Origin of the sequence: Burkholderia cenocepacia (assembly GCF_900446215.1) — a bacterium.
GTDB lineage: Bacteria > Pseudomonadota > Gammaproteobacteria > Burkholderiales > Burkholderiaceae > Burkholderia > Burkholderia cenocepacia.
In genome coordinates this window covers 1-225,422 of the sequence record NZ_UAQZ01000012.1, presented here as the reverse complement: position 1 = coordinate 225,422, position 225,422 = coordinate 1, and the positions used below count along the sequence as shown (strand labels likewise).

Annotated in this window: 203 protein-coding genes, 2 tRNA genes, 2 pseudogenes and 3 riboswitches (1 of these 210 running past the window's edge); of the genes and pseudogenes, 107 read left to right on the top strand and 100 right to left on the bottom strand. The window is 67.7% G+C overall.

The features are described from left to right. Both DTA15_RS39135 and DTA15_RS18375 read right to left on the bottom strand, forming a co-directional pair. Positions 1-330: the 5' portion of a hypothetical protein gene (locus tag DTA15_RS39135; protein WP_227743239.1), read on the bottom strand. Its footprint begins 39 nt before the window's first position; the window shows 330 of its 369 coding nt (coding positions 1-330); it begins with the start codon at positions 328-330; the stop codon falls past the left edge of the window. Positions 331-819: 489 nt separating this feature from the next. Further along, positions 820-1,637 (bottom strand): IS5-like element IS402 family transposase gene (locus DTA15_RS18375; RefSeq protein ID WP_085964347.1). Its coding sequence is split into 2 segments (ribosomal slippage): positions 820-1,289 and positions 1,289-1,637, totalling 819 coding nucleotides; the frame shifts between segments, so codons are not numbered across the junction. A gap of 89 nt (positions 1,638-1,726) precedes the next feature. Here DTA15_RS18375 and DTA15_RS18370 point away from each other — a divergent pair. Both DTA15_RS18370 and DTA15_RS18365 read left to right on the top strand, forming a co-directional pair. Continuing rightward, a tRNA-Val gene (locus tag DTA15_RS18370) sits at positions 1,727-1,803 on the top strand. Between the two features lie 308 nt (positions 1,804-2,111). Next, positions 2,112-2,627 (top strand): DUF2628 domain-containing protein, encoded by a 516-nt coding sequence (locus tag DTA15_RS18365; protein WP_006487313.1) that lies wholly within the window; start codon positions 2,112-2,114, stop codon positions 2,625-2,627. Between the two features lie 103 nt (positions 2,628-2,730). Here DTA15_RS18365 and DTA15_RS18360 read toward each other — a convergent pair whose 3' ends face one another. Together DTA15_RS18360 and DTA15_RS18355 are read right to left on the bottom strand one after the other, a co-directional pair. Beyond that, positions 2,731-3,612, bottom strand: a complete 882-nt coding sequence (locus DTA15_RS18360; protein WP_006487324.1) for a sigma-70 family RNA polymerase sigma factor — start codon at positions 3,610-3,612, stop codon at positions 2,731-2,733. Then, positions 3,612-4,088, bottom strand: a complete 477-nt coding sequence (locus tag DTA15_RS18355; protein WP_006487316.1) for a carboxymuconolactone decarboxylase family protein — start codon at positions 4,086-4,088, stop codon at positions 3,612-3,614. The genes DTA15_RS18360 and DTA15_RS18355 overlap by 1 nt, the downstream gene beginning before the upstream one ends. 580 nt (positions 4,089-4,668) lie before the next feature. Between DTA15_RS18355 and egtB the strand changes: the two genes are divergently transcribed. The 5 genes from egtB to DTA15_RS18325 all read left to right on the top strand — a co-directional run bounded on the left by egtB (position 4,669) and on the right by DTA15_RS18325 (position 8,370). Further along, entirely contained in the window at positions 4,669-5,895 is a 1,227-nt protein-coding gene (gene egtB, locus DTA15_RS18345; protein WP_006487298.1) for an ergothioneine biosynthesis protein EgtB, read from the top strand. After that, entirely contained in the window at positions 5,879-6,892 is a 1,014-nt protein-coding gene (egtD, locus tag DTA15_RS18340; protein WP_006487311.1) for an L-histidine N(alpha)-methyltransferase, read from the top strand. Before egtB ends, egtD begins: the two co-directional genes overlap by 17 nt. Positions 6,893-7,188: 296 nt before the next feature. Continuing rightward, on the top strand, positions 7,189-7,491 hold the full coding sequence (locus DTA15_RS18335; protein WP_006477218.1) for a hypothetical protein: 303 nt from the start codon (positions 7,189-7,191) through the stop codon (positions 7,489-7,491). A gap of 53 nt (positions 7,492-7,544) precedes the next feature. Continuing rightward, a complete protein-coding gene (locus tag DTA15_RS18330) occupies positions 7,545-7,799 on the top strand; it encodes a glycine zipper 2TM domain protein (protein ID WP_006487314.1) in 255 nt (84 codons plus the stop codon). A 187-nt stretch (positions 7,800-7,986) separates the two neighbouring features. Beyond that, on the top strand, positions 7,987-8,370 hold the full coding sequence (locus tag DTA15_RS18325) for a hypothetical protein (RefSeq protein ID WP_006487299.1): 384 nt from the start codon (positions 7,987-7,989) through the stop codon (positions 8,368-8,370). Positions 8,371-8,637: 267 nt separating this feature from the next. Here DTA15_RS18325 and DTA15_RS18320 read toward each other — a convergent pair whose 3' ends face one another. From DTA15_RS18320 to DTA15_RS18240, 17 genes are all read right to left on the bottom strand, one after another. Continuing rightward, a complete protein-coding gene (locus DTA15_RS18320) occupies positions 8,638-11,670 on the bottom strand; it encodes a type III restriction-modification system endonuclease (RefSeq protein WP_006487322.1) in 3,033 nt (1,010 codons plus the stop codon). Then, on the bottom strand, positions 11,670-13,688 hold the full coding sequence (locus DTA15_RS18315) for a site-specific DNA-methyltransferase (protein WP_034178472.1): 2,019 nt from the start codon (positions 13,686-13,688) through the stop codon (positions 11,670-11,672). Before DTA15_RS18315 ends, DTA15_RS18320 begins: the two co-directional genes overlap by 1 nt. 346 nt (positions 13,689-14,034) lie before the next feature. Then, positions 14,035-15,162, bottom strand: coding sequence for a porin (locus DTA15_RS18310; RefSeq protein ID WP_012492982.1), 1,128 nt, complete (start codon positions 15,160-15,162; stop codon positions 14,035-14,037). A 282-nt stretch (positions 15,163-15,444) separates the two neighbouring features. Next, on the bottom strand, positions 15,445-16,122 hold the full coding sequence (locus DTA15_RS18305; RefSeq protein WP_006491276.1) for a response regulator: 678 nt from the start codon (positions 16,120-16,122) through the stop codon (positions 15,445-15,447). A gap of 13 nt (positions 16,123-16,135) precedes the next feature. Beyond that, positions 16,136-17,503 carry a sensor histidine kinase gene (locus tag DTA15_RS18300; protein WP_006491279.1) on the bottom strand — a complete coding sequence of 456 codons (1,368 nt, stop codon included), beginning with the start codon at positions 17,501-17,503 and terminating at the stop codon, positions 16,136-16,138. Between the two features lie 87 nt (positions 17,504-17,590). Further along, positions 17,591-18,439 (bottom strand): ABC transporter permease, encoded by an 849-nt coding sequence (locus DTA15_RS18295; RefSeq protein WP_006491277.1) that lies wholly within the window; start codon positions 18,437-18,439, stop codon positions 17,591-17,593. A 58-nt stretch (positions 18,440-18,497) separates the two neighbouring features. After that, on the bottom strand, positions 18,498-19,295 hold the full coding sequence (locus DTA15_RS18290) for an ABC transporter ATP-binding protein (protein WP_006491292.1): 798 nt from the start codon (positions 19,293-19,295) through the stop codon (positions 18,498-18,500). A 110-nt stretch (positions 19,296-19,405) separates the two neighbouring features. Further along, entirely contained in the window at positions 19,406-20,410 is a 1,005-nt protein-coding gene (locus tag DTA15_RS18285; protein ID WP_006491288.1) for an ABC transporter substrate-binding protein, read from the bottom strand. Positions 20,411-20,594: 184 nt separating this feature from the next. Next, positions 20,595-21,377 (bottom strand): flagellar biosynthetic protein FliR, encoded by a 783-nt coding sequence (gene fliR, locus DTA15_RS18280; protein WP_006491278.1) that lies wholly within the window; start codon positions 21,375-21,377, stop codon positions 20,595-20,597. Positions 21,378-21,407: 30 nt separating this feature from the next. After that, a complete protein-coding gene (fliQ, locus tag DTA15_RS18275; protein ID WP_006491272.1) occupies positions 21,408-21,680 on the bottom strand; it encodes a flagellar biosynthesis protein FliQ in 273 nt (90 codons plus the stop codon). A 19-nt stretch (positions 21,681-21,699) separates the two neighbouring features. After that, positions 21,700-22,461 carry a flagellar type III secretion system pore protein FliP gene (fliP, locus tag DTA15_RS18270; RefSeq protein ID WP_006491273.1) on the bottom strand — a complete coding sequence of 254 codons (762 nt, stop codon included), beginning with the start codon at positions 22,459-22,461 and terminating at the stop codon, positions 21,700-21,702. A 36-nt stretch (positions 22,462-22,497) separates the two neighbouring features. After that, a complete protein-coding gene (gene fliO / locus DTA15_RS18265; RefSeq protein ID WP_006491284.1) occupies positions 22,498-23,073 on the bottom strand; it encodes a flagellar biosynthetic protein FliO in 576 nt (191 codons plus the stop codon). Next, positions 23,070-23,558 (bottom strand): flagellar motor switch protein FliN, encoded by a 489-nt coding sequence (gene fliN / locus DTA15_RS18260; RefSeq protein ID WP_006491286.1) that lies wholly within the window; start codon positions 23,556-23,558, stop codon positions 23,070-23,072. Before fliN ends, fliO begins: the two co-directional genes overlap by 4 nt. After that, on the bottom strand, positions 23,551-24,549 hold the full coding sequence (gene fliM, locus DTA15_RS18255) for a flagellar motor switch protein FliM (RefSeq protein WP_006477232.1): 999 nt from the start codon (positions 24,547-24,549) through the stop codon (positions 23,551-23,553). Before fliM ends, fliN begins: the two co-directional genes overlap by 8 nt. 22 nt (positions 24,550-24,571) lie before the next feature. Then, entirely contained in the window at positions 24,572-25,072 is a 501-nt protein-coding gene (gene fliL, locus DTA15_RS18250; RefSeq protein WP_006491281.1) for a flagellar basal body-associated protein FliL, read from the bottom strand. A gap of 240 nt (positions 25,073-25,312) precedes the next feature. Next, on the bottom strand, positions 25,313-26,035 hold the full coding sequence (locus tag DTA15_RS18245) for an LrgB family protein (protein ID WP_006491274.1): 723 nt from the start codon (positions 26,033-26,035) through the stop codon (positions 25,313-25,315). A 13-nt stretch (positions 26,036-26,048) separates the two neighbouring features. After that, positions 26,049-26,522, bottom strand: coding sequence for a CidA/LrgA family protein (locus DTA15_RS18240; RefSeq protein ID WP_006491291.1), 474 nt, complete (start codon positions 26,520-26,522; stop codon positions 26,049-26,051). A gap of 141 nt (positions 26,523-26,663) precedes the next feature. Here DTA15_RS18240 and DTA15_RS18235 point away from each other — a divergent pair, with 141 nt between their 5' ends. After that, positions 26,664-27,590 carry a LysR family transcriptional regulator gene (locus DTA15_RS18235; RefSeq protein WP_006491270.1) on the top strand — a complete coding sequence of 309 codons (927 nt, stop codon included), beginning with the start codon at positions 26,664-26,666 and terminating at the stop codon, positions 27,588-27,590. 30 nt (positions 27,591-27,620) lie between these two features. On the opposite strand, the gene DTA15_RS18230 is transcribed toward DTA15_RS18235, so the two are convergent. From DTA15_RS18230 to DTA15_RS18220, 3 genes are all read right to left on the bottom strand, one after another. Further along, the gene (locus DTA15_RS18230; RefSeq protein WP_006491287.1) at positions 27,621-27,872 is read right to left on the bottom strand and encodes a type II toxin-antitoxin system Phd/YefM family antitoxin; all 252 of its coding nucleotides are present in this window, start codon (positions 27,870-27,872) and stop codon (positions 27,621-27,623) included. Between the two features lie 96 nt (positions 27,873-27,968). After that, positions 27,969-29,531: a DHA2 family efflux MFS transporter permease subunit gene (locus tag DTA15_RS18225; protein ID WP_006491289.1), complete on the bottom strand. Its 1,563-nt coding sequence runs from the start codon at positions 29,529-29,531 to the stop codon at positions 27,969-27,971. 177 nt (positions 29,532-29,708) lie between these two features. Beyond that, positions 29,709-30,197, bottom strand: a complete 489-nt coding sequence (locus tag DTA15_RS18220) for a MarR family winged helix-turn-helix transcriptional regulator (RefSeq protein WP_006491271.1) — start codon at positions 30,195-30,197, stop codon at positions 29,709-29,711. 174 nt (positions 30,198-30,371) lie between these two features. Between DTA15_RS18220 and DTA15_RS18215 the strand changes: the two genes are divergently transcribed. Together DTA15_RS18215 and DTA15_RS18210 are read left to right on the top strand one after the other, a co-directional pair. Then, positions 30,372-30,656, top strand: coding sequence for a hypothetical protein (locus DTA15_RS18215; protein WP_012492985.1), 285 nt, complete (start codon positions 30,372-30,374; stop codon positions 30,654-30,656). Between the two features lie 284 nt (positions 30,657-30,940). After that, positions 30,941-32,512, top strand: a complete 1,572-nt coding sequence (locus DTA15_RS18210; RefSeq protein ID WP_006491275.1) for an efflux transporter outer membrane subunit — start codon at positions 30,941-30,943, stop codon at positions 32,510-32,512. Positions 32,513-32,537: 25 nt separating this feature from the next. On the opposite strand, the gene DTA15_RS18205 is transcribed toward DTA15_RS18210, so the two are convergent. The 8 genes and pseudogenes from DTA15_RS18205 to gspG form a co-directional block, all read right to left on the bottom strand. Beyond that, positions 32,538-33,326, bottom strand: a complete 789-nt coding sequence (locus DTA15_RS18205) for a type II secretion system protein N (protein ID WP_006491283.1) — start codon at positions 33,324-33,326, stop codon at positions 32,538-32,540. Positions 33,327-33,362: 36 nt separating this feature from the next. After that, positions 33,363-33,869, bottom strand: a complete 507-nt coding sequence (locus tag DTA15_RS18200) for a type II secretion system protein M (RefSeq protein ID WP_006491282.1) — start codon at positions 33,867-33,869, stop codon at positions 33,363-33,365. After that, positions 33,866-35,129 (bottom strand): annotated as a pseudogene (gene gspL, locus DTA15_RS18195) (type II secretion system protein GspL). Before gspL ends, DTA15_RS18200 begins: the two are co-directional and overlap by 4 nt. Positions 35,130-35,155: 26 nt before the next feature. After that, positions 35,156-36,265, bottom strand: coding sequence for a type II secretion system minor pseudopilin GspK (gspK, locus tag DTA15_RS18190; RefSeq protein ID WP_012492987.1), 1,110 nt, complete (start codon positions 36,263-36,265; stop codon positions 35,156-35,158). A gap of 2 nt (positions 36,266-36,267) precedes the next feature. Beyond that, complete coding sequence (locus DTA15_RS18185) at positions 36,268-36,969, bottom strand: PulJ/GspJ family protein (protein WP_077176247.1); 702 nt, start codon at positions 36,967-36,969, stop codon at positions 36,268-36,270. Then, positions 36,947-37,348, bottom strand: coding sequence for a type II secretion system minor pseudopilin GspI (gene gspI, locus DTA15_RS18180; RefSeq protein ID WP_012492988.1), 402 nt, complete (start codon positions 37,346-37,348; stop codon positions 36,947-36,949). The genes DTA15_RS18185 and gspI overlap by 23 nt, the downstream gene beginning before the upstream one ends. 2 nt (positions 37,349-37,350) lie before the next feature. Beyond that, entirely contained in the window at positions 37,351-37,920 is a 570-nt protein-coding gene (locus tag DTA15_RS18175) for a GspH/FimT family pseudopilin (RefSeq protein WP_006491630.1), read from the bottom strand. Positions 37,921-37,959: 39 nt separating this feature from the next. After that, on the bottom strand, positions 37,960-38,412 hold the full coding sequence (gene gspG, locus DTA15_RS18170; protein ID WP_012492990.1) for a type II secretion system major pseudopilin GspG: 453 nt from the start codon (positions 38,410-38,412) through the stop codon (positions 37,960-37,962). Positions 38,413-38,587: 175 nt separating this feature from the next. On the opposite strand from gspG, the gene DTA15_RS18165 reads away from it, so the two are divergent. Further along, positions 38,588-38,998, top strand: coding sequence for a type II secretion system protein N (locus DTA15_RS18165; RefSeq protein WP_006488485.1), 411 nt, complete (start codon positions 38,588-38,590; stop codon positions 38,996-38,998). A gap of 31 nt (positions 38,999-39,029) precedes the next feature. On the opposite strand, the gene gspF is transcribed toward DTA15_RS18165, so the two are convergent. Genes gspF through gspD form a run of 3 tightly spaced genes read right to left on the bottom strand, consistent with a single transcriptional unit; the run spans position 39,030 to position 44,081 of the window. Beyond that, entirely contained in the window at positions 39,030-40,247 is a 1,218-nt protein-coding gene (gspF, locus tag DTA15_RS18160) for a type II secretion system inner membrane protein GspF (RefSeq protein WP_006491634.1), read from the bottom strand. Positions 40,248-40,251: 4 nt separating this feature from the next. Further along, complete coding sequence (gene gspE / locus DTA15_RS18155; RefSeq protein ID WP_006490004.1) at positions 40,252-41,751, bottom strand: type II secretion system ATPase GspE; 1,500 nt, start codon at positions 41,749-41,751, stop codon at positions 40,252-40,254. Next, positions 41,748-44,081 carry a type II secretion system secretin GspD gene (gene gspD / locus DTA15_RS18150; RefSeq protein ID WP_012492992.1) on the bottom strand — a complete coding sequence of 778 codons (2,334 nt, stop codon included), beginning with the start codon at positions 44,079-44,081 and terminating at the stop codon, positions 41,748-41,750. Before gspD ends, gspE begins: the two co-directional genes overlap by 4 nt. A 368-nt stretch (positions 44,082-44,449) precedes the next feature. Between gspD and DTA15_RS18145 the strand changes: the two genes are divergently transcribed. Further along, positions 44,450-44,944, top strand: coding sequence for a lytic transglycosylase domain-containing protein (locus DTA15_RS18145; RefSeq protein ID WP_006489984.1), 495 nt, complete (start codon positions 44,450-44,452; stop codon positions 44,942-44,944). Between the two features lie 153 nt (positions 44,945-45,097). Beyond that, entirely contained in the window at positions 45,098-46,411 is a 1,314-nt protein-coding gene (locus tag DTA15_RS18140; RefSeq protein WP_020979349.1) for a GTP-binding protein, read from the top strand. A 129-nt stretch (positions 46,412-46,540) separates the two neighbouring features. On the opposite strand, the gene DTA15_RS18135 is transcribed toward DTA15_RS18140, so the two are convergent. Further along, positions 46,541-46,819, bottom strand: a complete 279-nt coding sequence (locus DTA15_RS18135; protein ID WP_006401505.1) for an HU family DNA-binding protein — start codon at positions 46,817-46,819, stop codon at positions 46,541-46,543. Positions 46,820-47,207: 388 nt separating this feature from the next. Here DTA15_RS18135 and mnmC point away from each other — a divergent pair, with 388 nt between their 5' ends. From mnmC to DTA15_RS18090, 7 genes are all read left to right on the top strand, one after another. Continuing rightward, positions 47,208-49,139: a bifunctional tRNA (5-methylaminomethyl-2-thiouridine)(34)-methyltransferase MnmC2/FAD-dependent 5-carboxymethylaminomethyl-2-thiouridine(34) oxidoreductase MnmC1 gene (gene mnmC, locus DTA15_RS18130; RefSeq protein WP_006489986.1), complete on the top strand. Its 1,932-nt coding sequence runs from the start codon at positions 47,208-47,210 to the stop codon at positions 49,137-49,139. A gap of 672 nt (positions 49,140-49,811) precedes the next feature. Beyond that, a complete protein-coding gene (locus DTA15_RS18115) occupies positions 49,812-51,026 on the top strand; it encodes a cation:proton antiporter (protein WP_006490002.1) in 1,215 nt (404 codons plus the stop codon). 14 nt (positions 51,027-51,040) lie between these two features. Then, positions 51,041-52,156 (top strand): YbdK family carboxylate-amine ligase, encoded by a 1,116-nt coding sequence (locus tag DTA15_RS18110; protein WP_006490006.1) that lies wholly within the window; start codon positions 51,041-51,043, stop codon positions 52,154-52,156. A 507-nt stretch (positions 52,157-52,663) separates the two neighbouring features. Then, positions 52,664-53,302, top strand: a complete 639-nt coding sequence (locus DTA15_RS18105; protein ID WP_006489994.1) for a MarR family winged helix-turn-helix transcriptional regulator — start codon at positions 52,664-52,666, stop codon at positions 53,300-53,302. 28 nt (positions 53,303-53,330) lie between these two features. Next, a complete protein-coding gene (locus DTA15_RS18100) occupies positions 53,331-54,041 on the top strand; it encodes a glutamine amidotransferase (RefSeq protein ID WP_012492236.1) in 711 nt (236 codons plus the stop codon). Between the two features lie 210 nt (positions 54,042-54,251). Next, positions 54,252-55,364 (top strand): NADH:flavin oxidoreductase/NADH oxidase, encoded by a 1,113-nt coding sequence (locus DTA15_RS18095; RefSeq protein ID WP_006490000.1) that lies wholly within the window; start codon positions 54,252-54,254, stop codon positions 55,362-55,364. Between the two features lie 177 nt (positions 55,365-55,541). After that, on the top strand, positions 55,542-56,072 hold the full coding sequence (locus DTA15_RS18090) for an SET domain-containing protein (protein ID WP_006491632.1): 531 nt from the start codon (positions 55,542-55,544) through the stop codon (positions 56,070-56,072). A 153-nt stretch (positions 56,073-56,225) separates the two neighbouring features. Here DTA15_RS18090 and DTA15_RS18085 read toward each other — a convergent pair whose 3' ends face one another. Further along, positions 56,226-57,710, bottom strand: a complete 1,485-nt coding sequence (locus DTA15_RS18085; RefSeq protein ID WP_012492237.1) for a sensor histidine kinase — start codon at positions 57,708-57,710, stop codon at positions 56,226-56,228. A 120-nt stretch (positions 57,711-57,830) separates the two neighbouring features. After that, positions 57,831-58,523 carry a response regulator gene (locus tag DTA15_RS18080; protein WP_006401494.1) on the bottom strand — a complete coding sequence of 231 codons (693 nt, stop codon included), beginning with the start codon at positions 58,521-58,523 and terminating at the stop codon, positions 57,831-57,833. Positions 58,524-58,645: 122 nt separating this feature from the next. On the opposite strand from DTA15_RS18080, the gene DTA15_RS18075 reads away from it, so the two are divergent. Next, entirely contained in the window at positions 58,646-58,876 is a 231-nt protein-coding gene (locus tag DTA15_RS18075; protein WP_006401493.1) for a DUF3717 domain-containing protein, read from the top strand. Positions 58,877-58,968: 92 nt separating this feature from the next. Here DTA15_RS18075 and DTA15_RS18070 read toward each other — a convergent pair whose 3' ends face one another. Continuing rightward, on the bottom strand, positions 58,969-59,346 hold the full coding sequence (locus DTA15_RS18070; RefSeq protein WP_256604844.1) for a 4a-hydroxytetrahydrobiopterin dehydratase: 378 nt from the start codon (positions 59,344-59,346) through the stop codon (positions 58,969-58,971). A 91-nt stretch (positions 59,347-59,437) separates the two neighbouring features. Further along, complete coding sequence (gene phhA / locus DTA15_RS18065; protein ID WP_012492238.1) at positions 59,438-60,331, bottom strand: phenylalanine 4-monooxygenase; 894 nt, start codon at positions 60,329-60,331, stop codon at positions 59,438-59,440. A 139-nt stretch (positions 60,332-60,470) separates the two neighbouring features. Here phhA and DTA15_RS18060 point away from each other — a divergent pair, with 139 nt between their 5' ends. Continuing rightward, the gene (locus DTA15_RS18060; RefSeq protein WP_006408082.1) at positions 60,471-60,956 is read left to right on the top strand and encodes an Lrp/AsnC family transcriptional regulator; all 486 of its coding nucleotides are present in this window, start codon (positions 60,471-60,473) and stop codon (positions 60,954-60,956) included. A 71-nt stretch (positions 60,957-61,027) separates the two neighbouring features. On the opposite strand, the gene DTA15_RS18055 is transcribed toward DTA15_RS18060, so the two are convergent. Together DTA15_RS18055 and DTA15_RS18050 are read right to left on the bottom strand one after the other, a co-directional pair. Then, on the bottom strand, positions 61,028-61,561 hold the full coding sequence (locus DTA15_RS18055; RefSeq protein ID WP_006482724.1) for a class IV adenylate cyclase: 534 nt from the start codon (positions 61,559-61,561) through the stop codon (positions 61,028-61,030). 204 nt (positions 61,562-61,765) lie between these two features. Further along, positions 61,766-62,665 (bottom strand): LysR family transcriptional regulator, encoded by a 900-nt coding sequence (locus DTA15_RS18050; protein ID WP_012492239.1) that lies wholly within the window; start codon positions 62,663-62,665, stop codon positions 61,766-61,768. 188 nt (positions 62,666-62,853) lie between these two features. Between DTA15_RS18050 and DTA15_RS18045 the strand changes: the two genes are divergently transcribed. The 25 genes from DTA15_RS18045 (at position 62,854) to DTA15_RS17920 (ending at position 92,005) form a co-directional block, all read left to right on the top strand. Next, on the top strand, positions 62,854-64,539 hold the full coding sequence (locus tag DTA15_RS18045; RefSeq protein ID WP_006482708.1) for a GMC family oxidoreductase: 1,686 nt from the start codon (positions 62,854-62,856) through the stop codon (positions 64,537-64,539). A gap of 438 nt (positions 64,540-64,977) precedes the next feature. Continuing rightward, positions 64,978-65,757 carry an ABC transporter ATP-binding protein gene (locus tag DTA15_RS18040; RefSeq protein WP_006477266.1) on the top strand — a complete coding sequence of 260 codons (780 nt, stop codon included), beginning with the start codon at positions 64,978-64,980 and terminating at the stop codon, positions 65,755-65,757. After that, the gene (locus DTA15_RS18035) at positions 65,754-66,509 is read left to right on the top strand and encodes an ABC transporter ATP-binding protein (RefSeq protein ID WP_006482721.1); all 756 of its coding nucleotides are present in this window, start codon (positions 65,754-65,756) and stop codon (positions 66,507-66,509) included. Before DTA15_RS18040 ends, DTA15_RS18035 begins: the two co-directional genes overlap by 4 nt. Positions 66,510-66,586: 77 nt before the next feature. Beyond that, complete coding sequence (locus tag DTA15_RS18030; RefSeq protein WP_006482735.1) at positions 66,587-67,786, top strand: ABC transporter substrate-binding protein; 1,200 nt, start codon at positions 66,587-66,589, stop codon at positions 67,784-67,786. 132 nt (positions 67,787-67,918) lie between these two features. Continuing rightward, the gene (locus DTA15_RS18025) at positions 67,919-68,803 is read left to right on the top strand and encodes a branched-chain amino acid ABC transporter permease (RefSeq protein WP_006482704.1); all 885 of its coding nucleotides are present in this window, start codon (positions 67,919-67,921) and stop codon (positions 68,801-68,803) included. Beyond that, entirely contained in the window at positions 68,803-69,780 is a 978-nt protein-coding gene (locus DTA15_RS18020; protein WP_006482714.1) for a branched-chain amino acid ABC transporter permease, read from the top strand. Before DTA15_RS18025 ends, DTA15_RS18020 begins: the two co-directional genes overlap by 1 nt. A 1,081-nt stretch (positions 69,781-70,861) precedes the next feature. Then, complete coding sequence (locus DTA15_RS18015; RefSeq protein ID WP_006482734.1) at positions 70,862-72,019, top strand: ABC transporter substrate-binding protein; 1,158 nt, start codon at positions 70,862-70,864, stop codon at positions 72,017-72,019. A 206-nt stretch (positions 72,020-72,225) separates the two neighbouring features. Then, entirely contained in the window at positions 72,226-73,281 is a 1,056-nt protein-coding gene (locus DTA15_RS18010; protein WP_006482706.1) for a branched-chain amino acid ABC transporter permease, read from the top strand. A gap of 4 nt (positions 73,282-73,285) precedes the next feature. Beyond that, positions 73,286-75,070, top strand: a complete 1,785-nt coding sequence (locus DTA15_RS18005; protein WP_006491417.1) for a branched-chain amino acid ABC transporter ATP-binding protein/permease — start codon at positions 73,286-73,288, stop codon at positions 75,068-75,070. Beyond that, complete coding sequence (locus tag DTA15_RS18000; RefSeq protein ID WP_034178373.1) at positions 75,070-75,825, top strand: ABC transporter ATP-binding protein; 756 nt, start codon at positions 75,070-75,072, stop codon at positions 75,823-75,825. The genes DTA15_RS18005 and DTA15_RS18000 overlap by 1 nt, the downstream gene beginning before the upstream one ends. 540 nt (positions 75,826-76,365) lie before the next feature. Continuing rightward, positions 76,366-78,336: a tRNA uridine-5-carboxymethylaminomethyl(34) synthesis enzyme MnmG gene (mnmG, locus tag DTA15_RS17995; protein WP_006482726.1), complete on the top strand. Its 1,971-nt coding sequence runs from the start codon at positions 76,366-76,368 to the stop codon at positions 78,334-78,336. Continuing rightward, on the top strand, positions 78,333-79,019 hold the full coding sequence (gene rsmG, locus DTA15_RS17990; protein WP_012492241.1) for a 16S rRNA (guanine(527)-N(7))-methyltransferase RsmG: 687 nt from the start codon (positions 78,333-78,335) through the stop codon (positions 79,017-79,019). The genes mnmG and rsmG overlap by 4 nt, the downstream gene beginning before the upstream one ends. A 51-nt stretch (positions 79,020-79,070) precedes the next feature. After that, complete coding sequence (locus DTA15_RS17985; protein WP_006482737.1) at positions 79,071-79,850, top strand: ParA family protein; 780 nt, start codon at positions 79,071-79,073, stop codon at positions 79,848-79,850. Between the two features lie 31 nt (positions 79,851-79,881). After that, positions 79,882-80,775: a ParB/RepB/Spo0J family partition protein gene (locus DTA15_RS17980; protein ID WP_006482728.1), complete on the top strand. Its 894-nt coding sequence runs from the start codon at positions 79,882-79,884 to the stop codon at positions 80,773-80,775. A gap of 10 nt (positions 80,776-80,785) precedes the next feature. Further along, complete coding sequence (locus tag DTA15_RS17975; RefSeq protein ID WP_006482718.1) at positions 80,786-81,916, top strand: SLC13 family permease; 1,131 nt, start codon at positions 80,786-80,788, stop codon at positions 81,914-81,916. A 568-nt stretch (positions 81,917-82,484) separates the two neighbouring features. Next, positions 82,485-83,009, top strand: coding sequence for an ATP synthase subunit I (locus DTA15_RS17965; protein ID WP_006482723.1), 525 nt, complete (start codon positions 82,485-82,487; stop codon positions 83,007-83,009). Positions 83,010-83,118: 109 nt separating this feature from the next. After that, entirely contained in the window at positions 83,119-83,970 is an 852-nt protein-coding gene (atpB, locus tag DTA15_RS17960; protein WP_012492242.1) for a F0F1 ATP synthase subunit A, read from the top strand. A 75-nt stretch (positions 83,971-84,045) separates the two neighbouring features. Continuing rightward, positions 84,046-84,315 carry a F0F1 ATP synthase subunit C gene (atpE, locus tag DTA15_RS17955; RefSeq protein ID WP_006482730.1) on the top strand — a complete coding sequence of 90 codons (270 nt, stop codon included), beginning with the start codon at positions 84,046-84,048 and terminating at the stop codon, positions 84,313-84,315. Positions 84,316-84,444: 129 nt separating this feature from the next. Then, positions 84,445-84,915: a F0F1 ATP synthase subunit B gene (locus DTA15_RS17950; RefSeq protein WP_006477283.1), complete on the top strand. Its 471-nt coding sequence runs from the start codon at positions 84,445-84,447 to the stop codon at positions 84,913-84,915. Positions 84,916-84,917: 2 nt separating this feature from the next. Next, positions 84,918-85,457, top strand: a complete 540-nt coding sequence (locus DTA15_RS17945; RefSeq protein ID WP_006482713.1) for a F0F1 ATP synthase subunit delta — start codon at positions 84,918-84,920, stop codon at positions 85,455-85,457. A gap of 44 nt (positions 85,458-85,501) precedes the next feature. Beyond that, positions 85,502-87,043 carry a F0F1 ATP synthase subunit alpha gene (gene atpA, locus DTA15_RS17940; RefSeq protein ID WP_006482717.1) on the top strand — a complete coding sequence of 514 codons (1,542 nt, stop codon included), beginning with the start codon at positions 85,502-85,504 and terminating at the stop codon, positions 87,041-87,043. 68 nt (positions 87,044-87,111) lie between these two features. Then, complete coding sequence (atpG, locus tag DTA15_RS17935; RefSeq protein WP_006482709.1) at positions 87,112-87,987, top strand: F0F1 ATP synthase subunit gamma; 876 nt, start codon at positions 87,112-87,114, stop codon at positions 87,985-87,987. Positions 87,988-88,053: 66 nt separating this feature from the next. Continuing rightward, positions 88,054-89,448, top strand: coding sequence for a F0F1 ATP synthase subunit beta (atpD, locus tag DTA15_RS17930; protein ID WP_006482710.1), 1,395 nt, complete (start codon positions 88,054-88,056; stop codon positions 89,446-89,448). A gap of 121 nt (positions 89,449-89,569) precedes the next feature. Beyond that, positions 89,570-89,995, top strand: a complete 426-nt coding sequence (locus DTA15_RS17925) for a F0F1 ATP synthase subunit epsilon (RefSeq protein WP_006482705.1) — start codon at positions 89,570-89,572, stop codon at positions 89,993-89,995. 282 nt (positions 89,996-90,277) lie between these two features. After that, on the top strand, positions 90,278-92,005 hold the full coding sequence (locus DTA15_RS17920) for an AMP-binding protein (RefSeq protein ID WP_006491418.1): 1,728 nt from the start codon (positions 90,278-90,280) through the stop codon (positions 92,003-92,005). Positions 92,006-92,302: 297 nt separating this feature from the next. On the opposite strand, the gene DTA15_RS38610 is transcribed toward DTA15_RS17920, so the two are convergent. Next, complete coding sequence (locus DTA15_RS38610; RefSeq protein WP_154317707.1) at positions 92,303-92,491, bottom strand: hypothetical protein; 189 nt, start codon at positions 92,489-92,491, stop codon at positions 92,303-92,305. A gap of 248 nt (positions 92,492-92,739) precedes the next feature. Then, the gene (locus DTA15_RS17910; RefSeq protein ID WP_006482715.1) at positions 92,740-93,552 is read right to left on the bottom strand and encodes a transporter substrate-binding domain-containing protein; all 813 of its coding nucleotides are present in this window, start codon (positions 93,550-93,552) and stop codon (positions 92,740-92,742) included. 149 nt (positions 93,553-93,701) lie between these two features. Between DTA15_RS17910 and hemE the strand changes: the two genes are divergently transcribed. The 5 genes from hemE to DTA15_RS17880 all read left to right on the top strand — a co-directional run bounded on the left by hemE (position 93,702) and on the right by DTA15_RS17880 (position 104,537). After that, the gene (hemE, locus tag DTA15_RS17905) at positions 93,702-94,796 is read left to right on the top strand and encodes a uroporphyrinogen decarboxylase (protein WP_006482732.1); all 1,095 of its coding nucleotides are present in this window, start codon (positions 93,702-93,704) and stop codon (positions 94,794-94,796) included. Positions 94,797-95,247: 451 nt separating this feature from the next. Then, entirely contained in the window at positions 95,248-97,509 is a 2,262-nt protein-coding gene (locus DTA15_RS17900; RefSeq protein WP_006496309.1) for a primosomal protein N', read from the top strand. A 377-nt stretch (positions 97,510-97,886) separates the two neighbouring features. Next, positions 97,887-101,819: a trifunctional transcriptional regulator/proline dehydrogenase/L-glutamate gamma-semialdehyde dehydrogenase gene (putA, locus tag DTA15_RS17890; protein ID WP_006482203.1), complete on the top strand. Its 3,933-nt coding sequence runs from the start codon at positions 97,887-97,889 to the stop codon at positions 101,817-101,819. An 84-nt stretch (positions 101,820-101,903) separates the two neighbouring features. After that, positions 101,904-103,043, top strand: a complete 1,140-nt coding sequence (locus DTA15_RS17885) for a branched-chain amino acid ABC transporter substrate-binding protein (protein WP_006482201.1) — start codon at positions 101,904-101,906, stop codon at positions 103,041-103,043. Between the two features lie 133 nt (positions 103,044-103,176). Then, positions 103,177-104,537 (top strand): IS3-like element ISBcen9 family transposase gene (locus DTA15_RS17880; RefSeq protein WP_085964362.1). Its coding sequence is split into 2 segments (ribosomal slippage): positions 103,177-103,642 and positions 103,642-104,537, totalling 1,362 coding nucleotides; the frame shifts between segments, so codons are not numbered across the junction. Between the two features lie 71 nt (positions 104,538-104,608). On the opposite strand, the gene DTA15_RS17875 is transcribed toward DTA15_RS17880, so the two are convergent. Further along, positions 104,609-106,117, bottom strand: a complete 1,509-nt coding sequence (locus DTA15_RS17875) for an AMP-binding protein (RefSeq protein WP_006482206.1) — start codon at positions 106,115-106,117, stop codon at positions 104,609-104,611. A 51-nt stretch (positions 106,118-106,168) separates the two neighbouring features. Further along, positions 106,169-107,821 (bottom strand): acyl-CoA dehydrogenase family protein, encoded by a 1,653-nt coding sequence (locus tag DTA15_RS17870; protein ID WP_012492244.1) that lies wholly within the window; start codon positions 107,819-107,821, stop codon positions 106,169-106,171. A 120-nt stretch (positions 107,822-107,941) separates the two neighbouring features. Here DTA15_RS17870 and DTA15_RS17865 point away from each other — a divergent pair, with 120 nt between their 5' ends. The 5 genes from DTA15_RS17865 to DTA15_RS17845 all read left to right on the top strand — a co-directional run bounded on the left by DTA15_RS17865 (position 107,942) and on the right by DTA15_RS17845 (position 113,685). Then, complete coding sequence (locus DTA15_RS17865) at positions 107,942-108,610, top strand: TetR/AcrR family transcriptional regulator (protein ID WP_006488476.1); 669 nt, start codon at positions 107,942-107,944, stop codon at positions 108,608-108,610. A gap of 211 nt (positions 108,611-108,821) precedes the next feature. Continuing rightward, entirely contained in the window at positions 108,822-109,976 is a 1,155-nt protein-coding gene (locus tag DTA15_RS17860; RefSeq protein WP_006488473.1) for a pyridoxal phosphate-dependent aminotransferase, read from the top strand. Between the two features lie 168 nt (positions 109,977-110,144). Beyond that, positions 110,145-111,164, top strand: a complete 1,020-nt coding sequence (locus DTA15_RS17855) for an IS110-like element ISBcen5 family transposase (protein ID WP_012492245.1) — start codon at positions 110,145-110,147, stop codon at positions 111,162-111,164. 286 nt (positions 111,165-111,450) lie between these two features. Continuing rightward, the gene (locus DTA15_RS17850) at positions 111,451-112,239 is read left to right on the top strand and encodes an ABC transporter substrate-binding protein (protein ID WP_006488477.1); all 789 of its coding nucleotides are present in this window, start codon (positions 111,451-111,453) and stop codon (positions 112,237-112,239) included. Positions 112,240-112,254: 15 nt separating this feature from the next. Next, positions 112,255-113,685: an FAD-binding oxidoreductase gene (locus DTA15_RS17845; protein WP_006491543.1), complete on the top strand. Its 1,431-nt coding sequence runs from the start codon at positions 112,255-112,257 to the stop codon at positions 113,683-113,685. A gap of 45 nt (positions 113,686-113,730) precedes the next feature. Here DTA15_RS17845 and DTA15_RS17840 read toward each other — a convergent pair whose 3' ends face one another. Further along, positions 113,731-114,303: a PadR family transcriptional regulator gene (locus DTA15_RS17840; RefSeq protein ID WP_006490876.1), complete on the bottom strand. Its 573-nt coding sequence runs from the start codon at positions 114,301-114,303 to the stop codon at positions 113,731-113,733. A 68-nt stretch (positions 114,304-114,371) separates the two neighbouring features. Then, a complete protein-coding gene (gene cadR / locus DTA15_RS17835; RefSeq protein ID WP_006490878.1) occupies positions 114,372-114,803 on the bottom strand; it encodes a Cd(II)/Pb(II)-responsive transcriptional regulator in 432 nt (143 codons plus the stop codon). Positions 114,804-114,884: 81 nt separating this feature from the next. On the opposite strand from cadR, the gene DTA15_RS17830 reads away from it, so the two are divergent. Together DTA15_RS17830 and DTA15_RS17825 are read left to right on the top strand one after the other, a co-directional pair. Beyond that, complete coding sequence (locus DTA15_RS17830; protein WP_012492246.1) at positions 114,885-117,425, top strand: heavy metal translocating P-type ATPase; 2,541 nt, start codon at positions 114,885-114,887, stop codon at positions 117,423-117,425. Positions 117,426-117,435: 10 nt separating this feature from the next. Then, positions 117,436-117,813, top strand: coding sequence for a zinc ribbon domain-containing protein (locus DTA15_RS17825; protein ID WP_006489530.1), 378 nt, complete (start codon positions 117,436-117,438; stop codon positions 117,811-117,813). A 158-nt stretch (positions 117,814-117,971) separates the two neighbouring features. Here DTA15_RS17825 and DTA15_RS17820 read toward each other — a convergent pair whose 3' ends face one another. Then, complete coding sequence (locus DTA15_RS17820) at positions 117,972-118,853, bottom strand: AraC family transcriptional regulator (protein WP_012492247.1); 882 nt, start codon at positions 118,851-118,853, stop codon at positions 117,972-117,974. A gap of 275 nt (positions 118,854-119,128) precedes the next feature. Here DTA15_RS17820 and DTA15_RS17815 point away from each other — a divergent pair, with 275 nt between their 5' ends. The 4 genes from DTA15_RS17815 (at position 119,129) to eutC (ending at position 124,525) form a co-directional block, all read left to right on the top strand. Then, complete coding sequence (locus DTA15_RS17815; RefSeq protein WP_012492248.1) at positions 119,129-120,592, top strand: mechanosensitive ion channel; 1,464 nt, start codon at positions 119,129-119,131, stop codon at positions 120,590-120,592. A 189-nt stretch (positions 120,593-120,781) separates the two neighbouring features. Then, positions 120,782-122,194, top strand: a complete 1,413-nt coding sequence (eat, locus tag DTA15_RS17810) for an ethanolamine permease (RefSeq protein ID WP_006489522.1) — start codon at positions 120,782-120,784, stop codon at positions 122,192-122,194. A gap of 139 nt (positions 122,195-122,333) precedes the next feature. After that, complete coding sequence (locus tag DTA15_RS17805) at positions 122,334-123,731, top strand: ethanolamine ammonia-lyase subunit EutB (RefSeq protein ID WP_006489528.1); 1,398 nt, start codon at positions 122,334-122,336, stop codon at positions 123,729-123,731. Beyond that, positions 123,728-124,525, top strand: coding sequence for an ethanolamine ammonia-lyase subunit EutC (gene eutC / locus DTA15_RS17800; protein WP_006489519.1), 798 nt, complete (start codon positions 123,728-123,730; stop codon positions 124,523-124,525). The genes DTA15_RS17805 and eutC overlap by 4 nt, the downstream gene beginning before the upstream one ends. On the opposite strand, the gene DTA15_RS17795 is transcribed toward eutC, so the two are convergent. Continuing rightward, the gene (locus DTA15_RS17795) at positions 124,518-125,402 is read right to left on the bottom strand and encodes a LysR family transcriptional regulator (RefSeq protein WP_012492249.1); all 885 of its coding nucleotides are present in this window, start codon (positions 125,400-125,402) and stop codon (positions 124,518-124,520) included. The genes eutC and DTA15_RS17795 overlap by 8 nt on opposite strands. Before the next feature lie 155 nt (positions 125,403-125,557). Here DTA15_RS17795 and DTA15_RS17790 point away from each other — a divergent pair, with 155 nt between their 5' ends. Next, positions 125,558-127,180, top strand: coding sequence for an MFS transporter (locus DTA15_RS17790; protein WP_020979463.1), 1,623 nt, complete (start codon positions 125,558-125,560; stop codon positions 127,178-127,180). Positions 127,181-127,322: 142 nt separating this feature from the next. Here the strand turns inward: DTA15_RS17790 and DTA15_RS17785 are convergent, their stop codons facing one another. Then, positions 127,323-127,751, bottom strand: a complete 429-nt coding sequence (locus tag DTA15_RS17785; RefSeq protein ID WP_034178592.1) for a pyridoxamine 5'-phosphate oxidase family protein — start codon at positions 127,749-127,751, stop codon at positions 127,323-127,325. Positions 127,752-128,072: 321 nt separating this feature from the next. Between DTA15_RS17785 and exaC the strand changes: the two genes are divergently transcribed. The 3 genes from exaC to DTA15_RS17770 all read left to right on the top strand — a co-directional run bounded on the left by exaC (position 128,073) and on the right by DTA15_RS17770 (position 131,546). Continuing rightward, complete coding sequence (exaC, locus tag DTA15_RS17780; protein WP_006489874.1) at positions 128,073-129,599, top strand: acetaldehyde dehydrogenase ExaC; 1,527 nt, start codon at positions 128,073-128,075, stop codon at positions 129,597-129,599. Between the two features lie 176 nt (positions 129,600-129,775). After that, entirely contained in the window at positions 129,776-130,324 is a 549-nt protein-coding gene (locus tag DTA15_RS17775; RefSeq protein WP_006489872.1) for a hypothetical protein, read from the top strand. A gap of 205 nt (positions 130,325-130,529) precedes the next feature. Continuing rightward, positions 130,530-131,546: a helix-turn-helix domain-containing protein gene (locus DTA15_RS17770; protein WP_006493582.1), complete on the top strand. Its 1,017-nt coding sequence runs from the start codon at positions 130,530-130,532 to the stop codon at positions 131,544-131,546. A gap of 94 nt (positions 131,547-131,640) precedes the next feature. Here the strand turns inward: DTA15_RS17770 and DTA15_RS17765 are convergent, their stop codons facing one another. Beyond that, positions 131,641-132,738, bottom strand: a complete 1,098-nt coding sequence (locus DTA15_RS17765) for a glycosyltransferase family 9 protein (RefSeq protein ID WP_006483320.1) — start codon at positions 132,736-132,738, stop codon at positions 131,641-131,643. Then, positions 132,735-134,438, bottom strand: coding sequence for a thiamine pyrophosphate-binding protein (locus tag DTA15_RS17760; protein ID WP_012492253.1), 1,704 nt, complete (start codon positions 134,436-134,438; stop codon positions 132,735-132,737). Before DTA15_RS17760 ends, DTA15_RS17765 begins: the two co-directional genes overlap by 4 nt. A gap of 278 nt (positions 134,439-134,716) precedes the next feature. Here DTA15_RS17760 and DTA15_RS17755 point away from each other — a divergent pair, with 278 nt between their 5' ends. Both DTA15_RS17755 and DTA15_RS17750 read left to right on the top strand, forming a co-directional pair. Further along, complete coding sequence (locus tag DTA15_RS17755) at positions 134,717-135,178, top strand: ParC-related protein (protein ID WP_006485674.1); 462 nt, start codon at positions 134,717-134,719, stop codon at positions 135,176-135,178. Then, complete coding sequence (locus DTA15_RS17750; protein WP_006485672.1) at positions 135,175-135,459, top strand: type II toxin-antitoxin system RelE/ParE family toxin; 285 nt, start codon at positions 135,175-135,177, stop codon at positions 135,457-135,459. Before DTA15_RS17755 ends, DTA15_RS17750 begins: the two co-directional genes overlap by 4 nt. A 157-nt stretch (positions 135,460-135,616) precedes the next feature. Here DTA15_RS17750 and DTA15_RS17745 read toward each other — a convergent pair whose 3' ends face one another. From DTA15_RS17745 to DTA15_RS17710, 8 genes are all read right to left on the bottom strand, one after another. Next, a complete protein-coding gene (locus DTA15_RS17745; protein ID WP_006485681.1) occupies positions 135,617-137,005 on the bottom strand; it encodes an L-serine ammonia-lyase in 1,389 nt (462 codons plus the stop codon). 30 nt (positions 137,006-137,035) lie between these two features. Next, a complete protein-coding gene (locus DTA15_RS17740) occupies positions 137,036-138,178 on the bottom strand; it encodes an alginate lyase family protein (protein WP_006485680.1) in 1,143 nt (380 codons plus the stop codon). A gap of 151 nt (positions 138,179-138,329) precedes the next feature. Then, complete coding sequence (gene gcvP / locus DTA15_RS17735) at positions 138,330-141,257, bottom strand: aminomethyl-transferring glycine dehydrogenase (RefSeq protein ID WP_006485677.1); 2,928 nt, start codon at positions 141,255-141,257, stop codon at positions 138,330-138,332. Positions 141,258-141,315: 58 nt separating this feature from the next. Beyond that, positions 141,316-141,696, bottom strand: a complete 381-nt coding sequence (gene gcvH / locus DTA15_RS17730) for a glycine cleavage system protein GcvH (protein ID WP_006485673.1) — start codon at positions 141,694-141,696, stop codon at positions 141,316-141,318. A gap of 126 nt (positions 141,697-141,822) precedes the next feature. Next, positions 141,823-142,941: a glycine cleavage system aminomethyltransferase GcvT gene (gene gcvT, locus DTA15_RS17725; protein WP_006485675.1), complete on the bottom strand. Its 1,119-nt coding sequence runs from the start codon at positions 142,939-142,941 to the stop codon at positions 141,823-141,825. An 83-nt stretch (positions 142,942-143,024) separates the two neighbouring features. Then, positions 143,025-143,158, bottom strand: a riboswitch (glycine riboswitch). A 35-nt stretch (positions 143,159-143,193) separates the two neighbouring features. Further along, positions 143,194-143,295: riboswitch (glycine riboswitch) on the bottom strand. A 113-nt stretch (positions 143,296-143,408) separates the two neighbouring features. Further along, on the bottom strand, positions 143,409-143,771 hold the full coding sequence (locus DTA15_RS17720; RefSeq protein ID WP_006485676.1) for a hypothetical protein: 363 nt from the start codon (positions 143,769-143,771) through the stop codon (positions 143,409-143,411). A gap of 203 nt (positions 143,772-143,974) precedes the next feature. Continuing rightward, positions 143,975-145,027, bottom strand: coding sequence for an oxidoreductase (locus DTA15_RS17715; RefSeq protein ID WP_006485682.1), 1,053 nt, complete (start codon positions 145,025-145,027; stop codon positions 143,975-143,977). Between the two features lie 301 nt (positions 145,028-145,328). Beyond that, on the bottom strand, positions 145,329-146,036 hold the full coding sequence (locus tag DTA15_RS17710; protein ID WP_006496277.1) for an SGNH/GDSL hydrolase family protein: 708 nt from the start codon (positions 146,034-146,036) through the stop codon (positions 145,329-145,331). A 310-nt stretch (positions 146,037-146,346) separates the two neighbouring features. Here DTA15_RS17710 and DTA15_RS17705 point away from each other — a divergent pair, with 310 nt between their 5' ends. Next, the gene (locus tag DTA15_RS17705) at positions 146,347-148,434 is read left to right on the top strand and encodes a UvrD-helicase domain-containing protein (RefSeq protein ID WP_012492254.1); all 2,088 of its coding nucleotides are present in this window, start codon (positions 146,347-146,349) and stop codon (positions 148,432-148,434) included. Between the two features lie 106 nt (positions 148,435-148,540). Here the strand turns inward: DTA15_RS17705 and DTA15_RS17700 are convergent, their stop codons facing one another. Further along, positions 148,541-149,428, bottom strand: a complete 888-nt coding sequence (locus DTA15_RS17700) for a c-type cytochrome (RefSeq protein ID WP_006496275.1) — start codon at positions 149,426-149,428, stop codon at positions 148,541-148,543. A gap of 251 nt (positions 149,429-149,679) precedes the next feature. Between DTA15_RS17700 and DTA15_RS17695 the strand changes: the two genes are divergently transcribed. Then, a tRNA-Arg gene (locus tag DTA15_RS17695) sits at positions 149,680-149,755 on the top strand. A gap of 54 nt (positions 149,756-149,809) precedes the next feature. Here DTA15_RS17695 and DTA15_RS17690 read toward each other — a convergent pair. Both DTA15_RS17690 and DTA15_RS39530 read right to left on the bottom strand, forming a co-directional pair. Next, positions 149,810-150,841 carry a tyrosine-type recombinase/integrase gene (locus DTA15_RS17690; RefSeq protein WP_323661109.1) on the bottom strand — a complete coding sequence of 344 codons (1,032 nt, stop codon included), beginning with the start codon at positions 150,839-150,841 and terminating at the stop codon, positions 149,810-149,812. After that, entirely contained in the window at positions 150,754-151,008 is a 255-nt protein-coding gene (locus DTA15_RS39530; RefSeq protein ID WP_324295523.1) for a DNA-binding protein, read from the bottom strand. Before DTA15_RS39530 ends, DTA15_RS17690 begins: the two co-directional genes overlap by 88 nt. Here DTA15_RS39530 and DTA15_RS17685 point away from each other — a divergent pair. After that, entirely contained in the window at positions 150,889-151,161 is a 273-nt protein-coding gene (locus tag DTA15_RS17685; RefSeq protein ID WP_034178513.1) for a hypothetical protein, read from the top strand. The genes DTA15_RS39530 and DTA15_RS17685 overlap by 120 nt on opposite strands. Positions 151,162-151,580: 419 nt before the next feature. Here DTA15_RS17685 and DTA15_RS17675 read toward each other — a convergent pair whose 3' ends face one another. The 4 genes from DTA15_RS17675 to DTA15_RS17660 form a co-directional block, all read right to left on the bottom strand. Next, entirely contained in the window at positions 151,581-154,373 is a 2,793-nt protein-coding gene (locus tag DTA15_RS17675; protein ID WP_006484046.1) for a toprim domain-containing protein, read from the bottom strand. A gap of 5 nt (positions 154,374-154,378) precedes the next feature. Then, positions 154,379-154,636 (bottom strand): hypothetical protein, encoded by a 258-nt coding sequence (locus tag DTA15_RS17670; protein ID WP_006493879.1) that lies wholly within the window; start codon positions 154,634-154,636, stop codon positions 154,379-154,381. Positions 154,637-154,763: 127 nt separating this feature from the next. Next, positions 154,764-155,012 carry an Ogr/Delta-like zinc finger protein gene (locus DTA15_RS17665; RefSeq protein WP_006485448.1) on the bottom strand — a complete coding sequence of 83 codons (249 nt, stop codon included), beginning with the start codon at positions 155,010-155,012 and terminating at the stop codon, positions 154,764-154,766. Between the two features lie 181 nt (positions 155,013-155,193). Then, positions 155,194-155,409, bottom strand: a complete 216-nt coding sequence (locus tag DTA15_RS17660) for a hypothetical protein (RefSeq protein ID WP_006485450.1) — start codon at positions 155,407-155,409, stop codon at positions 155,194-155,196. A gap of 162 nt (positions 155,410-155,571) precedes the next feature. Here DTA15_RS17660 and DTA15_RS17655 point away from each other — a divergent pair, with 162 nt between their 5' ends. The 3 genes from DTA15_RS17655 to DTA15_RS17635 all read left to right on the top strand — a co-directional run bounded on the left by DTA15_RS17655 (position 155,572) and on the right by DTA15_RS17635 (position 158,519). Further along, positions 155,572-155,991, top strand: a complete 420-nt coding sequence (locus tag DTA15_RS17655; RefSeq protein WP_006485452.1) for a hypothetical protein — start codon at positions 155,572-155,574, stop codon at positions 155,989-155,991. A gap of 571 nt (positions 155,992-156,562) precedes the next feature. Then, positions 156,563-158,095: a group II intron reverse transcriptase/maturase gene (gene ltrA / locus DTA15_RS17640; protein ID WP_012492258.1), complete on the top strand. Its 1,533-nt coding sequence runs from the start codon at positions 156,563-156,565 to the stop codon at positions 158,093-158,095. Between the two features lie 127 nt (positions 158,096-158,222). Further along, positions 158,223-158,519, top strand: a complete 297-nt coding sequence (locus DTA15_RS17635) for a hypothetical protein (protein WP_006485449.1) — start codon at positions 158,223-158,225, stop codon at positions 158,517-158,519. A 187-nt stretch (positions 158,520-158,706) separates the two neighbouring features. On the opposite strand, the gene DTA15_RS17630 is transcribed toward DTA15_RS17635, so the two are convergent. The 20 genes from DTA15_RS17630 to DTA15_RS17535 form a co-directional block, all read right to left on the bottom strand. After that, positions 158,707-159,777 (bottom strand): phage late control D family protein, encoded by a 1,071-nt coding sequence (locus DTA15_RS17630; protein ID WP_006485451.1) that lies wholly within the window; start codon positions 159,775-159,777, stop codon positions 158,707-158,709. Beyond that, positions 159,774-160,205 carry a phage tail protein gene (locus DTA15_RS17625; RefSeq protein WP_006485447.1) on the bottom strand — a complete coding sequence of 144 codons (432 nt, stop codon included), beginning with the start codon at positions 160,203-160,205 and terminating at the stop codon, positions 159,774-159,776. Before DTA15_RS17625 ends, DTA15_RS17630 begins: the two co-directional genes overlap by 4 nt. Positions 160,206-160,227: 22 nt before the next feature. Beyond that, a complete protein-coding gene (locus DTA15_RS17620; protein WP_012492260.1) occupies positions 160,228-162,798 on the bottom strand; it encodes a phage tail tape measure protein in 2,571 nt (856 codons plus the stop codon). A 15-nt stretch (positions 162,799-162,813) separates the two neighbouring features. Next, positions 162,814-162,927: a GpE family phage tail protein gene (locus tag DTA15_RS17615; RefSeq protein WP_006484104.1), complete on the bottom strand. Its 114-nt coding sequence runs from the start codon at positions 162,925-162,927 to the stop codon at positions 162,814-162,816. 8 nt (positions 162,928-162,935) lie between these two features. After that, positions 162,936-163,307 carry a phage tail assembly protein gene (locus tag DTA15_RS17610; RefSeq protein WP_006484110.1) on the bottom strand — a complete coding sequence of 124 codons (372 nt, stop codon included), beginning with the start codon at positions 163,305-163,307 and terminating at the stop codon, positions 162,936-162,938. A gap of 76 nt (positions 163,308-163,383) precedes the next feature. After that, entirely contained in the window at positions 163,384-163,893 is a 510-nt protein-coding gene (locus DTA15_RS17605) for a phage major tail tube protein (protein ID WP_006484101.1), read from the bottom strand. A 28-nt stretch (positions 163,894-163,921) separates the two neighbouring features. Further along, positions 163,922-165,094, bottom strand: coding sequence for a phage tail sheath protein (locus DTA15_RS17600; RefSeq protein WP_006484096.1), 1,173 nt, complete (start codon positions 165,092-165,094; stop codon positions 163,922-163,924). A 54-nt stretch (positions 165,095-165,148) separates the two neighbouring features. Next, on the bottom strand, positions 165,149-165,883 hold the full coding sequence (locus DTA15_RS17595; RefSeq protein ID WP_006484105.1) for a tail fiber assembly protein: 735 nt from the start codon (positions 165,881-165,883) through the stop codon (positions 165,149-165,151). 15 nt (positions 165,884-165,898) lie between these two features. Continuing rightward, the gene (locus DTA15_RS17590; RefSeq protein ID WP_006484087.1) at positions 165,899-168,550 is read right to left on the bottom strand and encodes a phage tail protein; all 2,652 of its coding nucleotides are present in this window, start codon (positions 168,548-168,550) and stop codon (positions 165,899-165,901) included. Positions 168,551-168,556: 6 nt separating this feature from the next. Beyond that, positions 168,557-169,099, bottom strand: coding sequence for a phage tail protein I (locus tag DTA15_RS17585; RefSeq protein ID WP_006484097.1), 543 nt, complete (start codon positions 169,097-169,099; stop codon positions 168,557-168,559). Further along, positions 169,092-170,006 carry a baseplate J/gp47 family protein gene (locus tag DTA15_RS17580; protein WP_006484106.1) on the bottom strand — a complete coding sequence of 305 codons (915 nt, stop codon included), beginning with the start codon at positions 170,004-170,006 and terminating at the stop codon, positions 169,092-169,094. The genes DTA15_RS17585 and DTA15_RS17580 overlap by 8 nt, the downstream gene beginning before the upstream one ends. Then, positions 170,003-170,365 carry a GPW/gp25 family protein gene (locus tag DTA15_RS17575; protein ID WP_006484088.1) on the bottom strand — a complete coding sequence of 121 codons (363 nt, stop codon included), beginning with the start codon at positions 170,363-170,365 and terminating at the stop codon, positions 170,003-170,005. The genes DTA15_RS17580 and DTA15_RS17575 overlap by 4 nt, the downstream gene beginning before the upstream one ends. Continuing rightward, on the bottom strand, positions 170,362-171,048 hold the full coding sequence (locus DTA15_RS17570) for a phage baseplate assembly protein V (protein WP_006484112.1): 687 nt from the start codon (positions 171,046-171,048) through the stop codon (positions 170,362-170,364). Before DTA15_RS17570 ends, DTA15_RS17575 begins: the two co-directional genes overlap by 4 nt. A 508-nt stretch (positions 171,049-171,556) precedes the next feature. Then, entirely contained in the window at positions 171,557-172,006 is a 450-nt protein-coding gene (locus DTA15_RS17565) for a phage tail protein (RefSeq protein WP_006484113.1), read from the bottom strand. Then, entirely contained in the window at positions 171,999-172,235 is a 237-nt protein-coding gene (lysC, locus tag DTA15_RS38875) for an Rz1-like lysis system protein LysC (protein WP_226245313.1), read from the bottom strand. The genes DTA15_RS17565 and lysC overlap by 8 nt, the downstream gene beginning before the upstream one ends. Continuing rightward, a complete protein-coding gene (gene lysB / locus DTA15_RS39130; protein ID WP_006484109.1) occupies positions 172,123-172,563 on the bottom strand; it encodes an Rz-like lysis system protein LysB in 441 nt (146 codons plus the stop codon). Before lysB ends, lysC begins: the two co-directional genes overlap by 113 nt. Further along, complete coding sequence (locus DTA15_RS17550) at positions 172,560-173,411, bottom strand: N-acetylmuramidase domain-containing protein (RefSeq protein WP_012492263.1); 852 nt, start codon at positions 173,409-173,411, stop codon at positions 172,560-172,562. The genes lysB and DTA15_RS17550 overlap by 4 nt, the downstream gene beginning before the upstream one ends. A gap of 2 nt (positions 173,412-173,413) precedes the next feature. Then, positions 173,414-173,680: a phage holin family protein gene (locus DTA15_RS17545; RefSeq protein ID WP_006484102.1), complete on the bottom strand. Its 267-nt coding sequence runs from the start codon at positions 173,678-173,680 to the stop codon at positions 173,414-173,416. Position 173,681: 1 nt separating this feature from the next. Continuing rightward, positions 173,682-174,026, bottom strand: coding sequence for a putative holin (locus DTA15_RS17540; RefSeq protein WP_006484093.1), 345 nt, complete (start codon positions 174,024-174,026; stop codon positions 173,682-173,684). Positions 174,027-174,042: 16 nt separating this feature from the next. Then, positions 174,043-174,249: a tail protein X gene (locus DTA15_RS17535; protein ID WP_006484103.1), complete on the bottom strand. Its 207-nt coding sequence runs from the start codon at positions 174,247-174,249 to the stop codon at positions 174,043-174,045. A gap of 561 nt (positions 174,250-174,810) precedes the next feature. On the opposite strand from DTA15_RS17535, the gene DTA15_RS17530 reads away from it, so the two are divergent. Both DTA15_RS17530 and DTA15_RS17525 read left to right on the top strand, forming a co-directional pair. Further along, a complete protein-coding gene (locus tag DTA15_RS17530; RefSeq protein ID WP_006484107.1) occupies positions 174,811-176,430 on the top strand; it encodes a TIGR04222 domain-containing membrane protein in 1,620 nt (539 codons plus the stop codon). A gap of 239 nt (positions 176,431-176,669) precedes the next feature. Next, positions 176,670-178,613, top strand: coding sequence for a tetratricopeptide repeat-containing glycosyltransferase family protein (locus DTA15_RS17525; protein ID WP_034178448.1), 1,944 nt, complete (start codon positions 176,670-176,672; stop codon positions 178,611-178,613). A gap of 154 nt (positions 178,614-178,767) precedes the next feature. On the opposite strand, the gene DTA15_RS17520 is transcribed toward DTA15_RS17525, so the two are convergent. The 5 genes from DTA15_RS17520 to DTA15_RS17500 form a co-directional block, all read right to left on the bottom strand. After that, entirely contained in the window at positions 178,768-179,910 is a 1,143-nt protein-coding gene (locus tag DTA15_RS17520) for a DegT/DnrJ/EryC1/StrS family aminotransferase (protein WP_006484098.1), read from the bottom strand. A gap of 29 nt (positions 179,911-179,939) precedes the next feature. After that, positions 179,940-182,282: a tetratricopeptide repeat protein gene (locus tag DTA15_RS17515; RefSeq protein ID WP_006484115.1), complete on the bottom strand. Its 2,343-nt coding sequence runs from the start codon at positions 182,280-182,282 to the stop codon at positions 179,940-179,942. Between the two features lie 256 nt (positions 182,283-182,538). Continuing rightward, positions 182,539-182,838: a flagellar protein FliT gene (gene fliT / locus DTA15_RS17510; RefSeq protein WP_006484091.1), complete on the bottom strand. Its 300-nt coding sequence runs from the start codon at positions 182,836-182,838 to the stop codon at positions 182,539-182,541. A gap of 25 nt (positions 182,839-182,863) precedes the next feature. Beyond that, positions 182,864-184,372: a flagellar filament capping protein FliD gene (fliD, locus tag DTA15_RS17505; RefSeq protein ID WP_006484094.1), complete on the bottom strand. Its 1,509-nt coding sequence runs from the start codon at positions 184,370-184,372 to the stop codon at positions 182,864-182,866. A gap of 132 nt (positions 184,373-184,504) precedes the next feature. Continuing rightward, a complete protein-coding gene (locus DTA15_RS17500; RefSeq protein WP_006484100.1) occupies positions 184,505-185,659 on the bottom strand; it encodes a flagellin in 1,155 nt (384 codons plus the stop codon). Positions 185,660-186,189: 530 nt separating this feature from the next. Here DTA15_RS17500 and rpsU point away from each other — a divergent pair. After that, a complete protein-coding gene (gene rpsU / locus DTA15_RS17495) occupies positions 186,190-186,402 on the top strand; it encodes a 30S ribosomal protein S21 (RefSeq protein ID WP_006401410.1) in 213 nt (70 codons plus the stop codon). Between the two features lie 166 nt (positions 186,403-186,568). Here rpsU and DTA15_RS17490 read toward each other — a convergent pair whose 3' ends face one another. Further along, positions 186,569-188,692 carry a TonB-dependent siderophore receptor gene (locus DTA15_RS17490; protein WP_006484092.1) on the bottom strand — a complete coding sequence of 708 codons (2,124 nt, stop codon included), beginning with the start codon at positions 188,690-188,692 and terminating at the stop codon, positions 186,569-186,571. A 229-nt stretch (positions 188,693-188,921) separates the two neighbouring features. On the opposite strand from DTA15_RS17490, the gene DTA15_RS17480 reads away from it, so the two are divergent. Beyond that, positions 188,922-190,157 (top strand): PepSY-associated TM helix domain-containing protein, encoded by a 1,236-nt coding sequence (locus tag DTA15_RS17480; protein WP_006484111.1) that lies wholly within the window; start codon positions 188,922-188,924, stop codon positions 190,155-190,157. A gap of 84 nt (positions 190,158-190,241) precedes the next feature. On the opposite strand, the gene DTA15_RS17475 is transcribed toward DTA15_RS17480, so the two are convergent. Beyond that, positions 190,242-190,844, bottom strand: a complete 603-nt coding sequence (locus DTA15_RS17475; RefSeq protein ID WP_006489711.1) for a DNA-3-methyladenine glycosylase I — start codon at positions 190,842-190,844, stop codon at positions 190,242-190,244. A gap of 141 nt (positions 190,845-190,985) precedes the next feature. Here DTA15_RS17475 and DTA15_RS17470 point away from each other — a divergent pair, with 141 nt between their 5' ends. After that, positions 190,986-191,867 carry a glucosamine kinase nucleotide-binding domain-containing protein gene (locus DTA15_RS17470; protein ID WP_012492265.1) on the top strand — a complete coding sequence of 294 codons (882 nt, stop codon included), beginning with the start codon at positions 190,986-190,988 and terminating at the stop codon, positions 191,865-191,867. 139 nt (positions 191,868-192,006) lie between these two features. Continuing rightward, on the top strand, positions 192,007-192,831 hold the full coding sequence (locus tag DTA15_RS17465) for a Cof-type HAD-IIB family hydrolase (RefSeq protein WP_006489316.1): 825 nt from the start codon (positions 192,007-192,009) through the stop codon (positions 192,829-192,831). 139 nt (positions 192,832-192,970) lie between these two features. On the opposite strand, the gene aqpZ is transcribed toward DTA15_RS17465, so the two are convergent. Next, positions 192,971-193,714 (bottom strand): aquaporin Z, encoded by a 744-nt coding sequence (aqpZ, locus tag DTA15_RS17460; RefSeq protein WP_006489324.1) that lies wholly within the window; start codon positions 193,712-193,714, stop codon positions 192,971-192,973. A 299-nt stretch (positions 193,715-194,013) separates the two neighbouring features. On the opposite strand from aqpZ, the gene DTA15_RS17455 reads away from it, so the two are divergent. Then, a complete protein-coding gene (locus DTA15_RS17455; protein ID WP_006489320.1) occupies positions 194,014-194,310 on the top strand; it encodes an H-NS histone family protein in 297 nt (98 codons plus the stop codon). 103 nt (positions 194,311-194,413) lie between these two features. On the opposite strand, the gene DTA15_RS17450 is transcribed toward DTA15_RS17455, so the two are convergent. Next, entirely contained in the window at positions 194,414-195,478 is a 1,065-nt protein-coding gene (locus tag DTA15_RS17450; RefSeq protein ID WP_006489318.1) for a glycosyltransferase family 4 protein, read from the bottom strand. A gap of 315 nt (positions 195,479-195,793) precedes the next feature. After that, positions 195,794-196,144 carry a hypothetical protein gene (locus DTA15_RS38605; protein WP_162470859.1) on the bottom strand — a complete coding sequence of 117 codons (351 nt, stop codon included), beginning with the start codon at positions 196,142-196,144 and terminating at the stop codon, positions 195,794-195,796. Here DTA15_RS38605 and flhD point away from each other — a divergent pair. The 24 genes and pseudogenes from flhD to metF all read left to right on the top strand — a co-directional run bounded on the left by flhD (position 196,143) and on the right by metF (position 221,246). Next, positions 196,143-196,463: a flagellar transcriptional regulator FlhD gene (flhD, locus tag DTA15_RS17440; protein ID WP_011350590.1), complete on the top strand. Its 321-nt coding sequence runs from the start codon at positions 196,143-196,145 to the stop codon at positions 196,461-196,463. The two genes, DTA15_RS38605 and flhD, sit on opposite strands and share 2 nt — an antisense overlap. Before the next feature lie 92 nt (positions 196,464-196,555). Beyond that, a complete protein-coding gene (gene flhC / locus DTA15_RS17435; protein WP_006493184.1) occupies positions 196,556-197,110 on the top strand; it encodes a flagellar transcriptional regulator FlhC in 555 nt (184 codons plus the stop codon). Between the two features lie 180 nt (positions 197,111-197,290). Further along, a complete protein-coding gene (gene motA, locus DTA15_RS17430; protein ID WP_006482649.1) occupies positions 197,291-198,151 on the top strand; it encodes a flagellar motor stator protein MotA in 861 nt (286 codons plus the stop codon). A 13-nt stretch (positions 198,152-198,164) separates the two neighbouring features. Continuing rightward, positions 198,165-199,184: a flagellar motor protein MotB gene (gene motB, locus DTA15_RS17425; protein ID WP_006482647.1), complete on the top strand. Its 1,020-nt coding sequence runs from the start codon at positions 198,165-198,167 to the stop codon at positions 199,182-199,184. A gap of 24 nt (positions 199,185-199,208) precedes the next feature. Beyond that, the gene (locus DTA15_RS17420; RefSeq protein WP_006482646.1) at positions 199,209-199,586 is read left to right on the top strand and encodes a response regulator; all 378 of its coding nucleotides are present in this window, start codon (positions 199,209-199,211) and stop codon (positions 199,584-199,586) included. Between the two features lie 33 nt (positions 199,587-199,619). After that, positions 199,620-201,887 carry a chemotaxis protein CheA gene (gene cheA / locus DTA15_RS17415; RefSeq protein ID WP_012492266.1) on the top strand — a complete coding sequence of 756 codons (2,268 nt, stop codon included), beginning with the start codon at positions 199,620-199,622 and terminating at the stop codon, positions 201,885-201,887. Between the two features lie 47 nt (positions 201,888-201,934). Next, complete coding sequence (gene cheW / locus DTA15_RS17410) at positions 201,935-202,450, top strand: chemotaxis protein CheW (RefSeq protein WP_006486165.1); 516 nt, start codon at positions 201,935-201,937, stop codon at positions 202,448-202,450. Between the two features lie 37 nt (positions 202,451-202,487). Further along, positions 202,488-204,446, top strand: a complete 1,959-nt coding sequence (locus DTA15_RS17405; protein WP_012492267.1) for a methyl-accepting chemotaxis protein — start codon at positions 202,488-202,490, stop codon at positions 204,444-204,446. Positions 204,447-204,449: 3 nt separating this feature from the next. Next, positions 204,450-205,442, top strand: a complete 993-nt coding sequence (locus tag DTA15_RS17400; RefSeq protein ID WP_006493442.1) for a CheR family methyltransferase — start codon at positions 204,450-204,452, stop codon at positions 205,440-205,442. After that, positions 205,439-206,197 carry a chemoreceptor glutamine deamidase CheD gene (cheD, locus tag DTA15_RS17395; RefSeq protein WP_006497454.1) on the top strand — a complete coding sequence of 253 codons (759 nt, stop codon included), beginning with the start codon at positions 205,439-205,441 and terminating at the stop codon, positions 206,195-206,197. Before DTA15_RS17400 ends, cheD begins: the two co-directional genes overlap by 4 nt. Continuing rightward, positions 206,194-207,285 carry a protein-glutamate methylesterase/protein-glutamine glutaminase gene (locus DTA15_RS17390; protein ID WP_012492268.1) on the top strand — a complete coding sequence of 364 codons (1,092 nt, stop codon included), beginning with the start codon at positions 206,194-206,196 and terminating at the stop codon, positions 207,283-207,285. Before cheD ends, DTA15_RS17390 begins: the two co-directional genes overlap by 4 nt. Before the next feature lie 67 nt (positions 207,286-207,352). Further along, positions 207,353-207,748 (top strand): chemotaxis response regulator CheY, encoded by a 396-nt coding sequence (gene cheY / locus DTA15_RS17385; RefSeq protein ID WP_006485893.1) that lies wholly within the window; start codon positions 207,353-207,355, stop codon positions 207,746-207,748. Between the two features lie 2 nt (positions 207,749-207,750). After that, positions 207,751-208,482 carry a protein phosphatase CheZ gene (cheZ, locus tag DTA15_RS17380; RefSeq protein ID WP_006485885.1) on the top strand — a complete coding sequence of 244 codons (732 nt, stop codon included), beginning with the start codon at positions 207,751-207,753 and terminating at the stop codon, positions 208,480-208,482. Between the two features lie 259 nt (positions 208,483-208,741). Further along, positions 208,742-209,245, top strand: a complete 504-nt coding sequence (locus DTA15_RS17375) for a DUF2844 domain-containing protein (protein WP_012492269.1) — start codon at positions 208,742-208,744, stop codon at positions 209,243-209,245. Between the two features lie 16 nt (positions 209,246-209,261). Beyond that, positions 209,262-210,500: pseudogene (locus tag DTA15_RS17370) on the top strand (DUF3443 family protein). A 163-nt stretch (positions 210,501-210,663) separates the two neighbouring features. Beyond that, entirely contained in the window at positions 210,664-211,161 is a 498-nt protein-coding gene (locus tag DTA15_RS17365; protein ID WP_006485888.1) for a VOC family protein, read from the top strand. Between the two features lie 429 nt (positions 211,162-211,590). Further along, on the top strand, positions 211,591-212,790 hold the full coding sequence (gene flhB, locus DTA15_RS17360; protein ID WP_006485884.1) for a flagellar biosynthesis protein FlhB: 1,200 nt from the start codon (positions 211,591-211,593) through the stop codon (positions 212,788-212,790). Then, complete coding sequence (flhA, locus tag DTA15_RS17355; protein ID WP_006485892.1) at positions 212,787-214,889, top strand: flagellar biosynthesis protein FlhA; 2,103 nt, start codon at positions 212,787-212,789, stop codon at positions 214,887-214,889. Before flhB ends, flhA begins: the two co-directional genes overlap by 4 nt. Then, on the top strand, positions 214,886-216,685 hold the full coding sequence (gene flhF / locus DTA15_RS17350; protein ID WP_012492270.1) for a flagellar biosynthesis GTPase FlhF: 1,800 nt from the start codon (positions 214,886-214,888) through the stop codon (positions 216,683-216,685). The genes flhA and flhF overlap by 4 nt, the downstream gene beginning before the upstream one ends. Continuing rightward, positions 216,678-217,496, top strand: coding sequence for a nucleotide-binding protein (locus DTA15_RS17345; RefSeq protein ID WP_006491878.1), 819 nt, complete (start codon positions 216,678-216,680; stop codon positions 217,494-217,496). The genes flhF and DTA15_RS17345 overlap by 8 nt, the downstream gene beginning before the upstream one ends. Positions 217,497-217,518: 22 nt before the next feature. Continuing rightward, entirely contained in the window at positions 217,519-218,253 is a 735-nt protein-coding gene (locus tag DTA15_RS17340; RefSeq protein WP_006484033.1) for an RNA polymerase sigma factor FliA, read from the top strand. A gap of 101 nt (positions 218,254-218,354) precedes the next feature. Continuing rightward, positions 218,355-218,472, top strand: a riboswitch (S-adenosyl-L-homocysteine riboswitch). 32 nt (positions 218,473-218,504) lie between these two features. After that, on the top strand, positions 218,505-219,923 hold the full coding sequence (gene ahcY / locus DTA15_RS17335; protein ID WP_006484031.1) for an adenosylhomocysteinase: 1,419 nt from the start codon (positions 218,505-218,507) through the stop codon (positions 219,921-219,923). Positions 219,924-220,031: 108 nt separating this feature from the next. After that, complete coding sequence (locus tag DTA15_RS17330) at positions 220,032-220,385, top strand: phage holin family protein (RefSeq protein ID WP_006477367.1); 354 nt, start codon at positions 220,032-220,034, stop codon at positions 220,383-220,385. A gap of 30 nt (positions 220,386-220,415) precedes the next feature. Beyond that, positions 220,416-221,246 carry a methylenetetrahydrofolate reductase [NAD(P)H] gene (gene metF / locus DTA15_RS17325; protein ID WP_006484036.1) on the top strand — a complete coding sequence of 277 codons (831 nt, stop codon included), beginning with the start codon at positions 220,416-220,418 and terminating at the stop codon, positions 221,244-221,246. 102 nt (positions 221,247-221,348) lie between these two features. Here the strand turns inward: metF and DTA15_RS17320 are convergent, their stop codons facing one another. Continuing rightward, positions 221,349-222,827, bottom strand: a complete 1,479-nt coding sequence (locus DTA15_RS17320; protein WP_012492272.1) for an amidase — start codon at positions 222,825-222,827, stop codon at positions 221,349-221,351. Between the two features lie 80 nt (positions 222,828-222,907). Continuing rightward, positions 222,908-223,600 (bottom strand): dienelactone hydrolase family protein, encoded by a 693-nt coding sequence (locus DTA15_RS17315; RefSeq protein WP_006484034.1) that lies wholly within the window; start codon positions 223,598-223,600, stop codon positions 222,908-222,910. Between the two features lie 224 nt (positions 223,601-223,824). Here DTA15_RS17315 and DTA15_RS17310 point away from each other — a divergent pair, with 224 nt between their 5' ends. Further along, positions 223,825-224,907, top strand: coding sequence for an NAD(P)H-dependent flavin oxidoreductase (locus tag DTA15_RS17310; protein WP_006484030.1), 1,083 nt, complete (start codon positions 223,825-223,827; stop codon positions 224,905-224,907). Positions 224,908-225,422 lie beyond the last annotated feature (515 nt).

Sequence of the window (225,422 nt, the reverse complement as noted above, 5' to 3'; positions counted from 1 at the left end):
GACGTCCTCGGCGGACAGCATGCCAACACGCTCGACAAACATGCCGTAGTCGAGATCGAACTTCACGTTGAATCGCTCGCCCTCGTAGCGGCAACACAGGACCTCGGCTTCCGGTATCGACACGCGTCGCTCGAACACGATGTCGCCTGGATGTTGCTGCATCCTGCGTACGATCGTATCGATATCGAGTGCCTGGAGACGGGGCGATGAAGCATCGGTCATTTGCCGTGAGCCCGTTCGCCGAGCCTTTGCATCCTGGATGCTGGCGATTCTACAGACATGACGGCTCACGTATCGCTCGAGCACTTCACAGCGTTCCGCTTCGTTCATCCAGCCGCTGCACGCAGTGCATGTCCTGAGCGGAGCACAGTCGCCGGACTGTGCTTATCCAAAGGTGCTAACAGGGTTCGTATATATACGTAGTGATAGTTAACAAACGCTGTGCCCCACAGTGGATAACCTCCGTAACGCACTGAATTTTCAACGCGAAGCGAAATGCATAACCCTGGGTGCGCGACGTGAACAGCGCGCGGCAGCACAGAACAACTTTTCGTCGATTCACAGACTCGCCGACATATCCTCAATCGTTCCACTGTGAATCCAGAGACTTCCCGGACGGTTATCCAGAGGGCAATGTGGATAACACCGCATCACATCGACGCGTTTTGCTGTGATGCGAACAGGTGAAGCTCACGCTCGCGGCCTCGCGAGGCAACATCGATCGTCAGCCCACCGCACACGTCGATTCAAAAAATTTTCACGAAGGGCTTGTGCTCCCCCGAAACCCTCTCTATAATTCGCGGCTTCTTAGAGACGGTTTCATAAAGACTGGTCGGCCCGCCGAAGGGTATTCCAGCAGATCAGGCAGCAACCGAGTTTGAGGAACGCGCCGTGAATGTCTGCACGGCGCTCGAAACGAATGCGGAGACGACGGAAGTGATGCAGCCAGGCATGCGTGCGTTCAACGACCCAGCGATATTTTCCAAGGCCGCTGCCATGTTCGGTGCGGCGCTTGGCGATAACCGGCTCGATACCGCGATCGCGCAACGCGCGTCGATGCCGCTCAGAGTCGTAACCGCGATCGGCGTAGACCACGCGCGGTCTCTGCAGTGGGTGGCCGCGCAACCCACGAATTGGCGGAATCGCATCGATCAGCGGCAGCAGCTGCGTGACATCGTGAACGTTCGCGCCGGTCAGGATCGCCGCGAGCGGCGTGCCATTGGCGTCGGTGACGATGTGGTGCTTAGAACCTGGTCGCGCGCGATCGGTGGGGTTTGGCCCAGTTTTTGGCCCGCCCCAACGGCGCGAATCGATGAGGAATCGACTGCGGCTCGCGAGAAATCGATTTGGTCTGCTGCTCGCAGCTTCGCAAGCAGCAATTCGTGCAGGCGATCCCATACGCCCGCAGCCTGCCAATCGCGTAGCCGTCGCCAGCAAGTCACGCCCGAGCCGCAGCCCATCTCGGCGGGCAGGTCGCGCCAGCGCAGTCCGGTCTTGAGAACGAACAGGATGCCGGTCAGCGCGGCGCGATTCGAAACAGGCAGGCGGCCTGGGTTTTTCTCGCGCCGCGGCTTGGGTGGCGGCAATAACGGCTCGATCAATGTCCACAGTTCGTCGTCAATGATCGGCTTGGCCATCTCCTCGGTCTCAGTTGTTCCGATGCCTGAGGTTAACAGCTCGCCGCGCAAGTTAACAGCCCCACCGGGCCTTTTTGAAACCGTCTCTTAGGCTCGTAGCTCAGTTGGTTAGAGCACCACCTTGACATGGTGGGGGTCGTTGGTTCGAATCCAATCGAGCCTACCAACGAACAAAATGAAGGGGTCCGGCAGCACAACTTGCCTACAGGCAACGCGGCTCGCCAAACATACAAACGCCACGCGGCAACTTCGCGTGGCGTTTTTCTTTTCCGGTCCGAAACGACGCGCGAAGCCCCGATGCGTTGCCGGAACCGCGGCATCGTATGCTCTCTTCGACATCCCGATCTGCCACACAACGGCCGCTGCACGGCGCGTAGAATCGTCTGCGCATCGACGCGGCGACTTCGCCCGTCACCCGATTTCCACCGCATCAGAACAACGACGCGCGTTCCGCGCGACTGAGAGCACACGATCATGTCCGAGGTCTCGACCGCTGCATCGCCTGCGAGCAATGACGAAATCGCCGCTTACGTCGGCAAGAACGCCGCCTGGTTCGAACGAAAATGGGCGATCGCCGACTCGCGCAAAAGCCGGCAATCGTGGAACTGGGCCGCGTGCTTTCTCGGCCCGGTCTGGTTGGCGTACCGATGCATGTACTGGCAGGCGGCCACCGTGCTCGCCGTCACGCTCGGCATCACGCTGGTCGAATTGCTGTACTTCCCGGGATACTTCGAATCGAGCGTGCTCGACCCGGCCACGATCGCGATCGCGGTGTCGCTCGGCTGGTACGGGAACGGCCTCTACAAGCGGCACGTCGAACGCAGGATCGAAAAACTGCGCCCGAACGCGACGTCCCGCGAATCGTTTCTCGCGCTGCTCGAGGCGCAAGGCGGCACGAACTGGCTGGCGGCGGCCGGTTTCGCCGTCGCGACGCCGCTGCTCGGCGTACTGCTGTTCATGATGGGCAACGCCGGAGGCGCGATGTACTGATCGCGGTAGCCGGCAACCGGCAACGCAGGGCAGAAAGAAGAGGGCGGCGCCGGCGCCATGCGTTCATATGGCACATCGCACACGGCGCATGCGCACGCCGCCTTCAGTGCAGATGCTTCAATTTGTCAGGATTCCGCACGACATAGATCGCGACGATCTTGCCGTCGTCGATCTCCAGCGCAGTCGTTTGCAGCTCGCCGTCGGCTTCCCGCGTGACGAAGCCCGGCAGCCCGTTGATGAACCCGGCCCGCACGAGCGTCGACGCATGCGTCGCGAACAGCTCGGCCAGATACGCATGCACCCGCATCACGCGCTCGAAGCCGAACACCGGCTTGCCGGCCGCCGCGCGCTTGCCGCCACCGTCGGAATGCAGGCTCACGTCCTCGGCGAGCATCGCGCCGAGCGCACGCATGTCGCCGCTGCGTGACGCCGCGAAGAACGCTTCGGCCAGTTCGATCCCGCGCTGCTTCTCGACATGAAAACGCGGCCGCGCGTCGCGCACGTGCGTGCGGGCCCGCGCGGCGAGCTGCCGGCACGCGGCCGGGTCGCGCTGGATCGTCGTGGCCACTTCGTCGAATTCGAGGCCGAACACGTCGTGCAGCAGAAACGCCGCGCGTTCGAGCGGCGAGAGCCGTTCGAGCGCGAGCAGCAGCGGCAGCGTGACGTCGTCCGGTTCGTCTTCCTCGACGACCGGCTCGGGCAGCCACGGGCCGATATAGGTCTCGCGCTGGTGTCGCGCGGACTTCAGCTGGTCGACGCACATGCGCATCACCATGCGGCGCAGGAACGCCTCGGGCACGCGCACCTCGGTACGGTCGACGTCCATCCAGCGGATGAACGCCTCCTGCACCATGTCCTCGGCATCCGCGACGGAGCCGAGCATCCGGTACGCGACGCGGATCAGCGTGCGGCGCAGCGGGTCGAAGCTCGTCGCCGCGTCGGCCTGTTGTTCGGCGCGGCCGCTGGCCGGGTCGAGGCTCGGCATCAGGCCACCATCTTCGCGGCGGCGGCCTTCGCATCGGCCGGGTCGACCCACAGCCCGAAGCCGACGGCGAGCCGGTTCCAGCCGTTGATCACGTTGATCATCACCGTGAGTTTCACCTGTTCTTCCTCGCTGAAATGGTCGTTCAGCGCCGCGTAGGCCGCTTCGTGCGCCGCATGGCCCTCCGACAGCCGGGTGAGCGCGTCGGTCCAGCCGAGCGCCGCGCGCTCGCGGTCGGTGTAGCAGGGCGCTTCGCGCCACGCGGACAGCAGGTAGATGCGCTGCTCGGTCTCGCCTTGCTCGCGCGCCTCGACGGTGTGCATGTTAAGGCAGTTCGCGCACGCGTTGATCTGCGATGCATGGATCTTGACCAGCTCGATCAGCGTCGGCTCGAGGCTCCCGGCCGCCGCGACCGACACGGTCATCCAGCTCTTCATCAGCGCGGGGGCGGCGGCAAACGGATTGAGTTTCGCAGTCATGGTTCCTTCTCCTTTCGTGTGGGTTCCGCTGATATGACGAGCGAGCGCCCCGCGTGTGTGACATCGATGCAAAAAATTTTTGGACCGCCGAAGCGGGCAGCGGCAAGCGAAGGGCCGATGAGCCTTTGAGCAGGGCGTCGAAGGACGCGATATCGACCTCCGAAGCGTCCGCATGACGCGACGCTTCCGACGAACGCGCGCCATCGACCTTTCACGCCCGCCGTGCGGTTGTCACCGGACGTCAGGAGTGCGCAGCCGCGGGCATGGGTATTGCGTCCGCCGGCCGAGCCCCGTCGCGACCGGCGCCGACCGTCCGTTGCACATGCGATGCCGACATCACGAATGCTTTCATTTTTCTTTCTTGTTCGTTTCAGCCGAAATCCGATTCGCGACGTTCACATTTCTGGACCATACTGTTCTGCACGGGCAGACGAAGTGACGCCGCATCCGCGGCCCGGCGCGCGCGCCGGCTGCCCGACGACGCAGCAGCAAATCGCACGTCAGCCGCGCGCATTCGAGCGCAAGGCTTTCCCTTTTCCGGCAACGCAACGCAGCGAATCGCGACGTGGACGGTAAACCGATGAGCCTTCTTGCATCCCCGCTTCAGCGCCGTTACCAGGACGTGCGCGCCCATAGCGTCGCGCTGACCGCGACGCTGTCCGCCGAAGACCAAGCCGTGCAGTCGATGCCGGACGCGAGTCCGACGAAATGGCACCTCGCGCATACGACCTGGTTCTTCGAAACCGTCGTGCTGATGCGCCGCGTGCCCGGCTACGCGCCGTTCGACGACGCATTCCAGTTCCTCTTCAATTCCTATTACGAAGCGCTCGGCCCGCGCCATCCGCGGCCGCAGCGCGGGCTGCTCACGCGTCCGTCGCTCGACGAGGTGCATGCATATCGGCAATACGTCGACGATGCGATGCTGCGCGCGCTGGCCGGCGCCGATGCGGCGCTGCTCGACGCGATTGCCCCCGAGCTCGTGCTCGGCCTGCATCACGAGCAGCAGCATCAGGAACTGATCGTCACCGACATGCTCCATGCGTTCTCGTGCAACCCGTTGCGGCCGGCATTCCGGCCACGCACGGGCGACGAAGCCGGATGCGCGCTCGCCGCGGGCGACGCCGGCCCGTTGCGCTGGCTGCCCCAGCGCGGCGGGCTCGTCGAGATCGGCCACGATGGCGACGCGTTCTCGTTCGACAACGAACGGCCGCGTCACACCGCGCTCGTGCGGCCGTACGAGATCGCCAACCGCCTCGTGACGAACGCGGAATTCGCGGCGTTCGTCGCCGATGGCGGTTATACGCGCCCCGAATTCTGGCTGTCCGACGGCTGGGCCACGGTGCAGCGGGAAGGGTGGCAAGGGCCCGCGTACTGGATGCCGGACGACGACGATGCGGCCGCCACGCGCGTGCGGCGCACCTTCGGCCTGCACGGCGTCGAGCCGCTCGCACCCGACGCGCCGGTGTGCCACGTGAGCTTCTACGAAGCGGCCGCGTATGCGGAATGGGCCGGCGCGCGGCTGCCGACCGAATTCGAATGGGAAACCGCGTTCGCGGCCGACGGTATCCGGCAGATGCTCGGCCACGTGTGGCAGTGGACGCGGTCGTCCTACGAGCCGTATCCGGGCTTTCGGCCGCTGGCCGGGGTCGCGGCCGAATACAACGGCAAGTTCATGGTCGGCCAGCAGGTCCTGCGCGGCAGCAGCATCGCGACGCCGCCCGGGCACGAACGGCCGACGTACCGCAATTTCTTTCCGCCGGCGGTACGCTGGCAATTCACGGGAGTGCGACTTGCGCGAGACGTCTGACCTGACGGCCACGAGCGGTGGCCTGCAACCCGCCCGCGATTCGCGGCCGAGCGCATTCGAGCGCGACCTGATCGACGGACTGTCGCGCACGCCGCGCAGCATCCCGCCGAAATACTTCTACGATGCGGCCGGCTCCGCGCTGTTCGACCGCATTTGCGAACTGCCCGAGTACTACCCGACGCGTACCGAGCTCGGCATCCTGCGCGATCGCGCGGCCGAGATCGTGCAGCGCGTCGGCCCGCATGCGGACATCGTCGAGTTCGGCGCGGGTTCGCTCGAGAAGATCCGCGTGCTGCTCGACGCATTCGCGAACAATTACGCGAACGCACCGGCGCGCTACGTGCCGGTCGACATCTCCGCCGATTACCTGCACGGCGCGGCCGCGCGGCTGCGGGCGGCCTATCCGTGGCTCGACGTCGCGCCGCTCGCGGCCGACTACACAAAGGCCGAGCAACTGGCCGCGCTGACCGAGACGCCGCGGCGGCGCATCGGTTTCTTTCCCGGCTCGACGATCGGCAACTTCTCGCCGGAAGAGGCCGACACGTTCCTGCGCGACGCGGCGCGGCTGCTGCGCGGCGGCGGCCTGCTGGTCGGCGCCGATCTCGTGAAGGACGAGCGTACGCTGCATCACGCGTACAACGACGCGCAGGGCGTGACCGCGCAGTTCAACCTGAACCTGCTGGTGCGCGCGAACGCGGAGCTCGGCGCGGACTTCGACGTCGACGCGTTCTCGCACTGCGCGTTCTACGATCGCGGGCGGCAGCGCATCGAGATGCATCTCGTCAGCGACGTCGCGCAGACCGTGCACGTGCGCGGCCATACGTTCCGCTTCGAAGCCGGCGAACGCATCCATACGGAGAATTCGCACAAGTTCACGATCGACGGCTTTCATGCGATGGCGCGCCGCGCCGGGTTCGAGCCCGATACCGTGTGGACCGACGCGGACCACCTGTTCAGCGTGCACTGGCTGCGCAGCGTCGACGATATCCGCGCGTAACGCAGCGCTGCTGCGAACCGCTCGCGCCGCGAAGGTGAGGGCGGTTCGCTCGCGATGCCCACCGGCGGGTTCGATCCCGTTGCCCGGTTTCGTGCCGAAAATTCCCCTTTTTACCGACCCGACGCATCGTTGCAACGGGGTGTGGAACGCCGCCTCTTCCTTGTCCCGCAAGGCTTTGCGGGCACCCGTAAACGTCCGTTACCTGTCTCGCATACCCGTTTCACCTGTGTCAGCGTCCGGTGCCTAGACTCCGAACCGTATTCACATGAAGCACGACACGTGCAGGGAGTCGCGAGATGAGCAAGAAACTGATTCTCGGTGCAGTTCTCGGTGTAGCGGCGCTGGCAGCCTCGGGCGTCGCATCGGCCCACGTCGACCTGTCGGTCGGCATCGGCGTGCCGGGCGTCTACACGGCGCCGGCGCCTGTCTACGTCGCGCCGCCGCCGCCGGTGATGTACGCGCCGGTCGGCTATCGCGATGACGACTGGCGTGCGCGTCAGTGGCGTGAACACGAGTGGCGCCGCCGTGAATGGCGCGAGCACGAGTGGCGCGAGCGCGCCTGGCGTGACGGTGGCGGCTGGCGCGGCCGTTGGGACTGAGCGCGACCGGCTCACGAGCGCACTGATCACGACGACCTGAGGAGAGTGATCACATGAATCCCATCCGGTACATCGGACGGTATGCAACCGCCGCAGTCGTTGCGCTCGCAACGATCGGCAGCGCGCACGCGGCGGGCTGCATGAAGGGCGCGGTGGTCGGCGGGGTGGCCGGCCACTACGCGGGACACCACGCGGTGGTTGGCGCGGTCGGCGGCTGTATCGTCGGCCATCACATGGCGAAGAAGCAGGCGCAAGAGCAGGCCGCGCAGCACAAGGCCGCCGTGCAGGGCATGCAGCCGGCGCAGTAAGCGACCTCGTTACCGGGGCGATGCCGTGGCGTCGCTCCGGTGCTTCGTTCCGGCGTTCATGCGCGCACCGAATTGATCCGACGAATGCGTGCCGCACGCGTCGTTACGATCATTTACAACGTCGTGTGGCGCGAATGTCGCGCGTTCATAAAATGCAGTCACACAAACGCGCTCCAGGGAGCACCAGATGAAACAGCAACGATATCTGTCCGTCCTGACGGTCGCGCTGCTCGCGCTCGGCTCGGTGTCCGCCCATGCGGCGGCCGGCGGCAATGGCGGTGGCGGGGGCAACGGCGGCGGTCATGGCGCAGGCGGCTCGGGCGGCTCGGGCGGCAACGCGGGCGGCATGTCCGGCGGCCACATGAGCGGCCAGGCGCTGAGCAACTCGAACGGCATGCACGCGGGCGACCGCGACAAGGGCCTCGCGCGCGCGGCCGACCGTTCCGACACGATCGCCGATCGCGCCGGCACGCAGCCGGGCCGCGGTCACTCGCACGCGCATGGCCATACCGCCCATGCGTCGACGTCCACGCATCATTCGCATCGCAACGCATTCGGCCGCACGCTGTAAGCTCGGCCAGCGAATGCAGGAGAAGGGCGCTTCGGCGCCCTTTTTTCATGGTGAAAACGCAACGTGGCTGGCGACCGGAAACATCGTGCCGACCCGATTTGCAACCAGCCGTAACCGCCGCGCCCGCCCGCGAGAATACGGATTGCTTTCACGCGAATGACAGGATGAAAACCGGCCGGAGCAACAGGCGACACGCGGGCACCCGGCACGATCGATAAAAGCCGAGCCACGCCGATAAAAAAGGGCGGCTCGTCGCCGCCCTTCGTCTTACCGCCCGCCGCCCGCCGGCGGCGCACCGGAGGCCGATTCGAACAACGCATCCGCCCGCCCGACGCGCACGAAGCGCGCCGCGTCGTCGCCATCGACCAGCGCGCGGAAATGCGCGTCGCCGCACGCGAGCTTCGCGCGCTCGTGCTCGCTCGGCACGTGGCCGTCGGCATTCGGCGTATCGACGACGAAGTACAGCCGCTCGCCGCCATCCTGTTCCGCGAGCACGGCCCAGTCGGGGTGATAGCTGCCGAGCGGCGTCTGCACGCGGAACCATGCAGGCAGCTTCGCGTACAGCTTCACGCCGTCGTGCGCTTCGAGCGCATCGGCGAACGCGCGCTCCGCGTCCGTCTCGCATACGACCGCTTCGTGGATCGACTTGCGCGCGTCCGGCCGCAGGTTGCGCAGGTAGCCGGTCAGCGCCTCGCTCTCGAACGATTCGAGCGCATGCACGTGGCGCTCGCCGAGCTTGCGGTACGCGATGCCCGCGACGAGGGCGAGCCGCTTGCAGCGGTTGATCGCATCGGCCGCCACCGCGATGAACTGCTGCGGATTCACGCGGAAATCGTCGAGCCGACCGCTGTCGGCGAGGATCGTCGCGAGCGAACGGCGAGTGAGCTGCGTGCGGTCCTGCAGCTCGGTGAGCAGGTCGGGCAGCGGCAACTCGCCTTCGTCGAGCAGCACGGTGCCGGCGCCGGCCACCTCGATCGCCTCGATGCCGGCCTTGCCGATGTCGATCTCGGCCTTGCGCCACTGCAGCCGCGCCCGTGCGATGTCCGGCGCGTCGCGCAACGCGGCCGTGCAGTCGCGCACCAGCTTCGCGTTGTCGAACTCGACGCGGTACACGGTGCGATGGCGAATGCGATCCCACAGCGCGCGGAAATCCTCGCCGAACACGACGGCCTTGCCCGACGCATCGCGCCGCAACGCGATCGCGCGGCGCTCGTCGGCGTTGCGCACCGCGAAGCGGCCGGACAGCTTGCGCAGCGTCGCGACGATCGGCGCGCGCAGCCGCTCGAACGCGTCCGGCAGCACGAGCGCGCTCTGGCGCAGCGCATCCTTCAGCCGGTCGAGCACCTTGCCCTGCGCGTCGACGTAGCCCTGCTCGTGCAGATGGTTCCACAGCACGCGCGACAGCTCGATGCCGAGCGCATGCGCGGGGCCGTCGTCTTCCTGCACCGGCAGCGCCGCGAACTGGTGTTGCTCGACGATCCCGAAACGGATGCCCGTATCGGCCTCGATTTCCTTCTGCAGGTTTTCCGCGAACGACTCGTAGCGCTCGGTCGCGATCACGGTGAGCGTGTTCACGCCCGCGTCGCGCACGCGTTCGCCGTCCTGGTCGACGGCGAGGCGCAGCCCGCGGCCGAGCGTCTGACGGCGCTCGCGTTCGGTCTGGATGTCGCGCAGCGTGCATATCTGGAACACGTTCGGGTTGTCCCAGCCTTCCTTCAGCGCCGAGTGCGAGAAGATGAACTTCAGCGGCGTGTCGAACGACAGCAGCGCTTCCTTCTCGCGCATGATCAGGCCGTATGCGCGCTCCGCGTTCTCGCGGGCCGCCGCGCTGCTTTCGCTCGTGTCGGTCCAGCCGCCCTTGCGGTCGATCGAGAAGTAGCCGTTGTGCGCACGCTCGACCTCGAGGGCGATGTCGACGCCGTCGAACAGCGCACGGTAGGCCGGTACGCGGGCCGCGCGCGCATATTCCTCTTCGAAGATCAGCGCGTAGTCGCCCTTCACGGGCATGCCGTTCTCGTCGTAGCGGCGATAGCGCTCGACCGAGTCGACGAAGAACAGCGACAGCACCTTCACGCCGCGCTCGGCCAGACGCAGCTCCTTGTCGAGATGCTCGCGGATCGTGCGGCGGATCATCTCGCGCTGCACGGCGAGCGTGTCGATGTCGCCGAACGCCTCGCCGAGCGACAGGAACGCCTCGCCTTCCGGATGGCGCAGCTCGACGTATTCGGCGCCCTTGACCGCATGCACTTCGCCGATCCGCAGCCCCGCATACAGCGCGCGCTTGGTCAGGCGCTCGAGATCGTCGCCGTCGGTGGCCGACACGATCTGGCGCTTCACACCGGCCGCCGTCGCGACGTCGAGTTCGACGCGCGCGCTGATCGCGCCGCGCCGGTTCGACACGCCGACGAGCCGCACGTACGGCTTGTTGTGCGCATCCTCGACGATCGCCGACGCGATCTCGATCTGCTTGACGAGCTTGCGCTCGTACGCGTCGACCGCATCGAGCCGGTACACCATGTGGTGACGGTCGACGTGGGTGGCCGAATAGCGCAGCGTGCAGAGCGGCGCCATCGCGGCGAGCGCTTCGCGCCCGCGCCCTTCGAGGCCGCCGTCGACGCTTTGCGGCTCGTCGACGATCACGATCGGCCGCGTCGCGCGGATCAGGTCGATCGGCTTCTCGCCGCCGGTCTTCTCGCTGTCCTTGTAGAGGTTGTTGATCTCTTTCTTGTTGATCGCGGCGACCGTCATCACCATGATCTGGATCGCCGCGCTCGCCGCGAAGTGGCGCACCTGGCCGAGCTTCGCGGAGTCGTACAGGAAGTAGTCGTACGGCACGCCCGCGTACAGCGCGCGGAAGTGATCCTCGGTGATCGCGAGCGTCTTGTGCACGCCTTCCTTGATCGCGATCGACGGCACGACGATCACGAATTTCGTGAAGCCGTAGCGGCGGTTCAGCTCGAAGATCGTGCGCAGGTACACGTAGGTCTTGCCGGTGCCGGTCTCCATCTCGACGGTGAAGTCGCGCGAGCCGGGCAGGCCGGACGGCGGCAGCCCGCCGCGCAGCTGCACGTCGGCGAGATTGCGCGCGAGCGCGTCGTCGGTCAGCGACAGCCGGTTGCCGACGCCTTGCTCCGACACCGCGAAGCCGAGCGAGCCTTGCGCGGCGGCCGTCGTGCCGGGCGCGGCGTTCGCGAGCACGCTGAAGTCGCCGCGATACGATTCCTGGCCGCGAAACAGGTCGCAGACGGCGTCGATCGCCTCGCGCTGGTAGTCGAGATCCGCTTCGAAATGCAGCCGCATCACAGGCTCCGCACGCGCTTCACGCCGTGCTGTTCGAGCAGCGCGGCGAGATTGAGCTTCGCGACGTCGTCGACGAAGCCGCTGTCGCGGAACAGGCACGTGACGTCGCGCGACGCGCCGGTGGCGTCGAGCAGGTCGACGATGCCGTCGGCGAGCGGGCCCGCGTCGTCGCGCGACAGGCGCGCATCGAAGCACGCGACGATCGCGCGCCCGATCAGGTGCACCGTCTTGCCGGCCACCTGGTGATGCTCGACCGGCGTGCACAGGTCGAGGCCGAGCTTGAGCGTCAGCTCGGCGAGCAGGTCGTCCTCGGTGCGGCCGGTCTTCACGTGTTCGACGGACGCGAAGAGCGCATGGTCGAAGTCGTCGCGGCGCGGGTCCCACTCGATCACGTTGGTCGTGTCGAGCCGGTACACGCGAAAGCCGAGGTCGCCATAGCTTTCCGGATAGTCGCGCGCGACCTGCTGCGCGGCGCGGCGCAGGCGTTCCTTCGTGATTTCGGCGAGCGTCAGCGGTTTTTTCAGCTTCGCGCAGAAATCGGCGGCGGCCGTCTGCGTCTTGTCGCGGCGGTCGAGCGCCTCGGGCAGCTGCACGAGGATGTAGCGGCGCGCGCCGCCGTCGGTCGCGTTCACCTGCATGACAGCGTGGCCGGTCGAGCCGGAGCCGGCGAAGCAGTCGAGCACGATGTCGTCGCCGCGCGTGCACCAGCCGATCACGGCCGCCGCGAAGTCGACCGGCTTCGGCAGGTCGAACGGAATGCCGAGCGTCTTCAGCAGCGCGTCGTCGGAGCCGGCGAACGGCAGCACCGACGGCACGTTCTCGTACATGTTCTCGTCGAGGTAGTAGATCCGCTGCGGCTGCGTGGTTTCATCCGGGCCGAATTCGATCTGGCCGCGTTCGAGCAGCGCCTGCATCGTCGCCGGCGGGTTGCGCCAGCCGCGCGCCGGCATCGCGCACGGCTTGCCGGTGACCGGGTGGATCAGCGGCGTGAAATATTCTTCGGGCGCCTTCTTCTTGTTCGGCCAGGCCATCGACACGAGGCGGTACACGCGGCCTTCCGCCGACAGCCGGTCGTACATCACCTCGCCGCCGGACAGGTTGGTCTGCGCCTTCATCCACGCGCGGTACGCCTTCTGCGCGTCCTTCGGGTTGCCGCTGCGGTACACCGCGTCGTGCGCGGCGTCGAGCATGCGCTGCGCGTTGCGCTTCGGGCGCTTGAGCGGCGCCCGTTCGAGCAGCGTCTCGGCGTTGCGCGCGAACAGCACCAGCGATTCGTGCTGGTACGCGACGCCGCGCGCGTCGCCCTTCGGGTTGCGCTTGTCCCACACGGCCACGCCGAGCTCGTTTTCCTCGCCGAAGATCTCGCGCAGCATCAGCACCAGCGCATGCACTTCGTGCTCGTCGATGTGCACCGCGATCAGCCCTTCGTCGGACAGCAGCGCGTGCGCGAGCTTCAGGCGCGGATACATCATGTTCAGCCAGTCGGTGTGGAACCGGCCGTTCGCCTCGGTGTTGGTGCTGCGCTTCACGCCGGCTTCGGTCTGGCCCGTCATCGCCAGGTAGTGGCGGATGCTGTCGCTGAAGTCGTCCGGATAGACGAAATCGCTGCCGGTGTTGTACGGCGGATCGATGTAGACGAGCTTCACCTTGCCGGCGTAGCTCTTGTGCAGCAGCTTCATCACGTCGAGGTTGTCGCCCTCGATCACCAGATGGCGCGTGTCGTCCCACGCGACGCTGTCGTCGGGGCAGGGCCGCAGCGTGCCCGTCGACGGCGTGAGCGCGGCCTGGCGCGCGGCGCGCTTGCCGTGCCAGTGGAAGCCGTAGCGCTCGTCGGCGTCGCCGACCGTGCGCTCGCCGACCAGCGCCTTCAGCACGTCGACGTCGACCGACGCGCCGTGCGGGCCTTCGGTCACGAGTTCGGGGAACAGCGCCTTCAGGCGCGCGACGTTGTCGGCGGTGAAATCCGTCGACATCGCCTGCGGGCTGGCCGCATCGAGTTTCTGCATCGTCTTTTCCATCGGAACCCGGCCGCGCGCGCCAGGACGTCGGGCGCGCTCACGGCACCGGCGGCAACGGCCGCCCGGGCAAACCCGAAACGCTAGCGAGTCGGTCGGCGCAGGTCAAGCGCCGATGTGGGCCGGGCGCGTGCGCATCGGCCGCGATCGCCCGCCGGACGGGCCGCGAGCGGGTTCGGGCCGGTTGTCGCGCGGGGCGGCCGGCGGGCGCGCGACGGCGCCGCTCAAAGGCTGAAACAGGACGAAAAAAAGGGCACGGTCGGCGCAAGCGCCGGCGTGCCCGCATGGAGAATCCCGGAAGAAGGGTGCGGCAGGGCCCGGCGGGCCCCGCCCGGATGACCGCCTCGGGTCAGAAGCGCGTGCGGATGCCCGACGTCAGTTCGAGCTGGTTCTTCGCGCCGAACGTCGACGACACCGTGTAGCCGCCGTGCAGCTTCATGTAGTCGCCGGCCAGGTACACCTCGGTGCGCTTGCTCAAGTGATAGAACACCGACCCGTAGATCGTCTCCTTGAAACCGTTGGCGACGCCGTTGGTCAGGCTGAACGCGCCGAGGTTGGCGTTCGGCGTGAAGCCGTCCGCGTTGTTCGCGGCGTTCTTGATGCGCATCTGCTGGTAGCCGAGCTCGTAGTCGAGCGCGCCCTTCGGCGCGATCTTCATCGACACCGTCCACGAATCGTCGTGGCGCTGGCCGAGCGGGCCCTGGTCGCCGTTGTAGCGGAAGTAGCCGGCATTCAGGCGCACGATGTCGAACGTGTAGTTGCCGCCGACCGAGAACGTCTGGTTCCGGAAGCCGTTGTGGTTCACGTGGTTGTAGAAGCCCGACACGGCGAACGGCCCGCCGTTGTAGCCGAGCGCGGCCTGGTACGCGGAGCCGGTCGCGAACGACGTCGAGTTGCTGAACTGGTAGCCGGCGCTCGCGAAGATGCCGTTGCTGAACAGCTTCTTCCACGCGACGCCGTTGTTGTAGCGCGTGCCGGTCGGGCCGGCCGCGTAGAAGATCATCTGCTTGAAGTTGTTCGAGTTGGTCCAGCCGCCTTCCTCGGTCGACAGCTTCGCGGAGCCGTACGCGTCGCCGTAGATCGTCGCCGCATCGCGCGCGATCGTGTTCTGGAAGCCGGCCGTCAGCTTGCCGAAGCGCTCGTCCTCGACGCCGACCCACGCGTCACGGTCGAAGATCTGGCCTTCGTCTTCCATCTGGCCGTTCGCGACCACGAATTCGCTTTCCAGGCGGAAGATGATCTTCGTGCCGCCGCCGATGTCTTCAGCGCCTTTCAGGCCCCAGCGGCTGCCGCTGAACCACGGTTCGCCTTCGTTGCCCATCCCGATCACGTGCTTGCCGTTCGCATCGGCATGGGTCCGGTAGGTCGGAAAGCTCAGGTCCATCAGGCCGTAGAGCTGCACGGTCGACTGCGCATGCGCATGGCCGGCGCACAGGCCCGCCGCCGCGATGGAAAGGGCAAGGGTTTTTCGTTTCAAGATCGTCTCCTCCGAGCTGCCGCATTGAAATCCGGTCGTTGGCAGTACGTAATGTATGCCGACTCTTGCCGGCCACAGCGAGCGGGCCGACGCATAGCATCGTAGAGGGGGCAATCCTTCACGGCGCTTTCCCGGCGGAAAGAATCGGATCGGTGAAAACACCGAACGCGCAGCCATCACGGATCGGGCACGCGAGCGGAAGCGGTTCTGCCGGACGTCGGGCAGGCCTCGATGATGATTCGCGCTACGAATTGATGTGCGGAAGGCGGGAGGCGCGCCGCGTCAATCGTGCGCGCTCTTCATGCGCAGGATGTAACCGAGCCCGCGCAGCGTGATGATCTCGGCCGTGCTGCCGGCGAGATGCTTGCGCAGCCGGTGGATGTAGATGTCGATCGCGTCGGCGCTGGGCTCGTCGTCGAGCGCGAACACGCTGTCCATCAGCCGCGCCTTCGACACCGTCTTGTTCTGCTGCAGCATCAGCGTTTCGAGGATCGCGTGCTCGCGGCGGCGCAGCGCGAGCACCGCGTCGCCGCAGCGGAATTCGCGCGTACCGAACGCATAGACGAGGTCGCCGCACACGAGCTGCGTCGTGCCGACGCCGGCCTGCCGGCGGATCAGCGCACGGATGCGCGCCACCAGCTCGCGCGACTCGAACGGCTTCACGACGTAATCGTCGGCGCCCGCGCCGAAGCAGTCGACCTTGTCGTCGACCGAGCCGTGCGCGGTCAGCATCAGCACCGGCACGTTGTCGTTGCGGCGCCGCAGCCGTGCGAGCACTTCCTTGCCGCTGATGCCGGGCAGGCGCATGTCGAGCAGCACCGCGTCGTAGCGTTCGGTCTTGAGCACCGTGTCGGCCCGTTCGCCGTCGCCGACGCAGTCGACCGCGAAATCCTCCCCGCGCAGCAGGTTCACGATCCAGTGCGCGAGCTCGGCGTTGTCTTCGACCAGCAAAAGTTTCATGACGGCGTTCTCTTCAATCGAAAGCGGGCAACCGCACGGTCACGACGATCCCGCGATTGCCGGGCCCCGGCGCGAGCGACACGCTGCCGCCGTGCGCCTGCGCAATTTCGCGGACGATCGCGAGCCCGAGGCCCGAGCCCTCGGTGTCGGCCGACACGCGGTAGAACCGCTTGAATACGTGCGGTCGCGCTTCGGCCGGGATGCCGGGGCCGTCGTCGACCACGTCGAGCACGATCGCCTCGCCGTCGCGCCGCGCGCAGACCGTCACGCAGCCGCCCGGCTGGGTGTAGCGCACCGCGTTGTCGACGAGGTTCATCACCAGCGCGGTGAGCAGGCTGTCGCTGCCCGCGACGTCGAGCCGCTCGCCGAGATCCGCGCCGAGGTCGATGTCGCGCCGCTGCGCGAGCAGGATCGTCTCCTCCAGCACGCTCGACACCACCGTGGCCAGGTCGACGCGCTGGGTCAGGAGCGTCGACGGCGTCGCTTCCGCGTGCGCGAGCAGCAGCAGCTTGTCGGTCACGTCGGCCATCTTGCGGCTGCTGCGCTGCATGCTGTCGAGCACCGACGCGAGTTCACGATCGTCGTTGCCGCGCTGCTGCGCGTACTGGATCTGCGTGTCGAGCACCGCGATCGGCGTGCGCAGCTGGTGCGCGGCATCCGCGATGAAGCGGCGCTGCGTGGCCGTGTGCGTGTTCAGGCGCGCGATGCACTGGTTGATCGCGTCGACGATCGGCCGCAGTTCGTATTGCAGCCGCTCCGGGCGGATCGGCTCGAGTTCCATCGGCCCGCGGTCGGCCACGTCGTCCTTCAGCTTCATCAGCGGGCGCAGCTCGAAGGTGAGGCCGAGATAGACGAGCACCACCGCGAGCACCAGCATCAGGGACAGGCGCACGAGCTGCGGCCGCCAGATCGTCGCGACCATCGCGCCGTACGAACGCGTCGTTTTCGCGACGACCACGGTGACCGTCTCGACCTGCCCCTCGTCGTACAACTGGCGGTCGTAGGCCACCGCGCGCAGCGGCACGCCGTCGAGCGACGTGTCGTACAGCGTCGGCTCGATGCCGTGCCGCGCGGGCAGGTCGAGCGCAGGATTGCCGGCGAGCAGGCGCTCGTGGCCGTCGATCACCTTGTAGAACACCGAGTCGCCCGACGGCGATTCGAAGATCTCCAGCGCGGCGGGCGGCACGTCGGCCGCCGGCCGGCCGTTGCGCCATTCGACGTCCTCGCCGATCGTGCGCGCGGACGCGACGAGCGCGCTGTCCTGCACGAGCGCGGCCGTGGTCCGCGCGGTGTCGTACGACATCGCGCCGGCGATCAGCACGAACACCGCGAGCGGCAGCAGCAGCCACCACAGCAGTCGTCCGCGCAGGCTGTGCGCCATCCTGTTGCGCTCCTTCCCGGAAATGCCGAACCGCGCCGGGGTCGCCGGCGCGGTCGGGGTGTCATGTCAGGCGCCGGCGCGCGGCGTTCAGAACGCCGCGGGGCGCCACTTCAGCAGCCGCTTCTCGATCCGCGTCAGCAGGTAGTCGGCGGCCAGCGCGACCACGGCCAGCACGATCATCGCCGCGAACACGCCGCTCGCGTTGAACGCGCCCTGGGCGGTGGAGATTAACAGCCCGATCCCCTGCTTGGAACCCAGGAATTCGCCGACCACCGCACCGACCAGCGCGAAGCCGAAGCTCACGTGCAGGCTCGCGAGAATCCAGGAGAGCGCGGACGGGATCACGACCGACGTGGTGATCTGCCGGCGCGACGCGCCGAGGATCTGCGCGTTCGCGATCAGGTAGCGATCCGCTTCGCGCACGCCCTGGAACGCGTTGCCGAACACGACGAAGAACACCATCACGACGGCCAGCGCGATCTTCGACGCCATCCCGAGGCCGAGCGCGATCACGAACACCGAGCCGAGCACGACGCGCGGAATCGAGTTCGCGATCTGGATGTACAGGCCGAACACGTCGGCCATCAGCTTGTTGCGGCCGAGCACGATCCCGCAGATCACGCCGGCCACCGAGCCGATCAGGAAGCCGATCGCGGTTTCCTCGAGCGTGACCCACACCTGCGTGAGCAGCGGACCCTGCGACGTGCCGTTCACGAACCAGTCCTGGATCTGCGCGAAGATCAGCGACGGCATCGAGAAGAAGAACGGATCGATCCATTTCAGCCGGGCGGCGAGTTCCCACCCGCCCAGCACGATCACGAGTACGGCGATCCGCAGCGTGACGATCAGCGTGCGCCGGCGGCGCAGCCGGCGTTGCGCGGCGCGCTCGTCGTCCTCGAGCGTGGTCGCCGGAAGGGCGGTGGTGGGAAGCGTCATGTCGGTCATGCTCCTGTCCTTGCTGTTTCTTGCCGGTGCTTGTCGTGCGGCGTATGCGTCAGCCGATCTGCACTTCTTCGCGCAGGTCGTGCCAGATGTCCTTGGAAATTTCGATGAAGCGTGCGTCGTAGCGCACTTCCGACATGACGCGCGGGCGCGGCAGGTCGATTTCATACACGCGCTTGAGCGTCGCGGGGCGGGCGGTCAGCACGAACACGCGGTCGGCGAGCGCGATCGCTTCCTCGAGATCGTGCGTGACGAACACGACCGACCCCTTGTTCGCGGACCACAGCTGCAGCAGCTCGTCCTGCATCAGCGTGCGGGTCTGCATGTCGAGCGCGGAGAACGGCTCGTCCATCAGCAGGATTTCCGGCTGGTTGATGAAGGTCTGCGCGAGCGCGACGCGCTTTCTCATCCCGCCGGAGAGCTGGTGCGGGTAGTGTTTGGTGAACTTGTCGAGGCCGACCTTGCGGATCCACTCCTCGGCCTGCGCGTACGCGACGTCCTTCGAGCGGCCGCGAAACAGCGGGCCGGCCGCGACGTTGTCGATCACGTTGCGCCACGGGAACACGGCGTCGGCCTGGAACACGAAGCCGATGCGCGGGTCGATCCCGTCGACCGGGCGGCCCATCACGCGGACTTCGCCCGACACGGGCTTGAGCAGCCCGGTGATCAGGTTCAGCGTGGTCGACTTGCCGCAGCCGGTCGGGCCGACGATCGCGATGAATTCGCCGCGCGCGACGCTCATGCTGAAGTCGCGCAACGCGACGGTGGCCTTGCCTTCCGGCGAAATGAAGCGGCACGACACATTGCGAAACTCGATCGCCGGTGTGCTCGGGGAGACTGCCTGATTCATCGCATCGATCCTGCGGGTGAGGAGGGCGTCGCAGTGGCGGCGCCGGGCCGGTCAACCGGGCCGGAACGGGGAACGCCCGGCGGCGGGATCGCCGCCGCCGGCGTCGCGGCTTACTTTGCGTTCACGAAATCGTTCGTATAGGTGCGCGCCAGGTCGATGTGCTTGCCCTTCACCGACGGATTGAACGCCGACAGCACCTTCAGCACGGTCGCCGGACCGTCGGCCGGCATCTTGCCGTCGGCCGTGTACATCGGCAGCGACGCCTTCAGCGCGGCCACGTACAGCGCCTTGTCCTTCTGGTAGTCGGCCGGCATCTTCGCGGCGATTTCCTCGGCGCTGTGCGTGTGGATGAACTGCATCGTCTTCGCGAACGCGTGCGCGAGCTTGGTCGCCTCCGCCTTGTGCGCATCGGCCCACGCCGACTGCACGTACAGGCTCGCGGCCGGGTAGGTGCCGCCGAGCGCGGCGCGCGTGCCGTCCAGCGTGCGCAGGTCGACCAGCACCTTCGCATCGCCCATCTTCTCGAGCGCGGACACCGTCGGCTCGGTCGTCATCCCGGCGTCGATGCGGCCCTGCTTGATCGCGGCGATGAAGCTCGCGTCGGCGCCGACCGGCAGCATCGTGTACTGCGTCGACGGCACGCCGTGCTGCAGCGCAAGGTATTGGGTGAGGAAGCTCGTCGACGAGCCGAGGCCCGTCACGCCGAGCGTCTTGCCCTTCGCGTCGGCCATCGACTTGAAGGTCGGCGCGGCCTTGGTCGAGACCATCTCGACTTCGCCCGGCACCTGGCCGAACACGGCGATCGCCTTCACGTCCTTGCCCTTGCTCTGCAGGTCGATGGTGTGATCGTAGAAGCCGACGACGCCTTGCACGGCGCCCGCGAGCAGCTCGTTCTCGGCGTCGACGCCGGCCGGCTGCGACAGCAGCTCGACGTCGAGCCCTTCGGCCTTGAAGTTGCCGAGCTCCTGCGTGAGCCGCGCGGGCAGGTAGATCAGCTTCGCGATCCCGCCGACCATGATCGTGATCTTGCCGCCGTCGTCGGCGAACGCGGGATGAGCGGCGAGCGCGCAGCTCAGGCTGGCTGCAACGGCGAGGGTGCGCAGGATGGGTCGCATCGGGGTCGTCTCCTTCGTTGTATTCGTATGGCGCGATGCTTGCTGCATCGTCATCACGAGTATAGGGAGGCGAAACCTTCCGCAACCTTTCGCGGGTTGGCGGTTCGTTTAGGGGTTTTCCAGCAACGGGGGCGGAATGGGGGCGACCGGCGCCGAAGCGGGTCGACAGGGGACCGCGGGGCGTCTAGCGCCAGCCCAGCAACACCCGCCCCATCGCATCGAGCCCCATGTCGAACAGGTGCGACACGAACGGCACCAGGTTCGGCACCATCAGTTGCACGAGCAACAGCCCGACGAGCATCGTCACCGGAAAGCCGACCTGGAATACGCCGATCTGCGGCGCCGCGCGGTTCAGGATGCCGAGCGCGAGGTTCGCGATCAGCAGCGCCGCGACCACCGGCAGCGCGAGCAGCAGCCCCATCTCGAACACGACCGCGCCGAAGGTGGCGAGCGTGCGCCAGCCCGGCGCGTGCAGCAGGTCGCCCGACACCGGCAGCGACTGGAACGACGCGGCGAGCGCCGCGAACATCTGCAGGTGGCCGTCCACCGCGAGGAACGCGAGCATCGCGACCGCGTTCAGGAAACGGCCCATCACGGGTGTCGCGCCGCTCGTGTGCGGATCGAAGAAGGTCGCGAAGCCGAGGCCCATCGACAGCCCGATGAAGTCGCCGGCCGCCTCGACGGCCGCGAACACGAGCTGCATCGTGAAGCCCATCGCGACGCCGATCAGGAATTGCGTGACGAGGATCCAGATGCCCGGCGCGGAGAACACGGTGACGTCCGGCATCGCGCCGAGCGTCGGCGCGACGACCAGCGCCATGAACGCGGCCAGGCCGATCTTCACGCGCACCGGCACTGCCGCGTGGCCGACGACGGGCGCCGTCGCGACGAGCGCGAGCATCCGCACGAACGGCCACAGGAACGCCGTGAGCCAGCCGTTGAGCTGCGCGTAGGTAACCGAGAACATCGTCGCGGAACGGGGCTGCCGGCGCGCGGCTCAGCCGACGCCGAGCGTCGCGACGTGCAGCAGCGTCTGCCGCAGGTAGTCGAGCATCGTCGTCAGCATCCACGGGCCGGCGATCACGAGCGTCGCGGCGACCGCGAGCAGCTTCGGGATGAACGACAACGTCGCTTCGTTGATCTGCGTCGCGGCCTGGAACAGGCTCACGACGAGGCCGACCGCGAGCGCGACCAGCAGCAGCGGGGCCGCGAGCAGCAGGCCGACCATCATCGCCTGGTGCGCGAGCGTCATCACTTGTTCGGGCGTCATCGCGTGATTCCTCCGCGGCTTACGTGAAGCTCTGCGCGAGCGAGCCGATCAGCAGCTGCCAGCCGTCGACCAGCACGAACAGCATCAGCTTGAACGGCAGCGACACGGTGGACGGCGACACCATCATCATCCCCATCGACATCAGCACGCTCGCGACGACCATGTCGATGATCAGGAACGGGATGAACACCGTGAAGCCGATCTGGAAACCGGTCTTCAGCTCGCTCGTGACGAACGCGGGCACCAGCAGCGACAGCGGCACGTCGTCGGGGCCCTGCATCGGCGCGGCCTTCGAGATCTTCGCGAACAGCGCGAGGTCGGTCTCGCGGGTCTGCTTCAGCATGAAGGTCTTGAACGGCGCGACGCCGCGCTGCACGGCCTGCTCCATCGGCATCGAGCCGTCGGAGAACGGCTTGTAGCCGTCGTTGTACGCGCGGTCGAGCACCGGCGACATCACGAAGAAGGTGAGGAACATCGCGAGGCCGACGAGCACCTGGTTCGGCGGCGTCGTCGCGGTGCCGAGCGCCTGGCGCAGCAGCGACAGCACGATGATGATGCGCGTGAAGCTCGTCATCATCAGCAGCATCGCCGGCAGGAACGACAGCATCGTGAGCAGCAGCATCGTCTGCACGCTCAGCGAATAGGTGGTGCCGCCGTGCGGCCCCGGGCTCGCGTTGAACGCGGGCAGGCCGTTCGCCTGCGCATACGCGAGCGCAGGGGCGAGACAGAGGATCAGCACGGGCGCGACGCGCGCCGCGTGACGCAGGAATGCGTGTTTCATCGGAATGCGGAGACTGGAAGAGGGCGCGGCGCCATGTCAACGGTCCTTGCCACGCCCGAGGCGTTTCACGGCTTCGCCCGCGAGCGCGTCGCGAAACCGTGAGCCGAACGTGCCGGGCAGGCCGGCGTCGGGCGCATGGCCGCCGGCGGACGCGTCGGCCGGAACCGACCCCGCGGTCGCGGTGGCCGCCACCGAGGCGGCCGGCAGCGTATGCAGCAGGCGCACGTTGCCCGGCGCGACGCCGAGCACGAGCCAGGTGTCGCCGATCTCGACGATCGTCGCGCTTTCCTTCGCGCCGAGCCCGACGCTCGACACGACCTTGAGCGGGCCGCCGCGCCGCGCGGGCTGGAAGCCGAAGCGGCGCGCGAGCCACGCGCACGCGAACACGAGGCCGATCACGACCGCGAGCCCGACGAGCGTCTGCAGCACCGCGCCGATGCCGAGCGACGGCGCGGCCGAGCCGACCGTCACGCTCGACGCGATCGAACCGGGGTGGTTCACCGCGTTCATGTCCGCGGCGCCGGCCGGCGTGCACACGAGCGACGCGACGACGGCAAGCACCGTCGCCGCCATCGCGCGGCACACACGCTGGCCGGGCTTGACGACGTTCATCGATTCAGCTTCCGGATACGTTCGGCCGGCGTGATGATGTCGGTGAGGCGAATGCCGAACTTGTCGTTGACCACCACGACTTCGCCCTGCGCGATCAGGCAGCCGTTCACGAGCACGTCCATCGGCTCGCCGGCCATGCCGTCGAGCTCGACGACCGACCCCTGCGCGAGCTGCAGCAGGTTGCGGATCGCGATCTTCGTGCGGCCGAGCTCCACGGTCATCTTGACCGGGATGTCGAGGATCATCTCGATGTCGTTGTGCGTCGAGCTCGCCGCGGCCTTCGACAGCGGCTGGAACACGCCGGCGCCCGTCGCCCCGGCCGCCACCGGCTGCTGGTTCTGCTCGGCGAGCGCGGCCGCCCAGTCGTCCATGCCCGGATCCTCGTCGGCCGCGGCCGGCGCCTGCGCGTCGGCGGCCGACGCCGCGAGCGCTGCATCGGCCATCGCCTGCATGTCGTCGTCGGGCGTCTGGTTCAGCTCACTCATATCCACCTTCCTTCATCGAATCGCTCGCGCCGATCATCTTCTGCACGCGCAACGCATATTGACCATTGAAAATTCCGTAGCCGCATTCCATCACCGGCACGCCGTCGACCTTCGCGGTGATCGTGTCCTCGATCTCGAGCGGCAGCACATCGCCCGCGCGCAGGTTCAGGATCTTCTCGAACGTCGACGAGATTTCGGCGAGATTCGCGGTCAGCTCGACCTCGGCGGCCTGCACCTGCTGGGACAGCACGCGCACCCAGCGGCGGTCGACTTCGAGCGCCTCGCCCTGGATCGGCGAGCTGAGCACGTCGCGGATTGGCTCGATCATCGAGTACGGCATGCAGATGTGCAGCGTGCCGCCCGTCGGCCCGAACTCGATCGAGAACTGCGTGACGATCACGATCTCGTTCGGCGTCGCGACGTTCGCGAACTGCGTGTGCATCTCCGAGCGCACGAATTCGAACTGCAGCGGCCGCACGCTCTTCCACGCGGTCGTGTAGTGCTCGAACACGAGGTTCAGCAGCTTGCCGATGATCCGCTGCTCGGTGGCCGTGAAGTCGCGGCCCTCGACGCGCGTGTGGAAGCGCCCGTCGCCGCCGAACAGGTTGTCGACGACGAAGAACACGAGGTTCGGGTCGAACACGAACAGCGACGTGCCGCGCAGCGGTTTCACGTGCACCAGGTTCAGGTTGGTCGGGATCGGCAGGTTGCGGGTGAATTCGCTGTACTTCTGCACCTTCACCTGGCTGACGGAGATTTCCGCCGTACGCCGCATGAAGTTGAAGATGCCGATCCGCAACAGGCGCGCGAAGCGGTCGTTGATGATCTCGAGGCCGGGCATCCGGCCGCGGACGATTCGCTCCTGCGTCGCGATGTTGTAGGGGCGGACGCCCGATGTGTCGCGCTGCTCGTCGACTGCATCGGTTTCGCCCGTGACGCCCTTGAGGAGGGCATCGACCTCCTCCTGGGACATGAACTCCTGGTGACCCATACGCGCTCCTTTCGCGGCCGCGTTACTGGACGACGAACTCGGTGAACAGGACGTCGTCGACCTTCGCGCGCTGGTTGCCCGGCTGCGTCGGCTGCTCGATCAGCTCCCGCAGCTCCGTCGCGAGCGAACGTTTGCCGTCCGGCGTCGCAAGCTCCTCGGGATGCTTGTTCGACAGCGCGAGCAGGATCCGGCTGCGGATTTCCGGCATCCGCGCGGTCAGTTGCTCCTGCGCCTTCGGGTCCGTGAGCTTCAGCGACAGGCCGACGCGCAGGTAGTGCTGCGCGCCGTCGTCGGACTGCAGGTTCACGGTCAGCGGGTCGAGCGGGAAGAACACCGGCGCGGCCAGCGGCGCCGGCTCGGCGGGCGCGCTCGCGTGGCCGACGCCTGCCTTGCCCAGGAACACGTACATGCCGCCGGCGGCGGCGGCAGCCGCGCCCAGCGCGATGACGGCGATGAGCGCGATGCGCTTGAACTTGCCGGACGAAGCCGGCTTGTCGGCGGTCGGGTTTGCGGTCGTGGCCATGTGAATGCGTGCGTGATGTCTCGTAGCATGCATTGTTCGGCATCCGGGCCGAGGCCGATGGGCGGAAAAGAGGGGGGAATTGCGGCTATCTCAGCCGATTGTCGGCCGGCGCGGCTCGATGCAGGGCAGGAACGGCGGGGAAACGATCCCCGGGGAGGAGCGGAGTGCGGCCGGCGGGAACAGACCGTCAGGCGAGGAACGCGGCAGGGCGGCGAGCGGCGCCCGCCCGCGCATCCGTCGTCAGATCGGCAGCAGCGTGAGCAGCGGCGCGATCAGCACCATCGCGACGCCCGCGATCATCATCGTCAGGCTCGACACGACGCCTTCCTCGCTGCCGATCTCGCGCGCCTTCGCGGTGCCCACGCCGTGGGCGGCCGCGCCGAACAGCGCGCCGCGCGCGAGCCGCGTGCGCATCGGCACGAGCGCCAGCACGAGCTCGCCGAGCAGCATCCCGCAGATGCCGGTCGCGATCACGAACAGGGCCGTGAGGTCCTTCGGCGCATGGATCTTGTCGGACACGGCGAGCGCGAACGGCGTCGACACCGAGCGCGTCATCAGCGAGCGCTGCAGCTCGGGCGACAGGTGCAGCAGCTTCGCGAGCAGCAGCGACCCGCATACGCCCGCCGCGATCCCGACCGCGACGCCGACCGACAGCGACAGCCAGTGGCGACGGATCAGGTCGCGATAGTCGTAGATCGGCACCGCGAACGCGATCGTCGCCGGGCCGAGCAGCCACATCAGCCAGCGCGTGTCGCGGAAATAGACCGAATACGGGATGCCGGTCAGCAGCACGAGCAGCACCAGCACGCCCGGCACGAACACGAGCGGCGAGAACAGCAGCGTTTTCTTGTACGCATAGAGCCGCTTCGACGCGAAATACAGCACGACGGTCAGCACGAAGCAGCCGACGGAGATCGCGGTATTCACCCGGTCGGCGGGCAGGTTCGATAGCGCGGCGAGCATGAACGGCTCCGGCTCAGTGCGCGATGGCGCTCAGGCGCGCGCGGCGGCGTTCCGCGAACACGCGCTGCGCGGCGAGCCGGCGTTCGAGCTTCGCGGCGAGATCGACCGCGACGGCCACCGCGACCATCACGAACGCGGTGCCGGCGAGCATCACCAGCGCGATGCGCCAGCCGTCCTCGCGGAACAGCCCGCCGTACTGCACGGCCGCGACGGCGGCCGGCACGAAGAACAGCAGCATGTCGGACAGCAGCCAGTTCGCGCCGTCCTTCACCCACGCCGGCGCGACGCGACCCGAGAACAGCAGCACGAGCAGCACCGCGAGGCCGATCACGCCGGACGGAATCGGCAGCCCGACCTTGCGCACGGCCCAGTCGACCGCCATCCACAGCACGCCGAGCGCGGCGGCCTGCAGCACGATCCGGCCCGTGTGCGCGAGGCTGCCCGAAGCAGCGGGGCGGGCGGCGGCAGTGGCGGTCGGCTTGTTCATGGCGGGCTCCATACAGATGTTTCTGTCAATGGAGCAAGTATAGGGTTTCCCCTAACCATAAATAAAATGACTTGTCTCTATCCTTGTCATTCCAATTCGGAATTCGCTTGCATTCAGCCGCACCAATCTGGGGAGTGATCGATGGAATTGCGCGCACTGCGGTACTTCGTCGAGGTGGTTCGTCAGCAGAGCTTCACCGCGGCGGCCGACAAGCTGTTCGTCACGCAGCCGACCATCAGCAAGATGGTGAAGGCGCTGGAAGACGAGATCGGTTCGCCGCTGCTGCTGCGCGACGGCCGGCAGATGGTGCTGACCGACGCCGGGCGGATCGTGTTCCAGCGCGGCCAGGACGTGCTGGCCGCGCAGGCGCAGCTGCAATCGGAGCTGAACGATCTCGGCACGCTCGGACGCGGCGAGCTGACGATCGGCATTCCGCCGCTCGGCGGTTCGCTGTTCACGCCGATCATCGCCGCGTACAAGCAGCGCTACCCGAACATCGAGCTGAAGCTGTTCGAGCAGGGCGCGCGGATGATCGAGGCCGCGCTGACGTCGGGCGAGCTGGAGCTCGGCGGGCTGCTGGAGCCTGTCGATCCCGGCACGTTCGAGCGGCTGCCGATGGTGCGCGCGCCGCTGTGGCTCGTCGCGCCGCGCGAGTCGCGCTGGGAGGACCACGCGGCCGTGCCGCTCGCGGATCTCGCGCGCGAATCGTTCGTGTTCTATGCGGAAAGCCTCGCGCTGCACGACGCGGTGCTCGATGCGTGCCGGCAGGCCGGCTTCACGCCGTCGATCGTGAGCCGCAGCGGCCACTGGGATTTCATGGCCGCGCTCGTGCATGCGGGCGTCGGCATCGCGCTGCTGCCCGAGCCGTATTGCCGGCGGCTCGACGCGGGGCAGTTCACGTGCCGGCCGATCGTCGAGCCGGAAATCACGTGGGCGATCGCGCTCGGCTGGCTGAAGAAGGGCTATCTGTCGCACGCGGCGCGCGCCTGGCTCGACGTCGCGCGGGCGACGCTGCCGCTCGCGCCGGCCGACGATCTGGCGTTCGGGGGATTGCGGGCGCGGGAGTGAGGCAAGGACGAGACGTTCGGCACGCTGATTTCATTCAGTGCCGTCGAATCTGTTTCGAATCGTGTCGGCGTGCAACGCATCGAAATCCTCGGGGACCCGAATCTGCCCCTTCATGAATCCGACCCGCGATACCGGAGCAAGCGTCGGTGCCGAGGCAATCGGCACGACTTTGACCAGCGGCTTGCCGTGGTTCTCGATGACGAACGGTTCACCAGAACGAATTGCGTCATCGATCAAAAGCGACAGGTTCCTTGTCGCATCACGTAGGTCATAAGTCGGCATTTCACTGTTCCGCGAGTCCGGGTCGGCCAGCTTAGCTCTTTATCTATGTGGCGGACGCCGCATGGGCGGCGTGCCGGGAACCCGAACGCGACCGCCTCAATGCCCCATCGCCGGCCCCGCGCCCTTCTTCGGCTTCGTGATCCACACGAGCGCCGCGAGCGCGATGAACACGCCCGCCGACAGATGGAAGAAGTCGTTGGTCGCCATCATGAAGCCCTGCTGCGTGACGAGCTGGTTGAGTTGCGCATTGGCCGTCTGCCCGACGATGCCGAGCTGCGCGAGCGCGCCCTGGTAGTCGGTCGTGTTCTGCGCGTAGACGCTCACCGATTCCGAGAGCCGCGCATGATGGTAGATCGCGTCGTTCTCCCAGAACGTCGAGCTGGCCGCGGTGCCGATCGCGCCGGACAGCGTGCGCAGGAAGTTCGACAATCCCGACGCGCTCGCGAGCCGCTCGTCGGAGATGCTCGACAGCGTGATCGTCGTCATCGGCACGAAGAAGCACGCGACGCCGATGCCCTGCACGAGCCGCGGCAGGATCACGTGGTTGAACGGCACGTCGAGCGTAAACGTCGCGTTCCACAGCGACACGCCCGCGAACACGATGAACGCGAAGCTCGCGACCATCCGCAGGTCGAGCCGGTGCATGTTGCGGCCGATCAGCGGCGACAGCACCAGCGCGAGCAGCCCGACCGGCGCGGTCGCGAGGCCAGCCTTGCCGGCCGTGTAGCCCATCACCGTCTGCAGCCACAGCGGGAAGATCACGACCGAGCCGAAGAACGCCATGAAGCCGAACGAGATGATCAGCGCGCCGAGCGCGAAGTTGCGGTCCTTGAACAGCGACAGGTCGACCACCGGCTCCTTCTCGGTCGCCTCCCACACGAGCATGAACGCGAGCGACACGACGGCGATCAGCGCGAGCGCGACGATGAACGACGAGTTGAACCAGTCGCGGTCCTTGCCGAGGTCGAGCATCATCTGCAGGCACGACACGCCGATCACGAGCAGCGCGAGGCCGATTGCGTCGATCCGCTGCTTCGACGTCTTCGTTTCGCGGCCGCGCAGCAGGAAGTACGCGCAGGTCGCCGAGAACACGCCGATCGGCAGGTTGATGTAGAAGATCCACGGCCACGTGTAGTTGTCGCTGATCCAGCCGCCCAGCAACGGGCCGAAGATCGGGGCGACGATCACCGTCATCGCCCATAGCCCGAGCGCGAGCCCGCGTTTCGCGGGCGGGTAGCTGCGCATCAGGATCGTCTGCGACAGCGGCACCATCGGCCCCGACACGAGGCCTTGCAGCAGCCGGAACGCGATCAGCGTCTCGAAGTTGGTCGCGAGGCCGCAGAGCGCCGACGCGATCGTGAACGCGAGCACCGACAGCGTGAAGAGGCGCACCTCGCCGACCCGGCGCGCGAGCCAGCCGGTGAGCGGCACCGCGATCGCGGACGCGACCGAGTACGACGAAATCACCCACGTGCCTTCGCTCGTCGCGACGCCGAGGCTACCCGAGATGGTCGGCACCGCGACGTTCGCGATCGACGTGTCGAGCACTTCCATGAAGGTGCCGAGCGCGAGCCCGACGGTCAGCAGCGCGAGTGCGCCGCCGGTCAGCGGCGCGGGTTCGGCGGCGGGGGAGGGGGCGGATGCCGTTGTGGCGGACATCGGAATCTCCTAGACGCGGCGCGCGCGACGCGCCGGCACAACGCACGGGCGCGCGACGCAGCGCGACCCGGCCGGGTGGAATGAAAAAGGGAAAAAGCGGAGCGCGTGCCTCGTCATCTTCTGCCCAGACAGAGAAATAAGCGAATGCTTAACCTAGACATGAGGGCTCCGCGCACATCAGCAGTCGGGTTCGTCGGGCTTCGGGCAGCCGGTCGAGCCGGGCCCGTTGGCGATGAAACGCTGCAGCAGGCCGGTGAGCGTCGCCAGTTCGTCGGCCGAAAAGCCCTCCAGTTGCGCGTTGAGCGCGGTCGCGACCAGCGACGGCAGCGCGCGGGCGGCTTCGAGGCCGCGCTCGGTCAGCGTCAGCTCGATCATCCGGCGGTCCTGCTCGCTGCGCGCGCGTGCGATCAGCCCCTTGCGTTCGAGCCGGTCGAGCATGCGCGTCATCGAGCCGCTGTCGTACGACATCTTGCGGGACAGTTCGAACGGCGTGCGCGCGTAGCCGCGCGACAGCAGCAGGATCACGCCGATCTGCTGCGCGGTTAGGTCGAGCGGCTCGAGCGCGCGATCCATCCGCTCGACGAGCGCCTGCTTCGCCTTCGACAGGTAATAGCCGAGGCTCGTTTCCAGCGCGATGTTCTCGGGATCGTAGAGGCCGCCGGTCATACGATTGCGCGCGCAGCAACAGTGCGTTTCGGGTTAAAACGCGCCCAGTATCTTGAAAAATGATTGCTTAGTCAATATTATTTGAGTCAACCAGTTACGACGTGCATGTTGCACTGCCGGAGACTATGTTCTGACCGATTGGCCCGCGCTGCCGGGCACCCGAGGATGTTCGCGATGCTGTTCCTGAAAAATGCCGCCGGCGCGCTGCGCCGCAACCTGACCGATACCGCTCATCATGTGTTCTCCGGGCCGCACCGCGGCTGGAAGATCGCGCTGTATGTGACGATGCTGGTCGTGCCTGGCGGCTCGCTCGCGGCGCTCGGGTTCGCATGGTTCGATCATCGCCGGCAGCGCAACGCGAAGGGCGGCGCCCGCCGTACGAGCCAGCCGGCCGTGACGGAGCCGTCGACATGGCGGGCCGCCGCCGAACCCGTCCCGGTGCCCGTGCGCTGCCACTGACGCTGCACCGCTCCCGCCGCTCTCCGCACGATCCTGTCTGATCGCCGGCCGCGTCACGCGCGGCCGGTGTCGTACGCCCGTTCGCACGCCCGTTTTCCCGCAAGCCGGCCGTAATGGCCGGTAAACCGGCCGGCCGCGCCGGTAACACATTCGGGCTGTCGCCCACCGTACCCTTAGGGCTGCGCAGCTTTCCCGCCGTCAGTTACCATTTGTCCGCCAGCGGCATGACGACCGCATCGCGCGGCGCCGCTCGCCGGCCGTCACGCCCAGACAGGAAAACCACCATGCCGTACGCCCCCCTCCCGCGCGCCGTTCGCCCGCTGAGCGCCGCCGTCGCCATCGCGACGGCCGTGCTGCTCGCCGGCTGCGCCGTCGGGCCCGACTATCACCGGCCCGACACGTCGATCCCCGCCGCCTTCAAGGAAGCGCCGGCCGGCTGGAAAGTCGCGCAGCCCGCCGATCGCGCCGACCGCGGCCCGTGGTGGACGGTCTACAACGATCCGCAGCTCGATGCGCTGATCGGCAAGCTCAACGCGTCGAACCAGACCATCGCGCAATCGGCGGCCGCCTACCGGCAGGCGCGCGCGCTCGTCACCGAGGCGCGCGCCGCGTATTTCCCGACCGTCGGGCTGACCGCATCGGGCTCGCGCGCGCGGACGCCGCGCACGTCGCTGTCGTCGGGTTCGTCGTCGAATTTCGGCAGCGGGTCGACCGGGTCGATCAACAACAGCTACAGCGTCGGCCTCGACGCCAGCTGGGAACCCGACCTGTGGGGCAAGGTGAGCCGCACCGTCAGCGCGCAGCGCGCCGGCGAAGCGGCCGCCGCGGCCGATCTCGCGAACGCGCGGCTGTCGCAGCAGGCGCTGCTCGCGCAGACCTACTTCCAGTTGCGCACGTCCGATGCGCTGCAGAAGCTGCTCGACGACACCGTGCAGTCGTACCAACGGTCGCTGCAGCTCACGCAGAACCAGTACGCGCAGGGCGTCGCCGCGCGCGCGGACGTGATCCAGGCGCAGACGCAGCTGCAGAGCGCGCAGGCCGCGCAGATCGACAACGGCGTCGCCCGCGCGCAATACGAGCATGCGATCGCGACGCTGATCGGCGAGCCGGCATCGACCTTCTCGCTGCCGCCGAACCCGCTCGCGGCCGAGCCGCCGATCACGCCGGTCGACGTGCCGTCCGCGATCCTCGAGCGCCGGCCCGACATCGCGGCGGCCGAGCGCCGCGCCGCGGCCGCGAACGAGCAGATCGGCGTCGCGATCGCCGCGTTCTTCCCGACGCTCACGCTGTCGGCCACCGGCGGCTTCCAGAGCTCGGTGTGGTCGCAGCTGTTCACGCTGCCGGCGCGCTTCTGGACGGTCGGCCCGCAGCTCGCGGCCACGCTGTTCGACGCGGGTCTGCGCGCCGCGCAGACCGATGCGGCGCGCGCGACCTACGACCAGGACGTCGCCGCCTATCGGCTCGCGGTGCTCACCGCGTTCCAGGACGTCGAGGACAACCTCGCGTCGCAGCGCATCCTCGCGCAGGAAATCGACGTGCAGCGGCAGGCCGTCGACAGCGCCGAGCACGCGCTCGCGATCGTCACGAACCAGTACAAGGCCGGCACGGTCGCGTACCTGAACGTGCTGACCGCGCAGACCACCGCGTTCACCGCGCAGCAGAAGCTCGCGACGATCGCCGGGCAGCGGATGGTGTCGTCGGTCGGGCTCGTGAAGGCGCTCGGCGGCGGCTGGAACGTATCGGAGATGGCGCGCGAGAACGGCGACATGGCAGCGCCGGCGCCCTTGCCGGCGTCCGGTGCGGCCGTGCCCGCGGCCACCGCACCGTCAGTCGCCGCGCCGCTCGCGCAGAAGTAGGAAGGAAAGCGGGCGACGCGCGCGTTCAGCGCTGCGCGTCGCCGAAGATCAACGACACCTGGTTGTTGCCGATCGGGTGGCCGAGCAGGTTCAGCAGCCCGGCGAGGTTCGCCTGTTGCTCGGGCGCCGCGTGCGCGGTGCCGCGGAACGATCCCTGGCCGGGGCCGAAGCTGCCGTGCCCGTCGAGGAACAGCGGGCCCTGCGTCGTCGACAGGTCGAGATCGGCGCCCGCGCCCTTCGCCTGCAATACCGCGCGGTACGAACCGAGCGGCTTCACGCGCGACACGCGCGAACTCATCGAATCGATCGTCACCGTCAGCTGGCCGAACGCGTTGTTGCCGATCAGCCGCCAGTCGCTCCAGCCGAGCCGCACGTCGCCCTGCAGGTCGAGCGTGTTGAACGGCGTGCCGAGCCCCGTGAGCAGCGACGCAGGCACGGCCATCGTGCCCGCCGACAGCACCGCGCCGCGCCACGTCGCATCGAGCGTGACCGCGTCGGGCATCGCTTCCGTCTGCCGCATGCGCATCTGCACGCGCCCGGTCAGCAGCGGCCAGAAGCGCGTGGTCCATTCGACCCGGCCCGGCAGCAGCGTCGCCGCGCTCTGGTCCGCGCCTGGCGCGAGCATCAGCGTGCCCGAGCCGTGCCACAGCGACCCGTCCGGATCGACGAGATTCACGTGGCCGCCGGTCGCCCGCGCGAACTGCGGCGCGATCCACGCGGCCGGCGCGAGCGCGACGAGCGTCACCGCCGTCGCCAGGCCGCCTGCCAGCACCCACGGCAACACGGCGACGAGCCGTCTCACCCACGGCCGCATCGGCCGGCCTTCGTTCGCGTCATCCACTGCCGTCATCTATTTCTGGACGGAAGGTTGCATCACGGCCGTCAGGTCCACCTGGCCGTCTTCCTTCAGCGCCGTCGCATGCGCCTCGCCGACCTGCACCTTGAACTGCCGGCGCGCATCGTCGAGCCACTGGGTCCATGCCGGGAACGACACGTTCTTCATCTGGATCTGCACGCCGTTGCCGACGATCTGCACCTGCGCGCCCTGCAGCCCGTGATCGGACAGCGACGCGGTCAGCGCATCCTTCAGCGCGAGGCCGGTCGGCGCGACGCCTTGCGCGGCGGCGGCCAGCGACTTCGCCTCGTTCGCCTGCGCGGTCATCTGCGCGAGTTCGTGACGCATCGTCGGCAGCTCGCGCTGGATCCGCGCACGGCCTTCCTGCGCGGGCGACCACAGCACCGAATACGCGATCGCGACCGCCAGCACGGCGCCGCCCCAGCCGAGCAGCGTCTTCTCGCGCGGCGTGCGCTCGCCCCAGAACTGGGCCAGCGTCTGGTTCAGTTGTTCGGTTTTCATGAGCGGCTCCGGATCGTCCATTTGCCCGTGTTGCTGTCGACTTCGCCGGACAGTCCGTTACGCGCGAGGCGCTGCGTGAAATCGGGATCGACCTTGACCTCCGGCTTGAAGCCGACGTCGAGCCGCCGGTCGTGATAGTCGAGCGACGCGATGCCGTTCAGCGGCAGCGCGCCCATCGAACGCGACAAGCCGCTCGACAACGCGAGGAAATCGTTCGGCGACAGCTCGCCGGCCGCGAGCCGAAGCTGGTCGAGCTGGCGCTGCATCTGCGCGGGCGGATCGAGCACGGTGGTCGTCTTCGGGAACGCGGACAAGAGCGTCTCGGTGATCTGCGCGGACAGCGCGTCGCGCTCACGCGACAGCTTCCACCAGTGCAGGTTCATCCCGATCACCGCGACGCCGAGCGTCGCCGCGGCCAGCGCGATCGGCACGCGCAGGCGCTTCACCGTCGCGCGGTCGAAGCGCCACGGCTGCGACTCGAACTCGAACTGGCACAGATCGAATGGCTCGGTCAGCGCCCGGCGCGCGAACGTGTCGAACGACAGCGGCGCGGCGCCCGGCAGCAGCGGCGCGTCGGTGCGGCCGACCGACGCGAGCCGCGGCTCCGCGCGCGACCGCCAGCTCGAGGCGCGGCGCACTGGCCGCCGCCGGCAGCGCGCCGGCTTCGACGAGCACCGGTTCGACCGCCGTCGCGAGCCCGAGCACCGCGGCGACGGTCGCCGGGCGGGCAGGCGGCTCGGTGACGTCCGCGACGAGCGCGGCGGCGTCGGTCGCCTCGCCGTCGGCCGGCACGGCGGAGGCCGCGTGGGCCGACGCGCGCGGCGCCGGCAGGCAGCGGGTCGCGGGGACCGCGCTCAGGTGCCGGTGACCGGCCGCGGTGAACGCGTCGCAGATCGTGCGGAACCACGCGCGATCGACGACGGCCAGCACGCGGCGCCCGTCGGGCAGCGCGGCCGGATCGAGCGCGATGTGGCAGCCGAGCGGGTCCTGGATCAGCTGATCCTCGACGATGTTGGGCAGCGCCTGGCGCAGCTTCGGCCCCTTCAGCGGCGGCACGGTCGCGGCCAGCAGCAGCACGTCGCGCGCGGCGACGATCAGCACCGTCGCGTTCGCGCGCGGCAGCAGCGCGAGCGCGGCGCGGCCCGCGCGCTGCACCTGGCCGGCCTTGTCGACGAGCGTGAACGGCAGCTCGGGCCACTGCCATTCCTGCAACGGCACGGCAGGCTCGCGCGGCGGCAAAGAAACAATCAACGTGCTCACAAGAGCTCCTCTCCCGATTGGCGTCGTTATAGCTGGTCGCGGATGCGCACGACCCGCGTCGAGTGCGTGGTCGGATCACGATACACGAGCGAGGTGCGGTCGACCTCCGCGCGTTCGTGCTGGATCCGGCCATGCACGATGAAATAGCTCGAATTGACGTCGACGAGGCTCGAGTCGATCGTCACGTTCGGCGGCGCGCCGGCGCCGCGCAGCGCGAGCTGCACGTCGCCGACGTTCCGGAAAAACACCGTCTCGCGGCGCGACACGAGCGCCTGCGCAGACGACACGCTCATCCCCGGTATCAGCGCCGCGATCACTTCGGCCGGCGCGGTGTTCATGTTCACGGGCGTGGTAGTCGGCAGCACGGTGACGAACGGGCGCAGCCGCGCGACCATCTCGGGCGTCACGCCGTCGACGTCGAGCAGGCTGTCGACGCGCGTCATCATCAGCGGCGCGGGCCCGCGGTCGCCGCCGGCCATCCCGGGATCGTCGGTGAAGCCGCTGCCCTGCATGTCGCCGCTCGTCACCGGCGCGGTCGCGGCGTTTGCCGCGGTGCCGCCGCCGCCGGGCAGGTTCGGCATCTGGAACCGCGTGGCCGAATGCAGCAGGCCCGCGCGCACCTGCAGCGCGATGCGCTTCGCGAACGCGCTGTCGTAGCCAAGCGTCGTCAGCAGGCGCTGGAACGCCTGCATCTGCGTGACGTTCAGTTGCAGCACGCCGGGCGCCGGCGACGACACGAGGTTGCGCAGGTTGAACTTCGCCTGCGCGTCCTCGATCGAGCCGGACAGGTAGGTGTCTTCGGCGTCGGTGTCGTTGGGCGCGCCGATGCGGCCGAGGAAATCCGACAGCTTGGTCTTCGCGATCGGCACGCCCCAGATCCCGCCGAGATACGTGATGCCGGGCGCCGTATCGCCTTCGGAGCGCAGGATCATCCGGGTCCAGTCGAGCGCGCCGCGCGCGACCCACTCCGCCTGCGCGATCACGCGCTGGTTCTCGATCCGGCGGATCTGCACCTGCTGGCGCCACAGCATCCCCGACACGAGGATCGCCGACAGCGCGACCACGAGCAGCGCGGTGATGATCGCGGCGCCGCGCTGGCGGCGGGCAGGCATTCGGTGGAGTGGGCGCGCACGCATCGTCATTCCCCGACGAGGAAGATGCGCGTGACCGGCACGCGCAGCGACGTCGCGCCGATGCTGACCTGCAGCCCGGTCACCGCGCGCGCCGGCGGCGCGTTGCCGATCTGCGGCACCTTGAGCGCGTCGTTGTTCTGCGCGAGCGCTTCGTCGGCCGTCTGCAGGTTGGTGGTCCAGCCCACGCGCGGCACGTACAGCTTCGCGTCGATCGCGCCGACGCCGCCCATCAGCGCGACCCAGCTCCAGCCTTCGACGCTGCTGTCCTTCAGCATGGTGCGCAGCCGGTTCGTGTCGTCGATCGGCGGCGACGCATAGCGCACGACGCGCCCGCCGGCGATCCGGTAGCGAACCACCTGCAGCCGCGGCGCGACGCCCGGCACGTCGAGTTCGCGCACGATCTGCAGCGTATTGCCGGCGACGCCGATCGCCGGCTGGCCGGCTTCGTCGTCGGTCGCGGCGAGCCGCGCGTCGATGCGCATCTGGTCGAACATCTGCGCGAACACGCGCTCGTCTTCCATCGCGGCCGCGACCTTGTCGCGACCGCGCATGATCTGGTCGAGCCCGCGCCACGCGAGGATCGCGACCACCGCGAGGATCGCGATCGCGATCATCAGCTCGATCAGCGTGAAGCCGCGGGCGCCGAGGCGGGCCGGGCGGGCGGACGGGCGGCGCATCGGCGCGTCAGAGCGGACGGCTGGTTTCATTCGCGACCACCGTCACCATCTGCGCGAGCACGCCGGCGCGGCCGGGCATGCTCACCGAAATCCGCACGCGCCGGAACACCGGATTCGGCGTGGTGCTCACGCGCTGCGTGCAGACCAGCTGCACGTTGCCTTGCGAGCAGTCGAAACTCTGCTCGCCGACTTCCGGCCACGCATGCGTGAGCCGCAGCTGCGCGAGCGCGTTGTCGGCGCTCCAGCCGGCGAGCAGCCGGCGATGCAGGTCGGACGCATTGGTCGCCATCGTGCCGACCGCACGGATCGACGCGGCGAGCGCGACCGCGATGATCGCGAGCGCGACCAGCACCTCGATCATCGTGAAGCCGCGGGATGAAGAAACGGGGAAGGGCAGGCGACGACGCATCGTCATTGCACCTCGTAGCGGCCGTTGCCGGTGCCGACGATCGTCGCGCTGCCGGCGGCCGAATGCAGCGTCACGCGCACCGGCGTGTCGATGCTCTCGGTGCCGAACACGACTCGGCTCGCGCGCGTATCCGACCCCGGGTAATCGATGTCCGCGCCGGTGACGCCGCCATCCCAGTCGCGCGGGCGCAGCAGGTCGTCGCGCAGCGTGCGCCAGCCGTCGGGCGAGCTCACGTCGAACTGGAAACCGTGCGCGGTCGGCTGCCACGCGATCGGCCGCGCGCGCACCTGCGCTTCGTCGCCGGCTGTCTCGAACAGCAGCGCGATACGCTGCGCTTCCTCGCGCAGGTCGGTGCGCGGATTGCGCGTCAGCGACAGCGACGCGAGCGACACGAGCAGCCCCGCGATCACCAGCACGACCAGCATTTCGAGCAGCGTGAAACCGCGCGCGCGACGCCGCGCCGCGCGGTGCTTCATCGAGCCGCCATCGGCACCTGCCGGTGCGGACGGCACCGCACCGCGACGCACACGGCAATCGCGGCCGCAGCGGGAGGTCGTGCGAATGGCGAGCATGAAGAACGGGAATGAAGCGTCGGGGCGATCAGCGCCGGCTTATTGCCACGAGCCGATGTCGGAGTCGTTGCTTTCGCCGCCTTCCTTGCCGTCGGCGCCGTAGCTGAACACGTCGATCTCGCCGTGCACGCCCGGGTTCAGGTACTTGTACCCGTTGCCCCACGGATCGTTCGGCAGGCGCTCGAGATAGCCGCCGTCCTTCCAGTTGTTCGGGATCGGATCGTTGGTCGGCTTCTGGATCAGCGCGTTCAGGCCCTGCTCCTGGGTCGGATAGCGGCCGTTGTCGAGACGATACAGCTTGAGCGCCTGCATGATCGTGCCGATGTCCTGCTTCGCGGCGATGCGGCGCGCCTCGTCCGGGCGGCTCATGATCTTCGGCACGATCAGCGCCGCCAGGATCCCGAGGATCGCGACCACCACCATGATCTCGATCAGCGTGAAACCGCGCTGACGACGCACGGCCGCGTTGCGGCGAGTGATCCACGTTTGCATGACTGACTACCTCTTTCCAAAAAATGTCGTCGATTGAGTGACGCACCCGGCGCACCGGACGATTGCCTGACGGCAACCTTCCGGACCGGCGGGCGCGGAGCACGCATTGTAAGGCGCGCATCGCCGAGGGCTTTCACTCAACGCAAATTTCACATACATCCGTACAATAGCGCGCATGAACGCGCTCTCGATCCGGATCCTTTCCCTCGCCCTCTTCGCGGGTTTGTGCGCGACGGCCACCTACTGGGTCGTCACGCTGTCGGCCCGCGAAGCGCCGCTGCCCGCCGCCGCCGCGCGGCTGCCGATCCGCACCGAGGACGCCGCGGCGCTCTTCGGCGGCCAGCTCGACAAGAGTCCCGTCCAGGACATCCACCTGTTCGGCATTCTCGCGCTCGACCACGGCGGCGCCGCGATCGTCGGCGTCGGCGGCGAACCGCCGCGCGCCGTGTCGCTCGGCGCGGACGTCACGTCCGGCGCGAAGCTCGCCGAAGTCCGCCCGCGCTCGATCATCATCGACCGCAACGGCGCCCGCGCCGAAATCCAGCTCCCGGCGAACACGCCGTCCCCCGCGATCTACATGCGCTGAACGATGGCGGCCCGGCAAACGGGCCGCAGCGTCACTGCACCATGTTGTTCAGCTCGATGATCGGCAGCATCACGGCCAGCACGATCACCAGCACGATGCCGCCCATCGCGAGGATCAGCAGCGGCTCCAGCAGGCTCGTCAGGAACATCGTGCGGCGCTCCAGCTCGCGCGCTTCGCCTTCGGCCGCGCGGTCCAGCATCGTCGTCACGTCGCCCGTCGCTTCGCCCGACCGGATCAAGTGCACCAGCACCGGCGGAAACGTCTTCACGTTGTTCAGCGCGCGCGACAGCGCGGAGCCTTCGCGCACGCGCACGATCGCATCGTCGATGTTCGCGCGCATCGCGCGGTTCGACAGCGTCTCGCCGGCCGCCTGCAACGCGCGCAGGATCGGCACGCCGGCCGCGGTGAGGATGCCGAGCGTGCTCGCGAAGCGCACCGTGTTGTAGCCGCGCACGAGCTTGCCCGCGAGCGGCGCGGTCAGCACCCAGCGATCGAACGCAAGCCGGGGCCCGGCGCGCGACAGCGTCGCCTTCACGAACCACACGACCACCACGACCGCGATCAGGATCGCCCACCACCAGTGCCGCACGAATTCCGACAGCGCCATCATCACGACCGTGAGGATCGGCAGTTGCTGCTTCGTGCTCGCGAACACGTTGACGACCTGCGGTACGACGTAGCTCAGCAGGAACGTGACGATGCCGAATGCGATCAGCGTGACGATGCCCGGATACGTGAACGCCAGCAGGATCTTCTGCTTGAGCGCATTGCTCTGCTCGATGTAGTCGGCCAAGCGCGACAGCACGATGCCGAGCTTGCCGGTGTGCTCGCCCGCAGCAACGAGTGCGCGGTAGATCTCCGGAAAATCGCGCGGATGCTGGCCGAGCGCATTCGCGAGCGAATGGCCGCCGAGCACTTCCGCGCGGATCGCGGCCATCAGTTCGCGGATGTAGTCGCGCTCGGCCTGCTCGGTCAGCACGCCGAGCGCCTCGTCGAGCGGCAGCCCGGCGATCAGCAGGCTCGCGAGCTGGCGCGTGAGGATCGCCTGTTCGCGCTGCGACAGCTTGCGGCCGAACGCGAGCCGCTGCGACCGCGCGCCGCGCGTCGCGCTCGCGGCCGGCTCGACGACGAGCGGCGTGAGCCCCTGCGTGCGCAGCTGGCCGCGTGCGGCGCGCGCACTGTCGGCATCGATCACGCCTTTCTGCGCGCGTCCCGCCGCATCGATTGCTTCGAAACGGAATGCCGGCATCGCGCTATGCGCCTCCCGTCACGCGCAGCACTTCCTCGAGCGACGTCGCGCCGGACGCAAGCCAGCGCTCGGCGTCGTCGCGCAGCGTGCGCATGCCTTCCGCGCGGCCGGCGGCGAGAATTTCAGCATCGGCCGCGTTGCGGTGAATCAGCGAGCGGATCGAATCGTCGATCACCAGCAGTTCGTACACACCGCGCCGGCCCGCATAACCGGAATGTCCGCACTTCGCGCAGCCGACCGGATGCCACACGGTCCGGCCGTCCTCGTGGCGCTCTTCCTTGCAGACCGGGCAGAGCTGGCGCACCAGGCGCTGCGCGAGCACGCCCAGCAGCGACGACGCGAGCAGGTACGGCTCGACGCCCATGTCGGTCAGGCGCGTGACGGCGGACGCCGCGTCGTTCGTGTGTAGCGTCGCGAGCACGAGGTGGCCCGTCAGCGACGCCTGCACCGCGATCTGCGCGGTTTCGAGGTCGCGGATTTCGCCGATCATGATCACGTCCGGGTCCTGGCGCAGGATCGAGCGCAGCGCGCGGGCAAAGGTCATCCCGATTCGCTCGTTCACCTGCGTCTGGCCGATGCCGGACAGGTCGTATTCGATCGGGTCCTCGACGGTCATGATGTTGGTCGTCGCGGTTTCGAGCCGCGACATCGACGCGTACAGCGTGGTCGTCTTGCCCGAACCGGTCGGGCCGGTGACGAGCACGATGCCGTGCGGGCGGCCGATTAGCTTGTCGAACTGGACGAGCGTGTCGCGGCCCATCCCGAGCGCTTCGAGGTTCAGGCGCTGCGCATCCTTTTCCAGCAGACGCAGCACCGCGCGCTCGCCGTGCCCGGTCGGCAGCGTCGACACGCGCACGTCGACCGGCCGGCCGCCGACGCGCAGCGTGATGCGGCCGTCCTGCGGCAGGCGCTTCTCCGCGATGTCGAGCTGCGCCATGATCTTGATCCGCGAGATCAGCGCGCCGTGCAGCGCCTTCTTCGGGCGCACGACGTCGCGCAGCGTGCCGTCGACGCGAAAGCGCACGACCGACGCATTTTCGAACGGCTCGATGTGAATGTCCGACGCCTGTTCGCGCGCCGCTTGCGTGAGCAGCGCGTTGATCATCCGGATGATCGGCGCGTCGTCTTCCGATTCGAGCAGATCCTCGACTTCGGGAATGTCCTGCATCAGCCGCGACAGGTCGACTTCGCCTTCGACCTCGCCGACCACCTGCGCGGCGCTGCCGTCCTGGCGCGCGTACGCCTGGTTGATCGCCTGCGCGAGCTCGTCGGCCGGCACGCGATGCACGGCGATCGAGCCGAAGTTGCGGGCGATTTCCGCGAGCGCGGCGTCGCTCGTGCGTTCGCTGATCCACACCTCGAGCGTGTCGTCGAGCTGATGCGCGATCAGCACCTGGCCGCTCTTCGCGAAGCCGTACGGCAGCAGGCGCGCGGCGAGCGGCGATGGCGGCTGGCGTTCGCCCGGCGCGCCGTCGTGGGCGGAAGACGCGAGCACGTCGCTCACTGCGAGGCTCCCGGTGCGGTGGTCAGCGGCTGGGCCGGCACCGCCTGCTGCGGCACGCCCTGCGGCTGCGCGGGCGTGGCTTCCGGCAACGGCTGGGCCGGCACCGGCGCGACCTGGCGCTGCAACTGCTGGCGACGCATCTTGTCGAGATCGAACAGGTTGCCGGCCGGCGTGCCGCCCTGGCTCGGACCGATCGGCATCGGCGGGACGACCGGATCGTCCTTGTCGCGGATCACGTTGTTGTCCGACTTGTACGCGCCCGTCACACCCTGGATGTAGTCGTAGCGGTTGGCCGTGACTTCCTGCGCGGTGCTGCGATCGGAAATGATCACCGGGCGCAGGAACACCATCAGGTTCGTCTTCTGCCGCTGCTTCGATTCCGAACGGAACAGCTGGCCGATCCACGGGATGTCGCCGAGCAGCGGCACCTTGCTGTTCGACACCGCGTAGTTGTCCTGCATCAGGCCGCCGAGCACGATGATCTCGCCGTTGTCGGCCAGGATCGTCGACTGGATCGAGCGCTTCGTGAAGGTCGGGCCGGTCTGCGCGCTGGTGGTGCCGCTGACGACCGCCGAATCCTCGGTGTAGAGCTGCAGCTTCAGGATCCCGCCGTCGGTGATCTGCGGCTTCACGTGCAGCGTCAGGCCGACGTCGCGACGATCGTACGTGTTGAACGCATTGCTCGTGGTGCCGCTCGTCAGGTTCGAGTACGAACCGGTCGCGATCGGCACGTTCTGGCCGACGACGATCTTCGCTTCCTCGTTGTCGAGCGTGATCAGGTTCGGCGTCGACAGCACGTTCGCGTCGCTCACGCCCGAGAAATACTGCAGCAGCGCGCCGAGGCCCTGCACGCCGAACATGTTGTGCAGCCAGCCGATGTTGAGCCCCTGGTTCAGCCCCGAAAGGTTGGCCGCGAGGCCGGCGCCGGTACTGCCCGCGGTGCCGGTCGTGAGGTTGATGATGCTGTTGCCCGCGACGTTGCCGGCCGCCGCGGCCAGGTTCGTGCCGCCGAGGAACTGGCCGCTCGCGACCTGCCACTGGATACCGAGTTGCCCCTGCGTCGTCGAGTTCAGCTCGACGATCAGCGCTTCGATATAGACCTGCGCGCGCCGCGCGTCGAGCTGGTCGATCACCGAGCGCAGGTTCCGGTAAACCGGATCGGACGCGGTGATGATCAGCGAGTTGGTGGCCGAGTCGGCCTGGATCATCCCGCCTGGCTGGTTGTCGTCACCGCTCTTGTCCTTGTCGCCGCCGAGCAGGCCGCCGCTGCCGATTCCGCCGCTGGACGAAGAACCGCTGCCGTAGGACGACGACGACGAGCCGCCCAGGCCGCCCGACGGCAGCGGCGGGGTGCCCGACGTGCCGGTCGAGAAGTTGCCGCTCGCCGACGAACCGCCGTTCTGGTTGAAGCTGTTCGCATCGTTGGACGACGCCGACGAGCCGCTGTCGTTGCCGCCCTTGCCGAGCATCCCGCGCAGCGTCTTCGCGAGCTTCACCGCATCGGCGTTGCGCAGCGGCACGACGTGCATGTTGCCGGGCACCGCGCTCGGCGCGTCGAGCTGCAGCGCGAGACGTTTCGCGGCCGCGAGGCGCGACCCGTTCGATGCGCGCAGCAGCAGCGAATTGGTGCGCGGGTCGGCCGTGACCGACACCTTCAGCGTCGCGTCGCTGTTGCCGATCGCACCCGGGTCGAGCATCTTCTGCATCTGCGCGGCGAGGTCGATCGCGTTCGCGTTGCGCAGCGTCACGACCTGCACCTGCGCGCCCGCGGCGCTGTCGATGCCCGAGATGATCTGCGCGATGCGGCGCACGTTGTCCGCATAGTCGGTCACGACGATCGTGTTGTTCGCCGGGTAGGCCGTCACCGTGTTGTTCGGCGAGATCAGCGGCCGCAGCACGGGCAGCAGGTTGTTCGCCGATTCGTTGTGCAGCTCGAACACCTGCGTGATCACCTGGTCGCCACGCGCCTGCGGCGCATTGCCGACGTAGGTCGGCACGCCCTGCAGCTTCGCGTCGGCTTCCGGCACGACCTTCAGCACGCCGTGATCCTGCACGAGCGCGAAGCCCTGCATGCGCAGCGCCGACTGCAGCGTCTTCAACGCCTGGTCTTCCGGCACCGGCCGTTCGGCCACGAGATTGAGCTGCCCCTTCACGCGGGGGTCGACGATGATGGTCTTGCCGGTCGCGGCGCCGATCGCTTTCGCGACCTGGTCGATATCCGCATTCACGAAATTGAGCGTGACCTGAGCGTAGGCGGCCTGCGAGACGATGATGCCGGCCACGAGCAGGGTCGTGGCAACACGCCGCATAACGAAGCGATTTCTTGTCATGGATGAATGGGTCGATGCCGGCTCAGGCCACTTCCGGCGGTAGTGCTGGGATCCAAGTCCGAAAGAGGCGACATTAGCAGTTTTTCATGTCCGAAATATCACATTGATCCGAGGACTGTCTCACATACGACATGCGTCCGGCGAACCGTATGCAATATGTAAGGATCCGCGTCGCCCTCCGCATGCCGGCCCTCTCCCTTGTTTTCGCGATGAACCGACACGGAAATGCGGTATAACCGGGCTGCCGTATTCCTGCCTGTCGCAATCTGACGGTCTGCCGGTATGATACGGGCGGCGCGTTTCTCGTCGCACTAATAACAGGCACGGGTTTTCCCGAGCTTCGCGCAATTCCTTTTCGTTTCCGCACGATGAACAGACGGTTCGCTTCGATCGCGTTGATCGCCGCCGGCGCGTGGTTCGCCAGCGGCAACGCACGCGCCGATTGTTTCGACGAAGCGGCCAAATATCAGCAGGTCAATCCGCTGATCCTGCGCGCGATCGCGTGGCAGGAGTCGCGCAACCGGCCCGGCGCGCTGAACAAGAACACCAACGGCTCGGTCGACTACGGCCTGATGCAGATCAATTCGATCCACCTGCCGACGCTGTCGCGCTACGGGATCGGCCGCGACACGCTGATGGAGCCGTGCAAGAACGTGTACATCGCCGCGTGGCATCTCAAGCAGAAGATGAATCGCTACGGCAACACGTGGCAGGCAGTCGGCGCCTATCATTCGGAAACGCCATCGCTGCGCGACAAGTACGCGCGGCAGATCGCCGGCATCCTGACGCAATGGAAGCTGCTGCCGCCCGCGCAGACCACTCAAGCCGCTCAAGCCGCTCAAGCCGCTCAAGCCGCGCAGTGATTCTGCGCCGCGTCACCGGCCGGCGCCGGGCCGGCCGCGCGCGTTTGATGCACAATGCGGGCTGACGCCGCCGTTTGGCCCGTGCGCGGGCCGATCGCGCCCCGGCAGGGCGCCGCGGCCGCTTTTTCATCTTTTCCGTTGGTGCATATCATCATGAATCCGGCAATGAAACAGCCGTTGCCCGTCACCGTGCTGTCCGGTTTCCTCGGCGCCGGCAAGACCACGCTGCTCAACCACGTCCTCGCGAACCGCGCGGGCCTGAAAGTCGCGGTGATCGTCAACGATCTCGCGGCGGTCAACATCGACGCGTCGCTCGTGCGCGATGCGCAGGCGCTGTCGCACGTCGAGGAACGCCTCGTCGAAATGTCGAACGGCTGCATCTGCTGCACGCTGCGCGACGATCTGCTCGTCGAGATCCGCAACCTTGCATCCGAAGGCCGCTTCGACGCGATCATGATCGAATCGACCGGTATCGCGGAGCCGATGCCGATCGCCGAAACCTTCACGTTCGTCGACGACGACGGCGCGTCGCTGTCGTCCATCGCGCGGCTCGACACGCTCGTCACCGTGGTCGACGCGTACAACTTCCTGCGCGACTACGGCTCCGACGACGCGCTCGCGACGCGCGGCATCGCCGCGTCGGAAGACGACGACCGCACGCTCGTCGAGCTGCTGATCGAGCAGATCGAATTCTGCGACGTGCTGGTGATCAACAAGGCCGACCTCGTCGGCGCGGACGATCTCGCGCGCCTGCAGCACATCCTCGCGCGCCTCAATCCGCGCGCGCACCAGGTCGTGTCGACGTTCGGCAACGTGCCGCTCGACGAAGTGCTGAACACCGGCCGCTTCGATTTCGACGAAGCCGCGAACGCGCCGGGCTGGCTCGCGTCGCTCGATCACGATCACACGCATTGCGACGACCCCGACTGCCATGACGACCATCATGCGCACGTGCACGGCGAAGCCGACGAATTCGGAATCGGCAATTTTGTTTACCGCGCGCGCCGGCCGTTTCACCCGGCACGACTCTGGGCGCTGCTGCATCAGGAGTGGCCGGGCGTGCTGCGCAGCAAGGGTTTCTTCTGGCTCGCGACGCGCAACGACATCGCGGGCTCGCTATCGCAGGCGGGCGGCGTGTGCCGGCATGGCCCGGCAGGCTTGTGGTGGGCGGCGCAGGATCGCGCGGAATGGCCGGACGACGACGAGTTGCTCGCCGAAATCCGCACGGAATGGCTGGGCGATCTCGACGATCGCACGGTCGGCGATCGCCGGCAGGAACTCGTGCTGATCGGCATCGCGCTCGACGCCGACGCGTGGCGCGCGAAACTCGATGCGTGCCTGCTGACCGATGCGGAGTTCGCGCTCGGCGCGGCGGGATGGGCGGCGTTCGACGATCCGTTCCCGGCGTGGGATGTCGATTCGCACGACGACGACGACCACGGCGACACGCAGATCGTGCACGCATGATCGGCTGGTAACGGCTTGTAAAAGTAACCGTTAACTTTTGCAAGAGCGGCGCGAACTGTGGCGAAAATGCCGCGCGCGCCCAACAAAAAACCCGCCGAGAGGCGGGTTTTTCCTGGAACAGGCGCGGGTTTAACGCTTGTTGACGGCGTCCTTGAACGCCTTGCCAGCCGTGAACTTGACCGTCTTGGCTGCCGGGATCTTGATGGTTTCGCCCGTCTTCGGGTTGCGGCCCGTACGTGCTGCGCGCTTGCCCGAACCGAAGCTGCCGAAGCCGATCAGCTGAACCGCATCACCCTTCGACACGGCCTTCTTGATGACTTCGAGCAGCGTGTCCAGCGTTTCGCCGGTTTGAGCCTTGCTGGCGCCCGTTTGGGCGGCGACGGCGTCGATCAGTTCCTGTTTGTTCATTAAGGTTCCTTTATCAGGTTAGGTTGACACGAACAGCGCGAACGCGCCGATTATACGTGCGCGAACCGTGCCGTCGAGAGTCAGACTCCGACGACACAGCGCCGAATCCTGGCCCGCGCGACGCGCCCTCCGGCTTGCCGGCGGCCACCCCGCGGTACGGCGTTGCTATGATAGCGCAGCGCAAACCCAATAACGACAAGGGTTTCAAAGATTTTCATCGGTATTTCGCCGAATGAATCGTCGATTGCCCGTTTTTTGACCTGCGCCAACCGGACAGGATACGCAGCGCGGTCCGCCCGACCGCCGCCCCGTTGGCTTTTCCCAACGGCCCGTCGGACGGCCTCCCGCAATCCCTTGCCAGGCTTGGCTGCCACGTTTTTTGTTTCGCATGCCCGACCGACTTGTTTCCGCCACGCTCGCGCTTCGCGACGACGGCACGCTCGTTTCGCCCGAGTTCGGCACGCTCCATCGCGGCGCATCCGGCACGCTCGCACACGCGCATCGCGCGTTCGTCGCGGGCAACGGGCTGCCCGCGCGCTGGCAGCGCCGCCGAACGTTCACAATCGTCACGACGGGATTCGGCGCGGGCGCCGGCTTCCTCGCCGCATGGGCCGCGTGGCGCGGCGATCCTGAGCGCTGCGAACGGCTGCACGTCGTCGCGGTCGAACCGCACCCGTTGTCGCGCGACGACCTGCGCCGCGCGGTGTCGCATATGGTTGCAGACACAACCATATCGGCAGACGTAGACGCATTGATCGATGCATGGCCGATGCTGGTGCCGGGCCTGCACCGGCTCGAATTCGACGCAGGGCGCGTGGTGCTCACGCTCGCGTTCGGCGATGCGATCGAGCTGTCGAAGAAGCTCGTCGCGCGCGCCGATGCATTTTTTCTCGATGGCGCCGCGGCGTCGAGCGACGGAATTCGCGCGCTCGCAAAAATGGCCGGCGAGCACGCAACGTTTGCGACGCATGCAACGTCCGATGCCGTGAAACACGCGCTCGGCGAGACAGGTTTCACGTTCCGCGAAGTCGACGGTCGTCTCGTCGGCGAATATGCGCCACGCTGGCGCGCGCGCCGGCACGAACCGCCGCATGCATTGCCCGTTGCAGTACGCCGCGCGATCGTGATCGGCGCGGGCCTCGCGGGCTGCGCGGTGGTCGAACGTCTGGCCGCGCGCGGCTGGGACGTCACGTTGATCGAGCGGCACGAACGAATCGCGCGCGACGCGTCGGGCAATCCGGCCGGCGTTTTCCATCCGTTGATGACGCGCGACGACAACGTCGCGAGCCGGCTCACGCGCGGCGGCTTCCTGCACGCGATCGCACGCTGGCGAGCCCTCGAACGTGCGGGCCATGCCTTCGCACGCAGCACGCGGGGGATGATCCATCTCGCCGAATCGGCCGACGATTTCGCGCGGATGCGCGACGCGTTCGATGCCTTCGGTGCGCCGTCCGACTACGTGACGCTGCTCGACGCCGATGCCGCGCGTGCGCACCTGAACCTGCCGGTCGCGCATGGCGGGCTGCTGTTTCCGCACGGCGGCGCCGTCTGGCCGGCCGGGCTGTGCGCCGCGCAATGCACGGCGGCCGGCGAGCGTGTGCGCCTGCTTGCGTCCACCCGCGTCGCGCGGCTCGAGCGGCGGGACGACATCTGGCATGCGCTCGACGAGACGGGCGCCACGCTGGCCGACGCGCCCGTCGTCGTGCTCGCGAACGCGGGCGACGCCGCGCGCCTTGCCGGATTGCAGCACGTCGCGCTGCAACCGGTGCGCGGCCAGCTCACGCTGCTGCCGCCGGGCACGACGGCGCCGCTGCCGTGCCCGGCGATCGGCGACGGCTACGCGATCCCGCTCGACGACGGCACGCTGCTGATCGGCGCCACCTTCGAGCCGGACGACACCGATCCCGCGATGCGCGCGGCCGGCCACGCCGAAAGCCTCGAGCGCGTGCGGCGCCTGCTGCCGGGCCTGATCGGCGAGTGGCCGGATCCCGCCACGCTGCGCGGCCGCGTGGCGTTCCGCTGGGTCGTCGGCGATCGCCTGCCGCTCGTCGGCCCGCTCGCCGACGAAGCGCAGGCCGTTGCGAACGCACGCGCGCTGGGCGGTGCGCAGGCGCGCGACCTGCCGCGCATGCCGGGCCTCTACGGTGCATTCGGCTTCGGTTCGCGCGGGCTCGTGTGGGCGGCGCTCGGCGCCGAACTGATCGCGTCGCAACTCGAAGGCGAACCCTGGCCGCTCGAGCGCGAGCTCGCCGACGCGATCGATCCCGCCCGCTTCCTGATCCGCGCACTGCGCGCCCGCCGTGTCGGTTCGACCGGCTGACCGGTCGCACGCCTACGTCACAGTTTCCCGATTTTTCCGCGCAAGGTTATCCACGCGATGCTGTGGATAACCGCGCGGAATCCGCGCGCACTTCGTGTGCAATCACAGTGTACGTAAACTGGGCAACTCGGCACAGCTGTGCAGCGGCCCGAAAGTTGCTCAACTCAAATGTCTGTGCACGAACAGCCTGTGCAACCGGTTATGGTTTCGCCAACACCTTGATCTGCCAGCGTAAACCGGAGTTATCCACAGAACTGTGCGTCCTTTGTTAACTTCTACTACGTATATATACAAGTAAACCTTTGAAACCAAAGACCTGCGGTGCCGCACAGCGCCGCGAGTCGATTCAATCGGTTCCGGAGCGAAAAAGCTGTGGCACAATCGGTTTCCTTCGCGTTCGTTCGGCCAGGCGCCGGACATGCTTCAATGGAACGGTCGGCACGATTTCGAATCAGAATCCTCGAGACTGCGCAGTCCGTTCACACACCAGGCCGACAATCCAGATCGGCAACCTGAACGACGTTCCGCCCTGTGGTGGAACAGGCGGACCCCATGTACCGCCGTCGTCGAGCACAACAATCACATTCGGGGCGATACCCAGCCGGCGCGCATCCATTCCTGTCGCTTGACCCCGCGTCGCTGGCGGTTGCTTCCAAAGGAGAAGTCACCACGATGAAGTCGGCGTTCTCATTCCTGCCCAACTGGCCGCTTACGCCGGATGCCGTGTTCTGGGCCGGGCTCGCGCTGTTCGCAGCCGGCCTGTGCGGCGAGCTGTGCTATCGCGCGTGGCGCCTGCCGCGCATCACCGGCTATGCCGTGATCGGCCTGATCGCCGGTTCGTTCGGATTCGGCGTGATCGACGCGAGCACCGACGAAACCTCGCGGCTGCTGATGGACGTCGCGCTCGGCCTGCTGCTGTTCGAACTCGGCAGCCGCCTCGACCTGCGCTGGATCCGGCGCAATCCGTGGCTCGTCGCGTCGAGTCTCGCGGAAGCCACGCTGACCTTCGTGCTCGTGCTGTTCGTGATGCTCGCGCTCGGCGTATCGGGCATGGTCGCGCTGGTGCTGTCGGCGATCGCGATCGCGACGTCGCCGTCGATGGTGATCCAGCTCAAGACCGAACTGCGCGCGGAAGGGCAGGTATCGCAACGCCTGATCACGCTCACCGCGCTCAACAGCGTGTATGCGATCGTGCTGACCAAGCTCGTCACGAGCTGGCTGCACCAAGAAGCGTACGGCAACGTGTTCGCGACGATCCTGCAGCCGCTCTACCTGCTCGCCGGTTCGTTCATCGTCGCGTATCTCGTCGCGCGTTCGTGCAATTACCTGTTCCGTCACATGACCGCGACGATGCGCGACGAGCATTCGTTCGTCGCGCTGTTCGGGCTCGTGATGCTGGCGATCGCCGTCGCGCAGGCGCTGAAGCTGTCGACGCTGCTCACGCTGCTGCTCGCCGGCATCATCGTGAAGAACCTCGAAGCACGGCCGCAACTGTGGCCCGAGCATTTCGGCACGGCCGGCTGGCTGCTGACGGTGGTGCTGTTCGTGCTGACGCTCACGTCGTTCACGTGGGGCGACATCGCGCTCGGCGGGCTGCTCGCGATCGTGCTGATCGTCACGCGGCTCGTCGCGAAGCTGGCCGGCGTCGTCGCGTTCGCGAAGCCGAGCGGCCTCGGGATGAAGCAGGGCGTCGCGCTCGGCATCGCGCTCACGCCGATGTCCGCGCTGTCGTACCTGCTCGTCGACGATACCTACCAGCTTTATCCGAATTTCGACCCGCACCTGCGCGCGATCGTGATGTGCTCGATCGTGATCCTGCAGCTCGTCAGCCCGTTCGTCGTCTATCGCTGCCTGTCGGCGGTCGGCGAACGCAGCGACGGCAACTGATTCCGGAACCTGCCATGGCACTCGAAACCTTCGTCAATTCCGAACCGTTCACGTTCGGCGTCGAACTGGAGATCCAGGTCGTCAACACGCACAACTACGACCTGACCAAAGCGGCATCCGACCTGATGCGCCTGATCCAGGGCGAGACCTTTCCGGGCAACATCACGCCGGAAATCACCGAAAGCATGATCGAGCTGTCGACCGGCATCTGCCATTCGCACGAGCAGGCCGTCAGCGAGCTGCATGCGATCCGCGACGTGCTCGTGAAGGCGGCCGACCAGCTCAACGTCGGGCTGGCCGGTGGCGGCACGCATGCGTTCCAGCAATGGAGCGACCGGCAGATCTACGATGCGCCGCGCTTCCAGTACATCTCCGAGCTGTACGGCTATCTCGCGAAACAGTTCACCGTGTTCGGCCAGCACGTGCACATCGGCTGTCCCGATCCCGACAGCGCGCTGTTCCTGCTGCACTCGATGTCGCGCTTCATTCCGCACTTCATCGCGTTGTCCGCGTCGTCGCCGTTCGTGCAGAACGTCGACACGGGCTTCCATTCGGCACGCCTGAATTCGGTGTTCGCGTTCCCGCTGTCGGGCCGCGCGCCGTTCGTGCTCACCTGGGACAGCTTCGAGGAGTACTTCACGAAGATGGTGAACACGGGCGTCGTCAACTCGATGAAGGACTTCTACTGGGACATCCGGCCGAAGCCCGGCTACGGCACGATCGAGGTGCGCGTGATGGACACGCCGCTGTCGGTCGATCGCGCCGCGGCGATCGCCTGCTACATCCAGACGCTCGCGCGTTACCTGCTGACCGACCGGCCGCTGAAGCTGTCGGAGGACGACTATCTGGTCTACACGTTCAACCGTTTCGAAGCGTGCCGCTTCGGGCTCGAAGGCACCTGCGTGAATCCTCAGACGGGCGAGCGCCGCACGATCGCGGAAGACATCCTCGACACGCTCGACCGGATCGCGCCGCATGCGGCCGCGCTGGGCTCGCGCGCGGCGCTCGACGAAATCGGTGCGCTCGCGAAGGCGCGCGTGAACGACGCATCGTGGTTGAGAACCGTTTTCAAACAGGAAAAATCGCTGAACGAGACGGTCCGGCAGCAGTGCTTACGTTGGCGTGAGTGAAAAAATGTTTTGCAGATTGCAGGATCGACCGAACCGGGATTCGCTGAACGGCGCTCGGCGCCGTGTCCCGCCGAAATCGTTGCCAGGCGTCCTCAAAATCTGTGGATAACCCGATATTCCACTGCAAAGTCAACGCTCTGCAGGCGGGATAACCCGGTGGACCATTACCATGCGGCCGATGGCCGATTCGAACAGGACAATGCCGGCGCGCCCCGTTTTGTGGGCGCGCGACATTGCGCGCACAACGAAAAATGACGGTTATCCAGTGATTTTCCACAGAATGCAGGGGATAACTTAGCTGTGCGATTTTCCGCTCTCGCTTAGAATGTCGGCTTTGCGGACACCGGAACGACGCGTGTCTCTCCGGTCGCCGCGAACGCGACCGCCGCGTGTGCCTCGCGACGGCCGTGCTGACGCACTCGAGAGAGTGTGTCTGTTTTGAGATAGACATTCGATCTCCACACTACGGCTGCTCGGCAATCCGGGCGGCGGCAAAGCGAAAAGACTATGAGCGAAGGCGTTTACGGGAACCAGGCTGCGGGACGTGTGACCCACAGCTTGCTGCGGTTGAGCACGGCCATGCGGAGCGAGGCATGGGATTGGGCGGAAGGCGCTGGCCTCACGCCGACGCAGGGCGAGATTCTCGTGCTGCTGCTGCAGCGCAAGGGCCCGATGCGGCTCGGCGAGATCGCACGCGAGACGCAGCTCACCGCGGCCACCACGAGCGATGCGGTCAGCACGCTCGAGACGAAGGGGCTCGTCGAGAAGCGCCGTGCGCTGGACGACGGCCGCGCGCTGGCCGTGCGCCTGTCGGCGCGTGGCCGCACGGCCGCGAAGAAGGCGCTGCAATGGCCTGAATTCCTGACGAAAGCGGTCGGCAAGCTCGGCGCGGACGAGCAGGGCACGCTGTATCGCGCGCTGCTGAAGACGCTGCGCGAGCTGCAAGTGGCCGGTGCGACGCCGCCGCAGCGCATGTGCCTCACGTGCACGCATTTCCAGCCGGGCAAGCCGTCGAAGAAGACCGTGCATCACTGCGCGGCGCTCGACATCGCGATGTCCGACAGCGATCTGCGTCTCGACTGCTCGGTGCAGGAAGAAGCCGACGCGGCGACGCAGAAGAAGACCTGGAAGATTTTCGCAGGCTGACGTCCGTCGATCGACCGGGAGGCCGATGATGAACGCTGAAGTCGTGGCGATCCGCCACGTGCATTTCGAGGATCTCGGGAGCTTCGAGCAGGTGCTCGGCGAACGCGGTCGACGGGTGCGCTATGTCGATGTCGGATCGTCGCGGGTCGAGGTGCTGGACGTGCTCGAGCCGTCGCTGTTGGTCGTGCTCGGCGGGCCGCTCAGCGTGTACGACGATGCGCAGTATCCGACGATCGCGCCGCTGCTGGCGCTCGTGCGCCAGCGTATCGACGCGGGATTGCCGATCCTCGGTATCTGCCTCGGCGCGCAGTTCATCGCGCGGGCACTCGGCGCGCGCGTCTATCCGGCCGCGCAGCACGAACTCGGCTGGGCGCCGCTGACGCTCACCGACGCCGGCCGTGCATCGCCGCTGCGCCATCTCGATGGCGCGACGACGTCGATGCTGCACTGGCATGGCGATACGTTCGACCTGCCGGGCGGTGCGATCCATCTCGCGTCGACGCCGGCCTGCCGCCACCAGGCCTTCGCCTGGGGGCAGCACGTGCTGGCGCTGCAATGTCATCCCGAGATCCGCACCGATCGCTTCGAACCGTGGCTGATCGCGAACGCCGGCGAAATCGCCGCGACGCCCGGCGTCGACGCGCGCCAGCTGCGTGCCGATACCGCGCAGCACGGGCCCGTGCTCGAGGCGGCCGCACGGCGCATGTTCGCGGAGTGGCTCGGCAGCGTCGGGCTCTGACGTCGCGGGCGGCTCCGCCCGCTGCACAGGTTCGGCCCGACCCGCATCCGTTGCGGGCCGGCGCCTCGCCGTACATCGCGCATTCCGCGCACTGCCGGCGCCTGGCCGGCCGTACCTGACCATCCGCTTACTGCCGATCGCGCCATCTGCACGCTTCAGGCGTGCGTGCTACGCTCGTCCGCTCTTCCCCTTTCCTGACGAGCGGCTTCCATGACTGCGCTGTTTTCTCCGTTCACGCTGCGCGGCGTGACCCTTCCGAACCGGATCGTGATTTCCCCGATGTGCCAGTACTCGGCCGAACGCGGCGAAGCGACCGACTGGCACATGATTCACCTCGGCCATCTCGCGCTGTCGGGCGCGGGGCTGCTGTGCATCGAGGCGACCGCGGTGGAACCCGACGGGCGCATCACGCATGGCGACCTCGGCCTGTGGGACGACGTGACCGAAGCCGCGCTGAAGCCGGTGCTCGCCGCGATCCGCAAGCATTCGCCGGTCCGTATCGCGATGCAGTTGTCGCATGCGGGGCGCAAGGCGTCGAGCGCGGCGCCCTGGGAGGGCGGCCAGCTCGTGCCGGTCGCCGATGGCGGCTGGTTGCCGCATGGACCGTCGGCCGTGCCGCACAAGGACGGCGAGACGCCGCCGCTCGCGCTCGATGCCGCGGGCCTGAACCGCATCCGCGAAGCCTTCGCGGCGTCGGCGAAGCGTGCCGCGCGGCTCGGCATCGATGCGATCGAAGTACACGCGGCGCACGGCTACCTGCTGCATCAGTTCCTGTCGCCGCTCGCGAATCAGCGCACCGACGAATACGGCGGCTCGCGCGACAACCGGATGCGGTTTCCGCTCGAGATTTTCGAGATCGTGCGCGCGGCGTTTCCGGAAGACCAGCCGGTCGGCGTGCGCGTGTCCGCGACCGACTGGGTCGAAGGCGGCTGGGAGCTCGACGATACGATCGCGTTCGCGCACGAACTGAAGCGCCGCGGCTGCGACTGGATCGACGTGTCGTCCGGCGGCGTGTCGCCGCTGCAGAAGATTCCGCTGTCGCCCGGCTACCAGGTGCCGTTCGCGCAGGCCGTGAAGCGCGCGGTCGGCATGCCGACGATCGCGGTCGGGCTGATCAACGAGCCCGCGCACGCGAACCGGCTGATCGAGGCCGGCGATGCCGATTTCGTCGCGATGGCGCGCGCGATGCTGTACGACCCGCGCTGGCCGTGGCACGCGGCGGCCGAGCTCGGCGCGCAGGTGACGGCGCCGCCGCAATACTGGCGCTCGCAGCCGCGCGAGCACAAGGCGCTGTTCGGCGACGTCGCATTTGGCCAGCGCTGAGGACATCGCGCAATATTGCGCGCGATGTTGAACGAAGCAATCTTGAACGTGTAGGATGCGGGTGATTCGCCGCATGCCCCGACGCGGCACCGACCGGTGCCGCGTTTTCGTTTTGCGCGGCGCCCGGCCGCGATCGCGGCTGCTTCCCTTCAGGTCGTCTTCACAAGGATTGGTTCGATGAGTTCACGCAGGATCGCGGTGCGCCGCTCGGGAGTACACGGCAAGGGCGTGTTCGCCGTGGCGCCGATCAAGGCCGGCGAGCGCGTAGTGGAATACAAGGGCGAGCGAATCTCGTGGAAGGAAGCGCTGCGCCGTCATCCGCACGACCCGAGCGAGCCGAACCATACGTTCTACTTCGCACTGGACGAAGGCGGCGTGATCGACGGCAAGATCGACGGCAACAGCGCGCGCTGGATCAACCATTCGTGCGCGCCGAACTGCGAAGCCGAGGAAGTCAAAGGCCGTGTGTACATCCACGCGCTGCGCGACATTGAACCGGAAGAGGAGCTGTTCTACGACTACGGCCTCGTGATCGACGCGAAGCTGACGAAGAAGCTCAAGCGCGAATACGCGTGCCACTGCGGTGCGGAGTCGTGCCGCGGCACGTTGCTCGCGACGTCCGACGAAGGCGGGAAGAAGAAAAAGAAGAAGGACAAGAAGGACGGCAAGTCGGCGTCCGGTTCGAAGGACAAGAAGCACAAGAAGTGATGCAGGCGGCAGCGCATCGCGCGCTGTCGTTGTCGTTTCAGCCGACGGTTGCCGCATCGTGGCGGCCCGTCATTCGCTTTCCGTCTTACCGTTCCTGTTCCGGCGGGCTGCCCGGTCGACGGGCACGCGGTTGCCCGCCGAAGATCGCGCCGCTCAGTGCGTCGGCGCCGCGGCCGGCGTTTCGCTGGCCGGCTTCTCCGTACGCGCGGCGAGCGGCACCCGCACCACGAAGCGCGAGCCGCCTTCCGGTGCATCCTCGTACGACACGGTGCCGCCGTGCATCGCGATGATGTCGTGCACGATCGCGAGCCCGAGCCCGGCGCCCGTCTCGACGCCATTGCCGCTCTGCGCGTCGCCACGGAAGAAGCGCTTGAACAGGTCGGCCTGCTGGTTCGCGGGCACGCCGGGGCCGTTGTCCTCGACGACGATCTCGGCGGCCGGCTGGTTGCCCTCGAGCGCGGCACGCGCGACGTTCACCGTGATCCGCGCGCCGTCCGGCCGCGCGAGCGGCACGTACTTCAGCGCATTGTCGAGCAGGTTCGCGATCACCTCGCGCAGCAGCACCGGGTTGCCGCGCACGATCAGCTTCTCGTCGTCGCCCGGGTCGTCGCTGCGCTGGAAGCCGAGGTCGACATGCGACGCGAGCGCGCGCGGCACCCATTCGGCGCCCGTCTCGAACGCCATCGCCGCGAGGTCGACGTCGACGAAGCGCGCGGCCTGTTCGCCCGGCTCGGCACGCGCGAGCGACAGCAGCTGATTGGACAGCCGCACCGCGCGGTCGGCGGCCGCGCGCAGCTCGCGTACCGCGGCGAAGGTCTGGTGCGGGTCGCGCGCGACGGCCGCCTGCTCGGCATGCAGCTTCACCGCGGTGAGCGGCGTGCGCAACTGGTGCGCGGCGTCGGCGATGAACTTGCGCTGCGCGTCGAGCGCGGTCTTCAGACGGCCGAGCAGCGCGTTCATCGCGCTCGTCAGCGGCCGGATCTCCAGCGGCACGTCGGTTTCGTCGACCGGCTCCAGTGACGTGTGGGTCTGCCGGTTCAGCGAATCCGCGAGATGCGTGAGCGGGCCGAGCTGCTGGTTCACGACGCGCCACACGATCCCCCAGCCCGCGAGCAGCAGCAGGAGCAGCGGCATCATGATCGCGACGAGGAATTCGGCCGCGATCCGGTAGCGGTGCCGCACCGGCTGCGCGACTTCGACGACCATCGGCTTGCCGCCCTCGACGTCGTCGACGCGCACCTGCGCGACCCGCACCGCGCGATTGTCGTACTCGGCCTCGAACACGTACGCATGGTGCATGCGGCGCACGTTGATGCCCTGCAGCGGCAGTTTCGGATCGCCGGCGAGTTCCTGTTCGCCGTCGCTGATCCGGTAGATCAGCGCTTCGGCCGGATCGGAGAACATCGCCTGCGCGAGCGGCGGCACCGTGAACGGCGCGTCGGGGCCGGCGATCTGGATCTGTTTGGAGATGGCGGTCGCGAGATCGGCGAGCGAGCGGTCGATCACGTGCTGCGTGTACTGCCACGCGAGCCAGTAGGCGATCAGGCCACTCATCAGCGCGAGCATCGACAGCGGGGCGGCGAGGCGCCGGAGCAGCGAGCGGCGCAGGCTGGTGGTCACAGCCGGATCAGGAGACATTTCGACGGGCAAATGGATGAGCGCCGCTCACGGGGAGCGGCGCGGTCGTGCGCCGGGCGGCGACGCGCAAGCCGCACACAGGCGCGCCGCGGCACGCGGCCGGCCGGCGCGCGGCGTCGCTCAGACGCTCGCCGTCTGGCGGATTTCCTGCAGCAGGTAGCCGAAGCCGCGCACGGTGACGATTTCGACCCGGCACTGCTCGAGTTTCTTGCGCACGCGGTGCACGTAGACTTCGATCGCGGTGTCGCCGAGATCGCCGCCGAAGTGCGTGAGGTGATCCTGCAACTGCGCCTTGCTGACGACGCGGCCGTGACGCAGCAGCAGCATTTCGAGCACCGCGAATTCGCGCGGCGACAGTTCGAGCGGCTTGTCGTCGTTGAAGATGCGGCGGTCGACGCCCGACAGGCGGACGCCGCCGAGCGACACTTCCGGACGCGGCATGTCGCTGTGCGGGCCGCTGCGGCGCATCACCGCGCGGATGCGCGCTTCGAGCTCGGCCGGCTCGAACGGCTTGAGCATGTAGTCGTCGGCGCCGGAGTTCAGGCCCTGGATCCGGTCGTTCAGCTCGTCGCGCGCGGTCAGCACGATCACGGGCGTGTGGCGGTTGGTCTGGCGGAAGCGCGTGAGCAGCGTCATTCCGTCGATGCCCGGCAGGCCGAGGTCGAGGATCACGAGTTCGTGGCGGTTCTGTGCCAGCGCCTGTTCGGCAAAGATGCCGTCATGCACCATGTCGACGGTGAAGCCAGCCTGCTCGAGGCTGCTCTGGATACCGCGTGCGATGGGGCGGTCGTCTTCGATCAGAAGGAGTCGCATGAAGTTCGCTCAAGTACAATGGGTTGGCGGTTCAGGCACGCGGACAGCACGACGCCGTTTCCACAGGGGCGCCGCCTCGCCTGACATCAAGCATGGCGGCCAGCGAACGATTAGATCCAATCATGTCCGATATTTCGATCCACGACCTAGAAGCCGCGATCAATTTCTGGCGCGCCCGCTCGCCGTCGAGCGGCGACGAACTCAAACTCTGCGAAGAGGCCAGCGCGCTTTCCAAGCCGTATGCGCTGCTGATTGTACAGCGCGAAAGCGCGCTGCAACTGGAAGGTTTGGACCCCAAGGCACGGAAAGCGTACGAGACTTACGTGCGCCTTAAGGATGGCTTGGAAAGCTGAAGGCTTTCGCTGAGTACATCCTAGAAAACGTTCATCGAAATGAAAAGTTGACGCGCCGCGCACCGAAAGACGCGCGGCGGTAGAGGCGGGACTCAGGCGCCGGGTTGCGCGTGCGTCGCGGCGCCGTCGATGAAACGCGCGAGTTCGATGTCGCGTTCGGTGAGGCCGTCGGCATCGTGGGTCGACAGCGTGACGTCGACACGGTTGTACACGTTGAACCATTCCGGATGGTGGTTCATCTCCTGCGCCTTGATCGCGACGCGCGTCATGAAGCCGAATGCCTCGTTGAAATCGGCGAAGCGCAGGCGGCGCTGAATCGCGTCGCGGCCCGGCACGGCGGTCCAGTGCGGCAGGCCTTCGAGCCGGGTCTTGCGTTCTTCGGATGTGAGCTTGTGGATCATCTTGCACCTCTCGTTCGGTAACCGCGCCCGCACGCGGCTGCACCGCGCGGCGAGGCCGGCATCGTTCATTGTTTCATAGTTGCGGAAAGGGCGACGGGTGGGCGGCGACGGGCCGCTGGCCGCGGGCGGTCGGCGCCGCGGTGTCGCGGCGCCTGGTGCGTCACGCGTCGGCGTCGTCGGGCCAGCCGTCGCCCGTGCCGCGATGCAGCACGCGGTCGGTGTCGAGCACCGCGCCGGCCGCGAATTCGGGCAGCGCCGCGAGCCGGTCGGCCAGGGCGCGGCCGTCGACGTCGGCGAGCGCGAACAGTTGCGCGAAATCGTCGATCACGAAGTAGGTCTTCTGGAACGTGTCGATCCGGTACTTCGTGCGCATCACGCGCTCGAGATCGAACCCGAGGCGGTTCGGCGCCGCGCTTTCCAGGCTGTACAGGCTTTCGCCCTTGCTCGACACGATCCCGGCGCCGTAGATCGACAGCCCGTCGGTCCCGCGCGGGTCGCGGATCAGCCCGAATTCCACCGTATACCAATAGAGGCGCGCGAGCCGCGCCAGCGCCGCTTCGTCGTCGGCGACCGCGAGCGCGGTGCGGCCGTACGCCTGCATGTAGTCGGCGAACACCGGGTCGATCAGCAGCGGCACGTGGCCGAACAGGTCGTGGAAGCAGTCGGGTTCCTGCAGGTAGTCGAGCTGGTCGGGGCGACGCATCCACCAGGTGACGGGGAAACGCCGGTTCGCGAGGTGCTCGAAGAACACGCGGTCGGGCACGAGGCCCGGTACCGCGACGATTTCCCAGCCGGTCGCGGGCTTCAGCTGGCGATTCACGTCGGCGAACGACGGCACGTGATCGGCCGGCAGCTCGATCTTGCCGAGTCCGGCGACGAACGCGTCGCACGCGCGGCCGCGCAGCAAGGCCGACTGGCGCGCATAGAGCTGCTTCCACACCGCGTGGTCGACCTGGCCGTAGCAGTGCAGCGGCTGGTCGATGGTGAAATCGGCGCGGGTTTCGAGGCCCGCATCGAACTGCTCCTGCAGTTTCGCGGTGACGACGGTGGACATGATCAGGCTCTGCACGCTGTGGGTTGGGACCATGCAAGTGTAGAGCGGGCTGCGCGCGGATTGGGCGCATAGTTGGCGTTGATTTGCCGAATGATGCGATAATCACGCATCAAAACACGAATCAATGCGGAGAAATCTCATGCTGGAACTCGATCACTTCGACCTCGCGCTGCTGGACGTGCTGCAGCGCTTCGGTCGCGCGACGCATCAGCAACTGGGTGAGGAGGTGCCGCTGTCGCCGTCGCAGATCGGCCGGCGGCTGCAGCGGCTCGAGGCGGCCGGCGTGATCGAAGGCTACCGCGTGATGCTGCGCCCCGAAAAGCTCGGGCTCGGCGTGACCGCGTTCACGAGCCTGAAGCTCAAGCATCACGGCGATTCGATCATCGAGCAGTTCCAGCAGCAGATCGACGTGCTGCCCGAAGTGCTCGAATGCCATGCGGTGGTGGGCGATGCCGACTATCTGCTGCGGATCGTCGCGCCGGATCTCAACGCGCTGTCGCAGTTCGTGATGAAGAAGCTGATGCGGGTGCCGGGCGTCGACAGCGTGCGCTCGAACATCGTGCTGACGACCTTCAAGCGCAACGGCGCGCTGCCGCTCGCGCACCTGGCGCCCGGCGCCGCGTGACGGGGCGGCGCCCGCGGGGCCGGCGCCGGCGCTGAAGGCGGCACGCGCGGCGCGCCTTCAGCGGGGCCGGATCAGGCCGTTTCGGGCTGGGCGTCGGCGTTCAGCAGATCGACGTACGCGACCGCGACGAGATCCTCCTGCGCCACGCCGAGCTTCGCGAATACCTCGTGCGCTTCCGCTTCGCCGCCGGCTTCGTCGTCGTCCGGGCCGAGCACGACTTCGAGTTCGATGAAATCGCCGAGCCCGTCGACGCGGTCGAGATGGATGCGCGTGCGGCCCGCGAGGTACACGTGCCGCTCCTTCGTGACGATTCCGCGCGTGGTCAGCGCGGTCGCGAGCAGCGAATGCATCGCGTCGGGGTTCGTCACCGGGCTGCGCGTGTAGTACGACGCCTTCGGGCCATCGCGGTCGTCGCGCTGGTAGAAGATCAGCTCCGCCGGCGTGCCGTCCTCGAAGCGGCGCAGCTTCAGCCGGCCGCGCGGCACGTCGTAGAAGAAATCCTGCTGGCGGTAGAACAACGGCGCTTCGGTCGCGAGTTGAGCCGCCTGTTCGCGCAGCCGGTCGAATTCGCGGGCGCGGGCTTTGATCTCGATGTTGCGGGCCATGCGGGTCTCCTTCAATCGGGGTCTCGCGGTGTGCGAACGCACAATCTAGCAAAAAGCCTGCGATGGTGGCGTGACGAGCGGGCGGGGGCGCGGCGACACGACGCGGGGCGGGCGAGGCGGTGATTCGGCCCGCGACGGCGATCCGCGGGATGCATCACGCACCGATACCCGATGCGCAATCGGCCGCATCGACATCAGCAATGCTCATATCGCCCACTGCGCTTCGATCAGCCGCAACGCGGCCGCGATCGCCGGCTCGTCGCGCCGCTCGGCGAGCGTCACGAACGTCAGTTCGGTCGGCACCGTCACGTGCTCGACGATCGTCAGCGCATGCGCGTGCGCTTCGGCCAGCGCGGTCGAATCGCGTGCGAGCGTCAACCCGATCCCCGATTTGACGAGATCGAGCATCGACTGCTCCTGGTCGACCTCGGCGACCTTCACCGGCTGCGCGCCGGCGTCCGCGAAACGCCGCGACAGCAGCCGGTGGTGCGCGGACGCCGGCGGCGTCCAGATCCACGGCAGCGCGGCGAGCGCCCGCCAGTCGTGCGCGCGCTGCACGCGCTCCTTCCAGCCGGCGGGCGCCAGGACGCGATATTCGAAGCGCGTCAGCGTGACGGTGTGGAACAGCGCTTCGTCGCGCGGCGAGTCCTCTTCGGGACGGCCGATGTAGTAGCCGACGTCGAGCGCCCGCGCACGCACCTGTTCGATCACCCAGCCCGACATCCCGTGCCGCAGCGCGGTCTCGATCTGCGGATGGGTCTCGACCAGCGCACGCAGGAAGCCGCCGAGCCGCAGGAACCCCGGATCGAGGATCGTGCCGATCCGCAGCCGGCCGCGCACCTCGTGCCGCAGTGCGGCGGCGGCGCGTTGCACGTCGGCGGCCGCGGCCAGCGCCCGTTCCGCATGCGGCAGCAGCGTCTGGCCGTCGCGCGTGAGCGCGAGCCCGCGCGACGTGCGTGTGAACAGCGCGACGCCGAGCGTTTCCTGCAGATGCTTGATCTGCAGGCTGACGGCCGGCTGCGTCAGGTGCAGCTGCGCGGCGGCGCGCGTCAGGTTGCCTTCGCGCGCGACCGTCGCGAACGCGCGGAGCAGGGTGAGATCCATCGTCGTGATATGAGCGCGGCTTATAACGCAGTTCAGCATAACTCATTGGATCGGCGCCCGCGCGCGGGAGTACGCTTCATCGGGTCGCGGCGCGCGGCCTTGAGCGCGGCGCGCGACACGACGCACTATGCTGAACATGCGCGCGGCATCGCGCCGCGCGGCGCACAACAAGCAGAAGGGGACACGCCGTGAGTACTCAACGCACGCTCGAGGGCGAATTCGACTACGTGATCGTCGGCGCGGGCACCGCGGGCTGCGTGCTCGCGAACCGCCTGACCGAGGATCCCGACATCAGCGTGCTGCTGCTGGAAGCGGGCGGCAAGGACGACTACCACTGGATTCATATCCCGGTCGGCTATCTGTACTGCATCGGCAACCCGCGCACCGACTGGCTGTACAAGACGCAGCCCGAAGCGGCGCTCAACGGCCGCGCGCTGTCGTATCCGCGCGGCCGCGTGCTCGGCGGCTGCTCGTCGATCAACGGGATGATCTACATGCGCGGCCAGCGCGAGGACTACGATCACTGGGCGCAGGAAACCGGCGACGCCGGCTGGTCGTGGGACAGCGTGCTGCCGATCTTCAAGCGTAGCGAGGATCACCATGCGGGCGCGAGCGACGCGCACGGCGCGGGCGGCTACTGGCGCGTCGAGAAACAGCGGCTGCGCTGGGAGATCCTCGAATCGTTCGCGCAGGCCGCGCAGCAGACGGGCATTCCCGCGACCGACGATTTCAACCGCGGCGACAATGCCGGGGTCGGCTACTTCGAAGTGAACCAGAAGCGCGGCGTGCGCTGGAATACGTCGAAGGGGTTCCTGCGGCCGGCGATGGCGCGCCCGAATCTGACCGTGATCACCGGCGCGCATGCGCAGCGCGTGATTTTCGACGGTCGGCGCGCGGTCGGCGTCGAGTATCGCGGCGGCGGCACCGATTACGTCGCGTGCGCGCGAGCGGAAGTGCTGCTGACGTCGGGCGCGGTGAATTCGCCGCAACTGCTCGAACTGTCGGGCATCGGAGATGGCCGGCGGCTGCAGGCGCTCGGCATCGACGTCGTGCAGGATCTGCCCGGCGTCGGAGAAAACCTGCAGGATCACCTGCAATTGCGCATGGCGTTTCGCGTCGACGGCGTGCGTACGCTCAATACGCTGTCCGCGCACTGGTGGGGCAAGCTGATGATCGGCGCCGAATATGCGCTGCTGCAGCGCGGGCCGATGTCGATGGCGCCGTCGCAGTTGGGCGCATTCGCGAAATCGGATCCGGACGATCCCGCACTCATGCGCCCCGATCTCCAGTATCACGTGCAGCCGCTGTCGCTCGAACGCTTCGGCGAACCGCTGCACCGCTTCAACGCCTTTACGGCGTCGGTTTGCCATTTGCGGCCGACGTCGCGCGGCAGCGTGCACGTGACGAGCGCCGATCCGGGCAGCGCACCGGCGATCGCGCCGAACTATCTGTCGACCGACCACGATCGGCACGTCGCCGCGAACGCGCTGCGCCTCACGCGCCGGATCGCGTCCGCACCGGCGCTTGCGCGCTATCGCCCCGAGGAAATCTTGCCGGGCCCGCAATACCGGACCGAGGCCGAACTGGTCGACGCGGCCGGCGCGGTCGGCACGACGATCTTCCACCCGGTCGGCACGTGCCGGATGGGGCGCGCGGACGACGAACGCGCGGTGGTCGACAGCCGGCTGCGCGTGCGCGGCATCGCCGGGTTGCGGATCGTCGATGCGTCGGTGATGCCGTTCATCACATCGGGCAACACCAATTCGCCGACGTTGATGATCGCCGAGCGCGCGAGCGACATGATTCGTGCCGACCGCCGCGCGGCGCGCGAAGCGACGGCGGTGCGAACCGAGGCCGCGGTGACGGCTGTGTGACGACCCGCTGACACGCATGCCAGCGGGCGGTCATGCGAACGCCCGCTGATTCGCTATGCGAAACAAGCTGCCGTCGCGTCCGTTCGAACGGCAAGATCCCTGCAAGCCGCGTCGTCGCGCGGCTTTTTTTCGTCGAGCGCGCGCGTGCCGGATCCCGCAGCAGGTCAACGCGTGATGATGCACGTGTCAAAAAAGCGCGGTGCAAAACCGCACGCAGTCGCGGCCGATATGGCGGCCAGCCCTATAAGTGCAAATCCCGATGATTGCACTGCACCAACGGCGCGACAATGTTCTGTAATGTGCATACGCGTCGGCGCGGGAGACCAACCCTCGAGGCGTACCACGGCGCCCGGGGGCAGCCCGCTGATCCGCTGACCTGTTCGCGGCCGCCTGCGCCAGGCATCCCGGTGCTTCGCCTGACTTCGTACGGAAGGGAACATGATTCTCGGCGACACGATTCTGGAAACACGCGGACTGACGAAGGAATTCAGGGGCTTCACCGCCGTGAACGGCGTCAACCTGCGTGTGCGGCGCGGTGCGATCCACGCATTGATCGGGCCGAACGGCGCGGGCAAGACCACCTGTTTCAACCTCCTCACCAAATTTCTGACGCCGACGGCCGGCCAGATCGTCTTCAACGGCATCGACATCACCGACGAGCGGCCCGCGCAGGTCGCGCGGCGCGGCATCATCCGCTCGTTCCAGATCTCGGCCGTGTTCCCGCACCTCACCGCGCTGCAGAACGTGCGCATCGGCCTGCAACGCGCGCTCGGCACCGAATTTCATTTCTGGCGCAGCGAGCGCACGCTGAAGCGGCTCGACGATCGCGCGATGGACCTGCTCACGCAGGTCGGCCTCACCGATTTCGCGCACGTGCCGACCGTCGAGCTGGCCTACGGCCGCAAGCGCGCGCTCGAGATCGCGACGACGCTCGCAATGGAGCCCGAACTGATGCTGCTCGACGAGCCGACGCAGGGGATGGGCCATGAGGACGTCGACCGCGTGACCGCGTTGATCAAGAAGGTCGCGAGCGGGCGCACGATCCTGATGGTGGAACACAACATGAACGTGATCGCGGGGATCTCCGACACGATCACCGTCCTGCAACGCGGCGAGGTGCTGGCCGAAGGCTCGTATGCGGAAGTGTCGAAGAATCCGCTCGTCATCGAGGCCTACATGGGCAGCGCCGACGCGGCGCTCGCGGGGGCGCACGCATGAAGCACAGCGAACGGGAGGAACGCGAATTGAGCGGCGTCGAGAGCGGTACGCCTGCGCTGGAGATCACGGGCCTCGAGGCCTGGTACGGGGAATCCCACATCTTGCACGGTGTCGACCTGACGGTGCATCGCGGCGAGGTCGTCACGCTGCTCGGCCGCAACGGCGCGGGCCGCACGACGACGCTGCGCGCGATCATGGGCCTCACGGGCCGCCGCAGCGGGTCGATCAAGGTCGCCGGCCACGAGACGATCGGCCTCGCGACGCACCGCATCGCGCATTACGGCATCGGTTACTGCCCGGAGGAGCGCGGGATCTTCTCGAGCCTGTCGTGCGAGGAGAACCTGATGCTGCCGCCGCTGATCGGGTCGCGCGAACACGCGATGTCGCTCGACGAGATCTACGCGATGTTCCCGAACCTCGCGTCGCGCCGGCAGAGCCAGGGCACGCGGCTGTCCGGTGGCGAGCAGCAGATGCTCGCGGTCGCGCGGATCTTGCGCACCGGCGCGAACCTGCTGCTGCTCGACGAGATTTCCGAGGGCCTCGCGCCGGTGATCGTGCAGGCGCTCGCGCGGATGATCGTCGCGCTGAAGGCGCGCGGCTACACGATCGTGATGGTCGAACAGAATTTCCGCTTCGCCGCGCCGCTCGCCGACCGCTTCTACGTGATGGAGCACGGCAGCATCGTCGAGCATTTCCGCGCGTCCGAACTGGAAGGCAAGATGCCGACGCTGCACGACCTGCTCGGGGTGTGACGCCGCTCCGATTCCCTTGCCGCTGGCCGTGGCGGCCCTCGAACAACCACAACGCATCAGAACAACAGGAGACGTCAATGAAAATGAAGACCCTCGCACAGGCCTGTCTCGCGCTCGCGACCGCCGCGTTCACCGCCGGCGCCGCCCACGCGGCGGATACCGTGAAGATCGGCTTCATCACCGACATGTCGGGGCTTTACGCGGATATCGACGGGCAGGGCGGTCTCGAGGCGATCCGCATGGCGGTCGCGGACTTCGGCGGCAAGGTGCTCGGCAAGCCGATCGAGGTCGTCTATGCCGATCACCAGAACAAGGCCGACATCGCCGCATCGAAGGCGCGCGAATGGATGGACCGCGGCGGCCTCGACCTGCTGGTCGGCGGCACGAACTCGGCCACCGCGCTGTCGATGAACCAGGTCGCGGCCGAGAAGAAGAAGGTCTACATCAACATCGGCGCGGGCGCCGACACGCTGACCAACGAGCAGTGCACGCCGTACACGGTCCACTACGCGTACGACACGATGGCGCTCGCGAAGGGCACCGGGTCGGCGGTGGTGAAGCAGGGCGGCAAGAGCTGGTTCTTCCTGACGGCCGACTACGCGTTCGGCAAGGCGCTCGAGAAGAACACGTCGGACGTCGTGAAGGCGAACGGCGGGCAGGTGCTCGGCGCGGTGCGTCATCCGCTGTCCGCATCGGATTTCTCGTCGTTCCTGCTGCAGGCGCAATCGTCGAAGGCACAGATTCTCGGCCTCGCGAACGCGGGCGGCGACACGATCAACTCGATCAAGGCCGCGAAGGAATTCGGCATCACGAAGACGATGAAGCTCGCCGCGCTGCTGATGTTCATCGACGACGTGCACAGCCTCGGCCTCGAGACGACGCAGGGCCTCGTGCTGACCGACAGCTGGTACTGGAACCGCGACGCGGCGTCGCGCCAGTGGGCGCAGCGCTACTTCGGCAAGATGAAGAAGATGCCGTCGAGCCTGCAGGCGGCCGACTACTCGTCGGTGACGACGTACCTGAAGGCCGTGCAGGCCGCCGGGACGACCGACTCCGACAAGGTGATGGCCGAGCTGAAGAAGATCAAGATCAGCGACTTCTACGCGAAGGGCTACATCCGCCAGGACGGCAGCATGATCCACGACATGTACCTGATGGAAGTGAAGAAGCCGTCGGAATCGAAGGAGCCGTGGGACTACTACAAGGTGCTCGCGACGATTCCGGGCGAACAGGCGTTCGGCACCAAGCAGGAAACGCGCTGCGCGTTGTGGAAGTAAGCGCTGCGTAGCGGCGCGCGCGAGTCGCGCGCCGCGCGGCGGCGGCCGCAGCGACGTGCCTGCTGCGCCGCTCGCGCGCGCAACGGCCGTAAGGTTGCGCACGCAACGAAACTCATTCTGACGGCTAAGTCGATGGAAATCTTTGGCATTCCGTTGCCGGCGATGCTGAGCCAGTTGCTGCTCGGGCTCGTCAACGGCTCGTTCTACGCGATCCTGAGCCTCGGGCTCGCGGTGATCTTCGGGCTGCTCAACGTGATCAACTTCGCGCACGGCGCGCTGTTCATGCTGGGCGCGATGCTCGCGTGGATGGGCCTGTCGTATTTCGGGCTGCCGTACTGGGCGATGCTCGCGCTGGCGCCGCTGATGGTCGGCGCGTTCGGGATCGCGATCGAGCGCTCGATGCTGCGCTGGCTGTACAAGCTCGATCACCTGTACGGGCTGCTGCTCACGTTCGGCCTCACGCTGGTCGTCGAAGGCGTGTTCCGGTCGATCTACGGATCGTCGGGCCAGCCGTACGACGTGCCGTCGCAGTTGTCCGGCGCGACCAACCTCGGCTTCATGTTCCTGCCGAACTATCGCGCCTGGGTCGTCGTCGCGTCGCTCGCGGTGTGCCTCGCGACGTGGTTCGTGATCGAGAAGACGCGGCTCGGCGCGTACCTGCGCGCGGGCACCGAGAACCCGAAGCTCGTCGAGGCGTTCGGCGTGAACGTGCCGATGATGATCACGCTCACCTACGGCTTCGGCGTCGCGCTCGCCGCGTTCGCGGGCGTGCTGGCCGCGCCGGTGATCCAGGTGTCGCCGCTGATGGGCCAGCCGATGATCATCACAGTGTTCGCGGTGGTCGTGATCGGCGGGATGGGCTCGATCCTCGGCTCGATCGTCACGGGCCTGCTGCTCGGCGTGATCGAGGGCTTCACGCGCGTGTTCTATCCCGAAGCGTCGGCCACCGTCGTGTTCGTGATCATGGCGATCGTGCTGCTGTTCCGCCCGGCGGGCCTCTTCGGCAAGGAAAAATGATGCAGAGAAAAGTGCTCTACGGCGTGCTGCTCGCCGCACTGCTCGCCGCGCCGTTCATCGGCGCGTATCCGGTGTTCGTGATGAAGGTGCTCGCGTTCGCGCTGTTCGCGGCCGCGTTCAACCTGCTGATCGGCTATACGGGGCTGCTGTCGTTCGGCCATGCGATGTTCCTCGCGACGGCCGGCTATGCGACCGGCTACTCGATGCAGACGCTCGGTTTCACGCCGGAGCTCGGCGTGCTGGTCGGCACCGTCGCCGCGACGCTGCTCGGGCTCGTCGTCGGGCTGTTCGCGATTCGCCGGCAGGGCATCTACTTCGCGATGATCACGCTCGCGTTCGCGCAGATGGTCTACTTCATCTATCTGCAGGCGCCGTTCACGCACGGCGAGGACGGCCTGCAGGGCGTGCCGCGCGGCCGCCTGTTCGGGCTGCTCGACCTGTCGAACGACGTCGCGCTGTACTACGTCGTGCTGGTGGTGGTCGTGGCCGCGTGCGCGTTCATCGTGCGGGTCGTGCATTCGCCGTTCGGCCAGGTGCTCGTCGCCATCAAGGAGAACGAGGCGCGCGCGATCTCGCTCGGCTACGACACCGACCGCTTCAAGCTGCTCGCGTTCATCCTGTCGGCCGGGCTCGCGGGGCTGGCCGGCTCGCTGAAGGTGCTGGTGCTCGGCTTCGAGACGCTGTCGGACGCGTACTGGACGATGTCGGGCCTCGTCGTGCTGATGACGCTGGTCGGCGGAATGGGCACGCTGTTCGGGCCGTTGCTGGGCGCCGCGCTGATCGTGGCGCTGGAAGACCGGCTCGGCGACATCGGCGAATGGCTCGCGTCGACGACGGGCGTCGCGTGGTTCCATTCGCTCGGCGAATCGGCGACGATCGTCACCGGGCTGATCTTCATCGCGTGCGTGCTGGCATTCCGGCGCGGGATCGTCGGCGAGATGGTCGCGCGGGTCAAGCCGCTCAGGGCCTCGTCATGAGCATGCGGTGCGCGTCGGCGCGCGTTGATGCGAAGCACCATCCGGCACGCCCGGGAAGGGCGTCGCAGCAGGCTCCGGCCGGCGCCGCGCGGCAGGCTGGTGCCCCATTTTCGTGCGGCGATGCACCATAGGGGTAAATGCTAAGTTGTCGTGGTGCTTAAGCCTCTTTAAGATTCACCTTAGTTCTGATGCACCGCGAAACGAATTTGCAGGTGGAGAACGAGGAGACAATCGAGGCACAAAGTGCCCGGACCCCAAAGCGCTGTTGGACGGAATCCAACAGCGCTTTTTCATTTGCGTGCACGGATTCCTTCGATGGTGCATCGGCCCGCGTGACGGCCACTTCCCGCGTTTGCGTTCGCACCGCGTCTTTTCCGCGCTTCGCGCGTCCCCCGTTTTCCGTTTCCGGCGATTCGTTCGCAAACGCTGCGCAGTCCTGCACAGGCGCTTCGGGCTTACCCGGTTGGCGTGCGCGAAATGCGTCCGTTACACTCGGCTTTCGCCGACCGTGCGGTCGGGAAAATGGTCGGCAGTTCTCCTACAAGCACAATGCAGAAGAGGGAGTACGGTTGGATGAGCAGCGCAGCACGGTGGATCGGGGCAGGAGAGGCGGCACGCGCCGTCCGTTCGTCATGGGGTGCGCGGTGGGTCATCGCGGCGTTCCCGAGCCGTTCCGCGGCCCGTATGCGCGTTCCCGCGCCCTCGCGGGTCGTTGCGCTCGCATCGACATCCGCGTTTGCGTCCGTATTCGCATGAGCGGCCGGTTTTTCGATGTTTCACCCGTCGCGGGCCTGGCCGCAGCAGGCCGGTTCGAGCTGCGCGCCGATCATCGATGCAGCCGCAACGATCACTCGCGCGCTCGCGCATTTCTTCGCTTTCTTCATCCTGACGACACCCCCGCTACGCATCGTGACGGTCGAACGATCGTTTGGGCCGGCATGCGGCGCGCGCCCGGCGTGTCACGGGAAAACGAGCATTGGCGGGGTAGGACGAGATAGTTAATTTATTAACTTGTTTTTGGGGACCGGGAGCCGCCCGAGCGACCCGTGGTTTTTTCGAGCAGCGTTTGGAGACAACGTAAATGAAGATGAATCGATGGATGGAGGCCCTGCTTGCCGCGGGCCTCGTGTGTGCGGCGGCTACGGCGTCGGCGCAGGTCAAGATCGGCGTGACGCTGTCGGCCACCGGCCCGGCCGCTTCGCTCGGGATTCCGGAAAAGAACACGATCGCGCTGCTGCCGAAGGAAATCGCGGGCAAGAGCGTGCAGTACATCGTGCTGGACGACGCCTCCGACACGAGCCGCGCGGTGCAGAACGTGCGCAAGCTGATCGACGAGGACCACGTCGACGCGATCATCGGCTCGTCGGTCACGCCGAACTCGCTCGCGATGCTCGACCCCGTGTCGCAGGGCAAGACGCCGACGATCTCGCTCGCGGCGAGCGCGCAGATCATCGCGCCGATGGACGCGAAGCGCGCGTGGATGTTCAAGGTGCCGCAGAACGACCAGCTGATGGCCGACGCGATCGCCGGTTACATGGCGAAGCACGGCGTGAAGACGGTCGGCTTCATCGGTTTCGCCGACGCGTACGGCGACAGCTGGTACAAGACGTTCGACGCGGCGGCCGCGAAGAACGGGCTGAAGCTCGTATCGAACGAGCGCTACAACCGGACCGACGCGTCGGTGATGGGGCAGGTGCTGAAGCTGCTGGGCTCGAACCCGGATGCGGTGCTGATCGCGGGCTCCGGCACGCCGGCGGCGCTGCCGGCCAAGACGCTGAAGGAGCGCGGCTACAAGGGCAAGGTGTACCAGACGCACGGCGTCGCCAACAACGATTTCCTGCGCGTGTGCGGCAAGGATTGCGAAGGCGAGATCCTGCCGGCCGGCCCCGTGCTCGTGACCGACCAGCTGCCCGACTCGAACCCGGTGAAGAAGCCGGCGCTCGGCTACAAGGCCGCGTACGAGAAGGCCTACGGCGCGGGTTCGCTGTCGACGTTCGGCGGTCATGCGTGGGATGCGGGCCTGCTGCTGCAGCGGGCGATCCCGGAAGCGCTGAAGAAGGGTCAGCCGGGCACCGAGGCGTTCCGCGAAGCGCTGCGCGCGTCGCTCGAAAGCGTGAAGGATCTGCCCGTGTCGCACGGCGTGATCAACATGACGGCGACCGATCATAACGGCTTCGACACGCGTGCGCGCGTGATGGTGCAGATCGTCGACGGCAAGTGGAAGCTGCAGGCCGAGTAAGCGCAAGCATCACGTGAAACCGGCGTGCGCGGCGCGAACGGCGCCGCGTGTGCCGTCGGCAGGGTAGCGCGCCTGACGGCCGCACCCGTGCCGCCTGGAACCACCGGGGCCCGCCGCATGGCGCGCGACGTGCCGATCGCGTCGCGCGCGTCCCGGCCGTTTCCGCCTTTCGTTTCTCCGCAGCCTTCTCTCGATACACGAAACGTATGGATCTCTCGATTGCGGCGATCCTCGCGCAAGACGGCATCACGACCGGCGCCATTTATGCATTGTTGTCGCTGGCGCTCGTCCTGGTGTTTTCCGTCACGCGGGTGATCTTCATTCCCCAGGGCGAGTTCGTCGCCTACGGTGCGCTGACGCTGGCCGCGTTGCAGGCGCAGAAATTCCCCGCCACCTGCTGGCTGCTGTTCGCGATGGGCATCGCGTGCTTCCTGCTCGAAGTCGGTAGCCTGATCCGGCATCGTGAACGCCGCCATCAGCTCGGCCGCACGCTCGCGACGCTCGCCAGCCGCTACATCCTGCTGCCGCTCGCGGTGTTCGCGATCACGCGCAGCTTTGCCGCGCAACCGATGCCGATGCTCGCGCAGATCGCACTGACGCTCGCGATCGTCGTGCCGATGGGGCCGTTCGTCTACCGGCTCGTGTACCAGCCGATCGCCGAAGGCACGACGCTGCTGCTGCTGATCGTGTCGGTCGCCGTCCATTTCGCGATGGTCGGTCTCGGCCTCGTGATGTTCGGCGCGGAAGGCTCGCGCACCAACGCGTTCTCGGACGCGTCGCTCGCGATCGGCAGCATGACGGTGTCGGTGCAGAGCATCCTCGTCGTCGTCACGGCGCTCGTGTTGATCGGTGCGCTCTACGTGTACTTCGGCCGCACGATCGCGGGCAAGGCGCTGCGCGCGACGTCGGTGAACCGGCTCGGGGCGCGGCTCGTCGGCATCGGCACCACCGAAGCGGGGCGGCTTGCATTCACGTTCGCGGCGGGGCTCGGCGTGCTGTCCGGGATCCTCGTCGGTCCGCTGACGACAATCTACTACGACTCGGGCTTCCTGATCGGCCTGAAGGGCTTCGTCGGCGCGATCATCGGCGGGCTCGTCAGCTATCCGCTCGCGGCCGCCGGCTCGCTGCTGGTCGGCGTGCTCGAATCCTATTCGTCGTTCTGGGCGAGCGCATACAAGGAGGTGATCGTGTTCACGCTGATCATTCCGGTGCTGCTGTGGCGGAGCTTCGTGACGCCGCATGCGGAAGAGGAAGAGGAGTGACGCGATGAAGACGATGGTACGCAACAAGACCTTCTGGGTGTTTCTCGTGGTGCTGTTCGCGCTGCCGGTGCTGCCCGGCGCGCTGCAGGTGCCCGAGTACTGGATCACGCTGCTGAACTACATCGGCCTGTATGCGATCGTCGCGATCGGGCTCGTGCTGCTGACGGGCGTCGGCGGGATGACGAGCTTCGGGCAGGCCGCGTTCGTCGGCATCGGCGCGTATGCGACCGCGTTCCTGACGACGCGGTACGGCGTGTCGCCGTGGCTCGCGCTGATCGTCGGCGTCGTGCTGACGGCGCTGGTCGCGCTCGTGCTGGGCGCCGTGACGATGCGGCTGTCCGGGCACTTCCTGCCGCTCGGCACGATCGCGTGGGGACTCGCGCTGTTCTACCTGTTCGGCAACCTCGAACTGCTCGGCAAGTACGACGGGATCAACGGGATTCCGGCGCTGAACCTGTTCGGCATCGAGCTCGAAAGCGGTCGCAGCCTGTATTTCCTGATCTGGGCCGTGGTGCTGGCCGCGATCGTGTCGGTGCAGAACCTGCTGAACAGCCGTCCGGGTCGCGCGATCCGCGCGCTGCGCGGCGGCGGCGTGATGGCCGAGGCGATGGGCGTGAACACCGCGTGGATGCGCGTCGTGATCTTCGTCTACGCGGCCGTGCTCGCTGCCGTATCGGGCTTTCTGTACGCGCATCTGCAGCGCGCGGTGAACCCGACTCCGTTCGGCCTGAACCACGGGATCGAATTCCTGTTCATGGCCGTGGTGGGCGGCGTGTCGCACGTGTGGGGCGCGGTGCTCGGCGCCGCGATCCTGACCGTGCTGCAGGACTATCTGCAGACACTGCTGCCGAAGCTGCTCGGTTCGGAAGGCAACTTCGAGATCATCGTGTTCGGCGTGCTGATGGTGCTGCTGCTGCAGTACGCGCGCCAGGGCGTATGGCCGTTCGTCGCGAAGCTGTTCCCGCGCGGGCCGCGCGCGCATGTGCCGGAGCAGGCCGACCCGCTGCCGCAGCGCGCGAAGCCCGTGGCCGGCGAGCCGCTGCTCGTCGTCGACAACGCACGCAAGCAATTTGGCGGGCTGGTGGCCGTCAACGACGTCAGCTTCGACGTGAAAGCGGGGCAGATCATCGGGCTGATCGGCCCGAACGGCGCAGGCAAGTCGACCACGTTCAACCTCGTGACCGGCGTGCTGAAGCCGACCGGCGGAGCGATCACGTTCCGTGGCGAACGCATCGACGGGCTGACGTCGCGTCAGATCGTCCGCCGCGGCATCGGCCGCACGTTCCAGCACGTGAAGCTGCTGCCGGCGATGACGGTGCTCGAGAACGTCGCGATCGGCGCCCATCTGCGTGGCCACACGGGCGTGTGGCGCAGCATCGCGCGGCTCAATGCGCACGAGGAAGCGCAGTTGCTGGCCGAAGCCGCGCGCCAGATCCGCCGCGTCGGGCTGGAAAAGCACATGTACGACGAAGCGGGCAGCCTCGCGCTCGGCCAGCAGCGGATCCTCGAAATCGCGCGGGCGCTGTGCTGCGATCCGACGTTGCTGCTGCTCGACGAGCCGGCCGCCGGGCTGCGTTACCAGGAGAAGCAGCAACTCGCCGACCTGCTGCGGCGGCTGAAGGCCGAAGGGATGAGTGTGTTGCTCGTGGAACACGACATGGATTTCGTGATGAACCTCACCGACCGGCTGGTGGTGATGGAATTCGGCACGCGGATCGCGGAAGGGCTGCCGCAGGATGTGCAGCAGGACCCGGCCGTACTCGAAGCGTATCTGGGCGGGGTGGAGTGATGACGGACACGACGATGCCGATTCTTGAAGTACGCGGATTGGCGGTGCGGTACGGAAAGGTGGAGGCGCTGCACGGCGCGGCCATCAAGGTCGGGGCGGGACAGATCGTCAGCGTGATCGGCCCGAACGGCGCCGGTAAGTCGACGCTGCTGAACGCGATCATGGGGGCGCTGCCGGTAACGGGGCACGCGTCCGGCGCGATCGTGTATCGCGGCAACGACGTCGGCGCATTGCCCGTCGAGCAGCGCGTCGCACGCGGGATGTGCCTCGTACCGGAGAAACGCGAGCTGTTCAGCACGATGACGGTCGAGGACAACCTCGTATTGGGCGCATATCGGCGCAAGCAGGCCGGGGAAGCGAACTTCCTCGATCAGCTCGATCACGTGTTCGCGCTGTTCCCGCGGCTGAAGGAGCGGCGCCGGCAGGCGGCCGGCACGCTGTCCGGTGGCGAGCGGCAGATGCTGGCGGTCGGCCGTGCGCTGATGGGCAAACCCGATCTGCTGATGCTCGACGAGCCGAGCCTCGGGCTGGCGCCGCTGATCGTGAAAGAGATCTTTCATATCATCAGCGCGTTGCGCGGCACCGGCGTGGCGACGCTGCTGATCGAGCAGAACGCACGGGCGGCGCTGCAGATCTCCGATTACGGTTATGTGCTGGAGACGGGCGAGTTTGCACTGGAAGGGCCGGCGGCCGAACTCGCGCAGAATCCGCGTGTGATCGAAACGTACCTCGGGCTGGCGAAGAAGACGGCTTGATTGTTGGCTCGGGGGGCGGGAAACGGACGGCGTGTTTCACGTGAAACACGCCGTTTTTGTTTTGGGGCTGGGCCGGGTTTCGATGCGTCGACGATTCTGGCCCGGCGGATAAGTCGCGCCGGAATAGTGGGAAGCTCTGTGCGGTGCTGCGCTTGCTTGTTCCACAGGCCGATGATGTGGCGCGCTTCAGTGGATAAGCATGGGGACGACCGACAGAAATGCTGTGTGGTGATGGGCACAGGATGTCGGGTCTGGCGTGTTGCGCTGGTCCACAGGCATTGGCCAGTTAACGAGTTCCACACATGCTGACGCGACTATCAACCAGAGCTTTTGCACAGGCACGACGATGTGCGTTGAATCGCTCGTAGGCATCGCCGAAGTACGCCTACCAAGGCATTTCACCGGTCCTCAGCCAAAAAATCGCCGAAATGCACAGACCCTACCATTCGGACGGCCTTCGGGTGAAAAGCGAACCCGCTATAATTCGGCCCATACATTTCTCTGATAGGTTCGTGCGCAGCTCTGCGTACGGAATCCACCATGCTTTTTCCCACAGAATTTGACGTCATCGTCGTCGGTGGCGGTCATGCCGGCACGGAAGCCGCGCTGGCGTCCGCCCGCATGGGCGCAAAGACACTGCTGCTGACCCACAACATCGAAACGCTTGGGCAGATGAGCTGCAATCCGTCGATCGGCGGCATTGGCAAGGGCCATCTGGTCAAGGAAGTCGACGCACTGGGCGGCGCAATGGCCGCCGCGACGGACGAAAGCGGTATTCAGTTCCGGATCCTCAATTCATCGAAGGGCCCGGCCGTACGCGCGACCCGCGCACAGGCGGATCGCATCCTGTACAAGGCCGCAATCCGCCATCGGCTCGAAAATCAGCCGAACCTATGGCTGTTCCAACAGGCCGTCGACGACCTGATGGTCGAAGGCGACCGCGTGGTCGGCGCCGTCACGCAGATCGGCATCCGCTTTCGCGCGCGCGCGGTCGTGCTGACGGCCGGTACGTTCCTCGACGGCAAGATCCACGTCGGCCTGAACAACTACACGGGCGGCCGCGCGGGTGATCCGGCGGCCGTGTCGCTGTCGTCGCGCCTGAAGGAGCTGAAGCTGCCGCAGGGCCGCCTGAAGACCGGTACGCCGCCGCGTATCGACGGGCGCACGATCGACTTCTCGAAGCTCGACGAGCAGCCGGGCGACCTCGATCCGATCCCCGTGTTCTCGTTCCTGGGCCGCGCGGAGCAGCATCCGCAGCAGCTGCCGTGCTGGGTCACGCATACGAACGAGCGCACGCACGACATCATTCGCGGCGGTCTCGACCGTTCGCCTATGTATACAGGCGTGATCGAAGGTGTCGGGCCGCGCTATTGCCCGTCGATCGAGGACAAGATCCACCGGTTTGCATCGAAGGAATCGCACCAGATCTTCCTGGAACCGGAAGGGCTGACGACCAACGAGTTCTACCCGAACGGGATCTCGACGAGCCTGCCGTTCGATGTCCAGCTCGAGCTCGTGCATTCGATGCGCGGCCTCGAGAACGCGCACATCCTGCGTCCCGGCTACGCGATCGAGTATGACTACTTCGACCCGCGCGCGCTGAAGGCGTCGCTCGAGACGAAGGCGATCAACGGGCTGTTTTTTGCGGGCCAGATCAACGGCACGACCGGCTACGAAGAGGCGGCCGCGCAGGGTCTGCTGGCCGGCCTCAATGCAGGCCGTTACGTGCAGGAGAAGGAGGCATGGTGCCCGCGGCGCGACCAGGCCTATCTGGGCGTGCTGGTCGACGATCTCGTTACGCGCGGTGTGGCCGAGCCGTACCGGATGTTCACGAGTCGCGCCGAGTATCGCCTGAGCCTGCGCGAAGATAATGCCGACATGCGCTTGACCGAAATCGGCCGCGAACTGGGGCTGGTCGACGACGCGCGCTGGGACGCCTTCAGCCGGAAACGCGACGCTGTTTCACGTGAAACCGAACGCCTGAAGTCGACCTGGGTCACGCCGAAGACGCTGCCGGCAGAAGAGGCGACCGCGTTGCTCGGCAAGGCGATCGATCACGAATACAGCCTCGCCGAGCTGCTGCGCCGCCCGGGTGTGAGCTACGACGGCGTATGCGGACTGAAGGGCGGCGAGTGCGGCCCCGCGGAGCCGCTGACGGACGATCCGGTGCTGCTCGAACAGATCAAGGAACAGGTCGAGATCGGCATCAAGTATCAGGGCTATATCGAGCGCCAGGCGTCCGAAATCGAGCGCAACGATGCGAACGAGAACACGCGCCTGCCGGACGGTATCGATTACCGTGAAGTCCGCGGCCTGTCGTTCGAGGTGAGCCAGAAGCTCAACGAGTTCCGGCCGGAAACGATCGGGCAAGCGTCGCGTATCTCGGGCGTCACGCCGGCGGCCATCTCGCTGCTGATGGTGCACCTGAAGCGGCGCGGCCTGGGCCGCCGCAACGGCACGGCCGCAGAGGCCGCGGAGCAGGGGGGCGGTACCGTCCCGACGCAACAATGACGGCGCGTCGCGCGCCGGCGGTTAATCGGGACGTACTGGAACAGATGCTCGTCGAAGGCACGGCGGCGCTCGACCTCACGCTGACGGATGCGCAACGCAACCAGCTGCTCGACTACGTCGCGCTGCTCGGCAAGTGGAACGCGGTCTACAACCTGACCGCGATCCGCGACCCGAAGCAGATGCTGATCCAGCACATCCTCGATTCGCTTTCCATCGTCCCGCATCTGCGTGGTCGTACGTCGGCGCGCGTGCTCGACGTCGGCTCGGGCGGCGGGCTGCCCGGTATCGTGCTGGCGATCGTCGAGCCGGGCTGGCAGGTCACGCTGAACGATATCGTGCAGAAGAAGTCTGCCTTCCAGACGCAGATGCGCGCGGAGCTGAAGCTGGTGAACCTGTCGGTGGTCACCGGGCGGGTCGAATCGCTGCAGCCGGGTGTCGAAGTGCCGGAAAAATTCGACATGATCGTATCCCGCGCTTTCGCGGATCTATCCGACTTCGTTAAACTTGCTCGACATCTGGTCGCGCCGGGTGGTTCGATCTGGGCGATGAAGGGCGTTCACCCGGACGACGAGATTGCGCGGTTGCCGGAAGGCAGCCACGTCAAGCAGACGATCCGGCTGGCGGTGCCGATGCTCGATGCGGAGCGGCATCTGTTCGAAGTGGCCGTCGACGACGCGAATTGAAGGCGCGCGGTAGCGCGCCGTTTGTTTGAAGGTAAAGGGAACACACCAACGATGGCAAAGATCTTCTGCGTTGCGAACCAGAAGGGGGGCGTCGGCAAGACGACGACATCGGTCAATCTCGCCGCAAGCCTTGCAGCGCAGGAGCAACGAGTCCTGTTGATCGATCTCGACCCGCAGGGCAACGCGACGATGGGCAGCGGGATCGACAAGGCCGCCTGCGAAGCGACCGTGTATGAAGTGCTGGTCGATGGCGTGTCGGTGACCGACGCGCGCGTGCGTCCGGAAGGCGTCACCTACGACGTGCTTCCCGCGAACCGCGAGCTGTCCGGCGCCGAGATCGAGCTGATCAGCATCGACAATCGCGAGCGCCGGCTGAAGGCCGCGCTCGAGCGCGTGGCCGACGACTACGATTTCGTGCTGATCGATTGCCCGCCGACGCTGTCGCTGCTGACGCTGAACGGCCTGTGCGCGGCGCACGGCGTCGTGATCCCGATGCAGTGCGAGTACTTCGCGCTGGAAGGGCTGTCGGACCTCGTCAATACGATCAAGCAGGTCCACGCGAACATGAATCGCGACCTGAAGATCATCGGCCTGCTGCGCGTGATGTTCGATCCGCGCATCACGCTGCAGCAGCAAGTCTCCGATCAACTGAAAGCGCACTTCGGCGACAAGGTGTTCGACGCGGTGATTCCGCGCAACGTGCGTCTGGCGGAAGCGCCGAGTTACGGGTTGCCGGGCGTCGTGTTCGATCGCAGCTCGCGCGGTGCGCAGGCGTATATCCAGTTCGGTGCCGAGATGATCGAACGCGTGCGCGCGTTCGAGGTGTCGTGATCCGGACATGAGCGAAGCGAGGAAGAAAGACATGAACGCGGTACCAAAGAAGAAGGGCTTGGGACGTGGCCTCGAAGCGCTGCTCGGCGGCAGTGCCGATATCACCGAAGCGGTGAAGATCGAAGGCGCACCGAACACGCTCGCGCTCGGCAAGCTGCAAGCCGGCAAGTACCAGCCGCGTACGCGGATGGACGAAGGCAGCCTGCAGGAGCTCGCGGCCAGCATTCGCGCGCAGGGCGTGATGCAGCCGATCCTGGTACGGCCTATTTCGTCAGACAAATACGAGATCATCGCGGGCGAGCGGCGTTTCCGCGCGGCGCGCCTGGCCGGCCTCGATGAAGTGCCGGTGCTCGTGAAGGACGTATCCGATCAGGCCGCCGCCGCGATGGCGCTGATCGAGAACATCCAGCGCGAGGACCTGAATCCGCTCGAAGAGGCGCACGGCATCCAGCGCCTGCTCGACGAGTTCGGTTTCACGCACGAACAGGCGGCCGAATCGGTCGGCCGTTCGCGCAGCGCGGTGTCGAACCTGCTGCGCCTGCTGAACCTCGCGTCACCCGTGCAGACGATGCTGCTGGCCGGCGATCTCGACATGGGGCACGCACGCGCGCTGCTCGCGGTCGACGCGGCCACGCAGATCACGCTCGCGCATCAGGTGGTCAACAAGCGCATGTCGGTGCGCGAGACCGAGAAGCTCGTCGCACATACGACGAAGGAAGCGCCGGCCGTGAAGGCGCGCGCGAAGGACGACGGCGGCCGCGATACACGTCGTCTCGAAGAGGAGTTGTCAGACCTGCTCGCGTCGACGGTGAAGATCAAGCTGGGCCGCCGCGGGCGCGGGCAGGTGCTGATCGACTTCGGCAACCTCGACGCGCTCGAGGGCATTCTCGCGCGCCTGCGCGGCAACGTCGCGACCGAAGAGTAACGGGCAACCCATGGAGCAAACGGGCGCACCGGCGCCGCGCCGGTGGCTCGGCTGGCTCGCGCAGGAACCGGTACTGTCGGTGCTGGCGCTTGGCCTGATCGTGCTGCAATGGGTGCGTCCGCAACCATTTTCGGTACTGGCCGACCGCGTCGACTGGCAGACGGTCGCGACGCTCGCGGGCCTGCTGATGCTGACCAAGGCGCTCGAGTTGTCCGGCTGCCTGATGTGGCTCGCGCATCGCATCGTGCATCACGTGCATTCCGAGCGAGGGCTCGCGATGCTGCTTGTCGGCTTCGCCGCCGTGCTGTCGATGTGGCTCACCAACGACGTCGCGCTGTTCGTCGTCGTACCGTTGATGGTGTCGCTGCGCGCGCTGACACCGCTGCCGTTCCGGCGGCTCGTGATCGTCGTCGCGCTGGCCGTCAACGCCGGGTCCGTCGCGACCCCGCTCGGCAATCCCCAGAATCTGTTCCTGTGGCAATTGAGCGGCGTGTCGTTCGGCCGTTTCGTGGTCACGCTCGGGCCGCTCGCGGTCGCGCTGATGGCGCTGCTGCTCGTGCTGACCGCATTGATGTTTCGCGCGAAGCCGCTCGACCTGTCCGGCGACGCCGCGTCCTTTCCCGTCCAACGCATGCACGCGTTGATCGCGGCGGTGCTGTTCGCCGCGTTCGTGCTGCTCGCCGATGCGCACCATCCGCTGCCCGGCCTCGTCGGTGTCGCGATCGTGCTGCTCGCCGTCAAACGTGACGCAGTCCTGAAGATCGACTGGCTGCTGCTGCTGATCTTCGTGCTGATGTTCGTCGTGTTGCGCAGCGCGGCTGCGCTGCCCGTCGTGCACGATGCGGTCGCGCATGCGCAACTCGATTCGCCGCTGCGCGTCTACGCCGCCGGCGCGGCGCTGTCGCAGGTGATCAGCAACGTGCCGGCCGCGATTCTGCTGTCGGAGTTCACGCACGACTGGCGCGCGCTGGCATTCGGCGTATCGGTCGGCGGCTTCGGTTTCGCGATCGGCTCGCTCGCGAACCTGATCGCGGTGCGTCTCGCGAAGGAGCCGCGCATGTGGCTGCCGTTCCACCTCGTTTCGATTCCGTTCGCGCTGGTGAGCGCGGCGCTCGGCGCGTGGTTGCTCATGCACGGTTGAGCGAGGCCGATGCGCGCCGCACAGGTGTGCCGTTCGGGCGGCGGACGGGGCGCACAGCGTCCGCAGTGATCAAGGATTGTTGATAAGTGCTGCCGCCCACAGTCGAACTTCTGTGGCGGCGCGACAACTGATTGGACGAATCGATGCGCGAGCAACCGGTCGAGTTTCTCGCGCCGGCGCGATGGCTTGATTGCGGCGTCTTGCGTGTTCCGGCGTGTCGCGCCGAGTCGTTCCCGACGACTCCATGGCAGCGGATGCCCGGCGGCGATCGCGCCGCTTCCTGCTGGCCCGCGGCGGGCGTCGTTTCCCCGTCATTTCCGCCGTCACCGGACTTTTTCGCACAAGAAATACCGGTGCAAAAAACCGACCTTACAACTGTCATCGTACGTCGTCGAATCGGGTGTTTTTTCACATCATGAGGCGTCGTTTTATGCAGGTTTTTGTCGCGTCTAAAGCCTTGAATCACTTGCAACTATCGCTTACAATCGCCCGGATTTGTTAGCTAGGCACCCCTGAAAGCTTTCAGAAAGCTTGGGGTCGGGTTCAAGGATTTCAGTGGAAGATTGCGATGGCGGGTCAGGCGCCGGACGACAGGCACGATGATCAGCGCACGCAACGCACCGCTTCGGCGGCCGGCGCGCGGCGTGAATCCGACGATGACTGGGATGTCGAGCAGCAAGATAACAACATCGTTCCGCTTACACGGGCAGAGGCCGAAAGGCTGTTCGGTCCGAACGTGAGCAAGCCCTCGCGCGTGACCCCCTACAAGGTGGTGTTCGCGCAAGTGGTCCTGTCCCTGGTTGCAACGCTGGCGTGGTGGCTGTTTTCGAAGTCGCCGGGCGCCGCTGCGCAATCCGCGTTTCTGGGCGGAGCGATCGGCTGGGTGCCCAGTGCGGTATTCGTGGCACGACTGAAGGCAGGTGGCTCGGCCACCGTGATGAGCTGGGTGATGGGCGAAGCCCTGAAACTCGCTCTGACGATCGGGATGTTCACCGCGGTGGCGTTCGGCTGGGCCGGCGTGCACTGGGTGCCGTTCCTCGTCACGTACCTCGTCGTGCTGAAGACGTACTGGATCGCGCTGGCCTGGCGGTAAGGAACAAGCAGCGTGCGGTTTCGACAACGAACCGCACCGGCCCGTTCCCGCAATAGCGTGTTGCGGAACGGGCAAAACGATTTTCGACAATTTGGGTGGCATTAACGATATGGCAGCTAGCGAAGGCACGCGCGGTCCGGATCCGTCCGAGTACATTGCGCACCACTTGCAGAATTTCTCCACCTCGCATCAGACGTCGATTTTCGACATTCACGTCTGGAATCTCGACACGCTGTTCTGGTCGATCGTATGCGGCATCGTGACGATCGTCCTGCTGCGTCTGGCCGCCCGCAAGGCGACGTCGGGCGTGCCGGGCCGTTTCCAGTGCGCGATCGAGATGCTCGTCGAAATGGTCGAGGACCAGTCGAAGGCCATCGTCCACGGCAATCGCACCTTCATCGCGCCGCTCGCCCTCACGGTGTTCGTGTGGGTTGCGCTGATGAACTCCCTCGACTTCCTCCCGGTCGACCTGCCGGGCCGCGTGATCGGCCTGCTCGGTCTGTCGGACGTGATTTCCCACCATCGCATCGTTCCGACGGCCGACCTGAACGGCACGCTCGGCATCGCGCTCGGCGTGTTCGTCCTGATGATCTACTACAGCATCAAGATCAAGGGCGCGGGCGGCTTCGTGCACGAGCTGCTGTCGGCACCGTTCGGCGCGCACCCGCTGCTGTGGATCCCGAACCTCGCGCTCAACATTGTCGAATATCTCGCGAAGACCGTCTCGCTCGGTATGCGGCTGTTCGGCAACATGTACGCGGGTGAGCTGTTGTTCCTGTTGATCGCCCTGCTCGGCAGCATGTGGAGCTTCGGTGGCGACGCAACGTTCCTCGGCTTCGTTGGTCATGTGATCGCGGGTAGCGTCTGGGCAATCTTCCACATCCTGATTGTTCTGTTGCAGGCATTCATTTTCATGATGCTGACGCTGGTGTATCTCGGCCAGGCGCACGACAAGCACTAAGCGCGGCGTGCAAGAAAGAGTTTCCGTTTTAGTTTTTTAAATCTCAGTTCCAAGTCTTTTCACAAAGGAGTGATCATGCAAGCTTACATCGCCAACATCCAGGGTCTGACCGCCATCGGTATCGGCATCATCATCGGCCTGGGTGCAATCGGCGCCTGTATCGGTATCGCGCTGATGGGTGGCAAGTACATCGAAGCCTGCGCACGTCAGCCGGAACTCATCAACCCGCTGCAAACGAAGATGTTCCTGCTGGCTGGTCTGATCGACGCTGCATTCCTGATCGGCGTTGGTGTCGCAATGCTGTTCGCGTTCGCGAACCCGCTCCTGTCGAAGCTCGCAGGCTAAGGTTCCTCGGAAATATGCGTCCGGCGTGAGCCGGCGCAGGGCGGAACGGAGACTTGGGGCGCTGATCGAATGCAACTCGATGAGCGCCTTACCGTTTCATTTTTCCGGAATAGCAGATAAGGAAACACCGTGAATCTCAACGCAACTCTGTTTGCGCAAATGGTCGTGTTCCTGGTCCTCGCGTGGTTCACGATGAAATTCGTGTGGCCGCCGTTGATCAACGCCCTCGACGAACGTTCGAAGAAGATCGCCGACGGCCTCGCCGCCGCGGAGAAGGGCAAGGCGGAACTCGACGCAGCGCACAAGCGCGTGGACCAGGAACTCGCGCAGGCCCGCAACGACGGCCAGCAGCGCATCGCCGACGCTGAAAAGCGTGCCCAGGCGGTCGCCGAGGAAATCAAGGCCAACGCCCAGGCTGAAGCCGCCCGCATCGTCGCCCAGGCGAAGGCGGAAGCAGAACAGCAAATCGTGAAGGCGCGCGAAGCGCTGCGTGGCGAAGTCGCCGCGCTGGCCGTGAAGGGCGCCGAGCAGATCCTGAAGCGCGAAGTCGATCAAACGGCCCACGCCCAACTGCTGAATCAACTGAAAGCCGAGCTCTGATCATGGCCGAACTTGCAACCATCGCCCGCCCTTACGCAGAAGCGCTGTTCCGCGTGGCCGAGGGCGGTGACATCGCCGCCTGGTCCACGCTCGTGCAAGAGCTGGCCCAGGTTGCGCGTCTGCCGGAAGTGCTGTCGGTCGCGTCGAGCCCGAAGGTGACGCGCACGCAAGTAGCCGAGTTGCTGCTTGCTGCGGCCAAGTCGCCGCTCGCGGCCGGCGCCGAAGCGAAGAACTTCGTGCAGATGCTGGTCGACAATCATCGCATCGCGCTGCTGCCGGAAATTGCCGAGCAGTTCGAGGCGCTCAAGAACGAACGTGAAGGCGCAGCCGACGCCGAGATCGTGAGCGCGTTCCCGCTGAACGGCGCGGATCTCGACAGTCTCGTCTCGGGCCTCGAACGCAAGTTCAAGCGCAAGCTGAAACCGACGGTCGAAGTCGATTCGTCGCTGATCGGCGGCGTGCGCGTGACGGTCGGCGACGAAGTGCTCGACACCTCGGTTCGCGCGCGCCTCGCATCGATGCAGGCTGCCTTGACCGCCTGAGCGCCACGCCGGCACGCAACAGAATTGACTATCAGGAGCGAATAATGCAACTCAATCCCTCTGAGATCAGCGAGCTGATCAAGAGCCGGATCCAGGGCCTTGAAGCGAGCGCAGACGTTCGCAACCAGGGCACCGTGATCTCCGTGACCGACGGTATCGTGCGTATCCACGGCCTGTCGGACGTGATGCAGGGCGAAATGCTCGAGTTTCCGGGCAACACGTTCGGTCTCGCGCTGAACCTCGAGCGCGACTCGGTCGGCGCGGTGATTCTCGGCGAATACGAACACATCTCGGAAGGCGACATCGTCAAGACGACGGGCCGCATTCTGGAAGTCCCGGTGGGTCCGGAACTCGTCGGCCGCGTGGTCGACGCGCTCGGCAACCCGATCGACGGCAAGGGCCCGGTCAACGCGAAGCTGACCGACGCGATCGAAAAGATCGCCCCGGGCGTGATCTGGCGCAAGTCGGTGTCGCAGCCGGTGCAGACGGGCATCAAGTCGATCGACGCGATGGTGCCGATCGGCCGTGGCCAGCGTGAGCTGATCATCGGCGACCGTCAGTGCGGCAAGACCGCGGTGGCGCTCGACGCGATCATCAACCAGAAGGGCAAGGACCTGATCTGTATCTACGTCGCGATCGGCCAGAAGGCTTCGTCGATCATGAACGTGGTTCGCAAGCTCGAAGAAACGGGCGCGATGGAATACACGATCGTCGTCGCCGCTTCGGCATCGGATTCGGCTGCCATGCAGTACCTGGCGCCGTACGCCGGCTGCACGATGGGCGAATACTTCCGCGACCGTGGCCAAGACGCGCTGATCATCTATGACGACTTGACCAAGCAGGCTTGGGCATACCGTCAGATCTCGCTGCTGCTGCGCCGTCCGCCGGGCCGTGAAGCGTACCCGGGCGACGTGTTCTATCTGCACTCGCGTCTGCTGGAGCGTGCGGCTCGCGTGTCGGAAGAGTACGTCGAGAAGTTCACGAACGGCGAAGTGAAGGGCAAGAGCGGTTCGCTGACGGCACTGCCGGTCATCGAAACGCAGGCTGGCGACGTGACCGCGTTCGTTCCGACGAACGTGATCTCGATTACCGACGGCCAGATCTTCCTGGAAACCGATCTGTTCAACGCAGGCATCCGCCCGGCAATCAACGCCGGCGTGTCGGTGTCGCGCGTCGGTGGCGCTGCTCAGACGAAGGTCGTGAAGAAGCTGTCGGGCGGTATCCGTACCGACCTCGCGCAGTACCGTGAACTGGCCGCATTCGCGCAGTTCGCATCGGACCTCGACGAAGCGACCCGCAAGCAGCTCGAGCGCGGCCGCCGCGTGACGGAACTGCTGAAGCAGCCGCAGTACCAGCCGCTGCAGGTCTGGGAACTGGCCGTGTCGCTGTACGCCGCGAACAACGGCTACCTCGACGACCTCGACGTCAAGCAAGTGCTGTCGTTCGAGAAGGGCCTGCGCGACAACCTGAAGACCAGCCACGCTGACCTCATCAAGCGCATCGAAGACACCAAGGATCTCTCGAAGGACGACGAAGGCGCACTGCGCTCGGCGATCGAAGCCTTCAAGAAGTCCGGTGCCTATTGATCCGCGAGTGACACACTGAGGCCGCGCGGGTGCCGAGCACCCGCGCCGCTTCGGTCAAGGAGCAAGCTATGGCTGGAATGAAGGAAATTCGCGGCAAGATCAAGAGCGTGCAGAACACGCGCAAGATCACGAAGGCGATGGAGATGGTGGCTGCATCGAAGATGCGTCGCGCGCAGGAACGCATGCGCGCCGCTCGTCCGTATGCGGACAAGGTCCGTGCCATCGCCGCGCACATGAGCCGTGCGAACCCCGAGTACCGTCACCCGTTCATGGTGGCGAACGACGGCGCGCAGACGGCCGGCATCATCCTCGTCACGACGGACAAGGGTCTGTGCGGTGGTCTGAACACCAACGTGCTGCGTGCGACGGTGCAGAAGTTCAAGGAGCTGGAAGAGAAGGGCCAGAAGGTCGAAGCCACCGCGATCGGCGGCAAGGGCCTCGGGTTCCTGAACCGCTTCGGCGCGAAGGTGATGTCGCAGGTCGTGCACCTCGGCGACACCCCGCACCTGGACAAGCTGATCGGCGCCGTGAAGACGCAGCTCGATCTGTACTCGGAAGGCAAGCTGTCGGCGGTTTATATCGCTTACACGCGCTTCGTCAACACGATGAAGCAGGAAGCCGTGATCGAGCAGCTGCTGCCGCTGTCGTCGGACCACTTCGAAGCCGATGACGGTACGCCGGCGACGTCGTGGGACTACATCTACGAGCCGGACGCGCAGGCAGTCGTCGACGAACTGCTCGTGCGTTACGTCGAGGCGCTGGTGTACCAGGCCGTCGCGGAAAACATGGCGTCCGAGCAATCGGCGCGCATGGTCGCGATGAAGGCCGCGTCCGACAACGCGAAGACGGTGATCAGCGAACTGCAGCTCGTGTACAACAAGAGCCGTCAGGCCGCGATCACGAAAGAACTGTCGGAGATCGTCGGCGGCGCAGCCGCTGTTTAAGCGCGCGCCCGGGACGACAACTGCGCCTTTGCGCGAGTAAAGAATCAGGTATTTAAAGGAAAAGCGATGAGTACTGCTGCTTTGGTAGAAGGCAAGATCGTACAGTGCATCGGCGCCGTTATCGACGTGGAATTCCCGCGCGACAGCATGCCGAAGATCTACGACGCGCTCATTCTCGATGGCTCGGAACTGACGCTCGAAGTCCAGCAGCAGCTGGGTGACGGCGTGGTCCGTACCATTTGTCTGGGTGCATCCGACGGCCTGCGCCGCGGCCTGACCGTGAAGAACACGGCGAAGCCGATCTCGGTGCCGGTCGGCAAGCCGACCCTCGGCCGAATCATGGACGTGCTCGGCCGTCCGATCGACGAAGCCGGCCCGATCGACAGCGACGTGACGCGTTCGATCCACCAGAAGGCACCGGCGTTCGACGAACTGTCGCCGTCGACCGAACTGCTCGAAACGGGTATCAAGGTCATCGACCTGATCTGCCCGTTCGCAAAGGGCGGCAAGGTTGGCCTGTTCGGTGGTGCAGGCGTGGGCAAGACCGTCAACATGATGGAGCTCATCAACAACATCGCGAAGGAACACGGCGGTTACTCCGTGTTCGCGGGCGTGGGCGAGCGTACCCGTGAAGGGAACGACTTCTACCACGAAATGAAGGACTCGAACGTTCTCGACAAGGTCGCGCTGGTGTACGGCCAGATGAACGAGCCGCCGGGCAACCGTCTGCGCGTCGCGCTGACCGGCCTGACGATGGCCGAGCACTTCCGTGACGAAGGCCTCGACGTGCTGTTCTTCGTCGACAACATCTACCGTTTCACGCTGGCCGGTACCGAAGTGTCGGCACTGCTCGGCCGTATGCCGTCGGCAGTGGGCTATCAGCCGACGCTGGCTGAAGAAATGGGCAAGCTGCAAGAGCGCATCACGTCGACCAAGAAGGGCTCGATTACGTCGGTCCAGGCCGTGTACGTCCCTGCGGACGACTTGACCGACCCGTCGCCGGCGACGACCTTCGGCCACCTGGACGCAACCGTCGTTCTGTCGCGTGACATCGCTTCGCTGGGTATCTACCCGGCGGTCGACCCGCTCGACTCGACGTCGCGCCAGATCGACCCGAACGTGATCGGTGAAGAGCACTACTCGATCACCCGTCGCGTTCAGCAGACGCTGCAGCGCTACAAGGAACTGCGCGACATCATCGCGATTCTGGGCATGGACGAACTGTCGCCGGAAGACAAGCTGTCGGTCGCCCGTGCGCGTAAGATCCAGCGTTTCCTGTCGCAGCCGTTCCACGTCGCTGAAGTGTTCACGGGCTCGCCGGGCAAGTACGTGCCGCTGAAGGAAACGATCCGTGGCTTCAAGATGATCGTCGACGGCGAGTGCGACCACCTGCCGGAACAGGCGTTCTACATGGTCGGCACGATCGACGAAGCCTTCGAAAAGGCCAAGAAGATCCAGTAAGGGCTTGAGTGAGTCGCAAGCCGGCGAGCGCCGGCCGGAGCAATGAGTCAGTGATGACTTGTATTCCGGCCGCCTGCGCCGGCCGCAATACGCTCAACCCGTGGATGAGATTGGAGTCGATATGGCAACCATCAAAGTAGACGTCGTCAGCGCGGAAGAGCAGATCTTCTCGGGCGAGGCGAAATTCGTCGCGCTGCCGGGCGAAACGGGTGAGCTGGGCATTCTGCCGGGTCACACGCCGCTCATTACCCGGATTCGTCCGGGTGCGGTGCGCATCGAGGTCGAGGGCGGCAACGACGAATTCGTGTTCGTCGCGGGCGGCATTCTCGAAGTGCAGCCGGGCGCCGTGACGGTGCTCGCCGATACCGCGATCCGCGGCAAGGACCTCGACGCGGCGAAAGCCGAGGAAGCGCGCAAGCGTGCCGAGGAAACGCTACAGAACGTGAAGTCGGATCTCGACCTCGCGAAAGCGCAATCCGAGCTCGCGACCGCGATGGCGCAGCTCGAGGCGATCCAGCGTCTGGCGAAGATCCGCAGCCGGCACTGAGCCGCGCCGCGTATCCCGCGAAAGAAAGCAGCCTTCGGGCTGCTTTTTTTTCGTCTGGGCTTCGTCCACGCTTCCTCCGTGTTTCGCCCGCATTTCGTCTGCGTTTTTCGGGCCGGATCATTGCGTCCGATCGTGCTATTTCATCCGTCCACCGCGATTTGATGTCAGAGTACCGTCAGCGGAGCGCGGCATCATCCGCGGTGAGGCCGCTCGTCGCGAGCGTTGCGGCGGAGGCGCGCAGCACGCGCGCGGGCCGATCAGACCCAAAGGACGGAGACATTCATGGCAGCAGACCTTGGCGTGGGCGCGCTGATCGCGCCCGAGAACGGCTTGTCGTACGTGCGTGGTGCAACCGACGTGCCGCTATCCGAAGCGACGATCGGCCGGTTCCTGCTCGACACGGCCGGCCGCTTTCCCGACCGCCCGGCCGTCGTGTTCCGCGAGCAGCAGGTGCGCTGGACCTGGCGCGAGTTCGCGAACGAGATCGACGTGCTGGCGGCAGGGCTCGCCGCGCTCGGGATCGTGAAGGGCGACTGCGTCGGCATCTGGTCGCCGAACCGCAGCGAATGGCTGCTCACGCAGTTCGCGACCGCGCGGATCGGCGCGGTGCTCGTCAACATCAATCCGGCCTACCGGCTGTCGGAACTCGAATACGCGCTGAACAAGGTCGGCTGCAAGGCCGTGATCGCAGCCGAGCGCTTCAAGAGCTCCGCGTACGTCGAGATGCTGCAGACCATCGCGCCGGAGCTCGCGACCGCGACGCCGGGCGACCTGCATGCGGCGCGCGTGCCGAGCCTGCGCACGATCGTGTCGATGGGCGAGGTGGCGCCTGCCGGCATGTTCCGCTTCGCGGACGTGATGGCGCGTGGCCGCCGGGCCGTCGATCCGGCGCTGCTCGATGCGATCGGCGCGACGCTCTCGGCCAACGATCCGATCAACATCCAGTTCACGAGCGGCACGACCGGCAGCCCGAAGGGCGCGACGCTCACGCACCGCAACGTCGTCAACAACGCGCGCTCGATCGCGATGGCGATGCGTTTCACCGAACAGGATTCGCTCTGCATCCCGGTGCCGCTCTATCACTGCTTCGGGATGGTGCTGGCCGTGCTCGCGTGCGTGTCGAAGGGCGCCGCGATGGTATTCCCCGGCGAAGCGTTCGATCCGGTCGCGACGCTCGCGGCGGTGGCCGAAGAACGTTGCACCGCGCTGCATGGCGTGCCGACGATGTTCATCGCCGAGCTCGACCATCCGGAATTCGCGAAATTCGACCTGTCGACGCTGCGCACCGGGATCATGGCCGGCTCGCCGTGCCCGATCGAGACGATGAAGCGCGTCGTGTCGCAGATGCACCTTTCTGAAATCACGATCGCGTACGGGATGACGGAGACGAGCCCCGTGTCGTTCCAGAGCTCGACCGACGATCCGCTGGAGAAGCGCACGACGACGGTCGGCCGCATCCAGCCGCATCTCGAAGTGAAGATCGTCGATCCGAGCGGCGACATCGTGCCGGTCGGCGCGACGGGCGAGCTGTGCACGAAGGGCTATTCGGTGATGCTCGGCTACTGGGACGACGACGCGAAGACACGCGAGGTGCTGGTCGACGGCTGGATGCATACCGGCGACCTCGCGACGCTCGATGCGGACGGTTACTGCAACATCGTCGGCCGCCTGAAGGATATGGTGATTCGCGGCGGCGAGAACGTCTATCCGCGCGAGATCGAGGAATTCCTGTTCCGGCATCCGAAGATCCAGAGCGCGCAGGTGTTCGGCGTGCCCGATGCGAAGTACGGCGAGGAGCTGTGCGCGTGGATCGTGCTGCGCGCGGACGAGCAGATGACCGAGGACGACGTGCGCGCGTTCTGCAACGGGCAGATCGCGCACTACAAGATCCCGCGCTATATCCGCTTCGTCGACGAGCTGCCGATGACGGTGACGGGCAAGGTGCAGAAGTTCGTGATGCGCGACCGGATGATCGAGGAGCTGAAGCTCGACGTGCAGAAGACCGCTTGAAGCGGGACGATGCCGGAAAATGCGGGAAAAACGTGGCGGCCTGTGCAGGCCGTTACGTTTTCGATGGACGAAAAAAAGCGGGCTTATTAGCCCGCTAAAAACCACACGCTACGGGGTTAGCGCGAGGAGACCAAAGATGAAACCGAGTCCGGCGGGGGGCCGGAAACGACTCCAACAGGGATGCCCCCCGGAAGGGCTTCGGTACGTGACCGACTGGCTCGCAGCGCTTCGCGTCCGCTCACACTTGGCACACGAGACCGCATCCGTGTTGAAACCGTTGAGGCCATTGTGGGCGAATTAATGACCCGTCGCGGTAACAAAGTGTTTCAGGTTGTAACGCCCGCCAGATAAGGCTTTCCGGGATTTTTTGCTGTTTTCGGGGTCCTGAAAAAGGTCATTTTTACCCATATTTTCCATCGCGTTTTCAGGGTGTGCGCGCGATGCGTTTTTCACGCGTATCGGGCGCGATGAATTGCCGATTTTCACGCGAGAAAGTGCACGGCGCGACCGATACCGCGCATGACGATTCATTCGTCAGAAAGATTTTGAAACGTGATCGGAATGCGCGGAAGTCGGCCGTTCGGCCAATCGGCGGGTTTTGAGCCGATGGCGAAGGGCGGCGGCGCGGACGGAAGGTGTAACGGCGGCCGGGCGGCCGCCGCTTCCGGCGAGATGTCGGCACCCCGGCGGCCGCGGGGTCGGTGCCCGTTATCGGCCGCCGCGGCGCGGGCCGCCTACTTCAGCCACTTGTCCGAAATGGCCTGGTACTCGCCGGTCGAGCGCGCGAGATGCAGCCACTGGTCGACGTACTGCTGGAACACGACGTCGCCGCGCGGCACCATGTACGCCTTCTCGCCGAACTGGAACGGCTTGTCCGGATGCACCGAGCACAGGCCCGGATTCAGCTTTTGCTGCAGCAGCGTCTCGGACGCATCCGTCACCATCACGTCGGCCTTGCCCGCGAGGATCTGCTTGAAGATCGTCACGTTGTCCGGATAGACGGTCAGGTTCGCGTGCGTGAAGAACTGCTTCGCGAACCGTTCGTTGGTGCCGCCCGGATTGACGATCACACGGGTCTCGGGCCGGTCGATCTGCGCGACGGTCTGGTATTTGTCGGCATCCGCGCAGCGCACGATCGGCGTCTTGCCGTCGACCACGTACGGCTGCGTGAAGAACACGCGCTTCTGGCGCTCGAGCGTCGTCGACACGCCGCCCACCGCGATGTCGCATTTCGCGACGAAGTCGTTGGTGAGGTTCGACCAGCTCGTCTTCACGTAGTCGGTCTTCACGCCGAGCGATTTCGCGAGCGATTCGGCCATGTCGATGTCGATGCCCTCGAAGCGGCCGTCCGCGCGATAGTACGAATACGGCTTGTAGTCGCCCGTCGTGCACACGCGCAGCGCGCCGCGCGCGAGCACGTCGTCGAGCCGCGAGCCGGCGGTAGCGGCGCTCGCAGGCGCCGCAGTGGCCGTACTCTGCGCGTGCGCGGCGGCGCAGCAAAACGCGGCGGCAGCAGCGAGCGTGGCAAGCGTGGCGAATGTCTTCATCGGTCTCCTCCTTCGTTCGGTTCGATATGAGCGTCCGATCATAACGGAGCCATCGCGCGCGTCATATGGCCGCCATCGCATCGGCATGCGCAGCCCGAGCGCGGCTGTCCGGTAAAATGCCGCTTTGCCTTCGCATCGTCGCTCCTACCGTGGCCCATAACCTGCTCAACGACACCTTCCTGCGTGCGCTTCTGCGCGAGCCGACCGACTACACGCCGATCTGGCTGATGCGCCAGGCCGGCCGCTACCTGCCCGAATACAACGCGACACGCGCGCGCGCCGGCAGCTTCCTCGGCCTCGCAAAGAATCCCGACTACGCGACCGAGGTGACGCTGCAGCCGCTCGAGCGCTTCCCGCTCGACGCCGCGATCCTGTTCTCGGACATTCTGACGATTCCCGACGCGATGGGGCTCGGCCTCGACTTCCAGGTCGGCGAAGGGCCGAAGTTCGCGCATCCGGTGCGCACCGAGGCCGACGTCGCGAAGCTCGCGGTGCCGGACATCGAGGCGACGCTCGGCTACGTGACGGGCGCCGTGCGCGAGATCCGCCGCGCGCTCACCGACGCTCAGGGCCGTCAGCGCGTGCCGCTGATCGGCTTTTCGGGCAGCCCGTGGACGCTCGCGTGCTACATGGTCGAAGGCGGCGGCTCGGACGATTTCCGCACGGTGAAGTCGATGGCGTATTCGCGCCCGGATCTGATGCACCGGATCCTCGACGTGAACGCGCAGGCGGTGGCCGCGTACCTGAACGCGCAGATCGAAGCGGGCGCGCAGGCCGTGATGATCTTCGATACGTGGGGCGGTGCGCTGGCCGACGGCGCGTATCAGCGCTTCTCGCTCGACTATATCCGCCGCGTGGTGTCGCAGCTCAAGCGCGAGCACGACGGCGAGCGCGTGCCGGTGATCACGTTCACGAAGGGCGGCGGGCTGTGGCTCGAGGAGATCGCGGCGACCGGCGTCGACGCGGTCGGGCTCGACTGGACGGTCAACCTCGGCGCCGCGCGTGAGCGCGTCGCGGGGCGCGTGGCGTTGCAGGGCAACCTCGACCCGACGATCCTGTTCGCGCCGCCGGCCGCGGTGCGCGAACAGGCGCGCGCGGTGCTCGACAGCTACGGCAACCATCCGGGCCACGTGTTCAACCTCGGGCACGGCATTTCGCAATTCACGTCGCCCGATCACGTCGCCGAACTCGTCGACGAAGTGCATACCCACAGCCGCGCGATCCGTAGCGGAGCAGCGGGCTGAACGCAAGCGCTGTCATGCTGCACTGCAGGATGACAGCGTTTCGTTGCTGAAACTAAACAGGGCGCAACCCCGCTCCCGCTGCCGATTCGGTGCTTGTCAAGACTTGACTTATACACATTTTCCACGTTGCAGCGCGGTAGAGCCCCGTATCGGTCAATTTGTCTCGCTATGGTTCGGTAATTTGAATAGCAGCCTTATGGAATAAGGCTTCGCGGGGCACCGCCGCAAGCGGCGAAAAACAGCGCAAAGCACGGCCCCGCGCGCGTTGCGGCCGTTGAGCGGCGAGTTCTCAACAAAGTTATCCACAGGCTGGGCAGGGTATACGGCGATTCCTAATGCGAATCCAAAACTTAGCGCCGAATCTGAAGTTTTACTTTAAGTTCGCCGTCGCGATGCGGGCGCGGATGCAAGCCGTCCGTACTTCGCGTGCTGCTGCCGCCGGAGCGCCGCAATGAGCGGCACCTACCTGCGCGTCGCGCTCGACCATCCGCTCGCCACGCTGTTCGACTACCGCTGCGACGCGCAGCCGGCGCCGGTGCCCGGGACGCTCGTGCAGGTGCCGTTCGGCAAGCGGCAGGCCGTCGGCCTCGTCTGCGAAGTCACCACTCACACCGATGTGCCGCCGTCGCGGTTGCGCGCGGTCGACGCGATCTGCGCCGACCTGCCGCCGCTGTCGCCGGACTGGCTCGCGCTCGTGTCGTTCGCCGCCGATTACTATCAGCGCGGGCGCGGCGAGGTCGCGTTGCCGGCGCTGCCGCAGGCGTTGCGCGACGCCGGGCGCTGGGGGCGGCTGCTCGCGCCGGAAGTGCGCTACCAGCCGACCGAAGCCGGCCGCGCGGCGCTGCCCGACGCGTTGCCCGCGCGCGGCGCCGCGCTGCGCCGGCTCGCGCAGGCGCTCGTCGACACCGGCTCGCTGACGCTGCCCGACGCGCGCGCGCTGCATCCGAAGGCGGCCGCGACGCTCGACGACTGGGCGGCGCGCGGCTGGGTCGACGTCGAGGAGATCGGCTGGGCCGATACGCCTGTGGCCAAACCTGTGGATAACCTGTCGACAAACGGTGGACGAACTGTGCCGCCGGCGTTGACGGACCAGCAGGCCGAGGCGCTGGACGCGATCCGCGCGGCGCACGGTTTCGCGCCGTTCCTGCTGCACGGCGTGACGGGCAGCGGCAAGACCGAGGTCTATCTGCATGCGCTCGCGTCGCTGCTCGATGCGCGGCCGGACGCGCAGGCGCTCGTGCTCGTGCCCGAAATCAACCTGACGCCGCAGTTCGAGGCCGCGTTTCGCGCGCGCTTCGCGGGTGCGCTCGCCGACGACGCGATCGTCACGCTGCACAGCGGGCTCGCCGAAGGCGAACGGGCGCGCAACTGGCTCGCCGCGCACACCGGCCGCGCGCGGATCGTGCTCGGCACGCGGCTCGCGGTGCTCGCGTCGATGCCGACGCTCGCGCTGATCGTCGTCGACGAGGAGCACGAGCCCGCGTACAAGCAGCAGGAAGGACTGCGCTATTCGGCGCGCGACCTGGCCGTGTGGCGCGCGAAGCAGCTCGGCATCACGGTCGTGCTCGGCTCGGCGACGCCGTCGCTCGAAAGCTGGTGGCAGGCCGAGCAGGGCCGCTACACGCGTCTCACGCTGTCGCGCCGCGCGGTGGCCGACGCGACGCTGCCGACCGTGCGGCTGATCGATCTCGAGGAGGAGCGGCGGCGCGGGCGCGCGTCGATGGGCGGGCTGTCCGGGCCGCTCGTCGCGGCGCTGAAGGCGCGGCTCGAACGCGGCGAACAGAGCCTCGTGTTCCTGAACCGGCGCGGTTACGCGCCGCAGCTCGCGTGCGACGCGTGCGGCTGGGTGGCCGGTTGCCCGCGCTGCAGCGCGTACGTCGTGCTGCACAAGCCCGAGCACGCACTGCGCTGCCATCACTGCGGCTGGGAAGCGCGCATTCCGCGCTCGTGCCCCGAGTGCGGGAACGTCGACATCGCGCCGCTCGGGCGCGGCACGCAGCGCATCGAGGAGGCGCTCGCCGAAGCGGTGCCGGGCGCGCGGATCCTGCGGATCGATGCGGACAGCACGCGCCGCAAGGGCAGCGCGCAGGCGCTTTTTTCCGACGTGCACGCGGGCGAGGTCGACATCCTGGTCGGCACGCAGATGATCGCGAAAGGGCACGACTTCCAGCGCGTGTCGCTCGTCGGCGTGCTCAATGCCGACACCGCGCTGTTCTCGCACGACTTCCGCGCGAGCGAGCGGCTGTTCGCGCAGCTGATGCAGGTGAGCGGCCGCGCGGGGCGCGCCGGGCTGCCGGGCGAGGTGATGGTGCAGACGCGCTACCCGCGTCATGCGCTGTATCACGCGCTCGGGCGGCAGGACTACGTGGGCTTCGCGAATTCGACGCTCGCCGAGCGGCGCGACGCGCACCTGCCGCCGTTCGTCTACCAGGCGCTGCTGCGCGCCGAAGGGCGCACGCTCGACGCGGCGCTCGCGTTCCTGCTGCAGGCCGCGGCCGCGTTGCCGGGGCTGCCCGGCGCGGATCGCGTGACCGTCTACGACGCGGTGCCGATGACGATCGTCAAGGTCGCGAACGTCCATCGCGCGCAATTGCTGCTCGAAAGCGCGTCGCGGGCGGCGCTGCAGCATGCGCTGCGTGCATGGCAGCCGGCGCTGCGCGCGCTGAAGGGCGTGCTGCGGTGGAGCGTCGAGGTCGATCCGCTGGATATCTGAGCGGCGCCCGTGCGGCCCCTGCCGCCGCGCGTTGCCGGATGCCGCGAAGCTGGGCCGCCCGGCGCGCCGAGCTGTCTGTTGCTTGCCCGCCGCCGGCATCGGTCCGCGTCACACCACGCAGTGCAACCGGTTTTCGGCCGCTTGCGCGCATACGGAAGGTTGCACACGCGTGCCGAACCGGCCTGATCAGGGAAAACACCGATCCTCCGACCACGGGCAACCCCTAGGTTGCAACCGCATAAGTGACTGATTATATTGACCAACTTATGGGTGCAACCTATCTCGTAATTTGGTTGCACCTTTTTATTGCGTGCCGTAGGATTTCGCGCATCCTCTTACACCACACTGCCGGGCTCGCACCGGCGCACGAACCCACCATGGCAAGCACGACTCTCGGCGTCAAAGTCGACGACCTTCTCCGCTCGCGCCTCAAGGACGCCGCCGCGCGTCTCGAGCGCACTCCCCACTGGCTGATCAAGCAGGCGATCTTCGCGTATCTCGAGCGGATCGAGCACGGCCAGTTGCCGCCCGAGCTGTCGGGCCACAGCGGCGTGACGGAGCTCGCCGACGGTCAGGCCGCGGACGGCGACGACGACAACTCGCCGCATCCGTTCCTCGAGTTCGCGCAGAACGTGCAGCCGCAATCGGTGCTGCGCGCGGCGATCACGGCCGCGTACCGCCGTCCGGAACCGGAGTGCGTGCCGTTCCTGCTCGGCCAGGCGCGCTTGCCCGCGAACCTGCAGGCGGACGTGCAGGCGCTCGCGACGAAGCTGGCCGAGGCGCTGCGCGAGAAGAGCTCGGGCGGCGGCGTCGAAGGGCTGATCCACGAGTTTTCGCTGTCGAGCCAGGAAGGCGTCGCGCTGATGTGCCTCGCCGAAGCGCTGTTGCGCATTCCCGACCGTGCGACGCGCGACGCGCTGATCCGCGACAAGATCAGCAAGGGCGACTGGCGCTCGCACGTCGGCCATGCGCCGTCGCTGTTCGTGAACGCGGCGACCTGGGGGCTGATGATCACCGGCAAGCTCGTGACGACCAACAGCGAAGCGGGCCTGTCGTCGGCGCTCACGCGCCTGATCGGCCGCGGCGGCGAGCCGCTGATCCGCAAGGGCGTCGACATGGCCATGCGCCTGATGGGCGAGCAGTTCGTCACCGGCGAAACGATTTCCGAAGCGCTCGCGAACAGCCGCAAGTACGAAGCGCGCGGCTTCCGCTACTCGTACGACATGCTCGGCGAAGCGGCGACCACCGAAGAGGACGCGCAGCGCTACTACGCGTCGTACGAACAGGCGATCCACGCGATCGGCAAGGCGGCCGGCGGCCGCGGCATCTACGAAGGCCCGGGCATCTCGATCAAGCTGTCGGCGCTGCATGCGCGCTACTCGCGCTCGCAGCAGGACCGCACGATGAGCGAGCTGCTGCCGCGCGTGCGCGCGCTCGCGCTGCTCGCGCGCCGCTATGACATCGGCCTGAACATCGACGCGGAAGAAGCCGACCGTCTCGAACTGTCGCTCGACCTGCTCGAGGCACTGTGCTTCGATCCGGAGCTCGCCGGCTGGAACGGCATCGGTTTCGTCGTGCAGGGCTACCAGAAGCGCTGCCCGTTCGTGATCGACTACCTGATCGATCTCGCGCGCCGCAGCCGTCATCGCCTGATGATCCGCCTCGTGAAGGGCGCGTACTGGGATACCGAGATCAAGCGGGCGCAGGTCGACGGCCTCGAAGGCTATCCGGTCTACACGCGCAAGATCTACACCGACGTGTCGTACCTCGCGTGCGCGAAGAAGCTGCTCGCCGCGCCGGACGCCGTGTACCCGCAGTTCGCGACGCACAACGCGTACACGCTGGCCGCGATCTACCAGCTCGCGGGCCAGAACTACTACCCGGGCCAGTACGAATTCCAGTGCCTGCACGGGATGGGCGAGCCGCTGTACGAGGAAGTCACCGGTCGCGACAAGCTGAACCGCCCGTGCCGCGTGTACGCGCCGGTCGGCACGCACGAGACGCTGCTCGCGTACCTCGTGCGCCGTCTGCTGGAAAACGGCGCGAACACGTCGTTCGTGAACCGCATCGCCGATAAGACCGTGTCGGTGAAGGAGCTCGTTGCCGATCCGGTCGACGAAGCGTCGAAGGTCGTGCCGCTCGGCGCGCCGCACGCGAAGATCCCGCTGCCGCGCAACCTGTATGGCGACGAGCGTCCCAACTCGATGGGCCTCGACCTGTCGAACGAACACCGTCTCGCGTCGCTGTCGTCCGCGCTGCTCGCGAGCGCGCACCACCCGTGGCGCGCGGCGCCGATGCTCGCCGACGACGCGCTCGCCGATGCGCCGGCGCGCGACGTGCGCAACCCGGCCGACCAGCGCGACGTGGTCGGCACGGTCAGCGAAGCGACGTCCGAACACGTGAGCGCGGCGCTCGCGCACGCGGTGGCCGCCGCGCCGATCTGGCAGGCGACGCCGGTCGACGCGCGCGCCGATTGCCTGGTGCGCGCCGCCGACCTGCTCGAAGCGCAGATGCACACGCTGATGGGCCTGATCGTGCGCGAAGCCGGCAAGTCGCTGCCGAACGCGATCGCCGAGATCCGCGAAGCGGTCGACTTCCTGCGCTACTACGCGGCGCAGATCCGCGGCGAGTTCTCGAACGACACGCACCGCCCGCTCGGCCCCGTGGTCTGTATCAGCCCGTGGAACTTCCCGCTCGCGATCTTCATGGGCCAGGTCGCCGCGGCGCTCGCCGCCGGCAACACGGTGCTCGCGAAGCCGGCCGAACAGACGCCGCTGATCGCCGCGCAAGCCGTGCGCCTGCTGCGCGAGGCCGGCGTGCCGGCCGGCGCGGTGCAACTGCTGCCGGGCACCGGCGAGACCGTCGGTGCGGCGCTGGTCGCCGATGCGCGCACGCGTGCGGTGATGTTCACCGGTTCGACCGAAGTCGCACGCCTGATCAACAAGACGCTGTCCGCGCGCCTCGACCCGGACGGCAAGCCGATTCCGCTGATCGCGGAAACGGGCGGCCAGAACGCGATGATCGTCGATTCGTCGGCGCTCGCGGAGCAGGTCGTCGCGGACGTGATGCAGTCGTCGTTCGACTCGGCCGGTCAACGGTGTTCGGCGCTGCGCGTTCTGTGTCTGCAGGACGACGTCGCGGACCGCACGCTGACGATGTTGAAGGGCGCGATGCACGAGCTGGCGCTCGGCAACCCGGACCGGCTGTCGACCGACGTCGGCCCGGTGATCGACGCCGAGGCGAAGCAGACGATCGACACGCACATCGCGGCGATGAAGGACAAGGGCCACACGGTCACGCAACTGCCGATGCCCGACGCATGCGCGCACGGCACGTTCGTGCCGCCGACGCTGATCGAGATCGGCAGCATCGACGAGTTGAAGCGCGAAGTGTTCGGCCCCGTGCTGCACGTGGTGCGCTACCGCCGCAGCCAGCTCGACAAGCTGCTCGAGCAGATCCGCGCGACCGGCTACGGGCTGACGCTCGGCATCCACACGCGGATCGACGAGACGATCGCGCACGTGATCTCGAATGCGCACGTGGGCAACATCTACGTGAACCGCAACGTGATCGGCGCGGTGGTCGGCGTGCAGCCGTTCGGCGGCGAAGGGCTGTCGGGCACGGGCCCGAAGGCCGGTGGCGCGCTGTACCTGCAGCGCCTGCTCGCGACGCGTCCGTCGGGGCTGCCGCGCGCGCTCGCGCAGTCGCTGGTGGCGGACGGCGCGACCGAAAGCGATGCACGCGGCAATCCGGCGGCGGCGCTCACGACGCTGCGCGACTGGCTGATCGAGCAGCGCGAGCCGGCGCTGGCCGCGCGTTGCGACGGCTACCTCGCACAGGTGCCGGCCGGCGCGACCGCGGTGCTGACCGGGCCGACGGGCGAGCGAAACACGTATACACTCGGCCCGCGCGGCACGGTGCTGTGTGTCGCGGCCACGCCGGGCGGCGCGCGTGCGCAGTTCGCGGCGGTGCTCGCGACCGGCAACCGCGCACTGTTCGCCGGCGCGGCGGGCGAGGCGCTGGTCGCCGCGCTGCCGGCGTCGCTGAAGGCGCACGCGGCGGTGCGCAAGCAGGCCGACGCGCCGTTCGACGCGGTGCTGTTCGAAGGCGACAGCGACGAACTGCAGACGCTCGTGAAGGACGTCGCGCAGCGGCCGGGCCCGATCGTGTCGGTGCAGGGCGTATCGGCGGGCGCGTTCGAGAACGGCGGCGCGGAAGACTACGCGCTCGAGCGGCTGTTGACGGAACGCTCGGTGAGCGTGAACACGGCCGCGGCGGGCGGCAATGCGAATTTGATGACGATCGGCTGATCATCCTTGCCGTTCGGATCAAACAAAGGAAGCGGCAAGGCGATCCCGAAGCCGCTCCATTTACCCTGGTACCAAGGAGATGCTATGCAACACACGATGAAAAAGGTGGCAGGCGCGACGTTCGTCGCGGTCATGTCGCTGGCGGGGACGGCCCATGCGGATGACGTGAAGATCGGTTACGCAGGGCCGATGACGGGCGCGCAGGCGCACTACGGCAAGGATATGCAGAACGGGATCGTGCTCGCGCTGGAAGACTTCAACGCGACGAACCCGAAGATCGGCGGCAAGCCGGTGAAGTTCGTGCTGAGCACGCAGGACGACCAGGCTGACCCGCGTACGGGCACGACGGTCGCGCAGAAGCTGGTCGACGACGGCATCAAGGGCATGCTCGGCCACTTCAACTCGGGCACGACGATTCCGGCTTCGCGTATCTACGCGAACGCGGGCATTCCGGAAATCGCGATGGCGACGGCGCCGGAATACACGCAGCAAGGCTACAAGACGACCTTCCGCATGATGACGTCCGACACGCAGCAGGGCTCGGTGGCCGGCACGTTCGCGTCGAAGGATCTCGGCATGAAGAAGATCGCGATCGTCGACGACCGCACGGCCTACGGCCAGGGTCTCGCCGACCAGTTCGAGAAGGCCGCGAAGGCCGGCGGCGCGACGATCGTCGACCGCGAATTCACGAACGACAAGGCCGTCGACTTCAAGGCGATTCTCACGAAGCTGAAGGCGGCGAAGCCGGACCTCGTCTACTACGGCGGTGCGGATTCGCAGGCAGCGCCGATGGTCAAGCAGATGAAGGCGCTGGGCTTCAACGCACCGCTGATGAGCGGCGAAATGGTGAAGACGCCGACGTTCCTGAAGATCGCGGGCAACGCGGCCGACGGCACGATCGCTTCGCTGGCCGGCCTCCCGCTGGAAGAAATGCCGGGCGGCAAGACCTACGCCGACAAGTACAAGAAGCGTTTCGGCGAAGACGTGCAGACGTACTCGCCGTACGCGTACGACGGCGCGATGGCGATGCTGAACGCGATGAAGAAGGCCGATTCGACCGATCCGGCGAAGTACCTGCCGGTGCTCGCGAAGACCGACATGGCCGGCGTCACGTCGACGCACGTCGCGTATGACGCGAAGGGCGACCTGAAGAACGGCGGCATCACGATGTACAAGGTCGAGAAGGGCGAGTGGAAGCCGCTGAAGAGCATCGGCGGCAAGTAAGCAGCTTGATGTGATGGTCTGAAGCGGGGGCGGCGGCGCAGGTCGTTGCCCGGCCGCTCATGCATGCAGAAAAGCCACCGGCCTGTTGTGAACTGAACCCCAAAAGTTGGACGCCAACTTTTGGGGTTTTTTCATGGCGAGATATACCGAGCAGTTCAAGCTATCGGTAGTGAAGCGGTGCATCGGGGGGGAAGCCATACGCGCGGTGGCGCGAACGCATGGCTTGAGTCACTCGACGGTTTCCCAGTGGTACGCCACATACCAGGCTCATGGTAAGGACGGCGTGCGTAGGAAGTACAACTCATACGATGTGGCGTTCAGGCTCAAAGTTGTTCAGCACATGCGCGAGCATGGCGTGTCGAGCAAGGAAGCGGCGGCGCGGTTCAATATTCGCAATCCGAGCGCGGTGCTCGAATGGGCTCGCCGCTATGATGATGGTGGTTTGACTGCCCTCGCGCCGAGGCCCAAAGGCCGCCGCCCAACCGCAATGCCAAAAACACCGCCTGCTCAGCCTCTGAACCCTACCGATGGCACGGATACCCGTACCCGCGAGGACCTGCTTCAGGAACTGAACTACCTGCGCATGGAGAACGCGTATCTAAAAAAGCTGAGGGCCTTGGTTCAGGCGCAGGCTGTACCGCGCAAAAAGCGCAAATAGTGCTTGAGCTAAGGCAACAATTCCCGCTGGCTGGCTTGCTCCGGGTGGCCGGACTGGCTCGCAGCACGTTTTATTACCAGTGCAAGGCGCTGGCCGCTCCCGATCGGCATGCGAGTGTGAAAGCGAAAATTCGAGCACTGTTCGAGCAGCACAAGGGGCGCTATGGCTATCGACGCATCACGCTGGCGCTGCGCCGTCTGGGGCAGATGATTAACCACAAGACGGTTGCACGCCTGATGCGCAAGATGCAGTTGAAGTCCTGCGTGCGGGTCAAGAAGTACCGTGCGTATAGGGGCAACACGTGCAAGACGGCCCCGCATCTGCTCCAGCGCCAGTTCCATGCCGCCCGTCCGAACGAGAAGTGGGTTACCGACATCACCGAGTTCAGCGTAGGTGGCCAAAAGCTGTATCTGTCACCAGTGCTGGATCTGTACAACGGGGAGATCATCGCGTACCAGACGCATACTCGGCCAGCCTTCCAGATGGTTACTGACATGTTGCGCAAGGCTTTGCGTCGCCTGCAACCCGACGAAAGACCCATGTTGCACTCTGATCAAGGCTGGCATTATCAAATGCCCGGCTGGCGGCTCATGCTCGAGCAACGCTCGTTGGCGCAAAGCATGTCGCGTAAAGGCAATTGCCTGGACAACGCTGCCATGGAAAGCTTCTTCGGCACGCTGAAATCCGAGTTCTTCTACTTGAACCACTTCAGCAGCATTGAACAGCTACGCATCGGCTTGAAGCGCTACATCCGGTACTACAATCACGAGCGCATCAAGCTCAAACTGAAAGGGCTGAGTCCTGTGCAATACAGGACTCAGCCTCATCCGGCCTAGCCGGTAACCGTCCAACTTCGTGGGTTCAGTTCATTGCGGCCCGGTGGCTTTTTTATCGTCGTGAGCGGCAGCTAATTCCCCCGCACGCGCAGCAGAAACTTCTGCAGCTTGCCGGTCGGCGTGCGCGGCAGCGCCTGCGCGAACGTGAACTCGCGCGGGATCTTGTACGCGGCAAGCCGCTCGCCGCAGAACGTGCGCAGCGCATCCGCATCGCGCACCGCGTTCGCCCGCATCACGACGTGCGCGACGACCGTCTCGCCCCAGTCCGGATGCGGGACGCCGACGACGGCCGCCTCGGCGATGTCCGGATGCGCGCCGAGCACGTCCTCCACTTCCTTCGAATAGACGTTCTCGCCGCCGGTGACGATCATGTCCTTCAGCCGGTCGACGATGAACAGGTAGCCCTCCTGATCGATCCGCGCGACGTCGTCGGTGCGGTACCAGCCGTCCGGCGCGAACGCGGCGCGCGTCGCGGCCGCGTCGTCGAGATAGCCGAGCATCATGCTGTCGGCCTTCAGCCAGATCTCGCCGGTCTCGCCCGGCCGCGCATCGACGCCGTCCATCCGCACGACGCGCAGGTCGACGCCCGGGCCGCCCTGGCGGCCGATCGAGCCGGCCTTCGCGATCTGCTCGTCCGGATACAGTGTCGTGCCGGCCGGCCCCGTTTCCGTCATCCCGTACACCTGGAAGAACGCGTGGCTGCGATACGCTTGCGCGAGCCGTTCGGCCTGCGCGGCGCCGATCGGGCCGCCCCCGTACAGCCACGCGCGCACGCTCGACAGGTCGAATGCCGCGAAGCCGTCGATCGTGTCGAGCGGCAGCGTGTACGACACCGGCGCGCCGAAATACAGCGTCACGCGCTCGCGCTCGACGGTCTGCAGGAAGCGCAGCGGATGGTATTCGCGCAGCAGCACGACGGTGCCGCCCGCGACCAGCGTGCCGCCGAACCAGTTGTTCAGCGGCGACGAATGCCAGATCGGCATCGCCATCAGCGTGCGTTCGTTGCGGCCGATCCCGATGGCGAGCGCCGCCTGCATCGCCGCGAGCGTCACCGTGCGATGGCTGTGCACGCAACCCTTCGGACGGCCGGTCGTGCCGGACGTGTAGAGAATCTGCGCGATGTCGTCATCGGCCGGCTCGATGCCCGCGAGGCCGTCCATCGTCGCGCACATCGTGTCGAAGTTCGGCACGCCGTCGAGCTCGCCCTCCGTCACGAGCCGCCGCGCCGGATGCACGAGGCGCTCGACCACCGGCGCGAGCGCCACGTCGAACAGCAGCGCGGTGCTGCCGCTGTGCTCGAGCACGTAGTCGACTTCCGGCGCCTGCAGCTTGTGGTTGATCGGCACGAACGCCGCGCCGAGCCGCCACGCGCCGAACATCAGGTCGACGAAGGCCGGCGTGTTGAAGCACATCGCGGCGACGCGGTCGCCGGCCGCGACGCCGAGCGCGCTCAGCACGGCCGCCGCGCGGTGCGAACGCGCGCGCGCGGCCGCATACGTGATCGTCGCGGATTCGCTGACGAGAAACGGCTTGTCGGGCGTCGCACGGGCGACGCGGTCGAGGGCGGCGACGAGGTTCATCGAGGCTCCGGGGCGGGCGAACGAACGCGCGTTCGGGTGAACGGGCCGGCGTCAGGCCGGGTACGCGCGCTGCAGCAGCGCGGCGACGTCGATCGCGTGCGGATCGAAGCCGCCCGCGATGCGGCCCCAGTCGGGCGCGGCGAGCCGCGTCGCGACGAACGCGTCGGCGACGGCCGCCGGCGCATCGCGGCGCAGCAGGCACGCCTGCGCGACGAGCGCGAGCCGCTGCGCGAACACGCGGCCCGACGCTTCGAGCGTGTCGGCCGGGGCGGCTAGCATCGCGCGCAATCCGTCGAGCGCCGCGCGGATGCGCGGTTCGCCCGCGCCGAGGTCGGCCAGTTCGTCGAACAGCGCGGCGGCCGCGTCGGGCTCGCGCGACACCGCGCGCAGCACGTCGAGGCACATCACGTTGCCCGAGCCTTCCCAGATCGAGTTGACGGGCGCCTCGCGGAACAGGCGCGCGATCGGGCCGTCGTCGACGTAGCCGTTGCCGCCGAACACTTCCATCACCTCGCCGGTCAGCTCGACCGCGCGCTTGCAGACCCAGAATTTCGCGGCGGGCGTGACGATCCGCTTCCACGCGCGTTCGCGCGGCGAGTCGTCGCGTTCGAACGCGTCGGCGAGCCGCATCGCGAGCGACAGCGCCGCCTCGCTCTCCAGCGCGAGATCGGCGAGCACGGTGCGCATCAGCGGCTGCTCGGCGAGCGCGCGGCCGAACGCATGGCGCTGGCGCGTGTACGCGATCGCCTGCACGACGCCCTGGCGCAGCATCGCCGCGCTGCCGAGCACGCAGTTCAGCCGCGTGTAGGTGGCCATCTCGATGATGGTGGGAATGCCGCGGCCTTCGTCGCCGAGCATGATGCCCCACGCGTCGTTCAGCTCGATCTCGCTGCTCGAATTGCTGCGGTTGCCGACCTTGTTCTTCAGCCGCTGGATCTCGACCGCGTTCTTCGTGCCGTCCGGGCGCCAGCGCGGCACGTAGAAGCACGACGGGCTGCCGGCCTCGGTGCGCGCGACGACGAGGTGCGCGTCGCACATCGGCGCGGAGAAGAACCACTTGTGGCCGCGCAGCCGGTATTCGCCACCGCGCCCGCCCGCGCCGACCGGCGTCGCGAGCGTCGTGTTCGCGCGCACGTCGGAGCCGCCCTGTTTCTCGGTCATGCCCATGCCGAACCAGATCGCGCGCTTGTCGGCGACCGGCACGTCGCGCGGATCGTAGTCGTCGCTGTAGAGCTTGTCGCGCAGCAGGTCCCACAGCGCCGGCTCCTTCTGCAGCACGGGGATCGCGGCCTGCGTCATCGTCGCGGGGCACAGCGTGCCGGCCTCGATCTGGCCGTGCAGGTAGAAGCCGGCGGCCGTCGCGGCCCAGCGGCCGCGGCGTGCATCGCGGAATGCGAGCGACACGAAGCCTTCGTGGCGATACTGGCCGAGCAGCGCGTGCCACGCCGGGTGGAAGTCGACGCGGTCGATGCGCCGGCCGCGCCGGTCGAACGTGTTCAGCTCCGGCGTGTGGCGGTTCGCTTCGTCGGCGAGTCGCGCGGTGTCGGCGCTGCCGAGCCGCGCAGCGTACGCATCGAGCTGCGGCACGGCCCAGTCGGCGCCCGCCCGGGCGAGCGCGTCGCGCAGCGCGAGATCCGTCGCGAAGAGGTTATAGTCGACGAGTTCGTCGAACTGGTTCGTGACGGCGTGGGTCGAGTCGGTCATCGCGGTTGTCTCCGGTCTCAGGCTTCGCGGTCAGCCGGCGTGATGCCGCACGGCGCGCGCTTCGGCGCGGGTTCCGGCTTCCGGTAAAACGTATTCCCTGCTGAATTCAGAGTAGCAAATATGCCGCCGCGACATGTTCAGGTTCCGGCGCCGCCCGGCTCGCCGGCGGCGCAACCCGCGCCCGCGTTGCGTCGCCGGCCGCGCCAGTCGCGCGCGCAGGCGAGTTCCGACGCGCTGCAGCAGGCGTTCGTTCAGCTTTTGCTCGAACGCGGCTACGCGAAGGCGACGATCCGCGAGATCGCGGCCGTCGCGGGCGTCAGCATCGGCACCTTCTACGAGTATTTCGGCGACAAGCAGAGCCTCGCGGCGCTCTGCATCCACCGCCGCGTGCTGGCGCTGGCCGACCGGCTGCGCGACGCCGTGCAGCGGCTGCGCGGTGCGCCGCGGGCCGAACTTGCCGCTGCGCTGGTCGATCTTCAGGTCGAGACGATCGCCGCCGACGCGGCGCTGTGGGGCGCGCTGTTCGTGCTGGAGCGCCAGGTGTCGCCGCTGGCCGCGTATCGCCGGCATTACGACGCCTATGTCGCGCTGTGGCGCGACGCGCTCGCCCACGCGGCCGATCCGCCGCCGGCCGCGCGGCTCGACGGGCTCGCGAGGATGGCTCACACGATCTGCTACGGCGGGCTGTCGCAGGCGCTGCTGACGCTCGGGCCCGCGCTCGATTTCGCCGCGCAACGCCGCGAACTGCGGGCCGTGCTGCTCGCGTACCTCGCGGCGGCGCACGCGTAGCGTTGCCGTAGGGGAAATGCCTGATTTGCATATCGGGTGCCCAGGCGAGCCTTCCCGCCAGGGGCTTCTCACCGAGAGCCATGAGAAAAATGCATGGCCGCCATGACGAACTTTCGGTTGTCCGCCGATATTGGCTGGGGCTAAATCATGCGGCAGATGCAGGCCCGCACATGCCGCGCGGCCCGCCCGAAGGACATCAGGAGGAGAAGTCATGCGAAGCGCCACCGCGCCCCGTTCGAAACTGCCCGACGTCGGGACGACGATCTTCACGGTGATCGGCCAACTGGCCGCTCAACACAACGCGCTGAACCTGTCGCAGGGCGCACCGAATTTCGCGCCCGATCCGGCGCTCGTCGAAGGCGTCGCGCGTGCGATGCGCGACGGTCACAACCAGTACGCGCCGATGGCCGGCGTGATCGCGCTGCGCGAGCGGCTCGCCGAGAAGACCGAGGCGCTGTACGGCGCGCGCTACGACCCGGCGACCGAGATCACGGTGATCGCCAGCGCGAGCGAGGGGCTTTACGCGGCGATCAGCGCGCTCGTGCATCCGGGCGACGAGGTGATCTACTTCGAGCCGTCGTTCGACAGCTACGCGCCGATCGTGCGGCTGCAGGGCGCGACGCCGGTCGCGATCAAGCTGTCGCCCGAGCATTTCCGCGTGGACTGGGACGAGGTGGCCGCGGCCATCACGCCGCGCACGCGGATGATCATCGTCAACACGCCGCACAACCCGACCGCAACGGTGTTCTCCGCCGACGATCTCGAACGCCTCGCGCGGCTCACGCGCGATACGGGCATCGTGGTGCTGTCCGACGAAGTGTACGAACACGTCGTGTTCGACGGCGCGCAGCACCAGAGCGTCGCGCGCCATCGCGAGCTGGCCGAGCGCAGCGTGATCGTGTCGTCGTTCGGCAAGTCGTTCCACGTGACCGGCTGGCGGGTCGGCCATTGCCTCGCGCCGGCCGAGCTGATGGACGAGATCCGCAAGGTGCACCAGTTCATGGTGTTTTCGGCCGACACGCCGATGCAGGTCGCGTTCGCGGAAATCCTCGCGCGGCCGGACAGCTATCTCGGCCTGTCGGCGTTCTACCAGGCCAAGCGCGACCTGCTCGCGCGCGAGCTGGCCGATTCGCGTTTCGAGCTGCTGCCGAGCGAAGGCTCGTTCTTCATGCTCGCGCGCTTTCGCCACTTCTCGGACGAAAGCGATGGCGATTTCGTGCTGCGCCTGATCCGCGACGCGCGCGTCGCGACGATTCCGCTGTCGGCGTTCTATACCGACGGCACCGACGCCGGCGTGATCCGGCTCAGTTTTTCGAAGGACGACGCGACGCTGGTCGAAGGCGCGCGGCGGCTGCGTTCGCTGTAAGACAACCGGCGACGGGTACGTCGCATCGACCAGACACAGGAGAATTGAAATGAACGCGTCCCACCCGTGAACGTGAGAGCAGAAAAAGGGGTGGACCCTCACGGGCCAACGGCATCGATGTGCCCAAGTGGAAAATGCACGCATTTCCCGGCAACCGGAGGATCCACGATGAACAGTATGGCCGTAGGAGTCGACGTCGCCAAGCAGGTTTTCCAAGTGCACTACGTTGATAGGGAAACCGGCGGGATCGTGAATAAGGCAATCAAGCGGGCGAAATTCCTTGAGTTCTTCGCGAACCGCGCGGCCTGTCTTATCGGGATGGAAGCGTGTGGCGGAGCCCACCATTGGGCGCGGCAATTGACGCAGATGGGTCACGAGGTCAGGCTGATGCCGGCCGAGTTCGTGAAGGCGTTCAACATCCGCAACAAGAACGATGCGGCGGACGCACGGGCGATCTGGCTGGCGGTACAGCAACCCGGCAAGCCGGTGGCGGTGAAGACCGAGATGCAGCAGGCGATGGTAGCACTGCACCGGATGCGCGAGCAGTTGGTGAAGTTCCGCACGATGCAGGTCAACGGATTGCGAGGTTTGCTGACGGAATACGGGGAGGTAATGAGCAAGGGGCGGGCGAAGCTGGACAAGGAAATACCGGTCGTGCTTGGCCGAATCGCGGAGCGCTTGCCAGCGGCGCTAATCGATACGTTGCGCGAGCAATGGAACGGGTTGGCAAAGCTCGACGAGCAGATCGCGGAAATCGAACGCCGGATGCGCGAATGGAAGAAGGAAGACAAGGCGGTGAAGGCGATTAGCGAGATACCGGGCGTAGGTTTGCTGACGGCCACCGCAGCGGTAGCAATGATGGGCGACCCGAAGGCGTTCAGCTCGGGACGAGAGTTCGCGGCGTGGGCCGGGTTAGTGCCGAAGCAGACCGGCTCGGGCGGTAAGGTGAACTTACACGGGATCAGCAAGAGGGGCGACATGTATCTGCGCACGCTACTGATTCACGGGGCACGAAGCGTGCTGACGCATGCGAAAGAGCCCGGTGAGTGGATCGAGCAGATGAAGAAGCGGCGACCGCCGAATGTGGTGATCGTCGCACTGGCCAACAAGATGGCACGGACGATCTGGGCTGTACTGGCCCATGACCGGCCGTACCAAAAGGGTTACGTGAGCGTGAAGCCGGCCTGATCGGTGAATGCCACGTTGAAGATCAACGTTTAACACTGGGTGAACGTCGAAAGGTTGCGCAGGAATCGAGTGTGATGACAAGCCAGGTAGGACCGGGACTCGCTAAACCTGAATCGTGGTAAGAGCTTCGAGCTCGCCAGGAGAATGAGGCGCGAGTCAGCGAATTTCATAGGGGCCCGCAGCGGCAGTACTGGCTGCAACAAGGCCGGATATAGAGCTGCAGCCCATCCTGTCTGTCTGAACACACGAAAACTGTTGCAAACGGGACGCGTTCATATAGATCACGATGAAACACACGGCCACCCTGAAACTCGCGTTCGCACTCGCGTGCGCCATCGGCTCCGGCGCGGCGCTCGCCGATGCGCCGACGCTGCGCTTCGGCCTCGAAGCGCAATATCCGCCGTTCGAATCGAAGGCGCCGAACGGCGACCTGCAGGGCTTCGACATCGACGTCGGCAACGCCGTCTGCCAGACGGCGAAGCTGTCGTGCAAATGGGTCGAGACGTCGTTCGACGGGCTGATCCCGGCGCTGAAGGGCCGCAAGTTCGACGCGATCAACTCGGCGATGAACGCGACCGAGCAGCGGCGCCAGGCGATCGACTTCACGACCATCATCTATCGCGTGCCGACCCAGCTGATCGCGCGTACCGGCAGCGGGCTGCTGCCGACGCCCGAATCGCTGAAGGGCAAGCGCGTGGGCGTGCTGCAGGCGTCGATCCAGGAAACCTTCGCGAAGGCGCACTGGGAGCCGGCCGGCGTCGCGATCGTCGCGTACCAGGACCAGAACCAGGCGTATGCGGATCTGGTCGCGGGCCGCCTCGACGCGACGCTCGTGCTCGCGCCGTCCGGCCAGCGCGGCTTCCTGTCGCGCCCGGACGGCAAGGGCTTCTCGTTCGTCGGCCAGCCGGTGCACGACGACAAGATCCTCGGCAGCGGCATCGCGTTCGGCCTGCGCAAGGGCGACGATGCGCTGAAGGCGAAGCTCGACGCGGCGATCGACAAGCTGAAGGCGGACGGCACGGTGAAGTCGCTCGGCCTCAAGTATTTCGGCGATATCGACATCTCGACGAAGTAAGCGGGGCCGCGCACGATGCCGACCCCGAACCCGACCGTCGCGGGCCGCGCACCGGACGGCAGGCCGTTGCCGGACGACGCCGTCGATGCGGTGCTCGCCGCCGAACTGGGCGACGCGCTCGTCACGCGCGCGGCCGATATCGATCCACGTTACTTCACCGCGTACAACGAGCCGGCCGGCGTGCGGCCGCGTGCGCTGGTGCGCCCGCGCAGCGTCGACGACGTGTCGCGCGCGCTCGCGCTGTGCATGCGGCTCGGCCAGCCGGTCGTGCCGCAAGGCGGGCTGACCGGGCTCGCGCGCGGGGCGGTCGCGCTGGGCGGCGAGGTCGTGCTGTCGATGGAGCGCTTCGCGGGCATCGAAGCGCTCGACGCGGCGGCCGGCACGATCACCGTGCGCGCGGGCACGCCGCTGCAGACCGTGCAGGACGCCGCGGAAGCGGCGGGCTTCACGTTCGGCGTCGATCTCGGCGCGCGCGGCTCGTGCCAGATCGGCGGCATGCTCGCGACCAACGCGGGCGGCACGCGTGCGATCCGCTACGGAATGATGCGCGAGCAGGTGTTGGGGCTCGAAGCGGTGCTCGCGGACGGCACGGTCGTGTCGTCGATGAACCGGATGCTGAAGAACAACGCGGGCTACGACCTGAAGCAGCTGTTCATCGGCAGCGAAGGGACGCTCGGCGTCGTCACGCGCGCGGTGCTGCGGCTGCATCCGTTGCTCGCGGCGCCGGCCACGGCGCTCTGCCGCGTGCGCGACTACGACGCGGTGGTCGCGCTGTGGAACCGCGTGCGCACGCTGCCGGAAGTCGTCAGCTTCGAGGCGATGTGGCCGGCGTTCTACGATTACGTCGCGCGGCATACGCCCGGTGTGTCGGCACCGTTCGTCGGCGACGGCGGTTTCGTGGTGTTGATCGAATGCGCGACGAGCGCGCCGGGCGGCGATGCGCATCATGCGCTCGAAACGGCGCTCGCCGCGGGGTTCGATGCAGCGCTCGTCGACGATGCGGTACTCGCGACTTCCGAGCGGCAGGCGCGCGATTTGTGGACGCTGCGCGAAGGCCTCGCGATCGATGCGCTGCCCCATCTCGTCAACTTCGACGTGAGTCTGCCGACCGGCGAACTCGGCGCGTTCGCCGAGCGCTGCGAGGCGGTGTTGCGGACGCGCTGGCCGGCGCTCACGTGCCTGTTCTTCGGCCATGTCGGCGACGGCAACGTGCATATCGGCGTGTCGCTGGCCGCGATGACCGACGCGGACGCCGATGCGCTCGATCACTGCGTGTATGCGGTGGTGCGCGACATGGGCGGGTCGGTGTCGGCCGAGCACGGGATCGGCGTGCTCAAGCGTCCTTATCTCGCGCACACGCGCAGCGACGCGGAAATCGGGCTGATGCGACGCCTGAAGGCCGCGCTGGACCCGCGCGGCATCCTCAATCCGGGCAAGGTCCTTTGACGCGGCCGCCGCCCGTTGCCGACCCGCATCGGGCGGCGCGACGCGTCAGCCGTCCACCCAGCGCAGCGCGCCGATCTTCAGGTGCTCGACGACGCTGCGCGCCCAGTCGAGCTCCGCATTGAGCAGCACGAGCGCATGCTCGTTCTGCAGCAGGAACAGGCGCGGCACCTGATCGGCCTGCGCGGTCGCGCGCAGCGCTTCCAGCCGCTCGCGTTCGGCGTCGAGCCGGGCGATGCGCAACTCGAGCTGGTGGCGTGCGTCCTCGGCATCGAGCAGCGGCAGGAACGCGAGGCCGGCGCCGAATGCCGGAAATTCGCGCGCGGGCTCCGCGAGCAGCGCGTGCAGCCATGCCTGCCCGGCGGTGTGCCCGGCTTCGGTCAGCGCATACAGCGTGCGCTCAGGAAACGCGCCGTCGCGCTCGGTGTCGTGCACGGCGATCAGCCCGTCGCGCAGCAGCCGGTCGATCGTCTGGTAGAGGCTTGTGCGTTGCCGCACGTTGACGACTTCGTCGTATCCACGGGCCTTCAGTTGCTGCAGCATCCCGTACGGATGCATCGGCGTTTCGGTGAGCGTCGCGAGGACGGCCAGCGCGAGCGGGGACGGGCGGCTCGTAGACATGAATAGTTAAAGTATATCTAGTAATAATATAACTATTCTCGATCAGACTATCAGATTTGACAAGGGTTTCAGCCGAGGTGCGAGCGCTTCGCGGCCGGCGCGACGGTTTCCATCGTCGCGAGGCCATGCACGATCCCGCAATCCTCGACCGAATGCTCGCCGACGCACTGGCGCCGCAGTTCGGTGAGCTGGTCGCGCAACTGCGTGAGTTCCGCGAGGCGCGCATCGACGTGTCCGATGTGATCGTCGAGCAGCGAATTGATCGAATCGCAGCGGTCGGCCGGCGTGTCGGTGAGCCGCAGCAGTGCGCGGATCTCGTCGTGCGCCATGTCGAGCGCGCGGCAGTTGCGGATGAAGCGCAGCCGTTCGACGTGCACGTCGGTGTAGTTGCGGTAGTTCGAATCGGTGCGCTCCGCGTCCGGCATTAGACCCTCTTTCTCGTAGAAACGGATCGTCTCGGGCGTGCAGCGGGCCGCTTTGGCCAGTTCGCCAATCTTCATGCCTTTCTCCCGTGTAAGGGTTGACCTTGTAGTGGCTTCAGGGTGTTAACTCTACACCGTCAAGCCACAAAGGAGGTTGTCATGACCGACGCCAAGCGTCCCCACGACCCACGACACCGTCATACCGGCGGCGCCGATGCGTGCTGCGCCGAGGCGCGCGACACGCAGACGGCGACCGTTGCCGACGCGGCGCCGGCGGCCGGCGAGCGCGCGCACGGCCATGACCACGATCATGGGCACGATCACGCCGCGCATGGCAAGGCCGGTCATGACCACGATCACGGCCATGCGGGCGACGACCAGCATGTGCACGGCGCGACGTGTTCGCACGACCATGCCGCGCATGACCATGCCGGCCACGACCACGACCACGACCACGACCACGACCACGACCACGACCACGACCACGCGGCCGGCGACTGCTGCGCGCCCGCCGCGCTGACGCTCGCGCCGCTGCCGGTCGCGCGGGCGACCGCGTCGGGCCACGTGCGCTCCGCGTTCCGGATCATGCAGATGGACTGCCCGACCGAGGAAACGCTGATTCGCAAGAAGCTCGGCGGGATGAGCGAAGTGTCGGCGCTCGAATTCAACCTGATGCAGCGGATGCTGACCGTCGAGCACGCGCCCGGCGCGCAGCCGGCGATCGAAAGCGCGATCCGCACGCTCGGGATGACGCCGGAGGCCGCGACGGCCGGCGCCCCGGCGGCGCGCGTCGCCGACGCGCCCGCGAAGCCGTGGTGGCCGCTCGCGCTCGCCGGCGTCGCCGCGATCGCGTCCGAAGGCGCGACCTGGGCCGGGCTGCCGGTGTGGCTGTCGGCGGCGCTCGCGCTCGCCGCGGTGCTCGCATGCGGGCTCACCACGTACAAGAAGGGCTGGATCGCGATCCGCAACGGCAACCTGAACATCAACGCGCTGATGAGCATCGCGGTGACGGGCGCGATGGCGATCGGCCAGTGGCCGGAAGCCGCGATGGTGATGGTGCTGTTCACGATCGCGGAACTGATCGAGGCGAAGTCGCTCGACCGCGCGCGCAACGCGATCCAGGGGCTGATGCAGCTCGCGCCGGACACCGCGACCGTGCAGCAGGCCGACGGCGCGTGGCGCACGATCGAGGCCGCGCAGGTCGCGCTCGGCGCGGTCGTGCGCGTGAAGCCGGGCGAACGGATCGGGCTGGACGGCGAAGTCGTCGCGGGCCGCTCGACGGTCAACCAGGCGCCGATCACCGGCGAGAGCCTGCCCGTCGAAAAGGCGAGCGGCGACGCCGTGTACGCGGGCACGATCAACGAATCGGGTTCGTTCGACTACCGCGTCACGGCCGTCGCGGCGAACTCGACGCTCGCGCGGATCATCCACGCGGTCGAGGAAGCGCAGGGCGCGAAGGCGCCGACGCAGCGCTTCGTCGACCAGTTTGCCCGCGTCTACACGCCGATCGTGTTCGCGGTCGCGCTGCTGGTCGCGGTGGTGCCGCCGCTCGTGATGGGCGGCGCGTGGCACGACTGGATCTACCGCGCGCTGGTGCTGCTCGTGATCGCGTGCCCGTGCGCGCTGGTGATCTCGACGCCGGTGACGATCGTGTCGGGGCTCGCGGCCGCCGCGCGGCGCGGGATTCTCGTGAAGGGCGGCGTCTATCTGGAAGAAGGGCGCAAGCTCGCGTGGCTCGCGCTCGACAAGACCGGCACGATCACGCACGGCAAGCCGGTGCAGACCGACTTCGACGTGCATGCGGACGACGCCGATGCGGCGCGCGTGCGGCACCTCGGCGCGAGCCTCGCGGCGCGCTCCGACCACCCGGTGTCGCAGGCGATCGCCGCCGCGGCGCGCGACGCCGGCACGACGGCATTCGCCGACGTGCAGGACTTCGAAGCGATCGTCGGGCGCGGCGTGCGCGGCACGATCGACGGCACGCGCTACTGGCTCGGCAACCATCGGCTCGTCGAGGAACTCGAACGCTGCTCGACGGCGCTCGAGGCGAAGCTCGACGCGCTGGAGCGGCAGGGCAAGAGCGTCGTCGTGCTGGTCGACGAAACGCGCGTGCTCGGCCTCTTCGCGGTGGCCGACACGATCAAGGACACGAGCCGCGACGCGATCGCCGATCTGCATGCGCTCGGCATCCGCACCGCGATGCTGACGGGCGACAACCCGCATACCGCGCAGGCGATCGCGCAGCAGGCCGGCATCGACGACGCGCGCGGCAACCAGTTGCCGGAAGACAAGCTCGCGGCGGTCGAGGAACTGTCGGCGGGCGGCGCGGGTGCGGTCGGGATGGTCGGCGACGGGATCAACGATGCGCCGGCGCTCGCGCGCGCCGACATCGGCTTCGCGATGGGCGCGATGGGCACCGACACGGCGATCGAGACGGCCGACGTCGCGCTGATGGACGACGACCTGCGCAAGATTCCCGCGTTCGTGCGGCTGTCGCGCGCGACGCACCGCGTGCTGGTGCAGAACATCGGCTTCGCGCTCGGCGTGAAGGTCGTGTTCCTCGGTCTCACGGTCGCGGGGCTCGGCACGATGTGGATGGCGGTCTTCGCCGATGCGGGCGCGAGCCTGATCGTCGTGGCCAACGGCTTGCGGCTGCTGTCGTCCTCCGGGGCGTTCGGCGGCGCCCGGGCCCAGCGTTGAGGAGCGGACGATGAGCTTTCTGAAACGGATTCTCGGCGGCCACGGCGGCGGTCATGGCAGCGGGCACGGCCACGGCGGTGACGGCGGTCACGGTGGCGGGCATCACGGCGGGTCGCGCCAGGGCGGCCATGGTGGCCACGATGCGCGCGGCCGCGATCGCCACGGCTGGGGCTGGCAGGCGCCGGCCGATGCGGCGAACGGTGGTCGGGGCGGGAATCTGGCGCTGAGCCAGCTCGCCTGCGCCGGTTGCGGCGCACTCAACGCAGCCGATGCACGCTTCTGCGCGCAATGCGGCACGGCGCAACGCGGCAAGGCTTGCAGCCGCTGCCATGCGGCGCTGGCGGCCGACGCGCGGTTCTGCCCCGGCTGCGGGACGCCGGCGGCTTAAGGATCTCCGCGAATTCGCGCCGGCTACGCATACGCACGGGCCGGCGCGCTTCGTTCAAGGCCGGCGCACCGGCATGCCCGGTGCCGTCCCGGGCATCGTCGCACCCGCAATATCGTCGCGGTTCGTCAAGATACACGGCTGCGCGGCACACCCGTCGCTCAGCGCAACGGCAGGTGAATTTCGGTGCGCAGATCGGCCGGCGCCGTGTCCATCGGCGTATTGAGGTACAGCTCGAACGGCGGCGCGTCGGCGGCTTCGCGGCCCGAATGACGCAGCCAGTCGCCGTAGAGCCACTGGTAGGCCGTCTTCAGGTCCGCATACGGCCCCGTATGCAGCAGCACCGCGTATTCGCCGCCCGCGATCGTCGCGCGCTCGACCGGCGGCACGGGCGCCACGTCCGGCGCGCCGTCGGCCGGCATCAGGCAGGCCTTCGCGCGCAACTGCGCTTCGGGCGTCGTGTCCGGATCGTCGTAGAAGATCCCGATCATCTTCGCGCCCGGGCCGATCAGCCCGTGCTGCCCGGCCCACGCGCCGATGCGCCCGAACGCGTCGCCCACCTTCATATACGCACCGGTGTGCGCCACCGCGTAGCCGCGCAGTGCCGGCAGACGCCGGATCTCGACCTCGTGCTTGAACATGTCTTCCTCTCCTCGCTGTAGTGGATAAATCGGCCGGTGGCTGCCGGTGCGCCGGTGCTGCGCGGGCAGCACGCCGTACGCGTCGCGAAACGCCCGCGCGAACGCGTGAGTCGACCCGTAGCCGGCCCGCCGCGCGATCTCGTCGAGCGGCCGCGTGGTGCAGACCAGATCCTCGGACGCCCGCACGATCCGCATCCGCCGCACCGTCAGCACGATCGACTCGCCGTACAGCGCGCGATAGACGCGCTGCCAGTGATACGGCGACAGGCACGCGACTTCGGCGAGCCGGTTCAGGTCGAGCGGGCCGTCGAGATGCGTGCTGATGTACGCGTGAACGCGCGCCACGCTCGCCGCGTAGCGGGCCCACGCGGGCGGCTCGGGGTTGGTTTCGGTGGGGGGCATCGACGTGTCCGGGGCAAGCACCGACGCCACGGTAGCACGGCCCGAATGGATAAATCTTGCGGAAATGCGGGACCCCGAATCATCGATCCCTTTTTAATTTCGACGAAATGGGGTCTTGCCCCTCCGGGATCTATGACTAAAGTTAAAGACGGTGAAATCGGGTGAACGCGTCATTTTTCTCAGGTAAGTTGCTCCGGCGGCAACGCACGTTTTCGAAGTACGCAGGTAGTTCGTCGATGTTCAATCGCAACGCCACGTTTTCGGGAGAAGAAGAAATGGATGCTTCCAGCTTCATCACGTCGCTGCAGACCACGCTAGGCGGATACCTGCCCAAGATCGCCGGCGCGATCGGCATCCTGGTGATCGGCTGGCTGATCGCCGTGGCGGTGCGGGCCGGCGCGTTGCGCCTGCTCAACGCGCTGAAGGTCGATCAGCGGATCACCGACAGCACCGGCCAGGGCGCGTGCGTCGAACGCATCATCGCCGGCGGCCTGTTCTGGCTCGTGCTGCTCGTCACCGCGGTGGGCATCTTCAACGTGCTCAACCTGTACGCGGTCTCCAATCCGTTCTCGCTGCTCGTCACGCACATCGTCACCTACCTGCCGAACCTGATCGGCGGCGCGGCGCTGACGCTGATCGCGTGGCTGATCGCATCGCTGCTGCGCAGCCTCGCGAACCGCGCGCTGAAGGCGAGCAAGGTCGACGCCACGCTGTCCGAAAGCGCCGGCATGCAGCCGATGAGCGGCTATCTCGGCGACGTGCTGTTCTGGCTCGTGATCCTGATGTTCCTGCCGGCGATCCTCGCGTCGTTCGCGCTGTCGGGGCTGCTGTCGCCGGTGCAGGGGATGGTCGACAAGCTGCTCGCGATCGTGCCGAACATTTTCGCGGCCGCGGTGATCGGCTTCGTCGGCTGGGTCGTCGCGCGCGTGCTGCGCGGCCTCGTGACCAATCTGCTGGTCGCGGCCGGCGCCGACCGCCTCACGCAGGGAATCGACAGCCCGACGCCGGTGCGCGTGTCGAGCCTGGTCGGCACGATCGTCTACGTGTTCGTGTTCGTGCCGACGCTGATCTCCGCGCTCGACGCGCTGAAGATCGACGCGATCTCGATCCCCGCGACCAACATGCTGAACCAGTTCCTCGGCGCGGTGCCGGACATCGTCGCGGCGATCGTGATCGTGCTGGTCACGTTCTACTTCGCCCGCTTCGTCGCGTCGCTCGCGCAGAAGCTGCTGGAAGCCGCCGGCGTCGACGGGCTGCCGGCCGTGCTCGGTGTCGAGCGCGTGTTCTCCGGGATCCTGCAGCCGTCAGTGCTGGTCGCGCGGCTGATCGTGTTTTTCGCGATGCTGTTCGCGTCGGTCGAGGCCGCGAACCGGCTCGGTTTCTCGCAGGTGCGCGACGTCGTCACGCTGTTCATCGAATTCGGCGGCCACGTGCTGATGGGCGGCGTGATCCTCGTGATCGGCGTGTGGCTCGCGGGCCTCGCCCGCCGCGTGATCGAGCAGGCCGACCGCGAGCACAGCGTGCTGTTCGCACGCATCGTGCAATTCGCGATCCTCGGCCTCGTGTTCGCGATGGGGCTGCGCGCGATGGGCATCGCCAACGAAATCGTCCAGCTCGCGTTCGGTCTCGTGCTCGGCGCGATCGCGGTGGCCGTTGCGCTGTCGTTCGGCCTCGGCGGTCGCGAGGCGGCCGGCAAGCTGCTCGACCGCTGGTTCAACCAGCGCGGCGGCGGCCAGTAAGCACGGACGATCGGGCCTGCGTCGCGCGGGCCCGGATCGACGTCGCAACGGACGCGGCCGGCGTTTCCGCAAGCGAAACGTCAGCCGCGATCTTTGCCGAATTTCGATAACACGTCGTTTAATGACTCTCTAGCATCGATTCTCAGTCGCGCTGGTCCGCAGGCCCGGCGCCTTTGAGGAGAGAGTCCGATGAAAGCAGAGTCGAATGGCCGGCCCGCCGCCGGCGCCAAGCTGTCCGGCCAGCCCGCGCTGCAGCAGACGCTCGGGACCTGTCAACTGTGGGGCATCGCGGTCGGCCTCGTGATTTCCGGCGAATACTTCGGCTGGAGCTACGGCTGGGCGAGCGCCGGCACGCTGGGTTTCGTAATCACCGCGCTGTTCGTCGCGGCGATGTACACCACCTTCATCTTCAGTTTCACCGAGCTGACGACGTCGATTCCGCATGCGGGCGGCCCGTTCGCGTATGCGCGCCGCGCGTTCGGCCCGACCGGCGGCTATCTGGCCGGCGCCGCGACGCTCGTCGAGTTCGTGTTCGCGCCGCCCGCGATCGCGCTCGCGATCGGCGCGTACCTGCACGTGCAGTTTCCGGGGCTCGAACCGAAACACGCGGCGATGGGCGCGTATCTCGTGTTCATGGCGCTGAACATCGTCGGCGTGCAGATCGCGGCGACCTTCGAGCTCGTCGTCACGCTGCTCGCGATCTTCGAGCTGCTGGTGTTCATGGGCGTCGTGTCGCCGGGTTTCGCGTGGAGCAATTTCACGAAGGGCGGCTGGTCGGGCGCCGATCACTTCAGCCTGGGCGCGTTCCACGGGATGTTCGCGGCGATTCCGTTCGCGATCTGGTTCTTTCTCGCGATCGAAGGCGTCGCGATGGCCGCCGAGGAAGCGAAGAACCCGAAGCGCTCGATTCCGATCGCGTACGTGGCCGGGATCCTGACCCTCGTGGCGCTCGCGATCGGCGTGATGGTGTTCGCCGGCGGCGCGGGCGACTGGACCAAGCTCGCGAACATCAACGATCCGCTGCCGCAGGCGATGAAGTACATCGTCGGCGCGAACAGCGGCTGGATGCACATGCTCGTGTGGCTCGGGCTGTTCGGGCTCGTCGCGTCGTTCCACGGGATCATCCTCGGCTATTCGCGCCAGATCTTCGCGCTGGCCCGCGAAGGCTACCTGCCCGAATGGCTCGCGAAGGTGCATCCGCGCTTCAAGACGCCGTACCGCGCGATCCTCGCGGGCGGCGTGGTCGGGATCGCCGCGATCTACAGCGACGAGCTGATCCAGTTCGGCGGGCAGACGCTCACCGCGAATATCGTGACGATGTCGGTGTTCGGCGCGATCGTGATGTATATCGTGAGCATGGCGGCGCTGTTCAAGCTGCGCCGCTCGCAGCCGAACCTGGAGCGACCGTTCCGCGCGCCGCTGTATCCGATCTTCCCGGCATTCGCGATCCTCGCGGCGCTGGTCTGCCTCGGTACGATGGTGTATTTCAACGGGCTGGTCGCGCTGGTGTTCGTCGGCTTCCTCGCGGTCGGTTACGCGTACTTCCTCGCGACCCGCGCGCAGCGCGCGAGCGCGCCCGGCGACGCGCTGCTCGAGGAGTGAGCGATGCCGACGGTGCAGGCGAAGGTGAAAGTGAAAGGCCGTTCCTGACGGCATCCGGCGCGCCCCGTCGAACGGGTGCGCCGTCGGCTTTTGATCGGGGGCGTGAACCGGCCCCGAGATGGACAAGGAGACTCGCACGATGTCCTATACGGAGACGATCGGTCCGCGCACGTACCGCTTCGCGGACCTGAAGACGCTGCTCGCGAAGGCGAGCCCGCTGCGTTCCGGCGACCAGCTCGCCGGCGTCGCGGCGGCGAGCGAGGAGGAGCGCGTCGCCGCGAAGATCGCGCTCGCGGGCGTGCCGCTGAAGGCGTTCCTGAACGAAGCGGTGATCCCGTATGAAGACGACGAGGTCACGCGCCTCATCATCGACGATCACGACGCGCAGGCGTTCGCCGACATCTCGCACCTCACCGTCGGCGATTTCCGCAACTGGTTGCTGTCGCCCGCGGCCGACGGCGCGGCGCTCGAGCGAATCGCGCCCGGCCTCACGCCCGAGATGGTCGCGGCCGTGTCGAAGCTGATGCGCAACCAGGACCTGATCGCGGCCGCGAGGAAGCGCCGCGTCGTCACGCGCTTTCGCAACACGGTCGGGCTGGCCGGCCGGATGTCGGTGCGGCTGCAGCCGAATCACCCGACCGATGACGTGAAGGGCATCGCCGCATCGATGCTCGACGGGCTGATGTACGGCTGCGGCGACGCGATGATCGGCATCAACCCGGCCACCGACAGCCTCGCGGCGATCGTGAAATTGCTCGCGATGATCGACGGCTTTCGCGAACGCTACGGCGTGCCGACCCAGTCGTGCGTGCTCACGCACGTGACCAACACGATCGCGGCGATCGAGAAGGGCGCGCCGGTCGATCTCGTGTTCCAGTCGATCGCGGGCACCGAGAAGGCCAATGCCAGCTTCGGGATCTCGCTCGCGCTGCTCGGCGAGGCGCGCGAGGCCGCACTGGCGCTGAAGCGCGGCACGGTCGGCAACAACCTGATGTACTTCGAGACGGGCCAGGGCAGCGCGCTGTCGGCGAACGCGCATTTCGGCGTCGACCAGCAGACCTGCGAAGTGCGCGCGTATGCGGTCGCGCGCAAGTTCGAGCCGTTCCTCGTGAACACCGTGGTCGGCTTCATCGGGCCCGAATACCTGTACGACGGCAAGCAGATCATCCGCGCGGGCCTCGAGGATCACTTCTGCGGCAAGCTGCTCGGCGTGCCGATGGGCTGCGACATCTGCTACACGAACCATGCGGAAGCCGACCAGGACGACATGGACACGCTGCTGACGCTGCTGGGGGCGGCCGGCATCAACTTCATCATGGGAATTCCGGGCGCCGACGACGTGATGCTGAACTACCAGAGCACGTCGTTCCATGACCAGCTCTACGTGCGCGAGGTGCTCGGGCTGCGCCGCGCGCCCGAGTTCGAGGAATGGCTGGAGACGATGGAGATCGCCGACGCGCACGGCGCGCTGCGCGCCGCGACGGCGCGCGTGCCGCTGCTCGCGGGGGCGAACGACTGGATGGGGGTGTCCGCATGAGCGACGCCGTCGAAAAGAACCCCTGGGCGCAGCTGAAGTCGTTCACGAACGCGCGGATCGCGCTCGGCCGCGCGGGCAACAGCCTGCCGACCGCGCCGCTGCTGGCCTTCAACCTGTCGCATGCGCAGGCGCGCGACGCGGTGCACCAGCCGCTCGACGCGGATGCGCTGCGGCGCGAGATCGAGGCGGCCGGCATGCTGCCGACGCTGCGCGTGCAGAGCGCCGCGCCCGACCGCGACCATTACCTGCGCCGGCCCGATCTCGGCCGCAAGCTGTCGGACGACAGCCGCGGGCTGCTGGCGGGTTACGGGGCGGCGCTCGACGAGGCGCCCGACGTCGCGTTCGTGGTCGGCGACGGGCTGTCGGCGTTCGCGGCCGCGAAGCAGGCGCTGCCGCTGTTGCAGGCCGTGCGGCCGCGGCTCGATGCGGATGGCTGGCGGATCGGCCCGGTGGTGGTCGCGACGCAGGCGCGCGTCGCGCTCGGCGACGAGATCGGCGAGCTGTTGCGCGCGAAGGTCGTCGCGATGCTGATCGGCGAGCGGCCCGGGCTCAGTTCGCCGGACAGCCTCGGCGTGTATCTGACGTGGGCGCCGAAGGTCGGCTGTCACGACGCGCTGCGCAACTGCATCTCGAACGTGCGGCCCGAAGGACTGCCGCACGCGGCCGCCGCGCACAAGCTGCATTACCTGATGACGCATGCGCGCAGGCTCGGGCTGACGGGCGTCGGGCTGAAGGACGACAGCGACGCGCTGTTGCCGGCGGCGGAAGCGGAGCGGATCGGCGTGACTACCTGAACAGCCGCTCGCACAGGAAATCGACGAACACGCGCAGCTTCGGCGACAACTGCCGGCTCGACGGCCACACGATCGAGAACTGCCCCGGCGCGATCCGGTAGTCGTCGAGCACGGTGACGAGCGCACCGTGTTCGAGTGCGTCGCGCGCGAGGAAGTCGGGCATGTAGCCGATGCCGAGCCCCGCGAGTACGGCGCCACGCAGCGCCTCCATGTTGTTGCAGGTCATCGCGGTGCGCAGCTTCAGCGGTGTGCCGTCGTCGGCCGCGAGCGCCCAGTCCTGCAGCTTGCCGGTGGTCGGAAAGCAGTAGCGCACGCAGTCGTGCGCTTCGAGCTCGCGCGGCGTGCGCGGCGTGCCGGCTTGCGCGAGATACGCGGGCGTCGCGCACAGCACGAACGCGAACGGACCGAGCCGCCGCGACATCAGGCTCGAATCGGACAGCGGGCCGCTGCGGATCACCGCGTCGAAGCCGCCTTCGACCACGTCGACCATCCGGTCGTTGAAATCGAGATCGAGTTCGACGTCCGGGTAGCGCTGCCGGAATTCGGGCAGCACCGGCAGCAGGAAGCGGTAGCCGATCACCGGCAGGCTCACGCGCAGCTTGCCGCGCGGGCGCTGCGCGGACGCCGTCACGGTCGCCTCCGCGTCGCGAAAATCCTCGAGGATGCGCTGGCAACGCTCGTAGAAATGCCGCCCCTCTTCGGTGAGCGTCACGCGCCGCGTCGTGCGATTGAACAGCCGCACGCCGAGCGACTGCTCCAGTTTCGCGATCGTCTTGCCGACCGCCGACGCCGAGATGCCGAGCGCGCGGCCGGCCGCGACGAAGCTCAGCGCTTCGGCGGCGCGGACGAACGCGACGATGCCGGTGAGATTTTCCATCGAATCGAACGACGTGCAGCGACGCACGCTGTCAGGTGAATTACGGAATTTTAGTCCGTTATATGTGGAGCTTCGCGGGGTTTTTCGCGGATTGAATCGGATTTATCGTCTGTCGCTCTGATGGCGCATCCGCGCCGGCTTTTCGAGGAGCGATGATGGATCACCCTGTTTCAGCCGTTTCGGCCCTGGCGGCGCGTCGGCGCGCGTGGGTGCTGGCCGCCGTCTGCATGGCCGCCGTCGCGCTGCCGCTGTCGTTTTCGGGCGGCGCGGTCGCGACACCGGCGATCGGCCGCGACCTGCACGGCAGCCCGGTCGCGATGAACTGGATCACCAACGCGTTCATGCTCGCGTTCGGCAGCTTCCTGATGGCGTCGGGCGCGCTGGCTGACCAGTTCGGCCGCAAGCGCCTGTTCGCGATCGGCGTCGGCGGCTTCACGCTGATGTCGGTCGCGCTCGCGTTCGCGCCGTCGATGCTCGCGGTCGACTTGCTGCGCGCCGCGCAGGGGCTCGCCGCCGCCGCGGCGCTGGCCGGCGGCACGGCCGCGCTCGCGCAGGAATTCGACGGCGCGGCGCGCACGCGTGCGTTCAGCCTGCTCGGCACGACGTTCGGGATCGGACTCGCGTTCGGGCCGGTGCTCGCCGGCGGTTTGATCGGGCATTACGGCTGGCGCGCGATCTTCGTGACGAGCGCGGTGGCCGGCTTGCTGTCGCTCGCGTTCGGGCTGCCGCGCATGCACGAGTCGCGCGATCCGCACGCGACCGGGCTCGACTGGCCCGGCACGGCGGCGTTCACGACCGCGCTGACGCTGTTCACGTTCGGCGTGATCGAGGCGCCCGCGCGCGGCTGGTCGAGCCCGCTCGTGATCGCGCTGCTGGCCGGCGCGGCGCTCGGCGCGTGCACGTTCGTGACGATCGAGACGCGCGTCGCGCGGCCGATGCTCGACCTGTCGCTGTTTCGCATCGCGCGCTTCGTCGGCGTGCAGGTGCTGCCGGTGTCGACCTGCTGCTGCTACATCGTGCTGCTCGTCGTGCTGCCGCTGCGCTTCATCGGCATCGACGGTTTCAGCGAGATCGACGCCGGCTGGCTGATGCTCGCGATTTCCGCGCCGATGCTGGTCGTGCCGCTCGTCGCGGCGACGCTCACGCGCTGGCTGTCGGCCGGCGTGATTTCAGGGCTCGGGCTGCTGGTCGCGGCAGCCGGGCTCGTGTGGCTCGGAATCGCGTTGCGCGGCGGCGCGGGGCCGGCGGCGATCGCGCCGATGCTCGCGATCGGTGTCGGCGCCGGCATGCCGTGGGGGCTGATGGACGGGCTGTCGGTGAGCGTCGTGCCGAAGGAGCGCGCGGGGATGGCGACGGGCATTTTCAGCACGACGCGCGTGGCCGGCGAGGGGATCGCGCTGGCGATTGTCGGCGCGGTACTGGCCGCGCTCGCGCAAGCGGGGCTCGCGCACGCGGCAGGGGCGGCCGGTGCGGCCGATGCGCCGGATGCGACGCTGCGGGCCGCCGCGCGGCTCGCGACCGGCGATCTCGCGGGCGCGGCGGCCGCGTTGCCGGGCGTCGGTCGGGCGGCGTTGATCGCGAGCTACACGCACGCGTTCGACCGGCTGCTGATGGGGCTGGCCGTCGTCACCGTGCTGTGCGCGGTGGTGGTGTTCGGGTTTCTCGGCCGGCGGCCGGCCGCCGATGAAACGGGGGACGATGCGGACGGCCGCGCGCCCGCCGATGCGTCGGCGCGCAGCCGGATCGAGCCGGCCTGCGCGGAGACGCACGGGCGGTGAGTGTTGCATCGCGACGCGTCGACGCGTCGGTACATCGGCACATCGGCACATCGGCATTTCGGCATTTCGGCACATCGGCATTTCGGTTGATGCAGCCGCCGTGCCCGCATGGTCGGCTGGCCAGCGCGTCACCCGTCGCGCATCACGCCAGCACGAGCGGCGGCAGCGCCGCATCCGCGCGCGCCTGCGCACGTTCCACATCGATTACCAGATAGCGCAACGCGTCCGGCCACAGGTGCGCGCGCGCTTGCGCATCCTCGTCGAGCGTCGCGCGGCCCTGCACGAGCCAGGTCGTCTGGCGCACGAAATCGACGAACAGCAGCGCGATGGCCGGATTCACGAGCAGGTTGCCGATCGTGTTGAGCAGGTTGTTGCCCGCGAAATCGGGCAGCACCAGCGTGCGGCGATCCGGGATATCGACGAGCGGCGTGAACGAGCCGTCGGCGCGCGGCTGGCGGCCGCGGTACGAACAGTCGCCGTTACCGGCCGCGTCGGCGGTCGCGACGATCAAGAAAGCCTGCTCGCGGATGAATGCGATGGCGTCGTCGGTCAGGGGGCCGCGATCGTTCATGGTGTCGGTCGGCGCGTGCGCCGTGGCGTGGGGATCGGTGATCCGCACGCAAGCGACATGCCACACGCGGCGGCGCGCCTCCACGGGCAGCGCCCCTGCGCGCACTGTGGAAATTCCGAACAGCGATCCCGTCGCTGCGCAATCGCGGTGTTCAGAATCGGTACACCCGCCGTGTTGCGTGCGTGAACACTGCACGGTGCGAACACGGGCCGGCCGCGATCGACATGCCCCCGGTCCGTTTGGCACGCATGTTGCGTAAACGGGACCAGCGCATTCCAACCGGCGCTGTACTCACACAAGCACGATGAACAGGAGACATGTATGAACCCGTTTGACCTGAAGCAACTGGGCCTCGACGTCGAATACCCGTACCGTCAGCAATACGACAACTACATCGGCGGCAAGTGGGTGGCGCCCGTGAAGGGCGAGTATTTCGAGAACGTGTCGCCGATCAACGGCCAGCCGTTCTGCCGCATCCCGCGCTCCGGCGCCGACGACATCGAGCTGGCGCTCGACGCCGCGCATGCCGCGCGCCGCAAGTGGGGCAAGACGTCCGTCGCCGAGCGCGCGAACTTGCTGCTCGCCGCCGCCGACCGGATGGAAAAGAACCTGAAGCTGCTGGCCGTGGCCGAGACGATCGACAACGGCAAGCCGCTGCGCGAGACGATGGCGGCCGACCTGCCGCTCGCGATCGACCACTTCCGCTATTTCGCGGGCTGCATCCGCGCGCAGGAAGGCGGCATCTCCGAAATCGACGACAACACCGTCGCGTACCATTTCCACGAGCCGCTCGGCGTGGTCGGCCAGATCATCCCGTGGAACTTCCCGCTGCTGATGGCCGCGTGGAAGCTCGCGCCGGCGCTCGCGGCCGGCTGCTGCGTGGTGATGAAGCCGGCCGAGCAGACGCCCGCGTCGGTGCTCGTGCTGATGGAGCTGATCGGCGACCTGTTCCCGGCCGGCACGATCAACATCGTGAACGGCTTCGGCAAGGAAGCGGGCGAAGCGCTCGCGACCAGCAAGCGGATCGCGAAGATCGCGTTCACGGGCTCGACGCCGGTCGGCAAGCACATCCTGCGCGCGGCGGCCGACAGCCTGATCCCGTCGACGGTCGAGCTGGGCGGCAAGAGCCCGAACATCTTCTTCGCCGACGTGCTCGACCAGGACGACGCGTTCCTCGACAAGGCGCTCGAAGGGCTCGCGATGTTCGCGCTGAACCAGGGCGAGGTGTGCACGTGCCCGTCGCGGATCCTGATCCAGGAATCGATCTACGAACGCTTCATCGAGAAGGCCGTCGCGCGCGTCGAGCGCATCAAGTCCGGCCACCCGCTCGACCTGCAGACGATGATCGGCGCGCAGGCGTCGCAGCAGCAGCTCGACAAGATCCTGTCATACATCGACATCGGCCGCGGCGAAGGCGCGCAATGCCTGACGGGCGGCGAGCGCGCGGCGCCGGCCGCCGACCTCGGCACGGGCTACTACGTGAAGCCGACGATGCTGCTCGGCAACAACAAGATGCGCGTGTTCCAGGAGGAGATCTTCGGGCCGGTCGCGTCGGTGATGACGTTCAAGGACGAGCAGGAAGCGATCGAACTCGCGAACGACACGTTCTACGGGCTCGGCGCCGGCGTGTGGACGCGCAACGGCACGCGTGCGTACCGGATGGGCCGCGAGGTCGAGGCCGGCCGCGTGTGGACCAACTGCTACCACCTGTACCCCGCGCATGCGGCGTTCGGCGGCTACAAGCAGTCGGGGATCGGCCGCGAGACGCACAAGATGGCGCTGTCGAACTATCAGCAGACGAAGTGCCTGCTGGTCAGCTACCAGGCCGAGGCGCTCGGGTTCTTCTGATCGCCGAAGCCGGCGCGACGTGTCGGGGGCCGGTTGGGCCCCGTACGTCGCCCGGTTCGATTTCCCTGTTCGACAGTCGGCGCGGGCTGCGTTGTTGGCGGCCGGCGCCGGCCACGCTGCCGACCGCCGCGCATGCGCGGCGGTACGGCGCGCCGATGCATACGACGACCCCCAGCATGGCAGAACCGCCCCGATCCTTTCCCCGTCACCCGGTATTTCATCCGGGCGAACTCGACGCGCAACACCGCTTCGGCGTCGCCGACGAAGCCGAGCGGATGAGCGACGCCGTGACGACGCGGCTGAGCCTCGGCGTGCGGCAGTTCGTCGAATCGCAGCCGTTCATGTTCGTCGGCATGGCATCCGGCGCGGGTGCCTCGATGACCTGCGACATCGTGCAGAGCCGACGCGACGCGAACGGCGATCTGCTGCCGGTGGTACGCGTGATCGACACGAAGACGCTGCGGTTCGCGTTGCCCGCCGCGCATGGCGGCGACGGCGGCCGGATCGACGCGGCCGCCTGCGACGGCAGGGGCGTCGGATTGCTGTTCGTCGATTTCGTGCGCGGCCTGCGCTACCGGATCAACGGTCGCGCCACGCTGCGCGCCGATCTGCCGGAAGCGGACGCGGCGCCGTGGGCGGCGGGCAGCGCGATCGTCGAGCTGGCGATCGCGCACGCATACGGCAATTGCGGCACGCGGGTCGTGCGGCTGAAGCCGGCCCGGTAGCCGGCATCCGGGCGCGGGCGGCGGCGCGCATGCGCGCTCGCCGCGCGGATCGCACCGGCGGCGTGCGCGGCATGCCGCCTTCGGGTGCGCCCGCATGGCGCGCGGCGGCCGGACAGCGTGGAATGGCGGGTTGCTCGCCGGGCCGTGCGGTTCGGCACGGGACTTGCGTGGCACGCAGGGTTCCGCGCAGGTGAGGGAGAACACGATGGATCAACACGTGGTGAGTACGGAAGAACCGACCGCCGAAGACACGCGGCGCAGCGCGCAGGGCGACGATGCGTTCGCCGGGCAGGCCGTCGTCAGCGTCGCGCACGATGCGGACGAGCAGGCGCGCAACCTGATCGGCTGGCGGCAGACCTACGACCAGCTCGCGGCCGGCCGCTTCGTCGGCACGCTGACCGAGCTGCCGCTCGACACGATGAAGCTGTTTCGCGAATCGACCAGCCATCTGCTGCGCCAGGCGTGCGAAGTGCGCGGCGATGCGTACTGGTTCGGCATTCCGCTCGTGTGCGACGGCTCGGCGCGCGTCGATGCGTGCCGCATCGGCCCCGGCGCGCTCGCATTCCGGCCCGGCAACGTCGAATTCGAACTGGTGACGCCCGCGCAGTTCTCGATCTACGGCGTCGTCGTGCGCGGCGACGTGCTGCGCCGCTATGCCGAGGACGTCGAGCGCCGCGCGCTCGACGAGCGGCTGTTCACGCAGCGCGTGATGCAGGTCGGCGATGCGCGGCTCGCGCGGCTGTGCGCGCTGCTCGGCCGCCGGCTCGACGGGGCGGTGGCGATGGCCGGCCCGCTGCCCGATGCGCAGCGCGACGACCTGCAGGCCGAAGTGCTGGCCGCACTGTTCGATGCCTGCGCGCAGCCGGCCGACGACGGCAGCGGCGGCGCGCCGTCGACGCGCCGCTGGCTCGTCGACCAGGCGCGCGACTACGTGCTCGCGCACCGCACGCGCCCGGTCGGCGTGCCCGAGCTGTGCGAGCAGTTGCACGTGAGCCGGCGCACGCTGCAGTACTGTTTCCAGGACGTGCTCGGCATGGCGCCCGCGACCTACCTGCGCACGCTGCGGCTGAACGGCGCGCGGCGCGACCTGTGCGGGCGCGCGGCGGGGTCGGTGCAGGACGTCGCGGAGGCGTGGGGTTTCTGGCATCTCAGCCAGTTCGCGACCGATTACCGGCGCCTGTTCGGCAAGCGGCCGTCGGAGACGCTGCGCGATCGCGCGTGAGGGGCTTGGCGGGAAGGCGGGCTGCAGTGGTGCTGACGCGGTGGGCGTGCCGCTACTGGCTTGATCGTTCCGCCCGCCGCTGCGCAGGCTTCGCTCAGATGGCCTGTGCAGTCACGTCGCGCGGTGCGGGCCACGCGAGCGCGTCCCAGTCGATTGCGCGGTAAGCGGCTTCGACCGCCGCCAGATCGTCCGGCCGCTCGCTCCGATGCAGCCCGTGCAATGCGGCCGGCACGTCGAGCGTGACGGGCACGCAATGCGGATAGTCGCGCACGCGCAGCGCCGGGCCGATCGTCGTGAAGCATGCGAGCGTCGGCACGTCGAAACCGTCGGCGAGATGCAGGGCCGCCGTGTCCGGCGCGAACAGCAGGCTCGCTCCCTTGATCCAGGCGATGAAGCGCGCGGTGTCGGCCGCGTCGCTGCTCACATCCACGTAAGCCGGATGCGCGAGCGGACCGAAGCCGACTACCGGCAATCCGTAACGCTGCGCGAGCCGATCCACGAACGCGACGCGCAGCGCGGGCGGCACGCTGCGCACCGCGGTGCTCGCACTCGGGCAGAACAGCACGTACGGCCGCTGCCATTCGGCCGGCAGCGCGGGCAGCGGCAGCCGCGCGAGCCAGCGGTTGCGCTTCGCGGCGGCCGGCACGGCGGCCGGATCGACGCCGAGCGCGTCGAGGAAAAAGTCGATCATCGGCAGCCGCGCGAACGCGGGCCAGTACAGGTGATTGCCGACGTCGATGCAGTGCGTCTCCGTGGCCAGCGCTTCGGCGGGGTACGGCAGCGCGCGCGACGGCGCGACGACGTCGGCCGCGAGCGCGTACAGCGCATCGACATAGCGCGGCGCGCGCGCCGGCCGGTACAGCGTGAAGCGCAGGCCCGGATGGGCATCCCGCAACGCGGCGAGGGCCGTCATCCCGATCACCGAATCGCCGAGCGTGACGCCCATTCCGTTGATCACGTGCACGTGCCGCGCCGCGCCGTAGTCGAGCCGGAACGGTCGGGACGCGGCGTGCCGCAGGCCGAGCGCGGGCGCGGCCGCTACATGGCCTTCGGCGCGCGCGTCGCCCTGCTCGAGGTCGTACGGTGCGACGAGCGTGCCGTCGGGCGCGAGCAGCGTGCCGGGGCAGGTCAGCGCGTCGTCGTGCGACAGCGCGGCGACGGGCGGCGTGGCGTGCATGTCGCCCGACGTCATGCGCCGCGCGCGCGGCGGCCCTGCTCGCGGATCTGCTCGAGCGTCGCGGCGGGTGTGCTGGCGTCCTGCGGGATGCGGATCTCGATCACCGCGGGCAGCCCGCAGGTCAACGCGCGTTCGAGCGCGGGCGCGAAATCGGCGGTGCGCTCGACCGTCTCGCCATGCGCGCCGAACGCACGCGCATACGCGGCGAAATCCGGATTCGTGAGCCCCGTGCCGTGCACGCGGCCCGGGTAGTTACGCTCCTGATGCATGCGGATCGTGCCGAAATGACCGTTGTTGACGACGATCGCGACGATGTTCAGCCCGTATTGCATCGCGGTCGCGAGCTCGTTGCCGGCCATCATGAAGCAGCCGTCGCCCGCGAGCGCGACGACGGCGCGCTGCGGATACAGCGACTTCGCGGCGAGCGCGGCCGGCAGCCCGTAGCCCATCGCGCCGCTCGTCGGCGCGAGCTGCGAACGGTAGTGCCGGTACGCGAAGTGGCGATGCAGCCAGATCGCATAGTTGCCCGCGCCGTTGGTCAGGATCGCGTCGTGCGGCAGGCGCTCGCGCAACTGCACCATCACGTCGCCGAGCTGCACGTCGCCGGGCATCGGCAGCGGCGCATGCCATTCGCGGTATGCGCGGTGCGCGTCGGCGGCCGCGCCGGCCCACGCGGGCCGCTCCGGCGGTTCGAGCGCGGCCAGCGGCGCGGCGATCTCGGGCATGCCCGACACGATCGGCAGGTCGGCGGCGTACACGCGGCCGAGTTCGTCCGCGCCCTGATGCACGTGGATCAGCGTCTGGCGCGTTTTCGGGATGTCGAGCAGCGTGTAGCCGCCGGTCGTCGCTTCGCCGAGGCGCGGCCCGATCACGAGCAGCAGGTCGGCGTCGCGGATGCGTTTCGCGAGCGCGGGGTTGATGCCGAGCCCGACGTCGCCCGCGTAGTTCGGGTGCGCGTTGTCGATCGTGTCCTGGAAGCGGAACGCGCACGCGACCGGCAATTGCCAGCGTTCGACGAAGGTGCGCAGGTTCGCGCAGGCGTCGGGCGTCCAGCCGCTGCCGCCGACGATCGCGAACGGTCGTTCCGCGCGCGCGAGCCGCTCGCGCAGCTCGTCGAGCTGCGCGGCCGACGGCGCCGCCGCGATGCGTTTCGCGGCCGGTGCGACGGGCTGCGGCGCGCACGCGTCGGACAGCACGTCCTCCGGCAGCGCGAGCACGACCGGGCCGGGCCGGCCGGACGTCGCGACGTGGAACGCATGGCTCAGGTATTCGGGGATGCGGCGCGGGTCGTCGATCTGCGCGACCCATTTCGCCATCTGGCCGAACATCCGGCGGTAGTCGATTTCCTGGAAGGCTTCGCGGTCGAGGTGTTCGCGTGCGCACTGGCCGACGAACAGGATCATCGGCGTCGAATCCTGGAACGCGGTATGCACGCCGATCGACGCATGGGTCGCGCCGGGCCCGCGCGTGACGAACGCGATGCCCGGGCGGCCGGTCAGCTTGCCGACCGCTTCGGCCATGTTCGCGGCGGCCGCCTCGTGGCGACAGACGACCGTCTGGATGCGGGCGGTGTCGTCCGCGAGCGCATCGAGCACGGCGAGGAAACTTTCGCCCGGCACGCAGAACACGCGTTCGACGTGATTGGCGAGCAACGCATCGACGAGCAGTCGCGCACCGGTGGTGGTGCGCGGCTCGAGATCCTTGGAATGCGACATGGGCTGCCGTCTCCCTGGGTAGCGGGACGTACAGCTTACGCCGGATGGCCGGGCGCTGAAAAGTGTCGGAACGTCGGGTGGTTCGGTGCGGGTCCCGGCTTCGGCTGGCTGATCGGCCAGCTTGTGCGCGTGGGCGCGACGGCGGAAAGTCAGGGCTACGGACACTGAGCCGGACGCTGCTTCCAGCGTGAAAGCGGGTCGACCAAATAACAATAAATCGGGAGGCCATTCAATAGTAAAATTTCAACGGGTGAGTAAAAAATGGGGCAAGAATCGCCATGACGACCGAAACGATCGATCAAAAGACGCTGACGGAGCTGGTCGAAGCCGGCGCGGTGCGTGCGGCCCGCGTGGTCGGTTGCGGCAACGGCTGGGCGCTCTCGGCCCGCTGCGGCGCGCACGAGCGTTTCCTGTCGGCCAAGCGCGGCGACGTGCGGGTGTTTCGCCGATTTGAAACGCTGGTCGGCTTTCTGCGTGACATCGGTATCAGCCGGTTCGATGTGGATGCGTCGGCCTTCGATCCGGATGCGGCCGGCCGGGCGACGCGGCCCGATCGGGCGGTGGCGTTGAAGGCGGCACACGAGGCGGCGGCCCACGATCGCTGGTTTCGGGAGCAGGTGCAGCAGGCGCTGGACGACCCGCGTGCGTCGATTCCGGACGCCGAAGTCAGCGCCGACTTCGCGTCGCGCCGTGCGGCACTGCGTGATCGGCTCGCGGGCAGGCGTGGGGATGTTTCTTGACCCTGGCGCTGCACTGGAACCCGAAGGCGCTGGAGGATCGCGCCGCGATCATGGACTACATCGCCGAGGACGACCCGCTGGCTGCGGTCGAACTCGACGAACGGCTGGAAGAAAGGGCGGTGGCGCTACCGGCCCACGCCGAGTTGTATCGGCAAGGGCGGGTGGCCGGCACACGCGAGCTGGTGATCGCGCCGAACTATGTGCTCGTGTACCGAATCCGGCCGGCCGATGGCATCGTGGAGATTCTCCGCGTACTGCATGCGCGACGGCAATGGCCGTAATGCGCGATATTCGCCGTTCTGGTGACCAACAACGAGCGGGATTTCGCGAGTACCCGGGATTGCGGCTCGAGAACTGGTTGAACGATTGATGTGTGCACGCCGGGACCCGGCGGTCATGCAAGCGTTCATTCGTCCCGCATGACCGCCTGATCCAGCATCAGCACTCGACGATATTCACCGCCAGCCCGCCGCGCGACGTTTCCTTGTACTTGGTCTTCATGTCGGCGCCCGTCTCGCGCATCGTCTTGATCACGGAGTCGAGCGACACGTAGTGCGAGCCGTCACCGCGCAGCGCCATGCGCGCCGCGTTGACGGCTTTCACCGACGCCATCGCGTTGCGTTCGATGCACGGGATCTGCACCATCCCGCCCACCGGGTCGCAGGTCAGGCCGAGGTTGTGCTCCATCCCGATCTCGGCCGCGTTCTCGACCTGCTGCGGCGTGCCGCCGAGCACGGCCGCGAGTGCGCCGGCGGCCATCGAGCACGCGACGCCCACTTCGCCCTGGCAACCGACTTCCGCGCCGGAGATCGACGCGTTGAGCTTGTACAGGATGCCGATCGCGGCGGCCGTCAGCAGGAAATCGATCACGCCCTGTTCGTTCGCGCCGGGCGTGAAGCGCGTGTAGTAGTGCAGCACCGCCGGGATGATGCCGGCCGCGCCGTTGGTCGGCGCGGTGACGACGCGGCCGCCGGCCGCGTTTTCCTCGTTGACCGCGATCGCGTACAGGTTGATCCAGTCGATCATCGACAGCGGGTCCTGCAGCGCGCGCTCAGGGCTGCCCGTCAGCGTGCGGTACAGCTGCGGCGCGCGGCGCTTGACCTGGAACGGGCCGGGCAGGTTGCCGTCGGCGTCCGGGTTGCCGATCCCGCAGCCGCGCGACACGCACGACTGCATCACGGCCCAGATCTTCAGCAGCCCGTCGCGCGTTTCTTCCTCGGTGTGCCACGCGCGCTCGTTTTCCCACATCAGTTGCGCGATCGACTTGCCGGTCGACGCGGTCAGCGCGAGCAGCTCCGCGCCGGTGCGGAACGGGTGCGTCATCTGCTCGGCCGCGCTCAGCACCTTGGTGTTCGGTGCGCCGGCCGTCACGACGAAGCCGCCGCCGACCGACAGATAAGTGCGCTCGACCAGCACCGCGCCGTTCGCGTCGCTCGCGCGCAGCTTCATCCCGTTCGGATGTTCGGGCAGCGCCTGGCGGTAGAACGCGATGTTGTCCTTCAGCACGAACGGCACCGGATGCGTGCCGAGCAGCGCGAGTTGCTTCGTCTTGCGGACGTCTTCGAGTCGCGCGTCGATCGTGTCGGGATCGACGGTGTCGGGCGCGTCGCCGAGCAGGCCGAGCATCACGCCGCGGTCGGTGCCGTGGCCCTTGCCGGTGGCGCCGAGCGAGCCGTACAGCTCGACCTTCACGTGGGCCGTCGCGTCGAGCAGCCCGTCGCGCTCGAGGCCCTGGACGAACATCAGCGCCGCGCGCATCGGTCCGACCGTGTGCGAACTGGACGGACCGATGCCGATCTTGAAGAGGTCAAACACGCTGACTGCCATTTCGATACCTGCCTTGCGATAAGAATGATGCTAGCGCGCCTGCAATGGCAGGCACGCGGCGAGCCATGCGGGCGGCGTTGGGGAAAGCTGCTGCGCGACGCGGGCATAGCGCCCGTCGAGCCGCGCGGCCAGATGAAAGAGTTCGGTGGCGTTTTTCGGGTCCCACTGCCCCGTGTAACCCGGCAAGCCGGCCTCGCGGCGCTTCGCGTCGAACGGCACCGGTGAATTCACGAATTCCTCGTGCGTCTTCTCGCCGAGCGCATACGGCACGAGCCAGTCGAGCGCGGCCGCGAGCGTCGCGCCATTCGCGCCGCGCTCGCGCAGCCAGTTGCGGTTGAAGCGGCGCGCGGCGAGCGCGGCCGTTACCAGCGGCTGCAGATCGTAGACCGCGTAATGCAGCGCATCGCGTTCCTCGAAATCCCACGTCTTGCCGTCCGGGCCGATGTTGTCGGCGAGATGCTCGACGAACAGCCGCTGCGCGGCGTTCATCATCTTGCGGTCGCCGAGCGTGAACGCGGACAGCGCGATCAGCTTGATCCGGTGGCTCTGCCAGTTGTTGCGCCAGGTGCCGGTGAGCGGGCGCTTCTGCGCGTCGACCTGCGCGACATAGCCGGCGCCGAGCTTCGCGATGAACGCGGCCGTCGCGTTGCGCGTTTTCACCGGCAACGCGCTCGCGGTCATGTCGTACGCGACGATCAGGCTCTCGAAGCGCGTCTCGTCGATCGGGTTGAAGCTCGGCTGGTAGGTCGAGACCCACGCGGACAGGAAGCGGTCGACGAGTTGCAGGTAGCGCGGCGCGTTCGTCACGCGCCACGCGAGCGCCGCGTCGCGCATCAGATCCATGTCCCGCAGCGCGGCCGCGCTCTGGTCGTAGATGCCTTCGTGCGGCAGCGTGCCCTCGGTGTGCACGCGCGCCATCGCTTTCGGCTGCTCGCCGATGCGCGCGTCGACGCTGCGGATCAGCGCCTGCACGCCCGGCTCGGCCTGCGTCGTCTCGCTCGTCTGCAGCGCCGGCGCCGCGCAGAAATTCATCGCCGCGCGCGCACTGCCGGCGACGCCGAGGCCGGCGGCGGCCAACGACAGCGACGCGACGAGCATCGGCACGTAGCGGCCTGCGCGGATGCGCGGCCGCCGCTCGGTTGCACCATGGCCCGGAAACATCGGACGCACCATGCGGAACTCCTTCATTGGCTGGATCGCGTGTGATGTTAGCCGGATTGGCGGATGAACGTGAACCGGTCGGCCCGGCGAACGCAAAAACCGCACGCAACCCCGGGTTGCGTGCGGTGCGGTCACCATTGGTCGGCTCCGGGCCTGGCGCGCGTTATGCGTAGTCCGACATCGGCACGCACGAGCAGAACAGATTGCGGTCGCCGTACGCGTTGTCCGCACGGCCGACCGGCGGCCAGTACTTGTTCGTGCCGAGCGATGCGACCGGGTACGCGGCCTGCTCGCGCGAGTACGCGTGCGGCCATTCGTTCGCGGTGACGACGGCCGCCGTGTGCGGTGCGTGACGCAGCGGGTTGTCCTCGCGATCGGCGCGGCCTTCCTCGACCGCGCGGATTTCCTCGCGGATCGCGATCATCGCGGCGATGAAGCGGTCGAGCTCTTCCTGCGATTCCGATTCGGTCGGCTCGACCATCAGCGTGCCCGGCACCGGGAAGCTCATCGTCGGCGCGTGGAAGCCATAGTCCATCAGGCGCTTCGCGACGTCGTCGACGCTGATGCCGCTCGTTTCCTTGATCGGACGCAGGTCGAGAATGCACTCGTGCGCGACGAGCCCGCCCGGGCCCGAATACAGCACCGGGTAATGCGGCGCGAGGCGCTTCGCGATGTAGTTCGCGTTGAGGATCGCGGTTTCCGTCGCGGCGGTCAGGTTCTTCGCGCCCATCATCGCGATGTACATCCACGAGATCGGCAGGATCGACGCCGAGCCGTACGGCGCGGCCGACACCGCGCCGATGCCGTCTTCCGTGCGTGCGTAGCCGGTCGAGCGCTGGTTCGGCAGGAACTTCGCAAGGTGCGCGCCGACCGCGACCGGGCCGACGCCCGGGCCGCCGCCGCCGTGCGGGATGCAGAAGGTCTTGTGCAGGTTCAGGTGCGACACGTCGCCGCCGAACTGGCCCGGCGCGGTCAGGCCGACCATCGCGTTCATGTTCGCGCCGTCGACGTACACCTGGCCGCCGTGCGCATGGACGATCTCGCAGATCTCGCGGACGTTCTGCTCGAACACGCCGTGCGTCGACGGGTACGTGATCATGATCGCCGCGAGGTCCTTCGAGTGCTGCTCGGCCTTCGCCTTCAGGTCGGCGATGTCGACGTTGCCCTGCGCGTCGCAGGCGACGACCACGACCTTCATGCCGGCCATGTGCGCGGACGCCGGGTTCGTGCCGTGCGCGGACGCCGGGATCAGGCACACGTCGCGATGGCCTTCGCCGCGCGATGCGTGGTACGCGTGGATGATCAAGAGACCCGCGTACTCGCCCTGCGAGCCCGCGTTCGGCTGCAGCGACACGGCCGCGTAGCCGGTGGCCGCGACGAGCATCTGCTCGAGCTGGTCGATCATTTCGCGGTAGCCGACGGTCTGCTCGGCCGGGGCGAACGGGTGGATCCGGCCGAACTCGGGCCACGTGACGGGCAGCATTTCCGACGTCGCGTTCAGCTTCATCGTGCACGAGCCGAGCGGGATCATCGAGCGGTCGAGCGCGAGATCCTTGTCCGACAGGCTGCGCAGGTAGCGCAGCATTTCGGTTTCGGAATGGTGGCGGTTGAACACGTGGTGCGTCAGGTACGCGCTCGTGCGCTCGAGGCCGGCCGGCAGCGCGGCGACGCCGGCGAGGCCCGCGTCCAGCGCATCGACGGCCGGCGCGGTGCCGCCCGCGGCCTGCGCGAACACGTCGAGCAGGTCGGCGAGATCGTCGCGCGTCGTCGTTTCGTCGACCGATACGCCGACTTGCGTGGCGCTCACGCGGCGCAGGTTGATGCGCTTCGCCTTCGCGAATTCGTGGACCTGCGCGGTGCGCGCGCCGGTGTCGATCGTCAGCGTGTCGAAGAACGTGTCGTTGACGGTCGCGAAGCCGAGCTGTTTCACGCCGGCGGCGAACAGCGCCGCGATGCGGTTCACGCGCAGCGCGATCGTCTTCAGGCCGTGCGGGCCGTGGTAGACCGCGTACATGCTGGCCATGATCGCGAGCAGCGCCTGTGCGGTACACACGTTCGACGTCGCCTTTTCGCGGCGGATGTGCTGTTCGCGCGTCTGCAGCGCGAGGCGCAGCGCGGGCTTGCCCTGCGCGTCGACCGTCACGCCGACGAGGCGGCCCGGCATCTGGCGCTTGAATTCGTCGCGCACGGCCATGTAAGCGGCGTGCGGGCCGCCGAAGCCCATCGGCACGCCGAAGCGCTGCGTGTTGCCGACCGCGACGTCCGCGCCCCATTCGCCGGGCGGCGTCAGCACGGTGAGCGCGAGCAGGTCGGCCGCGACGACCACGTGGCCGCCGGCCGCGTGGATCGCCTCGGTGAGCGCGCGGTAGTCGCGCACGTCGCCGTTCACGCCCGGGTATTGCAGCAGCACGCCGAACGCGTTCGCCTGCGCGGCGTCGGCCGCCGGGCCCGTCTTGACTTCGATGCCGATCGGCAGCGCGCGCGTGCGGATCACTTCGAGCGTTTGCGGCAGCACGTCGTCGGCCACGTAGAACACGTTCGACTTCGGCTTGCCGGTACGCTGCAGCAGCGTCATCGCTTCGGCCGCGGCCGTCGCTTCATCCAGCAGCGACGCGTTCGAGATCGCGAGGCCGGTGAGGTCGGCCACCATCTGCTGGAAGTTCAGGAGCGCCTCGAGGCGACCCTGGGAAATTTCGGGCTGGTACGGCGTGTAGGCCGTGTACCACGCCGGGTTTTCGAGCACGTTGCGCAGGATCACGGCCGGCGTGTGCGTGTCGTGATAACCCTGGCCGATATAGGAGCGGAACACCTGGTTCTTGTCCGCGAGCGCACGCAGCGCGGCGAGGGCTTCGGCCTCGCTCTTCGGCTGTGCGAACGGGCCGAGCGGCAGCGTTTCGGCGCGGCGGATCGAGGCCGGGATCACGGCGTCGATCAGGGCGGCGCGCGACGCGAAGCCGAGCGTGTCGAGCATGGCCTGCTGGCTGGCGGCGTCGGGGCCGATGTGGCGTTCGGCGAACGCGTCGTGCGTTTCGAGCGCGGCGAGCGAGAGGGGCGTGCGGTTCATCAGGCGGTCCGGGTGTTCGAGCTTCATGGCGTGACTCTGGTCCCGCGCGCGCCGAGGCCGGCGCCGCGCGGTTCGGGTAGGGAAATTAGTCGATCAGCTTGCTGTAGGCGTCGGCGTCGATCAGCTTGTCGGTCGACGCGCCGGCCGCGAGCTTGATCTTGAAGAGCCACACGCCGTACGCATCGCCGTTCACTTCTTCCGGCGCATCGGTGGCTGCTTCGTTGATGGCGACGATCTCGCCGGACACCGGCGAGTAGATGTCGGAGGCCGCCTTCACCGATTCGACGACGCCGACGGCGTCGCCCGCGTTCACCGACTTGCCGACTTCGGGCAGCTCGAGGAAGACGATGTCGCCGAGCGTGCTCTGCGCGTGATCGGTGATGCCGACCGTCAGCGTGCCGTCCGCCTCGGTGCGGATCCACTCGTGTTCGTCGGTGTATTTCAGCTCGGCCGGGACGTTGCTCATCGGATGCTCCTGGATAAAAGGGTGTGTTCGTTCTGCTGGCGCGCCGCCATGGCACGCCGGATAGGGTTGCGCCGGGCGCCATCTCCCGGCTTGCCGGGAGGCGGCCCCGCGGCCGCTTCTCGGTCGTTACGCAGCGAGGACCTTGCCGTTGCGCACGAACGGCAGTTTTACCACGCGCGCGGGAAGATTCTTGTCTCGAATTTGCACCTGGACGGTGTCGCCGATCTGGACGGCCGCCGGCACCCGCGCGAACGCGATCGATTCCTGCATCGACGGCGAGAACGTGCCGCTCGTGATCTCGCCTTCGCCGTGCGGCGTGACGACCTTCTGGTGCGCGCGCAGCACGCCGCCCGCCTTGCCGTTTTCCTTCTGCAGGATCAGGCCGACGAACGCGGCGCGCGTGCCGTTGGCTTCGAGTGCGGCGCGGCCGACGAAGTCGCGCGGCGCGGCGAGGTCGACGGTCCATGCGAGGCCCGCGTCGAGCGGGGAGACGGTGTCGTCCATGTCCTGGCCGTACAGGTTCATGCCGGCCTCGAGGCGCAGCGTGTCGCGCGCGCCGAGTCCGCACGGACGCACGCCGTGTTGCTGCAGCGCATTCCACAGCACTTCGACGTGCACGGCCGGGACGATCACTTCGAAGCCGTCTTCGCCGGTATAGCCGGTGCGGGCGATAGTGAGATCGCCGAACGGCGTGCCGGCGACCTGCGCGGCGTTGAACGGCTTGAGTTCGCTGGTGGCGGCGCGGGCGGAAGGCACCGTCGCCCAGACCTTTTCGCGGGCGTTCGGACCCTGGACGGCGACGATCGCGAAATCGCGGCGCGGCGCGATCGTCAGGCCGTAGCCGCCTTGCTCGTTCAGCTGGTTGAACCACGCGATGTCTTTGTCGGCGGTGCCGGCGTTGACGACCACGCGGAAGAATTCTTCGGTGAAGTAGTAGACGATCAGATCGTCGATGACGCCGCCTTGCGGGTTGAGCAGGCACGAGTAGAGTGCCTTGCCGGGCGTCTTGAGCTTGCCGACGTTGTTCGCGATCGCATGCTCGAAGAACGCGCGCACGCGGCTGCCGGTGAAATCGACGACGCACATGTGCGACACGTCGAACATGCCGGCGTCGGTGCGCACGGCAGCGTGTTCTTCGATCTGCGAGCCGTAGTTGACGGGCATGTCCCAGCCGCCGAAGTCGACCATGCGGGCATTGAGCGCGCGGTGCGCGGCGTTGAGCGGAGTGTGATTCAGTGCAGTCATCGAGGCCTCAGGCAAGGCGCTTGCGCGCGGATCAGAACGGCCATGTGCCGACCGCCGCGGCCGATGGCCTCACGCGATCCGGTACATGCCCCTCTGTCCTCGATACCTGAGAGATTGCGCTGCGGGCCAAGCCCGGCGAACGCGCGCCCCTTCGGTGGGCAGCCTGCCCGCGCAGCCAATGCGCTGCGGGCTACTGCCGCTCTCCAGAGTGCGGGAAACGTATTGCTCGCGCGGTGCGCGGATGCGGTTTCCCGACGCGGTCGGTCCTTTTGCCTGAGAGTTTGCGGGTGTGCCCCTTCGGCGGCGCAACCGGTGTCGGAACAACCCGGTCACACGCTCTCCCGATGCGTGCGGGCGACTGTACGCGAGCAGGTGGGCATTGTCAATTTGAGCAAAAGAATGTCGCTTCGCGACAAGCGGCGGCGGCCGGCGCCGCCGCTTCATCCGCGCCGGCAGGTGCCGGCGCGTTACTCGCCGATCGCGCGCGCGGCCGTGTCGAGTTCCTGGTTCAGCACGCGCTGCTCGTCGCCGGACAGGCCGCCGTTGTGCTGGGCCGACATGTCGTTCGCTTCCTGGCGGATCACGTCGAGGCGATGGTGCAGCTGCGCGCCGTAGGGCGGCGGGTAGTAGCCGCCGTTCACGCGCGCGTCGATCCGGCGATGCAGGTTGTCGATCCGTCCCTGGACCTCCTGCATGCGGTCGTTCGCGACGACCTGCGGATTCGGTCGCGGCGGGGGCGCCTGCCGGGCCGGCCGCTGCGGCTGCACGATACACGCCGCGAGCGAGGAAACCAGGACGCAGCATGCCGCTGCGCGAATCAACCGTTGCATCACATTCTCCTGACGGATGGGTGTCGGATCGACTTTTTGAGAAACGCGTCAGACCGAACGACCGCTGACTTTCGTTCCCGCACCATTTGTAACGGAATGTTCGGCGCCGAGCGGGCGGGGCGGCGCAGGGAGGAAGAGGCAGCGCTGCCGCGGGCGTGTGGCGCGGGAGGGCGGCCGGGTCGGCACCGACCCGGCCCGCGGCGTCAGACCGGGCGGCGCACGAACGGCACCCGGCGGCCGTCGTGTTCGCTCTGCGCGGCGAGCTCGATGATCGTCATCACGTCGACCGCGTCCTGCGCGGTGACGGGGAACGGCGCGCCGTCGCGGATCGACGCGGCGAGCGCGCGGTAGAACTCCGCGTACTGGCCGTCGAGCGTCGGCACCGGCCGCTCGACCTCGACGTCGCCGTCGAGCACGCGCAACAGGCCGGGCGGGTTGCCGCCGCCGAATTCGACGTCGTCCGCGGTGAGGCCGGCCTTGAGCTGGTCTTCCTGCGTGTCGAGCCCGAACTTCTGGTAGCTGCCGCGCGTGCCGTGCAGCGTGAAGCGCGCGGGTTCGATCGCCGACAGCGCGCTCGCATGCAGCGCGACGTCCTTGTCCGGATAGCCGAGCAGCAGGTGCACGAAATCGGGCGCCGTACCGTGGTCGCGGCGCGTCTTGACGGTGGCGCTCACCGTTTCCGGCGTGCCGAACAGCGCGAGGGCCTGGTCGATCAGGTGCGGGCCGAGGTCGAGCAGCAGGCCGCCGCCGCGGGCCGGCTCCTCGCGCCAGCGCGTGCGCGGCGTCGGCCGGAAGCGGTCGAAGTGCGACGCGAAGTACGTGAGGCGGCCGAGCTCGCCCGATTCGACGATGCGGCGCACGGTGAGGAAATCGCCGTCCCAGCGGCGGTTGTGGAACGGCGCGAACAGCCGGCTGCGCGCGTTCGCGAGCCGCGCGAGCGCGAGCGCCTCGTCGGCGGTGAGCGTGACGGGCTTGTCGACCACTACGTGGCGGCCGGCTTCGAGCACCTGGCGCGCGAGCGCGAAATGGGTGTCGTTCGGCGTGGCGATCACCACACATTCGATATCGTCGAGGCCGAGCAGCGTGTCGAGGTCGGGAACGATGCGCGCGCCCGGATACGCGGCCTGCGCGCGCTCCCCCTGGCCCGTCGCGATCGCGGCGACTTCAGTGCGGCCGCTCGTGGCGATCACGGGCGCATGGAACGTCGCGCCGGCGAAACCGAAACCCATCAAACCAATCCTGAGCAATGACGACATGGCAATTCCTGGCTGCGAAGGAAACTAAAGGATGGCGCGCCGGAGCGGCGCGAAGACGACCGGCTATTTTGGCATGGCGCTGCCGCTTGCACAGACGCGTCGGGCGAAATGCACGGAGCGATGCGACGCTTGCGCAAGGAATACCGGCGTTTTGCGCAGGAGCGGGGGCGCGCGGTGCGACTGTCGAACTCGCGGCACCCGGCTCTTGGCTCTTGGCACCCGGCACCCGGCACCCGGCACCCGGCACCCGGCGCACCGCCCGGTGAGCCGGGGCGGCCAGCCGGCCTCGGCATGTGCCGCATCATCCGTCCATCCGCTGCCGCACCGCAGCCGCAACCTGCGCGGCCCACACCGCGCAGGCGGCTGCGCCGGGGTGGAAGCCGTCGGCGGCCATCAGGTGCCGTTCGAGCGGCAGGTCGACCCGCAGGAACGTGCAGTGCGGCTGCGCGCCCGCCCAGCCGGCGAGCGCCGTGTTGAGCCGTTTCGCGCGCCGCCCCAGATACCACGCGAGCGGCTGCGGCAGCGCCGGGAAGCGCTCCATCGGCGGCACCGCCGACAGGATCGCGTGCCCGACCTGGAAACGCGCGGCGAGCAGCCGCACCAGCTCGGTCTGCTGCGCGAGCCAGCGTGCGGGCGGCACGCCGCCCGTCACGTCGTTGACGCCGAGCGACGTCACGGCCACGTCGAACGGCTCGGCCGGCTCGGCGGCGAGCCAGTCGACGAGCTCGCGCGTGGTCAGGCCGGTGCGCGCGAGCAGTTTCCAGCGCACTCGGTGCGTGGCCGCCAGCGCGCTCGCCAGTTGCCCGGCGAGCGCGTCGTGCTGCGTCGCGACGCCGACCCCCGCGGCGGCCGAATCGCCGACCACCAGCACGCGCAGCGGCGGGCCGTCGCCAACTGAGCCGTCGCGCGGCCCGGCCGCTTCGGGCAGCCGCGGCGTGACGCGGCGCACGTAGCGCCCTTGCGCGAACAGCAGCGGGCCGAGGGCGGCGGTGGCGAACGGGTATCCCATGAGGTCGATCCGGCGGTGGTTGAAACGCATTGAAGCGGGCCGGCGCGGGTGGCGCCAGCGGAGTGCGTATTGTGTCCGATCACGGCGCGGACCGGGCCCGATTGGCCGAACGGACGGCCACGACAACGCCGAACGGACGGGGGGCGCCCGCCCGGCAAGCCTGCGCGCCCCGTCCGGCGGCGCGCCCGAAATACCCGCCGCCGACGTGTTAACATGCGCGTCCTGCCTGCGTGTCCGCCTGCTTCGCCAGCCTGCCGCGCACGGCATCCTCCCGGCGTTCCGCCGTCAACCCGCAACACCATCCGCCATCATGTCAGCAGGCCTCAATCCCGCTCAGAACGAAGCGGTGCGCTACCTCGACGGTCCCTGTCTCGTGCTCGCCGGCGCGGGCAGCGGCAAGACCCGCGTGATCACGCAGAAGATCGCGCACCTGATCGAAGCGAAAGGTTTCGAGCCGCGCCACATCGCCGCCGTCACGTTCACGAACAAGGCGGCGGCCGAAATGCGCGAGCGTGTGTCGAAGCTGCTGGAAGGCAAGACGCTGACCACGCCGGGCAAGGAAGGCCGCAAGGTGCCCGTCAACCAGCTCACCGTCTGCACGTTCCATTCGCTGGGTGTGCAGATCCTGCGCCAGGAGGCCGAGCACGTCGGCCTGAAGCCGCAGTTCTCGATCATGGATTCGGACGACTGCTTCGGGATGATCCAGGAGCAGCTCGGCACGACCGACAAAGGGCTGATCCGCAAGATCCAGAGCATCATCTCGCTGTGGAAGAACGGCCTGATCATGCCTGACGAGGCGATGGCGATCGCGGCGAACGAGGACGAACACCAGGCCGCGCTGGTCTACCGCAACTACGTGGCGACGCTGCACGCGTACCAGGCGGTCGACTTCGACGACCTGATCCGCCTGCCGGCCGAGCTGTTCGCGAAGAACGAGCAGGTGCGCGACCGCTGGCAGAACAAGCTGCGCTACCTGCTGATCGACGAATACCAGGACACCAACGCGTGCCAGTACGAGCTGCTGAAGCAGCTCGCGGGCCCGCGAGCCGCATTCACGGCGGTCGGCGACGACGACCAGGCGATCTACGGCTGGCGCGGCGCGACGCTCGAGAACCTCGCGCAGCTCGGCAAGGATTTCCCGAAGCTGCACGTGATCAAGCTCGAGCAGAACTACCGGTCGACGGTGCGGATCCTGACCGCCGCGAACAACGTGATCGCGAACAACCCGAAGCTGTTCGAGAAGAAGCTGTGGTCCGAGCACGGGATGGGCGATTCGATCACCGTCACGGCGTGCAACGACGAGGAACACGAGGCCGAGTCGGTCGTGTTCCGGCTGTCCGCGTACAAGTTCGAGCGGCGCGCGCAGTTCCGCGACTACGCGATCCTGTACCGCGGCAACTTCCAGGCCCGCATCTTCGAGCAGGTGCTGCGGCGCGAGCGGATTCCGTACGTGCTGTCGGGCGGCCAGTCGTTCTTCGACAAGGCCGAGATCAAGGATCTGTGCGCGTACCTGCGGCTGATCGCGAACGCCGACGACGATCCCGCGTTCATCCGCGCGGTCACCACGCCGCGCCGCGGCATCGGCAACACGACGCTGGAAGCGCTCGGCTCGTTCGCGGGGCAGGCGAAGGTGTCGCTGTTCGAGGCCGTGTACATGGGCGGGATCGAGGCGCGGCTGTCGGCGCGCCAGGTCGAACCGCTGCGGATGTTCTGCGACTTCATCCAGCGCCTGACCGAGCGCGCGGACAAGGAGCCCGCGACCGTCGTGCTCGACGACATGATGGAGGCGATCCACTACGAGGCGTACCTGTACGACGCGTTCGACGAGCGGCAGGCGCAGTCGAAGTGGCAGAACGTGCTCGAATTCCTCGAATGGCTGAAGCGCAAGGGCACGAAGCCCGAGACGGAGGCCGTCGACGGCGAGGCCGACGGTTTCCACAACGCGGACGGGCTCGCCGACACGGGCAAGAACCTGCTCGGCCTGATCCAGACCGTCGCGCTGATGTCGATGCTCGAGGGCAAGGACGAGGACCCGGACGCCGTGCGGCTGTCGACCGTCCATGCGTCGAAGGGGCTCGAGTATCCGCACGTGTTCCTGGTCGGCGTCGAGGAAGGCATCATGCCGCACCGCGGCGGCAGCGAGGACGACGGCCCGATCGACAACGAGCGGATCGAGGAGGAGCGTCGGCTGATGTACGTCGCGATCACCCGTGCGCAGCGCAGCCTGCACCTGAACTGGTGCAAGAAGCGCAAGCGGGCGCGCGAGACGGTCGTGTGCGAACCGTCGCGCTTCATCCCGGAGATGGGGCTCGACGAAGCGCCGCCGCCGACGCCGGAAGAGGCGCCGATGTCGCCGAAGGACCGGCTCGCGAGCCTGAAGGCATTGCTGCAGAAGTGACGCGGCGCCGCGCGCACGATGGCGCGGCGAACCGGCAACCCAAAAAAGAAACCCCCGCGATGCGCGTGCGTCGCGGGGGTTTTTGACGGATGGCCGGGCGACGTCGTTACTTCGCCGCGTTGACCATGTAGTCGACGGCCGCCTTCACGTCGGCATCCGACGCGTTCGACCCGCCCTTCGGCGGCATCGCGCCCTTGCCGTGCAGCGCGTAGTTGTAGACCGTATCCATCGAGTCCTTCAGGCGCGGCGCCCAGTCTTCCTTGCTGCCGAACTTCGGCGCGCCGAGCACGCCGGCCGCGTGGCAGGCCTGGCAGGTCGACGCGTACAGCGCCTTGCCGGCCGTTGCCGCATCGGCGCCGGCCGGGGCGGCCGCGGGCTTTTCGCCGGCCTTCGGGATCGCGGCGATCGCGGCCATGGCGGCCGCGGCCTGCGCGTTCGACGCATCGGCGCCCGACGCGGGCGCGCCGCTCGCGGGCTGCGCCGCGTTGGCGGCCGGCGCCGCCGGTTCGGGGAAGTTCGCGCCGTCGTTGTTCGCCATGTAGACGATCGCGCGGGCGATTTCATAGTCGCTGACGTCGTCGGGGCTCGTGCCGCCGCGCGCCGGCATCGCGCCCTTGCCCGCGAGGGCCGTCTTCAGCAGCGTGTCGAAGCCTTGCGAGATGCGCGGCGCCCAGTCGTCCTTGTTGCCGAACTTCGGCGCGCCGGCGGCGCCGGTGCCGTGGCAGGTCACGCAGACGGCCTTGTAGACTTCCTCGCCGGTCTTGTACGTGCGGGGCGCGTTGGCGTCCTTCACGTCGACCTTCGCGATCGGGGCGATCCGTGCGGCGACCTGCTCGTCGGATAGCGCGTCCGTGCCGGCGCCGGAACGGAACGCATGGTTCGCATAATTGGCGAACAGGACGATCAGGATGATCGGAATCGCGAACGACGCGATGATGACGGCAATCAACTGCCCGGGGGTTTTGACGGGAGATTCGTGGGGTGCTTCGCTCATGCTTGCCTCGTCTCCATGAATAGGAATTGTGAGCGCGGTGCAACGGCAAAATGGCAGTCCAATGAAGCACGGACGATTATAGACGGAACGTTTACATCACGGCGAGCGGCGCGATGGCGCGTGTTTACCCGCACGCAGCACGGCCCGGCGGCGATTCGGCAGGCAAGGTGGACGCGTCATGGGAAACCGGGTATCCTTGCCGTCTTGCCAATCGTGGGCGGCCTGTATATGGGGTCGCTTCACTGTCACACGCGCCCGTAGCTCAATGGATAGAGTACTGCCCTCCGAAGGCAGGGGTTGCTGGTTCGATCCCAGCCGGGCGCGCCAAGCCTGATCAGGCTCTCAGCGGTTTCCTCCCATCGTCGTGCAGTACCGTTGCAGCTAAATTGCAGCCGGAATCGGCGCGGGCTCGGCCGTCAGCGGCGCGACCCATTGCGCCAGATGCGCGGCCGACAGATGCGCGTACCGCTGCACCATTTCCATCGTCTCCCAGCCGCCCAGCTCCTTCAGCACCTGCAGCGGCGTGCCGCGTTGCACGTGCCAGCTCGCCCAGGTGTGGCGCAGGTCGTGCCAGCGGAAATCGTGCAGGCCGGCGCGCCGCAGCGCCTTGGCCCAGGCGGCCGTGGCCGTCTGGTAGACCGGCTTGCCGCGATAGACGAACACGCTGTCCGCGCATGCCGGCGCCCGCGGGTTCGCGCGCTGGCGCTGCAGCACGGCGATCGCGGTATCCGACAGCGGCACCGTGATCGCCTTCCTGGCCTTGGCCTGGTCGGGGTGAATCCACGCGACGCGCCGCGCGAGGTCGACCTGCGACCACTGCAGCCCGGTTACGTTGGCGCGCCGCAAGCCGGTTTCGAGACTGAAGCGCGCCATGTCCGCGAGGTGCGCGGGCAGCTCGGCGAGCAGCCGCTCCGCCTCGGCCGGCGTCAGCCAGCGGATGCGTTTCGAGACGACCTTCGCGCGCTTCGTGACCGGCGCGCGCGCCAGCCATTCCCATTCGACGGCCGCGTTCAACACGGCCTTCAGCACGCCGATCACGCGGCGCACCGTGGCGTCGCTGACGGGCCGGTCGGTCGCGACGACGCCGTGCCGCGTGCGCACCGTGCGCGGTTCCCGACGCTTGGCGAGCGCGATCGCATCGATGCGGCTCCGGTCGATGTCGGCGAGCGCGACGCCGGACAGGTGCCGGTCGAGCCAGCGCAGATGGATCTTCGAAGTCTCCAGGCTCGCGAGACCCGCTCGTTCGCCGACATAGCGGACGACCGCGTCGTTCCACGAATGGCGCGGTTGGGTGCCGAGCCGCGCCTGGTTCCACAGGTCGACCTTCAGCCGGTCGTGGAATTCCTGGGCCTGCGCTTTGTCGCGGGTGCCAGTGCTTCCCTGTACCGGCGTTCCGCCGCCAGGGGGGTACAGCTTGTATTGCCAGTTCGGGCTGGTTTTTCGTTTGTAGAGCGACATGGGTGGGTTTCCTCGTGCTGATCGGCCTGCGCGGCTCGCGGGAGCCAGTCCCCGGCGAGGTAGCGCTGCAGGGCCATGATGGAAAAGATCCAGCGCTTGCCGACCTTGCGGCCGGGCAGCATGCCGGCGCGGGCCTTCAGGCGCACCGTTTCGGGGTGCGCGCCGAGCAGGGCCGCTGCGCCGGACAAGTCGACGGTCGCGGGGGGCGCGTCGTCGGCAGGCCGCGCGCCGGGCGGGCACGCAGCGCAACTGATGGCATGGTGGATCGCGTGTGAAGGGCGCATAACACATTGATATTCAAGAGTTTTGTTTGCCATGGGTTGCCATCATTCAGACGTGGCGGCCGCGTGGAACCCATGGCGTGAAGTCGCGCTACCGCGCGCGACCGATGGCGGCGCGCGCCTGACTCGTGGTGCGCGACGGCGGCCGGCTGCTGCGGCTTCCCGGTACGCTTTCTTCTTTTCTTTCAATGCTTTGAAGAGAGAAGAAGAGAGGCGCATGGCGGCCTGCGGGCAAGCCGGACCCGTGGCAAAAGCGGCCCGACTCGTGGCGATCCTCGTGCAACGCGCGGCGGCACTTTCCTCAACAATCAAGGACTTGCGCATCTCGACTGGCGAAATCCACGACTCCCGCGTGTCGCCCGCCCGCTCCCCGCAACGTCCGGAACGCTCCAGCCGGTTGGCCCGATCGCGGCTCATGCGCGGCCTCCGTGCAGCGCGTCGGTCGCCAGGTCCTCGCGCACCGATACGTGCAGGCCGAAGGTGGCCAGGCGCTCGAGCGACACCGGCGTCAGGTACGGCACGCGGCGCATGTAGATGCGGCGCTCGACCTCCTTCTCGCCGACCACGACGCCGGCATGCTTCAACTGGGCCTTGAACACGCGGTCGGACTTCACGGGCAGGCCGTTCCACTTGTCGCGCAGCGCGCTCGTGTGGGCGAGGTGATCCATCACGTGCCCGGTGCGCAGCAGCAGGCAGAACTCGCCGTCGACGGTGTCGAACGTGTACGGATGCTTGTAGTTGCCGCCGTCGATTTCCGACAGCACCGTTTCCATGATCCAGACCCACGGTTCGCGATCGGCGCTCGTTTCGGCGACGTGGCCGTTCATCTCGGCGAGCAGATCGCGCGGGAACTCGCCTTCGCCCGGATCCATTCCGGCGAATTCGCACAGGTAGCGCCACGCCAGCCCGAGCGCCGCGTAATTGGCGGCCATGCGCCGCGCGCCGTCGTCCTCGCCGCTTGCGCGGCAGCCGGCGAGCGCCTGGTCGCGCAGCGTCGCGTACTGATCCAGCGCCGTGCGCCGGTCGAGCCCGGTCAGGAATTCGAGCCATTGCCGGACCGGGAAGCGCGGCAGGTCGTCGGGCAGCAGCGGCCCGCGCTTGCCGGTCAGCGTCGTGCGCACCACCTTGCCGAGCAGGCTGCGCACCGGCACGTCCTCGCCGGCGAGCATCACGGGCGCGCACAGCAGGTATTCGGTCATGTCGGTGCCGCGCCGCGTCACCGTGTATTGATAGTTCTCCTGCAGCAGCCCGACCGCCTTGTCGATCACGTCCTGCCGGCGTGCCGACAGTTCTTCCCAGCCGACCGGATGGCTCGTGTGACTGATGCTGGTCAGCAGCCGGAATTCGGTCTGCAGCGACTGCCCGGAGAACATCGTGAACGCGAGCGAGCGCTCGAGCCGCTTGATCAGCGTCGACTTGCCCGCGCCCTTGTTCGCCTGGATCGTCAGGTGCGGCCAGAAGCCGAGCAGCGCCTTCAGGTGGCCGCCGAGCGCCCAGACGAGCGGGATCGTCGCGGCGTTCTGCCGGAACGTCGTCTGGTAGGCCGCGATCACGCGGCGCGCGTCGCTCACCGGGCCGCCCGGGAACGTCAGGTTGTGATACGGACACTGCTTGTCCGCTTCGGTGAAATAGCAGTCGGGGCCTTCGTTGACGATCAGCCGGCCGTCGCGCCAGGCGAGCCCGACGAAGTTCGCCGCGCGGCGCGCGCCCAGGTCGGCGCCGCGCTCGAGGATGTTGACCATCCGCTTGAACGGCGCGGGCGCCCAGATCGGACCGAACTTGCCCCACTGATCGACGTTGTGCAGCTGATCGTCGAGCATCACGCGGCGGATCAGTTGTGCGCCGTGCCGCGGCGCCTGCACCGATACCGCGAAGTAGACGGTGGGCGCCTGGTCGGCGTCGCCCGTCATCGTCGAGGTCGCGCTCGCGACGGCCACGCGGCTGATGCCGGCGATGCGAAAGCCGCACAGGTCGGTCATCACCGGCGTGTCGACGCCCGATTCCTCGTTGCGGTCCATCCGGGTGATGTAGCTGGTGAAATCCGGCCGCACGCGAAACCGCCAGTACTGCGCGAAGTCGTGCGGCGGCAGGAACAGGCGCGGCCGGCCGCGCCGCGATGCGTCGCCCGGCAGGCCGGCGACCAGCCACGGCTCGAGCTGGTCGAGCGCACGCGCCAGATCGGCCGGGCCGCGCAGCTGCAGGTAGTCGTTCACGTCGTTGATCGGCTTGCGCGCGGTGTCGCCGTCCGCCAGATCCGCGAACCAGTCCGACTGGTCGACCAGCACGGCGCTGATGTCGAGCGCCGTCAGCCGTTCGTAGAGCGCCCACGCGGCCTCCGGGCCTGGCCGCTGGCCGGCGCGCGGATGGCCGTCGGCGAACGGTTCGTCGTTGTCCAGGCAGATCGTGACCTGCTTGCCGCGCAGGAACGCGAAGTCGATGCGCTCGACGTTCGCGAGGCCGCGCAGCGCGAGCGCGGCCGTGCCGGGCAGCGCGCAGGTGTCGATCGACAGCGCGTTGATCGCGCTCTCGACGATCACCACGCGTTTCGCGCGCTCGAGCCGGCGTGCGTCGGCGGTCCACGCATAACCGGCCTTGTCGCCCTGGGTCTGCGTCTTGACCCCGCCGTTGAGCGCGGGATCGACGTAGCGCATGTCGACCGCGACGACGCGCGCATCGCCCGGTGCGCGCACGACGAATGCGGCCGCGGGGCCGCCGTGGCCGACTTCGCCGGCGGCGACCTTCGGGCTCGTCCACGTATTGAAGCCGAGCGTGCGCGCGGCGAGCGCCGCGTCGATCGCGGCGGCGGCGATGCCGCGGCCGCCGAGGTAGTCGCGCACGCGCTCGCGCTCGGCCACGCAGCGATCGGCGATGTATTCGACGGTCGACTTCTCGCGGCGCTCGAGCGGCGCCGGCCGCTCGGACGGGAGACCGTATGCGTCGTGGAGATAGCGGACGGCGTCGGCGACGGTGCCGCCGCGCGCGTGGATCACGAGATCGATGCAGGATCCGCCGGCATCGGCGCTGTGGTCGCGCCAGCCGGTGCCGTACTTCGGGTGGTTCGCATAGATCGACAATGACGGGCTGCGGTCCGCGTGCTGCGGCGAGTGATAGAGCGCGCGGTCGCCGCCGCGGCCGCGCTTCAGGCCGAGACGGCTCGCAAGATCGTGCAGGTCGATGTGTCGTTTCAGTTCGTCGATCGAAGCCATCTTCGTTATTGCTGTGGTTCAGGTTGGGCGTGCCGTGCGGGATCGCCGGCGCAGGCCGGCGGCGCGACGAGCGCGTGCAGCGCGGCGGCGGATTGCGGGAAGCCCAGCGCAAGGCGATCGGCGAGCGCCGACACGAAGGGGCCGAGCGCGGGCTGGCGTGCGGCGCTGCCGGATGCGGGGTCGCCGCGCAGCGTGTCGGCGGCGGCCGCGATGGCGGCGCGCAGCGCGACGTCGTGCGGTGCGGGTTCGGCGTAGCGGTTCATGTGAGCACCTCCGGGCCATGGGTCGCGCGGTTCGAGATCATGAGGAATCCTTTCAATGGCAAAAACGATCCCTCGCGCCGCTCGGGCACGATGCGAGGGAAACGGGAGAGGGTGACGGGTTAGGGCGTCAGACGGGCAGCTCGAGCTGCGCGGCGAGGCGTTCGCGCACGTGCGGCGAGAGCGGCAGCTGCAACGACAGGTTCGGGATCGCGGACGGCGACAGCGTGCGTGCGAATTCCATGTTGACGACGTACGTGTGGCCGCACTCGGGATTCGAGCACTGGAACGTGATCTCGCGGAAGGTCAGCGACATTTCACGGCTGCTGCGCGCGGTGGCGCGCGTGCGGCAGTGCGGGCAGCGGTTCAGGATGCGCATGAGGGCTCACTCCGGACGAAAGACTGCCGATGGCCGGGCCAGTCGCGGGTCGCGCCGGTGGCCAGCGTGCAGCCCTGGCCGATCGGCGAATGGTTGCGGGCGCACACACGGCTCACAATGGATGCTGCGGGCCCGGACGGTCGGGTGCGTTCGAAAGCGGCGGACATGAAGACGCTCCGGCTCACGGGCGCGCGCTGCGCGAGCGCGGCGCGGCGATCGCGCGCAGGTGGCTGGCGCCGAGGCGGATCAGTTCGCGCGCCATGCTCGAGATCGAGCGGTTGCGTTGCGCGGCAAGCTGCTCGAGCTCGCCGCGCTCGACAGGCGTGAGCCCCACGTAAACGGGCTTGTCCGACATCGTGCCGCGCGGCGAACGGCGTGGGCCTTTGGGAGTAGTCATGGTCGGTATACTTTGCGGAGATAGTCTTGCGTTACGGTGAGGCTAGTCTAATGAGCAAAAAACGGCGCGTCAATTGTTAATGGGTAATTTATGACACAAATCGGGAGTCGCTTGCGGGACGAGCGCTTGCGGATCGGGCTCAGCCAGGACGAGTTTGCGACCGTGGGCGGCGTCGCGAGACGCTCGCAGTCGGCGTACGAGTCGGACGAGCGCGCTCCCGACGCGGCTTATCTGCTGGCCGTTCGCGAGATCGGCGTCGATATCGGCTACGTGCTGACCGGCAAGCGGTTCGCCGCGGGCGAAGCGGCGCCGGAGGCCGGCGCCCGCGACGCGGACGAAGCCGAGGTGCTCGCGATGTACCGGCAGCTCAACGACACCGGCAAGGCGTCGCTGCATGCCTTCCTCGCGAGCTGCATCAGCACTGGCGCGATGGTGCAGACCGCGACGCCGCGGCGCGCGAAGCGTGTGCCGGAGAAACGTCGCGCGGCGCTCGATCAGCGCACGGCGGAAAACGTCGATCGCGCGATGGCCGAGATCGAACGGTTGAAGGCCGAACGCGCGGCGAAGCAGCCGAAGAAGTAACGCATCCGCGGGGTGGCGCCCCGCCCCATCACCCGGCGCGCATGCATGCGACACACCCCGCGCGGCCGTCCCTCTGCCCGGTTCGAACCGTTGCGTGTGCGACGGCGGGGCAGCGCAGTTCCCGTTTTCCGATGTTGCCCGGGTGCGCTCGGCGCACCGCACAAGGGCATCGGATAAAATCGGACGAAATACTGTATATCCATACAGTGTGCGCCGGGAGACCGGTAGAGATCAAGGGGTGAAAGTCCCCGACATTGCAAGAACTAGCGATTCACGATTTCCCCGAGTCATGCGTGGCCAGCCGCGAGGCGGGTTGCGAAGCGTTGACAGGGGCGCTGATAGGCCAGCCATTGAGCCACGAAATGGATACATTCCCGAGTGCTGACGTACTACTGTATGCGGAAGGCAACATCGCGCGGCGCGCTATCGCGAGCGCTGCGCGGACTCGGCGTGGTCTGAGACCCTGGCATGTCAGTACGATCTCTACGCGGGAACCGGGAGATCTCCCATCTGGCCGCCGACGGAAATATGGTCGAGCGGTCCGCATCGGGAAGGCGAGGAGCTGAAGCCGATGACGAACGGATGGGAGAAGTCGGACTCGCCCATAGTAGCGAAGAAGCTGGCGAACAAACCCGGGCAACCGGATGCGGAGTCAGTGGAGCGAAGGGGTGGGGCCAAGGGGAACACGGAATGGTCGCGCACGCGCCGGACGCAGAGCCGGATAAGCGTGTCCCAGAGACTGGACCGTGTGCGTCAAGCCGCAAGGCAAAGGAAGAAGGAGAAGTTCACGGCGTTGTACCACTTGATCGACCTCGACCTTCTGGCGACGGCGTTCTTCTGGCTGAAGCGGAAGGCGGCAGCCGGGGTCGATGGCGTGACGTGGCACGACTATGAGCAAGATCTCGACCGAAATCTCGAAGACCTGCATGGCAGACTCCGCCGGCAGGCTTATCGGGCGCTGCCCAGTCGCAGACGGTACATACCGAAGGCGGATGGCAAACAGCGACCGCTGGGCATTGCTGCGCTGGAAGACAAGATCGTCCAGCGTGCACTGGTGGCAGTACTCAATGCTGTCTACGAGATGGACTTCTTGGGATTCTCATACGGTTTCCGGCCGCAACGCAGCCAGCACGATGCGCTGGATGCACTTGCGACGGGAATCGCTCGCACGAGCGTGAGCTGGATTCTGGACGCCGACATCAGCAGGTTCTTTGATACGGTCGACCACGATTGGCTGATCCGTTTCGTGGAACATCGCATAGGCGACCAGCGTGTGATCCGACTGATCCGCAAATGGCTGAAGGCGGGAGCGATGGAAGACGGGGTGATCGAGCCCACAGACGAGGGGACGCCGCAAGGGTCTGTCATCTCGCCTCTGCTGGCGAACATCTACCTGCATTACGTCTTCGACCTCTGGGCAAACCAGTGGCGCAAGCGCCACGCCGAGGGGAACGTCGTAATCGTCCGATACGCCGACGACGTCGTGGTTGGTTTCGATAAACCACACGATGCGAAGCGGTTCAGGCGGGCCATGCAACAACGACTGGAGCAGTTTGGGCTGTCGGTACACCCGGAGAAAACCCGGCTGATCGAATTCGGGCGCTTTGCGGCCCGGAACCGGGCAAGCCGAGGGCTGGGCAAACCCGAGACGTTCAACTTCCTTGGATTCACCCACATCAGTGGCCGTGCGAAAGACGGTAGGTTCATGCTCATGCGTAAGACGCGGAGCGACCGTCTTCGAACGGCGCTGAAGGGAATCAAGGATGAGTTGCGGCACAGATGGCACCAGTCGATTCCCGAGCAAGGGGACTGGTTACGCCGCGTGGTTCAAGGGTACTTCAACTACCATGCGGTGCCGACCAACTTCGCTGCGTTGCGAGCCTTCCGCGCGCGCGTGATCGACCTCTGGAGGCTGGCGCTTCGGCGCCGCAGCCAAAAGGACGACACCACGTGGGCAAAGATGCACCGGCTCGCGAAGCAGTGGATACCCAAGGCTCGCATCCTTCACCCCTGGCCGGTCGTGCGGTTTGACGCCAACCACCCGAGGCAGGAGCCCGGTGCGCGAATCGCGCACGCCGGGATCTGTGCGGGGGGTGCCCAGTAATGGGCATTCCTACCGCGACATTGGTTTAGCATTCTGAAAGCCGGTGAGCTGGCGGCGGGGCGTTCCGAGGCGCCCCGTCGTGTCAGGCGGCCCCCGGTTGATGACTGAGTTTGCGGAGACCGGAAAAATGGACACCAACAGGAAGCACGACAACGGGACGATCGGCGCGTCGGCGCACGCCGACCATCGCGCGGACGCGCGTGGAGCGACGATGGGCCCGCCGCGATATCGTTCGGACCTGACCGACGACGAGCGGGCCGATGCGCACGCAGCGATCGACAACGCGATGCTGTCGGTCGGGCAGGTGCTCGAGGCCGCGCTGCAGGCGATGGCCAATCTGCGCGATGCGCGCGCCACGTTGCAGCAATGTGGCGACGCGCGCGACCTGCGCATGACGCTCGGCGGGCGTCAGCAATCGAGCTGAACCGCCTCCCACACTGATCCCCCGCAGGCCGGCATTCGCTCCGGCCGCTGCAACGAATCCGGGCCGCGCCCTCTCGCGCGTGGCCTCACTCCCCTCCCGCGACATCCTGCCTTCGCCACCGCGATCGACGCCCTGCGATCGCGCGTCGCGGCGTGGTCGCGCATCGGTCGCCGGCGCAGCCTTCCGGTCAGCGCTGGCCGGTGCGACGCGTCTTCTTCGGCGCGTCGCGCACCTCGAGCTCGAGCGCGGTCGTGAAGCCGCCGTCGCCGATCGTATGCGTCGCTTTCTTCACGAGCCACGGCGTGTCGTCGATGTCGGGCTTGAACCCGGTCACGGTGACGGGCATCTCGGGAAACAGCTCGGGCCGACCGAGCGCGAGCGTGTAGCTCAGCGTCGACTCGCCGCGCTGCGTGCGCGCATATTCGGCTTGCGCGGCCGCGCGCGCCTCGGCCTCGGTCGCGTAGTCCTCGGGCAGCACCTTGACGTTCTTGCCTTTGGCGTCGCCGACGACCACCGGGAGCCGGCGCGCGCTGCCGTTCGAGTGATAGTGCGCGCGCACCGACGTGTAGCTGTCGCGCTGCGCGACGTGATAGCGATGCTGGTCGCCGCTCGCGCGCGTGATGGCGAGCACGTCGAGCGGCTTGCCGCTGACCGTCTTGCCGCTGCCGATCGGCGTGAACAGCAGGTGCTTGTCCTTCACGGTCATCACCGCGTCGTAACGCTTCGCGAGGCGCGTCAGGAACGACATGTCGGACTCTTGCGTCTGGTCGACGTGGTCGATCCGCGTCGCGGCGAGCGTCGCGTCGACGGCGGCCGTGAGCCCGTAGCGCGCGGCGATGGTGCGCACGATCGCGCCGATCGTCTGCCGGTGCCAGCTTTTCTCCCGGCGCTCGTGCATGTCGTTCGTCATCGATGCGGAGCGGGCGCGGATCGTGATGACGTCCGGTGCGCCGCTGTGCTCGACTTCGTCGACCGTGAACGTCCCCTTGTCGACCAGCGGCTCGCCGACCCAGCCGATCGACAGCTTGATGCTCGCGCCGCGCTTCGGAATCGCGAAGGTGCCTTGCGCATCGTCGAGCACCAGGTCGAGCATGTCGGCCTCGTCCGCACGCGATTCCGACAGCGACAGGCTGATGAGGTTGGGCGCGATCAGGCGCGACAGGTCGCGGCCGTCGAGCGTGATGCGGTAGTCGGCCTGCGGCTGCACGCGGCCCGCGCGGGCCGGTGCGTCGGCCGGCGTGCGTTCCTGCGTGCTCATTGCTCTGCCGCTCCGCTGTCGTCGTCCTGCTGCACTTCGGCGAGCACGCCGTCGTCGACGCGCTTCAGCGTCAGCGTGAACGCGATCTTGCGCGCCATGCCTTCCTTCGTGTGATACGTGGCCGTTTCGTTGAGGCTGTCGATGACGTACGCGCCGTACACGTTGCCGTTGCCGTCGACGAGCACGTACGCGTCGCCGGCATCGCCCATGCGGGCGAGCGCCTCGATCGACGCGATCTCGCCGATGCCGTTCTCGGGCGCGACGATGCCGGTGAGGGTGATCGTGTCGTCGCCGGCGCCGGTGAACTGGCTCGCGTCGCGCACGCCGATGCGCGAGCTGGTGCGATGCTTCCAGTTGCGCTGACGCTGGAGCTCCTGGTACGGCGTGGTCGCCAGGCTGAAAACGAACTGATCGAGCGACATCATCATGGGCGGGTTTCCTCCAGCGGAATCAATCGGACAGGCGCGACGCGGTGCGCGACGCCTTCGCGCGTTCGGCGCGTTCGAGCTCGGCGCGCACCATGCGGGCGATTTCGGCCGCATCGGCACCGGGCGGCGGCGCGATGTTGATGGTGACGGGGCCGGCCGCGGGCGCGGCGCTTGCCACGGCGGCCGGCGCCGTGAGCGGCGGGCGATAGTCGAGCGACAGGTTGTAGCGTTCGAGCGGCGCGGCGGCGGCGATCGCCGGGCTCGCCGCGAACGCGGGCGGGCCGACCAGCGCGGCGGCCGACGTGAGCGCGGCGGCGGTGCGCGTCATGCGGGTCGGGGTGCCGGTGGTGGCGCCGCCTGGCCCGTTGTCGGGCGTGGGCGACGCCTGCATGCCGAGCTTTTCCTTGAGCCAGCCGAGCGTCGAGCTGCCCAGGTTGCCGGCCGTATCCTTCAGCGCGCCGAGGCGATTCGTGATCCCGTCGACCAGGCCGGACACGATGCTCGCGCCGATTTCCTGGAAACGCGTGCCGATGTCGCCGAACCAGTCGCCGATGCCGCCGAGCGAGGTCTTCACCCACTCGACGGTGGCGTCCCATTTCGCGGTGATCCAGTCGCTGGCCGCGCCGAACGCGCCCTTGATCGTTTCCCACAGCGCGATGAACTTCGGCCCGAGCGTGTCCCAGTTCTGCCAGACGTAGACGGCCGCCATCGCGATCAGCCCGATCACGGCCAGCAGCGGATTCGCCATCGCCAGCCGGCCGAGCATCAGCAGCGCCTGCCCGACGAGCCTGAACGCGCCGACCATCGACGTCGCGAAGCGCAGCACGTTGACCGAGCCGAGCAGGCCGCCGAAGACGCTCGCCAGTGTGCCGGCGACGGCGAGTGCGCCGCCCAGCGCCGCGAAGGTCGTGACGAGGATCCGGGTGGCCGTGCCGTGTTCGCGCACGAACCGGACGATCTTCTCGAGCATCCTGGCCGTGACGTCCAGCGCCGCGTTGTAGACCGGCGTGATCTTCTCGCCGATCTCGAGCTTCAGGTCGCGCAACTGCGCGAGCACGGCGAGCTCGCGTCCCGCGGTCGAATCCGCGGCCTTCGCGCGCATCCCGGTGACGCTGTCGGCGGCGGCGCTCTGCCTCTCGGTGTCGTGGATCTGCTCGCGTTGTTCGTACATCGTCGTGAGCAGCGTGCCCGCGGCCTTGTCGGGGAACAGTTTCGCCAGCGCGGCCTTCACGTTGTCGGGCTGGGTGATGCCCTTCGCGGCGAGCTTCGGCAGCAGCACCTTTTCGAGCCATTCGAGCGGCGAGGCCTGCAGCATGTCGCTGCCCGCCAGCGCACCCGGCCCGAGCCCGCGGATCGCGCCGTTCCTCGCATGCAGGACCCGCTTCGGATCGACCAGGCCGAGCGCCGTCAACTGCCGTGCGGCGGGCGCCGTCACCTTGCCGCCGAAGAGGCTGCCGGACAGCGCGGCGAGGCCTTCGCCGGCCGCCTTGCCGCCGAGCTTCTCGATGAGCGGCTGCATCTGGTAGTAGAACGCATCCGTGCGCAACTTCCTGGCCGCGCCGCCCCCCGATTCGGCGAAACTGTTCCACTCGTCGCCGCTGACCTTGCCGCCGGTCGCCGTCTGCATCTTCTGCACGATGTTCGCTTCGGCGCCGAATGCGGCTTCGTTCTTCGTGCCGCCGCGCAGGTCGATCACCTTCAGCATGGCCATGAACTTGTCGACGTTCGCCTTCGCGTCGTCCTTGCCGAACAGCGCCTCGTTCGCCGATTTCATGTTCGCGAGCATCGGCATCACGACGCGCGCGCGTTGCTCGTCGCCGCCGAGCGCCGCCAGCGATTCGCGCATCAGCGCCAGGTTGTCGACGACCGACTGGCCGCCGACCTGCTGCGCGCGCGCGAATGTCACGGCGTCGGCCGACGCGCCTTGCGCCCGCAGGCGCAGCGTTTCGCTTTCGGCCTGCTTCGCGACGTCGAGCGGCTCGGACAGCATGCCGAACATGCTCTTGCCGGCGCCCGCGATCGTCTTGCCGCGCTCCGCCCATTGCCTGCCGACGCCGCCCAGTGCGTCGATCTTCGCGCGCCGGGCCTCGGCGCGCTTGCGGCGCGCGTCGTCGAACGCGCGCACGTCGGCCGTCATCTTCGCCTGGCGTCGCGCGCTGTTCGTGGCCAGCGCGAATTCGTGCAGGTCGAGGCGGCGCGTGTCGATGCCCGCGCCGACGAGCTGCGTGCGCAGTTCGCGGATGCGCGCGACCTGCCGGCCTTGCGCGGCCGTCAAATCCGTGGCCGTGCGTTCGAGCTTGGCGAGGTCCTCGACCATCTGGCGTGACGGCGGGCCGGACGCACGCAGCGCCACGCGCAGCTCCCCGGCACGCAGCTTCGCTGATTTGAGTTCGGTCGCGGTTTTCGCCACACCGCTGCGCAAGTCGCGAAACTCGCCGATGCGCTTCTGCGTCTTCGCCATGTCATCCAGCTCGCGGCGGGTCGCGCGCAGCGAGTCGGCCAGCCCCTTGTTGCCGGTCAGCATCATTTGCAGGGGCTTCGTCATGTTGTCGATCATGTCGACCATGACGCGCAGTTTCAGGGTGTTGTCCATCGTCGATCGTTTCGCTCATTGGGCGCCGGCACGTACTCGCGCGCGTTCGCGCCAGTCCATCAGCTCGGCCAGGCTGAAGGCGTCCATCACGGGCGGTGTCCAGCCGAACACCGTCGCGATGTCCGCCATCGGGTCTTCTACGCGGTCTGGGAGGCCAGTCGGGATTTCACGGCCTTCGGCATCAAAAAACCGGCGAAGATGCCCCCCAGTTGTACGAGGTCGGCTGGATCGATGCTGGCGACGTCGGCTTCGGTCAGCATCGGCGAGCTGATGCGCGGCAGCACTTTCGACAGCGCGACCACGTCGAGGCTGACGAGGTCGGACAGCGATACGCCGCGCAACTCGCCCGACTTGGGCTTGCGCAGCGTGATCGACGTGATCGTCTGGGTGCCGCGCACGAGCGGCGTGTCGAGCGTATGCGTCGCCGGATCGTCCTGCGCGGGTGTCGCGATGGCGGCCGCATCGGCCTGCAGGTCGGGCGCGGCGGCGTCGGATTGGATCGGATTCATGGTGGTCCTGTGCGTGTGATCAGTCGGAAGGAAAGGGGAAGGCGGCCCCGGCCGGCGTCACCGGCCGGATGGCCGGTTACAGGCCGATCGCGTTGCGCAGCGCCGCGAACAGGTCGTTGCCGTTGACCTTCTCGATCATGTTGACGAAGTCGATTTCGATCACGTCCTGGCCGTTCACGGACAGCTTGTAGTAGCTGGCCACCGTCGTGACCTTGAACGCGGTGTCTTCCTTCGACTTCGCGGTGCCCGGGTCGATTTCGCTGTGACGGCCGCGGATGACGATCTCGATCGCGTCGACGTTGGTCGAATCCTCGGCTTGATAGCCGCCGGCGAAGCGCAGCAGCACGCCGTCGTGCTTCGTGATCGCGTACTGGCCGAGCACGGAGCGCATGAAGCCGCCGCAGGTCCATTCGAGCTGGATCCCCTCCTGCCCGAAGTCGACCTTGATCGGGCCGCTCATGCCGCCGCCCTGGTAGTCCTCCATCTTGCGCGTGAGCTTCGGCAGCGTGACTTCGACGACCTGGCCGACGAAGTTCTCGCCGTTCTGGAACAGGTTGAATCCCTTGAGTTTGCGAGGCATACCCATCGTGTTTGACTCCTGGTGAGGCCGGTCGTTACGCGCTCACGCGCGCGGCGAAATCGGCGAGATAACGGTCGGTGATGCGCTGGCGCAGCATCAGGTTTTCGAGCGGCGGAACCGGTGTGTATTCGTAGTCGAGATACGCCTTGCCGGACTTCAGCACGTCGGTCGTGTTCGGCTCCGGGTCGTACCAGGCCGAGCCGCCGATCAGGTAGCCCTGCGAGATCCACTCGCGGAACTTGGCGTTGATCGTCTCGATGATGTCGCGCGGCAGCGACGGGTTGAGCGGGCCGTCGATGATGGCCATCTGCGCTTCGGCGATCGAATCGGCGATGACCTGCGCGGTGCGCGTGTAGTTCTCGAACGCGAACAGCGGATCGTCCGAGCACGTGCGCGAACCCCAGAAGCGGAAACCGTTGCGGTTCACGAGCGTGGTCACGTCCTGTTCGTTCAGGAAGCCCGCGTCCGTCGCCGGATCCTGCAGGTCCCACGACACGTCGGCGCTGATGCCGGTGACGCCGTTCACGCCGACGTTCGACAGCGTCTTGTGCCAGCCCGTGTCGTTGTCGATCTTCGCGCGCAGGCCGGCGGCATACGCGGTGGCCGGCACGACGACGGTCGTGTTGGTCGTGTCGTCCCACGCGAGGAAGTCCGGCCAGACCACCATCAGCTCGCGCTGGCTGAACTGCTTGCGATAGGCGACGGCTTCTTCCTTCGTCTTGCAGCCGTTGGCCGACACGTACGCGAACGCGCGCAGCGATTGCGCGATCGATGCGAGCGCGGCGGCGACCGGTTGCGTGTCGAGGCCCGGCGTCGCGAGGATGCGCGGCTTCACGCCGAAGCGTGCCTGCGCGCCGAGCAGCGCCTTCATGCCGGTGTACTTGCCGTCGGCGGTGACGCTGCCGATCACGTTGGTCGCCGTTTCGCCGGCGTCCTTGCCTTCGGCGACGCGCACGACGATCGTGACGGGCTTGGTTTGCCGGCCGATCGCGTCCAGCGTGCGGCGCAGCGTGCCCTTGGTGCCGGCCTTTCCGAGCGCGGCAACGACGTTGGTCAGAAGGACCGGCGTGTCGAGCGGGAAGGCGGTGGCGTCGGCGTCGGATGCCGTGCAGACGATGCCGACGACGGCCGTCGACACCGTGCGGATCGGACGGCTGCCTTCGTTGATTTCGATGACGCGTACGCCGTGGTGATAATCCTGCGGCATGGTGTGCGACTCCTATGTGGTCAAGTGAGAGAAACGGGAGGATTCCCGGGCGGATCAGGCCGCGCTATCCGCGACCGGAACTGCAGGTGTGGCCGGGTCGGCCGGCGGCGACGATGGCTCGGTCGGAGCGGGCGGCTCGATTGGCTCGATTGGCTCGGACGGCTCGGACGGCTCGGACGGCTCGGACGGCGCAGGCGGCACGGGTGTCGGCGGCGGCGGCACGTAGGGCGCCGGCGTGGCGGGCCACGCGATCGCATCCGGGAACGTGTCCGCCTGGATGACCCTGACGAGCGCCATCTGGTAGGCCGACCAGGCCTTGAAGTAGTAGACGCCCTCGTCGTCGAGCAAGCCCGCGGCGTACGCATCGGCCTTGCCGGCGTTCGCCTTGCGCGCGGTTTCCAGGCGCTGTTCGAACTCGGCCATCGCGGCGTCGCGTTTCTCGCGCTCGAGCAGCTCGGGCGGAACCGTCCATGCACCGTCGAGCCATGCATGGCGTGGCGACGGCCGCGGTTCGGTCGTCAGCCCGAGCTCGTCGGGCGTCTTGCCGGCGGTCGCGATCTCGACGGGCTCGCCGGTATCGGTGCGATAGCAGATCCGGCCGCGGAAGTCCGGCAGCAGCGTCCAGACATCGTTGCGGTAGAACGGCCAGGTCGTCGGCGTGCGCGCCGGCGGCGCGTCGAGCGTGGCCGAGGCCGGGATGAGCCAGCGTTCGGGGTTGCGCGGATCGGCGTCGGGCTGGCTGCTGCTCAGGTATTCGCCGGTCGACGGGCTGTAGTGGTGGATCAGCATGGTTCGGGGTCCTGGTTAGTAGGCGCGGATCATGGCGAGCAAGGCGACGTTGCGCGGCCGCGATTCGTTGGCGCCGTCGCCGTTGACGGTGATCGCGTGGCTGTGATTGCCGGCGGCGCCGATGCCGACGTTGTGGCCGTGATTGCCGGCGCCTTCCGTGTTGAATTCGTGGTTGTGCCCGCCGGCTCCGGACGTGAATGCCCACGGGTTGTCGTTGTCGACGCCGCCGTGCGAGCCGACTTGATTCGTCGAATGGGTGCCAAAGGGCGCGATGCCCGATTCGCTGTATGGCGCGACGTGCTGGTGATCGCCCACGCTGGCGGTCCAGCCGTGGTGACCGTGCCACCCTTGCACGTCGGTCCAGGCCGAATGCACGTGGTCCCCGCTCGCCGCCGCGGAGGCGCCGTGCGCGTGCCACGCATTGGCGAAGTTCTGCGATGCGCCGAGACCGCGATTCGGGTCCACCCCGCGGGTGTCATCCCAGCAGCGCACGAACTCGCCGCGCAATTCGGGGATGCGAAAGGTCGTCGTGCCATCGCCGGTCGAGAACGTGCCGGACCATCCGGCGGCCCAGTCCGTTTCGGTGGAGAGCGCGCCGCTGGCCTGTGCATAGGCCCAGAGTGCGGGATAGTCGGCGCGCTTCAGCAGCGCGCCGTTGAGCTTCAGGAAGCCGGCGCGAGCGGTCGTGCGTGGCTCGAAAACGACCGTGCCGATCGCGGCCGACGCAATCGCGGCGACCACCCATTCCGTCGTCGCGAGCCGCGTCGAGCGATCGCCCGCCGGGGGCGTCTGGCCCTGAACGGGCGTCTGGAACGTGGTGCCGCCCGGCGTGAACGAGACCTGCGAGACGCTGTTGCACGTGACGCCGAACATGCCGTCGCCGGTGTGGTAGAGGCCCGTGTCCGGCGCGCCGTCGTTGGTGAACGTCAGGGACGGCGCCTGCGCGCTGCCTTCCGACAGGTAGATCCGCTTGCCCGGGTCGAACCAGAGATCGCCCGACATCGTGCCGCCCTTCGTGCGATCGAGCGGCGACAGGTTGCCGGAGTGCCACACGGGATTGCCGTCGATGCGGAACGTGCGATCGGCGATGTAATACTGGAATGCGCCCTTCGTCGGCGTCCACCAGCCATAGCCGTCACCGTTCGAATAGAGGAAGCCGTCGACCGGGCCGACACGGATCGAGCCTTGAGCTTGACCGGTACCCACCGAAAGTTCGCCGCGGACCGTGGTGTTTCCGCCGATCGCCGTACCTGATCCCCTGTCATCGATCGTGACTCGACCGGTCTCGAGATTCCAGGTAACCGGGCGGAAATCGTTCCACTGGCCTTCCGGATCACCCTTGTTCGTCGACAGCAGATACACGTTCGTGCCGTCGTTGCGCAGGAAGGCGCCGTAGCCGCCGAAGATCGCGCGGAAATGGGCACCGTTGACGTCCATCGCCCGCGAGGTCAACCCGCCATTGAACGTCGCATTTCCCGCCGCCTGAATCGCATTGCGGCCGTCATCACCGATATCACCGACGAGCAGGCGTTTCGCGATCGAGAACGCTTGCGTGCCGCGGCTGACACGAAACGCGGGGAACTGCGTGACACCGTCGTCCGCGAACGCATTCACGCCGAAATCGTTCCCGCCGTTGCCCCCGGACGCCGCGCCGTCACGTTTGAACATCGACCAGCGGATCTTGCCGCCATCGGTAAAGAACAGCGTCGAGAAATTCCCGGCGCCCCCGTCGATCGATGCAGCCCTCGAATAACTCGTACCTTCGGCAACGGTGTCGCCGCCGACCCGCAACCGCGAATTCCCGTCGTCGTTCTTGACGTCGCCCACCAGCACGCGGCCGCCGTAGCCGATGCGCAGCGCGCGCGCCTGGTACGAATCGGACTGGACGTCGTTGGCCGTGCGATTCAGCCACAGATCGACGTATTCACGGCCCCAGGCGCCGTTGTCGAAACCGGAGCGGATCGTTGCGACCAGGCGCGATCCCGTATCCGGGTTACCGCCGCCGAACGTGCCGTGCAGACGCACGCGACCTTCGCGGCCGTTCTTGCCCGACGGAGGGCGAATCGACACGTGTGCGGTGTCCGGGCCCGCATCGAATTCGGTGACGACCGGCCCCGTGAACTTCGCGCCGGTCAACGCCGCGTATCGCGACGCGGCCGTCTTCGGCGTGATGGCGCGCGTGTCATCGCTGCCCGCGTCGACTTCCCCCTGCGTCGCCAGCTCGACCACACCCTGCCGCTCGGTGGTCGCCGGCGGATTCAGGAACGACGCGTCGCCGAACACGAGTTGCGTCGCGTCGATCGTCGCGAACTGCATGTCGGACGACAGCAGCAGCAACGCGGCCGGCGATTTCTCCATGATCGGCGTCGCCTGGCCGTACGCGGCCAGCAGCACGCCGTTGTCGAGATAGAGGCCGAATCCGTACAGCGAATACTGGTCTGTCGAGTCGTCCTTCAGCGTCGTGTGGATCGTGTCCGGCGCGACGTTGGCGCCGCCGAAGGACTTGATCCGCTTCAGCTCGTTCGGCAGCTTGGTGAGCCCCTTGTCGGCGACGAACGGGGCGTTCGCCAGGCCGATTTCCACGACCTGGTGGGCGTTCGTGCCGCCGTTGCCGGCGGCGACGAGCGCCGCGCGGCCGGCGTCGGTGATGATGATCTGGGTTGCCATGTGCGATCAGTAGTCGGTGAAGTTGACGCGGCGATAGGCCGCCACGCGCGCGGCGGCGCCGATCGGTTGTCGGCCCCGCATCTCGAAGCCCTGCGTGAACGTGTAGTGCGCGCGGACGGGTTTGGTGCGATCGATCTCCGCGAGGATGTCGGCCACGTATTCGGCGGTCGGCGGTTCGCCCTCCTGGCCGCTGACCGTCATCACGAGGTCGAACGTGCCGGGCGCGCCCGGCGGCTGTTGCTCGAACCATTCACGCAGCACGATGTTTCCGCCGAACGCCGCGACGACCTCGCGCACCGACGCCGCGGTGCCCTTGCGGCGGGCGATCGGAATCGCCTGCCCGACGCGGGCGCGCTTCACGTATTCGGGCCAGTAGTCCTTCCACGCATCGACCCCGAGGTGCCAGGCGAGCCACGGCAGCAGATCGGACCGGATGGTGTCCGGGTTCGTCAGCGTCGCGAGCGGCGTCGGCACGTCGTCGATACGGGCGTTCGTCGCGGCGAGCCTGCGCTCGAGCCGCGTCGCGTTCGGCGGCAGGATGTCATTCATTGCTGTACACCCCGCCGTCGATCAGCTCGATCCCGGTGCAATAGGGCGCCTGCTGCTTCGTCGCCGGCAGGCCGGCAAGCGGGCTTTCGAGGATCACCTTCTGCACGCCGGCCGCGCGGGCGGCCGCGTAGATGCCGTCGAGCGTGACTTCCATCCCGAGGCGGTGCATGGAATCGGTGTACTGCTTCATCGCCCGGTTGGCCTGCGCGAGCGCCACCGCGCGATCCGGGCCGGCGAAGAACACCAGCCGCGCGCGCACCTGGTAGCGCAGGATCTCCGCGCCGCGTACGGTGACCTTGTCGGTGAGCGGCCGTACGTCGTCGGCCTGCAGCGCGGCGGCCACCGCATCGATCAACGCCGGCGCCGCCGTGCCGTCGCCATCGCGGGCGAGTACCGTGACGAGCACCTCGCACGGGGCCGGACTGACCGCCGACGCGTCGAGCACGCGGCCATCGGCATTGCGTGCATGCGAGACGTACGCACCCTCGGGGCCGGCGACCGAGAAACTCTGCGGGGCGAGCTGGGTGCGGGCGCGCAGGTCGGCATCGCTTTCCATCACGGCCGCGAGGTCGTGCGCCGGATCGGCAGGCGAGATCGTCAGGCGGCGGATGCCGAACAGCGCCGCGAGGTGATCGAGGTCGGTGCCGACCGCGTACGCGAGCATCACCGCACGCGCGGCGTCGTTCACGCGCTGGCGCAGCACGATCTCGCGGTACGCGTTTTCCTGCAGCAGCTTCACGAGCGGCTCCGACTCGAGCGCGAGCGTCGCGGCGATCTCGGCTTGTTCGGCGGCCGGGTAGAGCGACACGAGCCGTGCCTTGCGTGCGGCCAGCAGCGTCTCGTAGTCGAGCGTTTCGACGATGTCGGGCGACGGCAGCTGGGAGAGGTCGATCGGCGTCACGCTCATGCCGGGCTCCCGTTCGCAACCGGCACGCGGGTCGACACGGCCGTGCCGTTCTCGCCGGTCCAGCCTTCGATGTCGAGATAGAGCGAGCCGGCGGCCGCGTTCGCGTCGTCCGCGGTGAGCACGACGCGGGTCAGCGTCAGGCGCGGTTCCCAGCGCATCAGCGCCGTGGCGACGGCGGCATACAGCCGCGTGCGCACCGTGCCGTTGCCCGGCGCGTCGATCAGGTCGGGCAGCTCGGAGCCGAAGGTACGGCGCTTCACGCACGACGCGAGCGGCGTCGTCACGATTTTGCCGATCGACTGGTAGAAATGGTCCAGGCCCGAAATCGAGCGGCCGGTGTTCGCGTTCATGCCTTTCATTGCGGTTCGCTCACGAGTTGTCCATCGCCTTGTTCGCGATGCGTGTGATGCGGGAGGCTGATGCCCCGGGAGGTCACTTCGCGGGTAAAGGTGGCCGCGCCGTCGATCTGCATCGTGGCGCCGCCGCCGGCCCCGCCCGTGCCGGTCATGCCGGCTTCGAACGCGAACGGCCCCTTGACGGTCATCGCGCCGGTGCAGGTGGTCTGCGGTGCATCGAGCGTGATGCGCTCGGCCTGCACGGTGGCGTCCCGGGTCTGCACGACGACCGACCCGGGCGCGACGACGCGCACGGTCGCGCCGGCCGGCAGCTCGACCGTGAGCGCATGCGCGGCATGGTCGTACGTGATGCGGGCGCCGTCCGGATAGACCCGTGCATGGGTATCCGGGCTCGAGGCCGGTGCCGGCGCGGCGTTCGAATAGACGCCGCGCAGCGCGACACCCTGCGCCGGGTCGCCCATCGGGCAGAGCAGCACGACCTGTTCGCCGGGCGTCGGCGGCAGCCAGTCGCGGGTCGCGCCGGCGGTGCCGGCCACCCACGGAATCCAGTTGGTCTGCAGTCCGCTGCCATCGGAATCGGCGTCGCCGACCGAGACGCGGCACAACGCAGCCGCATGGTCGACCGCGAGGATCGTGCCCTTGCGCACTGCGTTGCGTGCCTGCCGTTGAATTTCATTTGCGTCCATGCAGCCATGGTGCCGGCGGGGGGCGCGCGGCGCGAGCGATGGCCTGTGTCGTCGCGGCGGGGACAGTGCGCGCCGGATGCCGGCATCGAGTCGTGCGTCGACAATCGCAGCACCGGTTCGCATGAGGATGGAGTCGTGCGTCTGCGCGACGTCGTCACGCGGTCTGAATGCGTGGATGCCGATCGATGTCGGGACGCGGCGATGGGACGGGCGCTCGATGAATTGCGCCGCGGCGACGGGCGAACGGATGCCGCGTGAATGGCTGGACGGGCGTGCCGCAGAGACATCGTGCGGGCCGTCGATGCAGGTTATGCAGCGAGGCTGTCGTCAGGATGCCTGTCGTTGGCGATGGCCGAGTCGACGGGAAGACGGGACCGGATGCCCGGCAAGGGCGATCGGCGGGGGGCTCCGCGGTGGCGGGCCGAGGCGAGAGGGTTGGCTGCGACGAGCAGCCGTTGCCGGGCGCGATGCCGCGGCGTGAGCGAAGGCGGGCCGATGCCCGCCCGGCTCAGCGGATCTGCGGCAGCGCGACCCAGGTCAGCGTATCGGCCGGGTCGACCCGTGTGTCGTCGACGTGCGTGATCACCGGCCGGCCGTCGGGGCCGGTCGTCACGACGACGCTTTCCGTCAGCGCCAGCCGGATCGACAGGTCGACCGCGGCCTGGTCGCGGATGCCGACCTCGAAGGTGATGCCGCTCGCGCGTGCGGCGGGGTTCGTCACGAGGTCTGGCTGGTTCGCGCGCACCCATTCGATCAGGGCGACGAACACCGGATCGGTGTCGCCGGAGAAGTGGGTCGCGAGGACGTGGGCCGTGTACCGGTATTCGAACGATGGCGTCAGCGTGCCGGTCGTCGCGATCGAGCCTTGCTCGACGAGCACGGTCAACGCGCCGGGTTCGTCGTCGATCGACGGGATGGCGGCGGCAAGCGCGCGCCGCAGGCTGTCCGGCTTAATCATGCGAATGGGCTCCGTGGTCGGGGGCGGCCGCGCCGGCCTGGCACGCCGCGATCATGTCGACGGTCGCCGCGCACGTCGCCCACGCGGCCTTGACGAGCGTGAGCGCACCGTCGAGCTCACCGTTGGTCCGCGGCGCGAGCCTCGGCAGCGTGCACGGTTTCACCGTCTGGCACGTGTTCGACATAATCGCCGGCGCCGGTGAGAGCGGGACTGGCTTGCAGGCGGACAACGTCGTCAGGCAGGCGAGTATCAGCCCAGGCGCGAAGCGCGGCGTTTTCATCGGTCAATCTCCGGTTTTCAAATCGAATGGCGTCGAGCTTCGACGCGATGGCGGTTTGCGCGTGGTCGAGCCGCGCCTGCTGTTGCGCGCGTTCGGCGGCGTCCTGCCGCAGGCGCGCAATGATGCCGTCGCGCGCGGCGAGCGCCTGTTGCGCCTCGACGCGTTGCCGTTGCGCGGTCGCGCGCTCGGCGCGCAGCCCATGCACGTACAGCGCGACGACGGCGCACGTGGCGAGCGCGACGATCCACGCGATGATTTTCGCGGCGAGTCCGTTCATGCGCGGGACGCGACGGTAGCGTCGGGCGATCCGGATGCGGCCTGCGTCGCCGCAGCCGCTTGCGACGCATAGCGGTCGAAAGCGCGTGCGAGCTTCACGTCGTACAGGTTCGCCGCATAGTCGGGCCCGTTGTACGCGCGGGCGAATGCGGCCCACTGGCGTGCGCCGAGTGCGCGGCGCAGTGTGTTGTCCGCCGCGATGTAGCGCATGAACGCGTCGAGGTGCTGCGCTTCGCCGTCTTCCATGCACGAGACGAATGCGTCGATGCCCGCGTAGCCGAGGCGTTCCCAGTGATAGCCCATCACCTGGAACGCGCCCCAGCTCGCGGATTCCCACGCGGCGCCGGCATCGATCGACTCGGCCGTGGCGAGACGCACGTATTCCGCGGCGCTGCCGCGATAGCCGCCGCGCGTGCGCGACACGATGTCCGGCTGCCGCGCCGCGAATGGCGCGGGATCGATCCCGCGCGCCTGGAGCCGCTTCCAGAATACGTGGCGTTCGAACAGGATGACGGGCCGGCCGTCGGGCAGGAAGCCGGCGCCGCGCGACTCGACTTCGTTGACCGCGCGAATGCACGCGAGCGGCACGTCGAGCGTGCGCGCGGCGCGCTCGAGATCGGCGAGCCCCAGGTGTTTCGGATCGCGCAGGCCGGTGGCCAGCGCGGCATAGGTCTTCGGGCCGGCGATACCGTCGTCGACGAGGCCGGTCTTGCGTTGCAGCGCGATGACGGCGGCTTCGGTCGCCGCGTCATAGAGGTGCGTGATCTGCACCGCATAGCCGGCGCGGATCAGTCTGCGTTGCAGCAGGCCCACGTCGTCGCCGTGATCGCCGAGGCGGCGGGTTTTCATCGTCATTCGCTCCTCAGGAGGCGCGCGACGTTGCCGCGCGTGCCGCAGACGAACATCGCCAGGAAGACCGCGGTGGCCGCGTCGAAGAAGCCGACGGCGCCGGTATGCAGCAGCCACTCGATCGACGCACCGCCGGTGACGGCGACGAGCATCCACGCGAACCATGATGCGTGGCGCCGGTGCCGTGCGCCGTTGCGTCGATAGGTGAGCACGCGCACGAGCACGGCGAGGTGGGCGGCGAGCGCGATCAGCGCGAACGGGAACGCCACGTCACCCTCCTTTGCGGAACAGCGCCAGGAGATCGAGCGTCTTGATCCGCTCGATCAGCTGCAGCGTGACGGCGATCACGAGCGCGGCCGCGAAGAACGCGGCGACGCCGGTCGAGTGGATCGGCGTCGCGCCGACGATTTCCGGCGCGGCGAGATAGCCCATCACGAGCGAGATCAGCAGATAGGCCGCACGCCGCGCCACGCCGATCTCCTTCGACGTGACGACCACGAGCGCCGCGCCGGTGAATGCGCCGATCAGCGCGTTGCCGTCGATGCCGGGCGCGAGCCCGGCGACGCCGATCGCGGTGGACAGCATCGCGGCGGTAGTGAGGTTCGGTTCGGCCATGACGGCGATTCCAGGGTCAGTCAAACAGTTGCAGCAACGGGCGCGCGCTCGTCACGGTATCGAACGGCGGCAGGTAGACGGGCGTGCCGGCGGGCAACACGACGCCGAGGCTGGCGAGTCCGGTGTTGGCTTCGAGCACGGTCTCGACGGTGCCGTCGGTCCGGCCGTAGTGGCGCCAGCACAGCGTGTCCACCGTGTCGCCCTGCAAGGTGCGCGCGATCATGGCCGGGCCTGCCGATGTCGAAGGGGCCGGTGGTCGGCGGCGGTGCCGGCCGGCGTGCCGCGAACGCGTATCGAAGTCGTGCTGCTTGCCATGGCGAGGTCTCGGGCCGTGAGGCAGTGAAGATGGCTCTCATGGTCGAGCTTCGCGGGGCGGGGTTCAACGAGATGCGTGCGTGGTCCGGGCGGACACGCAGCGCGACGCGTGTCGTGGCGTGCGGCGCGCCTTACGCTTCATGGACGGGTGCCGAGGGTCACGGGTGGGGCCGTGCGTGCCGTGCAGCCAGATTGCAGCCTGGGTGAACCGGGGCGGGCTTGGGTGATCTTGTGCAACCTTGGTTTTGCCGCGGGAGATGCCGGCGGAGCCTTGCCGGGCAAGGGTTCGGCACGCGCAGATAAAACTCCGAAGGCAGGGGTTGCTGGTTCGATCCCGGATGCGCTCGCGATTGCCGCACGGCGATTTTGCGTGGGCGTGCCGACGCATTTGCCGGTGTGCGAGAATCGCCCACAACGACCACTCCAAGCGTCGATCGCGGCGGCCGTCCGCGCATCGCGCCGACTCCCGATGGCTGCCATTCCGTCTACCTCGACCGCAGTCGCTGCCTGCCCGCTGACCGATGCGCAGCAGGCGCTGCTCGCGCGTCTGCACGCGTATTCCCCCGACGATCCCGACGCGCCGCTGCCGTACAGCCGGCGCCTCGCCGACGCCGAAGGCTGGTCGCACGACCACGCGCTGGCCGTGATCGACGAATACAAGCGCTTCGCGTTTCTCGCACAGGTGGCCGGGCATCCGGTCACGCCGTCGGTCGCGGTCGATGCCGCGTGGCATTTCCATCTGCAATACACGCTCGAATATTGGGACGTGTTCTGCGCCGGCGTGCTGCGCGCGCGGCTGCACCACATGCCCGGCACCGGCGCGCCGGACGAGGCCGCCGTGTACGCGCAGCGCTATCGCGACACGCTCGACAGCTATCGCCGGCTGTTCGGCTGCGAGCCGCCGGCATCGATCTGGCCGCGTCCCGTCGACCGGGCAGTCGAGGGCGGGGCGGAGGTCGAGACGCAGCAGCCCGAGCGCATGGTCGCCGTGGCGCCGCGCCGTGCGTGGCGCGACCGTCTGCCGAAACTCGTGTGGCCGGCGGCCGCCGCCAGTGTCGCCGCGACCTGCGCATCGGCGCAGGATCTCGACGTGCTCGACTACACCGGGCCGCAGTTTCTCGCGTTTTACGTCCCGGCCTGCGTTGTCGCGTTGTCGTTGATCGTCGCGTTGCATGCCATCGAATTTCGCATCCGGCGCTGGGGCCGGCGCACGCGCAAGGCTTCGTCCGGGCTGAGCGCCGACGAAGTCGCCTATCTCACCGGCGGCGAAGCACGGGTCGCGCAGGTCGTGACGATGTCGCTCGCGCATGCGGGCGCGGTCGATCTGTGGAGCGTTCACCTGCAAGGCAGCTACGTGAAGATCGCGGATCTGGAACGCGCGGGCCGATACGACGACTACTGCGCGTGGCTCAACGAGCAACCGTCCGGCACCGTGCGCTACGGCGTGTTTCGCGAGCGGCTCGCGAGGTATGCGCAGGAGGTCGTCGACGGGATGCGTGCGCAGGGCTGGTTCTGGGCGCCCGGCGAGTTGCGCGCGTCCCGGATGGCCGCGCGCGCGATCGCGCTGCTCGTGTTCGGCACGGGCGCCGTGAAGCTTGCGGTCGGTTTGAGCCGCGGGCGGCCCGTGCTGCTGCTGTGCATCTGCATGGCGGTGTTCGCGATCGCGTACCGGATCGTCGCTGGAAGGCTGACCGGCTTCCGGCGCGGCGGCCCAACGGCGGCCGGGCGCGCCGCGTTGCTCGAGCGCAGGAACGCGCACGATCCGCGGGCTGCGCGCGACGCGCGGCACGTACGCAGCGCGCAGGGAGCGTCCGGGATACGCGACGCCGAACGTGACGATCCGGATCCGTTGCTGTGGACCGCCGCGCTGTTCGGCGCAGGCGCGCTGGCCGGTACCGTATGGTCGGCGTATGCAGGCCCGGTGCTGGCCGCGTCGCGGATGCCGTCGGTCGCCGCGGCGAAAGCGGGCGGTGGCACTTCGTTCGACTCGTCCGACGGCGGCGGCGCGTCGTCGAGCTGCAGTTCGTCGAGTTCGTGCAGTTCCAGCTCGTGCAGTTCGAGCAGTTGCGGCGGGTGTTCGTCGAGCTGAGCGGCCGGCCGGTGTCGTTCAGCGAGGTCCCGCCACGCACGGGGTGACGGGGCCATCGCCCGAACAACCGCATGGAATGGGCTCAGATCGTCGCATCGCGTGCGTGCATGCTTCGGTAACCTGTCAATCGACGCTCTCCGTGCCGAAACGGTCGCCCGGGCGCGACACGCGTCGCGCATGCCGGGCTGCCGCCGTGGCGGCCGGACGCGATGACTGTCCGCCGCTTTGCCCAGCCCTCCATGACGACGCCAGCTTCCGACGTATCCGCGTGCGTTCGACACGCCGCGACCTTGTGCCAGAACGGACAGTTTGCCGACGCACTGTCGCTTGTGGCGCCGCAGCTCGACGCGTCTGCGGTGGACGTCGCGGTGCTGCACGTCGCGGCCGTCTGCGCGCTCGGCCTGAACCATCTGGCGGACGCAGAAGCCTCGTGGCGGCGCGCGATCGATGCGATGCCGGCGTTCGAGCCCCCCTACGACGGCCTTCACGCGCTGCTGATGTCGCAGGGCCGCTTGCCCGACGCCGAAGTGATCCTGCGCCGGCAGCTTGCCTGCGTCGCGCCGTTGCGCGCGTCGCACCATCACCGGCTCGGCAAGGTGCTCGAAGCGCTCGGCCGGCTCGACGAAGCCGAGCAGGCGTTCGGGCAGGCCCTGTCGATCGAGCCGCGGTCGCCCGACGTGCTGACCGATTTCGGCAACCTGCTTCGCGTCCTTGCCCGGCCGGCGGAGGCGGAACTCGCGTACCGGCTCGCGATCGCGGTTCGCGCCGACCACGTACTCGCGCACGCGAATCTCGGCGCGATCCTCGTCGACATGCGGCGGTTGCCGGAAGCGGAGGCGGCCAGCCGGCAGACCATCGCATTGTGTCCCGATCATCCGGAAGCGCATTACAACCTCGGCGTCGCGCTGCAGAACCTCGATCGCCTGTCCGAAGCGGAAGCGGCCTATCGCGACGCCATCCGCTGCCGGCCCGGCCTGCCGCAGGCGCACAATAATCTCGGCTGCGTCCTGCGTGCGCAGGGCCGCCACGACGAAGCGGCCGTCGCGTTTACCGACGCGCTGGCACTCGCGCCGCAGATGGCCGAGGTGCACTACAACCTCGGCACGACCTTGGCGCATGCGGGCCAACTCGACGAAGCCGAACGCGCATACCGTCGCGCGCTCGAACTGCGTGCCGATTATGACGACGCGCGCTTCGGGCTGGCGACGCTGCTGCTCAGCCGTGGACGATTCGAGGAAGGCTGGCGCCGCTACGAATCGCGCTACGAGCAGTCGACGTTCGTCCACCGACGAACCCGCGAGGTGCTGCGGTGCGCACAGTGGCAAGGCGAGCCGCTGGCCGGCAAGACGCTGCTCGTGTGGCAGGAGGATGGCCTCGGCGACATGCTGCAGTTCAGCCGTTATTTCGCGGAATTTCGCGCGCGGCAGGCGGCGCGGGTGGTGTTTGCGTGCCAGCCGGCGTTGCATCGGCTGATGGAGACGGTCGATGGCGTCGACGCGGTGCTCGATCACGAGGCGGCTACCGCGCAGGCCGCGCAATTCGATTACTGGACGAGTCTGTTGAGCGCGCCAATGCACGCGGGCACGACGCTCGACACGATCCCGCCACCGGTGCGGTTCGTACCCGATCCGGCGCGCGTCGCGCACTGGGGCGCGCGCCTCGATGCGCTGCCGCCCGGCCCGCGCGTCGGACTCGTGTGGAAAGGCAATCCGAAGCATCACAACGACGCGCACCGTTCGCTGCCGTCACTGGCATTGCTGACGCCGCTGTGGAGCGTGCCGGGCGTGAATTTCGTGAGTCTGCAGAAAGGGCAGGGCGAGGACGAAGCGCGCCAGCCGCCGGGCGGGCTGCCGTTGCTGCACCTGGGCTCGGAACTCGACGATTTCGCCGATACGGCCGCGATCGTCGCGCAACTCGATCTCGTGGTGTGCGTCGACACGTCGACCGCGCATCTGGCCGCATCGCTCGGCAAGCCCTGCTGGGTGCTGCTGCCGAATCAGGACGTGGACTGGCGATGGATGCACGACCGTGAGGATTCGCCGTGGTATCCGGGCACGGTGCGGTTGTTCCGGCGCGGGCGCGGCGACAGCTGGATTAAGATGGCGGAGCGGCTGAGAGGGGCGTTTGCCGCGCATTTTGCAGTCGCACGCGTGACGGCGGATAAAACGGCGCGTAGCGTTTGACGTGACGACGGGGTGATGCACGGGCACTGTCGCCAGCGCCGAGTGATCCGCTACCCCGAGACGTGGCCGTGCCGCACGCGTTCAGATCTTTCGAGTTCGACAACAGCGCGATGGGTGGCTCATTCGGCCGCGCATACCGGCAAAGTGCAGTGAGTCAACGCCCGATCAGCTTGACGATGCGGTGGACCGTGTCGTCGGTGAGCGCCGGGTAAAGCGGCAGGCACAACACCTTGCGGGCGGCTTCCGACGCGACGGGCAGGTTGTCGCGGTTCGCGGATGGCAGCCCGCGATACATGGGAAACTCGGAAATCAATGGATGGAAATAGCGGCGTGCGTACACGTCGTGGTCGCGCAGCTTGCGATAGAGCGCATCGCGGTCGAGTGGATAGTCATCTTCGACGAGGATCGGGAAATACGCGTGGTTCGCGACGGTCTGACCGCCCTGCGGCAGGCAGCGGATGCCGCGCACGTCGAGCAGCAGCGCGCGGTACAGCGTATCAATGTCGCGGCGGCGCGCGAGTGCACCGTCGATATGCTGCAACTGCAGCATCCCGAACGCAGCGTTGATTTCACTCATCTTGCCGTTGATGCCGGGCGCCACGACCGTGACCTCGTCGACGAAACCGAAGTTCTTCAAGTGGTCGATCCGCTGTTTGGTCTTCGCGTCGGGACAGACGATCGCGCCGCCTTCGAACGTGTTGAATACCTTCGTCGCGTGGAAGCTCAGCACCGACAGGTCGCCGTGGGCGAGCACGCTGCCAGCGGCGGTCTGCACGCCAAACGCGTGCGCCGCGTCGTAGATTACGCGCAAGTTGTAGTTGTCGGCGATCTTCTGAATCGCGTCGACGTCGCACGGATTGCCGTAGCAGTGCACGGGCATGATCGCGGTGGTCTGCGGCGTGATTGCCGCTTCGATGCGCGCGGCGTCGAGATTCAGGGTGCCGGGCGCGACGTCCGCGAATACGGGTTTGATGCCGTTCCACAGCAGCGAATGCGCGGTCGCGACGAACGAGTACGGTGTCGTGATCACCTCACCGGTGATGCGCAGCGCCTGCAGCGCGGTGACGAGTGCAAGGGTGCCGTTCGCGAACAGCGACAGGTGCGGTACGCCGAGATACTCGCACAGCGCCTGCTCGAACTGCTGGTGGAACGGACCGCCGTTGGTCAGCGTGCGGCTCTCCCAGATTTTCTCGAGATACGGCAGGAATTCTTCGAGCGGTGGCAGGTGCGGCTGCGTGACATAGATGCGTTCACGCGGCAGTTGTGCAACGGACGAGGCGGGAAGGCTGGCGGTCATGATGGTGTCTCCCGATCAGGCGTGGGGGGTTAGGCTTCGGCCGCGGCCGGCGCTGTTGCCGTGTCGTCGAATAGCGGCGTGTCGAACGCGGTGACGGGTTCGTTTGCGCACCAGCGGACCCACATCGTACGCAGGGCCGACGACAGTCCGGCCGCGACGACGTCCGGCCGGAATGCCGCGGACGCTGAGCAGCGTGCACGCAAGCCGGCGCGCAGCGCCTGCAGTGTGGTGGTGTCGCTGCTGAGCGCCAGTGCCTTCGCGACGAAGTCGTCCTCGTCGTTCGCGATGTAGGCGTCGCACCCGACGTGCTGCAGCCAGCTCGCACTACCGCGCCCAGCCATTGTCGAGCCGGGGATCGTCAGGGTCGGCACACCCATCCACAGCCCGTTCAGCGTGGTCGTCGAACCCGTGTACGGGAACGTGTCGAGGCAGAGGTCGACGCCGTGATGCTGCTGCATGTAGACAGGAATGTTGGAGCGCCGGTGGAACGACAGGCGACTGGCGTCGATGCCGGCCGCGACGAACCATTCAGTCAGCGTCTGCTGGTCGCCCTCATTGCCGATTGCGCCGAGAGCCATGCGGGCGGTCGGGTCCGCATGCAGCACGCGCGCCCATACCGCAATCACGTGCGAGCTCAGTTTGTTCAGGCGGTTGAAGCTGCCGTAGGTCGTGTAGCCGTTGTGCAGTGCGGGCAGCACATTGACGGGCGGACAATTCACCGGCGGCATGAACGATGCGATCGCGGGCAGCCGCACAATCCGCTCGACGAACTGGTCTTCGAACTGGCCGTGTGGCGCGAGAAAGCGGTCCGCCAGATAGTAGTCCATCGCGGCAAGCCCCGTCGTGGCCGGATAGCCGATCCACGACGCCTGCACGGGCGCCGCACGCTGCGCCAGCGCGACCAGCCGGTTACGACCGGTGTGCCCCGACAGGTCGATCACGATGTCGATGCGATCGTTGCGCACACGCTCGAGGAAGGCCGTGTCGCTCATGCCGGCGACGGTGCGCCACGTCGTGGCGTGGGCCTTGAAACGCTCGGATACGTGATCTTCCTCGAAGTGATTGTGATAGAAGTGCATCGCAATGCCGGGATCGGCGGCGAGATGCTCGATCACGGGCACCGCGTAGGACGCGACCGCGTGGCTGAACAGGTCGCCCGACACGAAGCCGACCTGCAGCTTGCGCGCCGGGTCCCGCGAGTTCGAGAACACGGCCGCGCGCTTGCGCTTGTGATTGCCGTAGCGCTCGCCGAACTTGCGGTGTTCTGTAATGAGCGCCTGCGGATCGAAGTCGCTGATGTGCGTGATACAGAACAGCATGCTGCTGTGGGTGACGCTGTCGGTGGGGTTGATTTCGATCGAGCGCTTCAGCCAGCCCATCGCTTCCTGCGTGGCGCCCTGCTCGAGCAGCACGAAGCCGAGCGTGCCGCACGGTGCAGCGGCGCCGGGCGCAAGCTCGACCGCACGTCGGCAGGCCGCGATCGCTTCATCCATGCGGCGCAGCGCGAACAGCACGAGACCGCGAATCCGGAAGGCCTCCGGATGATCGGGCTGAAGCTGGATCAGGCGCGTGCACTGCTCGTCGGCTTCCTCGAGGCGGTTCATCACCCGCAGCGTATCGGCGAGCAGCATGCGCACGAGTAATTCGTCCGGCAGCAATTCGATCGTGCGAAAGCCGGCCTCGATCATCTCCGCGAAGCGGCCTTCCCGGTGAAGCGATGCGGACAGCGCGCGCCAGCATGCGCCGTCTTGCGGGTAGTCGGCGACCAGTTGCCGCGCAAGCGCGGTGGCTTCCGCGTGCTTGTTCTTGTCGAACAGCGCCGCGTGCTTTTGCAGCAGCGTCTGATTGGGACGCCGGACCGGCTTGCCGGAGTCGCTCCTCCCTGCGTGGCCGGTCGCGGTTTCCAGGACGATCGCCGCGTCGATGCCGCTCGGGGCAACCGCGGCAGTCGCGAGCACGACCTCGGGCGACGCCAGTTGCGCGATCAGCCCGTCGAGCGCCGGGCCGTGCACGCCGCGCTGCTGCGCGATTTCGACCGCGATCCACGCGGCGGCCGTTTGCCCGGTGCGATGCAGCGCATGAATGTAGCTGACCCAGTAGTAGCCGTTGTCCGGGTTCGCGCCGATGGCGGCTTCGAAATGCGGCACCGCATCAGTCGCCTGGCCCGTATCGACCATCAGCACCGCGAGGTTGTAATGCGCATCGCCATGCGCGGGCACCGCGTCGAGGATGGCCTCGTACAGCGCCCGGGCGTCGTCGAACGCACCGCTGCGCTGGCGCTCGAGCGCGTTCTCCATGACGAGCGCGATGTCCTGCGCAAGCTGCTGTTCGGGCGTGAGCGCGGCGGTGGCGGGCAGTTCGGTCGAGAACATGATGAAATCTGCGGAAAGTCGGTCGATACCATTATGGGTAGCGGGCCGTCGCGCCGATGCCGCGAGGTGACGGGAAAAGCCCGGTCAGTTTGGTCGATTGACCGGTCGGCCGACGGAGGGGCGGTGCGGCTGGCGACACCCCAAAAAAACGCCCGCACAAGGCGGGCGGGGAGGCGAACGAGCACGCCCTCACATCAGCGTGTAGTTCTTGTTGTCGGGTTGGCGGCGCGCATTGCGGCGCGCGGCCGGATGCGGATCAGCGGTTCGCGATGCTCTGGTACTGGCCGACGGCCTGCACGCGGCTCATTGCCGCCTGGTATTCGTCGGTCAGCTCCTGCTGCGCGCGTTGCGCATCGGCGAAGATCCGGTCGTTGCTGGCCTGCATGCGGCGGATCGCCGCGATGCCGACGGGCGGCTGGTCGGTCGAGAGCAGTGCGACGAGCGACCAGCGCGCATCGACGAGGCGTGCGGCCTCGGCCCAGTCGGCCATCGCGGCCGCGTGTTCGATCCCGTCGGTGAGCGCATCGATCTGCGCAATCAGTTCGGTCTGTTCCATCGGTGCTCTCCGGTCCGGCCAGCGATCAGCCCTTGTTGTTCGACATCGCGCCGGCGCTGTTCGCGCCGCCGAACAACTGGGTCAGGTATTGCGAGTTGCTGTTCATCGTCGCCATCAGCGTGTTGAGCGCGGTGAACTGCGCCTGGTACTGGCTCGTCAGCTGGGCTGCGTAGTTGGACAGCGTCGTCTGCTGCTGCGCGACGTTCTTCAGATCGTTGCTGAGCGCGGTCGTGCGCGCGGCGATCAGTCCGTTCGTCTTCGTGTAGTTCGTGATGTTCGTCGTCAACTGCTCGCCGATCCCGTTCTTCGAGTTGAACAGGGACGCGACGCCCGTCGGGTTGTTCTGCAGCGCGCCGTTGAGCGCCGTGCTGTCGACCTTCAGCGTGCCGTCGGCCTGCAGCGTGACGCCGATCGACGCGAGGTTGACCGTCGAGCCGTTGCTGTTCACGCCGCTCGCGACGATCGATGCGAGTGCGTTCTTGATCGTGTTCAGCGTCGAGTCGCCGAGCAGCGGGCCTTGCGACGACGCGCCGGACGTGAAGCTCGACAGCGAGCCCATCGTCGTGACCAGTGTGTTGTAGAGCGTCGCGAAGTTGTTGATCGCGGCGGCCTGGGATTTCGTGTCGGTCGCGACCGTCAACGTTTGCGGCTGCGTGGCGCCGACGGCGGCGCTGGTCAGGTTCAGCGTGACGCCGGTGATCGCGCTCGTCACGGTGTTGCTCGCGCTGGTGCCGGCGATCCCGTTGATCGTGAACGCGGCGTCCTGCGCGGCGGTGCTCTGCTTCCACGCGGCGCTGCCGTTCGCGGACGTGATCGTCGACTGGCCGCCCGTCGTGCTGGGCGTCGACGTGACGCCGAGGCTGGACAGGCCGTTGTCGCCGGCGACGTTGCTGAGCGCGACGCCGATCGTGTTCGCCGCGCCGGTCGGCGTCGAGCTGAGCACGAGGTGCGCGCCGTCGCTGCCGTTGACGACCGATGCGACGATGCCCGGGTTGCCGGTCGCGGTATTGATCGCGGCGGCGATGCCGGACAGCGTGTTGTTGGTGCCGTTCACGTCGACGGTGAACGACTGGCTGCCGAGCGACAGCGTCATCGTGCCGGTGCCGAGCGCGGTCGACGCGCCGAACGCGGCCGACGACAGCGACTGCGACGTCGCGATCTGCGTGACGCCGACCGAATAGCTGCCGGCTACCGCGCCGGCGCCCGCGGTCGCGGTGAGGCCGGTGCCGCTCGCGGTCGCGGTGAAGGTGTTCTGCAGCGAGCCGTTCGACAGCGTGGTGAGGCTGGCCTGCAATGCGCTCAGCGCGGCCGATAGCGCGCCGTACGCGGAAATCTGGGTGTTGTCGCTGCTTTGCTGCGCGTTGAGCGCGGCGGCCTGGCCGGCGGTTTTCGCATTGACGAGTGCCGTCACGAGCGAGTTGACGTCCATCGACGAATTGCCGGTCGAACCGCTGATGATCGATTGGGCGGCTTGCTGCAGCGCGCTGTTGGCCGAGTTGTTGGCGGCGGTGACGGCGGGATTGATCGTCGACATCGTGTTGCTCCGTGCGGCGGGTGATCCGGGAAGTTCTGGATGAAGACCTGGCGGCGGAGCAACGCCCCGCGCGCCAAGTGACTGCGGCCGGGCCGCGCGTTACGCGGGGCCCGGCCGTCGGTTGCTACGCGATTACTGCAGGAGCTTCAGGACCTGCTGCGGCAGCGAGTTCGCCTGCGCGAGCACCGAGATGCCTGCTTGCTGCAGCACCTGGTGCTTCGACATGTTCGCGGTTTCCTGCGCGAAGTTCGCGTCGGTGATCTGCGACTGTGCCGACGACAGGTCGGTCGATTCTGCCTGCTGCGACGTGGCGATTGCCGTGAAGCGGTTTTGCGCCGCGCCGAGTGCCGCCTGCACGTTGTTCACCGTCTGCAGCGCGTTGTCGATCGACACCATCGCGACGTTCGCCCCGCTGACCGTGCTGATGTCGAGGTTCGACACGGTAGCCGGCTTGTTGACGGCGTTGATCTGAGCGATTGCATTGGTGATTGCGGTCTGTTGTGCCGCGGACGTACCTGCGCCGGTTGCGCCCGACTGCAGCGTCAGGTTGCCGACTGCCGTGCCGGTGCCGGTGGTTGCGTTTGCGCCGAACACGGACTGGGCAACGGTTTGCGAGATGGCGCCGCCGTTCTGGTCGGTGAACGTGTAGCCACCCTTACCGTCGGACAGCACGTTGATCGCGGTGATCGTTGCGCCCGAACCGGTGTACGCGCCGTTGTTGTCGAGCGACAGACCCGTCACCGTACCGACCGTCTGGCCCTTCTGCACCAGGCCGCCGCCGATCTTCGCGGCCGACATGCTTTGGCTCAGGTCCAGCGAAATCGTCTGGCCGACGTTCGCGCCGACCTGGAACGACACGATGCCTGCCGAGCCGTCGAGAATGTTCGTGCCGTTGTACGTCGTTTGCGACGCGATACGGTTCACTTCCTGGATCTGCTGCGAAACTTCCTGCTGCAGTGCGGCCTGGTCGGTCGTGGACATCGTGCCCGTCGACGCCTGGACGGCCAGCTGGCGGATACGCTGCAGGCTGTTCGTCAGCGACGACAGTGCGCTCGATGCCGTTTGAATCATCGACACGCCGTCGTTGGCGTTCGACACGCCCTGGTTCAGACCGTTGATCTGGGTCTGCATCCGGGTCGAGATCGCGAGGCCTGCTGCGTCGTCCGCTGCGCTGTTGATGCGCTTGCCCGACGACAGGCGCGTGATGGCCTGGGACAGGGCGTTTTGCGAGCCGTTGAGGTTCTGCTGTGCAACCAGCGAGTTGATGTTGCTGTTAATTCCGAGCATGGAAAAATCTCCTGTATAAGCCGAAAGCCCTGGAAAGCCGTTTTGGCGTCGGCGGAAGCACTCGTTCATTGCTGGCCGCCTCAGAGCAGGATTTCGGCGCACCAAAACAAAACTTGAGGGGCACGTGGAGATTCGGCCCGATTTTTTATCCTTCTTTGTCATTTCGGACCGGCCCGGCACGGCGCCGGATTAAACGGGGGCAGAAACCGGCCCGATGCGGCTCGGGCACTCAGTCGTGACGCTGTGCACACACGACCGACAAAAGGGTGGTTTTGTCTGTGATTCCCTGCTATGATGGCGGGCTGAATTGAGATTTTCTGTCACGCCTTTGCCGGTTTCGGCATGTCTGCTGGCAGTCAAACGCGGCGCTGCACGCGGTTGTGAAGCGTACTCGCGGTGCTTTCCGCCTCTCTTTTCCGGCCTCCGAGGCCGTATTTCCGCTCGTTTCGCCTGTTGTGGGGACGCTCGGATGGCCGGTGCGTGGCGCTTGGCCGCTACGTTTTTGACCGTTTAAGCAATTTAGGAACGACATGACGACGATTCTTCTGAAAGAAAACGAGCCGTTCGAAGTGGCGATTCGCCGCTTTCGTCGCGCTATCGAAAAAAATGGCCTGATCGCTGAACTGCGTGAGCGCCAGTCTTACGAAAAGCCGACCGCAGTCCGCAAGCGCAAGAAGGCAGCAGCCGTCAAGCGCCTGCACAAGCGCCTGCGCAGCCAGATGCTGCCGAAGAAGCTCCACTAAGCGCGTCTGACGGTTCGCCGCGAAACGGCGGAGTGTGCCTCGAAAGAGGCCGCTCCGCTGTTTTGCTTTGGCGGGCCGGGAAAATCCCGAGGCCATTGCGGCGCGGGTGTTCCCGCCAGCTGGCGAGACCCGGCGGCCAGCGGGTTGCGGCCGCCGGCCGCGGCGTTCAGAAATCGATCTTCGCGCTCAGGCTCACCGTGCGCGGGTCGCCCGGCTTCACGTAGTCCGCGTACTGGTATTCCCAGTAACGGCGGTTCAACACGTTGTCGATCGATGCGCGCAGCGTCACGTCGTGCCGTCCGACCCGCGTCAGGTAACGCGCGCCCGCGTTGACGACGAGAAAGCCCGGTGCGTCGAGGCCGCCGGCCGCGCGCAGCGGCGTCGCGCCGGTGAATTTCGCGTCGACGCCGAGCGTCAGCCCCGGCACGCCCGGCACCGCATAGCCGAGGTCGCCGGCGAGCACGAAGCGCGGCGCGCCGGCCACGCGGTTGCCGTGGTTGCCGATCCCGTTCGCGTACCACGCGTCGAGCAGCATCGCGTCGACGCCCGCGTTCCAGTGCGCGCCGAATTTCGCGCGCGCGCCGACCTCGATCCCCTGAATGATCGATTCGCCATCCTGCACGTAGACGTTCGCTGCGTTCGCGTATTCGGCGCTGCGCTCGATGCGGAACAGCGCGGCCGTCGCGCTCCAGCGCGCGCGCTCGCTCTTGATCCCCAGCTCGTACTGCTTGCTGCGCAGCGGCTTGAGCACCTGGCCCGCGTTCGCGTAGACATCATTCACGCGGCTGCCGGGCTCGAGCGACTCGGCGTAGCTCGCGTACGCGGTGGTCGTCGGCGCGAGCTTGAACATCACCGCGAAGGTCGGCGTGACCACGCCGTTCTGGCGATAGCCGGGGTCCTCGGCGCCGCTCGCCTGGAACGCGCGCTGCGCGTAGTTCATGTAGCGCACGCCGGCCAGCACCGACCAGCGCTCGGTCAACTGCACGGTGTCGCTCGCGAACAGCGATTTCTGCACGATCTCGCTCGTGCGGTACTGGATGAAGCCGTGCGGACTCTCGTAGCGGTATGGATTCGGCGCATAGAGGTTGCCGGCGCCGAGCGGCACGAACACGCTGTTCGCCGAATAGTCGTTCGCCTGCTTCTGCCACGACGCGCCGAGCACGATCTGGTGGCTGAACGGGCCCGTGCGCACCTTCCCCTCGACCATCGCGCGCCACTGGCTGAAGCGGTGATCCTCCATGCCGACGTAGCGGCTGTCGGTGTAGTTGCCGGCCGCGTCCTGCAGGTAGAGCGTGCTTTCGTTACGCCGGCGCGTCGCCTTGCTGTAGCTGTACGCGACGTCGAGCTGCCAGTCGAGCGCGAGCTGGTATTGCAGCCCGGCCGTATAGAGCTGCAGGTTCGTGTTCAGGTACTGGTCCTTGCCGCCCAGGTTCGTCGATCCGCCGCTGATCGTCGCGGGCAGCGCGCCGCCCGGATAGCTGCCGGTGAAGATCGACGGCGTCTGGCCGGTCGTGCGGCGGTCCTGGTACAGCGCGCCGAACGACACGGACAGGTCGCGCGTCAGGTTCGCCTGCAGCGCGAGCGACACGCTGTCGCGGCGGATGTTGCCGTCGTTGTACGTCTTGCCTTCCTCGTGCGTCGCATTCAGCCGCGCGCCGAACATGTGGTCGGGACCGAAGCGCTGGCCGAGATCGACATGCTCGGTCCACACGTTGGTGCTCCGGTAGCCGATGTCGACGCTGCGCACCGGTTCGGCGCCCGGCTGCTTCGTCACGTAATTGACGACGCCGCCCGGCGTCACGAAGCCATACAGGAAGCCGCCGAGCCCCTTCAGCAGTTCGACGCGATCGAGCTGCTCGTACGGCATCGTGATGCCGTACGTGACGAACGGCAGTCCGTCGATCTTGTAGCCGTTCTGCCAGTCGAGCTGCATGCCGCGCACCGTCATGTAGCTGGCCCAGGCGCTGTAGGCGCCGCTGTTGTCCGACACCGACGCGTCGTTCGCGAACACGTCGCCGAGCTTGTACGGCTGGCGGGCCTCGAGCTCTTCCGACGTGACGATGGTCGTCGAGAACGGCGTGTCGAGCTGGCGGCGGGTGCCGAGCGCACCCGTCGAGATCGTGTCGGTCAAGTGTTGCGGCGAATCATGCGCGGCCGTGATGTTGAGGGCGGGCAGTACCGCGGCGTCGCCGGGCGAATCGTCCGCATGCGCGAGCGACGCGGCAAGGCAGGCGAGGGCGGCGGCCACGCGGCGTGGACGGACAGGCGGGCGGGCGAGGCAGACGGTCATGGCGAGCGAGTAAAAATGCGAGTAAGAATCATTCGCATTGCGTTAAAATGTCGCGCATCGTATCAAAACCCGCCAACCGCGCAACAATTCCATGCCGCGTACAAGGGCATCCGGCCTCGCCGGGCCCGACCGGGAGACCGTTGCGCGGTGCTCGACATCAAATGAACTGCATCCCGTCGAATCGGGGCCGCCGCTCGTGCCGGCCCGCCTTCCTTTCGCTGCGCACGCGATGAATGCGTTCCTGCGACCGTTTCTCGTGCGCCTGCACCGCTGGTTCGGGCTCGCCATCGCGCTGTTCCTGTTCGTCGCGGGGCTCACCGGCGCATTGATTGCGTGGGACCATGAGCTCGACGCGGTGCTGAACCCGGATTTCTACACCGCGCGCAGCGGCGCGGCGCCGCTGGCGCCGCTCGAACTCGCGGCGCGCATCGAGGCCGCCGATCCGCGCGTGCAGGTGACTTATCTGCCGCTCGCGATCGAACCGGGACACACGCTGCAGGCGGGCGTGATGCCGCGTACCGATCCGGCGACCGGCCAGCCGTACGCACTCGGTTTCAGCCAGATCGCCGTCGATCCCGCGACCGGCGCGGTGCAGGGCCGCCGCGAATGGGGCGCGCCGTCGCTCGCGCGGCTTGACCTGATGCCGTTCATCTACCGGCTGCACTACTCGCTGTTCCTGCCCGTGTACGGCGGGATCAACTTCGGGTTCTGGGTGATGGGCGTCGTCGGCATCGTGTGGGCGATCGACAGCCTGATCGCGCTGGTGCTGGCGTTTCCTAACCTGAAAAGCTGGCGCAAGTCGTTCGCGTTCCGCGTGCGGCGCGGCGGCTACCCGCTCGTGTTCGACCTGCACCGCTCGGGCGGCGTGTGGGTGTGGGGGCTGTTGCTCGTCGTTGCGATCACATCGATCTCGATGAACCTCGCCGTTCCGGTCGTGCGCCCGCTGGTCTCGCTGGTGTCGCCGCTTGCCGAAACGCCGTATACGAATCCGGAGCATTTCCCGCCGGTCCCGCCGGGCAGCCAGATCCTGCCGCGCGAGCGGATCGTCGAGATCGCGCGCTCGGCCGGCCGCGACGCAGGGATCGCCGCGCCGCCGGGCGCGCTGCTGTTCGCGCCGGGGATGAACGCGTATGCGGTCGGGTTCTTCACGCTGGGCAACGACCATGGCGACGTCGGACTCGGCAATGCGTGGCTGTACTGGAATGCGGTGACCGGCAAGCCCGTCGCGGCTCAGGTGCCGGGCCGCGGTTCGGCCGGCGACCTGTTCATGCAGGCGCAGTTTCCGCTGCACTCGGGGCGAATCGCCGGTGTCGCCGGACGTGTCGCCGTGAGCGTGCTGGGCATCGTGATCGCGATGCTGAGCGTGACGGGCGTGTGCATCTGGGTGAAGAAGCGCGGCGCACGCGGGCGGGCTGCGCGGAGCGCGCGACCGGCCGTGCCGGCATCGTCGCGCGCCGCGCGATAAGGACCGCGGGGCAAGTAGCAGGCGGACGGCGCAACCGCCGCCGGGCAGCGGCGCGGCACCCGCGCCGGGTGTGCGCCCGCGCCGTCAGCCCGCCTTGCGCCGGCGGGCCGGCTGCTTGCCGCCGAGCGCCGCGCATCGCGCGTGGCACGGGCAGCCGGCTTCGTGATCGTTGACCATGCCGGTCGCCTGCATCAGCGCATAGCAGATCGTCGAGCCGACGAACTTGCAGCCGTACGCCTTCAGCGCCTTGCTGAGCGCGTCGGACTGCTCGGTCGAGGCGGGCGCGTCGCGGTACGACTGCCACGCGTTCTGGACCGGCGTGCCGCCGACGAACGACCACAGGAACGCGGCGAGCGACCCGTGCTCTTCGCGGATGCGCTGCACGGCGCGCGCGTTGGTCACCGCCGATTCGACCTTCGCACGGTTGCGCACGATGCCCGGGTTCTCCAGCAATTTCTCGATGCGCGTGGGCGTGAAGCGTGCGACGGCATCGACGTCGAAATCGGCGAACGCTTCGCGATAGCCCGCGCGCTTGTTCAGGATCGTCGACCACGACAGCCCGGCCTGCGCGCCTTCCAGAATCAGCATTTCGAACAGGTGGCGATCGTCGTGCGACGGCACGCCCCACTCGGTATCGTGATAGTGAGCGTCCGCTTCCGTCTTCACCCAGTTGCACCGCTGCGACATCGTCTGCCTCGTTTTCAGTGTCGATTCGATCGCGCCAGCATAGCGGAAGCCCTTTTGGCGGGATAGCCGGCCGAACGGCAGATGGGCGCGCGGCGCCGATCCGGTTAAGCTTGGCGCCTGTTCGAATCAGCGGGATGAAGCATGGCGGCATTACTTTTTGCGATCGGCATCGACGGCGGCGGCACGGGCACGCGCGCGGTACTGGCCGACCGGGACGGGCGCGAGCTGGCGCAGGGGCGCGGCGGCCCGTCGGGGCTCGGTCTCGGCATCGAGCGGGCATGGGCGTCGATCAGCGCGGCGTGCGCGGATGCGTTCACGCAGGCCGGTCTCGCGTTCGACTGGTCGCAGTGCGCGCTCGGCTGCGGGCTGGCCGGCGTCAACAACGCGGCGTGGCTCGCCGCATTCCGCGCGCAGGCGCCGCTCGGCGCGCTCGCGATCGAAAGCGACGCGTATACGACCGTCGTCGGCGCGCACGGCGGCGCGCCGGGGCTCATCGTCGCGCTCGGCACCGGCAGCATCGCGGCGGCGCTCGACGCGGCCGGCGCGTGCCGGATCGCGGGCGGCTTCGGCTTTCCGTCCGGCGACGAGGCGAGCGGCGCGTGGCTCGGCGTGCGCGCGCTCGCGTATGCGCAACAGGCGCTCGACGGCCGCGTGCCGCGCGACGCGTTCGCCACGGCGCTGCTCGCGGAAACCGGCGCGCGCGATCGCGATGCGCTCGTCCAGTGGTCGTGCGACGCGAACCAGACGATCTACGCGCGTCTCGCGCCGATCGTGTTCGCGCACCGCACGCATCCGGTCGCGCGCGCGCTGATCGCGCAGGCTGGCGACGAGATCGGCAAGATGATCGACGCGCTCGATCCGCAGCACGCGCTGCCGGTCGCGCTGTGCGGCGGGCTGGCGGATGCGCTCGCGCCGGCCGTGCCGGCGCGGCATGCCGCGCGGCTGCGCGCGCCGCTCGACGATTCGGCGCATGGTGCGCTGCGGCTCGCGCTCCAGGCGTTGCGGGCGGCGGAGGGAGCCTAAGCCGAGCGGGGCGCGCGCGGCGAATGCCGCATCGCAGCAGCGCCGCAGGCGGCACCCGCCCGGCACCCGCCCGGCGCGCTGCCGGGCCCGACGTTAAAATGACGCTTCCTCCGTGCCCCGAGCGCCACTCTCCCGTCCCATGTACAAAGTCATCGCCACCGATCTCGACGGTACGCTGCTGAACAGCGACCACCAGCTCGACCCGTACACGATCGACACCGTTCGCCGGCTCGACCGCGACGGCGTGCAGTTCGTGATCGCCACGGGGCGCCACTATGCGGACGTCGCCGGCATTCGCGACGTGCTCGGCATCCGGCCGTACCTGATCACGTCGAACGGCGCACGCGTGCATGCGCCGGACGACACGAAGATCCACGGGCAGGACATCGACGCAGCGATCGTGCGCAGCCTCGTGCAGCCGGAAGTCGTCGGCGCGCACGGCCGCGTGATCGTCAACCTGTTTACCAACGACGGCTGGCTGATCGACCGCGAAGCGCCGCACCTGCTCGAATTCCACCAGGATTCGGGCTTCCGGTACGAGGTGATCGACATGGCCGCGCACGACGGCGCCGATATCGCGAAGGTGCTGTATATCGGCGAGCCGGCCGATCTGGCGGTCGTCGCCGAGCAGATGCGCGTGCAGTTCGGCGATACGCTGTACGTCACGTACTCGCTGCCCGACTGCCTCGAAGTGATGACCGCGAACGTGTCGAAGGGCCGCGCGCTGCGCACGGTGCTCGCGCGGCTCGGCGTCGACACCGGTCACTGCATCGCGTTCGGCGACAACATGAACGACATCGACCTGCTCGAAACGGCCGGCCATGCATTCATGATGAACAACGCGAACCCCGACCTGATCGCGCGGCTGCCGCACGTCCCGCGGATCGGCAACAACTTCGACGCGGGCGTCGCCCGCCACCTGCGCACGCTGTTCTCGCTGGAAGACGACGTCGTCGCGTCCTGAGCGTCCTGAGCGCCCGCCCGGGCGCGTGTTCCGCGCGGAAATGAAAAACGGGCGCCAGGGGCGCCCGTCGAAATTGCCTGCCTCGATGTTCTTCGACAGCGTGAGGCTCGCTGCTCTGCTCGCTTGACCCCGTAGTGTTTTATTCGCTTGTGCGAGCGGATGCCGGCAGCAGGTCGACGGCGTCGTCACGCCCGGCGACCAGCGGATAGATGATCCCCGCGAGTACCGCACCGATCAGCGGCGCGACCCAGAACAGCCAGAGCTGGCCGATCGCGTCGCCGCCCACGAACAGCGCCGGGCCGGTCGAGCGCGCCGGGTTCACCGACGTGTTGGTGACCGGAATCGAGATCAGGTGGATCAGCGTCAGGCACAGCCCGATCGCGATCGGCGCGAAGCCGGCCGGCACCCCGCGCTTGTCGGTCGCACCGAGGATCACGAACAGGAAGAAGCCCGTCATCACGACTTCGCAGATGAACGACGCGGCGAGCGAGTAGTGGCCGGGCGAGCGATCGCCGAAGCCGTTCGTCGCAAAGCCGCTGCCGACAACGTCGAAACCCGGCTTGCCGGTTGCGATCAGGTACAGCACGAATGCGCCGAGCGTGGCGCCGACGACCTGCGCGACGATGTACGGCGCGAGGTCGCGTGCCGGGAAGCGGCCGGCAACCGTCAGGCCGACGCTCACCGCCGGATTCAGGTGGCAACCCGAGATGTGGCCGATTGCGAATGCCATCGTCAGCACGGTCAGGCCGAAGGCGAGTGCGACGCCGGCAAAGCCGATGCCGAGGCCCGGAAAGGCGGCGGCCAGCACGGCGCTTCCGCACCCGCCGAGCACCAGCCAGAACGTGCCGAATACCTCTGCAGCGAGACGCTGAGAAAGATTCATGTAAGGACCTCGTCCAAGTGGGTTGAAGACCCCGGCCGACGCAACGGATTTATTTCGTCGTCCGGAATTGGTCTGGATTATAGGAAATGAATCGGGTCCGGGAGGGTAAACGATTGTTAAATTTGAATGGCTGACGAATGCCTTTTATTAGAATAAGTCCGCATTCTCGATATAGACGATTCGGTTAAAGATGGCAGCATTAATTTCGAAGGGCAGGGCGGCAGTGCAGACGACGTAACGGATGTTGGTGTCCCGGCCGGATTCGCCGGGGCCGCATCATCGAAAAGGGGAGTCGAAAAATGTCTCAATACGCGAAACTCAAGGCGCAGATCGCCGATCTGCAGGCCCAGGCGGACGACGTGCGCCGCCAGGAAGTGGCAGCGGTGATCGCCGATGTCCAGCGAATGATTGCCGAATATGGCCTGACGGCCCAGGACCTGGGCTTCGCGGAACGGGCACGGCGCGGGCGTCCGCCGAAGAAGGCGCCGTTGCCGCCTAAATACCGCGATCCGAAGTCGGGTGCAACCTGGAGCGGGCGTGGCAAGCCGCCGAATTGGATCGTCGGCAAAAACCGCGATCGTTTCCTGATCGAATGACCGAAAGCCGAATAGCAAGAGCCGCATCGTCGATGCGGCTCTTTCGTTTTACGCGCCGATTTCGGCGCGGATTTTACGGTCTATTTCGGCGCGGATTTCCGTGTCAGGCGCCCGCGACCCGGCGCAATGCCGGTTGCTTGGTTGCCGCGCAAAGCGATTCGTAAGTTTCGACGTAACGCCGCGCCATTGCCTTCGAGCTGAAACGCGTGTCGAAACGTTCGCGGATCGCGGGGCGCGACAGGCTGTCGATCCGGTGCAGCGCGCCGACCGCGCCCTGCACGTCTTCGACGATGAAGCCGGTCACGCCGTCCTCGATCACTTCCGGCACCGAGCCGCGGTTGAACGCGACGACCGGCGTGCCGCAGGCCATCGCCTCGATCATCACCAGGCCGAACGGCTCCGGCCAGTCGATCGGGAACAGCAGCGCCTTCGCGCCGGACAGGAACGCGGGTTTTTGCGCTTCGTTGATCTCGCCGATGAATTCGACATGCGCCTGGTCGAGCAGCGGCTCGATCACTTCCTTGAAGTAGTCGGCGTCGGCCTTGTCGACCTTCGCGGCGATCTTCAGCGGCAGCCCGCTTTGCGCGGCGATCCGGATCGCGGTGTCGACACGCTTTTCGGGACAGATCCGGCCGAGGAACGCGAGGTATTCGGGTTTCACGTCCGGCTGCGGCGTGAGCAGCGTGTCGGGCAGGCCGTGGTACACGGTGCCGGCCCACGCGGCCTGCGGCAGCGGCTTGCGCTGGTTGTTCGAGATCGACACGACCGGCGAATCGGGGAACGCGTCGAACACGGGCTGCAGTTCCGGCAGGTCGAGGCGGCCGTGCAGCGTCGTCACGTACGGCGTGTCGAGGCGCGACATCAGCGGGAACGGCAGGTAGTCGAGGTGGAAGTGCAGCACGTCGAATTCGTGCGCGACCCGCGCGACCTGTTCGAGGAGCCGCATATGGGGCGCCATCGAATCGCGGACCGACGGGTCGAGCCGCAGTGCGCGCGGCCAGGCCGCCTCGAGACGGGCCGACGTGACGGAGTCGCCGCTGGCGAACAGCGTCACGTCATGGCCGAGTTCGACGAGCGCCTCGGTGAGGTAGGACACGACACGCTCGGTGCCGCCGTAGAGTTTCGGCGGGACGGCTTCGTAAAGCGGCGCGATCTGGGCAATTCGCATGGGTGTTCTCCTGTGTCGATCCATGGGCGCGACGGCGCCGATGCGGATCCCGTACAAGGTTGCGGAACTTGCCGACACACGCGGTTGGCGGTACGTGGCCGGGCCCTGGGCGGATGCGCGGAGCGCCGGACGGCAAGCTGCGGGGCGGGCCGGCACGGCTCGCGCCGCCGCCCATTGGAGTCCATTATCGATATCGCCCTGAGGGGTTCGAGTGTTTTTTCAAACACTTAAGGCTTGTTACACGATGAAATACGCAAAAACCCCGAGAAAAAGGGCGCGGAATCGTGAATCGAGATGGCCACAACTATTGTTGCGCTATCGTGAAAAAGCACTATAATTTTTACCGATCCGATTGCCGGCAGCCTTGCCGGCAAGCCTTCCACGCTTGGTGCGACGGCCGTCGGGCGTCTCGCAACCGAATCCGCGTTGCAACCCGTTTTTTTCGAATCCCCTTTCAATCCGCCTTGTCGGAAAAATTCCTACACGGTTTACAGACAAATCCTGCACGGCATACGCCACTTCGCTGATACCGGCATAAATGCCGTTTGGCCAAAATTCGCCCTGTAAGACTATAAACGAGCCGGCTGAGCGTCCAGTGCGCACTGACCGAGCAAACGTTTTCATAACATGAATGGCCAAAGCAAAGCTCTTTAACGGGGGAATCATGAGCGCTACCAGCGAAATGCTCAGTGAGATCAAAGAGGTCAACCTGTCGTACCTCCTCCTCGCGCAACGACTGCTGCGGGAAGACAAGGCGATGGGTATGTTCCGCATGGGCATTTCCCAGGAACTCGCCGACGTGCTCGCCAACCTCACGCTCGCGCAGACCGTGAAGCTGGCCGCGTCCAACCAGATGCTGTGCCGCTTCCGCTTCGATGATCACGCGCTGCTGTCGTCGCTCGCCGACAAGGGCCGCAGCGACGTCGTCGCGCACGCCCACTCGGCCATCCTGATGGCCGGGCAGCAGGTCGAAGGCGTCCGCTGATCCATCCCGCCTTGCGTCTGTCCCGGCGTGTCGCGCCGGCCGGCGGCGTATTGGCCATTCATTCGAATAACGTCAAGCGGACGGTTATCACCATGGCAAGCAAAAGCGTCGTGATCGAGGTGAAGGAAATCACCCTCGCCATCGAACTGATCGAACTGGGCGCCCGGCTGCAGCTGCTGGAGGCGGAGACGAGCCTGTCGCGGGACCGTCTGATCAAGCTGTACAAGGAACTGAAGGGCGTGTCGCCGCCGAAGGGGATGCTGCCGTTCTCGACCGACTGGTTCATGACGTGGCAGCCGAACATCCACTCGTCGCTGTTCTACAACATCTACCGGTTCATGCAGGACCACGGCCGCTGCGAGCCGATCCAGTCGATCGTGAAGGCGTACCGGCTCTATCTGGAGCACGTGAACCTGTCCGGCGACGAGGCTGCGCTGAGCCTCACGCGGGCATGGACGCTGGTGCGCTTCTTCGATTCGGGGATGCTGCAGATGACCCCGTGCACGCGCTGCGGCGGCCATTTCGTCGCGCATGCGCATGATCCGCATCAAGGTTTCGTGTGCGGCCTGTGCCAGCCGCCGTCGCGCGCCGGCAAGACCCGCAAGGCCGCCGCCGCGCGCGCCGAACTGGCTGCCGCCGTGGCCTGAGCGCCCGCCGGGCAGGGCCGGACGGGGCGTGAGCGGCGCCTCCGGGGCCGCACGAATCGTCTGCGCATTGCTGGTAAACACCGTCGGGCCGCCGCCGGGCGGCCGCGAAAGTTTTCCTGCCGACTGCCGTAAACCTGTTTAACGGCGGTCTCCCCGCCGGTCTTTCGTGAGGGACAGGCAGTGCTGATTATCGTGGGAACACTCGTGACGCTGTTGTCCGTCTTCGGCGGTTATGCGCTGGCAGGCGGGCATCTGGGCGCCTTGATCCAGCCCGTCGAGATCCTGATGATCGCGGGCGCCGGCGTCGGCGCGTTCATCCTCGGCAACGGCGGCAAGACCATCAAGGCCACGCTGCGCGTGCTGCCGACGCTCTTCAAGGGCTCGAAATACACGAAGGATGTCTATATGGAGCTGATGGCGCTTCTTTACGTGCTGCTCGCGAAGGCACGCAAGGAAGGCACGCTGACGCTCGAGGCCGACATCGACGATCCGCAAAAGAGCCCGATCTTCACGCAATACCCGAAGATCCTCGCCGATCACCACATCGTCGAATTCCTGACCGACTACCTGCGCCTGATGGTGGGCGGCAACATGAACGCGTTCGAGATCGAAAGCCTGATGGACGAGGAGATCGAGACGCACCACGCGGAAGGCGAAGGCCCGGCGCACGCGCTGATGCGCGTCGGCGACGCGATGCCGGCGTTCGGGATCGTCGCGGCCGTGATGGGCGTCGTGCACACGATGGCCTCGGCCGACAAGCCGCCGGCGGTGCTCGGCGCGATGATCGCGCAGGCGCTGGTCGGCACGTTCCTCGGCATCCTGCTGTCGTACGGACTGATCGGGCCGCTCGCGAGCCTCGCGGAGCAACGCGTCGCCGAGTCGACCAAGATGTTCCAGTGCATCAAGGTGACGATCCTCGCGACGCTGAACGGCTATGCGCCGGCGATCGCGGTCGAGTTCGGCCGCAAGGTGCTGTTCTCGACCGAGCGCCCGTCGTTCTCCGAGCTCGAAGAGCACGTGCGCCGCGTGAAGGCGAAGTGACGCGGAGCGACCGATGAGCAAGAGCAAGGATCGCGCGATCGTCGTCAAGCGGGTGGCCCCGGCGAAGAAGGGCCACCACGGCGGCGCATGGAAGCTCGCGTACGCGGACTTCATGACCGCGATGATGGCGTTCTTCCTGCTGATGTGGCTGCTGAGTTCGGTCACGCCGGTGCAACTGAAGGGGATCGCCGAATACTTCAACATGCCGCTGAAGGCCGCGATTCTCGGCAGCGGCGATCGCAGTTCGCAGGACTCGAGCATCATCAACGGCGGCGGCCGCGACCTGTCGAGCGTCGACGCCGGCACGCTGCGCCGCACCGACGGCACGACCTCGCTCGCCGAGCGCCTCGCGAAGGCGGGCGACGAAAATTCCCGGTCGCAGGCCCAGGGCGCGCAGGACCGGCTCGAGCAGACGCGCCTGCACGACCTGCAGATCAAGCTGATGGCCGCGATCGAGGCCAATCCGACGCTGCGCCAGTTCAAGCAGCAGATCCGCATCGATTCGACGCTGATGGGGCTGCGCATCGAGATCGTCGATACGCAGAAGCGGCCGATGTTCGCGATGTCGAGCGATCGCGTCGAGCCGTACATGCGCGACATCCTGCGCGAGATCGGCAAGACGCTGAACGACGTGCCGAACCGGATCATCGTCCAGGGCCACACCGACGCCGTGCCGTACGCGGGCGGCGAGGGCGGCTACAGCAACTGGGAGCTGTCGGCCGACCGCGCGAACGCGTCGCGCCGCGAGCTGATCTCCGGCGGCATGGACGAGGCGAAAGTGCTGCGCGTGCTGGGCCTCGCGTCGACGCAGAACCTGAACAAGGCCGATCCGCTCGATCCGGAAAACCGCCGGATCAGCGTGATCGTGCTGAATCGCAAATCCGAAGAAGCGCTGATGCGCGACGATGCGACGACGACGACGTTGTCCGCCGACGCGGCCGGTTCGAAGCTGCTCGCGCAGCAGCTCGGCGGCCCGACGCCGGCGGTGCGTCCGGTCGTGGCGAGCGCCGTCGCCGTGGCGCCGAAACCCTGACGTTTCCAAGATTCCGAGACAGACATGATCCGAACCATTCTCGCCATCGACGACTCCGCGACCATGCGTGCGCTGCTGCAGGCCACGCTTGCGCAGGCCGGCTACGACGTGACGGTGGCGCCGGACGGCGAAGCCGGCTTCGACATGGCCGCGACGGCGCCGTACGACCTGGTGCTGACCGACCAGAACATGCCGCGCAAGAACGGGCTCGAGGTGATCGCGGCGCTGCGCAAGCTGACCGCGTACGCGGACACGCCGATCCTCGTCCTGACGACCGAGGGCAGCGATGCCTTCAAGGACGCCGCACGCGACGCCGGCGCGACCGGCTGGATCGAAAAGCCGATCGATCCGGGCGTGCTGGTCGAGCTGGTCGCGACGCTGTCCGAACCGGCTGCCTCCTGACATGAACGCGACGAATTCAACCGGTGACCGGGCATGACTCTCGACATCACTCAGTTCTACCAGACCTTTTTCGACGAAGCCGACGAGCTGCTCGCGCAGATGGAGCAGCTGCTGCTGAACCTCGACGTCGATGCGCCCGATCCCGAGGATCTGGCGGCGATCTTCCGCGCCGCGCACTCGATCAAGGGCGGCGCGGCGACGTTCGGCTTTTCCGCGCTGACCGATACGACGCACATCCTCGAATCGCTGCTCGACCGCGCGCGCAACCATGAGCTGACGCTGACCAAGGACATGGTCGACGTGTTCCTGGAAACCAAGGACGTGCTGTCCGACCAGCTCGTCGACTACCGCGCGAGCGCCGAACCGGACGCGGCCGCCGCCGCGGCGATCTGCGCGAAGCTCGAACGGCTGAAGGCCGAAAGCGGCGCGGGTGCGCCTGCCGCCGCCGAGGCCGCGCCGGTTGCGCCGGTCGCCGCCGCGGCCGTCGCGCCGGCTGCCGAACCCGCCGCTGCCGGCGACCGTGCGCCCGATCACGTGGTCGAACAGGCCGTCGCGGCCGCGCATCCGGCGGCCGACGCCGGCGCCGGCGGCCCGCACCTGAAGATCACGCTGGTCGGCGTCGATGCGAAGGACCAGGCGCTGCTCACCGAAGAACTCGGCAACCTCGGCCGGATCGTCGGTCGCGAGGAAGCGGGCGCGGACCTGTCGCTGTGGGTCGAATCGGACGTCCCGTCGGACGACATCGTCGCCGTGTGCTGCTTCGTGATCGACGAAAGCCAGATCCGCGTCGCGCACGGCACGGCGCCGGCCGCGCAGGCGGCACCGGCCGCCGCGCAGGACGCGGCCGCCGCGGTGGCCGCCGAACCGGCCGCCGCCCCGCCGCCCGCGCGCGTCGAGGTGTTCGCGCCGCAGGCCGCCGCCGCACAGCCGGCTGCTTCGGCGCCGGCCGAGCCGGCGGCCGCAGCCGCCGCGCAGCCGCAGCCGCCGTCGCCGTCGCAACAGCACGCGCAACCGCAGCCCGCCGAGCACGCGGCGCCGGCCGCCGCGCATCACGACGACAAGCGCGCGCGCCCGGCCGCCGCGGCTGCGGCGGGCGCCGAAGGCAGCTCGATCCGCGTCGGCGTCGAGAAGGTCGACCAGCTGATCAACCTCGTCGGCGAACTGGTGATCACGCAGGCGATGCTGGCCGAGACGGCGAGCGCGTTCGATCCGGCGCTGCACGACCGCCTGTTCAACGGGATGGCGCAGCTCGAGCGCAACGCGCGCGACCTGCAGGAAGCGGTGATGTCGATCCGCATGATGCCGATGGACTACGTGTTCAGCCGCTTCCCGCGGCTCGTGCGCGATCTCGCCGGCAAGCTCGGCAAGCAGGTCGAACTGGTCACGTTCGGCCAGGCGACCGAGCTCGACAAGAGCCTGATCGAACGGATCATCGATCCGCTCACGCACCTGGTGCGCAACAGCCTCGACCACGGCATCGAAACCGTCGACAAGCGCGTCGCCGCCGGCAAGGACGCGGTCGGCCAGCTCGTGCTGTCGGCTGCGCATCACGGCGGCAACATCGTGATCGAGGTGAGCGACGACGGCGCGGGCCTGAACCGCGAGCGGATCCTCGCGAAGGCCGCGAAGCAGGGCATGCAGATCGCCGAGAACATCAGCGACGACGAAGTCTGGCAACTGATCTTCGCGCCGGGCTTCTCGACCGCCGAGACGGTGACCGACGTGTCGGGTCGCGGCGTCGGCATGGACGTCGTGAAGCGCAACATCCAGTCGATGGGCGGCCACGTCGAGATCACGTCGCTGGCCGGCCGCGGCACGACCACGCGGATCGTGCTGCCGCTCACGCTGGCGATCCTCGACGGGATGTCGGTGAAGGTGGGCAGCGAGATCTTCATCCTGCCGCTGAACTTCGTGATGGAGTCGCTGCAGCCGTCGAACGACGACATCTACACGGTCGGCAACGGCGAGCGCGTGGTGCGCGTGCGCGGTGAATACCTGCCGCTGGTCGCGCTGCACGAGGTGTTCTCGGTCGAGGACGCGCGCACCGACCCGACGCAGGGGATCGTCACGATCATGGAAACCGAGGGGCGCCGCTTCGCGATGCTGATCGACGAGCTGGTCGGCCAGCAGCAGGTGGTCGTGAAGAACCTCGAAACCAACTACCGCAAGGTCCATGGCATCTCGGCGGCGACCATCTTGGGCGACGGCAGCGTCGCGCTGATCGTCGACGTCGCGGCGCTGAACCGCGAAACCCGTGCGACGCACGGCGCCCGTGCCGGCGCCGAGCTCGCCGTCTTCTGACTCTCGCCATCAACCGATTGGGGGCAAACGTGTCTGCTGAAGTCCAAATGATCAATCCGGCCGCGGCGAACGCGGCAACCAGCCGCCGCGACGCGGAACAGGGCGACGCGACGGGCCAGGAATTCCTCGTGTTCACGCTCGGCGACGAGGAATACGGGATCGACATCCTGAAAGTGCAGGAAATCCGCGGCTACGACAGCGTCACGCGCATCGCGAACGCGCCGGAGTTCATCAAGGGCGTGATCAACCTGCGCGGGATCATCGTGCCGATCGTCGACATGCGGATCAAGTTCCACCTCGGCCGGGTCGAGTACGACCACCAGACCGTCGTGATCATCCTGAACGTGTCGAACCGCGTGGTCGGGATGGTGGTCGACGGCGTGTCGGACGTGCTGACGCTGCAGACCGACCAGATCATGCCGGCGCCGGAATTCGGCGCGACGCTGACGACCGAGTACCTGACGGGCCTCGGCACGGTCGACGGCCGGATGCTGATCCTGATGGACATCGAGAAGCTGATGTCGAGCCGTGAAATGGCGCTGATCGAGACGCTCGGCGGGTAAGCGCGCCGCGCGCGCAGCAATTTCGGGAGAATCTGCAATGTTGCATAACTGGTCGATCCGCACGACGCTCACGGCGGTCGGACTCATCCTCGTGTGCCTGGCCGCCGCGGTCGGCGGGCTCGGCCTCTACGCGCTGAATCACGCGAGCCGTTCGCTCGACGAGATCGCGCACGTCGACCTGCCGGCGATCCACACGCTGGACGACACGGCCGCGTACCTGCTGCGCTCGCGCGTCGCGCTCGATCGCTTTCGTACGCTGACCGAAGCCGGCAATGCGGCCGACGCGGCGAAGGTGCTCGATCGCGCGCAGGAGCTGTATGCGAAGTCGAACCAGAACTGGCAGACGTTCCAGTCGACGCCGAAGCTCGGCGTCGAGCAGGCGCTCGTCGACGAGCTCACCGCGCGTTACACGACGATCATGAAGGAAGGCGTCGAACCGGAATTCGCCGCGGCACGCGCGGGCGACATGGCCGCGTACCACGCGATCGCCGACGCGAAGATCAGCCCGATGTTCGTCGCGTTCGACCAGACGGCGGCAGCCGTGATCGCCGCGCTGCAAAAGCGCGCGGAAGAACGCCAGGCCGCGACGCAGTCGCAGATCTCGATGATGATCGCGCTGATCGCGGCCGGCATCGCGATCGCGTTCGTCGTCGTGATCGCGATCCGCTTCGCGCTGCGCGGGCTGATCGTCAAGCCGCTGGAAGATGCGATCGCGCACTTCGAGCGCATCGCCGGCGGCGACCTCACGCAGCCGGTGAACGTGTTCAGCACCAACGAGATCGGCCGCCTGTTCGGCGGCATCAAGCGGATGCAGGACGCCGTCACGACGATGGTGCAGGCCGTGCATCGCGGCACCGAATCGATCGACGTCGGCGCGCGCGAGATCGCGACCGGCAACATCGACCTGTCGCAGCGCACCGAGGAGCAGGCCGCATCGCTGCAGGAAACCGCGTCGAGCATGGAGCAGCTGACCGGCACCGTGCGGCAGAACGCGGAAAACGCGCGGCAGGCGAGCCAGCTCGCGGTGAACGCGTCGGACATCGCGACGCAGGGCGGCGACGTGGTCGGCCAGGTCGTATCGACGATGCAGGACATCGCGGTCAGCTCGGGCAAGGTCGTCGACATCATCGGCACGATCGAGGGCATCGCGTTCCAGACCAACATCCTCGCGCTGAACGCGGCCGTCGAAGCGGCGCGGGCCGGTGAGCAGGGTCGCGGCTTCGCGGTGGTCGCGGGCGAGGTGCGCTCGCTCGCGCAGCGCAGCGCGAGCGCCGCGAAGGAAATCAAGCAGCTGATCGGCGATTCGGCCGAGAAGGTCGACAGCGGGTCGGCGCTCGTCGCGCGCGCCGGCGCGACGATGGAAGAAATCGTGCAGGCCGTGCGCCGCGTGACCGACATCATGGGCGAGATCAGCGCCGCGTCCGACGAGCAGTCGACCGGCATCGAGCAGGTCAACCGCGCGGTCGGCCAGATGGATGCGGTCACGCAGCAGAACGCGGCGCTCGTCGAGCAGGCGGCCGCCGCGGCCGCGTCGCTCGAGGAGCAGACGCGCCAGATGAAGGCGATCGTGTCGGGCTGGCGCGTCGCGGGCGGCATCGTGCTCGCGCCGGCGCGCAGCGTCGCGCGGCCGGTGGCCCATGAACCGGCGGCGCTGCCGTCGGACGCGCGCCACGACGCGCCGGTCGCCGCGCTGCCGGCGCCGCAGGCCGCGGCCCAGCCGGCGGCACGGCGTGCCGCGCCGGCGTCGCGCGCGGCCGCCGCGAGCGCCGACCACGAACCGAAGCGGGCGGCCGACGCCACTGCGCGTACGCAGAAGGACGCACCGGCTTCCCGCGGCGGCGCCGCCGCAGGCGGCTACGGCCCGCGTCTGGCGAAGACGGCCGCAGCGACGGACAAGCCGGCCGCGAAACCCGCGCTCGTGCGCCCGGCGCTGAACGGCGAGAAGCCGGCGCTGGCGGCCGCCGGCACGTCCGACGACGACTGGGAGACCTTCTAAGCCATGCAGCACGCGCGCGCGCCGTTTCGACCCGATGCACCGGATGCCTCGCCTCGCGCGGGCGAACCGGGGCGCGACTTCGCGTTCACCGGCGCGGATTTCGCACGCATCCGCGCGCTGATCCACCAACGCGCGGGCATCTCGCTGTCCGAGCACAAGCGCGACATGGCCTACAGCCGTCTCGCGCGACGGCTGCGGGCGCGCGGCCTCGACACGTTCCGCGACTACCTCGACCTGCTCGAGCAGGAAGACGATCCGCTCGAGTGGGAAGCGTTCACCAACGCGCTGACGACCAACCTGACCGCGTTTTTCCGCGAGTCGCACCATTTCCCGATCCTGTCGGAATTCGTGAAGGGGCGGCCGGCGCCGGTGTCGGTCTGGTGCTCGGCGGCGTCCACCGGCGAGGAGCCGTACTCGATCGCGATCACGCTGATCGAGGCGCTCGGCGAAACGGCGGCGCGCAGCGCGTCGATCCTCGCGACCGATCTCGACACGCAGGTGCTCGCGAAGGCCGAAGCCGGCATCTATACGTACGACCAGGTCAAGCACCTGTCGCCGGAGCGGCTCAAGCGCTTCTTCCTGAAGGGCACGGGCGCACAGGCCGGCCGCGTGAAGGTGCGCCCCGAGCTGCGCGCGATGATCCGTTTCGAGCAACTGAACCTGACCGATGCCGACTACGGGATCGGCAAGCCGTTCGACGCGATCTTCTGCCGCAACGTGATGATCTATTTCGACAAGCCGACGCAGGGGCAGGTGCTGTCGCGCTTCGAGCCGCTCGTGAAGCCGGGCGGCCTGCTGTTCGCCGGCCATTCGGAAAACTTCACGTACGTGACGCAGGCGTTCCGGCTGCGCGGGCAGACGGTGTACGAACTGACGCGCGACGCCGCTCAGGGCGCACGGTCGCGCGGCGCGCAGGCGAGCGCGGCGGCCGCGATGTCGTCGCCCGTGCGTGCGCGGGCCGCGGGCGGCGCGCCCGCCTATGGAGAGCGCGGATGAGCGCACTGCCGATCGCGACCAATCGCTACTTCGACAACCACTTCGAGCGCCCCGGCGTGAAGCTGTTGCCGAACGAGTTCTACACGACGTCCGAGGACATGGTGCTGATGACCGTGCTCGGCTCGTGCGTCGCCGCGTGCCTGCACGACCCGTATGCGGGCATCGGCGGGATGAACCACTTCATGCTGCCGGACGACGGCGCCGATCCGGGCGCCGCCGCGTCGGAATCGATGCGCTACGGCGCATATGCGATGGAAGTGCTGATCAACGAGCTGATCAAGGCCGGCGGGCGCCGCGAGCGCTTCGAGGCGAAGGTGTTCGGCGGCGCGGCCGTGCTGGCCGGGATGACGACGATCAACATCGGCGATCGCAACGCGGATTTCGTGCGCCGCTATCTCGCGCTCGAGCGCATCCGCATCACCGCGGAAGACCTGCAGGGCGTGCATCCGCGCAAGGTCGCGTTCATGCCGCACAGCGGGCGCGCGATGGTGAAGAAGCTGCGGCTGCAGGTGCCGGGCGTCACCGAGCGCGAAGCCGCGCTCGCGCGCGAGGCCGATCGCCTCCGCACCGCACGCACGCGTGCGCACGTCGAGCTGTTCGCCGCGAAGCGGCCTGCCGCGCCGCAACCGGCGCGCCCGCGCATCGAGCTGTTCGGCGCGCGTGGCGCCGCGCCGGCCGGCAGCGGCGGTGCGCGGACGGCTGGCCCGCAAGGGAGCCCGTACGCGGCGAACCTATCAAGAAAGCAGGAGGCATGACCGCAGTGCAGAAGATCAAAGTATTGTGCGTCGACGATTCGGCGCTGATCCGCAGCCTGATGACCGAGATCATCAACAGCCAGCCCGACATGACGGTGGTCGCGACCGCGCCCGATCCGCTCGTCGCGCGCGAGCTCATCAAGCAGCACAACCCCGACGTGCTCACGCTCGACGTCGAAATGCCGCGCATGGACGGGCTCGACTTCCTCGAGAAGCTGATGCGCCTGCGGCCGATGCCGGTCGTGATGGTGTCGTCGCTGACCGAGCGCGGCTCGGAAATCACGCTGCGCGCGCTCGAACTCGGCGCGGTGGATTTCGTCACGAAGCCGCGCGTCGGGATTCGCGACGGGATGCTCGACTACGCGGAAAAGCTCGCCGACAAGATCCGCGCGGCGTCGCGCGCGCGCGTGCGCCAGGCGCCGCAGCCGCAGGCCGCCGCGCGCACGGCGGACAGCGCCGCGGCCGCGCCGATGATCAACAACCCGCTCGTCAGTACCGAGAAGCTGATCATCATCGGCGCGTCGACGGGCGGCACCGAGGCGATCCGTGAAGTGCTGACGCCGCTGCCGCCGGATGCGCCGGCCGTGCTGATCGCGCAGCACATGCCGCCGGGCTTCACGAAATCGTTCGCGCAGCGACTGAACGGCCTGTGCCGGATCGCGGTGAAGGAAGCCGAGCATGGCGAACGCGTGCTGCCGGGCCATGCGTACATCGCGCCGGGCCACGCACACCTGTTGCTCGCGCGAAGCGGCGCGAACTATATTGCGCAACTGTCGGACGAGCCGCCGGTGAACCGGCACCGCCCGTCGGTCGACGTGCTGTTCCGCTCGGCGGCGACGCATGCGGGCAAGAACGCGATCGGCGTGATCCTCACCGGGATGGGCCGCGACGGCGCGGCGGGCCTGCTGGAAATGAAACGCGCGGGCGCCCACACGTTCGCGCAGGACGAAGCGAGCTGCATCGTGTTCGGGATGCCGCGTGAGGCGATCGCGCTCGGCGGCGCGGACGAGATCGCGCCGCTCGCCGACATGAGCCGCCGCGTGATGGCGCGCCTGGCGACGATGGGCGACCGCGTGCAGCGCGTGTGAATGGAATGTCACGGGGCGCGTGCCACGATACGCGTCTCGACGGAAACGAATCTGGAAAGGAACGACGATGGACAAGAGCATGAAAATCCTGGTGGTGGACGATTTCCCGACGATGCGCCGGATCGTCCGCAACCTGCTCAAGGAACTGGGCTATTCGAACGTCGACGAGGCCGAGGACGGCCTGGCCGGCCTCGCGCGGCTGCGCGGCGGCGGCTATGACTTCGTGATCTCCGACTGGAACATGCCGAACCTCGACGGCCTCGCGATGCTGAAGGAAATCCGCGCGGACGCGACGCTCACGCACCTGCCGGTGCTGATGGTCACGGCCGAGTCGAAGAAGGAGAACATCATCGCGGCCGCGCAGGCCGGCGCGAGCGGCTACGTCGTGAAACCGTTCACGGCCGCGACGCTCGACGAGAAGCTGAACAAGATCATCGACAAGATGGCCAAGGCCGGGAGCTGAACGTGAACGAGCCGATCCATGCGGCGCTCGCCGGCGCGGCGATCAACGCCGACGGCCATGCCGAAGGCGCCGATTACGCGAGCGACCGGATCCTCGCGCGCATCGGCCACGTCACGCGCACGCTGCGCGATTCGATGCGCGAGCTCGGGCTCGACAAGCACGTCGAGCGCGCGGCGGAAGCCGTGCCGGATGCGCGCGACCGGCTGCGCTACGTCGCGACGATGACCGAGCAGGCCGCGGTGCGCGTGCTGAATGCGATCGAGATCGCGAAGCCGATGCAGGAGCGCATCCAGAACGAGGCCGAGGCGCTCGACGCGCGCTGGGCGCAGTGGTACGCGGCGCCGATCGAGCACGCGGACGTGCGCGAGCTGATGGACGATACGCGCACGTTCCTGCGCACGCTGCCCGAGTCGACGTCGGCGACTCGCGCGCAGCTGCTCGAGATCATGCTCGCGCAGGATTTCCAGGATCTGACCGGCCAAGTGATCAAGAAGATCATGGACATGGTCTACCTGATCGAGCAGCAGCTCCTCACGGTGCTCGTCGAGAACATCGCGCCGGAGCGGCGCGAGCAGTTCGCGGCCACCGCCGCCGCGTTCGCGGCCGAGCAGATGAGCGCGACCGGCAGCCCCGAATCGCTGCTGAACGGCCCGCAGATCGCGCCGGAAGGCAAATCCGACGTCGTCCAGGACCAGGGGCAGGTCGACGACCTGCTCGCCAGCCTCGGCTTCTGACCTGGTCGCCACGCATCGGCGCGTCCCCTTCCGCGAGGCGGCCGATGCGCGCATTCCCCGTTCCCGCCGCCGTTTTCCCGTGTCCGCCGCCGATGCGCCGCGCGGCGTGATCCTGCGTCGAATTGACACGTGGCCACACTCCGCAGGCATACTACGCGTCAGCAGCAACGTAGCGTCATTCGTAAGATTCATAAGTTGGCAGGCGGCGGGGGCCGACGGCGGCGCCGTGGGCAACGAAGCCAGTCCCTTGGGGGGGAACGTGAAGCTGAAACGCTTGGGCTGGACCGTCGCGCACGCGACGGCTGCAATGAGTGTGCTGTGGGCCGTCCACGCACATGCGGAACTCGGCGGCGCACCGATGTCGCCGCCGGCGGACGATCAGGCCGCCACCGTGCGGGCGCTGCAGCGCGCGATGCGCTCGGCGGACGGCGTGCAGACGAGCACGGCCGCCTATACCGTCCGCGAGATCACGCTCGGATCGGGCACCGTCATCCACGAATACACGTCGGCCGCCGGCAGCGTATTCGGCCTCGCATGGCGCGGGCCGACGATGCCGGATCTCGCGTCGCTGCTCGGCAGCTATTTCCCGCAGTACACCGCCGGAGTCCAGGCGGCGCACCAGGCGCGCGGCTGGCGCGCGCCGGTGGCCGTCGAGACGAGCGGCCTCGTGATCCGGACGGGCGGCCACATGGGCGCCTTCTCCGGCCAGGCATGGCTGCCGTCGGCGCTGCCTGCCGGCGTGGCCGGCACCGATATCCAGTGACAGCGGGAGAGCGACCTTGAGCATTCCTCGTACATTCAAGCGCTGGCTCGGCGTGCTGGGCCTCCTGGCCGCGACGGCCGTACTCGTGACGGCATGCGGCGGCGGCGATGGCGGCGGCGGCAGTGCGGGCAACGGCGGCAATACGGGCGGCAACGGCTAGGGCGGGTCCGACGGCAACAGCGGCAATACGGCCGTCATCACGGTCGGCGCCGGCGCCGCGAACGTGATCAACATCCCGACCATCAGCTTGAAGGTCTGCGTGCCGGGCACGTCGAACTGCCAGATCGTCAACAACGTGCTCGTCGACACCGCGTCCTACGGGCTGCGGCTCGTCGGCAGCGCGGTGGCGGGCGTGCACGACAGCCTGCCGCAGGTGACGAGCGGCGGCGCGCCGGTCGCCGAATGCGGCAAGTTCGTGTCGAGCTACACGTGGGGCTCGGTGCGCACCGTCGACCTGTCGATCGGCACCGAGCAGGCGAGCTCGCTGCCCGTGCAGATCATCGGCGACCTCGGCACGACCAACGTGCCGAGCTCGTGCACGAACGGCGGCGCGTCGGCCAACTCGACCGGCGCGCTCGGCGCGAACGGGATCCTCGGCATCGGGCCGGCGCCGTACGACTGCGGCACGACCTGCGCGACGTCGACGTCGACGAGCAACAACTACTACGCGTGCCCGAACGGCGACAACGCAAGCTGCACGGTCGCGCTCGTGCCGCTCGCGCAGCAGGTGGCCAACCCCGTGCATCGGTTCGCGAACAGCGACGGCGTGAGCGTGCAGATGCCCGACATCTCGTCCAGCGGGCAGGGGAGCGCAACCGGCACGCTGACGTTCGGCCTGCCGAACCTGAGCGGCAAGACGGTGATGACGTCGACCACGACCGGCGACGTCAGCGCGACGTTCCAGGGGCGCAACGTGACCGCGTTCTTCGATACGGGCTCGAACGCGTATTTCTTCAACGATTCGGCGCAGACGGTCTGTTCGAGGAACACGGAGTTCTACTGCCCCGCGACCACGACCTCGTACTCGGCCACGCTGAGGGGCCAGAACGGCGCGTCAGGTACCGTGTCGATGCCGGTCGCGAACGCGGATTCGCTGTTCTCGAACCCGTCGACGTTCGCGTTCAACGACATCGCGGGCCCGTTCGGCTCGTCCAGCTGGCTCGACATCGGCATGCCGCACTTCTACGGCAAGACGATCTACTTCGGGATGGACAAGACCGCGAGCGGCGGCGCGCAGCCGTTCGTCGCGTTCTGACGCGGCACGGCCGGACGCAGGAACGAAGGGGGCGAGCGATCGCCCCCTTTTTTATCCGGCGTGCGGTGCGCGCGCTACGAGCCGGCGCGCCGCCAGGCGCCGGCGGAGCGGCTACGATGTAAGACCGGCACCGGTGCCGGCACGACATCGAGGAGACAGCGCCATGACCCAGCGTATCCAGCGCATCACGCCGTTCCTGTGGTTCGACCGCGACGCCGAGGCGGCGGCCGCTTTTTACGTATCGGTGTTCGACAACGCGCGCATCGTGCACGTCGCGCGCTACGGCAAGGCTGGCGCGCACGCGTCCGGCAACGCCGAGGGCGCGGTGATGACCGTGGCGTTCGAGCTCGACGGGCAGGCGTTCGTCGCGCTGAACGGCGGCCCCGTGTTCCAGATGACGCCGGCCGTGTCGTTCGTCGTCAACTGCCGCGACCAGGACGAGATCGACCGTTACTGGGCGCGCCTGTCCGAAGGCGGCGACGAGCGCGCGCAGCAATGCGGCTGGCTGCGCGACCGCTTCGGCGTGTCGTGGCAGGTCGTGCCGGTGCAGATGGCCGAGCTGATGACGGGCGACCCGGCCCGCGCCGAGCGCGTGATGGCGCAGGTGATGACGATGAAGAAGCTCGATCTCGACGCGCTGCAGCGGGCGGCGGCTGGCTAGGGCCCGTTCACGCCAATAACGGGCTTGCGCTGGCCCCGGAAAGGGCCGGGCGCAAGGATTGCGACGAAGCGAAGACTCGACGTATTCGCGACGAGCATGACGTGGCGATCGGCCCGTCCGGGGGCCGTTGCGTCGGGGCCCGCTTTCCCCGCCTCTTCCCGTTTTCCCGCCCGTCGTTTCACCGTCCCCCCGCACTCAGCCGGTGCCGTCCCGCCTGCGAGCGCCGCCGCCCCCATGCGCCGGCCGGCCGGTTTTTCCGTCGCGCCGCGCATCGTTCCGCCCCCGCTCCGGCCGCGTTCGCGGCGGCTCGTCCGATTCCCCGAAATACCCCCCTTTCCCGGCTTTGCTCGACCGATCGGCGTTTGACGCCTCCATGAATAATCGGTGTCACTGGAAAACGGCATTCCGCCGTAGCCGACTGGAGGCCCCGTGGCAGACGAGAGCGATCTCGACAAGACCGAAGCCGCCACTCCCAGGCGCCGCGAGAAGGCGCGCGAGGAGGGGCAGGTCGCGCGTTCGCGCGAACTGGCTTCGTTCGCACTGCTCGCGGCGGGGTTCTACGGCGCATGGCTGCTCGCGGGCCCGTCGGGCGCGCATCTGCAGGCGATGCTGCGCGGCGCGTTCACGTTCGATCGCGCGACCGCGTTCGACACCCACCGGATGCTGTCGGCGGCCGGCAGCGCGAGCCTCGAGGGCTTCGCCGCGCTGCTGCCGCTTCTCGCGCTCACCGGCGTCGCCGCGCTGCTCGCGCCGATGGCGCTCGGCGGCTGGCTGATTTCGCAAAAGACGTTCGAGCTGAAGTTCGACCGGCTGAACCCGATTTCGGGCCTCGGCCGGATCTTCTCGATCCAGGGGCCGATCCAGCTCGGGATGTCGATCGCGAAGACGCTGGTGGTCGGCGGGATCGGCGGCATCGCGATCTGGCGCAGCAAGGACGAACTGCTCGGCCTCGCGACCCAGCCGCTCGGCGCGGCGCTGCCCGATGCGCTGCATCTGGTCGCCGTGTGCTGCGGCACGACGGTCGCCGGGATGTTGGTCGTCGCCGGGCTCGACGTGCCTTACCAACTCTGGCAGTACAACAAGAAGTTGCGCATGACGAAGGAAGAAGTGAAGCGCGAGCATCGCGAGAACGAAGGCGATCCGCACGTGAAGGGGCGCATTCGCCAGCAGCAGCGCGCGATCGCCCGCCGCCGGATGATGGCGGCCGTGCCGAAGGCCGACGTGGTCGTCACGAACCCGACCCACTTCGCGGTCGCGCTGCAATACACGGATGGCGAGATGCGCGCGCCGAAGGTCGTCGCGAAGGGCGTGAACCTCGTCGCGGCGCGCATCCGCGAACTCGCGGCCGAACACAACGTGCCGCTGCTCGAAGCGCCGCCGCTCGCGCGGGCGCTGTATCACAACGTCGAACTCGAGCGCGAGATCCCCGGTTCGCTGTACTCGGCGGTCGCCGAAGTGCTCGCATGGGTGTACCAGCTCAAGCGTTTCCGCTCGGAAGGCGGCGCGTTCCCGGCGGTGCCGGTCGATCTCGACGTGCCGGCCGAACTCGACAAGGGCACGTCGGTCGCCGCCGACGACGAACGTGAAGAAGCCGAGGACACGCTCGGCAAACGAGGGACCGCGGCATGAGCACCCCGACCACCGGCCTGTTCGCGAAGCGCCCGAACCTGCTGGCAGGCACGAACCTGCGCGCGCTCGCGGGCCCGATCCTCATCTGCATGATCCTGGGGATGATGATCCTGCCGCTGCCGCCGATGCTGCTGGATCTGCTGTTCACGTTCAACATCGCGCTGTCGGTGATGGTGCTGCTCGTCAGCATGTACACGATGAAGCCGCTCGACTTCGCGGCGTTCCCGAGCGTGCTGCTGTTCTCGACGCTGCTGCGCCTGTCGCTGAACGTCGCGTCGACGCGCGTCGTACTGCTCGAAGGCCATACCGGCCCGGACGCGGCCGGCCAGGTGATCGAGGCGTTCGGCCACTTCCTGGTCGGCGGCAACTTCGCGGTCGGCATCGTCGTGTTCGTGATCCTGATGATCATCAACTTCATGGTGATCACGAAGGGCGCGGGGCGGATCGCCGAAGTGTCCGCGCGCTTCACGCTCGACGCGATGCCCGGCAAGCAGATGGCGATCGACGCCGACCTGAACGCCGGCCTCATCAACGAGGAACAGGCGCGCAAGCGGCGCCTGGCCGTGTCGCAGGAAGCGGAGTTCTACGGGTCGATGGACGGCGCGTCGAAGTTCGTGCGCGGCGACGCGATCGCCGGCCTGATCATCATGGCGATCAACGTGATCGGCGGGCTGATCGTCGGGATGGTCCAGCACGACATGAGCTTCGCCGCGGCCGGCACCAACTACACGCTGCTGACGATCGGCGACGGCCTCGTCGCGCAGATCCCGTCGCTCGTGATCTCGACCGCGGCCGGCGTGATCGTGTCGCGCGTCGCGACCGACGAGGACATCGGCACGCAGATCACCGGCCAGCTGTTCACGAACCCGCGCGTGCTGACGATCACCGGCGCGATCATCGTGCTGATGGGGCTGATCCCGGGGATGCCGCACTTCGCGTTCCTCGCGCTCGGCGGCGGCGCGATCTGGCTGGCGCGCACGCAGACCCGGCGCGCGGCGGCCCGCAAGGCGGCCGGCGACGTGACCGACATCGCACCGCCCGCCGTGCTGCCGGCCGACAGCCACGAAGCGACCTGGGACGACGTGCAGCTGATCGACCCGCTCGGGCTCGAAGTCGGCTACCGGCTGATTCCGCTCGTCGACAAGAACAGCGACGGCGAGCTGCTCAAGCGCATCAAGAGCATCCGCAAGAAATTCGCGCAGGAAATCGGCTTCCTGCCGCCGGTGATCCATATCCGCGACAACCTCGAGCTGCGGCCGAACGCGTACCGGATCGCGCTGAAGGGCGTCGAGATCGGCGCGGGCGAAGTGTTCCCGGGCCAGTGGCTCGCGATCAACCCGGGCCAGGTGACGGCCGCGCTGCCGGGCGCCGTCACGCAGGACCCCGCGTTCGGGCTGCCGGCCGTGTGGATCGACGTCGCGCTGCGCGAGCAGGCGCAGGTGTACGGCTACACGGTGGTCGACGCGAGCACGGTCGTCGCGACGCACCTGAACCATCTCGTCGTCCAGCACGCGGCCGAGCTGCTCGGCCGCCAGGAAGTGCAGGCGCTCGTCGAACGCACCGGCAAGGATGCACCGTCGCTCGTCGAGGACCTCGTGCCGAAGACGATCTCGCTCACCACGCTGCAGAAGGTGCTGCAGAACCTGCTCGAGGAAGGCGTGCCGATCCGCGACATGCGCACGATCCTCGAGGCCGTGTCCGAGCATGCGGGCCGCGGCGACGCGTTCGAGATCACCGCCGCGGTGCGCCTGTCGCTCGGCCGCGCGATCACGCAGCAGTGGTATCCGGGCAACGGCGAAATGCAGGTGATGGGCCTCGACGCGAACCTGGAGCGCGTGCTGTCGCAGGCGCTCGCCACCGGCGCGAACCCGGGCCTCGAACCCGGCCTCGCGCACAACCTTCTGACCGGCACGCAGCAAGCGATGCTGCGTCAACAGAATCTCGGGCTGCCGCCGGTGCTGCTGGTGCAGCACGCGCTGCGCGCGATGCTCGCGCGCTTCCTGCGCCGCAGCCTGCCGCAATTGAAAGTGCTGTCGTATGCCGAAGTGCCGGACACACGCACGATCAAAGTCGTTAACGTCATCGGGGGTTCCGCTTGAACATTCGCAAATTCACCGGCGCAACGAGCCGCGACGCACTTCGTCTCGTGCGCGAGGCGCTCGGCGCCGACGCGGTCGTGCTGTCGAACCGCACGCTCGATGACGGCAGCGTCGAAATCGTTGCACTCGCCGATTCGGATCTCGCCGCGGTGGCGCCGCCGGCCGCACGTCCGCGCGTCGCCACGTCGCGCGTGCCGGAATCCGTGCCGGCCGCCGCCGTGCCGGGCATCGTGTCGCGCCCGGGCATCGCACCGCGCCCGGCCGTCAATCCGTATGCGGCCGGCGAAGGCGGGCTGCCGGACGTGTTCTCGTCGGTGTTCGGCGCGAGTGCCGACGCGCACGACGCGGATGCGCATTCTCCGTCGAGCGATGCGGACGCGCCCGCCGCGGCAGCGCCGTCGATCGTCGCGCCGGCCGCCGGTACGCCCGCGCCCGGATCGCCGGCCGCCCCTTCCGAACCCGCACCGTGGCTGGTCGAGCACGCGAAGCGCCTCACGCAGCAGCGCGACGCGCTGATCGCCCGTGCGCAGGCGCCGGTCGAGCCGCAGCCGAGCGCGCCCGCGCCGCGCGCCGCGGCCAGCGCGACGCCGCCGGACTGGGCGCGCGACATCGTCCGCGACGCCGAACGCCGGATGCCGGCCGCGGGATCGCTCGCCGCCGGATCGCCGGCCGCGGGATCGCCCGCCGCCGCGAAGCGCGCATCCGACACGGGCGCCGCGTACGCCGGCAGGGCGTCGGAACGCACGCGCCTGTCCGCCGACACCGCCGCCGCGGTGGCCGATGCGGTGAAGTCGCGCCTCGAGCGGATCGTCAACGACACGGTGATGCAGGAGCTGGGCGAGCTGCGCGGGATGATGCAAGAGCAGTTCGACAGCCTGATGTGGCACGACCGCCAGCGCCGCAGCGCCGTTCACGGCGCGCTGACGAAGCACCTGTTCGCGGCCGGCTTCTCCGCGCAGCTGGTGCGGATGCTGGTCGACAACCTGCCGTCCGGCGACGGTGCGCAGACCTTCGGGCAGGCCGCGGAATGGGCGCAGTCGGTGCTTGCGTCGAACCTGCCGGTGCTCGACAGCGAGGACGCGCTGATGGAGCGCGGCGGCGTGTTCGCGCTGATGGGGCCGACGGGCGTCGGCAAGACGACCACCACCGCGAAGCTGGCCGCGCGCTGCGTGATGCGCTTCGGCGCGAGCAAGGTCGCGCTGCTGACCACCGACAGCTACCGGATCGGCGGTCACGAGCAACTGCGCATCTTCGGCAAGATCCTCGGCGTGCCGGTGCACGCGGTGAAGGATGCGGGCGACCTCGCGCTCGCGCTGTCCGAGCTGCGCAACAAGCACATCGTGCTGATCGACACGATCGGCATGAGCCAGCGCGACCGCGCGGTGTCCGACCAGATCGCGATGCTGCACGGCGCGAACGCACCGGTGCAGCGCCTGCTGCTGCTCAACGCGACGAGCCACGGCGACACGCTGAACGAAGTCGTGCAGGCGTACCGCAGCGCGGGCGAGCATCCCGACCTGGCCGGGTGCATCCTCACCAAGCTCGACGAGGCGACCCACCTCGGCGGCGTGCTCGACACGGTGATCCGCTACAAGCTGCCGGTCCACTACGTGTCGACCGGCCAGAAGGTGCCGGAGAACCTGTACGTCGCGTCGACCAAATTCCTGCTGAAGAGCGCGTTCTGTGTGCCGCGCGACGGCTCGCCCTTCGTGCCGCAAGACGAGGACATGCCGACGCTGCTTTCCGCACTGACCGCACGTTCCACCGCCGAGCTGCACGAGGTGCGATTTGGATAAACGGATCATCGATCAGGCCGAAGGGCTGCGGCGCCTGCTGGCCGGGCGCGCGTCGCGCATCGTCGCGGTGACGGGCGGGCCGGCGGGCGTCGGCTGCACGTCCACCGTGGTGAATCTTGCGGCGGCGCTCGCGTCGCTCGGCAAGGACGTGCTCGTCGTCGACGAGCGCGCCGACGTGCACTCGGCCAGCGCGACGCTCGCGGGCGCATGGCTGCGCGACGGCGAACGCACGCGGGTGGCGGCCGGCTTCGGCCTGTGCGGCGCCGCGCGGCTCGCGCGCGCCGGCTACAGCGACGCGCAACTGAGCGACTTCATCGACGGCCCGGCCGACATCGTGCTCGTCGACGCGCAGCTCGGCGCCGACGGCTCGTTCTCGGCGCTCGCGCGCGAAGCGCACGACGTGCTGGTCGTCACGCGGGTCGCCGCGCAGGCGATCACCGAGGCATACGCGTGCATGAAGCGGCTGCATTTCGCGCACGCGTTCGCGCAGTTCCGCGTGCTGACCAATCAGGTCGGCAGCCACGCGGACGCGAAGACGGCCTTCGACAACCTCGCGGGCGTCGCGAGCCGCTACCTGACCGTGTCGATCGCCGATGCGGGCTGCGTGAGCGCCGATCCGCTCGTCGAGCACGCCCGCGACCTGATGCATGCGGTGGTCGACGCGTTCCCGTCGTCGCCCGCCGCGCGCGACTACCGGCAGATTGCCGCCGACCTGTTGTACTGGCCGATGCGCCCGCGTTCGGGTGCGGGCCGGGCGGTCCACGCCGGCGGCAAGCCGTCGTACGAGGCGGGCGCGGCACACGCCGCGTGAGCGCCACCCGAAGGAGAGAGCCATGATGTACAACGCTCAAGGAAAGATGTCCCAGGCCGACGTGCTCGCGCAATATGCGCCGCTCGTGCGCCGCCTCGGGCTGCAACTCGTCGCGAAGATGCCGGCGAGCGTCGATCTCGACGACCTGATCCAGGCCGGCATGATCGGCCTGATGGACGCGGCCGGCCGCTACAAGGAAGACCAGGGCGCGCAGTTCGAGACCTATGCGACGCAGCGCATCCGCGGCGCGATGCTCGACGAGCTGCGCAGCAACGACTGGCTGCCGCGCAGCCTGCGCAAGACGTCGCGCGAGGTCGAGCACGCGGTGCACCAGGTCGAGCAGCACCTCGGCCGCTCGGCGAGCGAGACCGAGATCGCGCAGCACCTGAACATGCCGCTCGACGAATACCAGGGGATGCTGCAGGACCTGCACGGCAGCCAGCTCATCTACTACGAGGATTTCGACCGCGCGGCCGACGACGAGCCGTTCCTCGACCGTTATCGCGTCGATCACGCCGATCCGTTGTCGGCGCTGCTCGACGAGCACCTGCGCGAGGCGCTCGTCGAAGCGATCGAGCGGCTGCCGGAGCGCGAGAAGCTATTGATGTCGCTGTACTACGAACGGGGTCTGAATCTGCGCGAGATCGGCGCGGTGCTCGAAGTGAGCGAATCGCGCGTGTGCCAGCTGCACAGCCAGGCCGTCGCGCGCCTGCGCGCGCGGCTGCGCGAACAGGCGTGGGTCGGCGCCGAGTCCTGACCCTTTGTCGACGGCCGCGCGCGCCGGCGCCGCGCGCCCGTGCCGCGCTCGTGTGCGGGTCCTTGCGCATTCCGCGCGCCGATTTGCTACAATCCCCTCCGTTTTCCGAGGAGCGTTGCGACGGACCACCAGCGTCCGCCAGGCTCGGAGAGCTTCACCAAGCAGCCGTGCGGCGATTTTTTCGCGCCGGCCCCGCTTCCTGAACGGCGCTCACGTCACCAATCTAGAAACTTTTTAGAAAGGAGGGCGTGATGAACGCCATTATCGATTCCAAGGCATCCACCGATTACGTCGTCGCCGACATGGCGCTGGCCGGCTGGGGCCGCAAGGAACTCAACATCGCCGAGACCGAAATGCCGGGCCTCGTGCAGATCCGCGACGAATACAAGGCGCAGCAGCCGCTGAAGGGCGCGCGCATTGCCGGTTCGCTGCACATGACGATCCAGACGGGCGTGCTGATCGAGACGCTGAAGGCGCTCGGCGCGGACGTGCGCTGGGCATCGTGCAACATCTTCTCGACCCAGGATCACGCGGCGGCCGCGATCGTCGAAGCCGGCACGCCGGTGTTCGCGTTCAAGGGCGAATCGCTCGACGAATACTGGGAGTTCTCGCACCGCATCTTCGAATGGCCGAACGGCGAATTCGCGAACATGATCCTCGACGACGGCGGCGATGCAACGCTGCTGCTGATCCTCGGCTCGAAGGCCGAGAAGGACCGTTCGGTGATCGCGAAGCCGACCAACGAGGAAGAAGTCGCGCTGTACAAGTCGATCGCGAAGCACCTCGACGTCGACGCGACCTGGTACTCGAAGCGCCTCGCGCACATCAAGGGCGTGACCGAAGAAACCACGACCGGCGTGCACCGCCTGTACCAGATGGAAAAGGACGGCCGCCTGCCGTTCCCGGCGTTCAACGTGAACGATTCGGTCACGAAGTCGAAGTTCGACAACCTGTACGGCTGCCGCGAGTCGCTCGTCGACGGCATCAAGCGCGCGACCGACGTGATGATCGCGGGCAAGGTCGCGGTCGTCGCAGGCTACGGCGACGTGGGCAAGGGCTGCGCGCAGTCGCTGCGCGGCCTCGGCGCGACCGTGTGGGTCACCGAAATCGATCCGATCTGCGCGCTGCAGGCGGCGATGGAAGGCTACCGCGTCGTGACGATGGAATACGCGGCGGACAAGGCCGACATCTTCGTGACGGCGACCGGCAACTATCACGTGATCAACCACGATCACATGAAGGCGATGCGCCACAACGCGATCGTCTGCAACATCGGTCACTTCGACTCGGAAATCGATGTCGCGTCGACGCGCCAGTACCAGTGGGAAAACATCAAGCCGCAGGTCGACCACATCATCTTCCCGGACGGCAAGCGCGTGATCCTGCTGGCCGAAGGCCGCCTCGTGAACCTCGGCTGCGCGACCGGCCACCCGTCGTTCGTGATGTCGAACTCGTTCGCGAACCAGACGCTCGCGCAGATCGAGCTGTTCACGCGCGGCGAACAGTACGAGAACAAGGTGTACGTGCTGCCGAAGCATCTCGATGAAAAGGTCGCGCGCCTGCACCTCGCGCGCATCGGCGCGAACCTGTCGGTGCTGTCGGACGAGCAGGCCGCGTACATCGGCGTGCAGAAGGACGGCCCGTTCAAGCCGAACCACTACCGCTACTGATACTGATGCGCGGCCGCCGTGCCGTGCGCGCCCGTCGCGGGCGCACGGCGCGGCGGCGCTCACCGATCGTACCGATCGTACCGATCGACAACCGAACCGGAGCACTCCATGAGCGTCATCCTCACCTGGGTCATCAACGCGCTGGCGCTGCTGATCATCACGTACCTCGTGCCGTCGATCCACATCAAGAGCTTCGGCACCGCGCTGATCATCGCGGTGGTGCTCGGGCTGATCAACACGGTGATCCGGCCGGTGCTGATCCTGCTGACGCTGCCCGTCACGATCGTCACGCTCGGGGTGTTCATCCTCGTCGTGAACGCGCTGTGCTTCTGGTTCGCGTCGTCGCTGCTGAAGGGCTTCGAGGTGTCGGGGTTCTGGTCCGCGTTCTTCGGTTCGATCCTGTACAGCATCGTGTCGTGGCTGCTGTCCGCCCTGATCTTCGGCCAGCGCGACATCGGCTGAGGGCGGGCGCAGGCCCAACCCCATCGAATCATGAAACCGATCGAACTCTCGTTTGAATTCTTCCCGCCGAAGACGGCGGACGGCGTCGAGAAGCTGCGCGCCACGCGCGCGCAGCTGCTGCCGCTGAAGCCGAAATTCGTCTCCGTGACGTTCGGCGCCGGCGGATCGACGCAGCAGGGCACGCTCGATACCGTGCTCGACATGCAGAAGGACGGCCTCGAAGCCGCGCCGCACCTGTCGTGCATCGGCTCGTCGCGCGACAGCCTGCGCGCGATCCTCGACCAGTACCGCTCGCACGGCATCCGGCACATCGTCGCGCTGCGCGGCGACCTGCCGTCGGGGATGGGCGAGGTCGGCGAGCTGCGCTATGCGTCCGAGCTCGTCAGCTTCATCCGCGCCGAGCATGGCGACTGGTTCCACATCGAGGTCGCCGGCTACCCGGAGTACCACCCGCAATCGCGCTCGCCGAAGGCCGATCTCGAGAATTTCGCGCGCAAGGTGAAAGCGGGCGCGAATTCCGCGATCACGCAGTACTTCTTCAATGCGGATGCGTATTTCCGCTTCGTCGACGATGCGCGCAAGCTCGGGGTGGACGTGCCGATCGTGCCGGGCATCATGCCGATCACGAACTTCTCGCAGCTGATGCGCTTCTCCGAGATGTGCGGCGCCGAAGTGCCGCGCTGGGTCGCGCGCCGGCTCGAGAGCTTCGGCGACGATCGCGAGTCGATCCGCGCGTTCGGCGCGGACGTCGTCACGAGCCTGTGCCAGCGCCTGATCGACGCGGGCGTGCCGGGGCTGCATTTCTACACGCTGAACGCGGCGACCGCCACGCGGACGATCTGCGAACGGCTCGCGGTGTAAGCGCCATCACGCGGTTGCCTGTGTGAAAGCCCCGCCGGTTTGCGCCGGCGGGGCTTTTTTATCGTGAAGCGCCGCGCATGCCGCGTGGCGGAAGCCGCTGAATCAGCGCTGCGCCTGCATCAGCGGCGGGCGGCGGTCGAACCACGGCCGCGCCTGTTCGAGCTGCCGCGCGAGCTTCAGCAGCAACGCTTCGTCCGCGTGGCGGGCGGCGAACTGCACGCCGATCGGCAGCCCGCGCGCATTCCAGTACAGCGGCACCGACATCGCCGGCTGGCCGGTCAGGTTGAACAGCTCGGTGCAGCCGGCCCACGCGAACGCCTTCTCCGACGACTTCGCGAGCATTTCCTTCAGCAGCGGCTTCACCGGCAACGCGGCGACCAGCTTCATCTGCGCGGATTCGAACGGCGTCGGCTGCAGTTCGCCGATCTTCACCGGCGGCCCCGCGAGCGAGGCGCACAGGATCGCGTCGTAGCGCGACACGAGACCGGCGACCTGCACGGTGAGCTGGCGCTGCCATTCGAGTACGTCCGGCAGGCGCGTGCGCGCGAGGCGGCGGCCGACCACGGCCATCGCCCACGTCGCGGCCTCGAATTCGCCGCGCCGCGGCGTGCGCCCGGTCAGCTCGCGCGCGCCGAGCACCATTTCTTCGGCGATCGTCGCCCACAGCGTCAGGAAGGTTTCGGCCGCGCGCACATAGTCGATCTGCAGCGTCGTCGGCTCGACGTGATGGCCGAGCGATTCGAGCAGCGCGGCCGCGTCGTCGAGCGCCGCGCGCGTGTCGTCGGCGAGCGCCGGCGCGAGCATCGGATCGATGACGAGGCCGATCCGCAACGGGCCGGGCGGCGTATCGAGCGCGCCGAGGAAGGTACCGGGCGCGCCGGGCGGCAGCGTCTGGCCGGTCGTCACGTCGAGCAGCAGCGCACTGTCGCGCACGCTGCGCGACACCGCATGCTGGACCACGAGTTCGCCGTTCGACGGCAGGTCGACCAGCACCGGGTTGCGGCTCGGCTTCAGGCCGAACAGCCCGCAGCACGACGCCGGAATGCGGATCGAGCCGCCGCCGTCGGACGCGTGTGCGAGCGGCACGATGCCGGCCGCGACGGCCGCCGCCGCGCCGCCGCTCGAGCCGCCGGGCGTGTGGTCGAGATTCCACGGGTTGCGGCACGCGCCGAACAGTTCGGGTTCCGTATACGGCATCTGGCCGATCTCGGACGTGTTGGTCTTGCCGAACACGTTCAGACCCGCCGCGCGGCTGCGCGCGATCACCGGCGAATCGTCGGCCGGCACGAAGTAGCGGTAGTGCCGGCTGCCCATCGACAGCGGCAAGCCGGCGACCGCCGCGCCGAGATCCTTGACGAGATACGGCACGCCCGCGAACGGCGTGGCGGCGCCCGGTTCGGGCGCGCTCGCCGCACGCTGGCGCGCGGCTTCGTAGTCCTGCAGCACGATCGCGTTGATCGCGCCGTTGACCGCTTCGGCCTGGCCGATCGCGGCGTCGAGCAGTTCGCGCGGGCTGGCCTGGCGGTCGCGCACGAGCGCGGCGAGTCCGATGGCGTCATGCGCGAGATAGTCCGAGTGCATCGCGGTCACCCCCGTTGTGACTCATGGCGATGGTGCGAGCATAACGCGGGCCCGGCGTGGCGGGCCCGCGGCCGGCGCTTTTAGAGGTGCTCGGCGAGGAACGTCAGCGTGCGGCCGTGCGCGAGCGCCGCGGCACGCTGGTTGTACGACGCGCGGTCCGTGCAGTTGAAGCCGTGCTCGGCGCCCGGGTACACGTGGAACGACGCATGGCCGTGGCCGGCGAACGCGGCCTTCACCTGGTCGACCGCGGTGAGCGGAATGCCGTGGTCGTTTTCCGCGTAGTGGAACAGGATCGGCTGCGTGACCTGGCCGGCGAGGTCGAGCGCGTTCTGGATGCCGCCGCCGTAATAGGACACCGCCGCATCGAGCTTGCCGGTTGCGGCCGCGCGGTACGCGAGCTGGCCGCCGAAGCAGTAGCCGATCGCGGCGAGCTTGCCGTCCACTTCGGGGCGGGCGCGCAACGCGTCGGCCGCCGCGCCGATGTCCGCGACCGCGAGCCCCACGTCGGTCTTTTTCATCAGCTCGATGCCCTTGTCGCGATCCGCGCCTTCGTAGGTCAGCTCGACGCGCGGCTGCGTGCGCCAGAACACGTCGGGCGCGAGCGCGACGAAGCCGTCGGCCGCGTATTGGTCGGCGACCGCACGGATGTGCGCGTTCACGCCGAAAATCTCCTGGATGATGATGACGGCAGGGCCCTTGCCGCGCTTGGGCAGCGCGAGATAGCCGCCGAAGCTGTCGTTACCGGTCGGGATGTCGATCCATTGGGCAGTCACGTTCTGAACTCCTGGCGTGCGGGGTGCGCAATGCGCGCCCCCAGGGTGAAAGAGGGCGGCCTAGTGTGCCACCAATCGTTCGATGCTGCAGTGCACGCGCCCGTTTCTCGCGCAGCGATCGTTTCGATCTCGATTATTCATTTTTCGGCGCCGCGCCGCTTCGATAGAGTCGATGTGTCGGCCTTTACAAAGCGCTTTCGCGCATCGTCATCGAAGGATTCGCCATGTCTGCCCGCTCGTTGTCCACCCCCTTTTCCGAACGCTTCGGCCTGCGTCTGCCGCTCGTGCAGGCGCCGATGGTCGGCGCGACCACGACCGCGATGGTCGCCGCCGCGTCGAATGCCGGTGCGCTCGGCAGCCTCGGCGCCGGCGCGCTCGCGCCCGAGCGCATCGAGGCCGAAGTCGCCGCGATCCGCGCGGCGACCGATCGCCCGTTCGCGATCAACCTGTTCGTGTTGCCCGATGAAGCCGCGCCCGATGCGGCGACCGTCGCGCGTGCGCTGGCCGCGATCGACCCGCTGAACGCGACGCTCGGCTTGCCGCCGGGCACGGCGCCCGCGCGCTATGCGCCCGATTTCCGCGCGCAGCTCGATGCGCTCGTTGCGCTGCGCGTGCCGGTCGCGAGCTTCACGTTCGGCGTGCTCGACGCGGCCGACGTCGCCCGCCTGAAAGCCGCCGGCACTTATGTGATCGGCACCGCGACGCACGTGGCCGAAGGGCTCGCGTGGCAGGCGGCCGGTGCCGACGCGCTGTCCGCGCAGGGCGCCGAGGCCGGCGGCCATCGCGGCACCTTCATCGGCTCCGCCGACGACGCGCTGATCGGCACGCTCGCGCTCGTCCCGCAACTCGTCGACGCGACGGGGCTGCCCGTGCTGGCCGCGGGCGGCATCATGGACGGCCGCGGGATCGCGGCCGCGCTCGCGCTCGGCGCGCAGGCCGCGCAACTCGGCACCGCGTTCCTCACGTGCGCGGAAAGCGCGATCGCCGCGGACTGGAAGGCGCGTCTGCTCGCGAGCGCCGATACGTCGACGCAGGTCACGCGCGCGATTACCGGCCGTCACGCACGCGGGCTGCGCAACACGCTGATGGCGCGGCTCGGCGAGCACGTGGCCGACGCGGCACCGTATCCGGTGCAGAACGCGCTGACCCAGCCGCTGCGCCAGGCCGCCGCGCGCGCGAACGACGGCGACTATCTGTCGCTGTGGGCCGGGCAGGGCGCACCCCTCGCGCGGCGGCGCGGCGACACGCTGACGACGTCGCAACTGGTTGCCGCGCTCGACGCCGAATGGCGCGCCTCGGCCGCCTGAACCCCGCATCGGCCGCCAGAAATCGTTCATGTCGGACGACGAAACGCGTGTGCCGTCACACGCGTTTCATTCAACGATCCCGGGCACAAAATACCGAATCGAAATACCCCGGGAATGCGTTGAAACGACCTTTCAAAAGATCGCCGGGAATTAGCGGAAACCCTTATCCGGCGGGGCTTGCGGCGATATTCGAGTCCTCCTTCCAAAGCGCGCGTATCGGTAGTGTTACCACTACCCCAAAAAAGTCCCACAAATTAATTTGATCACCTACACTTGCGCGCAAGTACGGGCGGGTGGCCGCTAAAAGCGGCTGTTTTCACGTGCTTGAGGCCAAGTGCATGAACGATGCAACCGGCGAATCGTCCAGTGATTGCAAACACGGGGATGGCAGCGGGGCACCGGGCGATGGCGTTTATTGGGACCGAACTGGAGACTTACATGAATATCAAGATGCAAAAGCTGTTGCCGATCACCGCCGCGGCGATGCTGTGTGCTGCAGCTGCAAGCAACGCGTC

What these genes read in the sequence shown, in the direction of transcription:
- DTA15_RS17465 (WP_006489316.1), top strand. Translation starts at nt 192,007, where the DNA reads ATGTACAAAGTCATCGCCACCGATCTCGACGGTACGCTGCTGAACAGC.
- DTA15_RS17865 (WP_006488476.1), top strand. Translation starts at nt 107,942, where the DNA reads ATGCCGCCGCGACATGTTCAGGTTCCGGCGCCGCCCGGCTCGCCGGCG.
- gspI (WP_012492988.1), bottom strand. Translation starts at nt 37,348, where the DNA reads ATGCGTCGTCGCCTGCCCTTCCCCGTTTCTTCATCCCGCGGCTTCACG.
- DTA15_RS18010 (WP_006482706.1), top strand. Translation starts at nt 72,226, where the DNA reads ATGGATCTCTCGATTGCGGCGATCCTCGCGCAAGACGGCATCACGACC.
- DTA15_RS17320 (WP_012492272.1), bottom strand. Translation starts at nt 222,827, where the DNA reads ATGCACTCGGACTATCTCGCGCATGACGCCATCGGACTCGCCGCGCTC.
- DTA15_RS17805 (WP_006489528.1), top strand. Translation starts at nt 122,334, where the DNA reads ATGTCCTATACGGAGACGATCGGTCCGCGCACGTACCGCTTCGCGGAC.
- DTA15_RS17700 (WP_006496275.1), bottom strand. Translation starts at nt 149,428, where the DNA reads ATGAGCGAAGCACCCCACGAATCTCCCGTCAAAACCCCCGGGCAGTTG.
- DTA15_RS18110 (WP_006490006.1), top strand. Translation starts at nt 51,041, where the DNA reads ATGGCACTCGAAACCTTCGTCAATTCCGAACCGTTCACGTTCGGCGTC.
- DTA15_RS18025 (WP_006482704.1), top strand. Translation starts at nt 67,919, where the DNA reads ATGGAAATCTTTGGCATTCCGTTGCCGGCGATGCTGAGCCAGTTGCTG.
- DTA15_RS17755 (WP_006485674.1), top strand. Translation starts at nt 134,717, where the DNA reads ATGACGACCGAAACGATCGATCAAAAGACGCTGACGGAGCTGGTCGAA.
- DTA15_RS17875 (WP_006482206.1), bottom strand. Translation starts at nt 106,117, where the DNA reads ATGAACCTCGTCGCCGCCCTCGACCGCGTCGCCCGTGCGACGCCCGAC.
- gcvT (WP_006485675.1), bottom strand. Translation starts at nt 142,941, where the DNA reads ATGACTGCACTGAATCACACTCCGCTCAACGCCGCGCACCGCGCGCTC.
- DTA15_RS18140 (WP_020979349.1), top strand. Translation starts at nt 45,098, where the DNA reads ATGAATCCGGCAATGAAACAGCCGTTGCCCGTCACCGTGCTGTCCGGT.
- DTA15_RS18320 (WP_006487322.1), bottom strand. Translation starts at nt 11,670, where the DNA reads ATGCGGCTGCATTTCGAAGCGGATCTCGACTACCAGCGCGAGGCGATC.
- DTA15_RS18095 (WP_006490000.1), top strand. Translation starts at nt 54,252, where the DNA reads ATGACTGCGCTGTTTTCTCCGTTCACGCTGCGCGGCGTGACCCTTCCG.
- DTA15_RS17525 (WP_034178448.1), top strand. Translation starts at nt 176,670, where the DNA reads ATGACGACGCCAGCTTCCGACGTATCCGCGTGCGTTCGACACGCCGCG.
- metF (WP_006484036.1), top strand. Translation starts at nt 220,416, where the DNA reads ATGAAACCGATCGAACTCTCGTTTGAATTCTTCCCGCCGAAGACGGCG.
- DTA15_RS18175 (WP_006491630.1), bottom strand. Translation starts at nt 37,920, where the DNA reads ATGCTCGCCATTCGCACGACCTCCCGCTGCGGCCGCGATTGCCGTGTG.
- DTA15_RS17920 (WP_006491418.1), top strand. Translation starts at nt 90,278, where the DNA reads ATGGCAGCAGACCTTGGCGTGGGCGCGCTGATCGCGCCCGAGAACGGC.
- gspF (WP_006491634.1), bottom strand. Translation starts at nt 40,247, where the DNA reads ATGCCGGCATTCCGTTTCGAAGCAATCGATGCGGCGGGACGCGCGCAG.
- cadR (WP_006490878.1), bottom strand. Translation starts at nt 114,803, where the DNA reads ATGAAGATTGGCGAACTGGCCAAAGCGGCCCGCTGCACGCCCGAGACG.
- DTA15_RS17620 (WP_012492260.1), bottom strand. Translation starts at nt 162,798, where the DNA reads ATGGACAACACCCTGAAACTGCGCGTCATGGTCGACATGATCGACAAC.
- DTA15_RS18220 (WP_006491271.1), bottom strand. Translation starts at nt 30,197, where the DNA reads ATGACCGGCGGCCTCTACGATCCCGAGAACATCGCGCTGGAAACGAGC.
- DTA15_RS18295 (WP_006491277.1), bottom strand. Translation starts at nt 18,439, where the DNA reads ATGACGCTTCCCACCACCGCCCTTCCGGCGACCACGCTCGAGGACGAC.
- gcvP (WP_006485677.1), bottom strand. Translation starts at nt 141,257, where the DNA reads ATGAAGCTCGAACACCCGGACCGCCTGATGAACCGCACGCCCCTCTCG.
- DTA15_RS18245 (WP_006491274.1), bottom strand. Translation starts at nt 26,035, where the DNA reads ATGCTCGCCGCGCTATCGAACCTGCCCGCCGACCGGGTGAATACCGCG.
- DTA15_RS17515 (WP_006484115.1), bottom strand. Translation starts at nt 182,282, where the DNA reads ATGTTCTCGACCGAACTGCCCGCCACCGCCGCGCTCACGCCCGAACAG.
- gspK (WP_012492987.1), bottom strand. Translation starts at nt 36,265, where the DNA reads ATGCGTGCGCGCCCACTCCACCGAATGCCTGCCCGCCGCCAGCGCGGC.
- fliL (WP_006491281.1), bottom strand. Translation starts at nt 25,072, where the DNA reads ATGGCCACGACCGCAAACCCGACCGCCGACAAGCCGGCTTCGTCCGGC.
- DTA15_RS18235 (WP_006491270.1), top strand. Translation starts at nt 26,664, where the DNA reads ATGGAATTGCGCGCACTGCGGTACTTCGTCGAGGTGGTTCGTCAGCAG.
- DTA15_RS18075 (WP_006401493.1), top strand. Translation starts at nt 58,646, where the DNA reads ATGTCCGATATTTCGATCCACGACCTAGAAGCCGCGATCAATTTCTGG.
- DTA15_RS18305 (WP_006491276.1), bottom strand. Translation starts at nt 16,122, where the DNA reads ATGAAACTTTTGCTGGTCGAAGACAACGCCGAGCTCGCGCACTGGATC.
- DTA15_RS17665 (WP_006485448.1), bottom strand. Translation starts at nt 155,012, where the DNA reads ATGCGCATCCTGAACCGCTGCCCGCACTGCCGCACGCGCGCCACCGCG.
- DTA15_RS17830 (WP_012492246.1), top strand. Translation starts at nt 114,885, where the DNA reads ATGACCGACGCCAAGCGTCCCCACGACCCACGACACCGTCATACCGGC.
- DTA15_RS17795 (WP_012492249.1), bottom strand. Translation starts at nt 125,402, where the DNA reads ATGGAAAATCTCACCGGCATCGTCGCGTTCGTCCGCGCCGCCGAAGCG.
- DTA15_RS17900 (WP_006496309.1), top strand. Translation starts at nt 95,248, where the DNA reads ATGAGCGGCACCTACCTGCGCGTCGCGCTCGACCATCCGCTCGCCACG.
- DTA15_RS18315 (WP_034178472.1), bottom strand. Translation starts at nt 13,688, where the DNA reads ATGGAAAAGACGATGCAGAAACTCGATGCGGCCAGCCCGCAGGCGATG.
- DTA15_RS17500 (WP_006484100.1), bottom strand. Translation starts at nt 185,659, where the DNA reads ATGCTCGGAATTAACAGCAACATCAACTCGCTGGTTGCACAGCAGAAC.
- DTA15_RS17540 (WP_006484093.1), bottom strand. Translation starts at nt 174,026, where the DNA reads ATGGCCGAACCGAACCTCACTACCGCCGCGATGCTGTCCACCGCGATC.
- DTA15_RS17475 (WP_006489711.1), bottom strand. Translation starts at nt 190,844, where the DNA reads ATGTCGCAGCGGTGCAACTGGGTGAAGACGGAAGCGGACGCTCACTAT.
- DTA15_RS17745 (WP_006485681.1), bottom strand. Translation starts at nt 137,005, where the DNA reads ATGGCAGTCAGCGTGTTTGACCTCTTCAAGATCGGCATCGGTCCGTCC.
- DTA15_RS17590 (WP_006484087.1), bottom strand. Translation starts at nt 168,550, where the DNA reads ATGGCAACCCAGATCATCATCACCGACGCCGGCCGCGCGGCGCTCGTC.
- DTA15_RS17530 (WP_006484107.1), top strand. Translation starts at nt 174,811, where the DNA reads ATGGCTGCCATTCCGTCTACCTCGACCGCAGTCGCTGCCTGCCCGCTG.
- DTA15_RS17790 (WP_020979463.1), top strand. Translation starts at nt 125,558, where the DNA reads ATGGATCACCCTGTTTCAGCCGTTTCGGCCCTGGCGGCGCGTCGGCGC.
- DTA15_RS17855 (WP_012492245.1), top strand. Translation starts at nt 110,145, where the DNA reads ATGAACAGTATGGCCGTAGGAGTCGACGTCGCCAAGCAGGTTTTCCAA.
- DTA15_RS17925 (WP_006482705.1), top strand. Translation starts at nt 89,570, where the DNA reads ATGGCAACCATCAAAGTAGACGTCGTCAGCGCGGAAGAGCAGATCTTC.
- fliQ (WP_006491272.1), bottom strand. Translation starts at nt 21,680, where the DNA reads ATGACGCCCGAACAAGTGATGACGCTCGCGCACCAGGCGATGATGGTC.
- DTA15_RS17420 (WP_006482646.1), top strand. Translation starts at nt 199,209, where the DNA reads ATGATCCGAACCATTCTCGCCATCGACGACTCCGCGACCATGCGTGCG.
- DTA15_RS17910 (WP_006482715.1), bottom strand. Translation starts at nt 93,552, where the DNA reads ATGAAGACATTCGCCACGCTTGCCACGCTCGCTGCTGCCGCCGCGTTT.
- DTA15_RS18015 (WP_006482734.1), top strand. Translation starts at nt 70,862, where the DNA reads ATGAAGATGAATCGATGGATGGAGGCCCTGCTTGCCGCGGGCCTCGTG.
- DTA15_RS17860 (WP_006488473.1), top strand. Translation starts at nt 108,822, where the DNA reads ATGCGAAGCGCCACCGCGCCCCGTTCGAAACTGCCCGACGTCGGGACG.
- atpA (WP_006482717.1), top strand. Translation starts at nt 85,502, where the DNA reads ATGCAACTCAATCCCTCTGAGATCAGCGAGCTGATCAAGAGCCGGATC.
- DTA15_RS17825 (WP_006489530.1), top strand. Translation starts at nt 117,436, where the DNA reads ATGAGCTTTCTGAAACGGATTCTCGGCGGCCACGGCGGCGGTCATGGC.
- DTA15_RS17815 (WP_012492248.1), top strand. Translation starts at nt 119,129, where the DNA reads ATGGATGCTTCCAGCTTCATCACGTCGCTGCAGACCACGCTAGGCGGA.
- DTA15_RS18300 (WP_006491279.1), bottom strand. Translation starts at nt 17,503, where the DNA reads ATGGCGCACAGCCTGCGCGGACGACTGCTGTGGTGGCTGCTGCTGCCG.
- fliO (WP_006491284.1), bottom strand. Translation starts at nt 23,073, where the DNA reads ATGAACGTCGTCAAGCCCGGCCAGCGTGTGTGCCGCGCGATGGCGGCG.
- putA (WP_006482203.1), top strand. Translation starts at nt 97,887, where the DNA reads ATGGCAAGCACGACTCTCGGCGTCAAAGTCGACGACCTTCTCCGCTCG.
- DTA15_RS17975 (WP_006482718.1), top strand. Translation starts at nt 80,786, where the DNA reads ATGGAGCAAACGGGCGCACCGGCGCCGCGCCGGTGGCTCGGCTGGCTC.
- DTA15_RS17740 (WP_006485680.1), bottom strand. Translation starts at nt 138,178, where the DNA reads ATGGTGCGTCCGATGTTTCCGGGCCATGGTGCAACCGAGCGGCGGCCG.
- DTA15_RS18060 (WP_006408082.1), top strand. Translation starts at nt 60,471, where the DNA reads ATGCTGGAACTCGATCACTTCGACCTCGCGCTGCTGGACGTGCTGCAG.
- DTA15_RS17400 (WP_006493442.1), top strand. Translation starts at nt 204,450, where the DNA reads ATGCAGCACGCGCGCGCGCCGTTTCGACCCGATGCACCGGATGCCTCG.
- aqpZ (WP_006489324.1), bottom strand. Translation starts at nt 193,714, where the DNA reads ATGAATCTTTCTCAGCGTCTCGCTGCAGAGGTATTCGGCACGTTCTGG.
- exaC (WP_006489874.1), top strand. Translation starts at nt 128,073, where the DNA reads ATGAACCCGTTTGACCTGAAGCAACTGGGCCTCGACGTCGAATACCCG.
- DTA15_RS17585 (WP_006484097.1), bottom strand. Translation starts at nt 169,099, where the DNA reads ATGAATGACATCCTGCCGCCGAACGCGACGCGGCTCGAGCGCAGGCTC.
- DTA15_RS17870 (WP_012492244.1), bottom strand. Translation starts at nt 107,821, where the DNA reads ATGACCGACTCGACCCACGCCGTCACGAACCAGTTCGACGAACTCGTC.
- DTA15_RS17520 (WP_006484098.1), bottom strand. Translation starts at nt 179,910, where the DNA reads ATGACCGCCAGCCTTCCCGCCTCGTCCGTTGCACAACTGCCGCGTGAA.
- DTA15_RS17885 (WP_006482201.1), top strand. Translation starts at nt 101,904, where the DNA reads ATGCAACACACGATGAAAAAGGTGGCAGGCGCGACGTTCGTCGCGGTC.
- DTA15_RS18035 (WP_006482721.1), top strand. Translation starts at nt 65,754, where the DNA reads ATGAAGCACAGCGAACGGGAGGAACGCGAATTGAGCGGCGTCGAGAGC.
- cheA (WP_012492266.1), top strand. Translation starts at nt 199,620, where the DNA reads ATGACTCTCGACATCACTCAGTTCTACCAGACCTTTTTCGACGAAGCC.
- DTA15_RS17765 (WP_006483320.1), bottom strand. Translation starts at nt 132,738, where the DNA reads ATGACGTCGGGCGACATGCACGCCACGCCGCCCGTCGCCGCGCTGTCG.
- DTA15_RS17605 (WP_006484101.1), bottom strand. Translation starts at nt 163,893, where the DNA reads ATGGGTATGCCTCGCAAACTCAAGGGATTCAACCTGTTCCAGAACGGC.
- DTA15_RS17770 (WP_006493582.1), top strand. Translation starts at nt 130,530, where the DNA reads ATGGATCAACACGTGGTGAGTACGGAAGAACCGACCGCCGAAGACACG.
- flhC (WP_006493184.1), top strand. Translation starts at nt 196,556, where the DNA reads ATGGCAAGCAAAAGCGTCGTGATCGAGGTGAAGGAAATCACCCTCGCC.
- DTA15_RS18055 (WP_006482724.1), bottom strand. Translation starts at nt 61,561, where the DNA reads ATGGCCCGCAACATCGAGATCAAAGCCCGCGCCCGCGAATTCGACCGG.
- mnmC (WP_006489986.1), top strand. Translation starts at nt 47,208, where the DNA reads ATGCCCGACCGACTTGTTTCCGCCACGCTCGCGCTTCGCGACGACGGC.
- ahcY (WP_006484031.1), top strand. Translation starts at nt 218,505, where the DNA reads ATGAACGCCATTATCGATTCCAAGGCATCCACCGATTACGTCGTCGCC.
- DTA15_RS17455 (WP_006489320.1), top strand. Translation starts at nt 194,014, where the DNA reads ATGTCTCAATACGCGAAACTCAAGGCGCAGATCGCCGATCTGCAGGCC.
- DTA15_RS18005 (WP_006491417.1), top strand. Translation starts at nt 73,286, where the DNA reads ATGAAGACGATGGTACGCAACAAGACCTTCTGGGTGTTTCTCGTGGTG.
- fliP (WP_006491273.1), bottom strand. Translation starts at nt 22,461, where the DNA reads ATGAAACACGCATTCCTGCGTCACGCGGCGCGCGTCGCGCCCGTGCTG.
- phhA (WP_012492238.1), bottom strand. Translation starts at nt 60,331, where the DNA reads ATGTCCACCGTCGTCACCGCGAAACTGCAGGAGCAGTTCGATGCGGGC.
- DTA15_RS17615 (WP_006484104.1), bottom strand. Translation starts at nt 162,927, where the DNA reads ATGGCGGACATCGCGACGGTGTTCGGCTGGACACCGCCCGTGATGGAC.
- DTA15_RS17720 (WP_006485676.1), bottom strand. Translation starts at nt 143,771, where the DNA reads ATGCAACGGTTGATTCGCGCAGCGGCATGCTGCGTCCTGGTTTCCTCG.
- DTA15_RS18050 (WP_012492239.1), bottom strand. Translation starts at nt 62,665, where the DNA reads ATGGATCTCACCCTGCTCCGCGCGTTCGCGACGGTCGCGCGCGAAGGC.
- DTA15_RS17670 (WP_006493879.1), bottom strand. Translation starts at nt 154,636, where the DNA reads ATGAACCGCTACGCCGAACCCGCACCGCACGACGTCGCGCTGCGCGCC.
- rpsU (WP_006401410.1), top strand. Translation starts at nt 186,190, where the DNA reads ATGACGACGATTCTTCTGAAAGAAAACGAGCCGTTCGAAGTGGCGATT.
- fliT (WP_006484091.1), bottom strand. Translation starts at nt 182,838, where the DNA reads ATGGAACAGACCGAACTGATTGCGCAGATCGATGCGCTCACCGACGGG.
- DTA15_RS17610 (WP_006484110.1), bottom strand. Translation starts at nt 163,307, where the DNA reads ATGAATCCGATCCAATCCGACGCCGCCGCGCCCGACCTGCAGGCCGAT.
- atpG (WP_006482709.1), top strand. Translation starts at nt 87,112, where the DNA reads ATGGCTGGAATGAAGGAAATTCGCGGCAAGATCAAGAGCGTGCAGAAC.
- DTA15_RS17845 (WP_006491543.1), top strand. Translation starts at nt 112,255, where the DNA reads ATGCCGACCCCGAACCCGACCGTCGCGGGCCGCGCACCGGACGGCAGG.
- DTA15_RS18360 (WP_006487324.1), bottom strand. Translation starts at nt 3,612, where the DNA reads ATGCCGAGCCTCGACCCGGCCAGCGGCCGCGCCGAACAACAGGCCGAC.
- DTA15_RS18085 (WP_012492237.1), bottom strand. Translation starts at nt 57,710, where the DNA reads ATGTCTCCTGATCCGGCTGTGACCACCAGCCTGCGCCGCTCGCTGCTC.
- DTA15_RS17490 (WP_006484092.1), bottom strand. Translation starts at nt 188,692, where the DNA reads ATGACCGTCTGCCTCGCCCGCCCGCCTGTCCGTCCACGCCGCGTGGCC.
- DTA15_RS18335 (WP_006477218.1), top strand. Translation starts at nt 7,189, where the DNA reads ATGAGCAAGAAACTGATTCTCGGTGCAGTTCTCGGTGTAGCGGCGCTG.
- DTA15_RS18185 (WP_077176247.1), bottom strand. Translation starts at nt 36,969, where the DNA reads ATGAAACCAGCCGTCCGCTCTGACGCGCCGATGCGCCGCCCGTCCGCC.
- fliN (WP_006491286.1), bottom strand. Translation starts at nt 23,558, where the DNA reads ATGAGTGAGCTGAACCAGACGCCCGACGACGACATGCAGGCGATGGCC.
- DTA15_RS17550 (WP_012492263.1), bottom strand. Translation starts at nt 173,411, where the DNA reads ATGAAAACCCGCCGCCTCGGCGATCACGGCGACGACGTGGGCCTGCTG.
- DTA15_RS18070 (WP_256604844.1), bottom strand. Translation starts at nt 59,346, where the DNA reads ATGAACGATGCCGGCCTCGCCGCGCGGTGCAGCCGCGTGCGGGCGCGG.
- DTA15_RS18365 (WP_006487313.1), top strand. Translation starts at nt 2,112, where the DNA reads ATGTCCGAGGTCTCGACCGCTGCATCGCCTGCGAGCAATGACGAAATC.
- ltrA (WP_012492258.1), top strand. Translation starts at nt 156,563, where the DNA reads ATGACGAACGGATGGGAGAAGTCGGACTCGCCCATAGTAGCGAAGAAG.
- DTA15_RS17715 (WP_006485682.1), bottom strand. Translation starts at nt 145,027, where the DNA reads ATGTCGTCATTGCTCAGGATTGGTTTGATGGGTTTCGGTTTCGCCGGC.
- DTA15_RS17630 (WP_006485451.1), bottom strand. Translation starts at nt 159,777, where the DNA reads ATGAGCACGCAGGAACGCACGCCGGCCGACGCACCGGCCCGCGCGGGC.
- DTA15_RS17675 (WP_006484046.1), bottom strand. Translation starts at nt 154,373, where the DNA reads ATGGCTTCGATCGACGAACTGAAACGACACATCGACCTGCACGATCTT.
- DTA15_RS17760 (WP_012492253.1), bottom strand. Translation starts at nt 134,438, where the DNA reads ATGTCGCATTCCAAGGATCTCGAGCCGCGCACCACCACCGGTGCGCGA.
- DTA15_RS18240 (WP_006491291.1), bottom strand. Translation starts at nt 26,522, where the DNA reads ATGAACAAGCCGACCGCCACTGCCGCCGCCCGCCCCGCTGCTTCGGGC.
- DTA15_RS18290 (WP_006491292.1), bottom strand. Translation starts at nt 19,295, where the DNA reads ATGAATCAGGCAGTCTCCCCGAGCACACCGGCGATCGAGTTTCGCAAT.
- DTA15_RS17945 (WP_006482713.1), top strand. Translation starts at nt 84,918, where the DNA reads ATGGCCGAACTTGCAACCATCGCCCGCCCTTACGCAGAAGCGCTGTTC.
- gcvH (WP_006485673.1), bottom strand. Translation starts at nt 141,696, where the DNA reads ATGAGCAACGTCCCGGCCGAGCTGAAATACACCGACGAACACGAGTGG.
- DTA15_RS17310 (WP_006484030.1), top strand. Translation starts at nt 223,825, where the DNA reads ATGTCTGCCCGCTCGTTGTCCACCCCCTTTTCCGAACGCTTCGGCCTG.
- DTA15_RS17340 (WP_006484033.1), top strand. Translation starts at nt 217,519, where the DNA reads ATGATGTACAACGCTCAAGGAAAGATGTCCCAGGCCGACGTGCTCGCG.
- fliM (WP_006477232.1), bottom strand. Translation starts at nt 24,549, where the DNA reads ATGGGTCACCAGGAGTTCATGTCCCAGGAGGAGGTCGATGCCCTCCTC.
- DTA15_RS18330 (WP_006487314.1), top strand. Translation starts at nt 7,545, where the DNA reads ATGAATCCCATCCGGTACATCGGACGGTATGCAACCGCCGCAGTCGTT.
- atpD (WP_006482710.1), top strand. Translation starts at nt 88,054, where the DNA reads ATGAGTACTGCTGCTTTGGTAGAAGGCAAGATCGTACAGTGCATCGGC.
- DTA15_RS18215 (WP_012492985.1), top strand. Translation starts at nt 30,372, where the DNA reads ATGCTGTTCCTGAAAAATGCCGCCGGCGCGCTGCGCCGCAACCTGACC.
- DTA15_RS17470 (WP_012492265.1), top strand. Translation starts at nt 190,986, where the DNA reads ATGGCGGCATTACTTTTTGCGATCGGCATCGACGGCGGCGGCACGGGC.
- DTA15_RS17710 (WP_006496277.1), bottom strand. Translation starts at nt 146,036, where the DNA reads ATGGGATACCCGTTCGCCACCGCCGCCCTCGGCCCGCTGCTGTTCGCG.
- gspD (WP_012492992.1), bottom strand. Translation starts at nt 44,081, where the DNA reads ATGACAAGAAATCGCTTCGTTATGCGGCGTGTTGCCACGACCCTGCTC.
- DTA15_RS17985 (WP_006482737.1), top strand. Translation starts at nt 79,071, where the DNA reads ATGGCAAAGATCTTCTGCGTTGCGAACCAGAAGGGGGGCGTCGGCAAG.
- flhA (WP_006485892.1), top strand. Translation starts at nt 212,787, where the DNA reads ATGAGCACCCCGACCACCGGCCTGTTCGCGAAGCGCCCGAACCTGCTG.
- DTA15_RS17625 (WP_006485447.1), bottom strand. Translation starts at nt 160,205, where the DNA reads ATGATGATGTCGCTCGATCAGTTCGTTTTCAGCCTGGCGACCACGCCG.
- DTA15_RS17820 (WP_012492247.1), bottom strand. Translation starts at nt 118,853, where the DNA reads ATGCCCCCCACCGAAACCAACCCCGAGCCGCCCGCGTGGGCCCGCTAC.
- DTA15_RS17660 (WP_006485450.1), bottom strand. Translation starts at nt 155,409, where the DNA reads ATGACTACTCCCAAAGGCCCACGCCGTTCGCCGCGCGGCACGATGTCG.
- motB (WP_006482647.1), top strand. Translation starts at nt 198,165, where the DNA reads ATGAGCAAGAGCAAGGATCGCGCGATCGTCGTCAAGCGGGTGGCCCCG.
- DTA15_RS17535 (WP_006484103.1), bottom strand. Translation starts at nt 174,249, where the DNA reads ATGATCGCGCGCACCTTGCAGGGCGACACGGTGGACACGCTGTGCTGG.
- egtB (WP_006487298.1), top strand. Translation starts at nt 4,669, where the DNA reads ATGAGCCTTCTTGCATCCCCGCTTCAGCGCCGTTACCAGGACGTGCGC.
- DTA15_RS17980 (WP_006482728.1), top strand. Translation starts at nt 79,882, where the DNA reads ATGAACGCGGTACCAAAGAAGAAGGGCTTGGGACGTGGCCTCGAAGCG.
- fliD (WP_006484094.1), bottom strand. Translation starts at nt 184,372, where the DNA reads ATGTCGACGATCAATCCCGCCGTCACCGCCGCCAACAACTCGGCCAAC.
- DTA15_RS18100 (WP_012492236.1), top strand. Translation starts at nt 53,331, where the DNA reads ATGAACGCTGAAGTCGTGGCGATCCGCCACGTGCATTTCGAGGATCTC.
- DTA15_RS17635 (WP_006485449.1), top strand. Translation starts at nt 158,223, where the DNA reads ATGGACACCAACAGGAAGCACGACAACGGGACGATCGGCGCGTCGGCG.
- DTA15_RS17565 (WP_006484113.1), bottom strand. Translation starts at nt 172,006, where the DNA reads ATGATTAAGCCGGACAGCCTGCGGCGCGCGCTTGCCGCCGCCATCCCG.
- atpB (WP_012492242.1), top strand. Translation starts at nt 83,119, where the DNA reads ATGGCAGCTAGCGAAGGCACGCGCGGTCCGGATCCGTCCGAGTACATT.
- DTA15_RS18135 (WP_006401505.1), bottom strand. Translation starts at nt 46,819, where the DNA reads ATGAACAAACAGGAACTGATCGACGCCGTCGCCGCCCAAACGGGCGCC.
- DTA15_RS17480 (WP_006484111.1), top strand. Translation starts at nt 188,922, where the DNA reads ATGAATGCGTTCCTGCGACCGTTTCTCGTGCGCCTGCACCGCTGGTTC.
- DTA15_RS38605 (WP_162470859.1), bottom strand. Translation starts at nt 196,144, where the DNA reads ATGATTCCCCCGTTAAAGAGCTTTGCTTTGGCCATTCATGTTATGAAA.
- DTA15_RS18115 (WP_006490002.1), top strand. Translation starts at nt 49,812, where the DNA reads ATGAAGTCGGCGTTCTCATTCCTGCCCAACTGGCCGCTTACGCCGGAT.
- DTA15_RS17850 (WP_006488477.1), top strand. Translation starts at nt 111,451, where the DNA reads ATGAAACACACGGCCACCCTGAAACTCGCGTTCGCACTCGCGTGCGCC.
- fliR (WP_006491278.1), bottom strand. Translation starts at nt 21,377, where the DNA reads ATGTTCTCGGTTACCTACGCGCAGCTCAACGGCTGGCTCACGGCGTTC.
- DTA15_RS39530 (WP_324295523.1), bottom strand. Translation starts at nt 151,008, where the DNA reads ATGCTGCCCGGCCGCAAGGTCGGCAAGCGCTGGATCTTTTCCATCATG.
- DTA15_RS18040 (WP_006477266.1), top strand. Translation starts at nt 64,978, where the DNA reads ATGATTCTCGGCGACACGATTCTGGAAACACGCGGACTGACGAAGGAA.
- eutC (WP_006489519.1), top strand. Translation starts at nt 123,728, where the DNA reads ATGAGCGACGCCGTCGAAAAGAACCCCTGGGCGCAGCTGAAGTCGTTC.
- atpE (WP_006482730.1), top strand. Translation starts at nt 84,046, where the DNA reads ATGCAAGCTTACATCGCCAACATCCAGGGTCTGACCGCCATCGGTATC.
- DTA15_RS17580 (WP_006484106.1), bottom strand. Translation starts at nt 170,006, where the DNA reads ATGAGCGTGACGCCGATCGACCTCTCCCAGCTGCCGTCGCCCGACATC.
- DTA15_RS17965 (WP_006482723.1), top strand. Translation starts at nt 82,485, where the DNA reads ATGGCGGGTCAGGCGCCGGACGACAGGCACGATGATCAGCGCACGCAA.
- eat (WP_006489522.1), top strand. Translation starts at nt 120,782, where the DNA reads ATGAAAGCAGAGTCGAATGGCCGGCCCGCCGCCGGCGCCAAGCTGTCC.
- DTA15_RS17840 (WP_006490876.1), bottom strand. Translation starts at nt 114,303, where the DNA reads ATGTCTACGAGCCGCCCGTCCCCGCTCGCGCTGGCCGTCCTCGCGACG.
- DTA15_RS18325 (WP_006487299.1), top strand. Translation starts at nt 7,987, where the DNA reads ATGAAACAGCAACGATATCTGTCCGTCCTGACGGTCGCGCTGCTCGCG.
- cheD (WP_006497454.1), top strand. Translation starts at nt 205,439, where the DNA reads ATGAGCGCACTGCCGATCGCGACCAATCGCTACTTCGACAACCACTTC.
- cheW (WP_006486165.1), top strand. Translation starts at nt 201,935, where the DNA reads ATGATCAATCCGGCCGCGGCGAACGCGGCAACCAGCCGCCGCGACGCG.
- DTA15_RS18030 (WP_006482735.1), top strand. Translation starts at nt 66,587, where the DNA reads ATGAAAATGAAGACCCTCGCACAGGCCTGTCTCGCGCTCGCGACCGCC.
- DTA15_RS17775 (WP_006489872.1), top strand. Translation starts at nt 129,776, where the DNA reads ATGGCAGAACCGCCCCGATCCTTTCCCCGTCACCCGGTATTTCATCCG.
- DTA15_RS18205 (WP_006491283.1), bottom strand. Translation starts at nt 33,326, where the DNA reads ATGCGGCCGTGGGTGAGACGGCTCGTCGCCGTGTTGCCGTGGGTGCTG.
- DTA15_RS17450 (WP_006489318.1), bottom strand. Translation starts at nt 195,478, where the DNA reads ATGCGAATTGCCCAGATCGCGCCGCTTTACGAAGCCGTCCCGCCGAAA.
- DTA15_RS18230 (WP_006491287.1), bottom strand. Translation starts at nt 27,872, where the DNA reads ATGCCGACTTATGACCTACGTGATGCGACAAGGAACCTGTCGCTTTTG.
- DTA15_RS17570 (WP_006484112.1), bottom strand. Translation starts at nt 171,048, where the DNA reads ATGGACGCAAATGAAATTCAACGGCAGGCACGCAACGCAGTGCGCAAG.
- gspG (WP_012492990.1), bottom strand. Translation starts at nt 38,412, where the DNA reads ATGCAAACGTGGATCACTCGCCGCAACGCGGCCGTGCGTCGTCAGCGC.
- flhD (WP_011350590.1), top strand. Translation starts at nt 196,143, where the DNA reads ATGAGCGCTACCAGCGAAATGCTCAGTGAGATCAAAGAGGTCAACCTG.
- cheY (WP_006485893.1), top strand. Translation starts at nt 207,353, where the DNA reads ATGGACAAGAGCATGAAAATCCTGGTGGTGGACGATTTCCCGACGATG.
- DTA15_RS18200 (WP_006491282.1), bottom strand. Translation starts at nt 33,869, where the DNA reads ATGAAAACCGAACAACTGAACCAGACGCTGGCCCAGTTCTGGGGCGAG.
- DTA15_RS18165 (WP_006488485.1), top strand. Translation starts at nt 38,588, where the DNA reads ATGAACGCGCTCTCGATCCGGATCCTTTCCCTCGCCCTCTTCGCGGGT.
- DTA15_RS17575 (WP_006484088.1), bottom strand. Translation starts at nt 170,365, where the DNA reads ATGAAAGGCATGAACGCGAACACCGGCCGCTCGATTTCGGGCCTGGAC.
- DTA15_RS17785 (WP_034178592.1), bottom strand. Translation starts at nt 127,751, where the DNA reads ATGAACGATCGCGGCCCCCTGACCGACGACGCCATCGCATTCATCCGC.
- DTA15_RS18020 (WP_006482714.1), top strand. Translation starts at nt 68,803, where the DNA reads ATGCAGAGAAAAGTGCTCTACGGCGTGCTGCTCGCCGCACTGCTCGCC.
- DTA15_RS18210 (WP_006491275.1), top strand. Translation starts at nt 30,941, where the DNA reads ATGCCGTACGCCCCCCTCCCGCGCGCCGTTCGCCCGCTGAGCGCCGCC.
- DTA15_RS18145 (WP_006489984.1), top strand. Translation starts at nt 44,450, where the DNA reads ATGAACAGACGGTTCGCTTCGATCGCGTTGATCGCCGCCGGCGCGTGG.
- rsmG (WP_012492241.1), top strand. Translation starts at nt 78,333, where the DNA reads ATGACGGCGCGTCGCGCGCCGGCGGTTAATCGGGACGTACTGGAACAG.
- DTA15_RS18355 (WP_006487316.1), bottom strand. Translation starts at nt 4,088, where the DNA reads ATGACTGCGAAACTCAATCCGTTTGCCGCCGCCCCCGCGCTGATGAAG.
- DTA15_RS18105 (WP_006489994.1), top strand. Translation starts at nt 52,664, where the DNA reads ATGAGCGAAGGCGTTTACGGGAACCAGGCTGCGGGACGTGTGACCCAC.
- DTA15_RS18285 (WP_006491288.1), bottom strand. Translation starts at nt 20,410, where the DNA reads ATGCGACCCATCCTGCGCACCCTCGCCGTTGCAGCCAGCCTGAGCTGC.
- DTA15_RS17405 (WP_012492267.1), top strand. Translation starts at nt 202,488, where the DNA reads ATGTTGCATAACTGGTCGATCCGCACGACGCTCACGGCGGTCGGACTC.
- DTA15_RS17600 (WP_006484096.1), bottom strand. Translation starts at nt 165,094, where the DNA reads ATGCCGCAGGATTATCACCACGGCGTACGCGTCATCGAAATCAACGAA.
- DTA15_RS18090 (WP_006491632.1), top strand. Translation starts at nt 55,542, where the DNA reads ATGAGTTCACGCAGGATCGCGGTGCGCCGCTCGGGAGTACACGGCAAG.
- DTA15_RS18225 (WP_006491289.1), bottom strand. Translation starts at nt 29,531, where the DNA reads ATGTCCGCCACAACGGCATCCGCCCCCTCCCCCGCCGCCGAACCCGCG.
- DTA15_RS18080 (WP_006401494.1), bottom strand. Translation starts at nt 58,523, where the DNA reads ATGCGACTCCTTCTGATCGAAGACGACCGCCCCATCGCACGCGGTATC.
- DTA15_RS18000 (WP_034178373.1), top strand. Translation starts at nt 75,070, where the DNA reads ATGACGGACACGACGATGCCGATTCTTGAAGTACGCGGATTGGCGGTG.
- DTA15_RS17705 (WP_012492254.1), top strand. Translation starts at nt 146,347, where the DNA reads ATGTCAGCAGGCCTCAATCCCGCTCAGAACGAAGCGGTGCGCTACCTC.
- mnmG (WP_006482726.1), top strand. Translation starts at nt 76,366, where the DNA reads ATGCTTTTTCCCACAGAATTTGACGTCATCGTCGTCGGTGGCGGTCAT.
- DTA15_RS17330 (WP_006477367.1), top strand. Translation starts at nt 220,032, where the DNA reads ATGAGCGTCATCCTCACCTGGGTCATCAACGCGCTGGCGCTGCTGATC.
- DTA15_RS17365 (WP_006485888.1), top strand. Translation starts at nt 210,664, where the DNA reads ATGACCCAGCGTATCCAGCGCATCACGCCGTTCCTGTGGTTCGACCGC.
- DTA15_RS17390 (WP_012492268.1), top strand. Translation starts at nt 206,194, where the DNA reads ATGACCGCAGTGCAGAAGATCAAAGTATTGTGCGTCGACGATTCGGCG.
- DTA15_RS17595 (WP_006484105.1), bottom strand. Translation starts at nt 165,883, where the DNA reads ATGCTGATCCACCACTACAGCCCGTCGACCGGCGAATACCTGAGCAGC.
- lysB (WP_006484109.1), bottom strand. Translation starts at nt 172,563, where the DNA reads ATGAACGGACTCGCCGCGAAAATCATCGCGTGGATCGTCGCGCTCGCC.